General features: G+C 37.3%; 144 protein-coding genes, 3 tRNA genes and 14 pseudogenes. 103 read left to right on the top strand and 58 right to left on the bottom strand.

Annotated elements, in window-relative coordinates:
• Window positions 1-282, bottom strand: a pseudogene (locus tag PVV63_RS01440) (hypothetical protein); the annotation flags it as partial.
• 49 nt (window positions 283-331) lie between these two features.
• Here PVV63_RS01440 and PVV63_RS01445 point away from each other — a divergent pair.
• From PVV63_RS01445 to PVV63_RS01455, 3 genes are read left to right on the top strand one after another with little or no spacing between them, the layout of a single operon-like run.
• A complete protein-coding gene (locus PVV63_RS01445) occupies window positions 332-604 on the top strand; it encodes a toxin HicA (protein ID WP_273790312.1) in 273 nt (90 codons plus the stop codon).
• Window positions 594-911, top strand: a complete 318-nt coding sequence (locus PVV63_RS01450; RefSeq protein WP_004856761.1) for a type II toxin-antitoxin system HicB family antitoxin — start codon at window positions 594-596, stop codon at window positions 909-911. The genes PVV63_RS01445 and PVV63_RS01450 overlap by 11 nt, the downstream gene beginning before the upstream one ends.
• A 42-nt stretch (window positions 912-953) precedes the next feature.
• On the top strand, window positions 954-1,100 hold the full coding sequence (locus tag PVV63_RS01455) for a CopG family antitoxin (RefSeq protein ID WP_273790313.1): 147 nt from the start codon (window positions 954-956) through the stop codon (window positions 1,098-1,100).
• 44 nt (window positions 1,101-1,144) lie between these two features.
• On the opposite strand, the gene PVV63_RS01460 is transcribed toward PVV63_RS01455, so the two are convergent.
• A complete protein-coding gene (locus tag PVV63_RS01460) occupies window positions 1,145-1,423 on the bottom strand; it encodes a hypothetical protein (RefSeq protein WP_273790314.1) in 279 nt (92 codons plus the stop codon).
• Window positions 1,420-2,148 (bottom strand): Rha family transcriptional regulator, encoded by a 729-nt coding sequence (locus PVV63_RS01465; RefSeq protein ID WP_273790315.1) that lies wholly within the window; start codon window positions 2,146-2,148, stop codon window positions 1,420-1,422. Before PVV63_RS01465 ends, PVV63_RS01460 begins: the two co-directional genes overlap by 4 nt.
• Window positions 2,149-2,534: 386 nt before the next feature.
• On the opposite strand from PVV63_RS01465, the gene PVV63_RS01470 reads away from it, so the two are divergent.
• Complete coding sequence (locus tag PVV63_RS01470; RefSeq protein ID WP_273790316.1) at window positions 2,535-3,608, top strand: hypothetical protein; 1,074 nt, start codon at window positions 2,535-2,537, stop codon at window positions 3,606-3,608.
• A 33-nt stretch (window positions 3,609-3,641) separates the two neighbouring features.
• Here the strand turns inward: PVV63_RS01470 and PVV63_RS01475 are convergent, their stop codons facing one another.
• The 9 genes from PVV63_RS01475 to PVV63_RS01515 form a co-directional block, all read right to left on the bottom strand.
• A complete protein-coding gene (locus PVV63_RS01475) occupies window positions 3,642-3,995 on the bottom strand; it encodes a hypothetical protein (RefSeq protein WP_273790317.1) in 354 nt (117 codons plus the stop codon).
• Between the two features lies 1 nt (window position 3,996).
• Window positions 3,997-5,073, bottom strand: a complete 1,077-nt coding sequence (locus PVV63_RS01480) for a major capsid protein (RefSeq protein WP_273790318.1) — start codon at window positions 5,071-5,073, stop codon at window positions 3,997-3,999.
• 12 nt (window positions 5,074-5,085) lie between these two features.
• Window positions 5,086-5,454 (bottom strand): head decoration protein, encoded by a 369-nt coding sequence (locus tag PVV63_RS01485; RefSeq protein ID WP_273790319.1) that lies wholly within the window; start codon window positions 5,452-5,454, stop codon window positions 5,086-5,088.
• A complete protein-coding gene (locus PVV63_RS01490; RefSeq protein WP_273790320.1) occupies window positions 5,451-5,603 on the bottom strand; it encodes a hypothetical protein in 153 nt (50 codons plus the stop codon). The genes PVV63_RS01485 and PVV63_RS01490 overlap by 4 nt, the downstream gene beginning before the upstream one ends.
• Window positions 5,604-5,713: 110 nt before the next feature.
• Window positions 5,714-6,787 carry a S49 family peptidase gene (locus tag PVV63_RS01495; protein ID WP_273790321.1) on the bottom strand — a complete coding sequence of 358 codons (1,074 nt, stop codon included), beginning with the start codon at window positions 6,785-6,787 and terminating at the stop codon, window positions 5,714-5,716.
• A complete protein-coding gene (locus PVV63_RS01500; RefSeq protein ID WP_273790322.1) occupies window positions 6,777-8,321 on the bottom strand; it encodes a phage portal protein in 1,545 nt (514 codons plus the stop codon). Before PVV63_RS01500 ends, PVV63_RS01495 begins: the two co-directional genes overlap by 11 nt.
• The gene (locus PVV63_RS01505; protein WP_273724442.1) at window positions 8,321-8,569 is read right to left on the bottom strand and encodes a phage head-tail joining protein; all 249 of its coding nucleotides are present in this window, start codon (window positions 8,567-8,569) and stop codon (window positions 8,321-8,323) included. Before PVV63_RS01505 ends, PVV63_RS01500 begins: the two co-directional genes overlap by 1 nt.
• 3 nt (window positions 8,570-8,572) lie before the next feature.
• On the bottom strand, window positions 8,573-10,501 hold the full coding sequence (locus tag PVV63_RS01510) for a phage terminase large subunit family protein (RefSeq protein WP_273790323.1): 1,929 nt from the start codon (window positions 10,499-10,501) through the stop codon (window positions 8,573-8,575).
• Window positions 10,494-11,075 carry a hypothetical protein gene (locus PVV63_RS01515; RefSeq protein WP_273790324.1) on the bottom strand — a complete coding sequence of 194 codons (582 nt, stop codon included), beginning with the start codon at window positions 11,073-11,075 and terminating at the stop codon, window positions 10,494-10,496. The genes PVV63_RS01510 and PVV63_RS01515 overlap by 8 nt, the downstream gene beginning before the upstream one ends.
• An 84-nt stretch (window positions 11,076-11,159) precedes the next feature.
• Between PVV63_RS01515 and PVV63_RS01520 the strand changes: the two genes are divergently transcribed.
• On the top strand, window positions 11,160-11,426 hold the full coding sequence (locus PVV63_RS01520; protein WP_273790325.1) for a BrnT family toxin: 267 nt from the start codon (window positions 11,160-11,162) through the stop codon (window positions 11,424-11,426).
• A complete protein-coding gene (locus tag PVV63_RS01525) occupies window positions 11,404-11,709 on the top strand; it encodes a BrnA antitoxin family protein (RefSeq protein WP_273790326.1) in 306 nt (101 codons plus the stop codon). The genes PVV63_RS01520 and PVV63_RS01525 overlap by 23 nt, the downstream gene beginning before the upstream one ends.
• Window positions 11,710-11,759: 50 nt before the next feature.
• Here PVV63_RS01525 and PVV63_RS01530 read toward each other — a convergent pair whose 3' ends face one another.
• The 6 genes from PVV63_RS01530 to ssb all read right to left on the bottom strand — a co-directional run bounded on the left by PVV63_RS01530 (window position 11,760) and on the right by ssb (window position 16,204).
• Window positions 11,760-12,272 carry an antA/AntB antirepressor family protein gene (locus PVV63_RS01530; RefSeq protein WP_273790327.1) on the bottom strand — a complete coding sequence of 171 codons (513 nt, stop codon included), beginning with the start codon at window positions 12,270-12,272 and terminating at the stop codon, window positions 11,760-11,762.
• A gap of 778 nt (window positions 12,273-13,050) precedes the next feature.
• Window positions 13,051-13,641 (bottom strand): antA/AntB antirepressor family protein, encoded by a 591-nt coding sequence (locus tag PVV63_RS01535; protein WP_273790328.1) that lies wholly within the window; start codon window positions 13,639-13,641, stop codon window positions 13,051-13,053.
• 323 nt (window positions 13,642-13,964) lie between these two features.
• On the bottom strand, window positions 13,965-14,543 hold the full coding sequence (locus PVV63_RS01540; protein WP_273790329.1) for a hypothetical protein: 579 nt from the start codon (window positions 14,541-14,543) through the stop codon (window positions 13,965-13,967).
• Window positions 14,544-14,546: 3 nt separating this feature from the next.
• On the bottom strand, window positions 14,547-14,861 hold the full coding sequence (locus tag PVV63_RS01545) for a hypothetical protein (RefSeq protein ID WP_273790330.1): 315 nt from the start codon (window positions 14,859-14,861) through the stop codon (window positions 14,547-14,549).
• 327 nt (window positions 14,862-15,188) lie between these two features.
• Window positions 15,189-15,737, bottom strand: a complete 549-nt coding sequence (locus PVV63_RS01550; protein WP_273790331.1) for a hypothetical protein — start codon at window positions 15,735-15,737, stop codon at window positions 15,189-15,191.
• A gap of 11 nt (window positions 15,738-15,748) precedes the next feature.
• A complete protein-coding gene (gene ssb, locus PVV63_RS01555) occupies window positions 15,749-16,204 on the bottom strand; it encodes a single-stranded DNA-binding protein (RefSeq protein ID WP_273790332.1) in 456 nt (151 codons plus the stop codon).
• Window positions 16,205-16,504: 300 nt separating this feature from the next.
• On the opposite strand from ssb, the gene PVV63_RS01560 reads away from it, so the two are divergent.
• On the top strand, window positions 16,505-16,696 hold the full coding sequence (locus PVV63_RS01560) for a hypothetical protein (protein WP_004859817.1): 192 nt from the start codon (window positions 16,505-16,507) through the stop codon (window positions 16,694-16,696).
• Between the two features lie 67 nt (window positions 16,697-16,763).
• Window positions 16,764-17,192 (top strand): type II toxin-antitoxin system HicB family antitoxin, encoded by a 429-nt coding sequence (locus PVV63_RS01565; RefSeq protein WP_006589119.1) that lies wholly within the window; start codon window positions 16,764-16,766, stop codon window positions 17,190-17,192.
• Between the two features lie 41 nt (window positions 17,193-17,233).
• Here PVV63_RS01565 and PVV63_RS01570 read toward each other — a convergent pair whose 3' ends face one another.
• The 5 genes from PVV63_RS01570 to PVV63_RS01590 form a co-directional block, all read right to left on the bottom strand.
• Entirely contained in the window at window positions 17,234-17,782 is a 549-nt protein-coding gene (locus PVV63_RS01570) for an antA/AntB antirepressor family protein (RefSeq protein ID WP_273790333.1), read from the bottom strand.
• 237 nt (window positions 17,783-18,019) lie between these two features.
• Entirely contained in the window at window positions 18,020-18,367 is a 348-nt protein-coding gene (locus PVV63_RS01575) for a hypothetical protein (RefSeq protein ID WP_273790334.1), read from the bottom strand.
• Window positions 18,368-18,521: 154 nt separating this feature from the next.
• Window positions 18,522-18,956: a hypothetical protein gene (locus PVV63_RS01580; RefSeq protein WP_273790335.1), complete on the bottom strand. Its 435-nt coding sequence runs from the start codon at window positions 18,954-18,956 to the stop codon at window positions 18,522-18,524.
• Window positions 18,940-20,109, bottom strand: a complete 1,170-nt coding sequence (locus PVV63_RS01585; RefSeq protein WP_273790336.1) for a hypothetical protein — start codon at window positions 20,107-20,109, stop codon at window positions 18,940-18,942. Before PVV63_RS01585 ends, PVV63_RS01580 begins: the two co-directional genes overlap by 17 nt.
• Window positions 20,099-20,446, bottom strand: coding sequence for a YdaU family protein (locus PVV63_RS01590; RefSeq protein ID WP_273790337.1), 348 nt, complete (start codon window positions 20,444-20,446; stop codon window positions 20,099-20,101). Before PVV63_RS01590 ends, PVV63_RS01585 begins: the two co-directional genes overlap by 11 nt.
• Before the next feature lie 70 nt (window positions 20,447-20,516).
• On the opposite strand from PVV63_RS01590, the gene PVV63_RS01595 reads away from it, so the two are divergent.
• Window positions 20,517-21,389, top strand: a complete 873-nt coding sequence (locus tag PVV63_RS01595) for a hypothetical protein (protein ID WP_273790338.1) — start codon at window positions 20,517-20,519, stop codon at window positions 21,387-21,389.
• Between the two features lies 1 nt (window position 21,390).
• Here PVV63_RS01595 and PVV63_RS01600 read toward each other — a convergent pair whose 3' ends face one another.
• Both PVV63_RS01600 and PVV63_RS01605 read right to left on the bottom strand, forming a co-directional pair.
• Complete coding sequence (locus tag PVV63_RS01600) at window positions 21,391-21,828, bottom strand: hypothetical protein (RefSeq protein ID WP_273790339.1); 438 nt, start codon at window positions 21,826-21,828, stop codon at window positions 21,391-21,393.
• Window positions 21,829-21,844: 16 nt separating this feature from the next.
• On the bottom strand, window positions 21,845-22,096 hold the full coding sequence (locus tag PVV63_RS01605; RefSeq protein WP_273790340.1) for a helix-turn-helix transcriptional regulator: 252 nt from the start codon (window positions 22,094-22,096) through the stop codon (window positions 21,845-21,847).
• 109 nt (window positions 22,097-22,205) lie between these two features.
• On the opposite strand from PVV63_RS01605, the gene PVV63_RS01610 reads away from it, so the two are divergent.
• The 10 genes from PVV63_RS01610 (at window position 22,206) to PVV63_RS01655 (ending at window position 27,840) form a co-directional block, all read left to right on the top strand.
• Window positions 22,206-22,823: an XRE family transcriptional regulator gene (locus PVV63_RS01610; RefSeq protein ID WP_273790341.1), complete on the top strand. Its 618-nt coding sequence runs from the start codon at window positions 22,206-22,208 to the stop codon at window positions 22,821-22,823.
• Between the two features lie 156 nt (window positions 22,824-22,979).
• Entirely contained in the window at window positions 22,980-23,354 is a 375-nt protein-coding gene (locus tag PVV63_RS01615) for a hypothetical protein (RefSeq protein ID WP_273790342.1), read from the top strand.
• Window positions 23,355-23,417: 63 nt separating this feature from the next.
• Window positions 23,418-23,780, top strand: a complete 363-nt coding sequence (locus PVV63_RS01620; protein WP_273790343.1) for an antA/AntB antirepressor family protein — start codon at window positions 23,418-23,420, stop codon at window positions 23,778-23,780.
• A 14-nt stretch (window positions 23,781-23,794) separates the two neighbouring features.
• Window positions 23,795-24,523, top strand: coding sequence for a Rha family transcriptional regulator (locus PVV63_RS01625; protein WP_273790344.1), 729 nt, complete (start codon window positions 23,795-23,797; stop codon window positions 24,521-24,523).
• Between the two features lie 12 nt (window positions 24,524-24,535).
• Window positions 24,536-24,940, top strand: coding sequence for a hypothetical protein (locus PVV63_RS01630; protein WP_273790345.1), 405 nt, complete (start codon window positions 24,536-24,538; stop codon window positions 24,938-24,940).
• On the top strand, window positions 24,934-25,317 hold the full coding sequence (locus tag PVV63_RS01635) for a hypothetical protein (protein WP_273790346.1): 384 nt from the start codon (window positions 24,934-24,936) through the stop codon (window positions 25,315-25,317). Before PVV63_RS01630 ends, PVV63_RS01635 begins: the two co-directional genes overlap by 7 nt.
• A gap of 241 nt (window positions 25,318-25,558) precedes the next feature.
• Window positions 25,559-26,368, top strand: coding sequence for an ERF family protein (locus PVV63_RS01640; RefSeq protein WP_273790347.1), 810 nt, complete (start codon window positions 25,559-25,561; stop codon window positions 26,366-26,368).
• Window position 26,369: 1 nt separating this feature from the next.
• Window positions 26,370-26,993, top strand: coding sequence for a lambda exonuclease family protein (locus PVV63_RS01645; protein ID WP_273790348.1), 624 nt, complete (start codon window positions 26,370-26,372; stop codon window positions 26,991-26,993).
• A 58-nt stretch (window positions 26,994-27,051) separates the two neighbouring features.
• On the top strand, window positions 27,052-27,540 hold the full coding sequence (locus PVV63_RS01650) for a DUF488 family protein (protein ID WP_273790349.1): 489 nt from the start codon (window positions 27,052-27,054) through the stop codon (window positions 27,538-27,540).
• A gap of 96 nt (window positions 27,541-27,636) precedes the next feature.
• Window positions 27,637-27,840, top strand: coding sequence for an AlpA family transcriptional regulator (locus PVV63_RS01655; protein WP_273790351.1), 204 nt, complete (start codon window positions 27,637-27,639; stop codon window positions 27,838-27,840).
• 99 nt (window positions 27,841-27,939) lie between these two features.
• Here PVV63_RS01655 and PVV63_RS01660 read toward each other — a convergent pair.
• Window positions 27,940-28,015: transfer RNA gene (locus PVV63_RS01660), tRNA-Phe, on the bottom strand.
• A 397-nt stretch (window positions 28,016-28,412) separates the two neighbouring features.
• Here PVV63_RS01660 and PVV63_RS01665 point away from each other — a divergent pair.
• From PVV63_RS01665 to PVV63_RS01675, 3 genes are all read left to right on the top strand, one after another.
• Window positions 28,413-29,576, top strand: a complete 1,164-nt coding sequence (locus PVV63_RS01665; RefSeq protein WP_273790352.1) for a phosphoserine transaminase — start codon at window positions 28,413-28,415, stop codon at window positions 29,574-29,576.
• 384 nt (window positions 29,577-29,960) lie between these two features.
• Window positions 29,961-31,250 carry an adenylosuccinate synthase gene (locus PVV63_RS01670; protein ID WP_273790353.1) on the top strand — a complete coding sequence of 430 codons (1,290 nt, stop codon included), beginning with the start codon at window positions 29,961-29,963 and terminating at the stop codon, window positions 31,248-31,250.
• Window positions 31,251-31,486: 236 nt separating this feature from the next.
• Window positions 31,487-32,908, top strand: a complete 1,422-nt coding sequence (locus PVV63_RS01675) for a hypothetical protein (RefSeq protein WP_273790354.1) — start codon at window positions 31,487-31,489, stop codon at window positions 32,906-32,908.
• A gap of 203 nt (window positions 32,909-33,111) precedes the next feature.
• Here the strand turns inward: PVV63_RS01675 and rpoH are convergent, their stop codons facing one another.
• From rpoH to PVV63_RS01690, 3 genes are all read right to left on the bottom strand, one after another.
• Window positions 33,112-33,996 (bottom strand): RNA polymerase sigma factor RpoH, encoded by an 885-nt coding sequence (gene rpoH / locus PVV63_RS01680; protein ID WP_273790355.1) that lies wholly within the window; start codon window positions 33,994-33,996, stop codon window positions 33,112-33,114.
• 148 nt (window positions 33,997-34,144) lie between these two features.
• Entirely contained in the window at window positions 34,145-35,149 is a 1,005-nt protein-coding gene (locus tag PVV63_RS01685) for an RluA family pseudouridine synthase (RefSeq protein ID WP_273790356.1), read from the bottom strand.
• Between the two features lie 29 nt (window positions 35,150-35,178).
• Window positions 35,179-36,609 carry an aldehyde dehydrogenase family protein gene (locus PVV63_RS01690; RefSeq protein ID WP_273790357.1) on the bottom strand — a complete coding sequence of 477 codons (1,431 nt, stop codon included), beginning with the start codon at window positions 36,607-36,609 and terminating at the stop codon, window positions 35,179-35,181.
• A 460-nt stretch (window positions 36,610-37,069) separates the two neighbouring features.
• Here PVV63_RS01690 and PVV63_RS01695 point away from each other — a divergent pair, with 460 nt between their 5' ends.
• Window positions 37,070-39,643: a DNA translocase FtsK gene (locus PVV63_RS01695; RefSeq protein ID WP_273790358.1), complete on the top strand. Its 2,574-nt coding sequence runs from the start codon at window positions 37,070-37,072 to the stop codon at window positions 39,641-39,643.
• A gap of 827 nt (window positions 39,644-40,470) precedes the next feature.
• Entirely contained in the window at window positions 40,471-42,177 is a 1,707-nt protein-coding gene (locus tag PVV63_RS01700) for an ATP-binding protein (protein ID WP_273790359.1), read from the top strand.
• An 18-nt stretch (window positions 42,178-42,195) separates the two neighbouring features.
• Here the strand turns inward: PVV63_RS01700 and mscL are convergent, their stop codons facing one another.
• Window positions 42,196-42,603, bottom strand: coding sequence for a large conductance mechanosensitive channel protein MscL (gene mscL / locus PVV63_RS01705; RefSeq protein WP_273790360.1), 408 nt, complete (start codon window positions 42,601-42,603; stop codon window positions 42,196-42,198).
• 1,206 nt (window positions 42,604-43,809) lie between these two features.
• Between mscL and PVV63_RS01710 the strand changes: the two genes are divergently transcribed.
• From PVV63_RS01710 to PVV63_RS01775, 16 genes are all read left to right on the top strand, one after another.
• Window positions 43,810-44,892, top strand: coding sequence for a quinone-dependent dihydroorotate dehydrogenase (locus PVV63_RS01710; RefSeq protein ID WP_273790361.1), 1,083 nt, complete (start codon window positions 43,810-43,812; stop codon window positions 44,890-44,892).
• A 140-nt stretch (window positions 44,893-45,032) separates the two neighbouring features.
• Window positions 45,033-45,109 (top strand) — tRNA-His (locus tag PVV63_RS01715).
• A gap of 319 nt (window positions 45,110-45,428) precedes the next feature.
• Window positions 45,429-45,596: a hypothetical protein gene (locus PVV63_RS01720; RefSeq protein ID WP_273790362.1), complete on the top strand. Its 168-nt coding sequence runs from the start codon at window positions 45,429-45,431 to the stop codon at window positions 45,594-45,596.
• Complete coding sequence (locus PVV63_RS01725; protein ID WP_273790363.1) at window positions 45,587-46,384, top strand: beta-hydroxyacyl-ACP dehydratase; 798 nt, start codon at window positions 45,587-45,589, stop codon at window positions 46,382-46,384. Before PVV63_RS01720 ends, PVV63_RS01725 begins: the two co-directional genes overlap by 10 nt.
• A complete protein-coding gene (locus PVV63_RS01730; RefSeq protein WP_273790364.1) occupies window positions 46,372-46,929 on the top strand; it encodes a hypothetical protein in 558 nt (185 codons plus the stop codon). Before PVV63_RS01725 ends, PVV63_RS01730 begins: the two co-directional genes overlap by 13 nt.
• 1 nt (window position 46,930) lies before the next feature.
• Window positions 46,931-47,434, top strand: a complete 504-nt coding sequence (locus PVV63_RS01735) for a DUF6622 family protein (RefSeq protein ID WP_273790365.1) — start codon at window positions 46,931-46,933, stop codon at window positions 47,432-47,434.
• 812 nt (window positions 47,435-48,246) lie between these two features.
• Window positions 48,247-48,375, top strand: a complete 129-nt coding sequence (locus PVV63_RS10430; RefSeq protein WP_375630993.1) for a DUF2924 domain-containing protein — start codon at window positions 48,247-48,249, stop codon at window positions 48,373-48,375.
• Between the two features lie 351 nt (window positions 48,376-48,726).
• Window positions 48,727-48,936, top strand: a complete 210-nt coding sequence (locus PVV63_RS01745) for a hypothetical protein (protein WP_273790367.1) — start codon at window positions 48,727-48,729, stop codon at window positions 48,934-48,936.
• A gap of 429 nt (window positions 48,937-49,365) precedes the next feature.
• Window positions 49,366-51,234, top strand: coding sequence for a site-specific DNA-methyltransferase (locus tag PVV63_RS01750; protein WP_273790368.1), 1,869 nt, complete (start codon window positions 49,366-49,368; stop codon window positions 51,232-51,234).
• Between the two features lie 28 nt (window positions 51,235-51,262).
• Entirely contained in the window at window positions 51,263-54,460 is a 3,198-nt protein-coding gene (locus PVV63_RS01755) for a DEAD/DEAH box helicase family protein (RefSeq protein WP_273790369.1), read from the top strand.
• Between the two features lie 314 nt (window positions 54,461-54,774).
• The gene (locus tag PVV63_RS01760) at window positions 54,775-56,025 is read left to right on the top strand and encodes an MFS transporter (RefSeq protein WP_273790370.1); all 1,251 of its coding nucleotides are present in this window, start codon (window positions 54,775-54,777) and stop codon (window positions 56,023-56,025) included.
• Between the two features lie 931 nt (window positions 56,026-56,956).
• A complete protein-coding gene (locus PVV63_RS01765; protein WP_273790371.1) occupies window positions 56,957-58,297 on the top strand; it encodes an MATE family efflux transporter in 1,341 nt (446 codons plus the stop codon).
• A gap of 316 nt (window positions 58,298-58,613) precedes the next feature.
• Window positions 58,614-58,802 carry an NAD(P)H-dependent oxidoreductase gene (locus PVV63_RS10335; RefSeq protein ID WP_342753365.1) on the top strand — a complete coding sequence of 63 codons (189 nt, stop codon included), beginning with the start codon at window positions 58,614-58,616 and terminating at the stop codon, window positions 58,800-58,802.
• Between the two features lie 40 nt (window positions 58,803-58,842).
• Entirely contained in the window at window positions 58,843-59,016 is a 174-nt protein-coding gene (locus PVV63_RS01770; RefSeq protein WP_273790372.1) for a hypothetical protein, read from the top strand.
• 453 nt (window positions 59,017-59,469) lie between these two features.
• Window positions 59,470-59,616, top strand: coding sequence for a hypothetical protein (locus tag PVV63_RS10435; protein ID WP_375631047.1), 147 nt, complete (start codon window positions 59,470-59,472; stop codon window positions 59,614-59,616).
• A 65-nt stretch (window positions 59,617-59,681) separates the two neighbouring features.
• Window positions 59,682-59,831 carry a hypothetical protein gene (locus tag PVV63_RS01775; RefSeq protein WP_404977277.1) on the top strand — a complete coding sequence of 50 codons (150 nt, stop codon included), beginning with the start codon at window positions 59,682-59,684 and terminating at the stop codon, window positions 59,829-59,831.
• A 995-nt stretch (window positions 59,832-60,826) separates the two neighbouring features.
• Here the strand turns inward: PVV63_RS01775 and PVV63_RS01780 are convergent.
• The 3 genes from PVV63_RS01780 to PVV63_RS01790 form a co-directional block, all read right to left on the bottom strand.
• The gene (locus PVV63_RS01780; RefSeq protein WP_273790373.1) at window positions 60,827-62,047 is read right to left on the bottom strand and encodes an MFS transporter; all 1,221 of its coding nucleotides are present in this window, start codon (window positions 62,045-62,047) and stop codon (window positions 60,827-60,829) included.
• A gap of 10 nt (window positions 62,048-62,057) precedes the next feature.
• Window positions 62,058-62,339, bottom strand: a complete 282-nt coding sequence (locus PVV63_RS01785) for a hypothetical protein (RefSeq protein ID WP_273790374.1) — start codon at window positions 62,337-62,339, stop codon at window positions 62,058-62,060.
• A 433-nt stretch (window positions 62,340-62,772) separates the two neighbouring features.
• Window positions 62,773-63,123, bottom strand: coding sequence for a hypothetical protein (locus PVV63_RS01790; protein ID WP_273790375.1), 351 nt, complete (start codon window positions 63,121-63,123; stop codon window positions 62,773-62,775).
• Window positions 63,124-63,819: 696 nt separating this feature from the next.
• Here PVV63_RS01790 and PVV63_RS10440 point away from each other — a divergent pair.
• The 8 genes from PVV63_RS10440 (at window position 63,820) to edd (ending at window position 72,351) form a co-directional block, all read left to right on the top strand.
• The gene (locus tag PVV63_RS10440) at window positions 63,820-64,062 is read left to right on the top strand and encodes a hypothetical protein (RefSeq protein ID WP_404977278.1); all 243 of its coding nucleotides are present in this window, start codon (window positions 63,820-63,822) and stop codon (window positions 64,060-64,062) included.
• The gene (locus PVV63_RS01795; protein WP_273790376.1) at window positions 64,040-64,504 is read left to right on the top strand and encodes a hypothetical protein; all 465 of its coding nucleotides are present in this window, start codon (window positions 64,040-64,042) and stop codon (window positions 64,502-64,504) included. The genes PVV63_RS10440 and PVV63_RS01795 overlap by 23 nt, the downstream gene beginning before the upstream one ends.
• A 196-nt stretch (window positions 64,505-64,700) precedes the next feature.
• Window positions 64,701-64,937: a class I SAM-dependent methyltransferase gene (locus tag PVV63_RS01800; RefSeq protein WP_273790442.1), complete on the top strand. Its 237-nt coding sequence runs from the start codon at window positions 64,701-64,703 to the stop codon at window positions 64,935-64,937.
• Between the two features lie 455 nt (window positions 64,938-65,392).
• A complete protein-coding gene (locus PVV63_RS01805; protein ID WP_273790377.1) occupies window positions 65,393-66,820 on the top strand; it encodes a glutamine synthetase family protein in 1,428 nt (475 codons plus the stop codon).
• Between the two features lie 11 nt (window positions 66,821-66,831).
• Window positions 66,832-68,115: an FAD-binding oxidoreductase gene (locus PVV63_RS01810; protein WP_273790443.1), complete on the top strand. Its 1,284-nt coding sequence runs from the start codon at window positions 66,832-66,834 to the stop codon at window positions 68,113-68,115.
• A gap of 120 nt (window positions 68,116-68,235) precedes the next feature.
• Window positions 68,236-69,708 carry a glucose-6-phosphate dehydrogenase gene (gene zwf / locus PVV63_RS01815; RefSeq protein ID WP_273790378.1) on the top strand — a complete coding sequence of 491 codons (1,473 nt, stop codon included), beginning with the start codon at window positions 68,236-68,238 and terminating at the stop codon, window positions 69,706-69,708.
• Window positions 69,709-69,718: 10 nt separating this feature from the next.
• Entirely contained in the window at window positions 69,719-70,471 is a 753-nt protein-coding gene (gene pgl, locus PVV63_RS01820) for a 6-phosphogluconolactonase (RefSeq protein WP_273790379.1), read from the top strand.
• A gap of 56 nt (window positions 70,472-70,527) precedes the next feature.
• Window positions 70,528-72,351, top strand: a complete 1,824-nt coding sequence (gene edd, locus PVV63_RS01825) for a phosphogluconate dehydratase (RefSeq protein ID WP_273790380.1) — start codon at window positions 70,528-70,530, stop codon at window positions 72,349-72,351.
• Window positions 72,352-72,416: 65 nt separating this feature from the next.
• Here the strand turns inward: edd and folD are convergent, their stop codons facing one another.
• Window positions 72,417-73,316, bottom strand: a complete 900-nt coding sequence (gene folD / locus PVV63_RS01830; RefSeq protein WP_273790381.1) for a bifunctional methylenetetrahydrofolate dehydrogenase/methenyltetrahydrofolate cyclohydrolase FolD — start codon at window positions 73,314-73,316, stop codon at window positions 72,417-72,419.
• A gap of 316 nt (window positions 73,317-73,632) precedes the next feature.
• On the opposite strand from folD, the gene PVV63_RS01835 reads away from it, so the two are divergent.
• Window positions 73,633-75,513: an AsmA family protein gene (locus PVV63_RS01835; protein WP_273790382.1), complete on the top strand. Its 1,881-nt coding sequence runs from the start codon at window positions 73,633-73,635 to the stop codon at window positions 75,511-75,513.
• 315 nt (window positions 75,514-75,828) lie between these two features.
• On the opposite strand, the gene PVV63_RS01840 is transcribed toward PVV63_RS01835, so the two are convergent.
• A complete protein-coding gene (locus PVV63_RS01840; protein WP_273790383.1) occupies window positions 75,829-75,972 on the bottom strand; it encodes a hypothetical protein in 144 nt (47 codons plus the stop codon).
• A gap of 235 nt (window positions 75,973-76,207) precedes the next feature.
• On the opposite strand from PVV63_RS01840, the gene PVV63_RS01845 reads away from it, so the two are divergent.
• The gene (locus tag PVV63_RS01845; RefSeq protein ID WP_273790384.1) at window positions 76,208-76,951 is read left to right on the top strand and encodes a 16S rRNA (uracil(1498)-N(3))-methyltransferase; all 744 of its coding nucleotides are present in this window, start codon (window positions 76,208-76,210) and stop codon (window positions 76,949-76,951) included.
• A gap of 68 nt (window positions 76,952-77,019) precedes the next feature.
• On the top strand, window positions 77,020-78,393 hold the full coding sequence (locus PVV63_RS01850; RefSeq protein ID WP_273790385.1) for a glutamate--cysteine ligase: 1,374 nt from the start codon (window positions 77,020-77,022) through the stop codon (window positions 78,391-78,393).
• 985 nt (window positions 78,394-79,378) lie between these two features.
• On the opposite strand, the pseudogene PVV63_RS01855 reads toward PVV63_RS01850, so the two are convergent.
• Window positions 79,379-79,964: pseudogene (locus PVV63_RS01855) on the bottom strand (type ISP restriction/modification enzyme); the annotation flags it as partial.
• Between the two features lie 795 nt (window positions 79,965-80,759).
• Here PVV63_RS01855 and PVV63_RS01860 point away from each other — a divergent pair.
• On the top strand, window positions 80,760-82,115 hold the full coding sequence (locus PVV63_RS01860) for an L-cystine transporter (RefSeq protein WP_273790386.1): 1,356 nt from the start codon (window positions 80,760-80,762) through the stop codon (window positions 82,113-82,115).
• Window positions 82,116-82,122: 7 nt separating this feature from the next.
• On the opposite strand, the gene PVV63_RS01865 is transcribed toward PVV63_RS01860, so the two are convergent.
• Entirely contained in the window at window positions 82,123-83,001 is an 879-nt protein-coding gene (locus tag PVV63_RS01865; protein ID WP_273790387.1) for a methyltransferase domain-containing protein, read from the bottom strand.
• A 196-nt stretch (window positions 83,002-83,197) separates the two neighbouring features.
• Here PVV63_RS01865 and PVV63_RS01870 point away from each other — a divergent pair, with 196 nt between their 5' ends.
• Together PVV63_RS01870 and grxC are read left to right on the top strand one after the other, a co-directional pair.
• On the top strand, window positions 83,198-83,983 hold the full coding sequence (locus tag PVV63_RS01870; RefSeq protein ID WP_273790388.1) for a ComF family protein: 786 nt from the start codon (window positions 83,198-83,200) through the stop codon (window positions 83,981-83,983).
• A gap of 47 nt (window positions 83,984-84,030) precedes the next feature.
• A complete protein-coding gene (gene grxC / locus PVV63_RS01875; protein WP_273790389.1) occupies window positions 84,031-84,285 on the top strand; it encodes a glutaredoxin 3 in 255 nt (84 codons plus the stop codon).
• 20 nt (window positions 84,286-84,305) lie between these two features.
• Here grxC and ubiG read toward each other — a convergent pair whose 3' ends face one another.
• Window positions 84,306-85,049, bottom strand: a complete 744-nt coding sequence (ubiG, locus tag PVV63_RS01880) for a bifunctional 2-polyprenyl-6-hydroxyphenol methylase/3-demethylubiquinol 3-O-methyltransferase UbiG (protein WP_273790390.1) — start codon at window positions 85,047-85,049, stop codon at window positions 84,306-84,308.
• Window positions 85,050-85,238: 189 nt separating this feature from the next.
• On the opposite strand from ubiG, the gene PVV63_RS01885 reads away from it, so the two are divergent.
• Window positions 85,239-86,495 carry an aspartate kinase gene (locus PVV63_RS01885; protein ID WP_273790391.1) on the top strand — a complete coding sequence of 419 codons (1,257 nt, stop codon included), beginning with the start codon at window positions 85,239-85,241 and terminating at the stop codon, window positions 86,493-86,495.
• Between the two features lie 1,847 nt (window positions 86,496-88,342).
• Here the strand turns inward: PVV63_RS01885 and nhaA are convergent.
• Together nhaA and PVV63_RS01895 are read right to left on the bottom strand one after the other, a co-directional pair.
• Window positions 88,343-89,701: a Na+/H+ antiporter NhaA gene (gene nhaA / locus PVV63_RS01890; protein WP_273790392.1), complete on the bottom strand. Its 1,359-nt coding sequence runs from the start codon at window positions 89,699-89,701 to the stop codon at window positions 88,343-88,345.
• A gap of 146 nt (window positions 89,702-89,847) precedes the next feature.
• Window positions 89,848-91,554: a hypothetical protein gene (locus PVV63_RS01895; protein WP_273790393.1), complete on the bottom strand. Its 1,707-nt coding sequence runs from the start codon at window positions 91,552-91,554 to the stop codon at window positions 89,848-89,850.
• 352 nt (window positions 91,555-91,906) lie between these two features.
• Here PVV63_RS01895 and PVV63_RS01900 point away from each other — a divergent pair, with 352 nt between their 5' ends.
• The 8 genes from PVV63_RS01900 (at window position 91,907) to PVV63_RS01935 (ending at window position 100,119) form a co-directional block, all read left to right on the top strand.
• Window positions 91,907-93,679 carry an SLC13 family permease gene (locus PVV63_RS01900; protein WP_273790394.1) on the top strand — a complete coding sequence of 591 codons (1,773 nt, stop codon included), beginning with the start codon at window positions 91,907-91,909 and terminating at the stop codon, window positions 93,677-93,679.
• A 599-nt stretch (window positions 93,680-94,278) separates the two neighbouring features.
• Window positions 94,279-94,950, top strand: a complete 672-nt coding sequence (locus PVV63_RS01905) for a tetratricopeptide repeat protein (protein WP_273790395.1) — start codon at window positions 94,279-94,281, stop codon at window positions 94,948-94,950.
• Window positions 94,951-94,954: 4 nt separating this feature from the next.
• Window positions 94,955-96,379: a ribosome biogenesis GTPase Der gene (gene der / locus PVV63_RS01910; protein ID WP_273790396.1), complete on the top strand. Its 1,425-nt coding sequence runs from the start codon at window positions 94,955-94,957 to the stop codon at window positions 96,377-96,379.
• Between the two features lie 1,041 nt (window positions 96,380-97,420).
• Window positions 97,421-97,852, top strand: a complete 432-nt coding sequence (locus PVV63_RS01915) for an AtpZ/AtpI family protein (protein WP_273790397.1) — start codon at window positions 97,421-97,423, stop codon at window positions 97,850-97,852.
• 7 nt (window positions 97,853-97,859) lie between these two features.
• Window positions 97,860-98,618 (top strand): F0F1 ATP synthase subunit A, encoded by a 759-nt coding sequence (locus PVV63_RS01920; protein ID WP_273790444.1) that lies wholly within the window; start codon window positions 97,860-97,862, stop codon window positions 98,616-98,618.
• Between the two features lie 55 nt (window positions 98,619-98,673).
• Window positions 98,674-98,904, top strand: coding sequence for a F0F1 ATP synthase subunit C (locus PVV63_RS01925; RefSeq protein ID WP_005773968.1), 231 nt, complete (start codon window positions 98,674-98,676; stop codon window positions 98,902-98,904).
• Window positions 98,905-99,046: 142 nt separating this feature from the next.
• Complete coding sequence (locus PVV63_RS01930; protein ID WP_273790398.1) at window positions 99,047-99,613, top strand: F0F1 ATP synthase subunit B; 567 nt, start codon at window positions 99,047-99,049, stop codon at window positions 99,611-99,613.
• 11 nt (window positions 99,614-99,624) lie between these two features.
• On the top strand, window positions 99,625-100,119 hold the full coding sequence (locus tag PVV63_RS01935; RefSeq protein ID WP_273790399.1) for a F0F1 ATP synthase subunit B: 495 nt from the start codon (window positions 99,625-99,627) through the stop codon (window positions 100,117-100,119).
• Window positions 100,120-100,242: 123 nt separating this feature from the next.
• On the opposite strand, the gene glyS is transcribed toward PVV63_RS01935, so the two are convergent.
• From glyS to PVV63_RS01955, 4 genes are all read right to left on the bottom strand, one after another.
• Window positions 100,243-102,465: a glycine--tRNA ligase subunit beta gene (glyS, locus tag PVV63_RS01940; protein WP_273790400.1), complete on the bottom strand. Its 2,223-nt coding sequence runs from the start codon at window positions 102,463-102,465 to the stop codon at window positions 100,243-100,245.
• Window positions 102,465-103,406, bottom strand: a complete 942-nt coding sequence (locus PVV63_RS01945; protein ID WP_273790401.1) for a glycine--tRNA ligase subunit alpha — start codon at window positions 103,404-103,406, stop codon at window positions 102,465-102,467. The genes glyS and PVV63_RS01945 overlap by 1 nt, the downstream gene beginning before the upstream one ends.
• Before the next feature lie 92 nt (window positions 103,407-103,498).
• On the bottom strand, window positions 103,499-105,193 hold the full coding sequence (locus PVV63_RS01950) for a tetratricopeptide repeat protein (protein WP_273790402.1): 1,695 nt from the start codon (window positions 105,191-105,193) through the stop codon (window positions 103,499-103,501).
• A gap of 95 nt (window positions 105,194-105,288) precedes the next feature.
• Window positions 105,289-106,365, bottom strand: a complete 1,077-nt coding sequence (locus PVV63_RS01955) for a polyprenyl synthetase family protein (protein ID WP_273790403.1) — start codon at window positions 106,363-106,365, stop codon at window positions 105,289-105,291.
• Window positions 106,366-106,544: 179 nt separating this feature from the next.
• On the opposite strand from PVV63_RS01955, the gene PVV63_RS01960 reads away from it, so the two are divergent.
• The 6 genes and pseudogenes from PVV63_RS01960 (at window position 106,545) to PVV63_RS01985 (ending at window position 111,158) form a co-directional block, all read left to right on the top strand.
• Window positions 106,545-107,333 carry a tRNA1(Val) (adenine(37)-N6)-methyltransferase gene (locus tag PVV63_RS01960; RefSeq protein ID WP_273790404.1) on the top strand — a complete coding sequence of 263 codons (789 nt, stop codon included), beginning with the start codon at window positions 106,545-106,547 and terminating at the stop codon, window positions 107,331-107,333.
• Window positions 107,334-107,524: 191 nt separating this feature from the next.
• A complete protein-coding gene (locus PVV63_RS01965; protein WP_273790405.1) occupies window positions 107,525-108,373 on the top strand; it encodes a S49 family peptidase in 849 nt (282 codons plus the stop codon).
• A 237-nt stretch (window positions 108,374-108,610) separates the two neighbouring features.
• A complete protein-coding gene (locus PVV63_RS01970; RefSeq protein WP_273790406.1) occupies window positions 108,611-109,519 on the top strand; it encodes a 4-(cytidine 5'-diphospho)-2-C-methyl-D-erythritol kinase in 909 nt (302 codons plus the stop codon).
• 165 nt (window positions 109,520-109,684) lie between these two features.
• Window positions 109,685-110,353 (top strand): ribonuclease HII, encoded by a 669-nt coding sequence (locus tag PVV63_RS01975; RefSeq protein ID WP_375663697.1) that lies wholly within the window; start codon window positions 109,685-109,687, stop codon window positions 110,351-110,353.
• A gap of 205 nt (window positions 110,354-110,558) precedes the next feature.
• Window positions 110,559-110,839: pseudogene (locus tag PVV63_RS01980) on the top strand (type II toxin-antitoxin system RelE/ParE family toxin).
• A gap of 19 nt (window positions 110,840-110,858) precedes the next feature.
• Window positions 110,859-111,158 carry a HigA family addiction module antitoxin gene (locus PVV63_RS01985; protein WP_273790446.1) on the top strand — a complete coding sequence of 100 codons (300 nt, stop codon included), beginning with the start codon at window positions 110,859-110,861 and terminating at the stop codon, window positions 111,156-111,158.
• Window positions 111,159-111,211: 53 nt separating this feature from the next.
• Here PVV63_RS01985 and PVV63_RS01990 read toward each other — a convergent pair.
• Together PVV63_RS01990 and PVV63_RS01995 are read right to left on the bottom strand one after the other, a co-directional pair.
• Window positions 111,212-111,965 (bottom strand): annotated as a pseudogene (locus PVV63_RS01990) (phage integrase central domain-containing protein); the annotation flags it as partial.
• A 41-nt stretch (window positions 111,966-112,006) separates the two neighbouring features.
• Window positions 112,007-112,441: a DUF488 family protein gene (locus PVV63_RS01995; protein WP_273790408.1), complete on the bottom strand. Its 435-nt coding sequence runs from the start codon at window positions 112,439-112,441 to the stop codon at window positions 112,007-112,009.
• Window positions 112,442-112,602: 161 nt separating this feature from the next.
• Between PVV63_RS01995 and PVV63_RS02000 the strand changes: the two genes are divergently transcribed.
• The 4 genes from PVV63_RS02000 to PVV63_RS02015 all read left to right on the top strand — a co-directional run bounded on the left by PVV63_RS02000 (window position 112,603) and on the right by PVV63_RS02015 (window position 114,381).
• A complete protein-coding gene (locus tag PVV63_RS02000; RefSeq protein ID WP_273790409.1) occupies window positions 112,603-112,962 on the top strand; it encodes a hypothetical protein in 360 nt (119 codons plus the stop codon).
• Between the two features lie 111 nt (window positions 112,963-113,073).
• Window positions 113,074-113,256 (top strand): hypothetical protein, encoded by a 183-nt coding sequence (locus PVV63_RS02005; protein ID WP_273790410.1) that lies wholly within the window; start codon window positions 113,074-113,076, stop codon window positions 113,254-113,256.
• A 303-nt stretch (window positions 113,257-113,559) separates the two neighbouring features.
• A complete protein-coding gene (locus tag PVV63_RS02010) occupies window positions 113,560-113,841 on the top strand; it encodes a hypothetical protein (RefSeq protein WP_273790411.1) in 282 nt (93 codons plus the stop codon).
• A gap of 135 nt (window positions 113,842-113,976) precedes the next feature.
• Window positions 113,977-114,381, top strand: coding sequence for a hypothetical protein (locus PVV63_RS02015; RefSeq protein WP_273790412.1), 405 nt, complete (start codon window positions 113,977-113,979; stop codon window positions 114,379-114,381).
• A gap of 100 nt (window positions 114,382-114,481) precedes the next feature.
• On the opposite strand, the gene PVV63_RS02020 is transcribed toward PVV63_RS02015, so the two are convergent.
• Together PVV63_RS02020 and PVV63_RS02025 are read right to left on the bottom strand one after the other, a co-directional pair.
• A complete protein-coding gene (locus PVV63_RS02020; RefSeq protein ID WP_015856172.1) occupies window positions 114,482-114,682 on the bottom strand; it encodes an AlpA family transcriptional regulator in 201 nt (66 codons plus the stop codon).
• A 209-nt stretch (window positions 114,683-114,891) separates the two neighbouring features.
• Window positions 114,892-116,059, bottom strand: a pseudogene (locus PVV63_RS02025) (tyrosine-type recombinase/integrase).
• A 677-nt stretch (window positions 116,060-116,736) separates the two neighbouring features.
• Here PVV63_RS02025 and PVV63_RS02035 point away from each other — a divergent pair.
• From PVV63_RS02035 to PVV63_RS02045, 3 genes are all read left to right on the top strand, one after another.
• On the top strand, window positions 116,737-118,500 hold the full coding sequence (locus tag PVV63_RS02035) for an outer membrane beta-barrel protein (protein ID WP_273790413.1): 1,764 nt from the start codon (window positions 116,737-116,739) through the stop codon (window positions 118,498-118,500).
• A gap of 248 nt (window positions 118,501-118,748) precedes the next feature.
• Window positions 118,749-121,664 (top strand): isoleucine--tRNA ligase, encoded by a 2,916-nt coding sequence (ileS, locus tag PVV63_RS02040; protein ID WP_273790414.1) that lies wholly within the window; start codon window positions 118,749-118,751, stop codon window positions 121,662-121,664.
• A gap of 177 nt (window positions 121,665-121,841) precedes the next feature.
• Complete coding sequence (locus PVV63_RS02045; protein ID WP_273790415.1) at window positions 121,842-122,333, top strand: hypothetical protein; 492 nt, start codon at window positions 121,842-121,844, stop codon at window positions 122,331-122,333.
• A gap of 644 nt (window positions 122,334-122,977) precedes the next feature.
• Here PVV63_RS02045 and PVV63_RS02050 read toward each other — a convergent pair.
• Window positions 122,978-123,424 carry a nucleoside deaminase gene (locus PVV63_RS02050; protein ID WP_273790416.1) on the bottom strand — a complete coding sequence of 149 codons (447 nt, stop codon included), beginning with the start codon at window positions 123,422-123,424 and terminating at the stop codon, window positions 122,978-122,980.
• Between the two features lie 270 nt (window positions 123,425-123,694).
• Between PVV63_RS02050 and PVV63_RS02055 the strand changes: the two genes are divergently transcribed.
• From PVV63_RS02055 to PVV63_RS02065, 3 genes are all read left to right on the top strand, one after another.
• Window positions 123,695-125,095, top strand: a complete 1,401-nt coding sequence (locus PVV63_RS02055; RefSeq protein WP_273790417.1) for a pseudouridine synthase — start codon at window positions 123,695-123,697, stop codon at window positions 125,093-125,095.
• On the top strand, window positions 125,076-125,642 hold the full coding sequence (rsmD, locus tag PVV63_RS02060; RefSeq protein ID WP_273790418.1) for a 16S rRNA (guanine(966)-N(2))-methyltransferase RsmD: 567 nt from the start codon (window positions 125,076-125,078) through the stop codon (window positions 125,640-125,642). Before PVV63_RS02055 ends, rsmD begins: the two co-directional genes overlap by 20 nt.
• A gap of 545 nt (window positions 125,643-126,187) precedes the next feature.
• Entirely contained in the window at window positions 126,188-126,637 is a 450-nt protein-coding gene (locus PVV63_RS02065) for a hypothetical protein (RefSeq protein WP_273790419.1), read from the top strand.
• Between the two features lie 210 nt (window positions 126,638-126,847).
• Here PVV63_RS02065 and PVV63_RS02070 read toward each other — a convergent pair whose 3' ends face one another.
• Window positions 126,848-126,994: a hypothetical protein gene (locus PVV63_RS02070; RefSeq protein ID WP_273790420.1), complete on the bottom strand. Its 147-nt coding sequence runs from the start codon at window positions 126,992-126,994 to the stop codon at window positions 126,848-126,850.
• A gap of 1,374 nt (window positions 126,995-128,368) precedes the next feature.
• On the opposite strand from PVV63_RS02070, the gene PVV63_RS02075 reads away from it, so the two are divergent.
• The 6 genes and pseudogenes from PVV63_RS02075 (at window position 128,369) to lpxK (ending at window position 134,546) form a co-directional block, all read left to right on the top strand.
• Window positions 128,369-129,700: a TldD/PmbA family protein gene (locus PVV63_RS02075; protein WP_273790421.1), complete on the top strand. Its 1,332-nt coding sequence runs from the start codon at window positions 128,369-128,371 to the stop codon at window positions 129,698-129,700.
• Complete coding sequence (locus tag PVV63_RS02080) at window positions 129,687-130,493, top strand: 3'(2'),5'-bisphosphate nucleotidase CysQ (RefSeq protein ID WP_273790422.1); 807 nt, start codon at window positions 129,687-129,689, stop codon at window positions 130,491-130,493. The genes PVV63_RS02075 and PVV63_RS02080 overlap by 14 nt, the downstream gene beginning before the upstream one ends.
• A 46-nt stretch (window positions 130,494-130,539) precedes the next feature.
• On the top strand, window positions 130,540-130,785 hold the full coding sequence (locus tag PVV63_RS02085) for a DUF4170 domain-containing protein (protein ID WP_273790423.1): 246 nt from the start codon (window positions 130,540-130,542) through the stop codon (window positions 130,783-130,785).
• Between the two features lie 261 nt (window positions 130,786-131,046).
• Window positions 131,047-131,322, top strand: a pseudogene (locus PVV63_RS10445) (hypothetical protein); the annotation flags it as partial.
• A gap of 871 nt (window positions 131,323-132,193) precedes the next feature.
• Window positions 132,194-133,516, top strand: coding sequence for a lipid IV(A) 3-deoxy-D-manno-octulosonic acid transferase (gene waaA, locus PVV63_RS02090; protein ID WP_273790424.1), 1,323 nt, complete (start codon window positions 132,194-132,196; stop codon window positions 133,514-133,516).
• Window positions 133,506-134,546: a tetraacyldisaccharide 4'-kinase gene (gene lpxK / locus PVV63_RS02095; RefSeq protein ID WP_273790425.1), complete on the top strand. Its 1,041-nt coding sequence runs from the start codon at window positions 133,506-133,508 to the stop codon at window positions 134,544-134,546. Before waaA ends, lpxK begins: the two co-directional genes overlap by 11 nt.
• 19 nt (window positions 134,547-134,565) lie before the next feature.
• Here the strand turns inward: lpxK and PVV63_RS02100 are convergent, their stop codons facing one another.
• On the bottom strand, window positions 134,566-134,802 hold the full coding sequence (locus PVV63_RS02100) for a DUF2093 domain-containing protein (protein WP_273787833.1): 237 nt from the start codon (window positions 134,800-134,802) through the stop codon (window positions 134,566-134,568).
• 109 nt (window positions 134,803-134,911) lie between these two features.
• Window positions 134,912-136,780, bottom strand: coding sequence for a DNA mismatch repair endonuclease MutL (mutL, locus tag PVV63_RS02105; RefSeq protein WP_273790426.1), 1,869 nt, complete (start codon window positions 136,778-136,780; stop codon window positions 134,912-134,914).
• Between the two features lie 237 nt (window positions 136,781-137,017).
• Here mutL and PVV63_RS02110 point away from each other — a divergent pair, with 237 nt between their 5' ends.
• The 3 genes and pseudogenes from PVV63_RS02110 to PVV63_RS02120 form a co-directional block, all read left to right on the top strand.
• Window positions 137,018-138,106 carry a 2'-deoxycytidine 5'-triphosphate deaminase gene (locus PVV63_RS02110; RefSeq protein WP_273790427.1) on the top strand — a complete coding sequence of 363 codons (1,089 nt, stop codon included), beginning with the start codon at window positions 137,018-137,020 and terminating at the stop codon, window positions 138,104-138,106.
• Window positions 138,107-139,256: 1,150 nt separating this feature from the next.
• A complete protein-coding gene (gene lldD, locus PVV63_RS02115) occupies window positions 139,257-140,405 on the top strand; it encodes an FMN-dependent L-lactate dehydrogenase LldD (RefSeq protein WP_273790428.1) in 1,149 nt (382 codons plus the stop codon).
• A gap of 2,652 nt (window positions 140,406-143,057) precedes the next feature.
• Window positions 143,058-143,499 (top strand): annotated as a pseudogene (locus tag PVV63_RS02120) (integrase); the annotation flags it as partial.
• Window positions 143,500-144,153: 654 nt separating this feature from the next.
• Here the strand turns inward: PVV63_RS02120 and PVV63_RS02130 are convergent.
• Window positions 144,154-144,341, bottom strand: a pseudogene (locus PVV63_RS02130) (hypothetical protein).
• Window positions 144,342-144,616: 275 nt separating this feature from the next.
• Between PVV63_RS02130 and PVV63_RS02135 the strand changes: the two are divergent.
• Window positions 144,617-144,819: pseudogene (locus tag PVV63_RS02135) on the top strand (helix-turn-helix transcriptional regulator).
• A gap of 99 nt (window positions 144,820-144,918) precedes the next feature.
• On the opposite strand, the gene PVV63_RS02140 reads toward PVV63_RS02135, so the two are convergent.
• Window positions 144,919-144,994 (bottom strand) — tRNA-Thr (locus PVV63_RS02140).
• A 457-nt stretch (window positions 144,995-145,451) separates the two neighbouring features.
• Between PVV63_RS02140 and PVV63_RS02145 the strand changes: the two genes are divergently transcribed.
• The 6 genes from PVV63_RS02145 to PVV63_RS02175 all read left to right on the top strand — a co-directional run bounded on the left by PVV63_RS02145 (window position 145,452) and on the right by PVV63_RS02175 (window position 150,835).
• Window positions 145,452-145,586 carry a SlyX family protein gene (locus PVV63_RS02145; protein ID WP_273790429.1) on the top strand — a complete coding sequence of 45 codons (135 nt, stop codon included), beginning with the start codon at window positions 145,452-145,454 and terminating at the stop codon, window positions 145,584-145,586.
• A gap of 1,069 nt (window positions 145,587-146,655) precedes the next feature.
• Window positions 146,656-148,083, top strand: a complete 1,428-nt coding sequence (locus PVV63_RS02155) for an amino acid permease (RefSeq protein WP_273790431.1) — start codon at window positions 146,656-146,658, stop codon at window positions 148,081-148,083.
• A 40-nt stretch (window positions 148,084-148,123) separates the two neighbouring features.
• Window positions 148,124-148,804 carry an energy-coupling factor ABC transporter ATP-binding protein gene (locus PVV63_RS02160; protein ID WP_273790432.1) on the top strand — a complete coding sequence of 227 codons (681 nt, stop codon included), beginning with the start codon at window positions 148,124-148,126 and terminating at the stop codon, window positions 148,802-148,804.
• Window positions 148,801-149,457 carry an energy-coupling factor transporter transmembrane protein EcfT gene (locus PVV63_RS02165; RefSeq protein ID WP_273790433.1) on the top strand — a complete coding sequence of 219 codons (657 nt, stop codon included), beginning with the start codon at window positions 148,801-148,803 and terminating at the stop codon, window positions 149,455-149,457. The genes PVV63_RS02160 and PVV63_RS02165 overlap by 4 nt, the downstream gene beginning before the upstream one ends.
• A complete protein-coding gene (locus tag PVV63_RS02170) occupies window positions 149,454-150,011 on the top strand; it encodes a biotin transporter BioY (protein ID WP_273790434.1) in 558 nt (185 codons plus the stop codon). Before PVV63_RS02165 ends, PVV63_RS02170 begins: the two co-directional genes overlap by 4 nt.
• 257 nt (window positions 150,012-150,268) lie before the next feature.
• Window positions 150,269-150,835, top strand: coding sequence for a biotin transporter BioY (locus PVV63_RS02175; RefSeq protein ID WP_273790435.1), 567 nt, complete (start codon window positions 150,269-150,271; stop codon window positions 150,833-150,835).
• A 21-nt stretch (window positions 150,836-150,856) separates the two neighbouring features.
• On the opposite strand, the pseudogene PVV63_RS02180 reads toward PVV63_RS02175, so the two are convergent.
• Window positions 150,857-151,032, bottom strand: a pseudogene (locus PVV63_RS02180) (single-stranded DNA-binding protein); the annotation flags it as partial.
• Between the two features lie 526 nt (window positions 151,033-151,558).
• On the opposite strand from PVV63_RS02180, the gene PVV63_RS10450 reads away from it, so the two are divergent.
• The 3 genes from PVV63_RS10450 (at window position 151,559) to PVV63_RS02195 (ending at window position 152,919) form a co-directional block, all read left to right on the top strand.
• A complete protein-coding gene (locus PVV63_RS10450) occupies window positions 151,559-151,738 on the top strand; it encodes a hypothetical protein (protein WP_273790436.1) in 180 nt (59 codons plus the stop codon).
• Between the two features lie 477 nt (window positions 151,739-152,215).
• Window positions 152,216-152,518 (top strand): hypothetical protein, encoded by a 303-nt coding sequence (locus PVV63_RS02190; RefSeq protein ID WP_273790437.1) that lies wholly within the window; start codon window positions 152,216-152,218, stop codon window positions 152,516-152,518.
• Window positions 152,509-152,919: a hypothetical protein gene (locus PVV63_RS02195; protein ID WP_273790438.1), complete on the top strand. Its 411-nt coding sequence runs from the start codon at window positions 152,509-152,511 to the stop codon at window positions 152,917-152,919. Before PVV63_RS02190 ends, PVV63_RS02195 begins: the two co-directional genes overlap by 10 nt.
• On the opposite strand, the pseudogene PVV63_RS02200 reads toward PVV63_RS02195, so the two are convergent.
• Window positions 152,912-153,441: pseudogene (locus PVV63_RS02200) on the bottom strand (hypothetical protein). The gene PVV63_RS02195 and the pseudogene PVV63_RS02200 overlap by 8 nt on opposite strands.
• Before the next feature lie 575 nt (window positions 153,442-154,016).
• On the bottom strand, window positions 154,017-154,265 hold the full coding sequence (locus PVV63_RS02205) for a hypothetical protein (RefSeq protein WP_273790439.1): 249 nt from the start codon (window positions 154,263-154,265) through the stop codon (window positions 154,017-154,019).
• Between the two features lie 188 nt (window positions 154,266-154,453).
• Here PVV63_RS02205 and PVV63_RS02210 point away from each other — a divergent pair.
• The 4 genes and pseudogenes from PVV63_RS02210 to PVV63_RS02225 form a co-directional block, all read left to right on the top strand.
• A pseudogene (locus PVV63_RS02210) lies at window positions 154,454-155,399 on the top strand (DUF637 domain-containing protein); the annotation flags it as partial.
• Window positions 155,400-155,912: 513 nt separating this feature from the next.
• The gene (locus tag PVV63_RS02215; protein ID WP_273790440.1) at window positions 155,913-156,143 is read left to right on the top strand and encodes a hypothetical protein; all 231 of its coding nucleotides are present in this window, start codon (window positions 155,913-155,915) and stop codon (window positions 156,141-156,143) included.
• 135 nt (window positions 156,144-156,278) lie between these two features.
• Complete coding sequence (locus tag PVV63_RS02220; protein ID WP_183194745.1) at window positions 156,279-156,632, top strand: hypothetical protein; 354 nt, start codon at window positions 156,279-156,281, stop codon at window positions 156,630-156,632.
• A 6-nt stretch (window positions 156,633-156,638) separates the two neighbouring features.
• Window positions 156,639-158,570, top strand: a pseudogene (locus PVV63_RS02225) (DUF6990 domain-containing protein); the annotation flags it as partial.
• Here the strand turns inward: PVV63_RS02225 and PVV63_RS02230 are convergent.
• Window positions 158,567-159,610: pseudogene (locus tag PVV63_RS02230) on the bottom strand (DEAD/DEAH box helicase family protein); the annotation flags it as partial. The pseudogenes PVV63_RS02225 and PVV63_RS02230 overlap by 4 nt on opposite strands.
• Before the next feature lie 1,329 nt (window positions 159,611-160,939).
• Here PVV63_RS02230 and PVV63_RS02235 point away from each other — a divergent pair.
• A partial coding sequence (locus PVV63_RS02235; RefSeq protein ID WP_273790441.1) for a POTRA domain-containing protein occupies window positions 160,940-161,502 on the top strand: 563 nt, incomplete at its 3' end.

Consider the following 161,502-nt stretch of genomic DNA (forward strand, 5'->3'; position numbering starts at 1 on the left):
AGCGTAGAAAACCTCCTCAACTTCCCATGCTAATTGGTCAACAAAGCGTGCACCATCTTCACATGTCGCATAACATTCAACATCTAGCGTTAAAACACGCCGCCTTATTCCATAATCATAGCCATCTTCAATCGTTTCACTTTGTGTGAAAATGTTAATTGCAGGCGTGTTTTCAGGGGAGAAGTTGAAATCACGCATATTGAAAACATTGTCACCAGCTGCTGTTTTTGCTGCCTTTATCAAAGCAACAAAGCTTTCCCTTATCGTTTCTCTCGGATGCATGGGGGCTCCTGTTCAATTAAGTGCATAAAATGATTGACTAGGATTAATAATGATACTATCATTGGTTATGAGTAATAAAGTTGAAAAAATAATCAGCTTGATGAAAGCGTCACCAAAGAACATCAAGTTTTCAGATTTGTTGGCTGTATGTGTCTATTTCTTTGGAGAACCGCGGAACAATGGTACAAGCCACTTTGTTTTTAAAACACCGTGGCTTGGTGATCCTCGTGTGAATATTCAAAAAGATTCTGGTAACAAAGCAAAAGCTTATCAAGTCAAACAAGTCTTACAAGCGATAGAAAGGATGAAACATGAACAATAATCATTATACATATCGTGTTTTGTGGTCGCAAGAAGATGAGGAATATGTCGGATTGTGTGCAGAATTCCCATCCCTTTCATGGTTAGATGCTCAAGCAGAGAAAGCTTTAAAAGGTATTATGGACCTTGTTTCAGAAGTTGTTGAGGACATGCAACATAATGGAGAAGAAGTTCCTGTGCCTTTGTCACATGGTAAATACAGTGGTAAGTTTCAATTAAGAATACCACCAGAACTCCATAGAAAACTTGCAATACAAGCCGCTGAAAATGGTGTGAGTTTAAACAGATACATTTCTTCTAAACTTTGAATCTTTTAAAATTCTATACACATCAAAAGAAATTTAATTTTTATGAAAACCTCTAAATTAAAACAAATGCCTGTTTTTAAGACGGATGAAGAAGCAGAAAACTTTGTTGATACTGCCGATCTTACGGATTATGATTTAACTGGTTTTAAACCCGTTCATTTTGAGTTCTTACCTAAAGAAGCCTCTTGACCACTCCCCATTTTAAGAACAGGGAGGGGAGTTGTGTTTTTAAGTTAAGCAGCTTTTACAACAGGACTTTCCAAAGTAGGAGCATAAGCTTGCAATAACGGATTCATGCTATGCGGTAGTTCTGAAGTTCCAAAACCTGTAAGAACTGCTAGAATCTTTGTAATATTCGGCACTTCATCTTGAAGTTTTACAATCAAAGCTTTTTCTACCACCCCCATGATGTCAACCAGAGCACTACAATTTTTATCATCTACATATTCACAATTGACAAACTGAAACAACGTTATCCACAAATCGCATAAGAAGTTAGTATCTACCTTCATTGCACACCCCCAAAGATTTGTTCTCTCAAACATGCCAATCCTCTAGATGTGATTTTCGTTGAAGGCAGCACCTTTTCTGTTCCATCCGGTCTTTGAATGGTAATAGCAGGGCAATCCATGAATCCTTTCTTGATCTTATCCTGATAAGGTAACAATGGCGCCCCTGGAGCACGTCGATACACCCAATCATTTTGTCGCAAGTAATCCGTTAAATCCTTAGGTCGTACTTCCAACATCTTCGCGGCTTCAATTAAACCAAACAAACCATCAGAGCGTTTTAGACCTTCCAAAGCCTCTGCTTTTGGTGCTAATTCAGCAATGGTGTTATCCTTTTGCTCAATTTGGTTTTGTAAATGTGTCAAAAAGCCAATCATTGCTTGAGGACTTGAGTAGTCTATCTGTGGAACAGCTACCTGCTTTTCCAACTTTTGCCAGCGGTCAATAATCTTTGCTCGTAAAGCAGTACTGTAACCAGAAACAAGAATTAAACATTCGCGCTTAGGTAAGTTATAACAAGGGCGGCTTTCACCTTTTGCATCAACGTAAGTACCGATAAAATCAACCAATCCAAATTTGGAGCCGTTAAGTTCTTCAAGCATCTTCTTGATATCACGCATAATATGTGCGTGCTGCTTTTTACACAAATCAGCAATTTCACGACTAGACATAGTTTGATGGATAGCACTATTAGCAGTGTTTCCTTTAATTTCTATAAGAGTGTTCATGATGAACTCCTATTGGTTAGACGTTTTTGATTGACACTTTTATAAATAAAGTGCCGGGTGCTCAAAAACACGGCCAATAGTCCGTCGTTATGCTTTTCCCATCAAGAGTATTGTATAGCATAACCACACCCGACGAGATCATTATATGCGTGTAACATACAATGAGTCAAAGCCTTTAATGTGCGGAAAAGAGATTGTTTCGGCAATCTATCCGCTATTGGTTTAAGGTGTTTTTGAGGCACCTGATTCGATTATTCATATTGTTGCCACAATGTCAATAAGTAATACTACTTTTTTCTAAATTATATAAGTACGTCTTTACTTTATTTGTCGACTCACTTTAAATTTCCCACTTTACTTTCTTGTTTATAGCGGAGGGGGAGGTAATGCTGGATACCCTTGATACAATTGCAATGATCGTATGTTTGTTATCATTGCCAGTGATGATTGTCGGACTTGTTTTAGTATGTATAAAGAAATGGCGGAAAAACGGACTGAAAACTCTTGGTATTGGAGCTTTATTATTTATCGGCTCTGCGATAGTAGGTGGTTTTGTATACAAAGATAAGTCAGATCAAGTTGCATACAATAATGAAATTGTTACCTCCTCCTCGACTTCCTCAATAGATGTTGCTACTCAAAACGAAAGCGTGTCTCAAGCACCAGCTGAGAATACCGATAAGCAAGTTACCCCCACTCAAGTTAACAAACCAGACAAAGATGATGGATTAGGCTTTTGGGGATGGTTTTGGTTAATTTTCTTTGCGTTTTTTGCGTTTTCCATTTTCGCTTATTGGCAAGATAAACGCAAAAAACGTTTTGAAGAGAAAGTTCCAGAACAGGCTTCAAGGTCGCTCCCTCCTGCACATCCTTCTTCTGATTTCTCAGTCGTTAATAAAACATCTCCAGCACTTAAAAAGGAACAACTGGAAAAGGGAATAAAGAGCTTTCTCCTTTGTGCTCTATTGATTGGAGGCATTGTAGCAATAATAAATGTTCCTTGGTTATTATTGCCTTTTCTTATTGTTTTACTTTGTGTTCTCATTGTTTATCATGAAACAAAAAAGGAAAAAAGCTTTGAACAAGAAGTTGCGATGTTACAACCAGATATCCCTCCCTTTGATTTTTTTGAAGCATGTGAAATGTTTCAAGAGCTTGATGCGAGTGAGTATGATTATCGTTTAGCACGCAATGAAAAACTTTTGGGAGTTCAAGAAAATACCAGATTCATTGACGGTAGAAAGAACAAGTGGGATGGACGTCTTTTGGTAACAAATCAGGCTATTGTGTTTGAAAGCTCTGAAAAGAATGAACGAACCACTTGGACACGAATTGCATCAGTAGCTATAACATATCAAGGATGCCAAATCAGTCGCCGTACCGGCGTACCATGGAATTATGAATTTACTGCTAATCCCGGATTTGCTGCAGTGGTTAGAGCTCTTGGGCGCCCTTATTGATTTTTAAGTAGTATATCGTATAAATGTACATCACTATTTTATCTCCCGCAAGATAAGTTTATACATACCGGATTCTGAGGCTTGGACATCTGTGATCACGAAGTGCTCTTGAGAAGAGGGGGCTTTGTTGTTTTCAGGAGAAATGATTACAACACTATCTTGAGGGTTTGGTGGTATTCCCCCGATGTCATTGATACAAAGATCAAGTTCCTTTCTTGGAATTGTGGTGGGGATTCTGCCACCGGCGTCCGATTCTGAATGCTTAATGCCGTAAATCGCTGTGATACGAAAAGATTGCTGGCTGTCTTTTCGCGTGTAGATGATGGGCTGCCCAAAAGTGTTGCGTACATCTTTAACCATTTGGTTTAGCAGCCCGTGCCATCGCATGTTATTTCGCTCCAATCACGGCTTTAAACAGCATTTCAGGGCGTGTGCAAATGTAAAGCGGATAGCTATAGACCTCCGGTTTTACCCATGCATTACGGTCGTGGTCGACGATAAGCATCGTGTAGAGAGGTCTTCCAACCGTGTTGGCAAAATCCAAGCTTTCACCAGGAGCAAAGGTTTTTTGGAAGACACCAGGCGCATCAACAGGAAAGAATTGACATTCATCAGGCTTAATGCCTATGGCGCGCTTTGTTCCAGCCTTCGCACTCACATTATAGTTGTGAATACTCCGGTAATTAATGAAAGTCACACCCGCAAAGTCAAAACTACCAAAGCTCCCAGAGCCAATCGAACTTGGTGTTGCAACACCTCCGGCGCTATTGAGTGTCTGTGCTAAGGCTGTGTTTAAATAGGTCTCACGAATTGTTTTATGGTTTTTCAACTTGGAAAAGAATTCATTTCCACAAAGCCCAATAATGCGTGAACGATCAGAAAAAGCTCCCTTTGAAGCTTCAATCATCCTCATAATGACTTGATCAACATGGTCCGCAACATTGGTTGTCTCATTATTTAATTTAAAATCAATCGGCTTTGGTGGTGCGATTTCCCATTCTTTGTACCAATCGACAATTACGGAACCATCAGCATCAAGGACAACACCTTGAACAGCGCCAAGCTGCATATTTTCCCATGTCAATTCGATTTCAGAAATCAGTTTCTTTTGTTTTCTGGCAATATATTTCATTGCTGTCTCTAACTGATCTTCTGCGCCAAATTCACGACGGTTTTGGATTTCTTCTGATTTCACCGTATCACTTTTGGCAATCCGTGTTGTTTTGAAAAACCGAAGATTACGACCCTCTCTATCACCTTCTGTCAAAGGTGCGCCACGTTCACTGGTTTGAATAAGCGAAAATGTATTATCACGCCGTTCAATCCCAACCACTGTGGTACTGGTTTCAACTTCTTCAAAGAGATTAAGAGAACTTACAAGACCAGGTTGAAACTCATAGTTTTCGATGGCTTTCATCATTGTGATGCTTGAGAAAGCATCATGTTTAAAAAAGTTCATATCCATGTGCGCATTCTCCTATCGCAATAGAATGTTGTTTTTGTCTTCTAAAGACTGAATGGCTGCTTTCTTTTTCTCATCCGTGATGGCATCTGGCCATAGCAGTTCAGAAGCTTTTACAGTGCATAAGCGTGCTGTAATCACAGCGCGTTGATCGGCGCCTGTTGCGTCAACAGTAGCAAAAGAAATCCCTGCCGGTGTTTGACTGCCATCTGTTGCTGCTGGATTAAGGGGGACATAGTATTCCGTTGTGGTTATCTTTCCCATGACAGTTCCCGCTTCAATGAATGCTCCTGATGCAAACACCACTTCTTCGTTTGACATATCGGGGTCGTAGGGTCCAAGATAAGCGCCATTGCGTACGTCGTCATAAATAATATTCGTCATTTCACTGCCCTCCAAGCTGCTTCCCATTTTGTATGAATCTTTGCCTTGCTCGTCCCATCACTATGAGGGGTATAAGGCGAGACTTTTAAAGACGCGCTTTGAGAGCTAGCAGCCGTCAACACACACTGGCGTGCTTTCTCGATACTCATACCTTTTTGAATAGCTTTTGCTGCGTCAAAAGAAACGCCTAAGTGCTTTGCTTGCCTTTCAAGGGTTGTTAGTGCTTTTGCGCGCTTTCTTTCTTTTTCAAGAGCAGCTTTTATGTTTTCCTGCTTGTCTTCGTTGTCTTCATCCTCATCTTCGTTTTCTTCTTCATCGTCGAAGTCTTCGGCGTTTTTGTCGATGTCGCTATCGCCTTCGTCCTCTTCCTCGTCATTGATGATGTCGACGATCTTTTCGTCATCATCTTCTTCAGCGCGGTATTGTGTGCGTGCCATGTGTTTTGTCCTTCTTTTTCTGTTGATGTTGGGTTTTGTGATATGGAATCCGTTAAGGCTTCCAAAGCTTGCGCAAGGGTGCCTTGCGCATCTGCTAATCCAAGCGTGATCGCTTGGGTGCCTATAAAAGTTTCTGCTTTTGTGTCACGAATTGCAGCAGCATTTAAGCGTCTGTTTTGCGCCACCAAATCGACAAACATCTCGTAGAGCAGGGCGCAATCGGTTTGCATTTTTATCTGTGCTGTATCGCTCAAGGGTTCGTGAGGGTTGCCATGGGTTTTGTGATCACCTTCAAAGACAAAGGTCCATTTATACCCGTGTTTTTCATCTGCACGGGACTGGTCAAGATGAGCACAAACAACTCCAATCGAGCCTACAACACCCGTGCGAGCAACCCATATTTGAGAAGCAGAACAAGCAATGGCATAAGCTGCAGAACAGGCAAACTCATTGGCATGTGCCCAAATGGGTTTATTGTATTGTTTTGAGAGTGTTTGAAACTCTTCAACCAAATCAAACACACCACCGGCTTCTCCACCGCCGCTGTCAATATCAAGTAAGACAGCACGAACATCAGGTTGTGCAATGGCTTCACGAAAAGAAGCGCTTAAACCTTCATAAGAGGTTAGCCCCGATAAAGCCCCAAGCCATGCACCACGGCGCACAAGCGTGCCATGAACCGGTAGGATAGCAACATTGTTTTGTACTACATAAGTTTCAGGGGGTCTTAAAGCCGTTGTATCCCCTTGCGCAAAAGCCCCAGGGGCAAACTTTTCTCCCTCAAAAAGACGCGGTGCAAGAGCATTCAAAATGACATCAAGTTTTGTCGAGGCAAGCATATGTGGAACCCCAAAAAGCCGTGATGCCAAGAACGGCATATCAAGATTATTCACCATTTTTATGTGCCTCACTGCCTTGGTTACTTTCATAAGTCTCAGAAGGTTCTGAATCTGCTGTATCAATCGCTTGATTTTCACCAGAAGGCGCTGCCATATCCGTGTCAAAAGATAAGCCGCGCGCACGAGCGTCTGTGTGCTCTTCTTCAAGTTCGGCATGAATGCTGTCGATATCAAAGCCACGCTCGGCAAGTGCCATGCGTCGTGTTTTCAAGCCTGCACGAATTTCTTCTTTTTCCGCTGAGATATCCTTGTTTGGATCAATCATTTCAAGCGGGGGTGCAAAGCTTTCACATTGAAGCCATGGCAAGGAATTTTCTTCCCACCCTGGCAAATTGACGCATCCAGCAAGCACTGCCATTTCAACAAAACGCTCCCAAACAATGCGGTTAAACTGAAAGGCAATAATATGTTCACGCCATTGTTTGACGTGCCGTCTAAACTGAATGATGGAGGTGCGTACATTTGAAAAATTCCCCCGCGTAACGTCTCCAGTCACAACGGCATAAGGCATATTAAGTGCTGCACAAATTTTCAAGATATTGCGAAATTGAAAAGCCTCATAAGAGCCACCAACCTCAACAGGATTTGAGAATGTAACTTCTTTATTCTCTCCTAAATAAAGAGATGCACCGGGCGCAATGACAGGTGCTTTGTATTCTTCTTCAACGTTGTTTTTATCACGATTATCGGATAATTTTTCGACGTTTGGTGAATTGTCCTTGACAAACGCCGCGAAAAGAGCCGCCGTCCTTTTTCTATCGAGTTCTGCGTCGTCATAGGATTCGAGTTGAAAGATCTTTGTCATACAGCGCGTTATTTTGGGAGAACCGCGCAATTGTCCTGCGATACGGCGCTCTTTGATGTGCAGGATCATTTCAGCGGGGACACGCACGCGCTCTTGGCTCTCAAATGCCATATTTGCAGGGACATCATCATAGGGGTGATGTTCCCAGAAATGATAAGCAACGCGCTTGCCACTGGCATTAAATTCAATTCCCATACGAATGTAATTGCCTTCAATCTCAGCCGGTCCATTGTAGGAAAGGTCCAACATTTCCGTGGGATAAACTTGTAATTGAAGCGGTACACCAGAGCGTCCGTAGAGATCAACATAATGCAATCTTACAAAGCACTCTCCGGTTAAAAAGACCTCTCGTGCAATGGTTGCTTGCAGCCCATAAAAGCTGGTATCTTCATCATAATCTGCTTCATCAACCCATTGCCACCATAAGTCTAAAAGCTTTTTCTTTTCTTCTTGAAAGCCTTCAATACGAGGATAAGGTTTAATCCCATCACTTACAGCCGCAGAGACCCATTCCTCCGTTGCAGAACCATAAAGAGCTTCATTGTCATAAAGCCATCTTGAACGGGCAACAATGGTATCACCGCATTCTTCAATCGCTTTATTGATATGTTTTTTTGCGGGGTCAAAACCACCCATACGGCGGCTTTTGCTTGCCGCTTCAAAATGGGGATTGTGTTGACGAGAAATTGTAAAAAAGCCCGTGAGTTTATTGAAAAAACCAGCCATTAATAGCCTCGTGATATATTAAAATAGAAAACGCGTGAACGCTTGCGTCCTTCAAGGTTGGCTATTTGTGTGTTCAGCATCTCAAGCGCTCTGCGCAGTTCCTCAACAGAACGGTTGCTGACTTGCTTATCGCCATGGCGCACCGATTGTGCTCCCGAATAAAGAGCTTCTTCAATTTGTTCACGCCGCTTTTTTAAACTTTCCAGTCTGTCAGTTTTGCTGTTTACTTGGTTCAAGTCTGTATCCATAAATTACCTCCAATCCCCTTGCATATAAGGATTCATCACCGTTCTGGATTGTTTCCTTTGAGGTTGTGCTGTCTGAGATCTTCTTGGAGAAGGAGAGGGCACATGTTCTGATGTTGGCTGCTCTAAAGAGCCTTCAATTTTAAGTTTTTCCAGACGCTCTTCTAAGATATCGACTTCTCGATTAAGGTTTATTCCTGCCGAAATCAGACCTTGTAAAGCAGCATAAGCATAGACCCTACAGTCCAAGGCTTCGTTTCTTGCCTTTTCACTTTTTTGCCATTCAATACGCTTGAAGCCTTTAAAATATTTGATGACTTTTCTTTCAGCGGTCAGTTGGTCAAAATATTCCCGATCAAGGTTTTTGTGAAAGTGTGTTGCACCAGCACCCGATGCTTCAGGACCGGATTTTTTAAACCGTGCCGTGATAATATCTTTTGCTGCATCAACCCCAACAATATAGAGATTAATCTGTCCTTTGTTGTTTCTACTTGGACGGCGTGGCCATACCGCACGCCATCCCGCTTGCCCCTTAATTCCCCAGATACGTCGTCCCTCACGGGGGCGCACGTAATTATAAACCGCTTGTGTGTGTCCACCACCGGTATCAATACAAGCAGCTGTTATCCTAATTCCCTCTTTATAGCCTGTATGTGGCCAGCGTTTTGTAAGGTATTCATCCAGCTGGTCCCATACTTCAAAAGAAGAGGGATCACCAAGGATAACTTGATAATCAATATGCCAACTTTCTTCACTGCGTCCCCATCCCACCACTTCAAGTTCTAAGCGGTCATTTTGCACATCAATACCCGCTGTTAACAACACGGCTTGTTCTGGTGCAAGGGGATAATCTTCGCGTTTTGCATAGAGGCTATCTGGGTCAACAACTTCGCCTGTTCTGTCCTCCCATGGCTCTCCAAGCACTGTATTGACAAAAGGCTGTAGAAGAGCTGGATCATCCTTGGCATTTAAAAACTCTCTTGCGCATTCCCCCCAAGTAAGCCAAGGGGAATAGAGTGCCGAAATATGATAAGAACGCAAATTGGGTCTGCTTGATTCACTGGTTGGTACCCAACATGCTCCTCGTTCTTCACTCATGAGATCTGTTTTTCTGTGCTCGGCATGTTCATGACCACAATGGGCACAAACAAACACAGCTTTTTCGGGGGCGCCTTTTGGCCACTTAATTTGTGACCAAACAATGGGCTGTAGAACACCACATGCATCACAAGGCACGTTGTAATATCGCTGGTCTCCTAGCACAAAATCCTTGGCAATACGGCTTGTGTCACGGTGGGTGGGTGTGGACAATTTAAAGATCTTTCGTTGTACAAAGGTTGAGGTCCGCTTTTCGGCAATCATCACCGGATCACCTTCGTTATCCACACTGAGAGGATAGGCATCCACCTCATCTAAAATCAGATAACGAATAGGCATGGAACGCAAACCAGCAGCACTGTTTGCCCCTGTAAGCATCAGTGCACCACCATCAAACTCTTTCGAAAACATTGTATTACCACTGTCGCGTGCCCGCGCTGGGGCAATGCGTTTGCTTAAAGCAGGGCTTGCCATAATCATAGGATCAAGCCGCGTCTTTGAAAGCTTTTTGGCTGTCTCAACCGTTGGCATCACATAAAGAGCAGGTCCTGGACTATAATGAATAGCATAACCGCAGAAATTTAATCCTGCCTCTGACATGCCAACTTGCGCCCCTTTCATGACAATAGTTGTTTCAATTGGTTTGTGAGAGGAAAGGTTATCCATGATTTCGCGCAAATAGGGGGTCCGCTTTGTTCTCCACAATCCAGGTTCAGCACTTGCTACCGTGCTAAGGTATCTATTCTTATCCGCCCATTGCGAAACCGTATACGGTGGGTCCGGTTGTCTTGCATTATTGGCATTGGCGAAAAATTCTTCGACTGCATTGTCATCCATTATTCGTTTCTTGCAAGTTCTCTAACTCTGGAGAATGAGGATCATGAAAAGGCACTGGAATATTAACCGCCTCAAGCAAAGCGGTTCTCATAGTGTAATCAATAGCACCAATAAGGCTGGCCGCATCACATCCAACTTGTGCAGCAATGCTTGCACCAAAACGATGAGGAAAATTCAACATAGCATCACGGTGCGCTCTTCCAAACTCACGCGCTGCTCTCTTGACTTCTTCACGGTCAACGGTTGTTTCACGTAAGCGTTCAAGGGCAATCTTTTCGCTTTCAAGCGCAACTTGCATTCGCTCCAGTTTTATCTTGTATTCATTGGCTCCATCTGTAGAGGCTTGTTTGATCTTTGTCCGCGGTTGACCATCAGGCGCTAAAAATGGAGCAGGGCGCTTTGTTGGATTCTCATTCCAGATGCTTGTGGCAAGGGCTTCATTGACAGAACCATCTTCAAAAAGAGCCGCATCAAATTTACCTGTCTTTATCCGTGAAACCACCGCATTATGTGAAACACCCATCTTCTTCGCAAACGCACGAATCGATATCCCCTCACGATTCTTCTTATTCATAGTTGCTCCATTTTGAATGGTATATACGAATTATTGTACACTTTAATTATTGACAAGGTTTTATTTTTCGTGTACATAAAATATATGAAGATAGTGTGGGATGAACCAAAAAGAGCTTTAAACATTGTTAAACATAAGCTTGATTTTGCTGATGTTATTTACTTTGACTGGGAACATGCTCTTATTGATGCAACACATTCAAACCGCATGAAGGCTATTGGACATTTTGCGAATGGCACAACAGTTATTGTTTTTGCAAAGCTTGGCAATGAAGCGATATCCATTATCAGTTTTCGTCAAGCGAATAAAAAAGAAAGAGAGGTTTTCAATGACTATCAAAAAAACCTTTGAAGCAGGATGTGATTATACAAAAGAAGATTGGGACGCTGTGGATTCCCCACCACTAACAGATGAAGAACTTGCACGCTTAAAGCCAGCTAAAGATGTTTTACCACCTTCCTTTTTTAAATATGTAACAGAAGAACGCCGTAAACGTGGGCGTCCACCCGTTGAATCTCCCAAACAAGCGGTTACTCTACGCCTTGACCCAAACGTTATTGCTTCTTTTAAAAAACAAGGAAAAGACTGGCGAACACGTATGGGTGAAGTCTTAAAAAAAGCAAGTGGCAGCTAAACCAACCACCTCCCCATTTTGAGAACGGGGAGGGGAGATGTGTTTTAAATCTAAGCAGCTTTTACGACAGATCTTGCTAAAACGCGCTTAGCTTCTTTTGTAACTGATTTGTAATGATCAAGCTCTTTTTCGAGGTCATTTGCATCCAACAAACGCCTCATCATCAATCCTAAGATTTCTCCAATACCTGCAGGTTTTTTAAAACACTCATAAGAAAATAATTCATAATCAACAGCTTGGTTTCTCAGTTTCTTCTCACACTCAATAAAGTAACGGCGTGCTTGACGTCCTTTCTCGTTACGTTCAACCATGGAAAGCTCTTTTGCCATGTCTAAAGTGAGATGGTACTCTGTACTTGGACGACCGCCTTGGAGGTTTTCGCCAAAATTGGTGAAAACTATATAATCCTGATTTTTGAGAAAGCTGTATTTGTTAATACGGTCTTTAATCCAATTGGAAAAGTCTCGTTTTACTTCCAAAAACACATGTAATTCACGCGCATTAACGGTTTGAATAATTTCTTGTCCAACAGCTTGTTCTGATATTTTAATTAGAGTGTTCATCTTATTAGTCCTTTGTTTTATAAGTTAAAGTATCCAGGGCTAAAACAACCGAACTAATACAGCCCTTCGTATCTTTAGGTTACCCTTGGACATACACACGAAGACCCTGGACAAAAATTCTTATGATGGGCAACAGATCTTTCGGGATACTGTTGAACCGATTAGTTACGAGGTGTTTTAAGCCTGCCAATCAGACTATAGCTGTTCACAGAAACTGTCAATTATTTTTTGAAAAATCCTAAAAGTATTGACGTCCTAAGAGGATGCCGGGTGCTAGAAAACACGGCACATAGCCCGTCGTTATGCTTTCCCCACAAGGGTATTGTATAGCATAACTACACCCGACAAAGTTATTATATGCGCCTAACATACAATGAGTCAAAGTCTTTAATGTGCGGAAGACTGATTATTTCGGCAACCAATCCGCTATGTGTTTAAGGTGTTTTCTAGGCACCTGATTCGAAAATAGACATTGACGCAACAATGTCAAGAATAAAAATAATTTTTATCTAAAAATAATCACATACTGTACAGTGTACATATTGAAATTGTTATTTATCAATGTGTTGTGTGTACAATGTACAGTCAAATTGAAAATTCTGTCGCTAGCGATAGTTCGCGCTCGTCCGCCCCGCAACAGACCCAACCCGCTGGGAAGTACCTTTTGCATTGATTTTATTGTATTTTTTCTGGAAAAAGCGAAGCATTATCGATAATCTCCTTTGAATTAATATCCTCCCCACTTTGCAAGCAGGGAAGATGAGATCATATTTTAAATTTAAGCAGCTTTTGTGACAGATCTAGCTAACACCTGTTTTGCTTCTTTAATGAGGGCTTTATATTTTCTGTTCTCTTCATCTACTCTGAAGGCATCAAGAAGACGCATATGAATAGGACCTAAAAGATATAAAACTTTTTCGCCAGCGTTCATACCTTCCCAATAACTTGGCAAATCAAAGCGCGTATCACGATCATAATCAACAGATTGGTTTCTCAGTTTCTTTTCACACTCAATAAAGTAACGGCGTGCTTGACGTCCTTTCTCGTTACGTTCCACCATTGAGAGCTCTTTCGCCATGTCTAAAGTGATGTGATATTCTGTACTTGGACGACCGCCTTTAGGTTTTACTCTTTTTTGAGTAAAACTCACAAAGTCCTGATTTTCTTGGGAGGCATTGGGTTTCGCTAAAATTTTAGCGAAACTTATAAAGTCCTTATTTTCTAGGAAGCCGTATTCTTTAATACGGTTTTTTATCCAATCTCTAAAATTAGAATTGACTTCCAAAAATGTATATAATTCGCGTGCGTTGACGGCTTGAACTGTTTCTTGATCAATCGTTTGTTCTGTAATTTTAATAAGAGTGTTCATAATGAACTCCTATGCAGTTAAAGGTTTTCTATTGACACTCCACAAAGAATGCCGGGTGCTAGAAAACACGGTGCATAGTCCGTCGTCACGCTTTTCCCATAAAGGGTATTGTATAGCGTAACTACACCCGACAGATCTATTATACGCATGTAGCATATAATGAGTCAAAGCCTTTAGTATGCGGAAAATAAACTGTTTCGGCAATCTATCCGCTATGCATCTAAGGTGTTTTCTAGGCACCTAATTTAACGATATACGTTTTCCGTGAATCTTGTCAAGAAAGAAAATCTCAGTGTATAGCAAACATAGCTTGAGAACATGATCTAGCCTTTCTTATTAGCAGCGTATTCTTGACGAGAAAGTTGTCTCTGTATGTTTTTGGTTAATCTTTCATTGGCATATTGTGCAATAGCACTAGCAATCTCTGGCTTGGACATCACTTTAGCAATTGATGGTCCTTCTTGTTTTGCAATAGGGAATTGATCTCCATCCGCTCTTTGAAACACATTCCCTCCCATTTTTAAATCAACACGCTTTGGAAAACTGCCTCCCTTGATAAAAGCATGGGGTAAGATTTCTTTCTTTCCAAACAGTGTGTAAGTTACGCCGCGTTTTGTTTCGTTTACTTTAAAAAATTTAAGAGGTATTGGTGTTCCAGAACCAATGATATCTGTCTCAAGAAACCTTGCTGTCGCCTTTTCTTTAATATAAACACCTCTTCTTATACGCTTTATTTGGGCTGATGAGATGTCTGCAACTTGCTTTTCAGTAAAGCGTTCAACTTGTTTTGCTGCAGTGTTTAGAGCATTACGCAGAGCCCAATTAAGGCGTGGTGCTTGAAGACTGGTGAAGGTATCCTTCACCTGTTGAAGATACCATTTTTGGTGGATGATTAACTTCAACTTCTAAGCCTTTTTTGGGGTAGGTGACTTGGAAGCTTTAGATGCTTTTGGCTGTTCGAGTGGAATTTCCTCTGTCACTGGTTCAGACGATGTTTGTACGGCTTCTTGTTCTATCTGTTTAATTTGTTCAATTGCCTTATCTGTTTTTGCTGTTGTCTTGACGTCAACAAAAAGTTTTGCAGCATTGGCGCGCTTGAGACGTGCGTAGACTTGATTAGAAACTTCAACAAATGGATTATTGGGTGTTGATGGTTCAAAGCGAACAGTGCTTTTATTGTCTCCAACAACACACATTGGCTTAGTGATGACAGCTTTCATCATTGCTCCTTTTGCGTCATAATTAATGACATCATTAGTCAATTATTGATTTTTGTTATTTGAAAAATAGATTAGTCAGAATTACCCAGAAAACAGGGCTTTCTAGCCACGTTTCAAGATCACATTTTACTAAATTTTTAGAGGATATTTTTGAATTTTGGACGCAATTCGACCAGTACAGCAGCGTCATTAAATACGACTTTTCACATATTGTCAACAAAAAAATCAATATATTGTGTTTTTTTTATTTTTTTACCTAAATATGCTGCTTTACAAACAAATGATGCAAATATTCCGTTCCCAAAAATCGTTTATACGTTAAAGCATTTACCATTTATTTTTTGGATAAAAATACTTCTGGAGAGCATTTAGAGCAATACGCAAAGAACTAACAAGATGTGGTAATGTTTGGTTTTCTATAACAAGATGTTGTATCGCGGCATAAAGATTATACTGTCTATAGAGGTGTTGTGCTTCTTTGATAGCCTCTTGCATGTTTGAAAACTGTTCTGTTGCAAATTTAATCCATTTTTCTTTTGCTGTCTCATCAGAAGATGAGGGCATTTTATCATAAACAGCACTTGGCAAACCTTTTGCACACGAATAGTCATTTTTCACTTCAAGATATTTTTGCGCAGCATCATATTGGTCTTGATTTATTTCGCCTTGCAAATAAAGCCGCCCGATATAGGTGCCGGAAAGCGGATTTTTAGCCTCTTCTATGGTCAAGTCAAAGCGTTTGGCACGCATTTCAATTGCCAATTTATCCATGGGTTCATGCGGTGTTTTTGCTCGTGAGATACGTCCATTTGGTTCTCTGATACATCCTTTAATCCGTGGACGACCGCGTTTTGCACGTTTTTTTCTTTTTGTCATATTTTTTTCAATCAGAATGGTATGCTATCATTATTAATGAGTGCACTATGATCAGCAGCCCCTGAAGCGATAGCATAATTTTGAGAAGTAATAGGTGAAGGGGTAGGGGATGCCGATTGATCTTTTTTGGCATCAAGCAAATACAACTCGCCTTTGAATTGTGGTAAGACAATCTCTGTTGTATAACGGTCATGCCCATTTTTATCTTGCCATTTGCGTGTCTGTAATTTGCCTTCTACGTAAACCTTTGAACCTTTGTTTAGATATTGAAGTGCAATTTTTGCTAAATGCGGATTAAAAATCACAACTGAATGCCATTCTGTTTTCTCTACTTTTTGATTGGTTTTTTTATCTGTATAGCTCTCAGAAGTCGCTATACTAAAATTGACTATTTCTGCTCCAGAATTCATTGTTTTGCTTTCGGGATCAGCACCAAGGCGCCCGATTAACGTCACTTTATTTAGCATATTTGTAGCCCCATTAGATTTGCAATTTATACATGAAAAATCTTAGCATAATTTGCATATTTATTCAATTATTTCAGTTTATTAATAACAGTTTTTTAAGTATTACATTATAATATTATTTGACAAATTATTCATCAAAAAAACATGTCACACAAATGGCATGGCTTTCTTATTTCTGCTTTTAACTTTTCAATAAATATCCTTTCATTAAGAGTCTGTATCAAACTTTTTTGTTCGATTTATTGTTGACTATCGAACCTTTTTGTGCGATATTCATTTTATGAAAAAAGGGGAGGCTAAATGAAACGAGAAGCACTGCTTAGAGAATTACGTAAAGAAGCCAGAAAAAGAGGCATTCATTACAGTGAAGCTCCTGATGCAGGCAAAGGGTCACATTATTTGGTAACTTTTGGAGACAAGACAACCGTTATAAAATCTGGTGAATTGACCCCACTTTACGTGAAAATAATAAAAAAGCAGTTGGGGGTATGAGTTACTCTCTCAACGGCTTTAATTTTTCGTTTCAAAAGCATTTTGATCATGGCGAGGAGACCTAAACATGGAATACACGTATCAAGCAAAACTGGAATCTGATCCAGATGGTGGTTTTATTGTAACCTTTCCAGATGTACCAGAAGCAATAACAGCTGGAGAAAATAGAGCAGAGGCATTAGAGAATGCTGTTGAAGCTTTAGGGTTAGCATTACGGAGCTATCCTATGCGTGGTTTGCCTTTACCAATGCGACAACAGTATAAAGACCTTGTAGAGGTTACGGTAGATGCGTGGAATGCTCTTAAGCTCGCAGTGGTAGAAGCCTTTAATGAAGCGAATATCACAAAAACAGAATTGGCACATCGTTTGGGTAAAAAAGAAACAGAAGCAAGACGCATTCTTGATCCAAATTATCCAACTAAGCTTCAAACACTAGAGCAAGCACTGAGTGTTCTTGGCAAGCAAGTCGTTATTACAATCAAAAACGCGGCTTAACTTCCTCCCCACTTTTAAAATGGGGAGTTATGTTTTTAAATCTAAGCAGCTTTTACGACAGATCTTGCTAGAACCTGTTTTGCTTCTTTAATAAGGGCTTTGTATTTTCTGTTCTCTTCATCTACTCTGAAAGCATCAAGAAGACGCATATGAATTGGACCAAGAAGATACAAAACTTTTTCACCAGCGTTCATTCCCTCCCAATAGCTTGGCAAATCAAAACGGGTATCACGATCATAATCAACAGATTGGTTTCTCAGTTTCTTCTCACACTCAATAAAGTAACGACGTGCTTGACGTCCTTTCTCATTGCGTTCAACCATTGAGAGCTCTTTTGCCATGTCTAGAGTGAGATGATATTCTATTGCTGTAACAGCTCTAGATTTTGCGCTTCCCAATTTTGGGAACCGCAAATCTTGTGTTTTTATGAAGTCTTTACCTTCTTCAAATGTATATTGATTAATACGATCCGTAATCCAAGTAGCGAAACGTTTTCCTATTTCCATGAATGCGTGTAACTCACGCGCATTGACCGTTTGCACAATTTCTTGTTCAATAATTTTTTCTGATATTTTAATAAGAGTGTTCATAATATTGGTTCCTTTGTTTTAAAAGTTTAAGTATCCAGGGCTAAAACAACCGAACCAATTCAGTCCTTCACATCTTTAGGTTACCCTTGGACATACATGTGAAGACCCTGGACAAAATTTCTTATGATGGGCAACAGATCTTTCGGGATACTATTGAACCGATTGGTTACAGGTGTTTTAAGCCTGCTTCGTAACCTAATGGCTTTTAAAAATTTGTCAAGTTGTTCCTGATATGAGTTAGCATCTAATCATTGTTTTTTCAGAAGCTTCTGATAATTTTTTGATCTCTTTATTGATCTCGTCTATAAGAGGTTCGTAATTGAGAACGCTTTTCGGAATAGCACCACCGTAAACCCATGCTTTCACTTGCGCTTTGGTACTAAAATCCGCATTTTCTGGTGTGGTATAATACTGGCCGCCATCAAACTTTTCACACTCTCTTGTACCGTCTTCATATTCGTAGAGGTTGTAAAAATACTCCTCTGCTCCGTCCCCCCAAGGAACATAACCAACAGCTGTTGCAACAAACTCTTTTTGCATGGGTTGTTTACGGATTGTTAAGAATAAATGTTTAAAAATGAACATGCTTTAATCCTAATTTTACCAATTGGTCTATTTGCCTCAAATTTGATCATACAGAGCGTTTTATATTGCAGATGTTGATTCTATCATAAAATCTTTAAATCGCTTTGTAAGGTGCTTTTTTGTCGATTTAAATGCATGTCTAATCGTAAAACGATCAGCACTTTTCACTAGTTTGCTGTGGACCAAAGCGTTTCATTATCCCACCAATGCCATTTAAAGTTTCTTCAAGCTCTTGCTTGTGAACAAGCGTTAGTGGTCTAAAATGCTCTTTCGCTGTTTTTTCTTTGAGTGTTTTCTCACATGTGTTTTCAATTGCTCTACGTACAGTTTCGGCTTTTGAAAGAAGGGTATTTTCTAGTGTCTGGCAATAAGTTAAAAGCTCTCCACAAGTTGGCATAAATGTTTTTGATATCCCAATTGCTTGACCAGTTACGATATCTTCGACGCCTTTTTTCAAAGCATATGCTGAAATCCGTTCCAGCATCATGCTATAGGATAGAACAACGGCTTTGGAATCTGTGTTCGCAGGGACTCTCATGCTTGAGAGTAGGAAAGAAGCTTGCTCAATTTGCTTAACTGAAGCTTTCACAGAGAGCAACGCTTGTAGAAGATTGCAAGCATCTAAGGTTTGCTCTTCCTCCTGTTTCGTCAATGTATTCCCAGCTTTCAGCGTCAATGGATACCCCGGACTGATCATTTCCATAATCTTCTCCAGATGAGAGATGATCTCTGAGTTCGTTGAAGCCTTCTGCAAGCTGTTCTGTGAAAGTTTTCTGAGTGAATTTTCCATGATAACCACCTAACCGTTTTTCCTGTTCTAATCTTGCTTTTTTCTTTGCTAGCGTTCCGATAGGGCTTGTGACCCAATTGTACCAAGTCCTTTGCCAATCTCGTTTGTTTGCATTTTTACCTGGGTTTGCTATCCAGTAATTTGTGAACCGTTCGGTTTCTAACAGCGCCTCATCATGGGTTAATCCTTGATCGATTGCGTATTGCAAATTAGGTTTGAAATCCTCTGGCAATCGACAACCGCGATTAGCTTGCGCTCGTTTTGCTTTTTTGGGAACGTTCTCTTGCTCGTGAATGGGAGGTTGGTTGTCTGATGAGGTTGTGATTTGCTCTGATGTGGCTTCAACAGCAGCAACCTCTGTTGGTTCGTCAACCAAATCGATTGTTGCTAAACTTTCAGAACCAATTTCTTTTTTTGCTAAAACGATAGTTTTAGTTTTTTTATTATATATGTTATTGTTATTGTTAATGGCATCATTAAGCATTTCTTGTGCATTGCTAAAATCCCCACAAGCATCATGCTTAGCATCCTTAAGCATACCGTTAGCATCATGCTTAGCATTTTTAGCATCTTGATCATCACTCATTGTTTTTGCTTTATGATGTTTTGCCCATTTTGCCTGCGCTGCTTTCTTTGCTCTCTCTGAAAACTTATTTAAATTTTCATTTGAGTTATTGAGTTCTTCTTCAACATCTAAACTCCACAAGCGTCCATCTTCTAAACAAATGATGTGTCCAGATCTAAATAAATAATTTAATGCCTTTTCAAATCTTTTTACTGAACAACAAGTAAAATGAGATAATATTCGTGCATCATTCAAAAGAGGCTCACGCGTGTGTAACATTCTTATCCGCAACTTCACATAAACATTGACTTCCATAGGTGGTAAATCAGAGAGTTTAAATAGCCACTGGTCTGTATTAAGTCTCGTCCAAGCCAATTTAGTTGACATATTTTACCTCCTTTTCTTCATTATTATTAAAGGTAAAATTATCTAGCTCTTCACTGAGGTTATTGAGTTCTTCTTCAACGCGCGTATTCCACAATCCATTATCTGTCTCAACAAGTTTATTATTTCTCATGAGATATTCGACAATAGTCGCAAACTTTTTTTGTGAACAATTGCAAACACGTGCAAGCGTTTCAAAATCTTCTTTAATTGGTGCTTTTTTATCGTACATGCGAACGAGAAGCGTCATATAAGCGCCCCTTTGCTCTAACGTCATTCCATCTGTACCACTTATCCAGTCATACAAATGGAATCTTATCCATGGCATTGCATTAGACATGCGCGCCCCCTTCTTTTATTAAATATAAATGAGTGATCATAATCCCCCCCTTAAGGCTCTACGTATTTATATGTGTGTTATGACAGAGCGTGTTGTGATTGCCTGTCTTGAAAAAATGTTTATGAAAAAGTATCCTCCCAACGATTCTAAAAAAGTGGGGAGGGGAAAGATGCAAGAATGGATAAAGATATTTCTTACGGGTTTCCTGTCATTTATCGGATCACTTTCAGTAGCGCTTATTTTAAGATGCAAAGACCGTAAAGAAGCAGCCAAAATCCGGAAAGATGATTTAGAAAAAGCTGCAAAAAAACGAGAAGAAGATAGAGAATGGATAAGCAAGCAATTTGCAGAAAGCCAGGAACAAACGATAGCCCTTAAAGAGCAAGCGATATCGACAAAAGATCTTGCCAAATGGTCAGAAGAACATATTAAAATTTTGTTAGATAACAAAAGAGTACAGGATTTAGGACCGCCACTTTCCATATATGCAACTGGACCGCATCTTCCAACAAAGGACAAGTGGACGCTTCTTTTCTTAAAGGTAGAAAATAATGCACAAACTGTCGTCCATATTTTAAATATAAAGCTAAAAGATAGTTCTCGCTTTATTCTTGGATATGGCATCATATACAAACCTAGGCAAAAAACTTGGCAAATACAATCACCATATGTTAATCCTGACGCGGTTGCAGAATCGCGAGTATTCCCTGGCTTCTGTGATAAAGCAAAGAATTTTCGAACGGGACCAGAAATCGATGTTAATATTTCTGTAGCTCCCTCAGAAGGCAAACCTTCAAAAATCCTTATTTTTGTAGCAGCACGTGAAGAAGATATAAAAGACCAAGTTACTTTAATCATTACCCATACATCCCCACTGCAACCAGAAACAAAAATGACTGTAACAACACAAACCAGCCTCATAGACTTTAAAAAAGTGGATTAACTCAATTCAGACGCACACTACACGCATCATTTATTAATTTGATTTCTTCTTCTCTTTTTTTGATGAGGTCATCCCTTAAGAAGCCAAGATTACTTTCGACTAAAGCTGTAAACAAAAGTAGCTTACTTAAGCGATAAAAAGATGATAACTCTTGAGAAAAATGATTATCAAACCAAGCAGTAAAAGCTTGCGTAAACACAGATGAAAACCATTGATTAAAATCATCGTACGGCAATAACGGAAAATAATTTCTATCATCACGCGCAAAGATACTATGTAGCATACAAACAATAAAACCTGTTGATGGGGGCTTCATGCTTGTTTCAAGACATGCATCTTGAGGCGAACGGACACCATAATATATGTCTTTCTGTCCAATCTTATTAACAAGGTCGATCAACTGGACTTTACTTATAGTGATCTGTGGGACATCTATCATCTCTGATCTTTCTTCTTTAAGAATGTGAAGGCTGCTGTTGATGTTCATTACTATCTGTAGGAGCAGCAATAAAAGCAGAACTAGAGCTAGAACTATCCTTCAACTTTTGCAGCTTGAGATAATTTATTACGGAGATAGATCCTCTTTTTTCCCACTTGCAAACAGCTGCTTGAGTTACACCAAGCATTTTCGCCATTTCTGATTGAGTCCAATTAAATTTGCCCCGTATTGACTTAGTCAAATTCTTAAAATCTTCTCGTTGATCCATTTACAAGCTCCAATTACAGCTCTGCCTTATTTTATTCATATAATTATAGTTATATAAAGTCAATGAAATTTATCTTTATCAATGATAAAAAAATAAGGTAAGCAGAAGTATGAGTAATAAATCTAATATCATAAGCACATTAAAAAAGATTTTGACCGAATTTAACTTAACGCAAGAAGATGTAGCCAAACGGCTAAACGTAACACAAGCTTCAGTGTCTAAGTGGTTAAAAGATTCTGATCCACGCGGCTCTAATCGAGATGCCATTTTAGAATTATATAAAGAACTAAAAGGGGACAATCACTTAATAACTTTTGTTCCTCTTATGGGGTATATTGGAGCAGGAACACAGATAGATCCAAGTTTTGAACAAATCCCTGAAGATGGTCTTGAACAAGTAGAAATTCCTTTTGTTTTACCTGATGATATGGTTGCTTTTGAAGTTAAAGGAGATTCTATGATACCAGCCTATAAAGATGGAGATATGGTTATCGTAAGACGGCGCCAAATTAAAACAATAGAATCCTTTTTTGGCAAAGAAGCCGTTATTTTAACACATGATAATAAAAGATATATAAAGCAGATTAGCAGGGGAATGAATGGTGAAATAGATCTGCTTTCTTGGAATGCCTTACCTATTAAGAATGTTAAAATTGTGTGGGTTGGAGAGATATTTGCTATTTTGCCAATAAGTTCTTACAGCAAGATGATTCGGACTTATCGCTAATTATCCTCCCCTCTTATTCAGCAAGATATTATAATATTTTTTATAAAAATATAACTTTTTATAATTTTTTGCTTGCTATTTTATAATTATAGTTATATAAGTAATTATATAAACCACGCACAAACAATCGCCAAGAGGCGTTAGGGAGGAGAAATTATGGAAAATCCAATTCTTATAAATTCTGATGAAATTTTATTAGTTGTCTATGATGATGATCAAAACATTGGTCGGTCGGGACCACTGGATGAAAGCCAAGTTCTAAAAATTATTGACGAGGCAGATGATGCAATCCAAATCTTTCGCATCAATCCTTCTGAGAATAATTGTGAAGATATCTCTGAAGAAATTGCAGAAGTATATGTAAAAGAAAATATCGAACATCTCCATGAGGATAGTGAGGTTCATGACTTTGTACGCGAAAGTGATGCTTACCAAGAACTTTTAGACGAGATCGCAGACGAAAAATATAATGATGAGATTTACGGTACTTACGAACAACAACACCGTTTGCGTCCTTGTGATGTGCTTTAAATTCTGAAGGGCGCTTTTAAAAGCGCCCCCTTTTTCCCATCAATAATTGATTAGAGTAAACTTATGACCACACATGATACTCATATTCATAGTGAAGGATATCTCACGCCTGAAAACGAGGTAGACAACAAAATCGGTTATGTCCAAATGGTCAATGCCCATGTAATGCATAGGTACTTACATTTGAAACAAGATTTTTTCACTTGGTTTAATGATTGTGTTGAAAAGCTTGATCTAAAAGAAGGCGTGGATTTTGTTTTTACAAAACAAGAATGGAACAGACAGAAGATTTGTCCAAAATCTGAAATAGAAACAGATAAAACTGATAATCATTACTTCAAAATTCACGCAGCAAAGAAAATCGCTAAAGCAGAGCGCCATAGAAACTATGGCAGAATATTATACCAAAACTTATGTTTTTCTTAATTAAGGGGGTGATGATGCGAAACTTTATTACAATACCTGAAAACAATTTTCAAAACACAACTGTTCCAACCATGTCTAGTCGTGAAATTGCAGAGTTATGCGGTAAGCAACATGCGCATATTATGCGTGATATTCGACAAATGTTAGGAGAATTATATCCTGAAGGGGGTCAATCCAAATTTGGATCCACCTATTTAGATAAACAGGGTAAGCCCCAGAACTGTTACAACCTCCCTAAGCGTGAATGCCTTATCTTAGTTTCCGGTTACAGCATGACATTACGTGCTAGGATTATAGACCGTTGGCAAGAATTGGAAAAGCAAGCAGTAATACCACAAATCGACTACTCAAGCCCTCAAGTTATGCTTGGTGTTTTAACGTATCTCAAAAATGAAAATGAACAAAAAGATAACATTATTGCAAATTTAAAACCAAAGGCAATGGCTCTTGAAAGCTTACAGCGCCATAATGGACTCTTCGGTCTTACAGAAGCCGCTAAAATACTCGAGATGCAACCAAAACAGTTCATTCTCTTCTTACAGAAAAAAGGTTGGGTTTACAGACGAGCAGCAGGTGGAAATTTGCTTCCTTATCAAGACAAAATCCAAAAGAAACTTATGGATTGTCCAACCATCACACTTCAAACCGCAAGTGGAATAGAAAAAGTCATTCCTTGCGCAAAAATCACAGCAAAAGGAATTGGTGTGCTGTCTCAAGAGCTTAAAAGACAAACCATGCATTAAGAGGAGGTTATTATGATAAAAAAGAAGTACGAACTTACTGATGAGAAAGCTGAGTTTAAAGGGGTAACTCTTCACCGTATCCGCGCTTTAAGAGACTTTGGAGTTATTAAAAAAGGTAATTTAGGCGGCTTTATAGAACATGAAAACAACCTATCGCATCATGGTAATTGCTGGGTAGGTGGTAATGCATTCGTCTTATCTTGTGCTTGCGTTTACGATAATGCTCAAGTTTATGATGATGCTGAAGTTTATGGTAGTGCACGAATTAAACATAATGCACATGTTTACGGTTTTGCCGAAGTTTATGGAATGGCAACAGTTTCCGGTAATGCACGTATTTATGGCGACGCAAAAATTTATCGTGATGCGGATATTGATGGCGATAACGTCATGTCCACTGGAGAAAAAGCATGGTGAAAAAATACGAATTGACTAATGAAACCACCGATATTGTAAGTTGCCATACATTGTACCGCATTCGTGCTTTAAGAGATTTTGATGATGTTAAGGCTGGGGACCTTGGGGGCTTTATAGAAAATGAAAGCAATCTCTCTCATGATGGCAATTGCTGGGTCTATGATAATGCTTGTGTTACTTGGGGTTCAAAAATTTATGACAATGCAAAAATTTATAATAACGCCCGAGTATATGGTGGTGGTCGCATTTTTGAAAACGCACAGATTTACGGAAATGCAATTGTTTATCCCAATGCAAGAGTTTATGGCGACGCAAAAATTTACGGAGATTCAGAGATCTGCGGAGAAAGCCGTATCACAACAAACGAGAAAAAATAAATCATGTATAAATATGGAATTAAACCTACCTTGTGTGCACAGTTAGTTGTGAGAAATACTCACAATCTAGGTGAACTTTGTATCACTATCTCTGGGTATAAAGACGAGCCTTATGTAGATACCATAATTTCTGAAGACATAATGCAGCCTATAAAATCCAAACTCTAACAACCAAACCAACTTTTAACACATGCGTGATTCACGCCACGGGTGAATTGCGCTCAAATAGGAGGAAATCAAGATGAGTGAACTAAGTACCACACAAATGGAATTAGTGGAAAAAACGAACGATTGTGAAATCAAACCTACAGCTATGGAGCTTATTTTAGAAAGAGCTTTAGAAAATGATGTCGATATGGATCGTCTCAAGCGTCTTCTTGAATTGCGAGAAAAGGAGATAGAACGACAAGAGTGTCAAAACTTTGTCCGTGATCTTTCTGCTATACAAGTGGAATATAAAAATATCGAACAAAATGCCATTAATACACATACTAAAAGCCTCTATACAACGCTTGATAAATATATTGATGCTATTAAAGAACCTCTTGCAAAACATCACTTTGCCTTGTTCTCTCGTATCAAAGACCAGAGTTCAAATGACATAACTGTAGAAATGACTTTAAAGCATATATCGGGCAATGAAATATCAACACAAGGAACATTTCCCATTGATGCTACGGGAAGCAAAAATAACACACAAGCGGTTGGTTCTACTATAAGCTACGCACGTAGATATCTCTTAGGCATGCTTCTTAATGTTGCAAGAAAAGAAGACGATACAGATGGAATAACACTTCTTGCGGGTATCTCTTCTGAACAGATGAATGAAATCAAAGAATTAATTAAAAAAACACAATCTGAAGAAAGTAGGCTTCTCTCTTTCATAGGAGTAAAAAATCTAAAAGATATGTCTTTTAAACAAGCACAAACCGCTTTGTTTGCTTTGAAAAAAAAGCAGCGAAAGCAAATGAATAAAGCACAACAAGAGCAATTAGATGCACCTATACAAGATATTGAATATGCACCAACTCAACAACAAACGGCGGTGTGAAATGGAACAAAGAACAGCACAATGGTTTCAGGCCCGCTTGGGAAAAGTCACCGCTTCAAACGTTTACAACCTACTGAGTAAAACAGCAAAGGGAATGCCGACAAACAAATATGAAGACTACAAAATCAAACTTATAACAGAACGTTTAACTGGTGAAGTAAGCCAATCTTATCCAACGCCGGCTATGCAATGGGGCATTGAACATGAAGAAGATGCCTTGAAAGAATATGCATTTATTTATGATACAGAGATCATAGAGTGTGGTTTCATACAACACCCCACAATCAAAATGGCTGGTGCTAGTCCTGATGGGTTTGTTGGTGATGACGGTTTAGTTGAAGTCAAATGTCCACAATCACCAAACCATTTACGCTTCTTTATAGATGACACTATAAAGCCTGAATATAGCGCGCAAATACAATTCCAAATGGCTTGTACGGGACGAAAATGGTGTGATTTTATCAGTTATGACCCACGTTTTACGAGGCAATCAACATACTTACGCATGAAAATCAAACGCATTCACCGTGATGAAGAACACATTGAACAGATTAATCAAGCGGTCGAAGCTTTTTTAGCAGAAATAGAACAAGAGATGCAAAAGATTTTGACAAAAGCCGCTTGACGTTATGGGGGTGCTCTCTCCTCCCAGCACCCCCACCCATTTACCAAGGAAATTAAACGTGTGTAACACCAAACATATTATCATACAGCCTGCTAAAGATGAGGAATTTTGTTTTTTTACCATTGGCTATGAAGGTAAGTCCCTTGAGAATTATCTTAGTTGTCTCATAGAAAACAATATCAAAACTTTATGTGATGTTCGTAAAAATCCAATAAGTAGAAAACACGGATTTTCGAAAAGACAATTAGAGAAAGCTGTGAGCAATATTGATATTGAATATATGCATATGCCTGAACTTGGAATTGCTTCTGAAAAACGAAGAAATTTGAAAACACAAAAAGATTATGACCGCCTTTTTGAAGATTATCAAAATACAACTCTCAAGAATAATTCTTGTGCAATAAACAAATTATATCAAATGTTTTTAAACAAAAAGCGCGTTGCAATCACCTGTTTTGAAGCCAATGTATGCATGTGTCATAGAGGACAACTCGCATTAGCTCTTACTCAATTTCCTGATTGGAAATATGAAATTAAGCACATCTAAAAAATAAACTTGCAAATTTTTAAAAGTTGGAGTGCTTCACATGCCTTCCAGCACTCCCACCCATTTAATTAATATAAAAAAGAGAAAGGTAATGAGATGATATTTGATGATGGAGATAGATATGTAACGACACGTGAGTGTGCACAGCTTTTTAGTGTATCCACAACAACGATTCGCAATTGGGTGCTTCAGGGGTTGTTTCCGGAGCCATATAAGCTAGGGAGAGCAGTGAGATGGAGAAAAAAAGAGATCTTAGACTTCACTCCAAAGAAAAATAAGGAGCAAATAAGAACAAATTAGGTAAAATTATATAAACTGTAGAAGGTGGTCTAAAAGGTGGTCTGAAAATAGCTATTTAAAGAAAAAATCTATATATTTCAATATGTTAAAAACAAAAAGTGGTGCCCAGACGCGGATTCGAACCACGGACACGCGGATTTTCAGTCCGCTGCTCTACCAACTGAGCTATCTGGGCATGCTTCATAAAAAACATAAAGCGTTTGCGGTTATAACATTAAAATTTTCTCTGTCCAGTCATCAAAAGAAAAATAATTGATTTTTTAATAAGTTTATCTCCCTATTCTAGAGCGTTATCAATGAATCTTTATCATAAAATAAATTTGATAGGTATATTGGACACTTTAGTGTATTGTTATCAGAATGCTGTCTTATCGTGGTGGTGATACGAAAAAAATTAAAAGAATCAATCGAGAAGCATGATTAAGAAAGATTTTTTTATAAAGTTTCCGTGAATTTTAAGCATACGAAATAATAGACAACATTTTTGACTTTTTCTAAAAAGATTGTTGATTAGTCTTTATAATAATTTGTTTTTCTTTATAAAGAAAAAAACATCTAAAAGGGGAGAAATAATGATAATGTTACAAAAACCAAGTAGTCGTCCCAATAATACTAATTTTTCTTCAGGCCCTTGTAGTAAACGGCCTGGTTGGACTCTTGATGTTCTTAAAAATGCAGTAGTTGGGCGTTCACATAGATCTAGAGAAGCAGAATTAAAACTTGCTGAAGTTGTTAATTTAACCCGTGAGATTCTTGAGGTTCCTTCTGATCATCGTATAGGAATTATGCCCGGTTCAGATACCGGTGCTGTTGAGGCTGCTCTATGGTCTCTATTAGGTGAGCGTGGCATTGATATGGCGGCGTGGGAAAGTTTTGGATTTGGGTGGAATAAAGATGTTGTCGAGCAATTAAAGCTTTCTGATGTGCGTCGTTTTGAAGCTCCTTATGGTGAAATACCAGATTTAACACAACTTGACTTTGATCGGGATGTTGTTTTTACATGGAATGGGACAACTTCTGGTGTGCGTATTCCTAATGCGGATTTCATTCCGCATAAACGGGCTGGATTGACCATTTGTGATGCAACATCGGCAGCTTTTGCGCAATATCTTGATTTTTCAAAATTAGATGTTGTTACTTTTTCATGGCAGAAAGTTTTGGGAGGTGAGGCTGCACATGGTATGGTGATTTTAAGTCCTCGTGCTGTTGAGAGGCTTGAGAATCATGTTCCAGCTTGGCCTATGCCTCAACTTTTCTATATGACAAAAAATGGAAAATTGAACGAAGATATTTTTAAAGGAAAGATAATCAATACACCTTCTATGCTTTGTGTTGAGGATTTTCTTGATGGGTTGAAGTGGGCAAAGTCTCTAGGAGGTGCAGCGGCATTAAGAGCACGGGTTGAGAAAAACTTTTCTGTACTTGATGCTTTTGTTCGCAAAACGCCATGGTTAGAATATTTGGCAAAAGATCCTGAAGTGCGTTCTAACACCGCTATTTGTTTAGATATTGTGGATCCAGTGATTACTGCTTTGGATACGGAAAAGCGAGTATCTTTTATAAAAGCGGTTGTGAAACGTCTTGATGAGGAAGGGGTTGCTTATGATATCGGTTCGTATCGCGATGCTCCTCCTGGGCTTAGAATTTGGGCGGGTATAACAATTGAGGCTTCCGATCTTGAAATTTTGACACAATGGCTTGAGTGGGCGTTCCAAGTTGAAAAAGCACAGCTTTAAATAATTACTGGTGATTTTCACAACGTATTTTAAAACAAAAAAGGATACGAGAGATTATGATGATCTTTCGTATTCTTGTATCAGACAGACAGCATCTAAATATTACGTGAATTGTAAAAGATTAAGAGAGAGAATGAATGCTCTGTCAGGTGTTGGATACGCACAAATTAAAATCTCTATTTTTTTTACTTTGTTGTAGCAAAAATAACAGATTTAAAATATTTTGGTATTTGCTTATCTTTATTATCATAAATTTGAAAATTTAATCACTTGAAGATTGAGAAAAATCTGAAATGAGGAGTCGCACTTGCTCTAAGGTTTCGTTATAAAGAAGTGTTTGTTTTTGAATGCTGGTTTTTTTAACCAAACACGACGGAGAAAGTTATGGCCAATGTAGTTGTTGTCGGTACACAATGGGGTGATGAAGGCAAAGGTAAAATTGTAGATTGGTTATCTGAGCGAGCAGATATCGTGGTGAGGTATCAGGGGGGGCATAATGCTGGCCACACATTGGTTGTTGATGGAGTCAGTTATAAATTATCACTTTTACCGTCTGGTTTAGTGCGTGGCAAGTTATCAATTATAGGCAATGGTGTTGTTGTTGACCCTCATCATTTTGTTGCAGAAGTAAAAAAACTATGTGATCAGGGTGTAAAAATCACACCAGAAATTTTGCGTATTGCTGAAAATGCTCCTTTGATTCTTTCTTTGCATCGTGATCTTGATGCAATTCGAGAAAGCGGTTTATCTGGTTTAAAGATTGGTACAACAAAGCGCGGTATTGGACCGGCTTATGAAGATAAGGTGGGACGTCGTGCTATCCGAGTGATGGATTTAGCAGAAAAAGATACACTTATGGCTAAGATTGAGCGGCTTTTGAGGCATCATAATGCTTTGCGTCGTGGGATGGGTGTTGCAGAGATTGATTCTCGAGCACTTTATGATGAATTGATGCAAGTTGCGGATAAAATTTTGCCCTTTATGGATTGTACGTGGCGTCTTTTAGATGAAGGTTATCGAGGAGGGAAACACATTCTTTTTGAAGGTGCGCAAGGTGCTTTATTAGATAATGATTTTGGAACTTATCCTTATGTAACGTCATCTAATACAGTTGCTGGGCAAGCATGTACAGGTTCGGGGATGGGACCTGATGCAATTCATTATGTTTTGGGTATTGCAAAAGCTTATACTACACGCGTTGGAGAAGGGCCGTTCCCGACAGAGCAGATAAATGATATTGGTGAATTTCTGGGAGTGCGTGGACATGAATTTGGTGTTGTAACGGGTCGAAAGCGTCGATGTGGTTGGTTTGATGCTGTCTTAGTACGTCAGATGGTAACAATTTGCGGTGTTCAAGGTATAGCATTGACAAAACTTGATGTTTTAGATGGTTTGGATGAAATAAAAATTTGTATTGGTTATGAGCTTGATGGTAAAAGAATTGATTATTTACCTTCTTCCATGGGAGCTCAGGATCGGGTGAAGCCTGTTTATGCAACATTAGAAGGTTGGAAGGAAGAAACAGCACATGCATTGAGGTGGGAAGATTTACCAGTGCAGGCTATTAAATATATACGCTATATTGAAGAACTGATTAATACAAAAGTGGCTTTATTATCCACAAGTCCAGAGCGTGAAGATACTATTCTTATTACGGATCCCTTTGTTAATTGATTATTATTTTTAGATTTCTATATATGTTCTCTGTGCGTTTTTGTCTCTTTTTACAAAAAAGTTTTTAAGAGCATGTGAGAGAAAGGTGCAAAATAGCATTGTTTATTTTTCATATTCATTTTACATTATTGCGATAGTTGTACCAATATTAAATGGCAATCAATTTAGAAGGCTAAAATAAAGTTTTTTGGCTTTACTATTGATTTTTTCTCAATTTAAGAGAGATTATAGAGGAAATGGTAGATTTCGTTGGAATCTTAAAAAAGACAATTAATGCACAAAATAATATTACACCACAAGTGCGTAAGCGGATTTATAAGCGTGCTACCGAAACACTAGAACATCAATTTTTAACAGCAAAAATACCACAAGCAATAGCGGATGAACAGAGAAAGGTTCTTCAAAGTTCTATTGCAACTGTTGAAGGAGAATATTTAGCAGTTGAAAAGAAGCGGCTTTCTTCAGTTATTGGGTGGAATCCCACAAATATAAATGAAGATAAGAAATATACAAAAAAAACTATATTACCAAAGAATAATGAATTTTCAGAGGTAAATATAAAAAGAAAACAGGATTTTGTTACGCGTTCAAAGGATAACAAGGTATTTGATGAGCTTTGTGTATCAGATATACCAGATGCAGAGCCTGTTAATATGGAGGCTGATGTGCCTTCTCAGCATGTTAATAGCAGTGTGTTAAAGATTTCTCCTTCGCAGGAAGATAATCCGCATATTGTTTCGCACATTTTTTCTCAGGCTTTACGTCGTGCTAATAAATCGTTAGTGCAAAGGCGTATTGTAATAAGTGCTGTTTCTGTTGTTAGTTTTGTTGTTTTAATTGTTGGTATTTTTTTTGTTGGTGAGCGTGTATTTGTATCAAATGATCATCAGTTTTTAGAAGAAAATCTTCAAGCTTCTCACAGAGTACCAAAGGCATTTCCAATTAAGAGAAAGTTAACACAACGCTTATTAGAGGATGGAAGTGAAATTGATGTTGGTTTAAAACAAGCGATAGATTTTTCGGATGAAGAAGTACTCTCAACAGTTGTTGATAGCAATTTGCAATCGCTTGAAAAATCAGGTGAAGCTGTTTTCTATCAAGCACGTACAAATTATGATGCAGAAAAGATAGCAACGGGAAGTGCTCGCTGGACGCTTATAAAAGAATCTCAAGTGAAGGGGGCTCCAGAAGAAACAACTATACAAGGTGATATAACAATTCCTGATGAAGGGGTATCATTACGGTTAATTTTACGTCGTAATACCGATCAGTCATTTCCTGCTGCATATATTATGGACCTTGTTTTTATTCTTTCTGATAAATTTTCAGGTAAAGCTATAAGCAATGTTCAAGCATTAACCTTTAAAGCAAGTGAACAATCCATTGGACAGGCTTTAACAAGAACCATTGCTGCAAAGATTAACGATGACTTTTTTCTTGTCGCATTGAGTGGTAATCATCCATTTCTTGATCGAAATTTACAATTGATGCGAGAATTAGATTGGATGCGTTTGGTGTTAACGGATAAAAACGGGCGTATAAGTGAATTAACCTTTGCAAAAGGACCAACAGGTAAGTCTATTTTTAATGAAGTTATTGGACAATGGCTTGCACAACAAGATAAGTTAACAGTTTTTGGTCAAAAAAATAAAACATAGATGCAAAAAAATAAACGGCTGTGAAGAATTTTCTACGACCGTCTTTATCAATTATATACCAAATATATTCAATAAAGCTTTACATATCAATAACTTAAAGAATTCGATAGGCTAATTTACAAGTATAAAGCCAAGGCATGCTTTTTTTCATTTTCACATTTAAAGAATGTGCAAACCATTGGCTTTATACTTAACTCTAGGTTTTATACTTGACTTTGAGATAAAGTAGAATCTTTGATAGAGTTTTGCACTTTTTCAAATGCACGCATTTCAATTTGTCTTACTCGTTCTCGACTAATATTAAATTCACCAGAGAGTTCTTCTAGGGTTAGTGGTACATCGTTTAAACGACGCGCTTTAAATATACGCTTTTCGCGTTCATTGAGATTGTCCATGGCATTTATGAGCATGGAACGGCGATTTTCTAATTCACTTTTTTCAATTAAAATTTGTTCTTGATCGTTAGATTCATCCACCAACCAATCTTGCAACTCACTGTTTTCCCCTTCTTTTGTTCGAATTGGTGCGTTGAGTGAAGTATCACCACCAAGCCTACGATTCATTGATACAACTTCATCTTCTGTGACATTCAACTGGATTGCAATTTTTTTCACTTGTTCTGCATTGAGATCGCCACTATCAAGTGCTTGAAGTTTACTTTTTAACTTACGAAGGTTGAAAAACAAACGCTTTTGATTAGCTGTTGTCCCCATTTTCACCAAACTCCAAGAGCGCAATACATATTCTTGGATTGATGCTTTAATCCACCATATTGCATAGGTTGCAAGACGAAAACCCCGCTCTGGTTCGAAACGTTTAACAGCTTGCATGAGTCCAACATTGCCTTCTGAAATGACTTCCCCAATGGGAAGTCCGTAGCCCCGATATCCCATCGCGATTTTAGCTACGAGACGCAAATGGCTGGTTACTAGCCTATGCGCAGCTTTTAGATCATTATGCTCACGGTAACGCTGAGCTAACATATATTCTTCTTTTGGCTCAAGCATTGGAAAACGACGCACTTCTTCCAAGTAACGGTTTAAACCACCATCACCTGTCATTACTGATAATAAATTCATATGGGCCATATAGCACCCTCCTTTTGTTTGAATTCCCTGATAAGGCAAATTCTATGTTTTAGATAGCTAACTATCCTCATAACCTCACTCTAGCATATTTTTCAATTTTGTTCAAAAAAAGATATTTTATTGTGAAATCTTGAGAAGGGGAAAAGTTTCAATTCATTTTTTTAAAAAGTTTAATAAGTTTAGCCATATCTTGAGGCAGTGGTGCGGAAAACGACATAACTTTACCGGTAGAAGGATGTTCAAAAGTAAGACTTGCAGCATGGAGTGCATGTCGGTTGAATTGATCGATTGCATTTCTAATAGTGGGGTTGAATGTGTTTGATTTTGTTTTAAAAGCGTTTCCATAAACTGTATCGCCTATGAGTGGATGCCCAATATGAGTCATATGAACACGGATTTGATGGGTGCGTCCAGTTTCCAAGCGACATTCCAGAAGGCTAGCAAAAGATGTTGAGTCTGCATGAGAGCCATATTTTTCAAGCAGAGAAACATGTGTAACAGCATGACGAGCATAAGGGTTTTGGTTATGGATGACAGCTTGCTTTGTCCGGTTATGGGGCGAACGGCCAAGTGATGCATCAATTGTCCAGACATTGCGCTGAGGTGTTCCCCAAATCAAGGCATGGTAGCGTCGATCTAATGCGCAGGTACGTCCATGATCAGAAAATTGAGCACTGAGACTTTTATGAGCTAGATCATTTTTTGCAACAACCATAACACCGCTTGTATTTTTATCAAGACGATGGACAATGCCAGGGCGTTTAACACCACCTATACCAGATAAACTATTCCCACAGTGGTAAATAAGGGCATTAACCAATGTACCGGTCCAATTGCCATTCCCAGGATGAACAACAAGACCAGCTGGTTTGTTAATAACAATGACATGATCATCTTCAAAAAGAATGTCCAATGCAATGGCTTCAGCGCTAGGTTCTGCATCACGAAGGTCAGGCATTTCCAATTCAATTATTTGGTTAGGTTTTAATTTTGTTTTTGGTTCCTTTATGAATTGACCATCAATTTTAAGACAGCCTTCACGGATGAGGGTTTGCAAACGCGAACGCGAGAGCACATCATGATATTGTTTTGCGAGCCACTGATCAAGACGTTGCCCAAGAGCACCTTCATCCGTTATTTTCTGTATTACCATACGATTCCTATTAAGTTTTTAATAAGATTTTACCAGTACGAAATTGCTTTACTATCGAGAAATTCTTTAATTCCCCAATGTCCTCCTTCACGAGCGCGCCCAGAAAATTTTACACCTCCAAAGTAGCTTCCACTGGGTAATCCATGTCCATTAACTTCTACCATACCAGAGCGTACTTGTGCCGCAATACGACGACATTTGTTGCGATCTTGCGATTGAATATAGTTTGTAAGACCATACTCAGTCTCATTCGCTAAAGCGACGGCTTCTTCTTCTGTACTAAAAGAAAGAATCGAGAGAACTGGACCAAAGATTTCTTCTTTAAAAATACGCATATGAGGTTTTACATCAGCAAAGACTGTTGGACGGACATAATAACCGCGTTCCATTCCTTTTGGTAAACCAGTCCCGCCTGCAACAAGAGTTGCACCTTCATCAATTCCCGATTGGATAAGATCTTGAATTTTATCATATTGTTTTTTTGAAACGACAGGTCCAATATGATTTCCTTCTTGGCAGTTTGGTCCTACTTTTGTTGTTTCTGCAATATCTTTGGCTATTTTTATGGCTTTGTCATAGATGCTCTGTTCCACAAGCATACGAGTCGGTGCATTACAACTTTGTCCACTATTATAAAAGCAATGTCGTGCACCACGTTGAATAGCATCTGAGTCGGCATCAGCAAAGATAATATTCGCTCCTTTTCCACCAAGTTCCAGACAGACTCTTTTTAAAGTAGCGCTGGCATTTTTAGAAATATCTTTTCCTGCTCTAGTTGAACCAGTAAAGCTGATCATTTCTAAATCTGGATGTGCAGAGAGGTAAGAGCCGACAGTCGCACCATCACCATTGATTAAATTAAAAACACCGGCTGGAAGTGCGGCTTCATCTAAAAATTCAGCAAAAAGCATAGCAGAAAGAGGCGCAATTTCAGAGGGCTTTAACACCATGGTACAGCCAGCCAAGAGAGCAGGAATAACTTTAAGAGTTACTTGATTCATGGGCCAATTCCATGGCGTAATTAATCCTACGACGCCGATAGGATCGTAGTGAAGGATTGCTTGCTCATTTCCCTTTATTAAAGTTTCTTGGAACGAAAACTCTTTATAAGCTTCGATAAAATTGCGAATATGGGAACTTCCGGTTGCAGTTTGCGCATTAAGCGCCATATCAATCGGTGCTCCCATTTCCATTGAAATGGTTTTTGCCATGTCTTTGGAACGTTTTTCGTAGATCTCTAGAATTTTTTCAACAAATCCAAGACGCTCATTTGGTGACGTTGTTTTCCATTTTTGAAACGCTTCTTTAGCCGCATTAATTGCTTTATCGGCATCTTTTGTACTTCCAAGGCTAATGACAGCACAAGCCTCCTCTGTTGATGGATTAATGACGTCAAAATCGTGAGGAATGCTTGGCTCATCCCATAGACCATTGATATAAAATTTCCGTTTATTAAACATAATTCACTCCCTTTTTTCTATTTGTATTTATGTAATTATGATTGTCTTAGTCTAAGCCTTTTTAAACGAGGATAACAAGGGTAATCTTATAAAAACGCGAGAAATTAGATTATATCGTGATAATTGAGCATGGAGAATTCAATAGAGCAATGCTCATTGTATTATTGAGACTAGTTTCTCTTATGAAAAGGGAGAGAAAGAGAGGTATAGACAATTTTCTTGAATCTTTTTTATCATGAAGTTTTCTTCAAAACAAATGAAATACGAGCTCTATGACACCATAAACTGAGCAATTTATATCGTAAATATGCAAAAGGCAGATTATGAATATGCATTATGGCATTATTTTTTTCATTAAAAAATAACCATCAGCAAAAGGTTATTAACCTTCGTATGATAGTTTCTACGAATTCTTTTTGAAAAGGTTATTTTTCTCATTGCTATAAATTTGTTGGGTGCCATGCATAATTCGAAAACAAAATCTATTTCTACGTCTTCTTTTTCTGATGATAGTACGGAAGGTGCATCAAGAGAAGATTTATCTGTTAAGATTACTGAGATATTTCCTTATCCGGAAGTGTGGAAAAAGGCATTTGCCCTCGGAAAAAACGTCCGTTTCACGAGAACCCCAGAAGTTGAGATTTTGCGTCGTCGTATAGAAACAGATCCAGTTTTTGCAAAACAGTTTAAAATTTTTACGAAGCAAGATCAAAAAAAAATTACAGATACAGATATTGTACGTTGTAACAAGAAAACAACCAATATTCTTTCGACAAAAAAAGTCATTAATCCTCAATCAATAGAGAATAAAACATCAGTTTGTCATTCAACGGTTCTGAAGCAGTTGTCACGACAAGCTATTCATATGCCGTCAGCAAATATTCCACTTGAGGAGGATGAACAAGAACGTAAATTACAAGTGGAAAATGTGCTACAAAAAATAAAACCTGCTTTGCATCTTTCCGATGATGCATTTTTTGAGTGTGAATCTTTGATATTTGAACATGTGGAGACTCAAACTTCAAAAGAGGATGGAATATCAATTGATACGACAAATGAAATTACACCGGATATTCCCACAGCCTTTGATGAGTCAATAACGGCTCTTTACCGTGTTCTTGAATACCGCTTTCCACAACTCTATGATTCAATTACATCAGAATCTCCAGCGGAAAGGATGCGAGGCGTTGAGAAAATTTCTGATTTAATGCATACAAATAATGATACTACTAAAGAGAGTCATTCTAAGCTTTCTGTTGAAGATTCTGCTCATACGTTAAGTAATACAGGGGCGTTAAGCGATGCAGGGGCGAGTATAGAGACTGAAAATAGCAATAATACTGTCGCCAATAATACTGTTGATTGTATAAACAAAGCCGTCACAAAGAATTCAAAAGATTTTTCTGTGATGCAAGCAAACAGTAAAACTAAAACATTACAATCTACTCGTATGCCATTAGGTAATTATGATTCTGCTTTTATGCAAAATATTCAATCTATTGACTGTGATGTTTATGAATTTCCTCCGATCAACTTATTACAGGAACCTGTTTTTCATGAAGGTACGATGATTCCTCAAGAAACATTAGAACGTGGTGCTGGACTTTTGGAAAGTGTTTTGGAAGATTTTGGCATTAAGGGTGAAGTTATCCATGTTCATCCAGGGCCAGTGGTAACAATGTATGAATTTGAACCCGCCGCGGGCGTAAAGTCATCGCGCGTTATTAATCTTTCTGATGATATTGCGCGTTCTATGTCTGCTATTTCTACACGCGTTGCTGTAATTCCTGGACGTAATGTTATCGGGATTGAGTTACCCAATGCGGTTCGTGAAACCGTTTATTTACGCGAATTAATCCAAACACGTTCTTTTCGTGAAAGTGAATTTAAACTTGCTCTTGCTTTGGGGAAGGGGATTAATGGTGAACCGGTCATTGCAGAATTAGCAAAAATGCCTCATTTATTGGTTGCAGGAACAACAGGATCAGGCAAGTCTGTTGCAATTAATACAATGATTTTGTCGATTCTTTATCGTATGACACCAAAGCAGTGTCGTTTGATTATGGTTGATCCTAAAATGTTAGAGCTTTCTGTTTATGATGGCATTCCACATCTTTTAACACCCGTTGTCACAGATCCCAAAAAAGCAGTAACAGCTTTAAAATGGGCGGTTCGTGAAATGGAAGAGCGTTATCGCAAAATGGCTAAGTTGGGTGTGCGTAATATTGATGGTTTTAATGCACGCGTTGCACTTGCAGCTCAAAAAGGCGAAACGATCATGTGTACTGTTCAGTCGGGTTTTGATAAGGAAACAGGGGAAATGCTTTATCATGAAGAAGCCATGGATCTCACGCAGCTTCCTTATATTGTTGTGATTGTTGATGAGATGGCTGATCTTATGATGGTGGCAGGGAAAGAGATAGAGAATGCCATTCAGCGCTTAGCGCAAATGGCGCGTGCGGCAGGTATTCATCTTATTATGGCAACGCAACGTCCTTCTGTTGATGTTATCACCGGTACAATTAAAGCAAACTTTCCTACCCGCATTTCTTTTCAAGTAACGTCAAAAATTGATAGTCGTACGATCTTGGGTGAACAAGGTGCTGAAACGCTTTTAGGTCAGGGGGATATGCTTCATATGGCTGGTGGTGGACGCATTGTGCGCGTTCATGGACCTTTTGTCTCAGATGAAGAAGTTGAATCCATCGTTGCACATCTTAAAATGCAAGGAAAACCTGATTATTTGGCAACGGTAACGGATAATGAAGACGATAACAAAGAGGATACTTCTGCTGATTCAGCGGCTGAAATTTCTGAGGAAGAAAATTTTGATGAAGAGGGTGAGGAACTTTATAACCAAGCTGTAAAAATTGTTATGCGTGATAAAAAATGTTCAACATCTTATATTCAGCGCCGACTTTCAATCGGCTATAATAAAGCAGCTTCTCTCGTCGAGCGGATGGAAGAAAAAGGCATTGTTGGAGCCGCTAATCATGTTGGAAAACGTGAAATTTTACTCAATGAAGGAAAATAAACAAACGCATTTAAAAATATGCAATTTTTTAAATATCTGACAGTTATTATTTAAATGTGCTTGTTTTATTTTTTTATATAATATTAAAAATTTAAATGGAGAGTAATAAAGCAAAAGCGATCTTTTGTATTAAGGCTTCTGATGAGGTAAACAAGCTGATATCAAAGGAGGTTATGAGATATTTTAACATTTCTAAATGATCTGGAATATAAAGAAATTAAACAAATCTTTATATGAAGACAGATAATTTGTGTTCTCTTTTTTACAGAGAAAATTTTTAATAAAATAGTGCGGTGGTATATTTTTTGTTTGTTCTTTTGTAGCGATTCTAATGAAAGAAAGATCTTTGTATGAATGCCTTCAAATGCCAAGAACTATTGGTAACATTAGGGGCTGAAATTAGTATAATGATGGTGCTAACCAGCTCTTTTATAAGTATAAAAATGGTAATGCACAATGCCTTGATATCCTCTATAGGGACTTTTACATTACACCATTTACAGATGACGTCGTAAAATAAGCTTGGGGATCTTGGGAGATATCTTTTCAAAAAAGGCGCATGAATGTGTAAAATAAGTGTATTCTTTTTGAGTACTATTTATGCGAGGGAGATGTTACCATTATTGTAACAAGATTTATTACATAATGGGTGAATAAGCAACAAGAGCTGGAAGCTTCTTTTTATTTTTGTTTTGTTGATGAAACAGTCAAAATTTTGCTACAGACAATTTATATGAGATATCAAGTTATTTTAACTAGAACAGATAATTGTAAACAAATTAGCATTATTCATTTGAGAGTAAATCCAACACTTTTTAGTTTTAGTTATGCCATTAAAAGCAGATGAGTTAAAGTTAAATACAAATGAATTAAAATCGCAGCAAGAAGCTTTTCGTTTTACACCAGAGCTTTTGCCACGGCCTTTTACGTGGGAAATCGATCACAATGGTTTGTTTTGTGAAGTCTCAAAAGAGCTAGCTGAAGTTGTTGGCCCTCTCTCTTCCTCTATTTTAGGGTGTAGTTTTCATGAACTTGCTCATCAATTTAATGATGATCGATATCTGGTTCTCAGTCGTTTTATTGAAGCGGCTATGCCTTGGAGTAAAGAGATTGTTCAATGGCCTGTTGATGGTTGCTTACAATGGCTTGATGTTGAATTGTCGGCTTTGCCAATTTTTGATGTTACAAAGCAGCTTAAAGGGTTTCGTGGCTTTGGTGTTTTAAAAATACAAAAAAAAGTCCAAGAAAAAAGAAATGAAAAGCTAGCAACAGAAATACCATGTCTTACGGAGATAGAACGCTCAGCTTTTCATGAAATTGCAGAGCAATTGCGTGATGAATTGAATTCATCGGTAAAAGAAGAAAATTTAGTTGAAGAAACAGCTATTCAGTTACCATATGCACAAACATTGCCGGTAAATGCTATAGAACAAGCTCTCGTAAAAGAGCCCGCTGCAGTTTTATCATTGTTGGATACAGCAACAGATGGTGTTTTATGGTTGGATGAAGAAGGCTTTATTCAATCAGCGAGTAGGGCAGCCTTAGCATTAATGGGTTATGAAATAAATGAACTGCGAGGACAGCCACTCTCTTCATTATTTACTTTTCAAAGCCGACTTTTGGTTGAAAAATATTTTAAATCAATCCGCATGGAGGGAAAAAATCAGGTTTTAAATCGCAGAGAAACAGCTGATTTAATGACGAAAAATCATAAAAATATAACCGTTTTGATAACGATTGTATTTTTGGCAAAGCAAGGAAATTATGCTGTTATGTTGCGTGATAGGACACAAACAGTTCCATCAGGAGAAAAAAAAGCAGAAGAGGATAAAATCGTTGGAGTTGTTCATGAAATACGAACACCTTTGAATGCTCTTATTGGTTTTGCAGAAATTATGAGAGAAGGCCGTTTTGGTTTGATAGAAAATGAGCGCTATCATGGATATTTACGCGATATTATTTCCTCTGGAAAACATATATTATTGCTGATTAATCAATTACTAGAGTGCTCGAAGATAAATTATTCTGGTTCCGATAACCAGATTGATTCTTCCCTTATTTCTGAAACATTTGATGTGATATCTTGTTTACGTGCGACGATAGCTTTTCTTGAGACACAAGCCAATCAGAACGGCATTATCATGCGTATTGTTGCTCCACCTCATGTTCCATTTATTCCTGTATCACAACAAGTGTTTCGCCAGATTATATGGAATCTTCTTTCCAATGCTATTCGTTTTACACCTTTGGGTGGACAGATTATTGTTCACGTTTCTTATAGAAAAGAACGTGTAAAAATTTCAGTGAGTGATAATGGTATAGGGATGAACGAAGAAGAGATTATACAGGCACTGCAACCTTATGGTCAAGTAGAGCGCAAGGATGGCCGATCTGGTGATAGCGCTTTTATGGGAACAGGTTTAGGGCTCCCAATGTGTAAAGCAATGGTGGAAGAAAGAGGGGGACAATTTTTACTGTTCTCCAAACCCAATTACGGAACAACTGTGGAAATGTTTTTTCCTCGTGTTCCATGATGTAAATCTTGCATAAAATTATTTTTTCTTAGCCAAAAGATCTCTAATTTCTGTTAACAGTTGTTCTTCTGAAGACGTTTTTTGGGGGCTTTCTTCTTCTTTTCTACGGATTTTGTTCATAGCTTTAACGAATAAAAAAAGCACCCAAGCAATAATGAGAAAATTGATAAGTAAAGTAATAAAGTGTCCATAGCTAATGGTTGCTCCAGTTGCTTTGGCGGCACTCAATGTTGCTTGTTTTTCGCCAGCAAGTTGAATAAACATATTAGAAAAATCAATTCCACCTGTAATCAATCCAATGATTGGCATAAAAATATCATTGACAATTGAGTTGACCAAGCTACCAAAAGCACCCCCTATAATCACACCGATAGCAAGATCAATCATATTACCTTTTAGGGCAAATTCTTTGAATTCTTTAAGCATTGCATTTTCCCCTTTATGTAAGTGATATACGGTAATTTACTTACCGCTTTTGATGAAAAAGGAAAGGGCAGATTTTGTTTTTATGATTATATTACAATATTAATATTATTTTCAAAGACTTTATAAGGTTTAATAAAGAGCTTTAGGGTTCTATTTGGATTTTAGGGCTCTATTTGAATTTACATAGAACCTTTCCTAGAAAAAAGCTTTTTTAATAAAAACTATATCTGCTTTTTCAACAGAAAGTAGAAAACTGTAGCTTAATTTATATAATTGCCTCAAGATTTTTATGTTAACATTAAAAAGAGAGATTTTTACACAATACCACAGTAAAACTTATAATTTAATTCCTCTTAATTTAGTAAGCGATAATAGAAATTAGGAGGGCATTATGGCTTATCTAAAAGCTATTTGTACTGGGTTTCATGAGCTAAAATGGAGATAATTCCGATGGAAGAAACACATTTCATCTGCTGGAAGATTGTATCAGTTTATAAATAGCAGAGCTCTAGGGTTTGCAAGATCATTTTGGTTTGGAAGTCGTTGGTATGATAGGTGTGAGTTCAACAATCAACTGTCATTACTTAAAATATATGTTAGACAGAGCACTTAATAGATGCAAAATTGTATTTAACGCATCAGAAATGGCAAAGGAAACAACGCAGATTCTTCAAAATTCTATCAATAGAGTACAAATTGATTGAACATTCTGTTGCTAATAAATGGTGCAACAATAGTATGAATTTAGATGTTTTTATGAACCATGTATTCTATAAATGCTAGGAAAAAAATAGCTTTATAGAACAAGCTCTGTTTCTATTGGAAACAATATTACACAGAGGAACTTTGGGAATAGAGGGCATTTGCATGCATATTAAGAGAATTATGAGCTTGCCTGCATAAGATGCCACAAAACCATGACTATGGTAAAGAGCCATTGATGTTTCAATTCATGCTGCATTTTATAAGATTAGGATTCATATTTTAATCTTTAAAAAAATGTCGAAAAAGAGAAACGTTTTTTAAGAATAAAAAGTTCTTTACACAGTATATATCAATATAAACATGTATGGCTATTATATGATGATTTTTCTTCTAGAAGGGGAATATTATTTGGATAATATGCTCTCTTTGATTGGAAATCTTTTGTGTTAAAAGATATAGGTGAGGTGCGATGGATCATTTTTATGTTGTGGAGAAGGATTAATGAGTTTTTTTCGTTGTATTGGCCGTTCTGCCTTATTTATGTTGGATCCAGAGCAAGCACACGGTTTAGCGATTCTCGGGCTGAAAAGTGGATTAAATGGTTGTCAAAAGGTTATCGACAAACGTTTGTGTGTAACTGTTGCTGGTCTTGAGTTTGAAAATTTTATTGGTCTTGCAGCGGGGTTTGATAAAAATGCAGAGGTTGTAGATGGTATTTTTCGTTTAGGATTTGGTTTTACTGAAATTGGGACAGTGACACCAAAGCCTCAGATTGGAAATCCTAAACCACGGCTTTTCCGTTTAAAAGAAGATGAAGCGATTATTAATAGAATGGGCTTTAATAATGACGGACATCAAGTTGTTTACAATAGATTGCGTGCGTGTAAAAAAACTGGTGTTATAGGAGTCAACATTGGAGCCAATAAGGATACGTTCGATAAGATTGATGATTATACTGTTGGTATTGTTCATTTTTATGATGTTGCTGATTATTTTACGGTTAATATTTCTTCTCCTAATACACCAGGTTTACGTGATTTACAGGCCCGTGACAGTTTGCATCTTTTGTTGAGTGCAGTTTCGAAAGCGCGAAATGAGCAAGAGAACAAGCATGGATTCTCCATTCCTATTTTTTTAAAAATTGCTCCCGATTTATCAGAGAAAGAATTAGATGATGTTGCTGAAGAAATAAAACTTTCTGATTTTAATGGACTGATTGTTTCTAACACAACTCTTTCACGCCAGGGGCTTAGCAATAGTCACTTCAGTAATGAACAGGGTGGGCTTTCTGGACGTCCACTTTTTGAGCGTTCTACTATTGTGCTTGCAAAAATGCGTCAAAAATTAGGGAAGGAGATTGCAATTATTGGTGTTGGCGGTGTAAAGGACGCACAAACCGCTTTGGAAAAAGTAAAAGCTGGTGCAGATTTAATTCAATTATATAGTGGGATGGTTTATGAAGGTCCAGATCTTGTCATAACTATTCTGCAAGAGATTTTGCAGATGATGCAACAAGATGGAGTTGATAACATAAAAAGCTATCGTGATCATAGTCTTGAACATTGGGCAAAATTTCCTTTGTAAAAAAACGCTTTTTTCTTCACAAAAAATTGCGAGATTTTTTTAAAGGGGCTTGCAAACTTTGTTGATTTTCCTTATGTCACATAAGCGTAAGAATAAATGTTTACGAAATCGTGAACATTTATGATACATTTTCTTTTTATGCGGTTGTAGCTCAGTTGGTTAGAGCGCTGGTTTGTGGCACCAGAGGTCGTAGGTTCAAATCCCACCAACCGTACCAAGAGAGACGTCATTTCTGCACTAATCGGTGGATTTTGTGCTACTGGTCTCGCGCATATAGGAGCCTGCAAATATGCTGCCATGCGACTTTCTAGTGTCCTCCATGAGATTGAAATCGAGAATCTTGAGGTGGCGGTAACGCATTATTGCAAAGACAAACCCTGGCTAGGGTTTGGTCATCCGATTATGCAACGGGATGTCTGGGTTGATTTCTTTTTTTTACGCTTTCAGGCGCTATGCGCCCCTTCAGTTCGCTTGCGCGATCTATTTCGGACAATACAGGACAGCAACCCAATGTCGATTTTCTAATTGCAAGCATCATGAGCAAACATCGGGCTGCTCCTGAGCTGGGATTGTTGGCTTTTTTCGTTTGTCGTATGCCGATACTTCTCGCGCACTATCAAGCGCGGTTTAGCTCTCATTCCTTCGGTTTATCATCAAAGGCTTTAAGAGAAAAATATAAAAAGGTCCCCCAATCATGGCTATAAAGCATCGCACCGAGCCAAATTTCTTGGGTATATGTCAGAGTATCACCTTAACCACACCGATGCGTGCTTGCGGGCAAATCGATATTTCTCACTGGGATTTAGCGCATAACTATTTGAAGCAGGGCTTGTTACTCGAAGCCTTGCATCAGTTTTCAGTTCGATTCGCCACCGTGGTGGCTAAAAACTCGGATCTCACTTATCGCTATCTCCCTGTTATGGTTGAACAGTTTTTCTCTACCGTCCATTTTGATAGCGATCGGTTGCGCGTTGAAGGACATATTGAACGCATTAATGAGGACTGCCGTATTCACTGTAAGTCCAGCCCATGCGACAATGGCAGGGCCGTTATTGCGCAGGCAATCATCATTGTCAGTAAGGTCTGCTTCCCTAGCTCGTGTTCTGAGAAAGCCGCTCTTCCATTACTAGGCGATTTATGTAAGATTTCCTCTGTAACCGGAGATTCTTGTACTTTTTCCTTTAATGCGCATCACCCGCTTTTTGAGGAACATTTTCCCTCCCGCGCCGTATGTCCTGGTTCACTATTGATTGAGATGGTTCTGGCTTTGTCCACGCAGGGTAGGGCGAAAAATATCGCATCTGTTGCGCTGAAAAAAGTAAAGTTCATTGAAGCAGTTTATCCGGGAGATACCTATCAGTTGACCATTAAACAGGATACAGAGTATGAACCGGATGGCGTTTTTTATATTCATACGGAAACTAAAAAACGAAGCACTTGCAGTAAGTTTTCTATCAAATATAAAAAGGAGGATGCGCCATGTTTAACATAATAATCTCTTTTATTCCGTGGAGTATTTACTCCTGGGTTATCAATGGAAACTTTTTAACTCTGGTCGAACGCTCTCTCATCTTAACTGTGATTTTATTGTTCATTATTGCTGTGAATATTAAAATTGTCCGGCAGGGAGAACCCGTGATGATTACTAACATTCTGACAGTTATTGTCCTGTTTGTTAATTATTTCGCTGGATGGTCTACACTTTTACTGAACTACCCCACAGTTTTTTGCTATCTGTCACTTGCTCTGGTTTCATTGATTAGCTTGCTGGTAAAGAAACCCTTTACCATTTTTTATGTCAGTGCTGGTGTTTCTGAAGAAAAACGCAAACATATCCTATTTTATCTCATCAATAAATATATTACATGGATTTGGGTAATCATCTTTTTTGCCAATGGCCTTCTAGTGGCTTTTTTTACATGGACCCCGCAGATTTGGTTGGTCACTATGGGTTTAATTTGTACTGGTATTCTTTTTTCTAAATATCTTCCTAACATCATGCAATATTTTTATCGCATCAAACATCATGGAGCATAATATGTCATTGTTTAACATTCTGACCGGAACCCCTTTATGGGCTTGGATTTTGCTTATTTTTCTCATTGCGAGGGGAATAATCGCATTGAAAGATAGGGAAACGAAGGTTTACCGCCTTTTTCTCTTGCCGTTAGTCTTTCTTTTTTTGGGCGCAAGCGATGTGATTAACCAGCTGGCCTTCCCACGCTGGGGAGCAATCGCAATGTTGGCAGGGCTGATGATCGGCTTTGGCGTTGGCTGGTTGCTCTGGCGTGCTACTGCGCGTTTAAAAATCAAAGAGGGAACGGATTTAATTATTCGGCATGGTACGCCGTTGACGCTGATATTTATTCTTATCGCTTTTGTCATCAAATTCACATTGATTGTTTTTCTCAATATTGAACCTGATTTGAAATATGCATTTGATTTTAATCTTCTTTTTGGTCTTTTAAGTGGGTTCACTGATGGTGTGTTTTGGGGCGGCACATTAAATTTATATATAGCATTTCGAAAGAATCCAAATTAGTTCCTATATCCTTAGCTGTTGATGCTTCTGTCAAGTATTATGATACAGAAGCGTCCGCTATTTTACGTTGAAACTGCGGCTGCTATACGACTAAGTGGCCTTACGCCTGAGTATGCAAGAGCGGCAGAGTTTGTACAGTCTACGCCATAATATGTGGAGCACTCTTGCGGGAATGAGTGCATTATTATTGCGATATACATGTAACCCTCTAGCTAATATTATATTAGTAAGGCTGTTTTTTGAAGCCGCTTGTAATTACGGTGTGTTTTTAAAGAGAACGTTCTAACCGATGTATCGCTTGCAGTACCATTTCTCTTTATAAGACTATTATCATTTCTTTTAGAAATCTGCACTTCTCACCTTTTTTTGCGTATGATCGATAACGTAGTTAAGATCCTTGAGATAGTGAATTTTTATCTCTTTTGCTAAAAATGCCCAAACCATCTTATTTAGTCGAGACTTTGTTTAAGAAGGGATCTTCTAAATTTATTTTTTCAATAGGATATAAATTTCTCGTTTTGGGTGCGCGGTAAACTTATAGCAGCAATAAGCTTAGGTTTATTGGTTCTAAGCGTGGAGGGAGTTGAGCTATCCAATGCAAAAGAATAAATTGCACTTTGGTCTGACTTTGTGAACACACACTATTTTTTGGACTAATCGAGGAAATAGAACATTCATGTGTTGAGAGGATTAGACAATGAGTTGTAAACAATTAGAGCAAGAAATAGCCACAGTAAAGTATACGTCAATGTAGGAGCCCAAAGCCTTATGGCACACTTATTTCAGTGACGATTATTTAGGACAAACGCATCATGTGCTTGTGGTGCCAAAAGGCTATCAATGAGGGCAAGATTTACAAAAGCTTGAAAGTTATTGCCAAGCATATTACCGGCATCAATTGGAATAGCCATTTGTTTTTTGGCCTTGTAAGGCGGGGATGAGAGGATGACAGGGGACAAGAAAGGTGCTTAAACAAGCGATAAAACCAATACGCGGCGCTATATATAGACGTAAAACCGAAGAAGGTTTAAAGCAAGAGTTTAACTAACGGGACGACAAAAAGAAGCAGACGAAAGCTTTGTTAAAGCTTACCGTCATGAAGGTTGGCAATTAATACCAACGTTGCTGATAATGTAAAAATCATGCCGCAATATATTTAAGGAGCGAGTGCAAGAGATTAATACATTCCTATGGCAGATTGTAAAAGCATGGTTTGTACATGAGCCTAATTATATGATTGATAAGGCAATACAAATCACTCAGGGACAAAATGATAAGAGCTATATTTTATTATGAATCTGACACACAGTATAAAACCTATAAAGGCAAAGCGTTTTATGGCATGGGAAGGATTTTCAGCCTGCTGGTGGGCGTTTGAGGGTGTTTTTATTTTACCTTCCGTAAAAGGTATTTTAGCAAATCTTGCTTGTGCGGACAAGGGAAAACTAGAAGTGGATGCTGACATAATCCCTTGTGAAATGGTTTTTATTGCGTCGAAATAAATGATGAAGAAATTTATGTTTTCGTTGGCAGTGATAGTACTTGGATGTGCTTGTGCCAATTGATAAGCTTATTGATAATATTTGTAAGTGCCATAATAGCACACAAGAAAAAATATAAAATCGCTGTCTTTATTATGCCAAACAGCGGCTAATTTAGAGCGCGAAATTATTGCTTTTGCAAAGTAAATCAAAGAAAAGCAAAATGATCAAAATGTGGTAATGCGAATTTATTTAGCTGACTTGCGTAAGCAAAAAGAAATAAAACAAGCACAAGAAACTTTAAAAAATAAAGAGAACAGCTTATACGACATTTTTCATGAAAGTAAATTTGCAGAGGATATAGAAATAAATAGGATAAAAGGAATTGCGACGTACAAAAGAAATATTCATAGACATATTTTATACTAAGCGTAACGGAGAAGCGCAAAGATGAGTATAATAGCGGGTGAAGATAAAATAGAGGGCATGAGTCAAAGCCCTATTAATCCAGACATAGAAAAGTTAAAAGCAGTCTTTCCGCAATGTTTTGCTGAGGGAAAGCTGGATATAGATCAGCTTCTTAATCTATGCGGCGAATATATTGATAATGATTTTGAGAAGTTCAAATTTGAATGGAAGGGCAAAGGAGCAAGTTTAAAGCTTGCGCAAAAGCCTTCACTTGCGACATTGCGCCCGAAGCGCGAGGAGAGCGTAAACTTTGATAATACACATAATCTTTATATTAAGGGCGATAATCTTGAAGTGTTAAAACTTATCCAGCGGGCTTATTTTGGCCAAGTGAAGATGATCTATATAGACCCGCCCTATAATACGGGTAATGATTTTATCTATGATGATGATTTTAAAGACCCATTGGCGCGATATAAGGAAGTGACGAGCCAAACGACAAAATCGAACCCTGAGACAATGGGGCGGTTTCACACGGCTTGGCTCAATATGATTTATCCGCGCTTGCGTTTGGCACAGACCTTATTGCGTGACGATGGGGTGATTTTTATCTCAATAGATGATCATGAAGTTCATAATTTGCGCAAAGTATGTGATGAAGTGTTTGGCGAAGAGAATTTTGTTGCGCAGCTGGTGTGGAGGAAACGCACTGGTGCTAATGATGCGCAAAACAATGTAAGTACAGACCATGATTACATTTTGTGTTATAGTCGCAGGCACACTGTTTTTAGTGGAGTACAAAAGAGTTTTGCAAATTATACCAACCCCGATAATGACCCGCGCGGGCCTTGGATGGCTGATAATTTGACATGCAATAAAACAGCATCAGAGCGGCCAAATCTTAATTACCCGATTACTGATCCACAAACGGGTGTAGTTTACCAGTGTAATCCCAATCGTGTATGGGCTTATGAAAAAGGACGAATGGCAAACATCATCAAAGAAGGCAAGGTGATCTTCCCAAAAAACGGACAAGGTACGCCTACTTATAAACGTCATCAAACAGAAGTTAAATCTCAAACTAAACCATTTAGTACAATGCTTGAAACAGATATGAATTTTATAGCGACCAAACAATTACGAGAACTTTTAGGCGGCCAATTTTTTGATCATCCCAAGGGTGTGAGTCTTATAAAGCAATTGATTGAACAGACGACCAGTGACAACGACATCATTTTCGATTTTTTTGCTGGTTCTAGTACAACGGCGCATGCAGTGATGGCTTTGAATGCTGAAGATGGTGGTAATCGCAAATTCATCATGGTGCAATTGCCTGAATTATGTGATGAAAAGAGCGAAGCCTATAAAACTGGTTATAAAACTATCTGCGATATAGGTATTGAACGTATTCGCCGCGCTGGTGCACAAATCAAGCAAAAGCATGAAGCAGAACTCACAAGTGAGCAGCCTCTAGACACCGGATTTCGCGTTCTAGAGCTCGATAGTTCCAACTTTTCCATATGGGACGATAGCCCGATTGATCCGAATGCACTTGATGTTAAAGAACAATTGCAAATGCGCTTGGATCATATTTTGCAGGGGGTGATTCCCGAGCGCTCTCATCAAGATATTATCTTCGAAATCATACTTAAATATGGTTGGCCACTGGATTTAAAAATTTACCCTTTACCAATCAATGGCAAAAAATTCTATTATATAGGCGAGAGCGAAGGCGATGTCTTGGTAATTATAGCCATAGACCCGCCCTTTGAACCCGAAGATGCGGAAGAGATGATAAAGTATTTGCCCGTAAAAATCGTAGCGCTTGATGCGGCCTTTAAAAGTGATGAGGCGCTTATTAATTGCGACTTTATCTTTAAAGACAATGAAGTAAGTTTTGATAAAATTTAAACTATAGAGAGACGATTGGGGCGGCGATATGAAACTTAAATTTAAACAACAAGAATTTCAAAATGATGCGGTTAAAAGCGTCATTGATTTATTTAAAGGCCAACCACGACGGAATTCTTCTATTTTCTTGCATTCAGAACAAGGACAATTAGCGTTAAATGAATTTGGTTATGGTAATCAATTATTGATCAGTGATGAAAGCATATTAGCAAATTTACAAGAGGTGCAACAGAACAATAAACTCTTGGCGAGTAAGACGCTAGAGCAAAAGCAGTTTTCTATTGAGATGGAAACGGGAACAGGCAAAACTTATGTCTATAGCAAGACGATTTTTGAGTTAAATCAACGCTATGGCTTTACCAAATTTATTATCGTCGTACCAAGTGTTGCTATTCGCGAAGGGGTGTATAAATCACTTCAGGTAACAAGGGAGCATTTTCAAGCAGAGTTTGATAATCTGCCCTATCGTTATTTTATTTATAATTCAAAAGATCTTTCGCAAATTCGCCAATTTGCAAGCTCTACCAATATTGAAATTATGATTATCAATATTGATGCATTTAAAAAAGCAGAAAATATTATCAACCTTCCGCAAGATAAACTGAATGGCGAAAGTGCTATGCGCTATATCCAAGATACAAATCCGATTGTGATCATAGATGAACCGCAATCGGTGGATAATACAGCAAAAGCGAAGGAGGCTATTGCGAGCCTTAATCCGCTTTGTATTTTCCGCTATAGTGCCACGCATAAAGATGAGATTAATCTTTTATATCGTTTAACACCTGTTGATGCTTATAAAAAAGGACTGGTAAAGCAAATTTGTGTTTCTTCTAATCAGATAGAGCAAAATTTTAACCGTCCCTATATTGCCTTGAAATCCGTATCTCACAAACATGGCTTTAAGGCGCGCTTAGAGTTGGATATTGCGGGAAAGAATGGCACTGTGAGCCGCAAAACAGTTACAGTGAGACAAGGCGATGATCTGTATCGCGTTACGGGCGGGCGTGAGCTTTATAGGGGTTATATTGTTTCGGGTATCAATTGCATGGCGGGGGATGAAGCTGTTGAGTTTTCTGATACTGAAATTGTCAAATTTGGCCACGCCCTTGGTGATGTGAATACAATAGAGCTTAAACGCGCGCAAATTTATCGCACTATAGAAACACATTTAGATAAAGAATTGCGGCTTGCGCCTTTAGGGATTAAAGTTTTATCACTTTTTTTTATTGATGAGGTGGCTAAATATCGTAGCTCTGATGAAGAGCCAGCACTTTATGAGCGTATGTTTGAAGAATGTTATGAAGAGCTGTTGGCGAAAAAGAAATATGCCTCCTTGCGAACTAAGTTTGCACAAAATGTTCGAAACGTGCACGGCGGTTATTTCTCGCAAGACAAAAAAGGCGTCTATAAGGATACAAAGGGCGACAGCCAAGCTGATGATGACACTTATAACACGATTATGCGTGATAAGGAGTGGTTATTATCTTTTGCATGCCCCTTGCGTTTTATCTTTTCGCATTCGGCCTTGAGAGAAGGCTGGGATAATCCGAATGTGTTTCAAGTGTGTATGTTGATTGAGCAAAAATCGAATTTTACCGTACGGCAAAAGATTGGTCGCGGTTTGCGCTTGTGCGTAAACCAACACGGTGAACAGGTAGAAGATAAAGATATAAATGTGCTGCATGTCATGGTGAATGAAAGCTTTGCTGAGTTTGTGAGTACATTGCAAAAAGAATTAGAGGCGGATATTGGTTATAAACTTGGTACATTGCAGATGGAGCATTTGGTTGGCCGTATTTATGAAGATGTAAAATATGTGGCCGCTAAAGTGGAAGTATCGCAAGCACAAAAAATTGTTAAAATACTTGTTGCAAAAGATTTTATTGATGAGGCAGGTGTCGTTAAAGTAGATCAAGATTTAGTAGCGAGCGAATTTGATGCTATAGGGGCGGAGGAAATGCCACGCGAATTGCGTCAAGAAATTGTGAAAAAAACTGATGCGGGCGCGCTTATTAATGTTGAGACGCTGCAAGATCTGATTTATATGACAACTGTGACAGAAACAAAAATTCTGTCTTCGCAAGAGGCTGCTGATATATTGGTTGAGTTGCGTGAAAAAGCCTTGCTTACATCAGCAGGAAAAATCACAGATACATTAAAAGCGCAATGGGCGACTGGGACGTTAGATTTAAGTGAACGTTTTAGTAAAGGGCAGAAGCAGGCTGTGCTGCAGGCGCTAGAAGCGAGCCAAGCCATGCCGATTATTCGTAATGCTACGCGCGAGGTGCGGGTTAAGCTTAAAAAGCAAACAGTGGCTTCACCAGAGTTTTTGGCCTTGTGGGAAAAGATCAATAAAAAGACCACTTATCGTGCAAAGCTTGATCGCACAGAGTTTGTTGCCAAAGCAGTGGATGCAGTGGAAAAAATGGCGCCAGTTGCGCCCGCGCATTTGGTTTATCAGACAGCAGAGATAGAACTGGATAGTGCTGGTGTGACCTATGAAGAGCAGTTATTAAAGCAGAGTGCGCTTGATTATAGTTTTTGTGCACTGCCGAACATTGTACATTATTTGACCTTAAAGCTGAAATTAACCACAAAGACAATTATTGGTATTTTGACCAAGAGTGGCCGTGAGCATGAGTTTGTAAAAAATCCACAAGCTTTTTTAGAGCGCATAGAAGAAATACTCAATAAAACCCATGTTAATCTTACAATTGATGGCATTAAATATTTAAAGCTGGTCGGGCAAGAATATAGTGTGCAAGAGCTTTTTACCAGTGAAGAGCTTGTGGCAAATTTAGAGCGTACAGCTGTTGTGAGTGAGAAGAGTGTGTATGATCATGTGGTTTATGAAAGCAGTGTGGAGAAAGAGTTTGCACAAAGTCTTGAAAATGATCCTGAAGTCAGATTGTTTTTTAAACTACCAAGAAGTTTTAAAATAGCCACTCCCATTGGTTCTTATACGCCTGATTGGGCAGTTTTTTTAGAGCGAGATGGCGAACAAAAGCTTTACTTTGTGCTGGAGACAAAAGGGGCAAATAGCGAGTTTGATTTGCGACTTAAAGAAATACTGAAGATTAAATGCGGCAAAGCGCATTTTGCTGCACTGCAAACGAGCGTTGCGTTTAACGACCAGCCGGTGATAAATTGGCGTGAATATAAGCGTACTTTGCCCGAAGGGGCGCATGAGTTTCCAAGTGCTGCGGTGGTTGTTACAGAATGATTGGAGCATGAAATACTTAAGGGGGAGGGGAGAAAAGCTTTTTATATCAAAATAATAAATTGATAAAAGGTAGTTATAATGTACACTTCATGTTGAATTTAATTGTTTTCATTTAATACAGGAGGTAAAGTTATGAAAACTAAAGATATGTATAAACCACTGAAAAAAAATTAAACGGGTTGATGTTGCTGCGCTCAAAGCCCGAGCAAGTGAGCAGAAAATGGCTGCTTGAGGCGCTTCTATGAATTGAAGTTTTAAAATATATAAAGCTGGCGGCAAAAAAGCTGCCAGCTTTATAGCTTTTGGATATATTAATGACGATAGATTATGAAGTTAAAAAGTTGCTCTATGGCTGTGGGGCAATGAGCGGGGTTCGGTTGATTACAGGTTCCTTCCATGCTTTTTTTTTCTTGTCTATGGGCGTTAGTATAGCACAGTTAGCCTTATTGCAAATTGTGTTTAGCGCGGCTATTTGTATTTTTGAAGTGCCTTGTGGGATTTTAGGAGATAAAATTGGCGTTAAAAAAAATGTTATCTTATCATGTTTCTTTTTTTCGCTCTTTTTCTTTTTATGTATCTACGCGCCTAATCTTTCTGTCTTAATTCCGGCAGAAATTATTTATGCTTTAGGCTTTGCTTTATGCTCTGGCGCTGATAGTACATGGATTAAAGGCTTAATCGATAGCGGTGGTTACAAGGGTAGTTTGATCTACCACCAAGTAAATGCCTATAAACGGGAACTAACGGCATTCATGAATATGGTTGCTGGTGCGCTAGGTGTTCTTATTGTTTTGTGTATGGATAATTATCAGTCGGCATATTATTTTTGTTCTTTCGGGTTTCTCGTGCTTGTATTCTTGTTTAGTCGGGTGACGGGGATAGCTATTGCATCCGTTTCGGGTAGTCAGTCAATAGACTCGGGTTCTTTGTTGCATGCAACAGAAGCTTTTACTTATTTAGTTACCTCAAAAATCGGATTATATTATATATTGATATGTGGTTTTATTGTTGCTGCATTGCAGCCAATATTTCATTTTTGGCAACCTTTTATTTTGGGACAAACAGGAGTATTAGACAATGCAACAGGAAAGACTAAAATTCTTATTCTTGGCCTGTGCTTTGTGTCTTATACTCTCGTAAAATACTTATTTAATCGCTTTGTAATTAAATATCTTATGCAAAAATATGCTCCTATGGCGATAACTTTGTGCTCACTCGTCCTAAGTGCTGTTGTTATGCTTGCTCTGCTTCTCGTTGCAAACAGTTGGGCTCCTATTATTTTATTCACCGTATTTCACAGTTTTTTTTCTGTTCCTATGACGCAGTTTGAAGCAGAGTTTTTTAAACATATTCAACAAAAGAATGCAAATACGGTTTTATCCATTGTTAGTTTTCTTGCGCGTATTTTTGGTATTTTAGCGCTTGTGCTGATTGGTTGGTTGGCAAATAATGTTTGTATAGAAGCAGCTTTTTGTTTTGCCTTGGTTTGTATATGTTTAATTATCCCGCTTAATTTGGCTTGGCTTTATACTGATAAAAAGTTAATAAAAGACGAGGAGGTTTGAAAGTGAAGATACAGTTGAACAGGGACTTGCCTGTGACTTACATAAAGACACAGGAAAAAATAGTGTGTGGGTCATCTTATATGGATTGAGTCGAAATTAATAGCTGTCCATCGTTTTTAGTAGAGATGCTTATCGATTTGAATACACCAAATGATTGTGCGGCTATTAGCCAGAAATATCGCGAACGAGCATATCAAGAGGATATGATATTGATGTGTTGTTAAATGAATACTTCAGATTGGATTCGGAGGTGGACAAAATTATTATTTTTGGAGAGGGCAATCATTCATATGAAGTCTCTATAGTTTTGTGATGTGGACATGGTGCGTATAGTTATAGAATGCTCTCCTAGTGAGTGCTAGATGGTGCTTTTGCGTCCGTAAAATATTGTGCGTTGGTTGTTGAAATAAAGTTTCATAATTTTAGATCGTAGAGCGGTGGGGCATCGAGGTGCCTTATGTATCATAAATGCTCTTTTTTAATTGGTGTATAGGCACAATGGATTGTAAAAATGCTAATGCCTGTGTTTTTTGACAACTTGGTCGGCTTTGTTTTTTTACGTATGTAAGCAGCGAGTAAGCAAAGGTTAGCACAGGTGTATTACTTGCAGTACCAAAAAGTTTGATTAAAAATACTAAAAATGGATATACAAGACGAACAAACGGTTCGCTGAGGATCTTTTATCAATGACTGTAGTTGCTTGGGGGCATAATATTGTACAAAAAAACGCATGGCATAAAGTCCAAAAAACCAATAAAGGTGCATTGCGCTTCTTTTTTAAGAACTGGGCATCTCCTCTTACCTTAATGCGTTCTCATTATGCATCCTTTACACAAGACTTGCGATGGAAAGACTTTACGGAAAAAATCAATGTGTTTTGTTTAAAAGATCCGAGCTTAATATGCCCTTCAATATGGAAAGATATTTCACAATGTTTGTTGTGATGAAGCAATTGCTCTCTCTTGGCATGCCTCTGGCTGTTGGGTTTATCTTTCAGATGATGATTTCCTTCACAGATGCAGCGCTTGTAGCGCATTTAGGCGTGCAAGCCTTGAGTGGTACAATGTTAGCTCTGAGTATATTTAGTTTTGTTATGTTGTTTGGGCTAGGTATTATTACCGCGGTTGCACCAAAACTTGCGGAAAGTTTTCGTAGACAAGATAGATATGCATTAAAGGTATGGTTTGATCAAGGAATATGGCTTTCCCTTGTGATTGGAATGATGAGTGCGATCATTTTACTCAACACGAGGAATATTTTGTGTTTTCTCGGCCAAGATGAGACAATTGCCAATATAGCGCAGGAATATAATAGTGGTGCTGCTATAGGAGTGGTGTTTTTTTATCTTTATGTGAATAGCCGGGGATTACTGTCAGCAATTGGTAATCCAAAGCCCTTAACCTGGGTTATGCTTGCGGCTATCCTCGTAAATTTTCTTATCTCTTGGCTGCTTATTTTTGGTATAGGTTCTGCAAGCGGATTAGGTGTCTTTGGTGCAGGAATTGCGAGCAGTTTGATCCGTATTTTAATTGTTATTGCAGCAGCAATAATATTGTCCCGCAATTCTGCTTTTCATTCTTTTCGCTTTAATTATTTGAGACCAAAGTTAGAGATTTCACGAATAATAAAATTGCTGCGAGTAGGGCTACCCATTGGTATACGTATTCTTATTGCGGAGGGTTTTCCTTCTGTTATTGCATTTATGATTACGGCTTATGGGGTCGAATCTTTGGCCGCGCATACGATAGGGATGCGTCTCGATATGCTTATTTCTGTGGTGGCTTTGGGGATTTCCAGCGCAGCTGCGACAATAGCAGCGTGGTATAGAGCAGATAGGAATAATATGGCTCTAAAACAGCTGCGTATGAGTGTCACAGTTTTTGCTGTAGCTTATGTCTTATTTTTATCAGTGGTTGTTTATCTCTCTTATGAATTTATCCTTACAACCATCTTTAATATTTCTGAAGACAGCGTTGTTGTTTTCTCTTGGAAGTTGCTTCCGTTCATCTTATTGTCTTTTGCTTTTGGCACTTTAGGAGCTATGCTCAATGGCATACTTGTGGGCTTGCTTGATACGTTTTGGTCAACAATTGTTGTAGCAATAAGTTATTGGGGGTTAGGCCTATTTGGGGGAGCGCTAATGGCGCATTTTTTTGAATATGGCTTTATTGGCTATTGGCTTGGCATGATTGGTGCAAGCTTAATCGTTTCTCTCTTTAATTATATGCGCGTGGGTTATTTAATAAAATGCAATCCTATGGGGGCAGAGTGAGTGTTATAAAAGCGCTTGTAAAGCACTAGCTGTGAAGGCTTAGCTACTCACCATCCATAGAGGCTGTTTTTACTTCTATGGAGATAACAATATAGGTTACAAAACTTGCTTAATATTGAAAAGAAGTGTCTTTGATTGTAGCCTCAATATTATTTGTTGAGTTTTTAAAATAATATGGGTTTATTAAAATCATTCGGCTACAATTTAAGAGTAAGTTCGGTAGATTGGAAGAGTTTAATACCTTAAAAAATGACGAGAAAAAACGTGCTTATATTCATATGCTGTTGAGGAGGCATTTAAAAAAGTTGTTGTTTTTATAAGTCATTACCATTGTGATGCTAAAACGTATGCATTTGTCAAAACAATCGCAGACGCTAACGATGTTATTCTTGCAAGTCCTGTTTATCACGGGTCTTATTCAGGGGGATTGAAGAATGCTCTTGATAATTTAGAGTACAATGCTTTTGGAATAAAGTTTTTAGTCATCTCTCTCATGACAATATAACCCAAAATGCGCACTGCCCTGTGTATATTTGGTACCAATTGTGCATACGCTTTATGGACAGGCGCTGCAATATCAAGTTGCTTCGGCTAAAGATGATTTTGCGTTTGAGAATGAAAACCGTACACGGAGACTTAGCAGCGTAAATGTACGGGCTTGCTGCGCACATCTTGCTGATAAAATGTACAATAAGGGTGGAGGATATGATCAAAAATGATAGGAAATACCGTTATTTAGTCATTGGTGGTGCAGGAATATTGGCTCCCTTCGCCGGTTATTAGGGCTGAACAACGTGATTATCGCAGCGCGTTTTCGTTCTCATCAATCCAAAATTGAGTTATTTCAGACAAGGGCTAAATATATATTTTGGAGATTATTATAAGCCATAGGCACAATTTTTAAAAGGGGTACCCCTATGGACGGGCTTGAAATATTGCATATTATGGGGGGCATTCGCCTGCACATGTATTTTCGTGTAGGTTGAGATTGAGCGGTTGGCCTTCTTACCGAAGCCTCTGCGTATTGTTCATGTTTTTGGTTTTAATGCAGAGGATAAAATAATCTCTGGATGTGCGCATCACAATAAGATTGATCCCATATCTGTAAAATTAGGTTGGAAAAGGCGATCATATGGCCGGCGGTGGTCAATGAGAAGAGTGTATATGATTATGTGGGGTTTATAAGAGTAATATTGAGAAAGAATTTGCGCAAAATTAATGATAATGCCTCCGAAGTAAAATTATTTTTTAAATTGCCAAGGAGCTTTAAAATCGTGGCGCTCATAGGCTCTTACACGCCGGATTGGGGGGTGTTTTAGAGTGAGATGGCGCGCAAAAGCTTTATTTTGTACTGAAAACAAAAGGAACGAATAGCGAGTTTGATTTGCGCCTTAAAGAAATGCTGAAGATTAAATGCGGCAAGGCGCATTTTACCGCCCTTGAGACTGGTGTGGTGTTTAACGAGGCACCGGTGATGAGTTGGCGCGATTCTAAGCGGGGGATGGTGGTAGAAAGAGTGGGGGGATGGTGGTAGAAAGAGTGGGGGGCTGTGGTAGGAGTGGGCGGCACGAATGACGCTGTCTTTAATTGCGTACCGCCAAGCTAATTTTGTGCTTTGCGAAATTAGCCAAGGCTTTTGGACGTACCGCGTTTACCGCGTAGTAAAATCTTATGAATATCATGCAGAAGGCGCGCAGAAATGGGTGATTGCGTGTCTAGCATTCCCAATGCCGTAATTAAGTACAGCCACATAATGAGATAGCTCTTCAATATCATCAGTCGCACTAATACTTTTTCTTTATTTTCAAACAATAATAGGTCAGATGGTAACGATTATGTCCTTTCTATCTGAGAAAAGAGTAGCACCGCTTGCGTATATGCACGAGTAAAAGTCAATCAACATTGGTCTGAGGTAAAAAACGCCAATTATTTCTAATACACCTAAGGATTTCATAGCTTGCTCTAACGGTTTATATAAAGCCACCCTTTTAAAAGGTGGATTGGGTGGAAAATTTATTGGGATATAGGCTTTATGAATCTCTCGAACTAAGCTTTCTACTATGCAGTCCCTAAGGCGTGATTGCATATATGGTCGCATCTGTTGCTGCGTTGTGTAGGCAGATATCCTAAATTAAGAAAGGAGGGCTGCTCTTTTAATTACAAAGGAAGAATACGGCGCGTAAGTGCAGCAAAATGTATTTTGAAGAGCAGTAAAGGGGTGAGGCATTTGATGTCCAGCGGGTGACGGATTAACTGGAGTATAAGTAGGCATTGCTAGGGCGGAGTTTTTAGTTAAGAATTGCACTTCGTACGCTATAAGCTCTCTGCATCCTTCATATAGGCGTTGAGATCATCGCCCAATCAACGTAAAGGGGCTGTTTTGTCTTTAGCGCTTGTTTGGCTGCTTCTATAGTGCCGCTGGCTCTATCAGCCATTATGGTGATAATTTTCTCGTCCAAAGAACAGATCAATCGATTGCGTAATAGGGTATGTGTGCCTTTTTTGACCGTGTCTTTTTTAAAGCAGCTGTTACCTCGTGGCAGGGTTGGGTATGTCTATATGATCAGCCTGCCAAAGAAAAGGAAGCGTTATCGCGATAGCCACCAATAGTAGTCCAGCGATAAAGGCGGCAGCAAACTGCAATGATATAAAAGAACCAAGGACGCCGACCAAAAAGCTTCCGACCGGCATTCCAGCATAGCCTATCACCCGAAAAGCAGAATTAGCTCGCCCGAGAAGTTGCTTTGGTGTGAGGCGCTGCCTGAAGGCGGTAACACCAATAAACCATAAGCTTGCTCCAACGCCAGCGATAAAGGTGACGCCCCATACGACGACAGCACTTTTTGAAAAGGCTGGAATCAGCAGCAAGACAACCGTTCCTAAACCGTCAGTGAGAACAGCTAGGCGCACCGGTGCATAACGTATACGCGGCGCAAATAGGGCACCTGCCATTGTACCAAGCGCGTAGGCTGCAAACATTACGCCATATTGGCTGCTATGTAGGCCCAGATACCGACCGTCGGTAACGAAGAAGATGAACGAGGTTAGGAATGCTCCAAATACCACCGATAGAAAGAATGTGAGTAATGTAAGGGAGGTAAGATGCCGATTTGAAAAAATGAAACGAAAGCCGGCAATAATATAACGGAAAGTGATGTTTTCTTTATCAAGTGTTGGCGATGTCGGAACAGCACGGCGAGCGGTAAAAATCAATGTGATAAAAAGCACGATTAACAAGCCAAGAAATAGCAGTGTGCCATGCCCTAAAATGCTGCTTGTTATGACAGGGGCAAGAAAATAGGAGACCCCGAAATCTAAAAACAAGACAATTGAGTAGAAGGTCATCAATCGCTCTCCCTCCATGATAAGTGGTGGAATCGTCATTATATAAGCTTCGGCAGAAACGACGATGAATCCAGCAATGGTTGCATAGAAGAAAATTTGTTCGGCTGGAGCAATCTGTATCATGAGCAGTACGAACAGGACAATATGCAGTAGCATGAAGATGAGGAGAGCTGTGGTGGCAAGTTTTATTTTGTCGCAGCGATCAAGTAAAGCGCCTGCAAGGATGCCGAAAATTGGCCACGCTAATGAGAAGAGACCTTGCGCCCAACTTACTCCGACTACGCCATATCCAGATTGTCTTGCTAATAGCGGGATGGCAGTGCGCAAAGCACCGCTGAGTAAGGCGAGCAGACTAACGGTTAGGCAAAAATAGCGTATGTTCCTGTTGGTAAAAAGCGTGAACATTCTTTTCTCCTTAAGATGCCATACAGGTTTCCGCTGTTCCATCAAGTACGGCGGTTGTATTCAGCATGTTTGCGACATAGCCGTCCAAGATATTCCTATCTGCCTGAGGTAGAAGAAAATACATAAGGTTGGAATACCATTGCCAACCACGCTGAGTCAGCTGGAGATCGTTATCACTTTCTACGATGAGACCTGCACCTATGAGCTGTTGTAGGTTATTGTATACGAAAGAGGGGAGTGCGGTCCAGTCAATTCTTTCTTTTTTGGCATAACCGTTATAAGGTAGCCTCATACACAAAGCCTTGGAGGCTTGTTGCTCCGCTGATACCCAATTGTAGTATACTTTGGATTTGCCTTTAAGTTGTATGTCGGTAATGTATCCGCTTCGACTGGGATTGGCTCGTGTGACGAGTGAGCCGAGAATCGACATTGCTGACGCCCCGAAGCCAACCACATAATCGTCATGATAACCATGCAAATATTTGTGATAGCGGAAATAATTAGCTGAACTCGTTTTAGCGAGCGTTAGAGGAGTGTTATTGGCAATTTTGATATAGGAATGCCCATTACACGGCGCATAGCCGCAGCTGCGCATAACGATATCGCTAAATAATCGAAGCATTTGTCGATGCTGTAGGCTGGACGGTTTTAGCCCTTTTTGTGCGTAAGACTTATGCAGTTGCGACGTGATAGCCAGATTGTTGATTGCATAGAGGTTGATGGTTTCAGGATGAAGCTCTCTGGCTTGCTTCAAATCGTATAATCGTTCTTCGGCTTGCTGGCTGTGCATGCCATATAGTAGGTCGAAACCGACATGTCCCAATTATCTCTTGTGACCAAGCCATGGTATTGTTGATTTGTTCACGTGTTGAGGTGAGGTTAAACAATGATCGGAAACGCTCAATGAAACTCTGTATACCGAAGCTGATCCGGTTAACGCCGATCTCACGGGCAGCATAAAGTTTATCACGTGTGACGCTCTTCGGTTTGCTTTCCAGTGTAAATTCGGCTAAGGAAGAGAGCTCAAATTCAGCATGCAATACTTTTCCGATGTGGCGGATATTATCTGCGGACAAGAGTGACGGTGTGCCGCCCCCCTATATAGATGCTGCGGATGGGCCCTCTAAGCGAGCGAATGAAATTTCCTTTGGTTCTGATCTCTGTGGTAAGCGCTGACATATAAGATTCGATTTGCTTAACGTGCTTGTAGGCCCCTTTCTGAAAGGGACAGAAGGAACAGATGGTTTCGCAAAAGGGAATATGCAAATAAAGAGAAATGGTACGCGCTTGTGGAATCTGCTTACTTTGCGCTAGTTTATTAAAGTCTAGGTAATCGTAAAATTCATTTGAAATAGTGCGAAATAACGGATATGTGAAGTTGTAAATCGTCTTGAGTTGGTCGAACTTCACAAAAGGATGATCCACGAGTTGCATAGCTTACCTCCCCCAATTTCTTAATTCGCACTATATTATTGACGGGCGACTGGTGACCCAATCACCCGAGTGTATTACCAAAGATTTTCACGGAACATAATGAATCCCCCTTTTGTAGAAGTTATATGTATTATACATATAACTTCTTATATGAACAGGCGAGCTTGTTTAAGAGGCAATGTAAAGATAAAAATATAAAAGAACTTTCTCTTGCAGCCTTATGGTCTGATATTGTAATTGGTATCCTGTTTTACGTGGTCGGGCTATGAATGCCTAGGGCGAGAAAAAGCAGGGTATTTTAATGGACGTGCGGGGCATCATTGTTATGTTGCTGGGACTTGGAATTTGCGTCTGGTTATGAAATATCATTAGTGCAAAAAGATGATTTTAAAGGTAGATATATATTTTTTGATATCCCTGTAAAACTTCGAGAAGAGATAGAATTATCTATTAGAAAACATATAAATGTCCAGTGTGATAATATTATCGAATTACATGACATCATCGCTCTTGCCCGCCATTTTGACATATTGCCTAAAATCTCATTGAGATTGTGCCATGTACTGGCAAACGGGGGATAGATCGCGTTTTGGTATGACTGCGGCGGAGTCACGTGCCGCATTATCTTTGCTAGAATCCAATAGGATTAGGCTTAATGGGGCGCCTTTGCATGTGGGCTCTAATTTGAATTCGACTGAGTTAATAGTATCCACCTTAACTAAGGCTGGAAAGGATATTTACGCATTGAAGGATCAAAAAAGTTTTATCAGTCTAGGCGGGGGATATCCGACTTCCACAGCATTCTGCGATGCCGTGACGATCAATGACGAATACTCTCGTAAAATTTATGAGGCATTATCACAATTGGGTTGTGATTTACATAAGCTTACGGTAATTATTGAATCTAGGCATATTATATCTGAAGATTATGGTTATTTATTTTCTATAAAAGAGCAGAGTGGTACGAACTTAATTACAATCTGGGCTCTGGGGATGTGTACTCAATCTGCACAGTATCACTAGGTCATAAGTCAAAGTATGTGAAAGCAACTGATACAAAAAAAAATTACGATGGTGGAAGATCGACGATGAAGGACTTTAGTTCAAAGGAAATTGATATTATTGTGTTCTCATATCCTGATTTTTTGGCTTTTTAGATATAAATAACACACCTCCTAGTGGGCTGGAGACTATCAAATGTTGGATCACGCATGGCGCAATTAGCAAAAATTCCTATCTATTGGATTTGGTATGCTCTACTGGATTCTCAGCTCTAAATATTGTGTGCGAAGTGCAATGTCAAGCGGTGGAAATTGATATAAGTGCAGAGTTTGTACCATTCGCTCAGAACAAGGTTGATAGCTCTGTTATGCAGGCGATGGTTAAGTTTCATGTCGGAAATGCTGAGCGTATGTCTTATCCTGAAAATACATTTACGCATATTATGGCGGGGTGAGTGTTTGTAAGCACAGCTGTAAAGGCTACTCACCATGACTAGGGTGTTTACTTCTATGTGGATAACAATAGAGTTACAAAACTTGCTTCATATTAAAAGAAAAGTTTCCTTTCTTTTAATTAAGCATTGCGACAACCAAAAGGAAATTAAATATCTCGCCTTTATTATTCTCACCAATGTTTGCTTATATATGATTATTTGAATCGGAATTAGGTTACGTACAATATGGTATTTCTCGCTGTTTTATATAAGGAGAAGGTTAGCACCGATGTATCGCGTGCAATATCATTTTTTTCACTATGGTGATAGGATAGCTTGTTGAGCGTAAAGTTCTTTTACCTTGATGGATCTTATAGTATTATTCAAAATATCAGTTGATAAATTTTTTTCGTGTCGTTTATGCATGGGCTGATACAATAAGAATAGGACTTGATTGTTTTTAAAGTTGGTATGTTATGGATGTAAAAAATGGTAAACAAACGAAAAGTAAGAATTTTAAACCTGTTTCTCGTTTTCTCAAAAGTTTACGTGGTGTGCACAATTGGGAACAAGTTTCACAATGGCTTGCTTTCCGTAAGGTAGAGGATATTGAATGTATTACGCCTGATCAAGCAGGGGTACCACGGGGCAAGATGATGCTTTCTAAAAAATTTACATCGGAAACATCATTGGCATTGCCTTCAGCAGTTTTTATGGCAACAATTTCAGGGGATTATCCGGAAGATGGTCATGGTTTTGAATATCCTAAAGCAGATGGTGATTTACGCCTTGAGCCTGATCTTTCTACGTTAAGCATTGTTCCATGGGAAGATGCTCCTACGGCACAGGTGATTTGTGATCTTGTGTATCAAAATGGTCAGGTTGTGGATTACACACCACGCAATGTTTTACGAACGGTGGTTCACTTTTACACAAAAATGGGTTTAAGCCCTGTTGTTTCACCAGAAATTGAGTTTTATTTGGTACAAAAAAATCCCGATCCTGATTATCCGTTAGTTCCACCGGTTGGTCGTTCTGGACGTTCAATTGGTGGTGGACAGGGGTATTCCATTGCTGGTGTGAATGAATTTGATGATTTGATTGATGATATTTATCAATTTTCAGAGGCACAAGGATTGGAAATTGATACCCTCATTCATGAAGAAGGAGCAGGACAGTTTGAAATCAATTTACGTCATGGTGATCCTATTGAATTAGCGGATCAAGTTTTTATGTTTAAACGAACAATTCGTGAAGCAGCACTAAAACATAATATGTATGCAACTTTTATGGCAAAACCCATTCAAGGGCAGCCGGGTTCTGCTATGCATATTCACCAATCGGTTGTTGATAAGAAAACCGGTATGAATATTTTTACACAGGAAAATGGTGAAGAAAGTATCTGTTTTCGCCATTTTATTGGTGGATTGCAAAAACATATGCCAGGGGTACTTGTGATGCTTGCACCTTATGTGAATTCTTATCGACGTCTTGTTCCTGATAATTCGGCTCCTGTTAATTTGCGATGGGGATATGATAATCGTACTACAGCTTTTCGAGTTCCTCGTTCTGCTCCTCAAGCGCGGCGTGTTGAGAATAGACTTCCTTCATCAGATGCGAATCCTTATTTAGCCCTTGCAGCTTCTTTAGCGTGTGGTCTTATTGGTTTGCAACAAAAAATTGAGCCGGATGAGCCAGCGACAAATAATGTAAACGCTGATAATATTGAGTTGCCGCGTGGACTCATTGAGGCAGTCAATTTGTTTGAACAAGATACAGTGATACGTGCTATTTTAGGGGATGTGTTTGTCAGTACTTATGCTGCAATCAAACGCCAAGAGTTTGAAACTTTTATGGAAGTAATCAGTCCGTGGGAGCGTGAATATCTCCTGCTGAATGTTTAAATTTTATGACGATGATTGATTATAATTCAATTTCTCCAGGAATTTCTTGGTATGAAGATGCTTTAAGAGAACGTCCATCGTATCCTTCTTTTTGTGAAAACAGACAGTGTGATGTGGTCATTATTGGAGGCGGATTTACGGGTCTTTCGGCTGCTTATCATTTAGCCAAGGCTGGAGTAGATGTTGTTTTATTTGAAGCATCACGTTTTGGTGACGGCGCTTCAGGGCGCAATGGTGGACAGCTGGGAACAGGGCAACGGCAATGGGTAGAAACATTAGAAAAAAAGTATGGTTTTGAGCGAAGTAAGGCTCTGTTTGATTTGGCAGAAGAAGCTAAAAGAGATATTTTAGCTTTATGCGCAATGCCTAATTGTCCGTGTGATTTGATAGGAGGACAGCTTTCTGTAACTCATAAAAGGCGTGAGCTTCTCTCTTATCAACGGCATATTGAGGCGATGCAGCGTTATGGCTATCACGCGCTTACTTTTATGGATAAGGCTGAAACATCTGAGCGACTTGGATCAACTTTTTATTGTGGTGGTATTTATGATGCGGATACCGGCCATATAAATCCCTTAAAATTGATTGTTGGGTTGGCAAAAAGAGCCCAAGATGCTGGTGCTAAGCTTTATGAGAAGTCACAAGTAACGACCGTAAGGCGCAAGGGAGCCCATTGGAAAGTAATAACAGAAAAAGGCAGTGTAACAGCAGAGCATGTTTTACTTGCAACAAATGGGTATAAACTTGGTCTGGAGCGTTTTATTGAAAAAAATATTGTTTCTATTCGCTCTTATATTGGAGCAACGGCCCCATTACCAAAGCATAGTTCAATTCTTATAGGGGGGGAATCGGTTGATGATTCCCGTTTTATGGTTCGCTATTTTCGCAAAAGCATTGATAATCGCCTCTTATTTGGTGGTGTAGAAAGTTATGATAATAAGCATCCTCTAAATTTAGATGAACGTATAAAACGGCAAATTGTTGAAATTTATCCTCAATTACATTCTATCAATTTAAGCCATCGGTGGGGAGCAACGGTTGCCATCACAGTTGAACGCATGCCCTATGTTCGCCAAATTTTTTCAAGGATGACTTATTGTGGTGGTTATTCAGGGCATGGCGTTATGCTGGCTCCTTTCGTGGGAAAATTATACGCAGAATGGTTAACTGGAAAATATGAACGTTTTTCCTATTTTCAAGACTTAAAGATTTCATCTTTTCCGGGAGGAAGAGTTTTGCGTTATCCGCTTATATTTTTAGCAATGCGTTGGTTTTCTTTATTGGATCGCCTTTAATGGAAACATTGCTTGAAATGAAGAAAATTAATGGCTTATTTAGTATCTGTCTGCTTTAATGATGAAAGCTTTTATAAGTGATATAGGATTTCATAATCGAATAGAAAAATAAACAAGTTCATGGTGCGTAAAATTATTCCAGTTTCTTCCTTTGATTGTATTGTTTTTGGTGGCAATGGTGATCTGGCGTTGCGCAAGCTTTTGCCGGCTTTGTATCATTGTCAGTGTGCTGGGCAATTCAGTGAGCCAACACGTATTATTGGGGTTTCGCGCACTTCCTTAAGTCGTGAAGAATATCAAAATTTTGTCCGCATTTCTTTAGAAAAACATATCCATCCAAAAGATCTGAATTCAACAGAACTCAATCGTTTTCTTGCACGTTTAACTTACGTTTCTGTTGATGTTTCCTCAAATCGAGGGTGGGAGGATTTAGCTCTCCTTCTGTCACAAGATTCAGCGGATATTCAAGCTTTTTATTTGGCTGTTGGTTCGTCACTTTTTGCTGATATTGCGATGAAGTTGGAAAAAAATGATTTGGTGACACCACAAACACGGATCATCATTGAAAAACCAATTGGTTGCGATGTAAAAACAGCGGTTTCACTTAATGATGTATTTGCAAGCGCCTTTAATGAAGAGCAGATCTTTCGTATTGATCATTATCTTGGGAAGGAAACTGTTCAAAATTTAATGGCATTGCGGTTTGTTAATACACTTTATGAACCGCTATGGAACTCCAATTATATTGATCATGTTCAAATAACCGTTGCTGAATCTTTAGGGTTAGAAGGGCGTACAGAATATTATGAAAGCACTGGTGCGTTACGCGATATGGTTCAAAACCATATGCTACAATTACTTTGTTTGGTTGCGATGGAAATACCATTTACCAACAGTGCTAATGCTGTGCGCAATGAAAAACTTAAAGTTTTACATTCTTTAACACCGCTTGATGTCCATAATGTAGGGCAGCATACTGTACGTGGGCAGTATCTTTCTGGTCTATCAAATGGTATATCGGTAGAGTCTTATTTTGATGATCTGGGAAGAGTGAGTAAGAGTGAAACATTTGTAGCACTTAAGGTTAAGATTGATAACTGGCGTTGGGCTAATACGCCTTTTTATTTACGAACAGGTAAGCGCATGTTCACGAGAATGTCTGAAATTGTTGTGGTTTTTAAACCTATTCCTCATAATATTTTTAATGTGGATTTAGATGAAATTTTTTCTAATCGGCTTGTAATTCGTCTCCAACCTGATGAAGGTGTAAAACAATGGTTGATGATTAAGGATCCAAGTTATGGCGGTATGCGGTTTCGTCACATTCCATTAGACATGAGTTTTGCTTCCGCATTTTCTGAACGTAATCCTGATGCTTATGAACGTTTATTAATGGATGTTATTCGTGGAGATCAAACACTGTTTATGCGTCGTGATGAAGTTGAGGCTGCTTGGCGTTGGATTGATCCAATCATTGAGGGGTGGGAAGCAATAAAACAGCCTGTTCACAGTTATAATGCTGGTTCGTGGGGGCCGTCTGCTTCGATGAGCCTCATGGAACGTGATGGGCGTATATGGAACAATTTAGTTTAGAGCAATAAGTATGTATAGAATGAATATTGACCGTTTAGATTTTGAAACCCCTCAGACTTTAGCCTTGGCATTGGCAGATCGAGTAGCCGCAGAGCTTAGTGTATCTGTTCTTGAGCGCAAGAGAGCAGTTTTAGCGGTGTCTGGTGGTAAAACACCAGCATTGTTTTTTCATTATTTGTCAAAAGCGGATATTGATTGGCAAAATATTATTATCACTTTGGTCGATGAACGTTTTGTCCCTACACACGATGAACGTTCAAATGAACATATGGTACGGTGTCATTTGTTACAAAATTTTGCCGAAAAAGCACGTTTTGTAGGGCTTTATCATAAAGCAATTACTGCTGAACTTGCTGCTTTTTCAGCGGCGAGTCGTGTTAATACTTTGCCTAAACCCTTTGATGTTGTTGTTTTAGGAATGGGGCAGGATGGACATACGGCTTCTTTTTTTCCTGATGCTGATCGTTTAAAGCAAGCGCTTGATTTACGAACACAAGCACTTGTTTTACCCCTTCATGCTAAGAGTGCTGTTGAGCCAAGACTCTCACTAACTTTGCCAGTTATTATGCAATCTCGTTGTATTATTCTCCATTTTGAAGGTTTTCAGAAACGCGATTGTTTTGAAGAGGCTTGTCAAGACGGGTCTGAAATAGAAATGCCTATTCGGGCAATTTTGCGTAATTCCCCTCATCTCGTTCAGGTTTATTGGTCGCCTGCAGAAAATGAAATAAGTGAATCAAAATATGCGACACAAGGTGAATAAAAACGTAATCTCTCTCAATGAATGAGGGGCAGCAACAATGAAAGGGGGAGATAAATATGGCACTTTCCAAGACAATTGCCACAGTTACACGAAGGATTTATGAACGGTCTCAATCAACACGAGAAATTTACTTAGATCGTATTGCAAAAGCACAAGTTCATCGCCCCAAACGGAGTTTTTTAGGATGTGCCAATCAGGCGCATGGCTTTGCTGCTTGTGGTGCAATAGATAAAGAGCGTTTGAAGGGAAATATTGTTGGGAATATTGGCATTATCACGGCATATAACGATATACTTTCAGCGCATCAACCTTTTGAAAAATTTCCTCACTTAATTAAAGAGTCGGCCCGTATGGTTGGTGGTGTTGCACAGGTTGCAGGTGGTGTTCCCGCGATGTGCGATGGTGTTACGCAGGGAAATGCGGGGATGGAGCTTTCCCTTTTTTCGCGTGAAGTAATTGCAATGGCGACAGCTATAAGCTTATCACACGATGTCTTTGATGCAGCATTGTATCTTGGGGTGTGTGATAAAATTGTACCAGGTTTATTGATTGGTGCACTAACATTTGGTCATTTACCAGGAATTTTTATAGCAGCTGGTCCCATGACGAGTGGTCAAGGTAATGATGAAAAAGCGAAGATACGTCAACTTTACGCGGAAAATAAAATAGATCGCCAAACACTTCTAGCATCAGAAGCACGTTCTTATCATGGGCCAGGAACATGTACATTTTATGGAACAGCTAACTCTAATCAGGTGATACTGGAGATGATGGGGCTTCATATGCCTGGAGCTTCTTTTATTAATGCTAATACACCGTTGCGTGATGCTTTAACAAAAGAAGCTACGAAACGTGTACTTGAAATGACAGATCTTGGTGATCATTATAGTCCACTTGGTATGATCATTGATGAGCGTTCTTTTGTGAATGCCATTGTAGGATTAAATGCAACAGGAGGTTCTACCAATCATGCGATTCATTTGATTGCTATGGCTGCTGTTTGCGGTATTAAATTGACATGGCATGATATTGCAGAAATTTCATCCGTTGTGCCTCTTTTAGCGCGCATTTATCCTAACGGTTTAGCAGATATTAATCATTTTTATGCTGCGGGGGGAATGGGATTTATTATTCGCGAGCTTATCGAGGCAGGCTTGGTACATGAAGATGTTTCTACGGTTTTTGGTAAAGATCTCAATGCTTATGCAATTGAAGCAAAGCTTTCTGCTGATGGTCATGTGGTGCGTGAAGCGGCTCTTAAGGAAAGTGGTGATCATAAGGTGTTAGCAGGGTGGAGAAAGCCATTTCAGTCTGATGGTGGTCTTCGTGTTTTATCAGGAGATTTGGGAACAGCTATTATAAAAGTTTCCTCTGTTAAACCAGAGTATTGGCAGATTAAAGCACCAGTCTTTGTTTTTAATGATCAAGAGGAACTACAAAAATCTTTTAAATCTGGAGTGTTGCATAATAAAGACTTTATCGCTGTTATTCGCTATCAAGGACCAAAAGCCAATGGTATGCCAGAGCTTCATAAATTAACGACCATTTTAGGCGTTTTACAAGATCGCGGTCAAAAGGTAGCATTGATAACCGATGGGCGTATGTCAGGAGCGTCAGGAAAAATTCCTGCTGCCCTCCATGTGACACCAGAAGCAGTGGATAATGGCCCCATTGCACGTTTGCAGGATGGTGATATTGTTTTTCTTGATGCTCATGAGGGTAAATTAACTCTTTTGGAGGATTTAGCAAAATTTAACGCGCGACAAATCATACCTCCAGATCTTTCAAAAAACGAACATGGTGTTGGACGCGAACTTTTTCATGTTTTTCGTCAATCCGTTAATCGTGCAGATCAAGGGGCATCTGTTTTTATGACATGAAAAATGCAAAAATAATAAGCTGAATCATATACAATGAAACCATATACAAGGAATTGTTACAATTCTTAGAATTTTGGTATAGGCAGATTGTGTGATCGCGCAGCAGCTTTGAGTGTATTAACCATAAGCATGGCAATTGTCATTGGTCCAACGCCTCCTGGAACAGGGGTGATCGCAGCAGCTTTTTCTTTTACGTTTTCAAAATCGACATCACCAACAAGACGTGTTTTCCCTATACCTTTTTCTGGTGCAGCAACGCGGTTAATACCGACATCAATAACAATTGCACCATCTTTTATCCAGTCTTTTTTAATCATTTGTGGGCGGCCTACAGCTGCTACTAGAATATCAGCGCTTCGACACACATCATCAAGGTCACGGGTACGACTATGGGCAATTGTCACAGTGGCATTGGCTGCTGTTAAAAGGGCAGCCATAGGTTTTCCAACAATATTAGAGCGTCCAACAACGACAGCATCAAGTCCAGATAAATCTTGCCCACAATGTTGTTCAATCATCATCATGGCACCAGCTGGAGTGCAGGGAATAATTGCATCTTCAAGTGCATTTGCCGCGAGTTTTCCTACATTAATATAATGAAAACCATCAACATCTTTTTGGAAAGCAACGGCTTGTGTTATGCGATTTGTATTCATATGAGCAGGGAGAGGCAGCTGTACCAAAATACCATGAATTTTGGGATCAGAATTTAATGTTGCAATAAGTTGAAGGAGTTCTTTTTCTTGTGTTTCTTTGGAAACGGCATGTTTGATTGAAAGAAACCCACATTCTTCGGCTTTTTTATTTTTTGAGGCGACATATACTTGACTTGCAGGATCATCTCCAACGATAATAACAGCGATACTAGGTTGTATATTATAGTGATGGCGGAGCTTTGCTGTTTCGGCCTTAACTTTCACAATAATCTCTTCAGCAAGTTTTTTTCCGTCGATAATATTATTCATTCAGAGATCCTTTCGGTAAGGCTGTTTGTTTTTTTTTGTAAAGCATTTTCTAATAATACGATAGAGTTTTATAGCAATATTCATATGAGAACAGTAAGAATGGTTTTATAATGTTGTGGATTTATAGTTTTGAAGACTTTTAAATAATTGCTTTATAAAGAAGCAGCAACATTGCTGTTTGAATAAATTTTGGATAAAGAACAAAAATAATGAAGATACAAAGTGGATATAGTGAATTATAGGGTTATAAAAACTTTTTATGATCATTTAAGTTTGTTTTTAATCTGTTATAGGGGGATAAGTATAGAGGGATATTGTGCGCATCAGAATAATAAAACTTTTGAGCGGAATTTTTATTACAATTATCTTTTTATTGGGAGTGGGGATTCTCGTTTTACCTTATCTTATCTCTACAGATGCGATTCGTATTCGTTTAGCGCAGGATTTGAGTGCATGGACGGGTTACAATGTGCAATTGCGTGATCCACCGCGATTACATCTTTTTCCTTATCCTAAAGCATTTCTTTCTGGCGTTACTTTAACATCAAAAATGGATGATGTTGCGCCATTAATGGAAGCTGAATCAATAGAAGTTGATCTGTCTGTCGTCGATCTTCTTTGGGGACATATTTCTTTTTCAGAGACGCGGATTATGCGTCCTCAATTTGTTATGGAAAAGCCTGTTAAAACAATAGCAGATTTTTTTGATCGGTTTTCTCGCTCACAAGGTGCATTAGGGTTGGCAATACGTAATACGCGTGAAATATTAAAACATAATCCTGAACATCCAGAGATAGAGCAACTTTTAAAACAACCTTTTGGGCGGATTGTCATTAAAAATGGTGTTCTTGTGTATCACGATAGTTTTTCAGGAGCAGCAGAAAAAATAACAGGATTAAATGCAACTTTAGATTGTCCGAAATCAACTCAGGAAGTACGGTTACGCGCAGATGCGCGTTGGCGTGGAGAATTTACAAAGTTATCAATTGATGCTTCTCAAGCATTGTTGCTTCTTGCAGGAGGCAAAAGTCATATTAGGGCAAGTCTCAATTCTGTACGTGGGGGAATAACTTTTACAGGAAAGGCTCGGTTATCTGAATATTATATTTTTGACGGAAAAGTATCGATGCGTTCTCCTGGATGGAATCAGACATTGTCTTGGGTTGGTGGAAATCAGTTTTGGGGACATAAATTAAAAATACCCATTGTATGGGAATCTCATTTTTTAGCGCAGCCAATGCATATCCAAATGAACAATGTTACATTTACGATGGGAAAAGCCAATGCGCGAGGAGCTTTAAAACTCGATTTTCAAGATTATGTACCAAATGTCATGGGCTCTTTAGCTTTTGATAACCTAGACCTTAGCCTCTTGAGTTCAATATTTTTTTCAGGCAAAAAGAAAAATGCCTGCTTTGACATGAGAACTTTTGATCGTATTGGCGTGGATATACGACTTTCTGCGCCACAAGCTAAAATAGGAAATATTTCACTCACAAATTTAGCTGCTGCAATACAAATAAGAGATGGGCATGGTATTTTTGATCTTGGACATGCTAATATTTTTGGTGGATCCGTGCAAAGTAATATTGAAGTTACGTCAGCTGGACAGAGAGTGCGTATTGGAGGAAATATTTCAGGCGCTTCTATTGATATGCAGGAGACTTTAGAAACCTTGGGATTTATTCCATTTATACAAAGCAAAACGAATTTTACTGCAACGGTACGAACACTTGCTGATTCTTGGCCAGAAGTTTTTACGAAAATGCAGGGTGAATTAACACTGAAGATGTCTTCTGGTCGGCTATTAGGGTATGATCTGAATGAATTACAAACAAGACTTTCAAATAAACAACAATTTCTTTTAATGAATAATGATACTTTTTCAACAACATTTGATCACTGGGATATTCAGACAAGCTTTTCAGAAGGTATGATGAAGGTGACAGAGTCATTAATGCGTACAGCAGACTTGAGCTTATCCATTCAAGGAACCATTGCAGCTGCTATTGCGCAAGGGAAGCAAAATGAACTGATATTACAGGCACAACTAGACAAAAACTATAGATCAGAAACTTTATGTAAAGACGTCCAATGTCTTGCTAATAGCCTTGCATGGCCTTTTACATTTTCTCTAAGCTCTAAAGGACAAAATCATGGTAATTTTTGGGTTACAAAAGACATTGACGCAGATTGAGTATCGTTTTTCATCTGTATAATATTCTATCCTATAATGGTAATTCGTTTTTTTGCAACTTAAAATTGTCTTTTAAATTTAAATCAGAACTCCCATTATCGAAAGATTCTCTCATTTTAAGTCCGTTCGTCGTGAAGCAGTAAAAACCGTCCTCTCCGTCATAATAAGTGTGGTTGATATAGATAAATGACTGAAGAGAAGAATAAAAATCCTTCTTATGGAATCTCTCAAATACAAGAGATTCATAATATTGATGCAAATCTTAGAAAAGTTGCTAAAAAACATTAAAATTTTAAGGAGGATGTTGGCCAGTGCTTATTGAATCGCAGAAGAAATACCATAGCCATCTTTGGTAATTGTATGCTTCCCGTCTGCTCCAACAGAACCAATTCCCACTGTAATCAAAATAAAGGCTAAGAGGGTTGTAATCGTAATAATTGTAGCTTTTTTAGCAGACATATTTTTCCTCCACGGATGCATCAATGACTGAATGCAAAGATGAATGGTGCATTATTTAAACTTTTATGAAAGCAGAATCACTTAAGGATCTATAAGTTCCTATTATTATCTCATAAAGCTAAAAAAACTCTATAATTCTTTAATATATTATAGTTCTATAGATATAATTTTTTCTTTTTGCTATATATTTTTCTTCATTTTCTCGATGACGATAGTGAGCTTTGGCAAAATTTTTATGCGCATAAATTATAAACTTAAAAGATTATTTATCAGACAGACATTGGCTTTGAATGAAGAAATAAAGATAGAGGGGGCACAAGCTTCTTATCTTGTGCATGTTTTGCGTATGAAAGAAGGAGCAGAAATTTTACTTTTTAATGGACAGGATGGTGAGTGGCTTGCTAAACTTATCGCTGTTAAGAAAAAATTTGTTGTGGTTCAGCTTATCCATCAAGAAAGATTACAAACGACGCATTCCAATCTTATTTATTGCTTTTCTCCACTCAAAAACGCGCGGTTGGATTATATGGTGCAGAAAGCTGTTGAAATGGGGGTGTCGATTTTGCAGCCTGTTATGACGCATCATACGCAGGTTACGCGTATCAATATGGCGCGTATGGAAGCCAATGTTATTGAAGCTTCTGAACAGTGTGGAATTTTATCTCTTCCTGAATGCGTCTCTGCTCTATCATTAGCAGAACTTTTAGCACGGTGGGATAAGACACAGCCTTTATTCTTTTGTGATGAAGAGCATAAATCGCATAATCCATTAGCTTCTTTTAAAAAGCGTGACGTTACAACACCTGGTATTCTTATTGGACCGGAAGGTGGCTTTAGTGAAGAAGAGCGGAGCTTTTTAAAAAAACATCCTTTTGTGGTTCCAATATCATTAGGTCCGCGTATTTTACGCGCTGACACTGCCGCTGTTGCTGCTTTGGCTCTTCTTAATGCTACCGTGGGGGATTGGGCAATGGATTGAGAAATCTGTAAAATCATTCTAAACAATTCATTTAAGATGATGATACCAATTATAGGATACGATGAGTTATGGCGCTTGATATAACTGATGAAAGTGAAATTTATAACTTAGATTCTTTGGTTAGCTATTTCCAAGGGGGGTATAAAGCAGAAGATGATTGGCGCATTGGTACAGAACATGAAAAATTTCCGTTTTATAGAGATGGTTTTCACCCTGTTCCTTATGAAGGAGAGAGGGGAATCCGAGCGCTTTTAGAGAGGATGCAAAGCGCCTTAGGATGGAAACCTATTTTAGATGAAGAGAATATTATTGGGCTCGTAGGATCCGTTGATCAGGGAGCCATTTCTTTGGAACCTGGGGGACAATTTGAATTATCTGGTGCACCATTAAAATCAGTAGGCCATACATATTACGAGTTGATGGAGCATTTAACTCTTCTCAAAAAAATTGCAGAACCATTGGGTATAGGTTTTCTAGGTCTTGGAGCTAGTCCAAAGTGGACTTTAGCTGAAACGCCGCGAATGCCTAAATCACGTTATCAGATTATGACTGATTATATGCCTAAAGTGGGGTATAATGGTCTTAATATGATGTATCGCACATCAACAGTTCAGGTTAATCTTGATTTTTCATCTGAAAGTGATATGCGGCGAAAAATGCAAGTGTCCATGAAGCTACAGTCCATTGCAACAGCATTATTTGCAAGTTCACCTTTTACAGAAGGGCGCCCAAATGGCTTTTTGTCGTGGCGTTCTGAAATTTGGCGTAATACGGATAATCAGAGGACAGGCGTTCTTCCCTTTATATTTTCTGAGCGTTTTGGTTTTGTTGATTATGTTGAATGGGCCCTTGATGTTCCAATGTATTTTGTTGTGCGTGATGGTCGTTACTATGATTGTACACACATAACGTTTCGTCAGTTTATGAATGGAGCATTAAAAGGACAAGTTGCAAATTCAATTCCAAACATGGGAGATTGGATTAATCACTTATCAACGTTATTTCCTGAAGTCCGCTTAAAAAGATTTTTAGAAATGAGGGGAGCTGATTGCGGTTCTTGGAAGCGCATTTGTGCGTTGTCGGCTTTTTGGGTTGGGCTTCTTTATGATAGGGAAGCACTTAATGAGGCAGAGGCTTTGACAAAAGATTGGTGTTTTGAAGAAGTTTTAGAGTTGCGCCAACGCGTTCCTAAAGAAGGGTTAAGAACTCCTTTTCGTCAAACTATTCTTTTAGAGTTAGCACGTCAATCTCTCGCTATTGCTCGCAAAGGCTTAAAAAATCGCAAACAGTATGATACGAATGGTTTTGATGAAACAAATTTTCTTAATCCTCTAGAAGAGGTTGTTGCAATGGGACAAACAGATGCTGAAAAATTTTTGTCCCATTACTATTCTATTTGGAATGAGTCGGTAGAACCTTTATTTTTAGAATGTGCCTATTAAATTTGAAGCAAAGATACTTCCTACTTTTTTAAAAATGCATATAACCGTGGTGGTTCATTCACTCATTTGCTCTAGAGAGCATATCCTACCTTGCTTTTAACATTTCTCATAACGGAAAGGATACAATACAAAAATCTCTTGGGCAGTGTGATTTTTATACCCAATAATATCACGATATTTCCGTAATCGTAATGTTGTCCTTTTGTACTAAAGATAGTTCATAAGAGATAAAGCTTATTATCAAACATTTTTTATTCACTTGGCTCATCTACTTATGAATAGGTCTGAAAATAATATTTTTCACTTTTAAAAGGGATAAAAAAATATAATTTGCGGTTAATAGTCAATTATTATAATTCAATATACGATGCTTATATGAAAGAGCATTTTATTATACAAAAATTATGATATCAATCTTTCAGTGCGCTAAAAAGACAGTAGAAAAAATACCGATAGATCTATGTATGTATAACTCAAGCTTATTTTTATAGAAAAAAGAAATATATTATATAAATAGATAGCAATAAAGATGATAATATATAGAATGAATGTGTTAATTACATCATTAAATATTAATAAATAAAAATATTATCTTCATAGGGTTATATGAAATTATAAGCTATTCATAGATAAGAAATAACTATTTGTATGCAAAGGGGTTATTATATTAAAATACTATTATTCTTGATAAAGATGAAAGAGATAAAGAGATTGAGCTTGTAACGAATGAGTGTTTGAATACGCATAAAAATTCAAAAAAGAACAACATTTCTATAGCAGAATAATTTTTATCAGTATGAGCGCAATTTATTATAGACGATTAATTATCTCCCATATATTGTAAATTTACTTTAAAGCTTCTTTTAATGCTTTATAACTGTACTATTCATAAAAATTATAATATTTGTAGGCTTAAAGCCTCTCATTTTAATCATATACCCTCAGTCTTTTCCATTGTTTTCATTATCTAGAAATTTGTAACCGCCTTTGTTATGCTCTCACTAGGATAAGCAGCTTTAAAGTGCATCCGTAATGGCATCACGCCTCTGTAAACCAGCTGTTGTGTTTTCTTCTGTAGAATTTGTAAATAAAAGGGACTGTTTCTCATCACGATCAGTTACAGAGATTCAACGTTTTTATAAAGATACCGTGGAAAGCATTGACCTGTATCTATTGCATCTAGATTAGGCAAATTCTTAGCTATCAACACAGAAAAAACGCTTCGTGCTCCTATGCCTATAATTTGTATTACTCTATTTTCTACTACTGGCACCATAGGGAATATATGTGGTATCTGATAAACTCCATCATTGAAGATACAACTATAATAAAGCCATTGTCGTGTAAAAGGGCGATACGAACTTTGCGTGAGGCATGCCTCTTCAAATTCAAAAACCTTCCTCTTATTAGTTCTTGCTTAACATTATAACTCCAACTTATCTTTTTTGTATCTAAAATGACAAAATTATCTACAGCACGTGCACGTGTTGTTCGATCAGCATATGAATAGGTATCGTTAAAAGTTTTACTGCGCTATTATAAAAAGCAATCATATTATTTATATTTGCTGCTCAAGCTCCGCCCTTCAATGTTTCGACAACTCTTGCATTAAGACGTTTCATAAGAGGTATTTCTACTCCTTTCTCATACATTTTTATCCACATATCTGCCCTGCTTGTGACGTGCAAGCAAATGATTTTGATTGATTCAAGATAAACAGGTTTGAAATGAGAGAATCTTATGTGATTCGGGACTCTCATTTAATATGCAAACAGTAAATTATGACTATAAATCAACATGTTGTCTTTAAAAACCTTTTTATGACTATAAAAGAATTTTGAAAAATAAAAAAGCTTTCATTGAGAGCAAAGAAAGAATGTATAAAAGGTATTTTCAATAAAATAATTATACTTGAAGTGCTGATCAAAGCTATTGAGAGTGCAGTCCATAAAATGAGCAGAAGTAGCTTGTTGGTGTATTTTCTAGAAAAATCATGAATGTTCGATTGTTAATTCATCTTTTCTTGGAAAGCTCGCTTCAGTTCAAATAGCAAAAGAGAGTGGTAAGGGCATTTATAGGATAAGATACGCTGGAATTATTCAGTATTAAGATGCAATGAATGTTGTTTATATTTTTCTTATTTAACTATTTTATAAGAGCATAAATTTAAAGAATAAGAAAATAATTTTATTTATTTTCTTTAAACAGTTATTAGTAGATAAAAAATTCTCTTTTAATCTATAAATTAAAAAAATAATGATTTTGTAAAAGCCTTGTAAGCTTTATAGGTTAATTTTAAATATCATGCATTGATTTTGAATTATGCAGATTATTTATGTCAACCATAATAATAGTGAGCATAGACAATGACATTTAATTTTTTCGTCAATTTATTTCTATTTGTTATTTTTTTATTATTGGTTTCTCAAAGTAAGAAAATGCAATGGAGTCTTTCACTACGTGTTATGCTATGGCTTATCCTTGGCTTGATTTTTGGAAGTGTTTTGCAGTTTATTTATGGAGAGGGTGAAAGCACTTTATTGAAATCCGTTGAATGGTTTAACATTGTCGGTGAAGGCTATATTTTATTGTTGCAAATGATTGTTATGCCACTGGTTTTTATTTCTATCGTTTCAGCAGTTGCTCATTTACATTCTGTTTATGCTGTTGGAAAGATGAGTATAATAACAATTTCAATATTGCTTTTTACAACGGCTCTTTCAGCATTGGTTGGTGTGCTTGTGGTTAATTTTTTTGGATTAACAAGCGAGGGTTTGGTGCATGAAGGGCAAAATGTTTCTGCTCTTCTTGAAGGTCATATTTCTAAACTTGGAGATATGAATATACCAAAGATGATTTTGTCTATGATTCCTAAAAATCCATTTGCTGAGTTGAGTGGAGCTAAACGTACGTCAATTATCAGTGTTGTTATTTTTGCGTCATTTTTAGGTGCATCGGTTCTTCTTTTAAAGAAAGATGAGCCAGAAAAAGGAGAAAAAGCGCTTTTATTTATTCAAGTGGCACAAGCTTGGATTATGCGGTTAGTCCGTATTGTGATTGCTTTGACGCCTTATGGTATTTTTGCACTTATGACGAAAGTAGGAGCAATATCGCGTATTGCAGATATTTTAAATTTACTGGTTTTTATTATTGCTTCTTATGTCGGTATTATTTTAATTTTTGGAATTCATGGTGTATTGCTTGGTATTTCTGGGATTAATCCCTTTCGTTTTTTCAAAAAGGTTTTACCAGTTTTAACATTTGCTTTTAGCAGTCGTTCAAGTGCTGCAAGTATTCCTTTGAATATTGAAGCGCAAACACAGTGGATAGGTGTACCACAATCCATTGCGAGTTTTGCAGCTTCTTTTGGGGCAACAATTGGACAAAATGGTTGTGCTGGTCTTTATCCAGCGATGCTTGCGACCATGATTGCACCCTCTATGGGTATTAATCCTCTTGATCCTACTTGGATTGCTACGCTTATTGGTGTTGTAACATTGAGTTCTATTGGTGTTGCTGGTGTGGGGGGAGGTGCTATTTTCGCTGCATTGATTGTGTTACCAATTATGGGGCTTCCTGTTACTTTGGTTGCTGTACTTATCTCTATTGAACCGCTAATTGATATGGGACGGACTGCTCTAAACGTGAGCGATTCAATGATAGCTGGAACGGTCACTAGTCAAATATTACGGACAACAGATAAAAGTATTTTAAAAAAATAATTTTAGGTTATATTTTTTTTTGCTGTAAAACATCTGTAAGAGATATTTGCGCTGAACCAGGTTGTAGGGGTTTTTGTTGGTTGGGATGAGGAGCCCAACCAGAGAGCCAGATGAAAGAAAAATGTGCACGAATACGTCCATCAGGGTCACTAAATTGTTGTGCATAGATTTCAGCTGCGCGGAGAAAAAAACGTTTGGATACAGGGCGTCGTGAACGATTGATGAGTGCATTTTGCATTCCCATAGCTTTAAGATCGTGCATAAGGTCAAACATTGTATTATAACGTATTGTGATATCTTCAACGTCTGCTACAGGCAGGGCAAAGCCAACACGCTGTAAAAGAGCGCCTGCATCACGAATGTCGGCAAAAGGGTAGATCCTAGGGCTTGCTCCACCATAAATTTCACTTTCAGCTTGCAGCAGGCTTTCCCGCAATTCTCTTAATGTACCAGCTCCTGCCATAACAGCAAGAAATAAGCCATCTGGTTTAAGGGTATTTTTTATCTGGCTTAGAACACCAGGGGTATCATTGGTCAATTGTAATGAAAGAAGTGAAACAATAAGGTCACAGTAACTTTGAGGTAAATCAAGAAATTCTCGATGACGTAAATAGAATTTTTTATCATGGCTTTGATAAAGCGTATCGGTTTCAATGCGTTCTATGGAACAAACTTTTCCAGATTTCATTAAAGCTTGCGCAGCAAGGTCTGTATGGCTGTGTAAATCAAGAGCTAATGTAAAGAGGCGATCAACAGTGCTAAGGCGTTTATAGAGATCTTCTGCCATGTGAGAGAGTAAAAAGTCACATCCTTTTTTTGCTTTTTGAAAGGCACGTTTTCGGAATTGTTCAATGCGGTTATGATCAAAAATTAAAGGATGCGACATATTGTGGAACACTTTCGATCTATGAAAGAATATATTTTGAAAAGGTTCATTATTTGTGCAAGCTCTGTCAAGTTTATAATATGAAAGAAAATAAATTTATAGAAGGTAAGAGTTTTTAAAGGAATTAAAATTATAAATTGAGGAAATACAAAGGAACTTTTGTTTTGAGGGAAACTTGTAAAAGCCTAAATTTATAATGTTGTATTTTCGAGAAGCGGCGTTAAATAGCGGGGATATACTAAGTAAGTTCGTTGAACGCTTGAAAACGATGCTTTATCCACCAATTTGTCCTGGATGTAAGCAAAATGTTTCTACTTATGGTACGATTTGCTCCGAATGTTGGAAAGACCTTCAATTTATCACGAAACCTTATTGTCCTGTTATGGGGACTCCTTTTGTTTGTGATATGGGGGATGGTTTTCTTAGTGGTGAAGCACTCCGTAATACTCATCCTTTTTCACGTGTTCGCTCAGTCATTGTTCATAAAGGGCTTGCACGAACTTTAGTAACGCGCTTAAAATATGGTGATCATATAGAATTGGCATCATTTATGGCCAATTGGATGATGTTTGCTGGACGCGAGGTTATTGATGATTGTGATGTTATTATTCCCATTCCATTGCATTTTCGTCGTTTTTGGGAGAGGCGTTATAATCAATCTGCTGAGCTTGCACGTTATATTGCAGCATCACAAAAAAAGCTTTTAAAACCGAGTTGGCTTGTTCGTTGTCGGCATACCCGTCCGCAGGTTAGTCTTTCTTCAAGAGAGAGAAAACTTAACGTAAAAAATGCTTTTAAGGTTTCGCATAAAGTTAAAAAATATCTCAAAGGATGTTCTGTTTTGCTGATTGATGATGTATTTACAACGGGTGCAACAGTTACAGCAGCAGCTGCTGCATTAAAAGATGCAGGTGCACGACAGGTTGATGTGCTAACATTTTCGCGTGTTCTCAAAGAAGATTCTATTTTTCCCTCTTCTTAAGAGGAATTTAAAATGAATATTATTAAAAAATATTGGAGGATAATACTATGAAAGAGATAATAATTTATACACGCCCTAACTGTCCTTATTGTACAAAAGCACGTGATTTGCTTAATAAAAAAGGCGTAAAGTATACAGATATTGATGCTTCCACATCCCTTCGCCAAGAAATGGTACAGCGTGCAAATGGACGTAATACATTTCCACAAATTTTCATAGATGATTATCACGTTGGCGGTTGTGATGATCTTTATGCTTTAGAGGCTGAGGGAAAGCTGAATTCTTTATTACAAGGCATATAATATTTGTAAATTACATATCCTTACGACCTTTTTGCGAGAAGGAGATAGTTAACACCCATGTCTTTTGAGCGATTCCAGCTGTCGTTTAAAGGGTTATAAGTAATACCTATCTCATCAATGACAGTCAGAGCGTTTTTTGATAAGAAATTTTTAAGTTCTAGAGGTTTTAGGAATTTTTTATAATCGTGGGTTCCTTTAGGAAGCCAACGTAGAATATATTCAGCGCCTACAATAGCAAGCCCCCATGCTTTCCATGTGCGGTTGAGTGTTGAGACAAACATCAACCCTTGTGGTTTCAACATTTTTGCTGTAGCTGCTATGAAGAGATTAACGTCAGCGACATGTTCAACAACTTCCATATTAAGGATAATATCAAATTTTTCTCCTTCATTGGCAAGTACTTCTGCTGTCGTCGTGCGGTAATCAATGGAAAGGTCATTTTGAGCAGCATGGGTTTTTGCGACTTCAATATTTGTTTGTGCAGCATCAACGCCTACAACCATAGCACCAAGACGTGCCATTGGTTCAGATAACAAGCCTCCTCCACAGCCAATATCAAGAATTTTCAAATTGTGAAAGGGCGTAAGTGAAGAAGGGTCACGATTAAACTCTAAACAGATTTTTTCTCTGATGTAAGCAAGGCGTGTTGGGTTAAATTGGTGAAGAGGTCGAAATTTTCCTTGTGGATTCCACCATTCTGTAGCAATACGTGAAAAGTGATCAATTTCACTTTGATCAATAGTTGTTTGTGTTTCATCGATCATGTTGCCTTCCTTTTATTTTTAATGATCAGGTCAAGTAGATTTTATACAAAGTCAAGAGAAATTAATATAATCATAATGAAACTTGCACAAATGATAGATATTCGCTATGTCGAGAAAATGGTTAGTTGATACAGCATCTAATTCTCATTACTGTTTGAGATAAGAGATGTAAAGGTAAGAGTGTTATTAATGGCGCGCATTGTCATGAAATTTGGTGGAACATCTGTAGCAAACATTGAATGTATTCATAATGTTGCACGGCATGTCAAAAGAGAGGTTGATGCAGGCAATGAGGTTGCCGTTGTCGTATCTGCGATGGCTGGTAAAACAAATGAACTTGTTCAGTGGACGAGTGATGCTTCCTCCATGCATAGAGATGCTCGTGAATATGATGTTGTGGTTGCTTCTGGTGAACAGGTTACTTCAGGATTGTTGGCTTTGACACTTCAAGAAATGGGGGTGAATGCACGTTCATGGCTTGGTTGGCAAATTCCTATTCATACAGACAATGCGCATGGCCGTGCACGTATTACTAATATTGATGGATCTTTTTTAATCGAGTGTTTTCAGGAAGGTCAGGTTGCTGTTATTGCTGGTTTTCAGGGGTTAGCTCCGGATAGCCGGATTTCTACCTTAGGGCGTGGGGGATCAGATACAAGTGCTGTTGCTATAGCCGCTGCTGTACAAGCTGATCGCTGTGATATTTATACGGATGTGGATGGTGTTTATACAACGGATCCACGTATAGAACCGAAAGCGCGTCGTTTACCAAAAGTAGCTTTTGAAGAAATGCTAGAAATGGCTTCTCTTGGTGCAAAGGTTTTACAGGTTCGTTCTGTTGAATTAGCAATGGTTCATAAGGTTCGTACCTTTGTGCGTTCAAGTTTTGAGGATCCTGATGCGTTAGGCATGGAGGATTCAATGAGTTCTTCTGGAACACTTATTTGCGATGAGGATGAAATTGTGGAACAACAAAATGTTACTGGTATTGCTTTTGCCAAAGATGAAGCACAAATTTCCCTTCGTCGGCTTGCCGATCGTCCAGGGATTTCGGCAGCAATTTTTGGTCCCTTGGCTGAAGAACGCATTAATGTTGATATGATTGTGCAAAATATTTCTGAAGATGGCTCAAAAACTGATATGACTTTTACTGTACCATCATCAGATGTAGAAAAAGCCGTTACACTTCTTGAGAAGAATCGCAAAGAAATTGGATTTGATGTTCTCCAATTTGAAGGCGATCTCGCCAAGGTATCTGTGATTGGTATTGGAATGCGTAGCCATGCAGGTGTTGCCGCTACAGCATTTAAGGCTTTGGCTGAAAAGGGTATTAACATTCAAGCAATTACGACTTCAGAAATTAAAATTTCTATTTTGATTGATAGTGCTTACACTGAACTTGCGGTTAGAACATTACATGCTGTTTATGCTCTTGATAAGGGATAAGTATTTTTTAGTTTCAACAAAGTTTCAATAACATAAAGCTTTAATATATGTTAATAATTTTTGTTAAGAACAATTTATATTTTTAACTTAAATAGAATATTTAATACAGCAAAACTCTCTCATTTTAAACTTGTTCATGATGAATTTAAAAATGGTCACTTATACATTACAAGAGAAAGATGTTTGGGTAAAAAATTGTTTAAGAAGGGATAAAAAATATGCCGTCTATAAACGTTTTAGAGCCTATAGAGAGGGATGGAGAAGTCTTTACGATAAGCCTTAATGGAATAAGGAGCAGTGCGCAGTGTTTATTCAAAAGATGCATGTTGCATGAGGGACAGCCCCGTCAATACAGATTTAATATTATAAATCTTAGAGAAATTAGAGCTCATTAGATTAGTGATGGAATTACCAAAAGTAAAATTGATGATGTATTTTCTATAGATGTTTAGTTTATCTTCAAATGATTGTTTATGACTTTATGTGTATCTTGAAAAGTTAATTTTTTCCATATTATGAGGCAATAAAAAAATCTATCTCTATAGACAATATTTATGTTTACGCTATACGTTATAAAATTACTATATCTTATGCGTTTATAGCTTCTTCAGAAGTACTTTTCATAAAATTATGTAACTATAGATCAAAATTAATGATAATGTTACAAGTGTGTTGCTTTTATTAATTAAATTTTTTTCATGTCTATTTCTCTTTTTTGAATTATAATTAAGATTTTCAAAGTTTTTGATACCTCCATATGTTCTTTAGGTTAACTTTCTTCCTTTAACTACTCTATTATAAGTATTTTCTGTGTCATACTGCCAACCACGCATGAAATACATTCTTCCGTTTTTTCAGTATATCGTGCTAGTTTCTTTATCGTGTTTACATATTTTGCAAATGGTGGTCTTTGTAAGCAAAACTCTTCTTGTGAGAAATATAGCCATATTATTTTACTCTTTTTGTATTTTATGTGGCGTTGTATAAATTCGAAAGTCTCGGAAATATTGCTTTTTAAATTATCTGTGAAGAGTATTTTATGGTATCAAGAAATATAGAGCGAGCTCTTTAAACAAAAAGAAAATAAATATCAAATAAGAGCGGGAAAAGGGGAGAACAACGATATACATGCTCTATTTTTCCACCAATCATATGTTTTAGAATAGTCTAAATGACTAGGGTTTTCTTTTTTCCCGCGAGTTAATTACGTAAACTAGAGTGCTTCCTATGGAAGCATGCTTCAAGTTTAATTCTTTCATGGAGTGAGACAAGTGATGTGTCGATGATAAAAAACGGGAATATTTTTATCCAAAAATAATGTGCTTTTAAGAAGATAAAAATTAAAGTTGTTTAGAATACCGGCAATAAAATCAATAACGAGGAGGGTGGTTTATTGGGAAAAATAAGCCATGGAATTACTTAACTGATTATTGAACTTTGCTTATTCTTATCTTTTTCTTATTATTAAACATAAGATATTGATTTATAATAATTAAATTCTTCTTTATAGTGAATCATAGTCCCAATAAAAAACAGCTTTTCTGAAACCACGAAGCCTTTATTGAAACAATTAAAACCATTTCTGTGTATATCATGAGTGGAGCTGGTACATGAGTAAAAGATTATTGAAGAAAGGAATAAAAATATCTCTTATGATTCCTCTCGAGTGTCAAAGGTTGTTGCAACATTAGAGGCTAGTAAATAGTATGATGACGTTAGTTTTCTCCTTCATAAGTGTAAAGATGAGGCGAGACAACGGATTTTACATTAAATATCGTCCGAATCGAACAAATGGGCAAAATTACTTTTTAGAATTTCTGCATAAAAATGTATTTTCAGTTAGTTTGTTAGGAACTATGAGAAATTCCTTTATTGCGCTTAATATAAATAAATCCATATCCCAGACCGATAAGGGCAGATAAACCAGAGCCACAAAGGACTCCAATTTTTGCCGCATCAAGCAGAATAATATCTTTAAAAGCGAGCATTGAAACAAAGATAGACATTGTAAAGCCAATTCCTGCTAAAAAACCAATGAGTAAAACACCTGTCCAGGTCATATGAGGGGGTAGGCGGCATAGTCCTGATTTTACAGCTATATAACTGGCAGTGATAATACCAAGAGGCTTACCGATGAAAAGACCAATGACAACACCCAGAACAATCAAGAATGATTTGTCAGAAGAAAGATCAAAGTTTGCAAAACTTACTCCTGCATTTGCGAAGGCAAAAACCGGCATGATAACGTATGCAACCCATGGATGCAATGCTTTTTGAACACGAGTTACTGGGGCAATCATGGCCCGTTGTCCTTTGCGCATCTTTTTTAATGCTGTTGAAATATGATGCAGATCTGTTTTTGTATTTTTTTCTTGAAGAATTTGCATAGCGTTACTGAGCATGGTGAGTGGCGCTACAAGAGTACGGGTAGGAAGAACGGGAGTCATCATCCCTAAGATTACGCCAGCAAGCGATGGGTGAACGCCTGTTGCCATTAAACCCCACCAAATGATTGCACCAGGTAAAATGTAAAGCCATGCTGATGCAAGCCCAATCCACTGAAAAAATAGTACCAAAGCAATACCCGCTCCTGCAATCATTAAACCGCTAGGATCAATGTTTGTTGAGTAGAAAAAAGCAATAATAAGAACAGCGATAATATCGTCAATAATCGCTAATGATAGAAGAATAATATGAAGATTAGAAGGGATTTTTTTTCCGAGAAGAGCTAGAATACCTAGAGCAAAGGCAATATCTGTTGCTGTTGGCACAGCCCAACCGCGCATATGTCCCTCGTTAAAATTGAAGATAAAGTAAATAATTGCAGGAACACAAACGCCCCCTATTGCAGCAACAATTGGTAAGATTGCTTGTTTAAAATCGGCAAGAGCACCTTCATGAATTTCTCGTCGAATTTCCATTCCTGCGACGAGAAAGAAAATAGTCATAAGGGCATCATTAACCCAGAAATGTAAATCCCATGAAAGAGTGAAATGACCCAAATTAAAGCCAAGAGGTGTATGCCAAAAAGATTCATAGAAAGCAGCATATTTAGAATTGGCAAAAATAAGTGCAGAAGCAGCAGCTAATAAAAGAACAACACCACTAAGAGCTTCAATATGGAGAAAACGCTCGATAGCAGAAAGCGCTTGATTGGTGACACGAGAAGCGCGATTAGGCAGGCGATTTGAAGATAAACCAGACATGAACAACTCCAAGCATCGACAATTTTAGATTCTATATTCTCTGTATAAATAACTCTGTATGATACCTTCTGTATCATATAAAAGAAAAAAGAGGAATAAAGTTCTTAATTTATAGACAAGATCATCATGTTTAAAGCACAAAATGTTTAAGGCGATGCTTCATTTTTAATAGTAAGATGTACTTTGCTTAAAGCCTTGGATAGATCATTTTGTAGAGCAGATTCGAGATCAACTATTGCGAGACCTTTATTATCTTTTGCTTTAATTTTCACGATCAATGTTTGTGGATTTTTAGCAAATTCTCCTAAGGATTTTGAAATTTTTTCTGCTTCGTCATGATTTTTTAGCAGAATTTTTGGGGTCTGCGTCATCATTAGATAGAAATCGTCATAAAGTTCCTTTTTAAGATCATGTTGGCTGTCATTAAGATTTTGCGCAAGATAAGAAAAAAGCTTATCAATGAAACCTGCATCAGTATATTGTATATCAATTTCATTGATGCCAAGATCTTGAGACGCAGCAATCATTATATTTTTCTGACCAGAAAAAAGCTTTTCATCAACATCAATAACCTTAGCCGATATATCTCCAGATCCAACGTCTTTCATATTGAAAGACATTGTATCAAGAAAGAGCATACGTTTTTTTTCATCGTAAGAAATATCAACTTTTCCTGAAACATTAAAGCGCTCAAAGTTCAGATTTTTAAAAAACTCTAAGTCTTTTTCATTCATTTTTTTAGGTAGAATGGAAAGGTTGTTGAGAGAAAGAAAAAGCTTTTTAGGGATAGGTTGTTTCCACAAACTTGGTTTGAATTGGAATGATTCGAGCGTTGCTTTCAACTGCGGTATATCAACGGTGATATTATCAACTTTGGCATCCGCTGAGGTAATGGCGAGCAGTATGTTTAGAAGAAGACCATTTTGTGCAACTTTTTCAGCGATTTTATTATTCTCTTTTCTTGCATTAAGATAAGCTTTGATTAATTTTTCAGGAGTTTGTTCAAGCGGTTTCATCTTTAAACCAGATGTTTTAAACTGCCCAAGGAAGAAAGAGCTATTTTTTTCTGCTTCTTCAAAAATATCAACACTTATATTATTCAGAGAAATGGGGCCAGTAACGGTTTTACCTTGATTGAGAGCATTGTTTTTTCCAAAAATGATAGAATAGGCATAGTTGATGTCGATATCATGGGCTTTTATTGTATCACTTTTAGCCATAAGTTGCATCTGTTTGGCACCATTTGCTACGACCGTTTTAAGATCCATATTTTTGATACTAACTGAACGGATATGGTTATTTCTAAAATCAGAAAGCTGGAAATTCTTGATCTCAACCGTTTCTGTTTGGTTATTTTTATTTTCTATAGAAAGTTGTATATTGGGAGCAATAATTGAGGAAAGCTCAATACGCATCATTGATTGTAAAAGACGTGATGTTATCGTTCTATCTTTTTCTTTTAGGGATACATTCCGAAGAGAAATTTGGGGAATTTGCACATGAATATTATTATGCTTTAAATCAACATTATAAAATGTAAAAGTTCCGGGAATAAAGGAAAGAGGAGGACGGGCAGAAATGGCACCAATTTTAAGTGATGTACCAGCTGGAACGGGTAATGTCACATTCTTCAAGTTGACTTTACCTAGAATGCTTACTTCAGATGTTTCGGCTTTTATGGCACGACGGGCTATTTCTTGTCTTACAAAACTGTCAAGATAGGGTTTTGCGATATAAAATCCACCAACAATTATAATTGCCAAGATAGCAACAAATCCAATAATGCAAGTGAGCCAATATCTGAGGTTACTTTGATACCCACTATTAAGATTGACCATTCTTTCTTCTTTCATTTTTATCACTCTGTGAATTGAGAGTGAAGATAAATTCTTTTAAGCAACGACAAAGGTTTAAATATAGCGTGTACCAGTTTCAACAATTATCTACGCTCTATATTAGAGTTATTCTCATCTTTTTTGCAATATAGCTTTATCAACTTTTATCAATTTTCTTTGGGTTCAGCACTTTATAGAAAAGCACGCATAATAAGGAGAGGTGAGTTTATGCGCATCATAATTTTTTATCACTTTAAAATTATCCTAAAATATTCCGATGTCTGCTTTTATCTTGCTGCTGTTTATAGGAATATTTAAAACATAAAAGATATGTTTTTGTTCATTAATTTAATGGGGAGAAGTGAGTGTTATGACAGAAAATCAAATAATGGCCTTTTCGATCATTGGTCTCATGATGGTTGTTTTTATTTGGGATCGATTTCGTTATGATCTTGTTGCTATTTGTACATTATTAATAGCTTGTGTCCTTGGTCTTGTTAGCCCGAAGGAAGCGTTTAGCGGTTTTAGTAATGATATCGTTATTATCGTGGGGAGTGTGTTTGTTGTCAGTACTGCTGTATCTCGCTCTGGTATAATGGAATTTATTATTCAACGGATATGGCCAGATGTGAAATCGGTGCGTCTTCAATTAGCTTTTTTGGTTCTTTCTGTTGTCGTATTATCAATGTTTGTTAAAAACATTGGTGCTTTGGCGATTATGCTTCCGATAGCTTTTCAGTTTGCACGTCGTTCTCAGGTTTCTCCTTCTGTCTTTTTGATGCCCATGGCCTTTGGTTCTTTGTTGGGAGGGCTTATGACACAGATAGGAACATCTCCTAATGTTGTTATTTCAGCGATGCAAGAGCGTTTAGCAGGAACACCTTTTACTATGTTTGATTTTACACCAGTTGGTGCGGTTATTGCGACGGCTGGTGTTGTATATTTGGTCTGTTTTTATTGGCTTTTGCCTGTGCGTGTGCGTTCAGGTGTATCATTTGATGATGCCATTGATATCCGTAATTATGTTGCAGAAGCGCATATTCCAATAAATTCACCGATTGTGGGGAAAAATATTGTTGATTTGGTTAAGCCATCAAGTGGTGATGTTATGGTAATTCAAATTATCAGAAACAAAGTATCTATTTCACCATTACCAGATTTTGTTTTGTCTGAAAATGATATTATTTTGCTGGAAGGGTCACATACAGGGGTAGATAGCGTGATGAACTCTGCTCGTTTAGAGTTTTCTAAGGGGCGAACTATTGCTGCAGGTGATAAGGACAGTGACATTGATATTATTGAAGCAGTCATTACCCATAATTCACCTCTTATTGGTATTAGTGCGAAAGAGTTTTCCCTATTTGATCGCTATAATGTAAATTTACTTGCGTTAAGTCGTCAACATGAAAGGGTGCGGGGAAGACTTGATGATATTATTTTCCATCTTGGAGATGTGATTGTTTTGCAAGGACAGGATGCAATTATTCCCAATTTATTAAGAGAATTGAAATGCTTGCCCCTAGCAAAACGAAATATTGTGTTTGGAAATTTACGACATGGTTTCATCTCTTTAGCTGTTTTATTTATAGCAATTATTTTTACAGCTTTTCATATTGTTCCAGTTGCTTTTTCTTTCTTTTCTGCTGCTGCTGCAATGGTGATCTTTCGTGTTTTGCCCGCGCGTGATCTGTATCAGGCATTAGATGGTCCAATACTCGTACTATTAGCGGCTCTTATTCCAGTGAGTGAAGCGTTAGAGAAAACAGGATGTACGGATCTCATTGGTCAATGGCTGAGCCAATTGGCAATATTTTTCCCGCCATCTGGTGCTTTAGCGCTTATGTTGGTGACAGCTATGTTGGTTACGCCATTTTTGAATAATGCAGCAACAGTGATGATGGTAGCACCAATTGCGTCAAGTTTTGCTCATTCCCTTCATTATAAGCCTGAAGCTTTTTTGATGGCTGTTGCAATTGGTGCGGGATGTGAGTTTCTTACACCTATTGGACATCAAAGTAATATGCTCGTGATGGCGCCAGGAGGATATCGTTTTAGTGATTATCCACGTTTGGGTGCTCCATTGGCGGTGTTGATCGTTATTATTGCTGTTCCAATGCTTATGTGGGTTTGGCCCTTACAATAGGATATTTTTAGAAACTTTAAGGATCAATTACAAAAGGTTGTTAATCGTATGAAGATAAGTTGAAGGGATACACTTTATATAAAGAGCTTAACTGAAGATTTGGAATTATACCACACTTTAATCATGGCGCTTCGGTATTTTTGATACAGATAAAAATTTATTTATTGGGTTTTAAGGGACTTTTATGGAAATTTACCTTTTTTCAAGTTTTTTCAAGAAGTGGTTTTTCTATTATAATTCTATAATCCAATACAACCAACGATTGCGGTTGAAGACTTTAAAAGATTATCTCTCTATATAAAGATTATCTCTCTATATAATGGGGAGAAAATCTGCTTGAGATGATAGGCAATCATGATAAATATTAAGGCAGTGAATTTTTCATAAGACTCAATATATGTAAAAGCTGTAATATGTACAAACAGGGTGCTTATATCATTTTCGATTAAGACTGTTGCAAAAATCCGATTGAATTGGCTACATGTTGATTTAAAATAAATAAACGAGCAATTTAAAGATTTTTAGTTAATTAGGACTACCATCTTTATCCATTTATGCGTAAAAGCACAGATAAAGTAACTTTTTTCAAGGTATGATATATGTCGTATGATAGTTTTATTGCTGAAGTGAATGCAGAATTTCGTCAGGAAAAGGCGCTTGCTTTTTGGAGACGGTATGGTTTTTCAATTATTGGAGCAGTTATTCTTTTTATATTCATGATAGTTGCTTATCAAGTTTATCATCATACGCAAATAAAGAAAGCTGGTTATATTGGTGATGCATTTGTAAAGAGTCTTGATCTTGCGAATACACGTGATTTTGATAAAGCGATAAAGCAATTAGAAACTGTTAAAACCTCTCATTTTGGGGGGTATCCTTTTCTTGCTCGTTTACGTGAGGCTTCTTTACTCATGGAGAAAGGTGATATTATTAAGTCAGTGGAGATCTTTGATTCTATTGCAGCGGATGAGAAAGCACCGCAGATTTTGCAGAAAGTTGCAAAAATTCGGGCGGCTTATATTCTGGTTGATACAGGGACATTAGCTGATGTTGAAAAGCGCATCAAAGATATGGCAAGTGATACCGATCCTATGCGTATGTCTGCAAGAGAAGCTTTAGGCTTAGCTGCCTATAAGGCGGATAAAATGGATGAGGCGGTTTATTATTTTAAAAAAAATTCTGAAGAAGGTGCTTTGGGTTCAAAAATAACAGATCGGGCTCGAATGATGCTTGAGCTTATACAAGCTGAGGGCAAGGCAAATAAGGAATAAATCGATGAGCCTTACCATTGCTATCATTGGTCGTCCCAATGTTGGGAAGTCGACACTGTTTAATCGTTTGGTTGGGCAAAAATTGGCTTTGGTTGATGATAAGCCTGGTGTAACACGTGATCGGCGTATTCATGCGGCAAAACTTCAAGATCTACGTTTTGATGTGATTGATACGGCTGGGCTGGAAGAAGCAGGTGATCATACACTCGAGGGGCGTATGCGTTCTCATACAAAAGTTGCAATTGATGAAGCGGATCTTATTTTATTTGTATTTGATGCAAAGAGCGGAATAACACCAAGTGATTTAAATTTTTCTTCATTGGTTCGCAAATCAGGAAAGCCAATTGTGCTTGTTGCCAATAAGTCTGAGTCAAGAGCGGCAACAGGAGGAGAGTATGAGGCGTGGTCATTAGGTTTGGGAGAGCCGTGCCCAATATCGGCTGAACATGGTTTGGGACTTAGTGATCTGCGTGATGCAATTATAGATGCTGTTGGGTCAGAGCATGCTTTTGGCAACAACAAAGAAGAAAATAGGATGATACAGCCTGCATCTGTTGGTGATGATGTAAAGGATTTGGAAGAAGAGGAGCTTATTTACGATGAAAGTAAGCCCATTAGGATTGCGATTGCGGGGCGTCCCAATACAGGAAAATCCACTCTTATTAATAGTATGTTGAAACAAGAGCGATTGTTAACAGGACCAGAAGCAGGACTCACGCGTGATTCTATTTCTGTAGATTGGGAATGGCGTGGTCGTCATATTAAACTTTTTGATACTGCAGGTTTACGTCGAAAATCGAGAATTCAAGAAAAATTAGAAAAACTATCTGTTGCAGATACTTTGCGTGCTATTCGTTTTGCAGAAGTGGTGGTCATTGTTTTTGATGCAACGATACCTTTTGAAAAGCAGGATTTACAAATTGCTGATCTTGTGATTCGTGAAGGGCGTGTTCCAGTTATTGCTTTCAATAAGTGGGACCTTATTGAAAACAGTCAGACTACATTGATTGATTTGCATGAAAAATGTGCTCGATTTCTTCCTCAAGTTCGTGGTTTGAGAGCCGTTCCTTTATCAGGACAATATGGTCAAGGGATTGATAAACTGATGGAAAATGTCATGATGATGCACCGTGTATGGAATCGTCGCATTTCGACGGCTAAATTGAACCAATGGCTTGGAACTGTTGTGGCACATCATCCACCTCCTGCGGTTTCTGGACGTCGACTTAAGGTTAAATACATCACACAGGTTAAGACACGTCCTCCTGGATTTATGATTTCTTGCTCGCGTCCCAAAAGTATGCCACAGTCGTATTTGCGTTATCTTGTCAATGGGTTACGTGAAACATTTGATATGTCTGGTATACCCGTTCGCATATCATTACGAGCCTCTGATAATCCTTTTGCGACACGTTCCAAGAAGAAATGATAACTCTTTAATTTTTTGAGTGAATGAAATCTATACTTAAGAATCTTAAAAGTAAGTTTTTTCAATGATCTTTCTTTTCATAAAATTAAAATTTTATTTGCTAAAGTTTTAATTTTATTGATGATCATTTATTTGCATGTCATGAGAAGAGTGTGATAGGGAGTATTTAAGAAAGAGTACATAATCCTCTTAATGGGTTATTTAAGTGCAAGAATAGATGCAATATGAGGGTAGGGGAATATAATTATGATGCTTGTGTGAAAAGCAGTATTAGATTATCGTTTCATAAAAATAAAGATTATGAATAAGCGCTTTTGCTTACGATAGTTTGTCTGAATAAAAAGCAAAAATACTTGCTAAATCTACCGATATTCAATTGTAAAGAGCGAAGTTCATAAAAGTGGATTAAAATTGTATAAAGTGGTATGGTAATCGTATTTAAATTTTATTGTGTTCTATTGGCTTAATCTATTTGAAATTTTAGATTTATTAATATCTTGTATTTTAAGGAACTTCTCTTAATACCCTCAAGCTCATTTCGTGATGGGGCCTGTAATGGCATATGTAAAATACTTTGCGAATAGGATCATATAGAAACCATTGATTATTATCATTTTCATAAAATAAAAAGTGCAAGTTTATTTGAATAAAAGGTGTAAACTAACGCTCTCATACTGTTTTTTAGCTTTCTATGTTCTCTTTCAAAACTAGGATTGATATAACATTGGGAGCCGGAAAATAAGATGGTATCAGTTGACACCTTTCGTTAAGCGTAAAAATGGTTGTTCTATGAGTTTTATATTATTCACGGGAACTTTTGTTATACATTCACAGGTGCTGTCGTGAAATCGGTTTAGGTGCTCAGAATATCTTTTTAAGAAAGCATGTAAATTGAAAAATACGTTATTTCTGCAATAAAATTTATACGATAACTTGTGATAGATTTCTTTTAGTATCTTGACGAATAAATTCGGGAACAATATGATGCACACGGTTTTATGAAATGTATTCTTACGTTGCTTTTTAATTAAGGAGCCAATGATGGCGATGGGCGAGAAACCCGTTATGAGCCGTAAGGAGGCTGAAGAGAAAAAGCAAGGAGAGTGTCTTCATTCAGAGGATTTGGAATGTCGTAGTAGGAATTTAAGCGTAGCTTTAGTGCGCAAGCAAGCATTAAAGAAGCGGGAGCATAAGAATAAGCGGGAAAAATCACAAGGAAGGATGGCAGGCGCAATTAAGCTTTCCAGTGAGTTTCTGGCAAGTGTTATAGTTGGTATTGTTTTGGGGTTGGGGTTTGATAAGTTAGCAGGTTCATGGCCTTGGGGATTAGTATTTTTTCTCTTCTTTGGGTTTGCTGCTGGTGTATTGAGTATTCTTCGGTCTGTGGGGTATGTTTCCTCCAGTCAATTAGGAAAAAAAGGCGCATTGCGCCAAAAACAAGATAAAGGGGCCAATGAGAGGTCCGATAAATGAGGTTGAAGTGACAACGCACGCTCCAGATCCTATTCATCAGTTTGAGGTTTCAAGGCTGATTAAGATTTCCATAGGAAATATGGATTTATCGTTTACAAATGTATCATTGTTTACAGTCCTTACGGTTGTTGTAACTTCTATTTTTCTCTTCATTTCGTCATCGAGTCGTGGATTGGTTCCAACGCGGATGCAGTCTCTTTCGGAAATGGCATATGAATTTGTAGCATCGACTCTGCGGGAATCATCTGGTGTGCAGGGGATGCAGTTTTTTCCTTTAGTTTTTTCTCTGTTTACTTTTATTTTAGTTGCTAACTTTATTGGTCTCTTTCCTTATTTTTATACGGTTACATCTCAAATCATGATCACGTTTTCGTTAGCAATGGTGGTGATTTTGACGGTGATTGGTTATGGCTTTTATAAGCATGGGGTCAGTTTTTTGAAACTGTTCGTTCCCAGTGGAGTTCCTGTTGTGGTTTTGCCTCTGGTGACAATGATTGAGGTTATTTCTTTTCTCTCCCGTCCAATTAGTCTTTCTCTTCGTCTTTTTGCGAATATGCTTGCTGGTCATATTACGCTTAAAGTGTTTTCTGGGTTTGTTGTTTCAATGATTGGGGTAGGACTCGTAGGTGTGGGTGGTTCGGTTTTACCGCTTATTATGACTGTAGCAATTACTGCACTTGAGTTTTTGGTCGCATTCCTTCAGGCTTACGTCTTTACGGTTTTAACTTGTATGTATCTTAATGATGCAATTCATCCAGGACATTAATAAAACTGGCGGTTATTCCGTCGAATAATGCAATTTCGCTTTAAAGGAGAATAACATGGAAATGGTGCTTGCAGCAAAATATATTGGCGCTGGTCTTGCTTGCTTTGGTATGGCTGGAACAGCTTTAGGACTTGGTAATATTTTTGGTAGCTATCTTTCTGGTGCATTACGAAATCCATCAGCAGCAGATAGTCAGTTTGGACGTCTCGTCTTTGGTTTTGCTGTAACAGAAGCTTTGGGAATTTTTTCATTGCTCATTGCTTTATTACTTCTTTTTGGGGTTTGATCATCATCAAAAGGGTATATCTGTTCTTGCATGAGGAAAGATTTACCCTTTTAGCTCTTAACCAGAGAGATGCCAGAGAGATGTCAGTCAGTTATCATCGGTTATAGAGGGCTTTAATAAGCTATTTAAAGGATGAAAGAAGATGTTTGTTTCAAGCGCTTATGCACAGAACACTGAAACGTCGATAGAACATATTAAAAAGGTGGCAGAGCATGCAAATCGTGTGTTTCCGCCTTTTGATTTTGTGCATTTTGGTTCGCATTTTTTCTGGTTGGCAATTTCTTTCGGTCTTTTTTATCTTTTTATCTCTCGTGTAATTGTACCACGTATTGGTGGTGTTATTGAAACACGGCGAGATCGAATCGCATCTGATTTAGATCAGGCAATGCGCATGAAGCAGGAAGCAGACATTGTCGTTGAAACTTATGAGCGGAAATTAGCAGAAGCGCGTTTGAATGCGCAGGCTATAGCGCAGGTAGCTAGTGAAGAATTAAAAGAAAAGGCAGAGCTTGAACGGAAAGAAATTGAAGAGAGTTTAGAGAAAAAACTCGCAGATGCTGAAAAACAGATAGCAAAAATTCGGGATAAAGCGATGCAAAATGTTGGTTCTATTGCTGAAGAAGTAGCTCTTGAAATTGTGAAAAAATTGATTGACGTTGATATTAGCAAAGAGGCTGTTCGTTCAGTTGTTAAAACTGCGGATTATTGAGGAAGACAAAGATGACTGATACTTTTTGGGCATTTGTTGGGTTAGTTCTTTTTTTGGCTCTTTTAGTCTATTTCCAAATTCCACAAAGGGTTATACACCATCTTGATGCGCGTGCAAAGCGTATCAAAGATGAACTGGATGAGGCTCTGCGTCTTCGTGAAGAGGCACAGGAAATATTAGCTGAATATCAACGCAAACATGCAGAAGCAGAAAAAGATGCGCAAGAAATTGTTGCAGCAGCAAAGCATGAAGTTGAATCTATTATTGCTGAGGCCCGTGCAAAAGCAGAAGAATATGTAAAGAACCGTAATAAATTGGCAGAACAAAAAATCGCTCAAGCAGAAGCGGATGCAATACGCATGGTTTCTTCATCGGCTATTGATTTGGCAATTTCTACAGCACGTACCCTTATTGCAAGGGAAATAGATTCTAACAAGGCAGATGAACTTATTAAAGAGTCTCTTGAGAAAGAATCGTTTATCAAAATGAAAACATATCTTAATTAATGATATTTGAGAGATAAAGAACACTCTCTTTGGTTGCATAATTTTCTCAGTATTAATTAATAAAAGTCATAAAAAAGAAAAATTTATCTTCATTGTTTTTACCAGTTAATAGGCTCTTTGATTTCAAATGACAAGTTTTGAGAAGTCTGCAACCGATTGTGTAACAATGTGAGTGCGTTTGAGAAGAGCAAGACGGTTAGCACGAACATCAGGTTTTTTATCATTCACCAATACGTTTTCAAAAAATATATCAATCAATTTTCCAAGTGGCGCTAGCACACTGAGTGCAAATGATAAATTTGTTGCATTGATGGGAGCAAGAACCTTTCTTTCTACTTCACAGATTGCATGATAGAGCTGCTTTTCTTCTTTCTCGATAAAGAGCTCAGGATTAATTTCATTCGCTATTGTTGTGCTTTTTTGAAATTCATTTTCAAGAATATTGGCAGTACGTTTTACAGAGGCTACAAAGTTCATTCCATCATGGGTATTGATAAAAGCGATAAGCGATTCGACACGACGTGCAACCAATAAAAAATCATCAGAATCTTTATTTAAAACGGCTTCAAGGGCATCGTAACGAGCGCCTTCCTCTTTTAGATAGATTTTCAAACGGTCATGAAAAAAGAATAACAGATCTGATAAAATATATTCTGTTTTTTCTGGAAGCAGATTCTGCAATTGTGAATTTTCTCTTTGAGAGATTTCATGTTTGTTTTTTTGTTGTAAGAAAAGATTCGTTGCTAACTGAAACAGTGGCATAAGATTGATTTTCCAATCTCGCGAAAGTACAAGCCTAATAATTCCCAATGCTGCTCGTCTTAACGCATAGGGATCTTTTGAGCCGGTTGGTTTTTCATTAATGAGCCAAAAGCCAACGAGCATGTCAATTTTGTCGGCGAGCATAACGGTTATAGCAAGTGGTTCTTGTGGAAGACGATCTGTTGGACCTTGAGGTTTATAATGGTCTTCGATTGCTACAGCTACGCGAGGATTTTCCCCTTGAAGAAGGGCGTATTTTTTCCCCATAACACCTTGTAGTTCAGGAAATTCTCCGACAATTTCTGTTTGCAAATCAGCTTTTGCAAGGATGGCTGCACGTTTTGCTAAAAGAGGATCTGTTTGTATCAAAGGGGCAATTTCTTGTGCGAGTGTAGCAATGCGTTCTACCCTTGCACCTTGCGTACCCAATTTAGCATGAAAAGTTACATTCAAATGATCAAGTCGCGCCATTCTTTGATCGAGAGGTTTTTTTATATCAAGTTCAAATTTTTTTATAGAAGATTCCAATTGTTGAAGATCAGGCAAATCACGCTGATCAGTTTGCCAAAAATGAAGTGCATCGGAAAGACGGGCACGGACAACCTTACTATTTCCTTTCGAAATTTCTTTGCCTTCATCATTTGCAAGAATATTAGAAACGAGAATAAAATGATGAGAAAGTTTTACGTTTTCTCCTTGTTTACGGGTGACAAAACATTTTTGATTGGCTCGAATGGTCAAGCGAATAATTTCTGGAGGAATATCAAGGAATGATTTTTCAAAATCACCCATCAGGATAACAGGCCATTCAACAAGACCAGCAACTTCTTCTAGGAGAGGATTATCTTGAACCAGTTCTAAACCGTTTGCAAAGCAGAGATTTTGGGCATCAGCTAAAATAATATTCTTTCGTCTCTCGGCATCCAGAATGACTTTATGAGTTTCAAGTTGAGTAACATAATCATCAAAGCGGCGCACTTGAAATGGCTTTCCATCACTTAAGAAACGATGACCATAAGTTAAATTATTGCTTTTAAGAGAACCAATTGTAAATGGAATAACATGTGTTTCACCAATTTCTGGTCCGAAAATACAAAGAATGTTTTGTAAAGGTCGAATCCACTTCAAAGTACCACTTTGTGCTGAATCTTTTCCCCAACGCATAGATTTCGGCCACGGAAAGTTGCGGATAATATCCGGTAAAATATCGGCAATAATTTCTTCTGCTGCTCGACCTTTTTTAACAATTTTAGCAATATAAAAATGACCTTTTTTATCATCATGTCCAATATGCGCTTCAGAAATATCGTTTAATCCTGTTGCACGTAGAAAACCATCAATTACATGCTGTGGTGATTTTATACTGGGACCTTTGCGTTCTTCATGGATATCTTTTGAGCGTGTGGAAAGTCCGCGTATGTCCAATGTTAGCCGACGAGGTGTCCAATATTCACGAGCAGCTTCATAGATCAATCCAGCATTCACAAGTTGATCTGTAACAGATTTTTTAAGATCAGCAGCAGCTTTTCGTTGCATACGTGCGGGGATTTCTTCACTGAAAAGTTCAAGAAGAAGATCAGACATTAGGCTTCTCCAGTGTATATTTGTCCAGCTTCTGTGAGTAAGAAGGCTTCCCCACAACGGCGCGCGAGATTACGAACGCGAAGAATGTAATTTTGTCGTTCGGTTACAGAAATAACGCCACGTGCTTGCAAAAGGTTAAAGATATGGCTCGCTTTAATACATTGATCATAGGCAGGAAAAACACAGCGATGGAATACATTTTCTTTATTTGGTTTTCCAGCATCAAGAAGTGCGCTGCATTCGCGTTCTGCATCGATAAAGTGCTGATGGAGCAGTTTTGTATCAGCAAATTCAAAATTATAATATGAGTATTCCTGTTCTGCCTGTAAAAAAATATCTCTATAACTTATTTTGTTGTCTCCCTCCAAACCATTAAAGTTAAGGTCATAGACGTTATCAACCCCTTGGATATACATCGCTAGACGCTCAAGACCGTATGTGAGTTCCCCTGAAACTGGAGCGCATTCAATGCCGCACACTTGTTGAAAATAAGTAAACTGAGAGACTTCCATTCCATCGCACCAGCATTCCCATCCGAGCCCCCAAGCACCAAGAGTGGGACTTTCCCAATCATCTTCAACAAAGCGAATATCATGCAGTTTTGTATCAAGCCCGATAGCTTGTAGCGACTTTATATAAAGTTCTTGTAGATTGAGCGGAGAGGGTTTGAGAAGCACTTGGAATTGATAATAGTGTTGTAAACGATTTGGATTCTTACCATATCGGCCATCTGTTGGACGTCGAGAGGGTTGGACATAAGCAACTTTCCAAGGACGTGGACCTAGAGAGCGTAATGTTGTTGCTGGATGAAAAGTCCCAGCTCCGACTTCTATATCGTAAGGTTGCAAAATTGCACATCCATAGTGTGCCCAATAATTTTGCAAAGTTAAGATTAGTCCCTGAAAAGAACGTTTGGGGTTAAGATGTTCAGGCAGTTTCACGCTTTATACTCTTTATATTGGACTAAACAAAAAACCAAAGTAATTTTAGTTTCTCTATTTATTATTTCATGTGGTTTATGGTTAAGCATCATTTATTGCAAACCAAATTTCAACTTTTCTTGAATTTGTTCAGAATTTTCTGGTTTTCCGTCAATTGCGTGGTTCCATTGAAAGATTGCTTCACGTTTACGTCCAACTTTCCAATAGGCATCCCCTAAATGATCATTCAGTGTTGGGTCCTCAGGTTGTAATCTGACAGCATTTTCTAATATTTGCACTGCTTTATTATATTCTTTTAGTTTATAATAAGCCCATCCTAAAGAATCGAGAATATGACTGTTGTGAGCTTGCAAAGCAGAAGCTTTTTGCAGCATACGGAGCGATTCTTCAAGCTTCTCACCACGTTCCACAAGGGAATAGGCTAAATAATTAAGAACTTGCGGTTGGTTTGGGAAAAATTCAAGTGATTTTCGCAAGTCAATTTCTGCTTTTGGCCATTGCTTTAAACGTTCAAAAGCAATACCACGTTGATAAAAGAGTTTCCAATCGTCCTGCTGAAAGTTTTTTATCTTTGTAATAGCGTAGTCTAGAGTTTTAATGGCCTCAAGAAATTTATTGTCCTGCATATAAAAAGCAACGAGCGTTATCAAAATATTACGATCATTGGGAAATTTTTTATTTAACAATGTGAGTAATTTTATTGCTTCTTTGTAATTGTTGTTATTGGCAAGAAGGAATGCAAGATGAAGTTGTCCATCTTTATAATAAGGAGATTTAGGGGATAAAGCGCGATAAAGTTTAATTGCTTGATGTGGATCGTTCAATTTAGCAGAAATGTGTGCGAGCTGAAACAGTGTTGCGTCATTTTGAGGGTATAATGCGAAAGATAATTGCTTAAAAATACGTGCAATTCGCCCTGAGTTTTTGTAGTTGAGGGCTGTTCCAAAATTATATAATACCTCGGCTGCTCCTTGTTGAGGTGTTTTAATAACTCTCTCTAAGAAAGCATTTTTTTCAATTTTTTCTCGAAAGTTTTTAAGGACTTCGCGACCTGACAACATTTGTTCGCCATGCTGGATTGTTTGAAGAGCTTGGTTGCGCATACTATGGCGCAATTGGAATGAGGCATAGGCTATGATAATACGCTCATAAGTATTAGGAGCGATAAGAGTTCCCTGTTTGTTACTCAGTGCTTTAATGAAATATTTTTTTGCATCCTTTGGCCGTTCTGCAAGGTCGCTCATAAGTGCTAGATGATAAGATATAAAAAGGTCATACCAGACAGGACCTTTGAGTTTCTTAAGATCAGCGATTGCTTGAGATTTTTGTCCAGATCCAAATGTAATCCAAGCGCCGATGAGTTCAGGTATTGGATTATTGGACGTAGGAAGTTCTTTTAATTGGAGAAGAGTCTTGGCATTCTTATAGTCTTTTTTGATGAGACTTTCTACTGACAAAGTTAAGGAAACAAAGGGAGTTATAACATCGTTCTCTTTGAGTTTTTGGGCTTGTTGGACAGCTTCTTTAAAGTTTCCGACCGAGAGCATAGCTTCAAGGAGCTCTTTTTGTGTTTCAATGTTATCAGGTTGATAAACCAGTGCTTGTTTAAAATAATTGATAGCAAGTTCTGTTTTATTTTCATGATTTGCAACCCTTCCAGCTAAATAAGCACCTGTAAATGAGCTTGTATGAGTTGCTGCACTTATTTTACTGTAGGTGGGGGATGGCATCAGCATGATACCCACGATAAAAAGGGCAAAAAGTCGAGATACCGTTGCAGAGCACATGGAGCTAATCCTTTTCAAGATAATCAATTGATGGTGTTGTTTATAGATCATATCTCATTACTTTGTTGAGAAATACTGCGATTCTTGCAAAGAATTCAGTTTACGCGTGAAATACAAAATTCAACAGTCTCAACGAGAGCATTGTAAGCAAGATTTTCATTCATGGGAACAAGAGCATCAATTGCATATTTTCCATAGATGCGTGCTTGTTCTATTGTATCTGTGATACTATCATACTTTTCCATTAAGTGTTGCGCGTGTGCAAAGGATTCATCATTATTATTGCCATCTTCAAGCGCTTTTTTCCAGAAATCTTTTTCTACCATATTCCCACGCTCATATGCGAGAATAACAGGCATTGTGATTTTTCCTTCTCTAAAATCATCCCCTATATTTTTTCCTAAGTTTTGAGCACTACCGCTATAGTCAAGTGCATCATCAATTAATTGGAAAGCTAAACCTAAGGATGTTCCATATTCACGTAATGAAGAACGCTCTTTATTTCCATAGCCAGCAATAATGGGTCCTACTTCAGCGGCTGCTGAAAAAAGTGCTGCTGTTTTTGCATTGATGATTTTGAGATATTCTGAAGGGCTGGTTTTTATATTTTTTGCGGCAGAAAGTTGCATAACTTCTCCTTCAGCAATAATTGCAGCAGCGTTGGCTAGGACAGAGAGCGCTTCTATGGAACCGACATCGACCATCATTTTAAAGGCCTGGCCCAATAGGAAATCACCAACAAGTACACTTGCTTGATTCCCCCAAATCATCCGTGCTGTAGATTTTCCACGTCGTAAATTACTTTCGTCAATCACATCATCGTGTAGTAATGTTGCTGTGTGCATAAATTCAACAGCTGTCGCGAGTTTTATATGCCCGTTACTTTGATAACCGAACATATGAGCAGAAGCGAGCGTAATCATTGGGCGTAATCGCTTTCCACCTGATGAAATAAGATGGTTAGAAATTTCAGGGATCATCTCAACCTCTGATTTTGCCATAGAGAGAATAAATTGATTTACGCAATCCATATCTTTTTGAGTAAGATTGACAAGAGATTGAAGAGAAATTTGATTATTTCTTATTTGTTTTAGTTTGATAGCTGCACTCAATGTGTTTACTCCTAGAGTATTGCAATGGACATATATAAAAATTACTTTATTCATTAGCATAAAGGGGGTTTGGTTTTGACTCAAGCTTTTGATGTCGTTTAAAAGTGTTAGCTTGGAATGTTATTGGCAAGAAATGTTCTTTAGCGAGTGTAATCTTATTGTTATGAAATAATAAAAAATTTAAAATAGCAGCTGAATGGCAAAAATGCAGTTTATAAAGATGAACATTAGGCTTTTAAATGAATAAAGCAGCGAATCAAATTGGTGAAACAATTGACAGTTTTCACCGCGGAAAATTTTATTTGGTTCAACCCCATAAATATGGTCATCGTTCTGGAATGGATGCGATGTTATTAGCTAGTTTGGTTCCAAGTGATTTAAAGGGCAAGGTTGTTGATTTAGGGGCAGGTGCTGGAGCTGCAGGGTTGGCTGTTGCTTCGCGTTGTCTGAAAGTTCATGTTACCTTAGTTGAACGTTCAGCTTTTATGGTATCTTACGCTCAAAAAACGCTTATGCTAAAACAAAATAAACAATTTTCTAGCCGAATTTGTTTGCTAGAAGCAGATGTTACCTTCAAAGGGAATGCCCGTATAAGAGCAGGTTTGATAGATAATAGCTTTGATTTTGCGATTATGAATCCACCTTTTAATAATCCCACCGATCGTAAGACACCTGATAAACAAAAATCTGAAGCACATGTTATGTCTGAAGCGATGTTTGATAACTGGTTGCGGAGTGCAGCAGCCATTGTTAAGCCAGGTGGATACTTAGGGCTCATTGCGCGTCCACAATCGCTGACAGATATCTTGCGTGCTTTAGAAGGGCGTTTTGGTGGTATTTGTATAATTCCTGTGCATGCACGTGCGAAAACAGCAGCAATTCGTCTTTTATTTTACGCAAAACGAGGAAGCAGAGCAGCTTTATCTGTTTTGCCGGCATTGATTATACATGAAGGTAATGACCATACTTTTTCACCACGGGTTGATGCAATTAATAATGGATATATAAGCTTGTGGGAACTTTTCTAATAGTATCTTGTGTTTTTTAGTTTATTATTTAGAGTCCAAACTTTGTTATTAGGGAGGTTTGACTTTGGGTGAAGTTATATTTCTGCTTGTAATGTGGGGATTGATTGGCGCTTTTGGATATTATCGCGTTCTTCCTTTTTGTTGTCCTTTCCTATTTAATTGTTCTTAATTTATAAGGAGATTTTGTTTTGATGGATTTTATTAAAAGTTTTATTCCACGCCGTTTTTCTTCCGATAAACTTGAAATTCCTGTGGTGCGCCTTCAAGGAGCAATTATGGATTCATCAGCGTCTATATCTCGTACTCTTTCCCTCAGTAGGTGTGCAAATCTTTTAGAGAAGGCTTTCGGACACAAAAAGTCACCGGCTGTTGCACTTATTATTAATTCTCCTGGTGGTTCACCTGTACAGTCGCGTTTTATCTTCAAGCGTATTCGTGATTTGGCAGAAGAAAAAAATAAAAAGGTTCTTGTGTTTATTGAAGATATTGCAGCATCCGGTGGTTATATGATTGCTTGTGCGGGGGATGAAATTTTTGCAGATCCTTCTTCAATTGTTGGTTCCATTGGAGTGGTTTCAGCTTCCTTTGGTTTTCCGGAACTTTTGAAAAAAATTGGTATCGAACGGCGTGTCTACACAGCAGGAAAGAACAAAGTTACATTAGATCCATTTCAGCCAGAAAAAAAGGCGGATATTGAGCATTTGAAATCTCTCCAACTTGAAGTGCATCAAACTTTTATCGATTTGGTTAAAGAACGGCGTGCTGAAAAATTATCAGATGATTCGAATCTCTTTACAGGAATGTTTTGGAGTGGAAAACAAAGCGTTGAGCTTGGTCTTGTTGATGGATTGAATGATGTACGTTCTGTTATTAAAGAGCGCTTTGGTAATGATGCAAAACTTCGACTTATTACGCCTCCAAAAAGTTTTTTAGGACCTAAAACGCCTTCAGGAGTGACGGCACATACGGTTTATACAGTCATTGATAGTGCATTGATGGCAGCAGAAGAGCGAGCACTTTGGCAGCGTTATGGTTTGTGATGGAAAGGATCATTCAAGCCAGAGAGATTTTTATCTAAAAACAGATGCTAGAAGAAAAAAGGCTTGAAATGATACGAATGAGAACATGTCGTTTGTTTTGTATGAGAACTCTTTATATTTATTGTTTTTTAGAAAACGATTAAGAATATTCCAAGCTGTTTATAGGGCTAGTGCTAAAAGTGTGGATAAAAGGGGGGAATTTGTAAAAGAACCCTATACAGGTTAATATTACGTCATATGATGCCAAATGTACAAGCTTCGTTCCAAAGACATTCCTATTTATTTACACCTATTAAATTGAATTTAGCTCTACATGTTGTGGGGCAACGTGCTGATGGGTATCATTTAATAGAAAGTTTGGTTTATTTTAGTCTTAGCGGTGATTGTCTACACTATGCACCTTGTGAAAATAATCAGTTTGTTTTGACGGGGCCGTTTGCAAAAGGACTTGTTTCTCATTTAGACAATTTGGTTATTCGCGCACGGGACTTTATGCATAAGACTTTTCCGGAATGTGCTCAACCTGCTTTTTTTCGGCTTGTAAAAACATTACCTGTTGCTTCAGGCATTGGTGGCGGCTCAGGTGATGCAGCTGGGGTTATCAGCATGTTGCGTCAACAGTGGAATCTTGATTGCCCTTACGAAGAATTAGCAAAAAAGAGCTTAGTTCTTGGTGCTGATGTTCCCATGTGCCTTTGTGCATTAGAATATCAGCAGCCGCTTTTGGTCAAAGGAATTGGTCAAGAGATGATACAAATAAAAGGAGCCTGTTCTCTTGCAATAGTATTGGTTAATCATGGACAAGAGATTTCAACACCAACTGTTTTTAAAGCGTTAGAGAAGCGTCATAATCCTTCTTTAAAAATTAATACAGACGCTTTAAAAAGTGTTGATTCATTGGTTAAAGCTTTACAAGAAACGCGTAATGATCTTTTTTCTCCTGCATTAAAAATAGCACCTCAGTTAGCTGAAGTGTTATCTATATTAGATGAATGTGGGGCTCTTTTTTCCCGTATGTCTGGAACGGGAGCAACTTGCTTTGGCATTTTTAAAAATAAACAAACGGCGCAACAAGCAGCTCTTTTTATCAAATCAATGCACCCAAATTGGTTTGTAAAACCTATCATGACTTTAGGAAATATTTGATAAATAAATATAAAAGCTTTTATTTCATCATGATTTTATTATACATAATGAAAGAGGGGAACCAAAGAAATGTGTTTTTTATCTTTTGTGTAAGAGTTCGCAGAATATTTGAAGAGCCATTTAAAACTGTAATGCTTGCAAAAAATGATCAGGCTACAGAAATAGATGTATGTTTGTTGTATGTGTGATTTATCAAAGATGTTTAATTTGCCGCTTCAACCAAATTTTTCGTGCGAATTGGATTTGCAAAAACAGGGTTTTTTTCATATAGCAGGTGTTGATGAAGTAGGACGGGGGCCTCTCGCGGGACCTGTGGTAACAGCAGCCGTTATCTTGGATAGAGATCGTATTCCTAATGGGTTAAATGATTCAAAAAAACTTTCTTTTTTCCAACGAAATAGACTTTATCATGAAATTTTGCAAAGTGCATTAGCGGTTTCAGTCGCCAGTCTTTGTGCTCGTACAATTGATCAATCTAATATTAGAAAAGCAACTTTAGAAGCAATGCGTCGCTGTATTATAGGATTAGCCATTCCAGCCCACTATGTCCTTGTTGATGGGCGTGATATTCCTTCTGAGTTGTCTTGTCCTGCAATGGCGTTGATTAAGGGCGATCAGCGTTCAGTTTCAATTGCAGCCGCATCTATTATTGCGAAAGTAACGCGTGATCGGATGATGGAATGTGCAGGACAAGTTTATAAAGGGTATGGTTTAGAGAAGCATGTAGGTTATGCAACGCTAGCGCATCGTACAGCTCTTGATAAATATGGACCAGTTATAGGGTTACATCGTTATAGTTTTGCACCACTAAAAGAGTGTAAAAAAGGTAATTAAAATCAGTGACTTATTACAAGAGTAAGGGGTTTTATAATCATTGATTCTATTATGTTTTTTGAGTGTCTATCCCTAACCTTTTTGAAGCTTTTTTATCACTTATTCCTATCTATTTTTTCCAGATATAGAATCAGATATTTCTAACATGGGCTTAACTCTTATTTGTTATTAACCGTATAGCGATGATATACGACAAGGGGTGGTAATGGCAATTGTGAGTTTTAAACATAAGGGCTTAAAATTATTTTGTACAACAGGTTCCACAAAAGCTATTTGACCAGATCATGTAAAAAAATTCGCGTTATCTTAACGGTTTTAACAAGTGCTACTACGCTTGAAATATTGAGAGAGCCTGCCTTTAAAATGCACCATCTTAAAGGTGAACTTATAGAGTACTGTTCTATATGGGTGAATGGAAATTGGCGTGCTACTTTTCGCTTTATAGGAACAGATGTGGAGCTTGTTGATTATCAAGATTACCATTGAAGAAAGGAATGAAAAAAAAATGATGCACAACCCCGCACATCCGGGTAAAGTTCTGAAAGTAGCTTTCTTAGAAGAAATGGGGATAACAATACAAAAATTAGCTGATCATGTCCATATGACAAGAGCTTCTTTATCAAGAGTGATTAACGGACATGCTTCTATAAGTACCGAGCTTGCTGTTAAATTAGAATTAGCTGGTTTTAGTAAAGCAAAATTTTGGTTGGATATGCAAACAAACTATAATTTATGGCAAACAATGCAACAGGCACAACCACCTATTTCTCCTCTGGTTTCTGATACATCTCAAACGCCGCTTTGATTTCGTTAATAATTTTGATAGCAATTTAGTTTGTTAAGCGGTGCTTTGTGAGGCTAACTTTTTTGGAGCTTTTTGATTGCTTCAAGGGAAAGTTTTTACGGTCTGCACTCTTTATATCAAGGGATGCCATTTTATCTTCGGTTCAACCAAAAAGCGCTTTCATTTGTGAAACCGTAGCACCAGCATTGGCAGTATGTTTTGCTGCTAATTTTTGCAATCCGTGCGCTGATTTTTTAATACCCGCCGCATTACATGCTTCACGAAAGAGGTTTCCAAAACTTTCTTTGATAAGCTTATTTCCATCTTTACCACAAAAGAATGTTTCATCACCTATGGGACCAATTTTAAGGGTTGCCTCTAGTTCTGGTAAAACAAGCCCGTATAAAGAAGAAGGTTAATCCAGACGCGTTCATGTGTACCATGTGACCAACGGTGATAATATTTGTCTATGTCCTCTTCTAGCCATGGCAGTAATCCCTCACTGTTTAAAGATTTTGGTGCTTTTATATTAAAGGCAGGATTTTTATTTAAAAGGGCATTATCAACCGCCCAATTAAAGAGACCGTTTAAAGAGGTCAAAAAATGTTTTGCTGCTGCGAGAGTATGTCGCCTTCTGTCTACGGCGTCAAGGATATGGTGTCTTTCTATACTTTTATATGCACGATCAGCAATATGTTTAGAAACATTATTCAGAATTCGATATTTAACTTTTTGAGTAGATTCTGATTGATTATGCCATTGCATGCTTTGTAAATACTGATGCAATAACCAATCGAAAGAGCCTTTTGTAAGTCTGGTTATTTTCTTGATTTGCGTACAATCCACCCGTAGCGTGAATCATGCATTACTTAAAAGTTGTTAGGAATGGGGAGAGGGCTAGAGGTTGTAAATGCCCCCATATGTAAAAAGTTTGTAAGTTTATTTTTTAAAATGTGCTTAATTTCATATTTCCAATCAGACAATTGAGTGAGAGCTAATGCGAGTTGTCCTCTATGACACATGTATACATTGGCTTCAAAACAGGTGATAGCAACGCGCTTTTTTAAAAAAATTTGATATAATTTGTTTATTGCACAAGAATTATTCTTGAGAGTTGTATTTTGATAATCTTCAAAAAGGCGGTCATAATCTTTTTGTGTTTTCAAATTTCTTCGTTTTTCAAAAGCAATTCCAAATTCAGGTATATGCATATATTTAATATCAATATTGCTTATAGCTTTCTCTAATTGTCTTTTCGAAAATCCGAGGTTTCTACTTATTGAATTTTTACGAACATCACACAAAAGTTTAATATTATTTTTGATCAGTTGATTGAGATAGTCCCCAGAGGATTTTCTTTCATAGCCAATGGTAAAAAAATAAAGCTCTCATCTTTAGCAGGCTGTATGATGATATTTTTGATGTTACACACATTTAATTTCCTTAGTAAATGGGTGGGGGCTCTATGAGCGCCTCTTTCCAAAAGGATAAATCCTCTAGTGATTATCATAGTGTTGTGGAGCAATCAGGCATCAAAACCGGTGATGGCGGCTTTAATATCATTGTTAAAGACAAAACGACCCTAACGGGAGGTATCATTGTCAGCAGCGCACCGGCAGACAAAAACAACTTGATCACAGGAAGCATAAGCACCAGTGATATAACCAACAGTGCACATGCTCAAGCTAGCAGCCAAGGGTTTAGCATTTCTGGGAATGACACGATAAAAAACATTGCCAAAAATGCTTTAAGTCACGGCAAAGCCCATGATGGAGCGGAAGGATATACAAATCCGCTATCAGCGGTGCACCATCATCCTCACTGATACAACTGGACAGAGGGCGATGGGGCAAGATGCTGGACAAATCATTGGCTCTCTCTCTCAACCACAACACCGCAGCAGTCCACCAGGGCTGTCGCACCGATAGATGCCATATTGCTTGAGGGCATCGTTCATAATCGCTTAGACATGATCAATGATTTATCGGATGAAGGTCTTGGATACTGGGACAAAGTGCGCGAAATGACAAATGTCAAAGAGCATCCAGTAGGTGAGGTTGAGCATGATGAAAATGGCAATGTCCTCTATTTAACTGATGAAAATGGAGAACCTATATAAAGACAGTGATGGAGAATATATTACTCTGTATCACTTTTTAAAAGCTGAAGATGAGCAGCCAGCATTTACAAGTTGGTTCTGATGGTAACAGGCGTATGTTCTAAAATGGCATTTTTAACACATCCGATGATGCTGCGTGTTATGCTGTCCAATTTGCTGACAATGATCATGGTCCCCTTTATTTTACATACTTCCCACAAGCTAAAGACTGGGAAGTGGAAATAGGGATAGCGATTTTTCAGAAGCTTCTGGAAAGTAAACTTTTTTTGATTGACCAATTCAACCAAGAAATTCCAGGATACAATGTATCTTTATGGCAATACAGGATTGCATATTGATGCCCATAGTTGTGGCAGTTTGACAGGCTTTAATATGCTGAATTCTTTCAAACAAGAAGGTATGCACGGGATAGCCGACAACACGAATATCAATTTCTATAGACCAGCCTTTAATGTTTTAGTTGCATCTGGTCTGTTAGGTTATGTGAGTGATGGCAAACAAACTACTATTGGCTTTGATGGGAATAGATATGACTTTGTAAGCAGAATTATTGGTGTATACCTACGAGACAATACCTGCTGGTAGTAACGTTTGGAAAGAATGATTGAGAGTGGCTACAAATCCCATAAGTTCCCATACCTGTCTTGGAGATGCGGGCCAAGCATGTCGGTATATTTACGGCTCATCCAATCGAGTACAAGTCCCTTTAAGGAGGAACAAATGAAACAAACTCTAAAATTATTAAGCGCTGTAACTTTGTTCAGTATAGCCGGATGTCAATTTAACAAACCTCCTCTAGGAGAGGTGACAGCGTGGAAGAAACCAGGAGCAGATTTTACAGAGGTAGGAAAAGCCTTGTTAGAATGTGGAATGCCAACACCTTATTATACCGATCCAGAAAGCAGAAAGCTAAGTAACAATGCATGGGCAACAATTCATGCGTGTATGGTTCAATCAGGTTTCCATTATGAAAATGAACATGAGGGAGGATGGTGTTATACTTTTAGAGACGAAAACCTTCCCATTTGTCGTCCAGGCACTGTCATACCACAGCGAAGTGTCAAGAAGCGCTTAAATAGCCCTTATTGTAAAAAGCATTCAGAACAACTTGAATGCAAACCTTAGGTCTTGCTTCAGCAGAGAAAGCCTTGAATTTACACCAAATAAAGCTCTAGGTTGATGAGCTTGAGAAAGCCTTGTCCGTCCTTACGTGACAAGGTTTTTTTTATGCCGCGTCGTTATAACGTTGCTGCTTTGCTTGCTCGATGACATTCAAAAGATCTGATTGTAACCAACGCGATAAAAAACCAAATTTTAAAGGTTTTGGGAGAGAGCCATTAGTTACATGACGGCGAAATGTTGAAACACTCATATGAAGCAATTTTGCACTTTCACGGTCTGTTAAAAGAATATCATTTTCTGTCATAATAATTTCCTTTCACTATAAAAAAATGGTAACAAATCATAAGCATTTATTAACCATATTTTTGTTCATTTTTGAAGGTATTTTATTTATAGAAAACAATATTTTATCATACAATTTCTGATGTGATAATTTATGACTCTTATTGAGAAAGAATGAGAGACAAGAGAGTTAAAGTTATCCACAGATAAGGGGGTTATTCACCCCATATCTTAAGATTGACCTGTGACATAAGCCGCCCATTTATCCATATAAACGCGGCGCTGTTCTAGATAATCAGTCCGACGATAGGCACGCTCTACTTGCCCTCCTACTGTATGACTTAGAATGGTTTCAGCGACCTCATAGGGGGCATCGGTTGTTTCAGCAAGCCAATTGCGTAAACTAGAGCGAAATCCATGGGGGCAGGCGTTTAGTCCAGTCTGTTGCATATATTGTGACATACAGCGTGCAGCGAGGGGACCCCGACCGGTTACAGAAAAGAAAAAATCATTGCGAGAAAGCAGCCACGCTTGTTTTAAGATTTCTAATGCTTCTGATGATAGAGGCACGCGAAACTCTTCTGTAGTATCACGTCGACCTTTCATATTTTCAGCAGGGATTGTCCAGATATCGCCATCAACTTGGTCTTTATGAATATGACACAAAGGGTTGGTACGAACGCCTGTCAGAATAAGCAAACGCAAAGCCAGTTGTGTTATGGTTGATGCTTCACAGAGTGTTTTATAAAAAGCCGGCACATCTCTCCAATCCATGGCTGGTAAGCTTTGTTTTTTATGACGTTGTTTGCCTAAGAGAGCTTTTGCTTTTTCTACTGCTTGTAAATCAACATCTAACCCTAATGCAGCCGCATGTTTGAGACAAAGATTAAGACGCATCAGTGCTGTTCGAGCAGTTCCAGCTTTTGTATGCCAAATAGGGGCAAGAACATTGCGTATCTCTGTTTGTGTAATCTCAGAAACGGGAAGACAGCCTAATTTGGGCAGAATATGAAGGCGTAATGGTAAAAACCAATCCCCATCTTTACCATCATTTTTTAATTCAGCTTTACGACTTTCAAAAGCATCCAACGCGATATCTTTTAAATAATGGAGATTGCTTATTGCTTCACGCTTTTGTTTTTCACGTTCTTTAATAGGATCACGACCTTCACGAAGAACAGAACGCCACCCAGTTGCCAATTCACGAGCTTGTTTTAAAAAAACATCTTGCAACGCACACAAACCCATTTCACGGCGCCGACCATGAATGGTATAACGGTAAATCCATTGAGCACCGCCATCTTTACGTTTGTGAAGAAGCAAGCCGGCACCATCATTATATTTGCCAGCTCGTGGGTGTTGCGACAGCCCTTGCATTAAGACGGTTCATAAGAACCATTTTTAGTCCTTTCTTATATAAATTTTATCCACACACTCATCCCACTTGTTATGTGCAAATAGTGGTTTTGATTGATTCAAGATAAACAGATTTAAAATGATAGAATCTTACAGTATTAGTTTTTTCATTCAATATGAAAACAATAAGTTATCATTATAAATCAAAGTGATGCGTGATGAAGATGTTTATGCAAAGAATCTAAAAGTTTTTTTGCGAGTGTTTGAATAAGTCCTTTGTTTTTCTGAATTTTAGATACAAAATACTATTGCTAAAGTACTAAAAGTAGATCATGCTGGTAAATAGATGAAACTTTGATGGCGCTTTGTTTTAAAAAAGGCAATATTTGATTTCACTGTTTGCGCTGGCATTGATTTTGCAATAACAGATAATAGTTTATTGTATGCAGAATACTGTTATTCAGATTTCGGTAAAAAGAAATTTATAAAGAATATTATCATTAACAGTTATGCGAAAATTTAATGAAAATGAATCCAACTTTAATACACATAATTTTAGTGTGATTTATTTTACAAATTCTCATGGAATGCAAAATTAAAAGTTTAAGAAGCCTTATTTTCAAAAATTCTTTATTTTTTTGTGAGTGTGTCATTTTTGCTACAGATCTTTCAAAAAAGATGCTCTATATACATTTCATTTTGGATATTTGGAGAGATTTTATGAATACAAAACGTTTAATAACAGCGTCTATTTTTTCTTTAATTTCAGCGTCTACAGCACTAGCTGCTGATGTTATAATTCCTCATCAGCCAGCATCATCGACTTCTTCTACCATTATCGCGCCTACTTTTTCATGGACAGGTCTTTATTTAGGTGTTCAAGCGGGTGGTTTTTCGAGCAAAGCTGATATGGCTCTTGTTGGTCAAGAAAAGAGTTTACCACTGGATAAAGAGTTCTCTCCTAAACTTTCAGGTTTTGCAGGTGGTTTTTATGCAGGTTCTAATATTGATCTCGGTGACAACTTTATTTTTGGCGTCGATACGGATTTAATGATATCTGGAAAAAAACACACAAAGACCATTACTATAGGTGCAGCTGATAACACTACAGTAGAAAATGCAGTCGTAAGATCCCGCAGATCTGCAGAAACACCAGCATCAGCGTCAACAGTATCACAAACGCTAAGTTCACAATCGCAAGTATCTGGAAAATCAGCTGCGCCAAAACCAGCAGAAGGAAAGGTACAAAAGTTGCAAGGGGAAGCGAGCACTAACGCTAATCCAAAAACAACAGAAAATACCGTATCATCCACCACACCACAAACGTTACCAAACTCAACAATAGATACGTCAGCACAGGGATCAGAATCAGCAAAAATAGTATCAGGAGCGTCATCAGTAAGGTCAACTCCAACAGCAGAATTAAAGGCAAAAGTGCAATTAGTACCATCTTCATTAGCAAGATCAGACACAGGAGAGACATTGGTAAGCCGAGTAAGTGAATCAAAACCAGTTTCACTGAAACCAGCATCCTCCAACCCAGAGGCAGGAGCACCAGAGCAGTCAAAGTCGCTCGTATTGGCAAAATCAGCTACAGGAGAGCAACCGTCAAAAGTAGGGAGAAGTGGATCAAGCGTTTCTGTGCAATCAATGCCTGTACAACCAGCTGTAACAAAACAAATACCATCTATCCCATCAACAGGATCAGAATCGAGTAAACCAGCAGAAAAAACACCTACATCGGTGCAACTATCAGCAGTAGAAAGAACAGTATCGAGCGCACCACTTGTACTAGCGAGATCAAGATCATCCTCTGGTTCAGAGACAAAAGCTTCTAATGGAACAAGCGGAGCCCAACAGGGAGGTCATCATAGTTCTTCCCATGGTAGCGGAAATGCTAATTCGCGTGGTGCATCTCATGCAGGTGGGCATGGCTCTGGCGCTCATGCGCATGGTGCTAATCCACATGCTTCTAGTTCTCATGGTGGACAGAATATGGCTGGACACGGTGCACAAAGTACACAAGTGGTGGATAAGAACGATTCCAGTGTGTATGGTATAGAACAAATAAAAAAGATGGCTTCTGAACTTGGTCTTGATCAAGAGTATGAAGTTGAAACGTTAAGTCATACTTTCAAACAAAATTGGGGTGGTGCTACACGGGTACGTATTGGTTTTGCTGCTGATCGCTTTATGCCTTATCTTGCTGGTGGTATTGCTTATGGGCAATTCCAAGACACTGTATCAATATCCGTTAAGGATGAGGATGGAAGAGTCGTTTCTTCTAAGAACTTAGCTGATGAAACAAAAACCATGATTGGTTACACACTTGGTGGTGGCGTTGATTTCTCGCTTCTGGATAATGTGATTGTACGTGCAGAATATCGTTACTCTGATTTTGGTAAAAAGAAATTTGCAAAGGAAAAACTTGAAGTTAACTACAAAACCAATGATTTCCGTGTTGGTGTAGCTTATAAATTCTAATTTTTTAAAGAGTAAATTTCTAAGAGGCTCCACTGTCAGTGGAGCCTTTATTTTTTAAAAGATCACTTTTTGGTTTCTTTTCTTGTGAATTTCATGATAAAGCCCATAGAGTGTGATGATATATTTTCCTGATCGCTGCTTAATACGAATGATAAGCTCGGCTTTCCCTATAGATAAAAACCAGAGTTGCAGGGTTCAGGGAAGTTATGCAAAAATGAAATCGTAAAAGTGGACAGGGATATTTCACAATGGCTGTGAAAAATGAAACAATAGATTATTCAAAAACTCTTTATCTCCCACAGACAAATTTTCCTATGCGTGCAGGGCTTCCGCAAAAAGAGCTTGAATTGATGGCGCGTTGGGAAGATATGGGGCTTTATGCGCAATTGCGCCAACAAGCAAAAGATCGTCCATTTTATATTCTTCATGATGGTCCACCTTATGCAAATGGTCATATTCATATCGGGCATGCTTTAAATAAAGTTCTAAAGGATGTGGTTGTCCGTTCATTCCAAATGCGCGGTTTTAATGCAAATTATGTTCCTGGTTGGGATTGCCATGGGCTTCCAATTGAATGGAAAATTGAAGAAAAATATCGAGCACAAGGAAAAAATAAGGATGAGGTGCCTCTTAACGAGTTTCGTCAAGAATGCCGTGAATTTGCACAGCATTGGGTAACCGTTCAAAGTGAAGAATTTAAACGCCTTGGTGTTGTGGGAGATTTTAACGCGCCTTATACTACAATGGCTTTTCATGCAGAAGCACGCATTGCCAGTGAATTGATAAAATTTGCTATGTCAGATCAGATTTATCGTGGTTCCAAGCCAGTGATGTGGTCTGTTGTGGAGCGTACGGCCTTGGCAGAGGCTGAGATTGAATATCATGATCATGAATCAGAGGTGCTTTGGGTTAAGTTTCCTGTTTTTGAAGCAAATTCTGATGATTTATATGGTGCTCATGTCGTCATTTGGACAACAACACCGTGGACAATTCCAAGCAATCGTGCAGTGAGTTATTCTTCGCAAATTTCTTATAGTATTTACGAAGTTGAAAGTGCTGAAAATGATTTTGGTCCTCAAGTGGGAGAAAAGCTTCTTTTTGCAGACGCTTTAGCGATGAGTTGTGGAGAAAAAGCCAAACTTGTTTTGAAGCGTTTGCGTGTTATTTCTTCTGAAGAGTTGAAAGCTCTTGTTCTTTCTCATCCACTCAAAGGTTTAGCTGGAGGGTATAATTATAAAATTCCATTGCTTGATGGTTCGCACGTAACAGAGAGTGCTGGTACAGGTTTTGTCCATACAGCACCAAGCCATGGGCGTGAGGACTTTGAAATTTGGAATGATTATAAGTCCTTACTGGAGCAAGCGGGGATTGATTCATCTATACCGTTTCCTGTTGATGATGCAGGGTTCTATACGAAAGATGTTCCAGGTTTAGGACCAGATCGTGAAGGAGGACCTGCACGTGTTATTGATGATAATGGAAAAATGGGTGACGCCAATAAAGAGGTCATTAACGCTTTAATTAAAGCAGATCGATTGTTTGCACGGGGGCGTTTAAAGCATTCCTATCCCCATAGTTGGCGTTCAAAAAAACCCGTTATTTTTCGCAATACACCACAATGGTTTATTTCAATGGATAAAGATTTTGGGGATGGTTCAACTTTACGTAGTCGGGCTTTGGAAGCTGTTTCAAAAACGCGTTTTGTGCCATCTTCTGGACAAAACCGCCTAGCTTCTATGATAGAGGATCGTCCTGATTGGGTTCTTTCTCGTCAGCGTTCTTGGGGGGTTCCTATTTGTATTTTTGCGAATGAGGATGGTGTTATTCTAAAAGATGAAGGTGTGAACGAGCGTATTTTACGGGCTTTTGAAGCAGAAGGGGCAGATGCATGGTTTGCTGAAGGAGCACGTGAACGTTTTTTAGGTGAGCGTGCACATGAGCCTTGGGTACAGGTTTATGATATTTTGGATGTTTGGTTTGATTCTGGAGCAAGCCATAGCTTTGTGTTAGAAGATCGGGCTGATTTGAAATGGCCTGCTGATGTTTATTTTGAAGGTTCAGATCAACATCGCGGATGGTTCCAATCTTCTCTTTTGGAAAGCTGTGGTACGCATGCTTGTTCTCCCTATAAAGCCGTGATCACACACGGTTTTACTTTGGATGAGAATGGTAAGAAAATGTCTAAATCTTTAGGCAATACGGTTGTTCCGCAAGAGATCATTAAAACATCTGGAGCTGATATTTTTCGTCTCTGGGTTATGACAACCGATTATTGGGAAGATCAGCGTTTAGGCAAAAAAATTCTTCAAACAAATGTGGATTCATATCGTAAACTACGCAATGCAATTCGTTGGATGCTAGGAACTCTAGCACATGATGATGGGGAAGAAATATCTTATGGTGCACTGCCGGATCTTGAAAAATTTATATTGCATAGGCTTTTTGAACTTGATCAGTTGATTAATCGCGCTTACGATGAATTTGATTTTAAAAAGATTATGCGTGCATTATTGGATTTTTCAATCATTGAGTTATCGGCATTTTATTTTGATATCCGCAAGGATTCTCTTTATTGTGATGCGCCTTCATCAAAAAAACGCAAGGCCTCCTTGCAGGTTGTCCGTGAGATTTTTGAGCGTATGGTAACATGGCTTTCTCCAATGTTGCCTTTTACTATGGAGGAAGCTTGGTTAGAGCGTTATCCAGAAAGCCAATCGGTGCATTTGGAACAATTTCGCTCTGTACCAGAAGAATGGCAAAACCAATCTTTGGCTGAGCGTTGGAAAAAAATTCGGCAGGTCCGTAAAGTTGTGACAGGTGCTTTAGAGCTTGAACGTGCTAATAAGCGTATTGGATCCTCTTTGGAAGCTGCGCCTATTGTTTTTATTTCCAATCTGGTTTTACGAGAGGCATTAGAAAATGTGGATATGGCGGAGATCTGTATTACCAGTGCACTCACAATTAGGCAGGACACGATACCTTCCGATTCTTTTACTTTGAATGATGTTGAAGGTGTTGGTGTATATCCAGAGAAGGCATTAGGAAAAAAATGTGCTCGATCATGGCGTTATACACAAGATGTTGGGAGTGATCCAGCTTATCCGGATGTATCTGCTCGTGATGCAGCTGCTTTGCGGGAACTACAGATTCTTGGTAAGATTTAAAATTTTAAATCAAGGGAAAGGAGTACAAGTATATTTCTCATATTGATGAATATAGTTTTTTGTGGTACAAAGTAAATTCCGTTGTTTTTTCTGCAGGGGGGAAATTTGTGTATGGACCGTTCTCTCATAAATAACGGGAATATTAATCAGCCATATACTTAGGAAATGGAATAGGCAGTGAGAAAACGTGAAGTAAAAATATTTCCAATAGGAATTTTAGGGATGTGCTTTGTTCTAACGGGATGCAATTTATCCGCTCCTACCTATGGTACCAATAAACCGGTTTCGATACAGTTTTTTGAAGATGTTGCTAATATTACTTCATTAACACCAACAAATAATAGCAGCCAGATTGTTATGAAACCTCATCCAAAACTTGTAATACCAAGCCCTAGTTCACGCAGATTTTTGCCGGTACCACAACAAGATAGATCTGTCAATGAAATGGAAGCATCGAAGAAGAATCAAGGAAATACTCCTTTTCCTCATAAAGGATCGTCAGTTAATGGCGCTGGTTCAGAAAACCCTTCACAGTTGAATGCGAAGCAACGACAGGAATATTTACGTCGTCAGAGAGCACAAGTTGGAAGTTCAAAATACCGTCGCTATCTCACTGAACCACCTTTAAGTTATCGCCAACCGGCAAAAACCGCACCTATTGGTCGATAAGGGAAAGACAAAATATTTAAAGTAAAGTATTTTTCCAATTACTTATGATACTAAGCTCTCATTCACGCACAGTTATAATGCTGTTGGAGGAGGGGTGTTATTCTCATGAAATAGCAATATGACAACAGCATCGAGAGAGTACTTCATGCGTTTCCTAACAAGAAATATTTCTCAAGTTCATTTTGCAACATCGTTCATGTGGATAGTATAACGTAAAATCTATTGTACTCCACTATCTTGATGCTTAGGAAGGAGAAAGCTGATACCATCATTTTATTTTCCAGACTCCAGTTGCGACAGTTCTTGCATTTGAGAGCCTTCATAAGAGACATTTTTAGTCTTTTCTAAAACGTTCTTTATCCAGACGATAATCCCGCTTATGATGTGCAAGAAAGTGATTTTTATTGCTTCAATGTAATTTGAAAGAGAGTATATCTACGATATGTTGGAATTTATATTTTATTATACAAAATAATGAATTATTCTTATGAATGAATGTATCATCTAATAGAAGCAATATGCAGGATTAAAAGAGAGAAAAATGCTTCGAAATAGCTTTTACTATATATGTCAGAAGAATTAATAGTCTTTTTGAGAAGTAGGATAGTTTTTTAAGAGTGAAAGTTATGGAAGAAGAATTGTTTTTAGTATCGCTTTTGTACAAAAAAATCTTTAAGTAATTGAGCAGCTTCTTTTTCTTTAAAACCAGAATAAATCTCAGGTTTGTGATGACAGGTTGGTTGCTGATAAAAACGTGGACCATTTTCTATAGCACCCCCTTTGGGATCATTTGTTGCGTAATAGAGACGACGTATGCGTGCAAATGAAATGGCAGCAGCACACATAGCACAAGGCTCAAGTGTTACATAAAGATCGCAATCAGGAAGCCTTTCATTTTGCAATGTTTCGCAAGCCATACGGATTGCGCGTATTTCTGCGTGTCCTGTAGGGTCATATGCAGATTTTATAAAGTTACCAGCGCGTGCAATGATAGCTTTTCCACGTGTAATGACAGCACCTACGGGAACTTCATCTTTTTTTGCAGCCTCTTGTGCTTCTAAAAGGGCTATTTCCATGGGCGTCAAAGTCATAATATTCTTTCTACTGAAGGTATGGAAAATCTAAAGGTTATCTCGATAAGGAATGCTATAGAATGAATAATTTATTACGCTTTTATAATGAAAAGAATACCTCTATTTTTTTTAAGAGTTTAAAACAAACTTGCAAGTCGGCAGATACATTATTGTCGTTAAAGGATAGAAAATGATAAATGATTATGCTACTTCATTTTTCAGGATAAGCGGTATGGTGCATGTGAATAATTTTCTGAACATACTTGCAAAGATTGGTTTGAAACGCAAATGAATGAAAATAATGAGAGTGAACGAATTGCTAAAAGGTTAGCGCGTGCTGGTATTGCTTCGCGTCGAGATGCAGAAATGATGATTGTTGCAGGTCGTATTTCTGTGAATGGTAAAGTCGTGACAACGCCTGCTTTTAATGTTAGCCGCTCTGATGTTATTAAAGTTGATGGCAAACCTTTACCTCCTATAGAACGAACGCGTTTATGGCTTTACCATAAGCCAGCAGGTCTTGTCACCACGAACCGTGATCCTGAAGGCAGACCTACAGTATTTAGTAATTTACCAAAAGGAATGCCGCGTGTTCTTTCTGTTGGAAGGCTTGACATTAACACGGAAGGGCTTTTGCTTTTAACCAATGATGGTGGCTTAGCGCGTGTATTAGAGCTTCCTGTAACGGGGTGGGTCCGCAAATATCGCGTCCGTGCTCATGGAAGAGTAAAACAGAGTGCGCTGGATAACCTTAAAAATGGTATTGCGATTAATGGTATTTTTTATGGTTCGATTGAAGCATCAATTGAACGTGAACAAGGGTCGAATGTATGGCTTTCTGTTGCGTTGCGTGAAGGAAAAAATCGTGAAATAAAGAATGTTTTAGGGGCATTGGGATTATCAGTTAATCGATTAATCCGTGTATCCTATGGTCCATTTCATCTCTCTGATTTAGAAGAAGGAGCCGTGCAAGAGTTAAAAGGGCGGATGTTACGAGATCAGTTGGGGGAGCGTTTGATTATGCAAGCCAATGCAGATTTTGATGCTCCTATTCTGAAACCCTTTTCAAATTCTGCAGTTGTTGCAGAAAAGCAAAGCCAGAAAGATCTTTCTGTTGCAAATGATGGTTGGGTTTTCTCAAGTGAAAGGGCGATACGACGCCGACCAAGAGATGGTTCTGTTGAACATAGTCGCGCGCAATTAAGTACAAAGTCTCATGAGAATGTAAAGAAGGAGAAAAGTGAAGAAGGAAAAGCAGAGCGTTTTCTACCGCGTTCTCGCCGTGCTAATGTTTGGATGGCTCCTGGTGCACGTCCGCAAAGTGCACGTAGAAAGCCTTCCTATAGTGAGGAGAAATCGCATGATCATAAGAGCGATTTGGATGGTAGAAAGTCCTTTCATCGAGGCAAGGAAAAACTAAAAGAAAGTCCGTCACACAAAGAGAAGAGGAAAAGTTTTGTTCAAAAACGTGGAAAAACATCTTATGACGAGACGCATCCCTTTGGTAAGAAAGATCGCTTTTTAAAGGATAAAGAGAAAATGATAAAAGGTGATCATGATGAACATTCTTTTGAGAGAAAGAAAAAGGTAAAATCGTTTGGTGGTGCTATGAAAAAATCTAAACCACATAGGGACGGTGCAAAAACTTCGAAGCGATTTGGAGGTCCACGTGCGGATCATAGGCGGTAAATTTGCTGGGCGTGTTTTGTTTTCGCCTGTTAATCAGTCGATTCGCCCAACGAGTGATCGTACACGTGAGAGCCTTTTTAATATTCTTTCTAGCCGTGAAGAACAATTTTGGACCAATAAACGCATTCTTGATCTTTTTGCTGGTACTGGTGCTTTAGGCATCGAAGCACTTTCACGTGGAGCAAAGGCGGCTGTTTTTGTTGAAAACTCGGTTGAGGGGCGTGGGTTGCTTCAAAAAAATATAGAAGCCTTTGAATTACAGTCGATAGGACGGATTTTACGTCGTGATGCGACCAAACTTGGCAATATTGGCACAATGCTTCCATTTGATGTTATCTGCGCTGATCCTCCTTATAGCCGTTGTTTAGGTGAACGTGCTTTCGTAGAAGCTTTGCGAGGGGGGTGGGCAAAAGCTGATACACTCTTCATACTTGAAGAAAAGAAAGATACAATGATTCATTTACCTGATGTCTTTTATTTAGATGATGAGCGGTTTTATGGTGAGACAGCAATACGTCTCTATAAATTACGATCGCTTACATCTTGAGAAAGTTCTTGTTTTTATCCGATAGGATGAAAAAATGCTTCTTCACAGTTTTCTTCATTTTATATGGTTTTTAAAAGGTTAAGCAGAAAATCAATAAAAGATTCTAATGTTAAAGGAATTGATGAATTTTTATTAGCTTTAATACAGAAGGATGTTTTTTCTCCAATAGGATATATATTCCTCGATAATAGTTATGATCTTTTTTATCTAATTTCTTTCTGCCATACCTTAATCATCACATTTCATCAGCAGTTGAAAGCTTTAAGCTATGCAGTCTGCATTTATATCTTATATGATGCGTAACTTCTATTTTTGTTATTGTATGAACTTAAAACAGATATTTTTTATTTAAGGTAGACAATAGTGTTCATTTATCCTGAATATTTGTGTGTTTAGTTTAGTAATATCGCTTGTTGAGTTAATCATTACATATTAAGTAAATCTGAGAGTATTAATTATCTTATCGTTGTGCAGCTTTAAGGATACTTTTTTATATTATTCTTTATCACTAAAGATAAGTAATTTGTAAAAAAGGGGAGATTATCGTGTTTAATTGGATATATAGTGAAGAGATTAGTACAGAAGCAAGTGCTGAGCAAATTTGGGCTATATGGGAAGATGTGGCATCATGGCCTTGCTGGGATAGTGAACTTGAGTGGGTAGAACTTTCTGGTCCTTTCAAAGAAGGTGCTATAGGACGCATGAAACCTAAAAAGGGACCTACAGTAACTTTTACACTTGATAAAGTTATAAAAAATGTTTGTTTTTCTGATTATGCTAAACTTCCTTTTACACGTATGAGTTTTGATCATGAATATATTTGTTCAACAAAATCGGGTTCTTCAAATAACAAAATTCGTCATACTGTAACCATGTCTGGTTTATTTTCTCCTTTCTTTGGAATGATTATTGGGTCAAAAATTAAGTTACATCTTCGCGATGCAATGATTGAAATGAGCAGACGTGCTCTTACTGAAAACAAAAGCATCTCGTAAGGGGGGCATTTATAAAGAAGTTAATACCTTAAAAAAGGTGCAGAAATCTTAGCCTTGTTAGAATGAAATCAGTTATGAGTATATAGCAAATCGATGAGCTATGATCTGTTTTTTAGTTAGTCGTTGAAATCGTGTCAAATCATCTGAGAAAATTAATTTTGCACCAAAGATCTTATAAAAGCCATTGAATTTTATTCAATATATAAAAGCTTATAAGGCGCGCATTTTTACTGAAAATAAAGAAAGTTGTAGAAGCTTATTTCTGCTCTTGTGAATCTGTAGGTTGATATTGTCATGATATTTGCCAGTTTCTAATGTTGCGATAGTTTTTGATTTGAGAGCATTCATAAAAGACATTTTGACTCCTTCTTAAATAGTTTTTATTCATACGCCCCTTACTGATGATATGCTCGCAAATAGTTGTGATTGATTCAACATGAATAGGTTCGAAACGGAGAAAATTTAATGATATTTGATTCTTTTATGCAAATTACAAAATGATCAATTATGATTATAAATCAAAGTGTTTTTTTGATTAAAAGATTATAAGAACAGATAATTTCTTTGATTACTTTTCTAGAGAGTGCAGTTCTAAAAGGCTCTAGATGATAAAATAAAACCTCCCTTAATTTTCGTAAAAATTAATCTCGTATCGTTGTATGTATTTGGTTTAAATGTTTAAAAAGCGATTTTTTAAAATGCGCACAGATATCCCAGTTTCTGCAAATATTTTTGTATCTATTAAAACAATTATGAGCGATAAACTTGCCCAAATTAATTGGAAGAATATGCTTATTGTAGATTGAATTGAACAATAGATACAACATTGAGTTTTATATAAAAGTTTTATTGATTATCGTTTTATAAAAATATTACGCTTCTTTATTTTTTAATGGAAGGAAAAGAGGAAGGAGTGTAGTTCTTAAATCAAAATCTATCCAGTATTTTGGGATTTTTGTTTCAGGAAAAAGAAGTCTATTAAGTTATATCTGTTTAGTAACAAAATAACCAGTTAAGGATGAGGCATGAAAAATGAGATGCTCTTGATTAGACGCATTAGAAACGAGAGAGAATGTTATGATTATAACTTATTTCTGATAAATATAAAAAATGAGTTCTTTGTGATATCACGCTTATGAGAATAAAGAAGCTAATGACTGCTCATTTTGTTGAAGCAATAACGCAAGAAAAATTTTTTTATTCCGTTTATATTTTTTTGTTTACAAGATTGCCATCTTATTATGAGAGAGTTTATAGAAGCAAAGAAGTATACACAAATATAAGGCATTTTCTTGATTCTTGCTTGGAAATTAAAGAATGCTATAGGAATGAAGGAAGTTATTTGACTATCCAGAGGACATAAGGCTTGTGACTTAAGTCATTTTATACTTTTCGAATTTTTGAGGATTTTGGCTTAAATTCAAATGTTATTGTTAGGCCTTTTGTTAATTGCCAAATTTTCGGTTGATTTGATTGTCAGTACAGATTGGATTATCTAAAATGATAAGGGCCCATGAGAAATCTTGAAACTAAAGAGATTTTACGGCATATACAGCATATTACGTCTTTTCATAAAGAAGCTAAAAGGGAAATGATTTAATGCATTAAAAAAAAGAATGCATGAAATATGCATAATCTTATGAATAAACATACAAGAGTTATATTCTGATTTATATCAATTTGTCAGAATGCTTATCAATGTAAATAATAAAATATTTTAGGGAGTCTATGATGACTGACAAAAACCAGATTGAGAAAGCAGTTTCGCTGGTTGAAGCAGCAAGGCGTTCTGGGGCAGATGCTGCTGATGCTGTTATTGTTCATGCTCATTCTACCAGTGTATCAGTTCGTTTTGGGAAAGTTGAATCGACAGAAGCAGCAGAGAGCAATGATTTTACTCTAAGGGTTTTTGTTGGAAAAAAAGTAGCAAGTGTTTCTGCTAATTTAGGATCTTATCCGCAAGAACTTGCGGAACGTGCTGTTGCGATGGCTAAAGCTTCTCCCGATAGTTTATTTGAAGGTTTGGCAGATAAAGAGTGTTTGGTTAAGCATCCTAAAGATCTTGATCTTTTTGATGATTTTGTACCTAGCAGTCATTTTTTAACAGAAGATGCTTTAAAAACGGAGGCAGCAGCTCTTGATATTAAAGGTGTAAGCAATTCTGGTGGCGCTGCAACAGCTTATGGCCGTAGTGGGTTTATTCTTGTGACCAGCGATGGTTTTTGTGGAGCCTATCGCTCAAGTTGTTTTTCACGTTCTTGTAGTGCTCTTGCAGGTGAAGGAACACAGATGGAGCGGGATTATGATTATACAACAGCCTTACATTTTTCTGATTTAGAGGCAGCAGAAACTGTGGGAAAGAATGCAGGGCTTGGTGCAGTTCGACGTTTGGGTGCAGTTCGTGCGGCAACTGGGGGCGTTGATGTTATTTTTAATCCGCGTACGGCTCGTGGAATTGCAGGGCATATCGCATCTATGGTTAATGGAGCCTCTGTGGCTCGAAAAACGAGTCTTTTACAGAATTTTCTAGGTAAGGAAGTGATGAAGCCTAATGTTAATGTAACCGATCAACCTTTGCGATTACGTGGAAATGCTTCTCATCCTTTTGATGGAGAAGGGGTAGAGGGACAAACACTCAATATTATTGAAAATGGTATTTTAAAAAATTGGCTTCTTTCATCATCTACAGCACGTGAACTGGGACTTAAAACAAATGGACATGGTGTGCGTTCAGCATCATTAGTGCAGCCGACCAGTACAAATTTTGCTATTGAACCGGGTTTAGTATCGCCTTGCGATATGATAAAAGATTTGCGAAATGGATTTTATGTGACCGAATTATTCGGTCATGGCATTGATTTTATTACTGGTCAGTATAGTCGTGGGGCTTCCGGTTTTTGGATTGAAAATGGTGAAATTGCTTATCCGGTGAGTGAAGTAACGCTAGGCTCTGATTTGCTTCATATGTTAGCACATTTAACACCTGCCAATGATATTGATCGGCGTTATGGTACAGCAGCTCCAACATTATTAATTGAAGGGATGACACTTGCAGGAAAATAATACGCATCATTCTTCTGATTTAAATCTTTTGCGTGACGTTTGTCGAGAGGCAGGAGATTTAGCAATGCGGTATTTTGGATGCACGTTGGATGTCTGGATTAAAGAAGGTAATTCCCCGGTCAGTGAAGCAGATTTTGCTGTTGATCATTTCTTGAAAGAGAAGCTTCTTGGAGCTCGTCCAAATTATGGATGGATTTCAGAAGAAACAAAAGATAATCGAGAAAAACAAGATTATTATGAGCGCTCTTTTGTTGTTGATCCTATTGATGGAACGCGTGGTTTTCTTTCTGGCAGTCCTTATTGGTGTATTTCGGTTGCCATTATTGAGAATGGGCGTCCTATTGTGGGCGTACTACAATGTCCGGCTCAAGGAGATGTTTATACAGCTGTAACGGGTGGAGGGGCAACATTAAATGGGATAAAACTTCCTCGTTTAGCCTTTCAGGTTCATCGAAAATATAAAATTTCACTTGATAAATCGCTCGCACAAAAATTACCAGATGATTTCCTCAATCAAGTTAGTCTTTACCATTATCTTCCTTCTCTTGCTTATCGTATTGTTCTTGTTGCTCAAGATGAAATTGATATCGTATTAGTTCGTCCAAATTGTCATGAATGGGATATTGCCGCTGCTGATCTTATTTTGCAGGAGTGTGGAGGGTGTTTTTTATCGCTTGATGCCTCTTTACTATCTTATGGAATTGAACCTTACCAATATGGACTTTTAATTGCTGGTAAAAATAATTGCTGTCAAGATATGATAGATGTTGTTCGTCAAACAAAGTTAGTTTAATCACGTAAAAGCATGCTAAAATAATCTAAATAATATAGAGGCACATATGACTGAAACCAACGAAAAAAAACAATATTTACATCTTGTATTTGGTGGGGAATTAAAAAATCTTAACAGTAATCAATTCAAGAATCCCGATGATTTAGATGTGGTTGGTATTTTCTCAGATTATAAATCCGCTCAAGAAGCATGGCAGGCAAAAGCGCAAAGCAGTGTAGATAATGCATTACAACGTTATTACATTGTAGATTTGCATCAGTTTCTTGATGCTGAGTTAGGCGATGCAGAATAAAGCTTGAATATTTGGTTATTATAGCTTGTAGATTGCTGCACGCTTTTGTTTAGTCGTCCTTTTCATAGGTACTTTCTTCGAGTAAAATAGAACGTCGTAAAAAAGAATATGCTTGTTGTTTAAAATTCATATGTTTTCTTAAAAAAACATCTCTCAAGGCACCCAAACCCATTTCATAATAGTGTTCGTGCAAGGTATAAAATACATTGTTGCACCACCATCTTTGCGCTTAATAAAAATGTAAGAAAGTTCTATCAACCTATTTGCAACAGCAATATTATCATGACAGCGATCACTCGAATTTTATGATTATATTGTGAATAGTCACTCTGCTCTTGAATGAGGTATGAGACATTAATGCGTTAAGATTAATACAAAGAGTAGCATTATTAATGATACGAATTACTACTCTATTGAGATTATTAGCACTCCCTACTTATCCATTGGAATTTTTTCAACGAGTTATTACTATAAGCTTAGAAACCATGAAAGTTGTTAGAAACTTACCAAAATTAGAAACTTAGAGAAACTGAATAGATTTATAAAGTTAACTTACCTCATAAGGGCTTCTTGAGTACTCGTTTAAAACTACAATCTATAAGTTAGTCATTTTGTGTTGATTATATACAATCTTAAAAGGAATAAGATATCATGCAACCTCCTGAAAAGAGAGGATTTAAAATTTTGAAAACTCTTATTTAAATTGCTGTAAGACTTTTAAGAAATTCTCTATTAAACAAGATTAGATTTTTCTGGATTACCTTTAAGAGATGATATCACAATTTAAAATGAGAACTCTATACCATTCAAAAGTTTTTTTTTAAGATTTGTTTGACATATTCATTTTATTGAAATGAAATAATAGAGATTGAGCTTCCTTTTAAACATATTTTATTTATATTAGGTTGTAATGTCTATATGGATTATTTTTTGAAAAATTGACAATACCTAACATATGTAAAAATAAGTTTTTTTCTCTAAAATACCAACGTGTACAATTCAAAGCCTCACTAAAATCATAAGAAGTATTTATTCAGTGAGCTGAAAAAATATGTCATAGGTTGTATGGTATTTATCATTTATATTTTCAAAATTATAATTGATTGAAAAATAGTTTTGTTATTTTTGAGTAAGATTTTTATAGGGTGCAGAATGAAGTGATAAAATTTCATTAAAAGAGATTTAAATAATGTGTATATGTTATTTTTATAGGAAAGTTTTAAAAAAAATATGGTGATAAAATTGCATTTTTTGTCCTTTATATATTGAATTTTCTCATGGATTAAGCGTTTTTTATTTAAGATATGGATGATATTAAAAAAATACGGAAGCAACCACTAGTGTTGATGAATTTTTTAACAAAATAAGCATATAGATATCTTAAAATAGCTGGATGAGGTGATTTTAAATGGTAGAATTAAAGGCACATACGGCTCTTTTAAGCTATCGGATAATTGGTTTTTGCTTATGTCCTGTTATTCCTTTTTATTTGTTCTTTCGTGCTATTCGTGGAAAAGAAGAGTGGTGTCGCAAAAAAGAGCGTTTAGGTAAAAGTTCTCATGTACGCCCCCAAGGTTCATTGGTTTGGTTACATGCAGCAAGTGTTGGAGAAACACTTGCACTTTTTCCACTTGTAAATTATATTTTATCATTGAAAATCAATGTGTTAATAACAACTGGGACTGTGACATCTTCTACTCTTGTGAAAAAACATTTTGGTAATAGGTTGATTCATCAATATGCTCCTTTGGATTTAGATTTTGCAGTGCGCCGTTTTATTAGTCATTGGAAGCCTGATCTCGTCTTGATTTGTGAATCAGAAATTTGGCCCCTTCGTATTAAAGAACTTGCAAAAATGCGTATTCCGCAGATTTTGGTTAATGCCCATATGTCTGAACGTTCTTTTAAAGCTTGGCAAAAACGACGCGTTCTTGCCAAACATATTTTTAAGGATATTGATTTGGCGATTGGTCAAAACGAAAGAGATGTAGCTTATTACCATAAACTTGGCGTAAAATCTGTTACGTTTTCTGGTAATCTCAAGGCTGATGTTTTTCTGGTTGAAAATCAAGCATTGCTTGCACGTTATCGTAATGCTATCGGCAATCGCCCAGTTTGGGCAGCTGTTTCAACGCATGAAGGGGAAGAGGAGATTGCTTTTGAGGTCCATAAGATTGTTAAAAATTATTTGCCAGATTTATTGACAATTATTGTGCCTCGTCATCCTGAACGTTCAGAAGATCTTATCAGAAAATGCGATAATAAGGGGTTAAGTTTTATTCGTAGGAGTAGAGATGCTGTTCCAAACATGAATACCGATATTTTATGGGGAGATACCATTGGAGAAATGGGGCTTTTTCTTCGCTTATCGAAAGTTTCTTTCGTTGGTAAATCGTTATGTGGAAATGGTGGACACAATCCATTGGAATTGGCTTTACTTGGTTCCGCTATTTTGACAGGGCCCCATGTTTCAAATTTTCAAGAGATGTTCAAACAATTTCTAACGCATGATGCAGCATATATGGTTCAAGATACAAAACAGCTTGCTATTCAGGTGTATAAGCTTTTAACAAATGAAACATTGCGACAAGAAATGGTTGATAAGGCTCATGAAGTGGCGACAGGTATGGCAGGTGCACTTGAGCGCACATTAAAGATTTTAGATCCATTTTTACAACCCCTTGTAATACAAACAGGTTTACGTCAGCGTCAGGGTAGATATGCATATTAGCGCCCCCCATTTTTGGTGGAAAAATAAAAGCTTTTTGCGTTTTGTATTAGCCCCAGTTTCATGGGGGTATGGTTATTTTTCAAGTCGTTTTATGGCAAGACAGCCTCCCGTGATTAATCTGCCTGTTTTGTGTATTGGAAATTTTACATGTGGTGGTGCGGGTAAAACGCCGGTTGTTATTGCTTTTACCAAGGTGGCTAAAGAACTTGGTTTTGTACCTGGTATTGTATCTCGTGGTTATGGTGGATCAGTTAAAGGGGTACATCTTGTAAATGAGAAATATGATACTCCACACAATGTTGGAGATGAGGCACTTTTACTTGCACGGCATGCTTTTGTAGCTGTATCACCTAATCGTTATGCAGCGGCGCAACGGCTTAAGCAAGAGGGATGTAATCTTATTTTAATGGATGATGGATTTCAAAGTCGCCGTCTTTATATGGATTATGCGTTACTCGTTGTTGATGCGATGCGCGGTTTTGGTAATGGAGCTGTCTTTCCAGCAGGACCTTTGCGCGTACCATTAAAAACGCAGTTTTCTTTTATGGATAGTGTTTTATTGATTGGTCACTCCGATGTGCCTGATAATGTTGCTTTTCTTGTTTCGCGTACTGGAAAGCCTTTATATCGTGCTCATCTTAAAGCCAGTGCTTCTGATGAGGTTTCAGGAAAATCATTTTTGGCATTTGCCGGTATTGGCAATCCAGATAAATTTTTTAAATCTATTAAAGAATTGTCTGGTCATGTGGTGCAAACTTACATATATCCAGACCACTATTTTTTCACAGATGAAAATTTAAAAAGCCTTATACAAAAGGCTAAAATGCACAATTTATGGCTCGCAACAACAGCTAAAGATTATACCCGTATACAGACAATTCACACGCAAAAAGATTTGAAAAATCTTATTGTCTTTGATGTGAATGTCGATTTTGTTCAAAAAGACTTCTGTCGCATGGTTCTTGAGGAGGTCATGACCCGCTTTAGAAAACGTTCCCTTGAGTTTTCTTGTCTAAAAGGCAAAGGCTAAATTTATAGCTTTCAAAGGGTTATTTTTCTTTTGTTTTTAACAATTGCTTGAGATATGGGTTGCACTCAAGTTCACGTTGATAGGAGATTTCACAACTAGCATATGCTTCTTGGCGGTGATGATTCCAATATTTTAAATCATCTATAGGGATTTTTTGTCCGCTAACAGCACAAATAGTATAGGTACCATATTCTATAATGTCATATCCGTTATTAGAATAATGAATTTTTGCTTCGCGTTCACTATCGGAAAACATTATAACTCCTTTTTGCTTGATACAAGAGATTCAAGAAAAGTGCCATAAAATATATTATAAAGTCGAGAGTTAATTTAAAAATATTTTTCTTGTCAAAATGATGAAGAGTTTATTTTCTGCCAAAAAGCCGTTCTATATCTGCCAATTTGAGTTCAATATAAGTAGGGCGTCCATGATTACATGTACTTGTATTAGGTATTGCCTCCATTTGCCGTAATAGTGTGTTCATTTCTTCGGGGCGTAAAAGGCGCCCTGACCGTATTGAGCCGTGACAGGCCATCGTTGCTGCAACATAATCAAGCATTTCTTTTAAATTATTTGTTGTATCATACTCAGCGGCCTCATCTGCGAGATCTTTAATAAGGGCTTGGACGTTGATCTCTCCTAACATGGAAGGTGTTTCACGCACAACAATTGCTCCTAGTCCAAATGATTCTATTCCTAATCCAAATTTTTGCAAAGCATCTTTATGCGTTAAAAGACATGTTGCATCCTCTTCAGAGAGTTCTACAATTTCAGGAATAAGTAATAACTGTGAAGGAAGCGGTTTGGAATAAAGTGCATTTTTGAGTGCTTCATAAACCAATCGTTCGTGAGCTGCATGCTGATCGACAATGATCAAACTATCTTGTGTTTGGGCGATAATATAGTTTTTATGGATTTGTGCTCTGGCCGCTCCTAATGGATAAGATAACTCTTCTGATGAAGATGTAGTGCTTGGAATGTATGCATCCCCACTTGGTGTATTTAAGCCCTCCATAATAGGAGCGGCATCTTCTTTTAAATCAAAAGAGCTAGTACTATCCAATGGTTTTTGGACCATTGAAGCGCTGGTAAAATGATGAGGCTGTGAACTGTAAGAAGAGGACAGGTGCGTGTTCTTAAAATTGCCTAATGGTTGTTGTGCCAATGATTGTTGTGCCAATGATTGTTGTGTTTGAAATGCAGCAAGCATTGCTTCAGAACGGGTTGAGGTAGGACGAATACCAGATTGCTGCAATGCTTCACGAATAGCTCCAACAATCAAACCACGAATTAATCCTGGATCACGAAATCGTACATCAGCTTTGGCTGGGTGAACATTAACATCTACCTCAGCAGGTGGGAGATCAATAAAAAGAATAGCGACAGGATAACGATCTCGTGTCATGACATCAGCATAAGCACCTCGGATAGCGCCCCATAGAAACTTGTCACGCACGGGACGCCCATTAACATAAGCAAATTGATGAAGGCTGTTATTTCGGTTGAAAGATGGTAAACAGGCAAAACCTGTTAAGCGCACCCCTTCGCGTTCAGCATTCAGCGCAATGCTATTAGGGGCAAATTCTTTTCCCATAATTTGCGTAATACGTTGTAATTGTCCTTGAATATTATTTTCTGTAGCAGACAGTTCCATAGATGTTCTGTCTAATCCTGAAAGAGAAAAGCGGATATGTGGAAATGCAATAGCAATTCGCTTAATCATATCGCTAATAGCATTTGTTTCAGCCCGATCAGTTTTCATAAATTTTAATCGTGCCGGCGTGACAAAGAAAAGATCACGAACTTCAACAATTGTTCCAAGATTTGCAGCAGCTGGTTTGGGTCCTACAATTTTTCCTGCAGTAACGGAAATTTCAGCAGCGCTCTCAGCATCTTTTGTTCGTGAAATGAGTTTAAGTTTAGCAACAGAACCAATAGAGGGGAGGGCTTCTCCTCTAAATCCAAGGAAGCAGATATTGTGTACGTCATCGGTAATCTTTGAGGTACAATGGCGAGAAACTGCTAAAGTTAACTGATCTGCAGGAATTCCATAACCATTATCACTCACCTTTATAAAATTTTTTCCACCATTTGCTGTAATAATTTCAATGCGTGTTGCACCAGCATCAATAGCGTTTTCAACAAGTTCTTTGACAACATTTGCTGGTCGTTCAATAACTTCACCGGCGGCGATTTGATTAATAATATTTTCGCTAAGATGGCGTATAATCATAATAAATTCTAACAGGAATCTTAAGGGTTCTATAGAAAATTATGATAACATCATTTGCGCGACATTCAAGAACAAGAGAGCTGAGAGGTATTATTTTTACAATACCTCCTATTTTATTTTATGTTAACAAATCAGTTGGAAAAAACATAGAAATAGTTTTTATCACTTTAAAATAGCTTGCACCAATTTATCATCTAGGTCAAAAAAGAAACAATGTAAAAAGGGAAGGCAATATATATGGCGCGTATAAGCGGTATTTTAGCAGATAGTGATATACAAGCTTTGATTGAGAATAACGTTCTCAAGGCTCAGTATCCATTTGATAGATCTCAAATACAACCAGCAAGCCTTGATCTTCGTTTAGGGGAGAAGGCTTATCGTATACGTGCTTCTTTTATGCCGGGCCCTAATACAAAAGTTTTGGATAAGCTTGAACGGTTAAAGTTGCATGAGTTTGACTTACGAGACGGAGCCGTTTTGGAAACGGGGTGTGTTTATATTGTTCCTCTTTTGGAAAGTTTAGCGTTACCAGAATTTTTATCTGCTGTTGCCAATCCCAAAAGTTCTACAGGCCGATTAGATATTTTTACACGTGTTATTACGGATAATGCTCAAGAGTTTGATAAAATTTGTGCTGGTTATCATGGTCCACTTTATTTGGAAATTAGTCCACGCACATTTCCAATTTTAGTGCATACAGGCTCACATTTATCACAGCTTCGGTTTAGAAAAGGGCAAAGTTATTTAAATGAAATAGAGTTGCACACTTTGCAAAGGCAAGAAACACTGATATCGGATGATTTTCCTAATATTAGTGTTGGTGGTATTGGTCTTTCCATTAATTTAAAGGGAGACGAAAACGGGCTTATAGGTTATCGTGGTAAACATCATACAAGTGTTATTGATATTGATAAACGTGCTGTTGCCCACGTTTTAGATTTTTGGGAACCTCTTTTTGATCGTGGTCAGAGGGAGTTGGTTCTTGATCCTGATGAATTTTACATTTTAGTTTCCCGAGAGTCTGTTCATGTGCCTCCACTTTATGCCGCAGAAATGACTCCTTTTGATCCTTTAGTTGGTGAGTTTAGGGTGCATTATGCAGGCTTTTTTGATCCAGGATTTGGGCATAAGGAGGCGGGTGGAAAAGGAGCAAGAGCGGTTTTAGAAGTGCGGAGCCATGAAGTTCCTTTTATCTTAGAGCATGGTCAAATTATTGGCCGTTTGGTCTATGAGCATATGCTTAATCGACCATCAACCCTTTATGGACATGATGTTGGATCACATTATCAAGCACAGGGTTTAAAGTTGTCCAAGCATTTTAAATGAGTTGGGAACCACGAATTTTGATAACATGTATGCAGAAAGCGTATTTTAGATAAAAGAAAATTTTATCCTTCATAAAACCGACGTCATGCATTTTATTTTCAGTTTTCAAAGTTATGGTTTTGTATTTGAGAGGGTATGAGAGGCATTTTTACTTCTTTTTTAAAGAGGTTTTATCTATACAAACTCCATTTATGATGTGCAAAAGAATAGTTTTGGTTATTTCATTATGACAAAATCTACAATGAAAGAATTTTACTATATTCAATATGTTATTCATATTTATTATTATAATAAATCAATAGGTTAATAAAATTCAATATAACAGTAGCGTATTCACTTTTCAAAGTAAATATGCGAGATTGGATGCTACACTTGGCGCCATTTTTCTAGAGCTTAAATGACCAGTATATTTTATTTCGTATAAAAATTATCCTTAAGAGCTAATAAATAAGTTTTTCACTACAGTTTAGTAACAATTTTTTTAAACATTGTTCTAATTTTAGTAACTCATTTATAGCCTCAAGATATAATATTGCTAGAAAATTATTCAATTAAATATGAAGAGCTTCTATTAGTATGAACATTAAAAGTTTTTTTATGCTTTATGTGAATTAGACACTGTATATTTTTATAAACTTTCATGAACAAGTAACAGGTCTCAGTTTTGAATATTGATATAAGAAGATTTATGGATGTATGCGACAGCTTTATTTACAGTATTAATAAAGGATTTTTTCATCTTTTGGGGGAGATTATGGTTTATACTTAATGACACTCTATATTCTTAATAACTGATAATGTAAGGACCTTTGGAGGGAGAAACGACTTTAAATTATAACTAATTAAGCTACGGAGCAATCGCTTTCGAAGAGGTATTGGTTTAACGAGAGTATAACATTTCAATTGCACATGAACGATATATGAGTAGATACGTTATTAATGATACTACATACTGTGAGATTTTAAATTTGGATAAGAGAAATAAAGACGTTGTTTTTATCAATTAGTTTTTTTAGAAAGTTGCAATCTCTGTTGCTTTTATCTATTCAATAGAGCGTTTTGGGAGGATGTCGAATAGGTAGGTATACGGATTCGCTTTTATGCGTTTTAGGATGTTTTCTTTTTTTATTTAGGAACAATGGTGCCATCAATGATTATTTCTTCAACACTTGATTATCGTAAAGCAGCAAAGCGTCGTCTTCCTCCCTTTCTTTTTCACTATATTGATGGTGGGGCTTATGCTGAAGAAACGATGCGACGTAATTGTACAGAACTTCAAGCACTTGCACTGCGTCAAAGGATTCTAAGGCAAGTTGGTGAAGTTGATCTTTCAATCAAGCTTTTTGATCAGACACTTGATTTACCGATTGTACTTGCACCTGTTGGGCTAACGGGCATGTATGCACGTCGTGGAGAAGTAAAAGCAGCGCGTGCCGCAGCGGCAAAAGGGATTCCTTTTACTCTATCCTCTGTTTCAGTTTGTCCCATTGCGGAAGTACAAGAGGCGGTTGGAGATGCATTTTGGTTTCAACTTTATGTTCTCAAAGATCGCGGTTTCATGCGTGATGCACTAGAACGGGCTTGGTTGGCTGGTGTACGCACGTTGGTTTTTACAGTTGATATGCCAATTCCTGGTGCACGTTATCGTGATGCGCATTCGGGAATGTCTGGTCCTTATGCTGGTTTACGCCGTTTTTTACAAGCTTTGACTCATCCATATTGGGCTTGGAACGTTGGTGTTATGGGGCGCCCTCATGATCTTGGAAATGTCTCCACTTATCTCAAAAAGAAAATTGCATTGGATGATTACGTTGGTTGGCTTGGTGCAAATTTTGATCCATCAATTGGTTGGCATGATCTACAATGGATTCGCGATTTTTGGAAAGGAAAAATGATTTTGAAAGGTATTCTTGATCCAGAAGATGCGCGAGAAGCAGTAAAATTTGGTGCGGATGGTATTGTTGTTTCTAATCACGGCGGACGTCAGCTTGATGGTGTATTATCAACAACACGAGCGTTGCCTGCAATTGCGGATGCTGTAAAGGATCATTTGACTATTTTAGTGGACTCAGGTGTTCGTTCTGGTCTTGATGTTGTACGCATGATAGCACAAGGTGCGGATGCTGTTATGATTGGTCGTGCTTTTGTTTATGCGCTTGCAGCAGCAGGTAAGAAAGGTGTTATGCATCTCCTTGATCTTTTTGCTAATGAAATGCGGGTAGCTATGACACTGACCGGTACTCAGACAATCAAAGATATTACACGCAAGAGTTTAGTAAATATAGATGTTTTTAAGTAACGAAATCAATATGTTATACTTATTTTAGAAAAAGAAAGTCTTTTTATAGAGGAGCATAATTATATACTTTACAAATATGTTGATAGTTAAATTTAAATAGAAAAGATCAAGAAGCTCCTCTATAAAATCACAGAAAATACTAAGTAACTACAATAATACTAAGTAACTACAATAATATTAACGCAAAAATCTTAATAATAATAAACACAAAAAAAATACTAATAACATTGCATACATCTTTTATTTACGTTATTAACAGCTCATTCTATGGATAAAAAGGAACAAGCGCTGATATTAAAGGCAAAACAACTGTTGATATAGAAAAAATAGATATAAATAATGCTGTGAGCATTTTTCCCTCCTATATATAAAAATATAATATATTAATCACTCTTTTCCACATTAGCATAAAATATAAACCTCATTTAGTTTTATTTTAATATAGAATAATATTAATTATGTTATATAAATAAAATTATTAAAAATGTCAATATGTATTTATTGTAATATTTAATTATAATAAAATTTTATCAATATAAATAATGTTTCTATAATCTATATATTATTTATATTAATTTTATTGAATAAGATATTATAAGGATATGATATTGTTTTTATGGAGTACGTTTTTAAGCAATGAAAAAAATACCTGTACTATCTTTAAAAAAAGCTGGTTTACTGAGAGCAAGACTGCGTGAATTAATGTGCTTTTCTTGCATACTCAATGATTTATGATGTTTTTGAACTGGCGAACATATTAGGAAGCAGTTGAATATTTTTTTGTATAGTATGTCATTTCTAACACTATTTATGTGTTCTAGATTTATTTCATAATTTGTTAAAAATATCCAGTTTATTTTTATTACAGATGGGGTCGTTGTGTATTCATAATGATACAAATTGGCATAGAATGTTTTGTTCCATAATCGATTTAACAATTACATCTCCAAGCTTCTCCATGGATACTATGCTCTTCACAGACAACAACAGATTGGTGAGATTGGCATAACTCTAGCACAGATATATTATCTCAAAGTTGAATTGTTGGCACACTTGTAATTATTGGGATAACTTCATGTTTTTTGAAGCTCTTCAGTAATATAAAGACAAATCTGAACAGTTTTTTCAGTAGCAAGTAAGAGAATATCTTTTCCTTTTTTTAACAGAAGTTTTGCTGATATCAATTTTTAAAGCATTTTTATGAATATTCATAACAGCACGCTTTCCTAAACCTATATAAACGGGTACAAGATTACTCAGATTAGCAGTTTCCATTTGATCTAATTACTACTCATAAGTAATTGAATAGTATTTACTTTATCGCTGAATAAAAAAGAAAAGTTTTTCTCTCTTTCAAGAGAGGATGGGTTGTCATCTAGCCAATAGGGATAGTTTGCGAGCAATTTGTTCGATGCTAGATAATTTAAATTGCAGTTACTTTTTATCACTTGAAGCTGTGAAAAGAAGGCGAAGATAGATGAAAGAATGTAAAAAATGATGGATACATTTTAGGATAAAAAATTATAATCCTGTTAATTCCACACCTGTTGCAGCTGATATTGGTGGCAAAAGAAATTTTACCAAAAAATTATCAAAATTATTGAGGACATTCCTCATGGCATGTAGACTAAACCTTTTTGTTGGTATGGGTGGGATTTTCTTTGAGCTGAAATTGATTCTATCCCCTGAAATCAGCAATAATCTCTCAGGTTATGGCGTAAACTTTTTGGGGATGTTTCAACACCACTATCGTCCTTTTATGAAAAATGTTAGCATTTCAGATAAGCAGCTGTGAGGAGTTTCAACGTTTAATACAGCGAGATCCAGAAACTCTCACGGATTTAGAACGGGCTTCAAGATTTTTATATTTACAGCGATTAAGTTTTTGAGAGAAAGTAAATCGTACGATGAGAGGTGAAACCCATCGTAGCGCGCGGGGGCTTAAGCCCTTACAATTTGAAGGCGTGCTAAAACTTATTTTCCTCTGTTTAGCAGGTGTTAGCATATTTTTATTGTGCGTTATGATCGTCTAAAAATCTTGTTCTATCTTTTACCACTTTAATTGTGGTTCTGAAGGTTATAAAGAAAGGATTTTTATAAGCGAGAGGATTATCAGCCGATGTCTAAGCTGTTTGCATAAATAAAGGGGAGTTTTTTGTCTTTAAGCAATATGCTAGAAATTCAAAAAACTTTAGTTAACTTCATAAAAGAGATTACACCATCTTATACAGATTGCTCTGCAAATAACACAATTGCTGGTAAGGAATGGGGCATCACCAATTTTGATTTCTAAAAAAGAAACAATACGTATTAAATAGTCTTTAACTTTACAGACTTTTTAAGAATCCTTTCAGAACCTTTTGAAAAAAGTGAATTGATAGAAGATTTTCTATCAAAATATAGCAACTTTTCTAACAAGTTACGAATAAATCTAAAAATATATATTAAATATAAAAAACAGTGCGATATGCGGGCTGTCTGGGCTTTAGAAATAAGAATCAAAGCGTATAAAGATGCATAGAGGTGAGATTGAGACATATCATTTTTATGATTCAATAAAAAAATTAAAGAAAAAATTCTATATCAAAAATTGAAGGTAGTTTAAAAGGTGGACGAGCAATGCATGGAAGGATGAGCGAGAAGGTGAATTAGGTGAGGGCGATTTATAGATTATCAGTATCTTTGTAAAAGTACCTTCTCAAGATAAATATTGTGATAAAGTAAGATTGTGGTTGAGTGTCGAAAAGATAATACGCGCTCTTAATTTTTCCGTTATACACATCAAAATAAACGCCATGAAAGGCACGGTCCTATTACAAACTTTCTCTAAGAGCAGTACATGAGTTTGCAAGATATTACAGTGATATTTTAAAAGAAGGATTTTATTTCAGGAAGAAATTGTCTTAAAATAGCAAAGCAATATTTTCCAAGAAATTGCCAGGCCAATTTTGAAAGTAAAAAAGCTAAGTTAAAAAATAAAAGAAAAAATGGTTGTTGGTTTTCTCTACTGGAGTTGCATGTTATTTCCCACATAGGAAATTTACCTATAGAAAAATTAACAGCCAAGATCATTCACAATGTGTTCCCGCCACTTTAGCATGAAAAAGCAGATATAGTGCGAAAGTATTTGCCTTATCGTCAACATCATTATTATAATTAGGAAGCTGAAGCAACGTCATTTACAAATCACATAAAGCCTATACCATTATTCATTATATAGTTCCGTAGATTGCTTTTCTTCAAGCATCCGGCTCCTAGATATTATTTTTGTTGAAAACAGAACCTTTGTGTATGATCAGTTCTTTGAACGACGATAGTAGTGCTATCCATAAAATCTTTTCTCATCTTCTTTTGATAAGATAACAAAGATGCCCTTAGAATACATCAATAGACTTAATCATTTTACACAAATATAACCTGTTGAATCCTTTAGTTTCAACTTAAACGTCCCTTAGTCACTCTAATTAAACCCAATCGACCACCAGAGTGTTTTAATCCTTTAAGTGCTTTTACTTTCTAATCTGAATGTATCCACCTCTTTTAAATCTTTTCATTGATAGATGTTTCAGAGAAATTATATTTTTATCACTTTATTTTCCGTTTATGTCTCCAATCACATAAACGTTCACCTTGTTCATTATGTTTTAAAATATCTCTCGCCAAATTTGGACTAATGACATTGATATCTTGTCGATTCAAATAAATTGGCAGCCATCCAATACAAGAAGTTCATTCATTCGTCGCGCAACTAGCTAGAAAGCTTAGTGCGCACATCAGCATCACTTTTCTATTAATTTCATTTTCTATCTCAAGCCGTGTTATCGCTATCTTGAAAGCTTCCTTTGTTTGCTTTTGCTTCTCAACTTTTTTCCCAAGAAAAAAGGCTTTGACTAAAGCTATAAGAAAAGCTGCTATGATCGCTGACCTCACCGTCAGATATTTTTTTCCATATGAATAACGCTTTTGTCTTTTTCATATGAAGCATTTTGTGGGGTGTTCGGGTCCAATGGTATCACCTTTGTCTGGTGTTGTATTGGCTACGTTTCCAGCAGCGTCTTAAGCAAATCAATCAAGCTATTGAAATCTTTTTAGAGGCAATAGCACAAGAGACAAAAAAGATTTTGACAAAAAGCCGCTTAAAGATATAGGAAGTTCTCTCCTCCTAGCCCCCCAGCCCATTTACATAACATAAAAAAGAGAAAGGCAATGAAATGATATTTGATGATGGCGATAGATATGTAACAATCCGTGAATGTGCACAGCTTTTTAGTGTATCCACAACAACGATTCGCCATTAGATGCCTCAGGTGTATTTCCAAAGCCATGCAAGCTAGGGAGAGCAGTAAGGTGAAGGAAAAAAGAGATTTTAGCATTCACTTCAACGAAAAATAAGGAGAAAATAAGAACAAATTAGGTAAAATTATATAAACTGTAGAAGGTGGTCTAAAAGGTGGTCTGAAAATGGCTATTTAAAGAAAAAATCTATATATTTCAATATGTTTAAGAAATAAAATGGTGCCGCATGCCGGATTCGAACCAGCGACCCCATCATTACGAATGATGTGCTCTACCAACTGAGCTAATGCGGCATAGGTTTGTAAGTCAATGAAACAAAACTAATTTGAGGGTAATAGCTAAAAGTACGTATAAAAGCAAGAATGCATTTTTTCAATAATTTATAAATATGATAATAATTTGAAGGAGAAGTATGTAAAAGTCAGAGGAAAGTATTCTTTGACCTTAATGCTATAAAATGCTTTCCAATTTAGATAACACTTAAATTAAGAAGCTGGGAATGTAGATCTTTAGGATGAAAAATGGTGTCACGATATCTTAGTAAAGATAAAAACATTTTCTGGTTCTTGAGAAAGAAATTTGTTGCATAAGTGATTGGGAAAATAAAGATCATCATAAACCCTTTATAATGTGCAAATAAGATGAGTAGAATTAGTTTAAAAGTTACTTCTCATTTTTATGGGAAGAAAAAGGGAGGAGGATTAATAAAATTATTAATCACGTTTTTTTATTTAAGAGGGAGTAAAAATCATGTCGGATGAAGATCGGCTGATAGAACTAGAAATGAAGCTAGCTTACCAAGAAAAATTCATTGAAGAACTTTCTCGAGAGGTAATTAATCAATGGAAAAGTTTGGATGAGATATCTAAAAAGTTGATATTTTAGTGAGACGATTTTCAGATTTAAAAGAACAGAGTGTTACTGAAGCTGTTATCTTACCATTTTCTCAATAGGGAGAAGGTGCGAAATATTTTTTATCATAATTGCAATTATTTACAGATGAGTTTTTATTTCACGCATTTTGTTAGACTTGTAGAATAATTTTTATAAGCTTCTTCATTAATTCTAATAAGTTCTAATCTTATAAGGAGAGCTGATATTAGAAGACGTTTTTTTACATGGGGTTTCTAGTACGAAAATTAAGAAAAGTTTTTGTAGAGTATAAAGAAGCAGCCATAGAAAAATATATGAACTGCAATATTTTAAGTTTTTTCTGTACAGAGTTTTCTTATAGGTGGGAGGTAGATTTATTCGCTAATTTTTTTAAATTGATACAAATGAAGTGATGTTATCGTTATCTATAGAAATCATAAGTGAGCGTCTATATTTATAATAAAGCGTTTTAATTTGTTCTGATGATCAAGTGATTTTCAGTTGTTTTATAGAGTGAGGGGTTTTAAGCGACATCGATTATGTTATAGGACAGAGAGCTCTAGAAGTTTTTTTCAAGATCAAATGTACTCTTCGTTATATGTATATGATATTTTGTGAAAAGGCTTTTGTTTTTCGTAATTTAAGATACAAAATACTATTGCTAAAGCACCAAAGATAGACCATGCGGGTAAATAAGTGAGAGTAATGCAAATTGAGGACAGAAAATCAGGCATTACCTTGCATAGAGATTGATTAAGGTGATAGATATCTGTTTGCAGAAGGTTTATTAAAATTTTATTAAAGGGGGTTGTTGTCCAATGTGATGTGATTACAGAGTGTGCGTTATCAATGACCAATGCTATAATGGTTAGTGTAACGAAAATGAAGGACATTAATTTAAATAAAGGGTGGAGCATATTTTTTCTTAAAACTTCAACGGGACATACGTATAATGCACAAAAAAATGAGGAGTTGCATTATGATGAGAAAATAAGTTTACGTTTGTTTTGTGTTTTTTGAAAGAGGTGCCTAATTTTTCAATAAAAGTTGAGGTTAAGTTCAACAAAAGTAGTGAGGCATGATGTCTGAAAAAAAGCACGAGGAATTGAAGCGTAGCCTTCAAAATCGCCATGTTCAAATGATTGCTTTGGGTGGCGTTATTGGGACGGGACTTTTTTATGGGTCAACCGAGGCAATTCAATTAGCTGGTCCCTCAGTTATTTTATCTTATCTTGTCGGCGGGCTTATTATGTATTTCATTATGCGAATGCTTGGTGAAATGTCAGTAGAAGAACCGTCTTCAGGAGCATTTAGTTTTTTTGCTTATAAATATTGGGGGAGATTAGCTGGTTTCATAACAGGTTGGAATTATTGGTTTCTTTATATTCTTGTGAGCATGGCTGAACTTACAGTGATAGGGTTTTACCTTGATCATTGGATTTTGATTGATCATTGGAAGACATCTTTCATTGTTCTTTTATTTGTTACATTTGTTAATTTGTTTAATGTTCGTTTTTATGGAGAATTTGAATTTGTTTGCGCTTTGATCAAAGTGGCTGCTGTTATTGGTATGATTATTTTGGGAATTTTTCTCATTGTCACTGGACTAGGGGAAAATCAAGCGAATATTCATTATCTTTGGGACCATGGCGGTTTTTTCCCTTATGGAGCAGTAGGGGTTGTTTTAGCAACTTCTGTAGTAATGTTTTCTTTTGGAGGAACGGAGCTTATTGGTATTGCTGCTGGAGAAGCATCTAATCCACAAAAAACAATTCCAGCGGCTATTCGTCAAGTTATGTGGAGGATTATAATTTTTTATATTGGTTCTATCAGCGTTATTATGATAATCAGCCCTTGGAATATGATTGGAAAAAATGGTAGTCCTTTTGTCACAATTTTCGAGACTATAGGAATTCCTGCTGCTGGTCATATTTTGAATTTTGTGGTGATTATGGCTGCTATTTCTGTTTACAATAGTGGCATTTATTCTAATGGCCGTATGCTTTATAGTTTAGCTGTACAAAAAAATGCACCACATATTTTTAGTAAACTGAGTGCTGCTCGTGTTCCTTATATTGCTATCCTTTTTTCATCATTATGTACGGCGTTGATTGTCGTTGTTAATGCTCTTGTTCCTGATAATAGTTTCATGCGGATCATGGCTCTTGCAACTGCAGCAGCAGTGATTACTTGGGCTATTATTGTTATTGTTCATTTGAAATTTCGCAATGCATATAAGAACAGAAAGGGCGATTTTATTTATGCATTTGGTTTATATCCTTACGCTAACTATCTTTGCCTCAGCTTTCTTGCTTTATTGTTTTGCATTATGTTTGTCAGTGGTTTTAGGCAAAATGGATTGATGACTCGACTTTTTGATATGATAGGAATAAGCGTGCCTTTTCTTGAAACATATATTCCTGTACAGATGCCTGATATGAGTTTGGCAGTCATTATCATTCCTCTATGGTGCTTGTTATTACTTTTAGGTTATAAACTGAAACGATAGAGAAAGAAGAGCTAATAAAAGGGATTGATTGGAATAAACTTTGGGGATTATAAAATTTGATGAGGTAACACAAGTTTTTGGTGATTTGTGTGTTTTAAGAAATATTACTGTACAGCTTACCGAAAGACGAATTGCTATTATAGGTGCGAATGGTTCTGGAAAAAGTACATTTGTTCGTCTTATTAATGGGCTCCAATTACCATCTCATGGTTTTGTAAGCGTTGATGGGCTTGATACAAAACGCGATGCAAAAGCAGTAAAGCGTAAAGTTGGATTTGTTTTTCAAAATCCAGATAATCAGATTGTTTTACCATTAGTTGAAGAGGACTTATCCTTTGGTCTCAAAAATTTAAAGCTTAATAAAGATGAAATTAAGGAGCGTGTAGATGAAATTTTACAGCGCTATGAACTTCAAGATTTCAGAAATCACGCTGTCCATTTATTAAGTGGTGGGCAAAAACAACTCGTTGCTATTTCCGGTGTAGTTGCAATGAAACCAGACTACATTATTTTTGATGAGCCGACGACATTACTTGATTTGCGAAATAAGCATCGCGTTACGCAAGTGATAGAAGAATTACCACAAACTGCAATAGTTGTATCGCATGATTTAGAGTTTTTGAAAAAGTTTGATAGAGTGCTGGTTTTTGATAAGGGGGAGATAGCAATTGATGATGTACCTTTTGTTGCTATAAAGGAGTATATAAGAAGAATGTCATGATCGGTTTATATATTCCGAGGGATACATTTATTCATAGGTTAAGGCCTGGAGTTAAGTTATTATTTCTTACGGCGTGTGGAACTTTTATAATAATGGTTTCTTCCATAGCGCTTCTTGGTTTATTTTTGTTGTTTGTCATCTTATTCTATAGAGTCGCCAAGATCCCTTTCAAAACTGTGATAAAGCAATTTAAATCGATGGGATTGCTTTTAGTTCTTCTATTTGTATTTCAAACTATTTTTAGCGGTTGGCTTACAGGGGTTGAGGTCATATTACGTCTTGTTATCCTCTTTTCTTTATCATCAGTTATTTCATTCACAACAAAAGTGTCAGATATGGTGGATGCAATTGAAGCAGGCCTCCAGCCCTTTCGTTGTTTTGGTATAAATCCATCAAAAGTGAGTATGGTTATCTCTATGGCGATCAGGTTTATTCCTCTTTTGAGTGAAAAGTTTAATGAGGTGCATGAAGCACAGCAAGCACGGGGACTTAATACTAACATTGTTGCTCTTGCGATACCTTTAATTATACGGACCATAAGAATGGCGTCAGAAGTGGCTGAAGCATTGGAAGCGCGTTCTTATGATGCTGATACTATTGATACAGCATCTCGTAATAATCAGAGTTTTTATAGTAAAAGAAGAATTAAATGAATACAAAAGATTTAGTTTATATTGCTTTATTTGCCGCTATTTATGCTATTTTGGGCCTTTTCCCTTCTATTTATCTTCCTTTTCTTCTAGGGGTACCTGTTACAGCTCAATCGATGGGACCGATGCTAGCAGGGTCTATACTTGGGGCAAAAAGGGGTGCTTTAGCGTCACTCCTTTTTCTTGTTCTTGTTGCGATTGGATTACCTCTGTTGTCTGGTGGTCGTGGTGGAATCAGTGTCTTTTCAGGGATTGCAAGTGGTTATTTAATAGGTTTTCCATTTGCCGCATTTTTTATTGGTTTAATGGTAGAGTTGTTTTGGCAGCGGTTAAATTTTATAACATTATTTATGATAAATACTTTTGGTGGCATTGGGATAGTTTATTCTTTTGGGGTTCCATGGACAGCGTATATGACCAAAGTTTCTTTACTGAATGTTTTAATGGCTTCATCAGTTTTTTTGATAGGCGATTGTTTAAAAGCGTTGATTGCATCCTTTATTGCACTCGCGATTAAAAGATCTGTTCCTCTCATGCATTCAAAGCATAATAACTAAAATAAATGTATTATTTTGTTATGCTGTTGTTATATAATATTCGTATATCACTATTATTGAATTTAACTATAGTAATTTATGATATAATTAAACATTGTAGAATCTAATATGATTTATATAAGTAATATTATTAAAATAAATTATTATAATATTTTTCTCTATATCTAAGGCATTTAAAGTGTACTTTTATAAATCTGATACTTTTTATTAATTGTACAACAATAACGAAAGCTTTTCCCTAGTGAAGGAATAATTCAGTGAATACAAAGGATTTGGTTTATATTGCTTTATTTGCCGCTATTTACGCTGTTTTGAGTCTTTTTCCTCCTCTTTATCTTCCTTTTTTGCTGGGTGTCCCTATTACAGCTCAGTCTATGGCTCCGATGTTAGCAGGCTCTATACTTGGAGCAAAAAGGGGAGCGTTAGCATCACTTCTTTTCCTTGTTCTTATTGCAATTGGGTTACCTCTATTGCCTAGTGGTCGTGGTGGAATTAGTGTTTTTTCAGGAGTTACAAGTGGTTATCTGATTAGTTTTCCATTTGCTGCATTTTTTATTGGCTTTATGGTAGAATTGTTTTGGCAGCGGTTAAATTTTATAATATTATTTATGATAAATACTGTGGGTGGCATTGGGATAGTCTATTCTTTTGGAATACCATGGGTAGCGTATATGACACAGGTTCCTTTTCTGACAGTTTTAATAAGTTCATTAGGTTTTTTTGTTAGTGGTTTCTTGAAAGTGCTGATTGCATCCTTTGTAGCGTTGACCATAAAAAAAACCGTTCCTCTCATTCATTCGGAAAAAGGGGCAGTTTTGTACTGAAGAACAAGTTTTGCCAAATGTATGTAGATTAAAAAGCACCACGGAATACCATTTTGTTTTGTCACTTTTTTATTGGTATTTTTATCTGCATAGCTCTCAGAGGTAGCCATACGAAAATTGAATGTTTCGGCACCAAAATTCTTTTTTCTTTCAGGAGCAGCCCCTAAATAGCCAATTAATATCATTTTATTCAACAGGCTTGTAAGTTTTATTCGATTTGCATATTATATGCATAAAGCCTTAGAATAATTTATTATTTTTTTAATATTTTTAGTTAATTAATCACTAATTTTAAAAGTGTTAAATTATATTAATTGTATAAAAACATGGATAATTTAGTGTTCATCTAAAAACTCTTGATGTATATAGTGCCCTTATAAATGTATTAATATAAGGTATAAAAATGAGATTTGAATGGAATGAAGCTAAAACAAAAAGTAATCTTAGAAAGCACCGTGTAAAGTTTTGAAATAGTTGCATGTGTTTTTTCGGACCCATTCTCCATAACTAAACAAGAACGTATTGAAAACGGAGAGTATGGTTAGCAAGCTTTAGGGCTCATGGATGGTTTTTTATTATTATTCGTAGCGCATACTGTCCATGACGATAAAAATGGTATAGAGGTAATCCGTATTATTTCAGCACGGCGAGCCAACTTGAAAAAAAGGAAACGTTATAAAGAAGAAAGTTCGTTATGAAATTGAGGTAGGTAACTTATCAGCTTTGACAGATGAACAGAGAGTTGAAATTGATAAATTGGCTGTAATGTCAGATAGTGCAATTGATCATAGAGATATTCCGTCACTCAATGATGTGTTCTGGAAAAATGCCGTTCGCAATCCATTCTATAAACCACCCAAAACTGTCACAACAGTGCGTGTGGATTCAGACGTTCCAGCGTGACTTTAAAAGTCAAGGGAAAGGATATCAAATGCGTATTAACGCCATTTTACGTGATACTATGCTTCGTTCAATGCACTGATTTCTCCTCCACTTAAAAGCCGGGAAGGGGGAGCCCATATTCTAAAAATCTAAGCAGCTTTCACTGCAGAGTTCTCTAAAATTCGTATTGCTTTGCAATTAAAATTGTATAGCTTCGATCTTTAACTAACTGATTCTAAACAATACAATATATTTTGGATACACTATCTTCCCATAATCACTAAGATAACTTGGGAAGCACCTGCCATCTGATAAGACTATAGACATTGTAATTATGTTAACTTTATGAATACCATTAACTTTCTTTCTTATAAATATAAAATAGATCCAGCCTCAGAATTAGTTAATATCAATGATGCTGATAAATTTTTATAGGAAAGAAGATACGATTTTAACTGTGATAATCAATGTGCTACTTTAATAATCGAAAATTTTTCTGTGAACTCGAAGATCTGCTATTGGATTTATGTTTTAACGGGAGAAAATAGTCCTTATAATCCTGAAGTTATTGATTCTGAAAACGATTTTCAGAATATTCCTAACCCACGTTCTAAAAATCAGATTGAACAGAATAAGCAATATTTTGGAATTTTGATTCCTATAGAGTTTACTCTTTTTTCTTCAAATAAAGAGTTAAACAAATTCTTGCAGCTACACTACAAAAAATCTTTTCCCCCGAAAACGATTGATATCTCACCTGATATTGTTGGTAAGGAAGAGTTCGAAAAAAATTGCTTTTAATTAAAGAAATAAAACTGAAATATACACAACCAAAACAATTAGATTTTTTTGCAATGCAATCAGAAGACAACTTGCTAAAGATGGCTAAACTTTTGTTGGGTGAATTTCCCACGGATGATTATTCTGAAATGGAACTTGACTTGGGTATCAAATTTAAAGAAAAAAATAATTTAAAGAATTATTTTTTGAATCTTTTTAAAAAATATAAATTAAATCCAGCATTTAAAAACATAAGTTTTGTTGGAAAGACACATAATAATTTTGATATAATCTTTAATACTGAAACTTTTCAACATAAATTTGCTATTAAAACAAGTAAAAATGATAATGGTATGTATAATGAAGGTCATATAAAAGAAAAATTAAATCATGAAATCGTAAGTTTTACTGTATCTATTTAATAGAGCTCTGTAGCGTGTAAATAGATATATTTATTAAACTGCGTGTACGCAACATAAGGAAGAATACACAGACTAAAAAAAAGTACCAAATTATGGTATTTGAATATCCAAGAGCAATATCTAAGTACCAAAGTATGGTATCCAATGAAAAAGAAAACTTGTGCTCCACGTACTTAGAAATGACAGGCAAAGAAACAGTTTCTTTATAAATACTTGGGAAAATTAAAACGACAAGCGCTAAAATTATTAACTTTAGGAGACTGTGCATATACTGATATAACTCACATGTTAATCTCTTCCAACCTGTTGTATTGCCGCATTTATATTGTGGGTTGTTTTGCAACTCAGAAGGGATATTAGAATTGCGTAAAATTGCAAAAACAGTTGTTACGATCACCAAAAAAATAGACGCGAATGTCAAAATACCCTGAATAAGTCAAGATTTTTTCTTATTCCTAAAAAACATACAAATATAAAAATTATAACGCCAAACAAGGCTTTTCTCTTCTTATCTGTAAACATATTTATTTCCTGTGAAAAAATTATGATCTCAATTTCTTAAATTATTTTCTGATATAAAAACACAAACTACCTTTTAGTCTTTTTAGCATTTGCTTTTCTTTTAATAGCAATGTCTTCTATTGCATCCAGTTGCTTTTAATATTTTAGTTAACCTCGTCTATGATTTATCTATAGTTGATGATAGCTTTAAACACAGAGCTCCATAATCCCAAACTCTTGCTTGCATTTTGATACCAAAATCCACCTTTCAACAAAGCCCATCGCACTGGCAACCCTTTCATAAAGATTAAAGAAAAGCTCTGTTATTTCAAAAGTACACGAAAGGGAATCATAATTGCCGCAATATTTTTTGCGCTGATGCTGGCTACTCATGTTTTAAAAAACAAATATTTTGAAATTCGCGTATCCTAAAATCCTTAATTTGTATTAATGGATTTATTTACTTTATAAATTTGATACTATAGAGCTATTTTAGCTTCTAGAAATATATTGTACATTAAAAAAACTTTTTAATCACTCTTTAAATGCATATCCAATCCAAAAATGATCAGCACTTTTCACTATTTTGCTACTTTTTAGAAATCTATTTTAAACTCTCCTATCATTAGTTCATGAAGAGTTTTGGTGCGTGAAAGAAGGTCTTTTTCAATCTCTTCACAATACTTAGAAAAATCTGTTGCTCTTGGAATGATTTTTTTAGACATGCTTTCTACGTTGCTCTGCAAAATGCGTTTTAAGGACTCTTTCAAAATCAATAAGGAAATACCTTTGAGTTCAGTTTGATAAGCTTGAGAAGAGGTATTATAGTCCATATATTTTTGCATGTGGAAGCTACCACAAGAGAACAAGCGAAAAGTATTAGAGATATCATCATTTGAAGCTTTTACAGCAATAAACCTGTGAAGCCATATGCAAGTCTCAAGTGCATTTTCTTCATTCGATTTTTGTTTTTAATTTTCCATACGACACACGGCTATTTCAGGCTATTACTTTGGGTTGATTAAGATTTGTAAGGAAAGTTGATTGGCTAGCAGTTAAGGCTGAGTTTAAAGACTGGGATTATAAAACCCAAGGGCTGACAGAAGCCGGTGCAGCTATCGTGGCATTGGCTGTCACGGCGGTTACAGGCGGAGCAGCCTCGGGCGCTGCTAGTGCCATTACCGGTGCTTTGGGGCTTGGCTCGAGCACCGCCATGAATGCAGCGATACAGGCAGGTGTCCAAGCGCTGATTAACAAAAGCGCTGTGGCTTTTGTCAATAATCGCGGCAATATTGCCGGCGCCTTGCATGAGTTAGGTTCTTCCAAGAATGTTCTCAGCATTGTCTCATCGATGTTGACAGCGGGCTTAACCAGCCAAATAACGGAAATGGCTAGGTGTTGGACAATCTTTGCCAAAAACCGCTCCTTTTGTCGATCGTATCGCCCTTGAAGCGGAAAAGAACCTGATCAAAGCCGCCATTGGCACAGGCGTGCAAACGGCTCTTGAGGGCGGCTCTCTTGACAAGAACTTTTTTAACAATCTGCGCATCGCCCTGTCTGATACGGTTGGCAAATCATTGGCGGAAGAAATCGGCACCGCCAAGGCAGAAGGCAAAATAGACACGATCACACAAATCGTTGCCCACGCTGGTCTTGGCTGCTTAAAAGGCGCTGTTGCGAGCGGTGCTTGCTCTGCCGGTGCTGTGGGGGGTGCTGTGGGCGAAGCCACTGCTATGTTTCAGTTTCAATTGTGGTCCCCCAATTTTATACAAAAAGAAATAGCAGCATTGGATGGTCGTATTCCAACGGCAGAAGAACAAGCGCGTATAAATGCAAAGATTGAAGCACAGTTTGCTGACTTTAGCGATCATGCCATTGATGTCGCACGGGCTGTGGGGGGCTTTGCTGCTGCCCTTGCTGGTGGTGATGTTAATGCCGGAGCCGATGCCGCAGGTAATGCTACGGAGAATAATTTTCTTCCTGCGGTAGCAGCATTCATTGTGTCGCTTACACCAGAAGAGTTGGCAGCTCTGTCTCTTTTTATGGCTGGCGGAGCAACTGTTGTTGGATCCTCTAGCAATAAGACGGCTATAACGGATTTCCTTGGCTATTTGTTTGCATCGAAAAATGCAGAAGAAGACAGCGAAAAAACAAACCAAAACTCAAAAGAAGAAAAAAATAAAGCTTCTCAGAAGGAAAGTAAAAATAAGAAAAAAACGGAAACAATAAAGAACCACAAAACAATAATGATGGAAAGGGTAACATATTTGGACAAGTCAGGAAGCATCATGATAAAAAATGCGATGAGAAAAAACAAGAATTAAATGATGAAGGATGTAGAACATGCAAAACAGAAATAGTATTCAAAACTAAGACGGATAAGGGGGGGAGTAAGATCTCGTGCGGATATCGTTTATATAGAGAATAGTAAAATAAAAATTGGCGAGGTAAAAACGGGGAAGAATGCTAAATTAAGTGAACAACAAAAGATTTTGAAAGAGGCATATAAAAAAGGAAATGCAGAACCTACAAAAGGAAATTATATAAAATTTCTTAAAGATAACAAAGAGTTCTTAGAGAAATATCAAAAAGATTTCAAAGATTTTAAAGAAAGTAAGAAAGAATTAGAAAATGAGAATAGAAAATGGATTAAAGAACAATTGAATAATAAGTTAGACAAAACTGACGTTAACGTTTTTCATTATCCAGGACTTTTTGAATGAAAGTGAATAGCGATGCGAACTAAAGACGTGACAGAGATTTTAAAAACGCTTGGCTGGGAGACGAAAGATCAACTATTATTTACAGTGGTAGAACAGTATTAGCGTGAATAAACTGCGACTTATGGAGAATAATCTATGAACTTTTCGTTAAAAAAAATACATCGCCCTGATATTATTTATGTGGAGAAAGGTGTATTAAAAGTTATTGATATAAAAACTGGTAATTTTCAATTAACAGAATGTCAAAAAGATTTTGAAATAGCGTATAAAACAGGAGATGCAAAACCTTTTGGAAAAATTATGAAACGCTATCTAGGGGAAAATAAGGAACAGCTTAATAAATACCAAGAAGATTTGAAAAAATTTGAAGGAGATGCAGAGCTTCTGAAAGAGTTTAGAGACAATTGGAGTGAAAATCAAATAAACAAAGAGTGGAATAGAATAATTCCTTATACAGTTAGCTGTTATCCGGCGGTTGGAGAAGAGTGAAACATTATGCAAACTAAAGATGCAGCAGAAATATTAAAAAGTCTGGGCTGTGAGCTCTATCGTGATGAAGTAGGCGATACATTTGCCTATTATTATCTTCCGGATCGCATTGTGGATTTGAGCTATGGTGTGAAACATGAAACGGATGGTGAAAAATTTTGGTTATTAGCTAGTCTCACAACGGCTTCTTATAGTCTTGCTTGTGAATATTCTAGGGGGCAAAAGTCACGGTATGGATATATACTCTATCCAGAAATAGGTGATTTCGGGGTTACGGTACCGGATCTTTTAGAAAGTCATATTGAATCTGCTTTAAACAAAGTCATTACTTGGGCAAAAACACGAAATATTAAACAAAAATTACATGAAGAAGCTGCTAATCATTCTCTTGTTGCAAAGGCTCTTCTCGGCGAGATAGAAGCTTTAAGGAGTTATGAGTCTACGCCCAAAATAAACGTATCAGAATTTGCCGATTACGCAACCATGGAGTGGATTGATCGCCTTATTTTATTTGCACAGGCCTATAAAAATGGGGAATTAGACGATATTCTAACGCGCAATAAGCCAAAACAGCGCTCGATAAATCTCATCGCAGCAAGTCGCATCCTCAAAACGCGAGGATGGATTGCTATGGAACCTGAGAGAATGTTTCTCTCTTTGCCAGACCGTTTTATTCAATTTGATTTTGGCTTTATCCGTCTTCCTGATAATTACAATGTTCGTCTTGAAGCTGAAATATCTAATGAAATGATTTCTGTAGCTTGCAAATATATTCACTATAGGAGAGAATATAATTGGATACGACCTACGGATATTTATAAGTCTTTTAACACGATTGGAGGAGGTTTTTTTAGTGGTTTTGGCAAGGAAATTGATATTTGTGTAGAGGAATTGAATGAGCAAGAGTTGACAAAAATCTCTGAGCGGATAATACAATGGGCGCGTGCCCAAGATTTACAAGCATCAATAGAAAGCAAAACACGTGTTCAAAAGTATAGCTACAATATAGATATAGTCTGGCATTTGGCTTGCTTAGCGTTGACAGGTCGAATTGATATCCTGAAATCTTATAAAAATTTTCTAGAAGCTGGTACGATTTCTGAACATTTGGATGATGATTTGGATGATGATGAAGTAGAAAAATATGTTAACCATGCCGTTGAATTTTCTGAAAAACATCTGAAAATCCTTAATGAGCGAGAGTCAGCAGAAGCACATCTCAGTCCACAAGTTTTGATTACTTTCAATAAAGTTACAGAGCAATTAAAAGAAATGGGGTGGACAGTTTATCGCGATAAGAACTATGATCGCAATGCTTATTTTGTAAGTAAAGACCGTATCATCAATATAATGTATAACCTTCAAAGTGATGAAGAAGAGCCGATTGTTGTATTTAAGGCTTCGCTTTCAACACTTGGCTTTTCTACTGCTCATAGAGAGATGTTTCCTAGATTGCCCCAATATATAGCTCTCAAAGAGGCAGAAGAATTTTATACAGTTTCTAGTACTGAATTGGATGAAGGCAAGCTAAAGGAGATTTGTACAGATATACTTGAGTGGGCTGATCGGCAAAATGTCAATCAAATCATCTATGATTATGCCGCTTTGCCAACAAACAGTGAAGCTCACCTTGTGGCACGTCACTTTATAGCACTCATTCTGATTGGTGATATTGAAAAGCTCAAATTTTATAAGGAAAGTTTCAGGGCAAAGAACCATCTAGGCTTTGTGGAAGGTATCACGAAATATACGATTGACAACGCTCTTACTCTTGCACGGCGTTATCGGACTGGTTTTCCCAAAAACGCTCCGATTTTGAGTTTGGATGCGCAAACAGCATCTGTTGCTTCTAAAACAACTTCTGTTGAAGTGGCAGAGGAAGTGGATGAAGCAGATGACACTGATGATCGTCTTACCATGGAAAGTGTTCATGCACTTCCCAATACAACACCAGTTGTTCTATGCGCTTCATCACAAATGATCAGATCAAATTCGGGTAACTCATGGGTATTTTGTGCATCCGAAATCACTTGAATGGAATGATAGGTTGAAAAGATAACCGTCATTGCATCTGCGAGGTTTTCACAAGCTTCTTTGGCAAGGGCTTTTGCATCCGTGGTAGCAGGGAGAACAAGATCTGATGTTTCCATGCCAACAATATCATCTTGGTTTTTACGACGCTTGCCTACTTTCGTATCCGAACACACAGCAAAAGAACGCAAAGGTACTTGTGCATCGGCTGTCCATTCACGGATTGTTTGCGAGACTAAAGCCAGAGAAGGCACCAGAAACAAAACACGCTTGCCTTTTCCTGCTATGGTCTCTGCTATCTTAAGGCTAGTGAACGTCTTACCCGTTCCACATGCCATAATCAGCTTGCCACGGTCTGCTTCTTTTAACCCTTCACAGACTTTCTTGATGGCTTCTTCTTGATGGGGACGAGGCTCTTTTGTTGATTTCAGAACAATTTCTTTTTTCGTTGCAAATATTTGCCAGTCTATACGACTGTTTTCCATATGACGAAGGTCAATGCGATAAACGGGTATCGCTTGTCCTTTGATCATGGCATTCACATTATCACTTAATTCTACTTCCGTGGTATCAACGAGAAGACGATATTTGAAAATGTCTTTTCCAGATGCCGCGATAAAGCTATCAATATCCTTTTTACTAATCTGATGATCTGCTTTATAACACTTACACTGAATAGCCACATATCCTTCTTGATGACGAAGCTTAGCCACCAAATCAATACCGATATCATTTTTATTCCAACCTTCATGCTCTTTAGCCCATTCATAATAGCTCTCAACCGTTTCATATCGTCCAAAATGGAGAGGGTCATGCATAAGATAAGCCATGACAAGATTTTCAAACAATGTTCCCAATTCACGGGGTGATTTTGCTTGTTGACGATAATATTCTAAGAGAGAGCGTAAAGAGACATGTTCATGATCGGAATGATGAGGGCGAAGCATAAAGAATAAACTCCATAACAATATATTCTATTGATTAATTCTCTTCAAAAGAATCAAAACGAAGCTTATTAAATCCATTTTGAATGAATAGTGTGAAAAATGCGAAAAATGCTAAAAAGCGGATAAATTTTTTTCAAAAGGTTTTTTTGAAGGCTGTTTATCCACAGCCCATGAGAGAGATCAGATCAGCAAAATAGTGAAATTTGCTGTTTATTTGATGTGTTAATCAAGACAAATGCACCATGGGCTTTAAAATATCAGAATGAGTATTTTGATAAATTTTATGAATTATTTTATAGATAGGTTTTGAAGGTGTAAAAACCGTCAAAACCCCCTCAAAACGTATATTATTAGTTGAATTTATAGGTTGTAATGTCGATATAGGTTGTTTTTATTTTTTGCTATTTTTTTATATAAAAGCAGCAACCGTCAAAACTCAAAACCTCTTCAAAACTCATAACCATAATGATCTTGATAGCATTTCTTATGATTATACCCCCTTTCTTTTGAAAGGCTTAAAGGATCATATGCTTTTTTTAAGACGTGTTTTAATCACTCACTAAAATCATAAGGTTATCTATTAAAATGAACTGATAAAAATTCATACAAGGGATTTTAATAACGTAATCAGTTTTTACTTTCATACGCTTTTCATAAGCCACGTTTTAATTACTCAGTAAAATGATCACTTTTGTCAGTTCAATTTACTGACAGATAACTGACAAATATATATTATTGATTGTATTTATGGGTTGTATCATTAAAATACTAACATATTGAAATATAATGTTTTTAATTTTTTATCTCATTTAAAAAAATAGTATAGGCTCTAAAAAGAACTGACAACACTGACAAAACTCTTCTGATAAGGTCACTCAGATCATTTGCTTATGGAAAAAAGTTCCTTGATGAGAATGGCATAAAAAGAGTTTTGCGTGGTTGTCTTAAGACTTCAAAAGAGGTTCTTCATTGTTTTCTATGATGGTTTTTGACGACAGGATGTGCTTGATCGGATGATGTCTCATATATGCGTGTTGAGTGGCTTAGAGGAGCTGGAGAGTGAATTTATCTCTAATTATTGATAAATATATTGTAGCATTAAACTGGGGATATTGATGTATTAACCATTGACGGGCTAAACAGTTTTGGTTAAAGGTTTTTTTCATATAAATGTGGGGGAGAGATCTTCAGCAGTTAAAATAAAGCAGTTTTGGGTGTCACTTTTCTTTGGTAACAGAGGCATGTGCTTTTGTTAAAAGCGTCATAGGGCAGTGGCTGTTTTGAGTGGATTTATTAGCGGTTCCATGAAGTTCTTTTAAAGAGTGCTTCATGAATAATGCAAAGCGGGGGCAATCTGTATTGTTATTGATATTTTTACGCCAAAGTTCTCTTTTGAGAATTTTTCGTGCCATTGTTGTTTTCTTTGGCTTGTTTACAGGTGTAAATGTTTATGCGCGCTCCTCAGCTATTTTTTATTCCCCAACCGATAATTTTTCTCGCCAACAATCTGAGAAGCAGCAATTAGAAAGAATTGAGAAATTACGGTCTTTAACGCCTAAAAGGATCAAGACGCCTTCAGAGCAAAATCCAGAAACGCTTTTGGGTGGGAAACAATGTTTTCCCATTCATGCTATTATTGTTGAGGGAGTGCATCATGTCAAAAAGCGCTCTATATCAGCCGTAACAGAGCCTTATGTTGGAAGATGTATCGGTCTTTTTGATATTCAGCTCTTAATCAAGAAGTTAACCAAAGTTTATTTGGATCAAGGCTATGTAACGGCGCGTTTTTATATTCCCGATCAAGATATCAAAAACAGCAAGACGCTCAAATTTGTTGTCGTTGAGGGCAAGCTTTCAGATATTTACTATAATGGTTCACCGACGTCTCGTTA

Source organism: Bartonella sp. CM31XJBT, from assembly GCF_028618555.1.
Lineage (GTDB): Bacteria > Pseudomonadota > Alphaproteobacteria > Rhizobiales > Rhizobiaceae > Bartonella.

Bases quoted from the DNA above. Each gene is read 5' to 3' on its own strand.
- PVV63_RS01445 (WP_273790312.1), top strand. From the start codon at position 332: ATGATACTATCATTGGTTATGAGTAATAAAGTTGAAAAAATAATCAGC.
- PVV63_RS01450 (WP_004856761.1), top strand. From the start codon at position 594: ATGAACAATAATCATTATACATATCGTGTTTTGTGGTCGCAAGAAGAT.
- PVV63_RS01455 (WP_273790313.1), top strand. From the start codon at position 954: ATGAAAACCTCTAAATTAAAACAAATGCCTGTTTTTAAGACGGATGAA.
- PVV63_RS01460 (WP_273790314.1), bottom strand. From the start codon at position 1,423: ATGAAGGTAGATACTAACTTCTTATGCGATTTGTGGATAACGTTGTTT.
- PVV63_RS01465 (WP_273790315.1), bottom strand. From the start codon at position 2,148: ATGAACACTCTTATAGAAATTAAAGGAAACACTGCTAATAGTGCTATC.
- PVV63_RS01470 (WP_273790316.1), top strand. From the start codon at position 2,535: ATGCTGGATACCCTTGATACAATTGCAATGATCGTATGTTTGTTATCA.
- PVV63_RS01475 (WP_273790317.1), bottom strand. From the start codon at position 3,995: ATGCGATGGCACGGGCTGCTAAACCAAATGGTTAAAGATGTACGCAAC.
- PVV63_RS01480 (WP_273790318.1), bottom strand. From the start codon at position 5,073: ATGGATATGAACTTTTTTAAACATGATGCTTTCTCAAGCATCACAATG.
- PVV63_RS01485 (WP_273790319.1), bottom strand. From the start codon at position 5,454: ATGACGAATATTATTTATGACGACGTACGCAATGGCGCTTATCTTGGA.
- PVV63_RS01490 (WP_273790320.1), bottom strand. From the start codon at position 5,603: ATGAGTATCGAGAAAGCACGCCAGTGTGTGTTGACGGCTGCTAGCTCT.
- PVV63_RS01495 (WP_273790321.1), bottom strand. From the start codon at position 6,787: ATGGTGAATAATCTTGATATGCCGTTCTTGGCATCACGGCTTTTTGGG.
- PVV63_RS01500 (WP_273790322.1), bottom strand. From the start codon at position 8,321: ATGGCTGGTTTTTTCAATAAACTCACGGGCTTTTTTACAATTTCTCGT.
- PVV63_RS01505 (WP_273724442.1), bottom strand. From the start codon at position 8,569: ATGGATACAGACTTGAACCAAGTAAACAGCAAAACTGACAGACTGGAA.
- PVV63_RS01510 (WP_273790323.1), bottom strand. From the start codon at position 10,501: ATGGATGACAATGCAGTCGAAGAATTTTTCGCCAATGCCAATAATGCA.
- PVV63_RS01515 (WP_273790324.1), bottom strand. From the start codon at position 11,075: ATGAATAAGAAGAATCGTGAGGGGATATCGATTCGTGCGTTTGCGAAG.
- PVV63_RS01520 (WP_273790325.1), top strand. From the start codon at position 11,160: ATGAAGATAGTGTGGGATGAACCAAAAAGAGCTTTAAACATTGTTAAA.
- PVV63_RS01525 (WP_273790326.1), top strand. From the start codon at position 11,404: ATGACTATCAAAAAAACCTTTGAAGCAGGATGTGATTATACAAAAGAA.
- PVV63_RS01530 (WP_273790327.1), bottom strand. From the start codon at position 12,272: ATGAACACTCTAATTAAAATATCAGAACAAGCTGTTGGACAAGAAATT.
- PVV63_RS01535 (WP_273790328.1), bottom strand. From the start codon at position 13,641: ATGAACACTCTTATTAAAATTACAGAACAAACGATTGATCAAGAAACA.
- PVV63_RS01545 (WP_273790330.1), bottom strand. From the start codon at position 14,861: ATGAAAGCTGTCATCACTAAGCCAATGTGTGTTGTTGGAGACAATAAA.
- PVV63_RS01550 (WP_273790331.1), bottom strand. From the start codon at position 15,737: ATGACAAAAAGAAAAAAACGTGCAAAACGCGGTCGTCCACGGATTAAA.
- ssb (WP_273790332.1), bottom strand. From the start codon at position 16,204: ATGCTAAATAAAGTGACGTTAATCGGGCGCCTTGGTGCTGATCCCGAA.
- PVV63_RS01560 (WP_004859817.1), top strand. From the start codon at position 16,505: ATGAAACGAGAAGCACTGCTTAGAGAATTACGTAAAGAAGCCAGAAAA.
- PVV63_RS01565 (WP_006589119.1), top strand. From the start codon at position 16,764: ATGGAATACACGTATCAAGCAAAACTGGAATCTGATCCAGATGGTGGT.
- PVV63_RS01570 (WP_273790333.1), bottom strand. From the start codon at position 17,782: ATGAACACTCTTATTAAAATATCAGAAAAAATTATTGAACAAGAAATT.
- PVV63_RS01575 (WP_273790334.1), bottom strand. From the start codon at position 18,367: ATGTTCATTTTTAAACATTTATTCTTAACAATCCGTAAACAACCCATG.
- PVV63_RS01585 (WP_273790336.1), bottom strand. From the start codon at position 20,109: ATGTCAACTAAATTGGCTTGGACGAGACTTAATACAGACCAGTGGCTA.
- PVV63_RS01590 (WP_273790337.1), bottom strand. From the start codon at position 20,446: ATGTCTAATGCAATGCCATGGATAAGATTCCATTTGTATGACTGGATA.
- PVV63_RS01595 (WP_273790338.1), top strand. From the start codon at position 20,517: ATGTGTGTTATGACAGAGCGTGTTGTGATTGCCTGTCTTGAAAAAATG.
- PVV63_RS01600 (WP_273790339.1), bottom strand. From the start codon at position 21,828: ATGATAGATGTCCCACAGATCACTATAAGTAAAGTCCAGTTGATCGAC.
- PVV63_RS01605 (WP_273790340.1), bottom strand. From the start codon at position 22,096: ATGGATCAACGAGAAGATTTTAAGAATTTGACTAAGTCAATACGGGGC.
- PVV63_RS01610 (WP_273790341.1), top strand. From the start codon at position 22,206: ATGAGTAATAAATCTAATATCATAAGCACATTAAAAAAGATTTTGACC.
- PVV63_RS01615 (WP_273790342.1), top strand. From the start codon at position 22,980: ATGGAAAATCCAATTCTTATAAATTCTGATGAAATTTTATTAGTTGTC.
- PVV63_RS01620 (WP_273790343.1), top strand. From the start codon at position 23,418: ATGACCACACATGATACTCATATTCATAGTGAAGGATATCTCACGCCT.
- PVV63_RS01625 (WP_273790344.1), top strand. From the start codon at position 23,795: ATGCGAAACTTTATTACAATACCTGAAAACAATTTTCAAAACACAACT.
- PVV63_RS01630 (WP_273790345.1), top strand. From the start codon at position 24,536: ATGATAAAAAAGAAGTACGAACTTACTGATGAGAAAGCTGAGTTTAAA.
- PVV63_RS01635 (WP_273790346.1), top strand. From the start codon at position 24,934: ATGGTGAAAAAATACGAATTGACTAATGAAACCACCGATATTGTAAGT.
- PVV63_RS01640 (WP_273790347.1), top strand. From the start codon at position 25,559: ATGAGTGAACTAAGTACCACACAAATGGAATTAGTGGAAAAAACGAAC.
- PVV63_RS01645 (WP_273790348.1), top strand. From the start codon at position 26,370: ATGGAACAAAGAACAGCACAATGGTTTCAGGCCCGCTTGGGAAAAGTC.
- PVV63_RS01655 (WP_273790351.1), top strand. From the start codon at position 27,637: ATGATATTTGATGATGGAGATAGATATGTAACGACACGTGAGTGTGCA.
- PVV63_RS01665 (WP_273790352.1), top strand. From the start codon at position 28,413: ATGATAATGTTACAAAAACCAAGTAGTCGTCCCAATAATACTAATTTT.
- PVV63_RS01670 (WP_273790353.1), top strand. From the start codon at position 29,961: ATGGCCAATGTAGTTGTTGTCGGTACACAATGGGGTGATGAAGGCAAA.
- PVV63_RS01675 (WP_273790354.1), top strand. From the start codon at position 31,487: ATGGTAGATTTCGTTGGAATCTTAAAAAAGACAATTAATGCACAAAAT.
- rpoH (WP_273790355.1), bottom strand. From the start codon at position 33,996: ATGGCCCATATGAATTTATTATCAGTAATGACAGGTGATGGTGGTTTA.
- PVV63_RS01685 (WP_273790356.1), bottom strand. From the start codon at position 35,149: ATGGTAATACAGAAAATAACGGATGAAGGTGCTCTTGGGCAACGTCTT.
- PVV63_RS01690 (WP_273790357.1), bottom strand. From the start codon at position 36,609: ATGTTTAATAAACGGAAATTTTATATCAATGGTCTATGGGATGAGCCA.
- PVV63_RS01695 (WP_273790358.1), top strand. From the start codon at position 37,070: ATGCATAATTCGAAAACAAAATCTATTTCTACGTCTTCTTTTTCTGAT.
- PVV63_RS01700 (WP_273790359.1), top strand. From the start codon at position 40,471: ATGCCATTAAAAGCAGATGAGTTAAAGTTAAATACAAATGAATTAAAA.
- mscL (WP_273790360.1), bottom strand. From the start codon at position 42,603: ATGCTTAAAGAATTCAAAGAATTTGCCCTAAAAGGTAATATGATTGAT.
- PVV63_RS01710 (WP_273790361.1), top strand. From the start codon at position 43,810: ATGAGTTTTTTTCGTTGTATTGGCCGTTCTGCCTTATTTATGTTGGAT.
- PVV63_RS01720 (WP_273790362.1), top strand. From the start codon at position 45,429: ATGAGCAAACATCGGGCTGCTCCTGAGCTGGGATTGTTGGCTTTTTTC.
- PVV63_RS01725 (WP_273790363.1), top strand. From the start codon at position 45,587: ATGGCTATAAAGCATCGCACCGAGCCAAATTTCTTGGGTATATGTCAG.
- PVV63_RS01730 (WP_273790364.1), top strand. From the start codon at position 46,372: ATGTTTAACATAATAATCTCTTTTATTCCGTGGAGTATTTACTCCTGG.
- PVV63_RS01735 (WP_273790365.1), top strand. From the start codon at position 46,931: ATGTCATTGTTTAACATTCTGACCGGAACCCCTTTATGGGCTTGGATT.
- PVV63_RS10430 (WP_375630993.1), top strand. From the start codon at position 48,247: ATGTGCTTGTGGTGCCAAAAGGCTATCAATGAGGGCAAGATTTACAAA.
- PVV63_RS01745 (WP_273790367.1), top strand. From the start codon at position 48,727: ATGAATCTGACACACAGTATAAAACCTATAAAGGCAAAGCGTTTTATG.
- PVV63_RS01750 (WP_273790368.1), top strand. From the start codon at position 49,366: ATGAGTATAATAGCGGGTGAAGATAAAATAGAGGGCATGAGTCAAAGC.
- PVV63_RS01755 (WP_273790369.1), top strand. From the start codon at position 51,263: ATGAAACTTAAATTTAAACAACAAGAATTTCAAAATGATGCGGTTAAA.
- PVV63_RS01760 (WP_273790370.1), top strand. From the start codon at position 54,775: ATGACGATAGATTATGAAGTTAAAAAGTTGCTCTATGGCTGTGGGGCA.
- PVV63_RS01765 (WP_273790371.1), top strand. From the start codon at position 56,957: ATGTTTGTTGTGATGAAGCAATTGCTCTCTCTTGGCATGCCTCTGGCT.
- PVV63_RS01780 (WP_273790373.1), bottom strand. From the start codon at position 62,047: ATGTTCACGCTTTTTACCAACAGGAACATACGCTATTTTTGCCTAACC.
- PVV63_RS01785 (WP_273790374.1), bottom strand. From the start codon at position 62,339: ATGAGGCTACCTTATAACGGTTATGCCAAAAAAGAAAGAATTGACTGG.
- PVV63_RS01795 (WP_273790376.1), top strand. From the start codon at position 64,040: ATGTACTGGCAAACGGGGGATAGATCGCGTTTTGGTATGACTGCGGCG.
- PVV63_RS01805 (WP_273790377.1), top strand. From the start codon at position 65,393: ATGGATGTAAAAAATGGTAAACAAACGAAAAGTAAGAATTTTAAACCT.
- PVV63_RS01810 (WP_273790443.1), top strand. From the start codon at position 66,832: ATGATTGATTATAATTCAATTTCTCCAGGAATTTCTTGGTATGAAGAT.
- zwf (WP_273790378.1), top strand. From the start codon at position 68,236: ATGGTGCGTAAAATTATTCCAGTTTCTTCCTTTGATTGTATTGTTTTT.
- pgl (WP_273790379.1), top strand. From the start codon at position 69,719: ATGTATAGAATGAATATTGACCGTTTAGATTTTGAAACCCCTCAGACT.
- edd (WP_273790380.1), top strand. From the start codon at position 70,528: ATGGCACTTTCCAAGACAATTGCCACAGTTACACGAAGGATTTATGAA.
- folD (WP_273790381.1), bottom strand. From the start codon at position 73,316: ATGAATAATATTATCGACGGAAAAAAACTTGCTGAAGAGATTATTGTG.
- PVV63_RS01840 (WP_273790383.1), bottom strand. From the start codon at position 75,972: ATGTCTGCTAAAAAAGCTACAATTATTACGATTACAACCCTCTTAGCC.
- PVV63_RS01845 (WP_273790384.1), top strand. From the start codon at position 76,208: ATGCGCATAAATTATAAACTTAAAAGATTATTTATCAGACAGACATTG.
- PVV63_RS01850 (WP_273790385.1), top strand. From the start codon at position 77,020: ATGGCGCTTGATATAACTGATGAAAGTGAAATTTATAACTTAGATTCT.
- PVV63_RS01860 (WP_273790386.1), top strand. From the start codon at position 80,760: ATGACATTTAATTTTTTCGTCAATTTATTTCTATTTGTTATTTTTTTA.
- PVV63_RS01865 (WP_273790387.1), bottom strand. From the start codon at position 83,001: ATGTCGCATCCTTTAATTTTTGATCATAACCGCATTGAACAATTCCGA.
- PVV63_RS01870 (WP_273790388.1), top strand. From the start codon at position 83,198: ATGTTGTATTTTCGAGAAGCGGCGTTAAATAGCGGGGATATACTAAGT.
- grxC (WP_273790389.1), top strand. From the start codon at position 84,031: ATGAAAGAGATAATAATTTATACACGCCCTAACTGTCCTTATTGTACA.
- ubiG (WP_273790390.1), bottom strand. From the start codon at position 85,049: ATGATCGATGAAACACAAACAACTATTGATCAAAGTGAAATTGATCAC.
- PVV63_RS01885 (WP_273790391.1), top strand. From the start codon at position 85,239: ATGGCGCGCATTGTCATGAAATTTGGTGGAACATCTGTAGCAAACATT.
- nhaA (WP_273790392.1), bottom strand. From the start codon at position 89,701: ATGTCTGGTTTATCTTCAAATCGCCTGCCTAATCGCGCTTCTCGTGTC.
- PVV63_RS01895 (WP_273790393.1), bottom strand. From the start codon at position 91,554: ATGAAAGAAGAAAGAATGGTCAATCTTAATAGTGGGTATCAAAGTAAC.
- PVV63_RS01900 (WP_273790394.1), top strand. From the start codon at position 91,907: ATGACAGAAAATCAAATAATGGCCTTTTCGATCATTGGTCTCATGATG.
- PVV63_RS01905 (WP_273790395.1), top strand. From the start codon at position 94,279: ATGTCGTATGATAGTTTTATTGCTGAAGTGAATGCAGAATTTCGTCAG.
- der (WP_273790396.1), top strand. From the start codon at position 94,955: ATGAGCCTTACCATTGCTATCATTGGTCGTCCCAATGTTGGGAAGTCG.
- PVV63_RS01915 (WP_273790397.1), top strand. From the start codon at position 97,421: ATGGCGATGGGCGAGAAACCCGTTATGAGCCGTAAGGAGGCTGAAGAG.
- PVV63_RS01925 (WP_005773968.1), top strand. From the start codon at position 98,674: ATGGAAATGGTGCTTGCAGCAAAATATATTGGCGCTGGTCTTGCTTGC.
- PVV63_RS01930 (WP_273790398.1), top strand. From the start codon at position 99,047: ATGTTTGTTTCAAGCGCTTATGCACAGAACACTGAAACGTCGATAGAA.
- PVV63_RS01935 (WP_273790399.1), top strand. From the start codon at position 99,625: ATGACTGATACTTTTTGGGCATTTGTTGGGTTAGTTCTTTTTTTGGCT.
- glyS (WP_273790400.1), bottom strand. From the start codon at position 102,465: ATGTCTGATCTTCTTCTTGAACTTTTCAGTGAAGAAATCCCCGCACGT.
- PVV63_RS01950 (WP_273790402.1), bottom strand. From the start codon at position 105,193: ATGTGCTCTGCAACGGTATCTCGACTTTTTGCCCTTTTTATCGTGGGT.
- PVV63_RS01955 (WP_273790403.1), bottom strand. From the start codon at position 106,365: ATGCTAATGAATAAAGTAATTTTTATATATGTCCATTGCAATACTCTA.
- PVV63_RS01960 (WP_273790404.1), top strand. From the start codon at position 106,545: ATGAATAAAGCAGCGAATCAAATTGGTGAAACAATTGACAGTTTTCAC.
- PVV63_RS01965 (WP_273790405.1), top strand. From the start codon at position 107,525: ATGGATTTTATTAAAAGTTTTATTCCACGCCGTTTTTCTTCCGATAAA.
- PVV63_RS01970 (WP_273790406.1), top strand. From the start codon at position 108,611: ATGATGCCAAATGTACAAGCTTCGTTCCAAAGACATTCCTATTTATTT.
- PVV63_RS01975 (WP_375663697.1), top strand. From the start codon at position 109,685: ATGTATGTTTGTTGTATGTGTGATTTATCAAAGATGTTTAATTTGCCG.
- PVV63_RS01985 (WP_273790446.1), top strand. From the start codon at position 110,859: ATGATGCACAACCCCGCACATCCGGGTAAAGTTCTGAAAGTAGCTTTC.
- PVV63_RS02000 (WP_273790409.1), top strand. From the start codon at position 112,603: ATGAGCGCCTCTTTCCAAAAGGATAAATCCTCTAGTGATTATCATAGT.
- PVV63_RS02010 (WP_273790411.1), top strand. From the start codon at position 113,560: ATGTATCTTTATGGCAATACAGGATTGCATATTGATGCCCATAGTTGT.
- PVV63_RS02015 (WP_273790412.1), top strand. From the start codon at position 113,977: ATGAAACAAACTCTAAAATTATTAAGCGCTGTAACTTTGTTCAGTATA.
- PVV63_RS02020 (WP_015856172.1), bottom strand. From the start codon at position 114,682: ATGACAGAAAATGATATTCTTTTAACAGACCGTGAAAGTGCAAAATTG.
- PVV63_RS02035 (WP_273790413.1), top strand. From the start codon at position 116,737: ATGAATACAAAACGTTTAATAACAGCGTCTATTTTTTCTTTAATTTCA.
- ileS (WP_273790414.1), top strand. From the start codon at position 118,749: ATGGCTGTGAAAAATGAAACAATAGATTATTCAAAAACTCTTTATCTC.
- PVV63_RS02050 (WP_273790416.1), bottom strand. From the start codon at position 123,424: ATGACTTTGACGCCCATGGAAATAGCCCTTTTAGAAGCACAAGAGGCT.
- PVV63_RS02055 (WP_273790417.1), top strand. From the start codon at position 123,695: ATGAATGAAAATAATGAGAGTGAACGAATTGCTAAAAGGTTAGCGCGT.
- PVV63_RS02070 (WP_273790420.1), bottom strand. From the start codon at position 126,994: ATGTCTTTTATGAATGCTCTCAAATCAAAAACTATCGCAACATTAGAA.
- PVV63_RS02075 (WP_273790421.1), top strand. From the start codon at position 128,369: ATGACTGACAAAAACCAGATTGAGAAAGCAGTTTCGCTGGTTGAAGCA.
- PVV63_RS02085 (WP_273790423.1), top strand. From the start codon at position 130,540: ATGACTGAAACCAACGAAAAAAAACAATATTTACATCTTGTATTTGGT.
- waaA (WP_273790424.1), top strand. From the start codon at position 132,194: ATGGTAGAATTAAAGGCACATACGGCTCTTTTAAGCTATCGGATAATT.
- lpxK (WP_273790425.1), top strand. From the start codon at position 133,506: ATGCATATTAGCGCCCCCCATTTTTGGTGGAAAAATAAAAGCTTTTTG.
- PVV63_RS02100 (WP_273787833.1), bottom strand. From the start codon at position 134,802: ATGTTTTCCGATAGTGAACGCGAAGCAAAAATTCATTATTCTAATAAC.
- mutL (WP_273790426.1), bottom strand. From the start codon at position 136,780: ATGATTATACGCCATCTTAGCGAAAATATTATTAATCAAATCGCCGCC.
- PVV63_RS02110 (WP_273790427.1), top strand. From the start codon at position 137,018: ATGGCGCGTATAAGCGGTATTTTAGCAGATAGTGATATACAAGCTTTG.
- lldD (WP_273790428.1), top strand. From the start codon at position 139,257: ATGATTATTTCTTCAACACTTGATTATCGTAAAGCAGCAAAGCGTCGT.
- PVV63_RS02145 (WP_273790429.1), top strand. From the start codon at position 145,452: ATGTCGGATGAAGATCGGCTGATAGAACTAGAAATGAAGCTAGCTTAC.
- PVV63_RS02155 (WP_273790431.1), top strand. From the start codon at position 146,656: ATGTCTGAAAAAAAGCACGAGGAATTGAAGCGTAGCCTTCAAAATCGC.
- PVV63_RS02165 (WP_273790433.1), top strand. From the start codon at position 148,801: ATGATCGGTTTATATATTCCGAGGGATACATTTATTCATAGGTTAAGG.
- PVV63_RS02170 (WP_273790434.1), top strand. From the start codon at position 149,454: ATGAATACAAAAGATTTAGTTTATATTGCTTTATTTGCCGCTATTTAT.
- PVV63_RS02205 (WP_273790439.1), bottom strand. From the start codon at position 154,265: ATGCAAAAATATATGGACTATAATACCTCTTCTCAAGCTTATCAAACT.
- PVV63_RS02220 (WP_183194745.1), top strand. From the start codon at position 156,279: ATGAACTTTTCGTTAAAAAAAATACATCGCCCTGATATTATTTATGTG.